Origin of the sequence: Pseudoalteromonas rubra (genome assembly GCF_001482385.1) — a bacterium.
Classification (GTDB): domain Bacteria; phylum Pseudomonadota; class Gammaproteobacteria; order Enterobacterales; family Alteromonadaceae; genus Pseudoalteromonas; species Pseudoalteromonas ardens.
In genome coordinates, this window is sequence record NZ_CP013611.1 from 4,202,726 (window position 1) to 4,433,411 (window position 230,686).

190 protein-coding genes, 1 tRNA gene and 3 rRNA genes (2 of these 194 cut by a window edge) are annotated in these 230,686 nt (G+C 47.7%); 118 read left to right on the forward strand and 76 right to left on the reverse strand.

Annotation, left to right across the window (positions count from 1 at the left end):
* From AT705_RS18075 to AT705_RS18085, 3 genes are all read left to right on the forward strand, one after another.
* Positions 1 to 2,268, forward strand: the final stretch of a protein-coding gene (locus tag AT705_RS18075) for a toxin TcdB middle/N-terminal domain-containing protein (protein WP_058797651.1). Its footprint begins 4,986 nt before the window's first position; 2,268 of the gene's 7,254 nt are visible here — the last part of the coding sequence; the start codon falls outside the window, past its left edge; its stop codon occupies positions 2,266 to 2,268.
* Between the two features lie 13 nt (positions 2,269 to 2,281).
* On the forward strand, positions 2,282 to 2,719 hold the full coding sequence (locus AT705_RS18080) for a hypothetical protein (protein ID WP_058797652.1): 438 nt from the start codon (positions 2,282 to 2,284) through the stop codon (positions 2,717 to 2,719).
* A gap of 1,230 nt (positions 2,720 to 3,949) precedes the next feature.
* Positions 3,950 to 7,294, forward strand: a complete 3,345-nt coding sequence (locus AT705_RS18085) for an Ig-like domain-containing protein (protein ID WP_058797653.1) — start codon at positions 3,950 to 3,952, stop codon at positions 7,292 to 7,294.
* Between the two features lie 57 nt (positions 7,295 to 7,351).
* Here the strand turns inward: AT705_RS18085 and AT705_RS18090 are convergent, their stop codons facing one another.
* The 6 genes from AT705_RS18090 to AT705_RS18115 form a co-directional block, all read right to left on the reverse strand.
* The gene (locus tag AT705_RS18090; RefSeq protein WP_157576858.1) at positions 7,352 to 7,687 is read right to left on the reverse strand and encodes a hypothetical protein; all 336 of its coding nucleotides are present in this window, start codon (positions 7,685 to 7,687) and stop codon (positions 7,352 to 7,354) included.
* 43 nt (positions 7,688 to 7,730) lie between these two features.
* Positions 7,731 to 8,552: a hypothetical protein gene (locus tag AT705_RS18095; RefSeq protein ID WP_058797655.1), complete on the reverse strand. Its 822-nt coding sequence runs from the start codon at positions 8,550 to 8,552 to the stop codon at positions 7,731 to 7,733.
* A 77-nt stretch (positions 8,553 to 8,629) separates the two neighbouring features.
* Positions 8,630 to 11,269 (reverse strand): hypothetical protein, encoded by a 2,640-nt coding sequence (locus AT705_RS18100; protein WP_058797656.1) that lies wholly within the window; start codon positions 11,267 to 11,269, stop codon positions 8,630 to 8,632.
* A 19-nt stretch (positions 11,270 to 11,288) separates the two neighbouring features.
* Entirely contained in the window at positions 11,289 to 11,636 is a 348-nt protein-coding gene (locus tag AT705_RS18105) for a hypothetical protein (RefSeq protein WP_058797657.1), read from the reverse strand.
* Positions 11,637 to 11,813: 177 nt separating this feature from the next.
* Positions 11,814 to 12,605, reverse strand: coding sequence for a hypothetical protein (locus AT705_RS18110; protein WP_058797658.1), 792 nt, complete (start codon positions 12,603 to 12,605; stop codon positions 11,814 to 11,816).
* Between the two features lie 60 nt (positions 12,606 to 12,665).
* Positions 12,666 to 13,463, reverse strand: coding sequence for a hypothetical protein (locus AT705_RS18115; protein WP_058797659.1), 798 nt, complete (start codon positions 13,461 to 13,463; stop codon positions 12,666 to 12,668).
* A gap of 933 nt (positions 13,464 to 14,396) precedes the next feature.
* On the opposite strand from AT705_RS18115, the gene AT705_RS18120 reads away from it, so the two are divergent.
* Together AT705_RS18120 and AT705_RS18125 are read left to right on the forward strand one after the other, a co-directional pair.
* Positions 14,397 to 21,533, forward strand: coding sequence for an RHS repeat-associated core domain-containing protein (locus AT705_RS18120; RefSeq protein ID WP_058797660.1), 7,137 nt, complete (start codon positions 14,397 to 14,399; stop codon positions 21,531 to 21,533).
* A gap of 8 nt (positions 21,534 to 21,541) precedes the next feature.
* A complete protein-coding gene (locus tag AT705_RS18125) occupies positions 21,542 to 22,039 on the forward strand; it encodes a hypothetical protein (protein ID WP_058797661.1) in 498 nt (165 codons plus the stop codon).
* A gap of 223 nt (positions 22,040 to 22,262) precedes the next feature.
* Here the strand turns inward: AT705_RS18125 and AT705_RS18130 are convergent, their stop codons facing one another.
* Positions 22,263 to 23,177: an IS5 family transposase gene (locus AT705_RS18130; RefSeq protein ID WP_058797662.1), complete on the reverse strand. Its 915-nt coding sequence runs from the start codon at positions 23,175 to 23,177 to the stop codon at positions 22,263 to 22,265.
* 187 nt (positions 23,178 to 23,364) lie between these two features.
* Between AT705_RS18130 and AT705_RS18135 the strand changes: the two genes are divergently transcribed.
* From AT705_RS18135 to AT705_RS18155, 5 genes are read left to right on the forward strand one after another with little or no spacing between them, the layout of a single operon-like run.
* The gene (locus tag AT705_RS18135) at positions 23,365 to 24,132 is read left to right on the forward strand and encodes a hypothetical protein (RefSeq protein ID WP_058797663.1); all 768 of its coding nucleotides are present in this window, start codon (positions 23,365 to 23,367) and stop codon (positions 24,130 to 24,132) included.
* A gap of 58 nt (positions 24,133 to 24,190) precedes the next feature.
* Positions 24,191 to 24,982, forward strand: a complete 792-nt coding sequence (locus AT705_RS18140) for a hypothetical protein (RefSeq protein WP_058797664.1) — start codon at positions 24,191 to 24,193, stop codon at positions 24,980 to 24,982.
* A 46-nt stretch (positions 24,983 to 25,028) separates the two neighbouring features.
* Positions 25,029 to 25,802, forward strand: a complete 774-nt coding sequence (locus AT705_RS18145; protein ID WP_157576860.1) for a hypothetical protein — start codon at positions 25,029 to 25,031, stop codon at positions 25,800 to 25,802.
* Between the two features lie 23 nt (positions 25,803 to 25,825).
* On the forward strand, positions 25,826 to 29,188 hold the full coding sequence (locus AT705_RS18150; RefSeq protein WP_058797666.1) for a cadherin-like domain-containing protein: 3,363 nt from the start codon (positions 25,826 to 25,828) through the stop codon (positions 29,186 to 29,188).
* Positions 29,189 to 29,243: 55 nt separating this feature from the next.
* Entirely contained in the window at positions 29,244 to 29,426 is a 183-nt protein-coding gene (locus tag AT705_RS18155; RefSeq protein WP_058797667.1) for a hypothetical protein, read from the forward strand.
* Positions 29,427 to 29,630: 204 nt separating this feature from the next.
* Here the strand turns inward: AT705_RS18155 and AT705_RS18160 are convergent, their stop codons facing one another.
* Positions 29,631 to 29,957: a hypothetical protein gene (locus AT705_RS18160; RefSeq protein ID WP_058797668.1), complete on the reverse strand. Its 327-nt coding sequence runs from the start codon at positions 29,955 to 29,957 to the stop codon at positions 29,631 to 29,633.
* 690 nt (positions 29,958 to 30,647) lie between these two features.
* On the opposite strand from AT705_RS18160, the gene AT705_RS18165 reads away from it, so the two are divergent.
* The 3 genes from AT705_RS18165 to AT705_RS25360 all read left to right on the forward strand — a co-directional run bounded on the left by AT705_RS18165 (position 30,648) and on the right by AT705_RS25360 (position 33,163).
* Positions 30,648 to 31,379 carry an Ig-like domain-containing protein gene (locus AT705_RS18165; protein WP_058797669.1) on the forward strand — a complete coding sequence of 244 codons (732 nt, stop codon included), beginning with the start codon at positions 30,648 to 30,650 and terminating at the stop codon, positions 31,377 to 31,379.
* 202 nt (positions 31,380 to 31,581) lie between these two features.
* A complete protein-coding gene (locus tag AT705_RS18170) occupies positions 31,582 to 31,845 on the forward strand; it encodes a hypothetical protein (RefSeq protein WP_058797670.1) in 264 nt (87 codons plus the stop codon).
* 25 nt (positions 31,846 to 31,870) lie between these two features.
* Positions 31,871 to 33,163, forward strand: a complete 1,293-nt coding sequence (locus tag AT705_RS25360) for an Ig-like domain-containing protein (protein WP_157576862.1) — start codon at positions 31,871 to 31,873, stop codon at positions 33,161 to 33,163.
* Positions 33,164 to 33,216: 53 nt separating this feature from the next.
* Here AT705_RS25360 and AT705_RS18180 read toward each other — a convergent pair whose 3' ends face one another.
* Genes AT705_RS18180 through AT705_RS18190 form a run of 3 tightly spaced genes read right to left on the reverse strand, consistent with a single transcriptional unit; the run spans position 33,217 to position 36,852 of the window.
* On the reverse strand, positions 33,217 to 35,754 hold the full coding sequence (locus tag AT705_RS18180) for a hypothetical protein (protein ID WP_058797671.1): 2,538 nt from the start codon (positions 35,752 to 35,754) through the stop codon (positions 33,217 to 33,219).
* Between the two features lies 1 nt (position 35,755).
* Complete coding sequence (locus tag AT705_RS18185) at positions 35,756 to 36,082, reverse strand: hypothetical protein (protein ID WP_058797672.1); 327 nt, start codon at positions 36,080 to 36,082, stop codon at positions 35,756 to 35,758.
* Between the two features lie 26 nt (positions 36,083 to 36,108).
* The gene (locus AT705_RS18190) at positions 36,109 to 36,852 is read right to left on the reverse strand and encodes a hypothetical protein (protein WP_058797673.1); all 744 of its coding nucleotides are present in this window, start codon (positions 36,850 to 36,852) and stop codon (positions 36,109 to 36,111) included.
* Positions 36,853 to 37,031: 179 nt separating this feature from the next.
* Here AT705_RS18190 and AT705_RS18195 point away from each other — a divergent pair, with 179 nt between their 5' ends.
* Positions 37,032 to 37,499, forward strand: a complete 468-nt coding sequence (locus tag AT705_RS18195) for a hotdog fold domain-containing protein (RefSeq protein ID WP_058797674.1) — start codon at positions 37,032 to 37,034, stop codon at positions 37,497 to 37,499.
* A 30-nt stretch (positions 37,500 to 37,529) separates the two neighbouring features.
* Here the strand turns inward: AT705_RS18195 and AT705_RS18200 are convergent, their stop codons facing one another.
* From AT705_RS18200 to AT705_RS18265, 14 genes are all read right to left on the reverse strand, one after another.
* Positions 37,530 to 38,138 (reverse strand): outer membrane beta-barrel protein, encoded by a 609-nt coding sequence (locus AT705_RS18200; RefSeq protein ID WP_058797675.1) that lies wholly within the window; start codon positions 38,136 to 38,138, stop codon positions 37,530 to 37,532.
* A gap of 167 nt (positions 38,139 to 38,305) precedes the next feature.
* Positions 38,306 to 38,680, reverse strand: a complete 375-nt coding sequence (locus tag AT705_RS18205) for a bactofilin family protein (protein ID WP_058797676.1) — start codon at positions 38,678 to 38,680, stop codon at positions 38,306 to 38,308.
* Positions 38,670 to 39,776, reverse strand: a complete 1,107-nt coding sequence (locus tag AT705_RS18210) for a M23 family metallopeptidase (protein ID WP_058797677.1) — start codon at positions 39,774 to 39,776, stop codon at positions 38,670 to 38,672. The genes AT705_RS18205 and AT705_RS18210 overlap by 11 nt, the downstream gene beginning before the upstream one ends.
* 127 nt (positions 39,777 to 39,903) lie before the next feature.
* A complete protein-coding gene (fahA, locus tag AT705_RS18215) occupies positions 39,904 to 41,217 on the reverse strand; it encodes a fumarylacetoacetase (protein WP_058797678.1) in 1,314 nt (437 codons plus the stop codon).
* A 156-nt stretch (positions 41,218 to 41,373) separates the two neighbouring features.
* A complete protein-coding gene (hppD, locus tag AT705_RS18220; protein WP_010385091.1) occupies positions 41,374 to 42,420 on the reverse strand; it encodes a 4-hydroxyphenylpyruvate dioxygenase in 1,047 nt (348 codons plus the stop codon).
* Positions 42,421 to 42,855: 435 nt separating this feature from the next.
* Positions 42,856 to 44,340 carry a peptide MFS transporter gene (locus tag AT705_RS18225; protein ID WP_058797679.1) on the reverse strand — a complete coding sequence of 495 codons (1,485 nt, stop codon included), beginning with the start codon at positions 44,338 to 44,340 and terminating at the stop codon, positions 42,856 to 42,858.
* A gap of 285 nt (positions 44,341 to 44,625) precedes the next feature.
* Positions 44,626 to 45,834 (reverse strand): DUF642 domain-containing protein, encoded by a 1,209-nt coding sequence (locus AT705_RS18230; RefSeq protein WP_058797680.1) that lies wholly within the window; start codon positions 45,832 to 45,834, stop codon positions 44,626 to 44,628.
* A gap of 388 nt (positions 45,835 to 46,222) precedes the next feature.
* Positions 46,223 to 50,332 (reverse strand): hypothetical protein, encoded by a 4,110-nt coding sequence (locus AT705_RS18235; protein WP_058797681.1) that lies wholly within the window; start codon positions 50,330 to 50,332, stop codon positions 46,223 to 46,225.
* Positions 50,322 to 54,650, reverse strand: a complete 4,329-nt coding sequence (locus AT705_RS18240; RefSeq protein ID WP_058797682.1) for a hypothetical protein — start codon at positions 54,648 to 54,650, stop codon at positions 50,322 to 50,324. Before AT705_RS18240 ends, AT705_RS18235 begins: the two co-directional genes overlap by 11 nt.
* Positions 54,638 to 55,396, reverse strand: a complete 759-nt coding sequence (locus tag AT705_RS18245; protein ID WP_058797683.1) for a hypothetical protein — start codon at positions 55,394 to 55,396, stop codon at positions 54,638 to 54,640. Before AT705_RS18245 ends, AT705_RS18240 begins: the two co-directional genes overlap by 13 nt.
* A complete protein-coding gene (locus tag AT705_RS18250; protein ID WP_058797684.1) occupies positions 55,386 to 57,683 on the reverse strand; it encodes a hypothetical protein in 2,298 nt (765 codons plus the stop codon). The genes AT705_RS18245 and AT705_RS18250 overlap by 11 nt, the downstream gene beginning before the upstream one ends.
* Positions 57,670 to 60,783 (reverse strand): poly-gamma-glutamate biosynthesis protein PgsC/CapC, encoded by a 3,114-nt coding sequence (locus AT705_RS18255; protein ID WP_058797685.1) that lies wholly within the window; start codon positions 60,781 to 60,783, stop codon positions 57,670 to 57,672. Before AT705_RS18255 ends, AT705_RS18250 begins: the two co-directional genes overlap by 14 nt.
* Positions 60,783 to 62,729 carry a hypothetical protein gene (locus tag AT705_RS18260; RefSeq protein WP_058797686.1) on the reverse strand — a complete coding sequence of 649 codons (1,947 nt, stop codon included), beginning with the start codon at positions 62,727 to 62,729 and terminating at the stop codon, positions 60,783 to 60,785. The genes AT705_RS18255 and AT705_RS18260 overlap by 1 nt, the downstream gene beginning before the upstream one ends.
* Before the next feature lie 49 nt (positions 62,730 to 62,778).
* Positions 62,779 to 64,992 carry a CapA family protein gene (locus tag AT705_RS18265; protein ID WP_082669034.1) on the reverse strand — a complete coding sequence of 738 codons (2,214 nt, stop codon included), beginning with the start codon at positions 64,990 to 64,992 and terminating at the stop codon, positions 62,779 to 62,781.
* 262 nt (positions 64,993 to 65,254) lie between these two features.
* On the opposite strand from AT705_RS18265, the gene tyrR reads away from it, so the two are divergent.
* Complete coding sequence (gene tyrR / locus AT705_RS18270; protein ID WP_058797687.1) at positions 65,255 to 66,811, forward strand: transcriptional regulator TyrR; 1,557 nt, start codon at positions 65,255 to 65,257, stop codon at positions 66,809 to 66,811.
* Positions 66,812 to 66,871: 60 nt separating this feature from the next.
* Here the strand turns inward: tyrR and AT705_RS18275 are convergent, their stop codons facing one another.
* Positions 66,872 to 67,363, reverse strand: coding sequence for a hypothetical protein (locus AT705_RS18275; protein ID WP_058797688.1), 492 nt, complete (start codon positions 67,361 to 67,363; stop codon positions 66,872 to 66,874).
* A 150-nt stretch (positions 67,364 to 67,513) separates the two neighbouring features.
* On the opposite strand from AT705_RS18275, the gene AT705_RS18280 reads away from it, so the two are divergent.
* Positions 67,514 to 68,053 (forward strand): thioesterase family protein, encoded by a 540-nt coding sequence (locus AT705_RS18280; protein ID WP_058798048.1) that lies wholly within the window; start codon positions 67,514 to 67,516, stop codon positions 68,051 to 68,053.
* A 75-nt stretch (positions 68,054 to 68,128) separates the two neighbouring features.
* Here the strand turns inward: AT705_RS18280 and AT705_RS18285 are convergent, their stop codons facing one another.
* Positions 68,129 to 68,803, reverse strand: coding sequence for an OmpW/AlkL family protein (locus tag AT705_RS18285; RefSeq protein ID WP_058797689.1), 675 nt, complete (start codon positions 68,801 to 68,803; stop codon positions 68,129 to 68,131).
* 449 nt (positions 68,804 to 69,252) lie between these two features.
* Complete coding sequence (locus AT705_RS18290; RefSeq protein ID WP_058797690.1) at positions 69,253 to 70,017, reverse strand: response regulator; 765 nt, start codon at positions 70,015 to 70,017, stop codon at positions 69,253 to 69,255.
* 319 nt (positions 70,018 to 70,336) lie between these two features.
* On the opposite strand from AT705_RS18290, the gene dapE reads away from it, so the two are divergent.
* Positions 70,337 to 71,509 (forward strand): succinyl-diaminopimelate desuccinylase, encoded by a 1,173-nt coding sequence (gene dapE, locus AT705_RS18295; RefSeq protein ID WP_058798049.1) that lies wholly within the window; start codon positions 70,337 to 70,339, stop codon positions 71,507 to 71,509.
* Between the two features lie 19 nt (positions 71,510 to 71,528).
* Here dapE and AT705_RS18300 read toward each other — a convergent pair whose 3' ends face one another.
* From AT705_RS18300 to AT705_RS18310, 3 genes are read right to left on the reverse strand one after another with little or no spacing between them, the layout of a single operon-like run.
* Positions 71,529 to 72,065, reverse strand: a complete 537-nt coding sequence (locus tag AT705_RS18300; RefSeq protein ID WP_058797691.1) for a hypothetical protein — start codon at positions 72,063 to 72,065, stop codon at positions 71,529 to 71,531.
* Positions 72,065 to 73,255 (reverse strand): peptidyl-prolyl cis-trans isomerase, encoded by a 1,191-nt coding sequence (locus AT705_RS18305; RefSeq protein WP_058797692.1) that lies wholly within the window; start codon positions 73,253 to 73,255, stop codon positions 72,065 to 72,067. Before AT705_RS18305 ends, AT705_RS18300 begins: the two co-directional genes overlap by 1 nt.
* Entirely contained in the window at positions 73,255 to 74,265 is a 1,011-nt protein-coding gene (locus tag AT705_RS18310) for a phospholipase (RefSeq protein ID WP_049866108.1), read from the reverse strand. Before AT705_RS18310 ends, AT705_RS18305 begins: the two co-directional genes overlap by 1 nt.
* A gap of 182 nt (positions 74,266 to 74,447) precedes the next feature.
* On the opposite strand from AT705_RS18310, the gene AT705_RS18315 reads away from it, so the two are divergent.
* Both AT705_RS18315 and AT705_RS18320 read left to right on the forward strand, forming a co-directional pair.
* On the forward strand, positions 74,448 to 75,290 hold the full coding sequence (locus tag AT705_RS18315) for a MipA/OmpV family protein (RefSeq protein WP_058797693.1): 843 nt from the start codon (positions 74,448 to 74,450) through the stop codon (positions 75,288 to 75,290).
* Positions 75,280 to 75,681 (forward strand): DUF3019 domain-containing protein, encoded by a 402-nt coding sequence (locus AT705_RS18320; RefSeq protein WP_058797694.1) that lies wholly within the window; start codon positions 75,280 to 75,282, stop codon positions 75,679 to 75,681. The genes AT705_RS18315 and AT705_RS18320 overlap by 11 nt, the downstream gene beginning before the upstream one ends.
* Before the next feature lie 48 nt (positions 75,682 to 75,729).
* Here the strand turns inward: AT705_RS18320 and AT705_RS18325 are convergent, their stop codons facing one another.
* The 3 genes from AT705_RS18325 to AT705_RS18335 all read right to left on the reverse strand — a co-directional run bounded on the left by AT705_RS18325 (position 75,730) and on the right by AT705_RS18335 (position 77,843).
* On the reverse strand, positions 75,730 to 76,233 hold the full coding sequence (locus AT705_RS18325; protein WP_058797695.1) for a hypothetical protein: 504 nt from the start codon (positions 76,231 to 76,233) through the stop codon (positions 75,730 to 75,732).
* Between the two features lie 80 nt (positions 76,234 to 76,313).
* Positions 76,314 to 76,790 carry a hypothetical protein gene (locus AT705_RS18330; RefSeq protein WP_058797696.1) on the reverse strand — a complete coding sequence of 159 codons (477 nt, stop codon included), beginning with the start codon at positions 76,788 to 76,790 and terminating at the stop codon, positions 76,314 to 76,316.
* 273 nt (positions 76,791 to 77,063) lie between these two features.
* The gene (locus AT705_RS18335; protein WP_058797697.1) at positions 77,064 to 77,843 is read right to left on the reverse strand and encodes a delta-class carbonic anhydrase; all 780 of its coding nucleotides are present in this window, start codon (positions 77,841 to 77,843) and stop codon (positions 77,064 to 77,066) included.
* 334 nt (positions 77,844 to 78,177) lie between these two features.
* Between AT705_RS18335 and AT705_RS18340 the strand changes: the two genes are divergently transcribed.
* The 43 genes from AT705_RS18340 to AT705_RS18550 all read left to right on the forward strand — a co-directional run bounded on the left by AT705_RS18340 (position 78,178) and on the right by AT705_RS18550 (position 130,822).
* Positions 78,178 to 78,254, forward strand: a tRNA-Met gene (locus tag AT705_RS18340).
* 260 nt (positions 78,255 to 78,514) lie between these two features.
* Entirely contained in the window at positions 78,515 to 78,970 is a 456-nt protein-coding gene (gene rimP / locus AT705_RS18345) for a ribosome maturation factor RimP (RefSeq protein WP_010385057.1), read from the forward strand.
* A gap of 42 nt (positions 78,971 to 79,012) precedes the next feature.
* Positions 79,013 to 80,512, forward strand: coding sequence for a transcription termination factor NusA (gene nusA, locus AT705_RS18350; RefSeq protein WP_010385056.1), 1,500 nt, complete (start codon positions 79,013 to 79,015; stop codon positions 80,510 to 80,512).
* A 29-nt stretch (positions 80,513 to 80,541) separates the two neighbouring features.
* Positions 80,542 to 83,220 (forward strand): translation initiation factor IF-2, encoded by a 2,679-nt coding sequence (gene infB / locus AT705_RS18355; RefSeq protein WP_049865303.1) that lies wholly within the window; start codon positions 80,542 to 80,544, stop codon positions 83,218 to 83,220.
* Between the two features lie 115 nt (positions 83,221 to 83,335).
* Complete coding sequence (gene rbfA / locus AT705_RS18360) at positions 83,336 to 83,746, forward strand: 30S ribosome-binding factor RbfA (RefSeq protein ID WP_054015307.1); 411 nt, start codon at positions 83,336 to 83,338, stop codon at positions 83,744 to 83,746.
* Positions 83,746 to 84,681: a tRNA pseudouridine(55) synthase TruB gene (gene truB / locus AT705_RS18365; protein ID WP_058797698.1), complete on the forward strand. Its 936-nt coding sequence runs from the start codon at positions 83,746 to 83,748 to the stop codon at positions 84,679 to 84,681. The genes rbfA and truB overlap by 1 nt, the downstream gene beginning before the upstream one ends.
* Positions 84,682 to 84,786: 105 nt before the next feature.
* Positions 84,787 to 85,056, forward strand: a complete 270-nt coding sequence (gene rpsO / locus AT705_RS18370) for a 30S ribosomal protein S15 (RefSeq protein ID WP_010385052.1) — start codon at positions 84,787 to 84,789, stop codon at positions 85,054 to 85,056.
* Positions 85,057 to 85,328: 272 nt separating this feature from the next.
* Positions 85,329 to 87,443, forward strand: a complete 2,115-nt coding sequence (gene pnp, locus AT705_RS18375; RefSeq protein WP_010385051.1) for a polyribonucleotide nucleotidyltransferase — start codon at positions 85,329 to 85,331, stop codon at positions 87,441 to 87,443.
* A 133-nt stretch (positions 87,444 to 87,576) separates the two neighbouring features.
* On the forward strand, positions 87,577 to 88,458 hold the full coding sequence (nlpI, locus tag AT705_RS18380) for a lipoprotein NlpI (protein ID WP_058797699.1): 882 nt from the start codon (positions 87,577 to 87,579) through the stop codon (positions 88,456 to 88,458).
* A gap of 4 nt (positions 88,459 to 88,462) precedes the next feature.
* The gene (locus tag AT705_RS18385; protein ID WP_058797700.1) at positions 88,463 to 89,635 is read left to right on the forward strand and encodes a hypothetical protein; all 1,173 of its coding nucleotides are present in this window, start codon (positions 88,463 to 88,465) and stop codon (positions 89,633 to 89,635) included.
* Between the two features lie 232 nt (positions 89,636 to 89,867).
* Complete coding sequence (locus AT705_RS18390) at positions 89,868 to 92,660, forward strand: monovalent cation/H+ antiporter subunit A (protein WP_058797701.1); 2,793 nt, start codon at positions 89,868 to 89,870, stop codon at positions 92,658 to 92,660.
* The gene (locus tag AT705_RS18395; protein ID WP_058797702.1) at positions 92,660 to 93,034 is read left to right on the forward strand and encodes a Na+/H+ antiporter subunit C; all 375 of its coding nucleotides are present in this window, start codon (positions 92,660 to 92,662) and stop codon (positions 93,032 to 93,034) included. The genes AT705_RS18390 and AT705_RS18395 overlap by 1 nt, the downstream gene beginning before the upstream one ends.
* A complete protein-coding gene (locus tag AT705_RS18400; RefSeq protein ID WP_058797703.1) occupies positions 93,031 to 94,542 on the forward strand; it encodes a monovalent cation/H+ antiporter subunit D in 1,512 nt (503 codons plus the stop codon). Before AT705_RS18395 ends, AT705_RS18400 begins: the two co-directional genes overlap by 4 nt.
* Positions 94,543 to 95,079, forward strand: a complete 537-nt coding sequence (locus AT705_RS18405; RefSeq protein ID WP_058797704.1) for a Na+/H+ antiporter subunit E — start codon at positions 94,543 to 94,545, stop codon at positions 95,077 to 95,079. It begins immediately after the preceding gene.
* Positions 95,073 to 95,342: a K+/H+ antiporter subunit F gene (locus AT705_RS18410; protein WP_010385043.1), complete on the forward strand. Its 270-nt coding sequence runs from the start codon at positions 95,073 to 95,075 to the stop codon at positions 95,340 to 95,342. The genes AT705_RS18405 and AT705_RS18410 overlap by 7 nt, the downstream gene beginning before the upstream one ends.
* Before the next feature lie 9 nt (positions 95,343 to 95,351).
* Complete coding sequence (locus tag AT705_RS18415; protein WP_049866592.1) at positions 95,352 to 95,681, forward strand: Na+/H+ antiporter subunit G; 330 nt, start codon at positions 95,352 to 95,354, stop codon at positions 95,679 to 95,681.
* 271 nt (positions 95,682 to 95,952) lie between these two features.
* The gene (locus tag AT705_RS18420; RefSeq protein WP_058797705.1) at positions 95,953 to 98,067 is read left to right on the forward strand and encodes a methyl-accepting chemotaxis protein; all 2,115 of its coding nucleotides are present in this window, start codon (positions 95,953 to 95,955) and stop codon (positions 98,065 to 98,067) included.
* Between the two features lie 119 nt (positions 98,068 to 98,186).
* The gene (locus tag AT705_RS18425; protein ID WP_058797706.1) at positions 98,187 to 100,127 is read left to right on the forward strand and encodes a DNA topoisomerase III; all 1,941 of its coding nucleotides are present in this window, start codon (positions 98,187 to 98,189) and stop codon (positions 100,125 to 100,127) included.
* Positions 100,128 to 100,202: 75 nt separating this feature from the next.
* Positions 100,203 to 101,060 carry a tetratricopeptide repeat protein gene (locus tag AT705_RS18430; RefSeq protein ID WP_058797707.1) on the forward strand — a complete coding sequence of 286 codons (858 nt, stop codon included), beginning with the start codon at positions 100,203 to 100,205 and terminating at the stop codon, positions 101,058 to 101,060.
* 639 nt (positions 101,061 to 101,699) lie between these two features.
* A 16S ribosomal RNA gene (locus tag AT705_RS18435) occupies positions 101,700 to 103,232 on the forward strand.
* Positions 103,233 to 103,501: 269 nt separating this feature from the next.
* Positions 103,502 to 106,381 (forward strand): 23S ribosomal RNA (locus AT705_RS18440).
* A gap of 116 nt (positions 106,382 to 106,497) precedes the next feature.
* Positions 106,498 to 106,612: ribosomal RNA gene (rrf, locus tag AT705_RS18445) — 5S ribosomal RNA — on the forward strand.
* The 16S, 23S and 5S rRNA genes sit together here, the layout of an rRNA operon.
* Before the next feature lie 2,015 nt (positions 106,613 to 108,627).
* Positions 108,628 to 109,038, forward strand: a complete 411-nt coding sequence (gene flgB, locus AT705_RS18450) for a flagellar basal body rod protein FlgB (protein WP_058797708.1) — start codon at positions 108,628 to 108,630, stop codon at positions 109,036 to 109,038.
* A 2-nt stretch (positions 109,039 to 109,040) separates the two neighbouring features.
* On the forward strand, positions 109,041 to 109,472 hold the full coding sequence (flgC, locus tag AT705_RS18455) for a flagellar basal body rod protein FlgC (protein ID WP_010385597.1): 432 nt from the start codon (positions 109,041 to 109,043) through the stop codon (positions 109,470 to 109,472).
* 15 nt (positions 109,473 to 109,487) lie between these two features.
* Positions 109,488 to 110,165 carry a flagellar hook assembly protein FlgD gene (locus AT705_RS18460; protein ID WP_058797709.1) on the forward strand — a complete coding sequence of 226 codons (678 nt, stop codon included), beginning with the start codon at positions 109,488 to 109,490 and terminating at the stop codon, positions 110,163 to 110,165.
* A 37-nt stretch (positions 110,166 to 110,202) separates the two neighbouring features.
* On the forward strand, positions 110,203 to 111,555 hold the full coding sequence (gene flgE / locus AT705_RS18465) for a flagellar hook protein FlgE (RefSeq protein WP_058797710.1): 1,353 nt from the start codon (positions 110,203 to 110,205) through the stop codon (positions 111,553 to 111,555).
* A gap of 116 nt (positions 111,556 to 111,671) precedes the next feature.
* Positions 111,672 to 112,436 carry a flagellar basal body rod protein FlgF gene (locus AT705_RS18470; protein WP_058797711.1) on the forward strand — a complete coding sequence of 255 codons (765 nt, stop codon included), beginning with the start codon at positions 111,672 to 111,674 and terminating at the stop codon, positions 112,434 to 112,436.
* Positions 112,437 to 112,454: 18 nt separating this feature from the next.
* Entirely contained in the window at positions 112,455 to 113,243 is a 789-nt protein-coding gene (flgG, locus tag AT705_RS18475; protein ID WP_010385605.1) for a flagellar basal-body rod protein FlgG, read from the forward strand.
* A gap of 15 nt (positions 113,244 to 113,258) precedes the next feature.
* Entirely contained in the window at positions 113,259 to 113,948 is a 690-nt protein-coding gene (flgH, locus tag AT705_RS18480) for a flagellar basal body L-ring protein FlgH (RefSeq protein ID WP_058797712.1), read from the forward strand.
* An 11-nt stretch (positions 113,949 to 113,959) separates the two neighbouring features.
* Positions 113,960 to 115,054, forward strand: a complete 1,095-nt coding sequence (locus AT705_RS18485) for a flagellar basal body P-ring protein FlgI (protein WP_058797713.1) — start codon at positions 113,960 to 113,962, stop codon at positions 115,052 to 115,054.
* Between the two features lie 102 nt (positions 115,055 to 115,156).
* Positions 115,157 to 116,122, forward strand: a complete 966-nt coding sequence (gene flgJ, locus AT705_RS18490; RefSeq protein WP_058797714.1) for a flagellar assembly peptidoglycan hydrolase FlgJ — start codon at positions 115,157 to 115,159, stop codon at positions 116,120 to 116,122.
* A 1-nt stretch (position 116,123) separates the two neighbouring features.
* On the forward strand, positions 116,124 to 118,136 hold the full coding sequence (gene flgK / locus AT705_RS18495) for a flagellar hook-associated protein FlgK (RefSeq protein ID WP_058797715.1): 2,013 nt from the start codon (positions 116,124 to 116,126) through the stop codon (positions 118,134 to 118,136).
* 2 nt (positions 118,137 to 118,138) lie between these two features.
* A complete protein-coding gene (gene flgL / locus AT705_RS18500; protein ID WP_058797716.1) occupies positions 118,139 to 119,374 on the forward strand; it encodes a flagellar hook-associated protein FlgL in 1,236 nt (411 codons plus the stop codon).
* Between the two features lie 379 nt (positions 119,375 to 119,753).
* Positions 119,754 to 120,716 (forward strand): flagellin N-terminal helical domain-containing protein, encoded by a 963-nt coding sequence (locus AT705_RS18505; RefSeq protein ID WP_058797717.1) that lies wholly within the window; start codon positions 119,754 to 119,756, stop codon positions 120,714 to 120,716.
* Positions 120,717 to 121,248: 532 nt separating this feature from the next.
* Positions 121,249 to 122,214 carry a flagellin N-terminal helical domain-containing protein gene (locus AT705_RS18510; protein WP_058797718.1) on the forward strand — a complete coding sequence of 322 codons (966 nt, stop codon included), beginning with the start codon at positions 121,249 to 121,251 and terminating at the stop codon, positions 122,212 to 122,214.
* A gap of 163 nt (positions 122,215 to 122,377) precedes the next feature.
* Positions 122,378 to 123,340, forward strand: coding sequence for a flagellin N-terminal helical domain-containing protein (locus AT705_RS18515; RefSeq protein WP_058797719.1), 963 nt, complete (start codon positions 122,378 to 122,380; stop codon positions 123,338 to 123,340).
* An 82-nt stretch (positions 123,341 to 123,422) separates the two neighbouring features.
* On the forward strand, positions 123,423 to 123,854 hold the full coding sequence (locus AT705_RS18520) for a flagellar protein FlaG (RefSeq protein ID WP_010385619.1): 432 nt from the start codon (positions 123,423 to 123,425) through the stop codon (positions 123,852 to 123,854).
* Positions 123,855 to 123,878: 24 nt separating this feature from the next.
* Complete coding sequence (gene fliD / locus AT705_RS18525; protein WP_058797720.1) at positions 123,879 to 125,285, forward strand: flagellar filament capping protein FliD; 1,407 nt, start codon at positions 123,879 to 123,881, stop codon at positions 125,283 to 125,285.
* A gap of 9 nt (positions 125,286 to 125,294) precedes the next feature.
* Entirely contained in the window at positions 125,295 to 125,723 is a 429-nt protein-coding gene (fliS, locus tag AT705_RS18530; protein ID WP_010385621.1) for a flagellar export chaperone FliS, read from the forward strand.
* Entirely contained in the window at positions 125,698 to 126,009 is a 312-nt protein-coding gene (locus AT705_RS18535; protein ID WP_237113748.1) for a hypothetical protein, read from the forward strand. The genes fliS and AT705_RS18535 overlap by 26 nt, the downstream gene beginning before the upstream one ends.
* 18 nt (positions 126,010 to 126,027) lie before the next feature.
* Entirely contained in the window at positions 126,028 to 128,109 is a 2,082-nt protein-coding gene (locus tag AT705_RS18540; protein ID WP_058797721.1) for a motility associated factor glycosyltransferase family protein, read from the forward strand.
* 5 nt (positions 128,110 to 128,114) lie between these two features.
* Positions 128,115 to 129,443, forward strand: coding sequence for a DUF4910 domain-containing protein (locus AT705_RS18545; RefSeq protein WP_058797722.1), 1,329 nt, complete (start codon positions 128,115 to 128,117; stop codon positions 129,441 to 129,443).
* 2 nt (positions 129,444 to 129,445) lie between these two features.
* Complete coding sequence (locus AT705_RS18550; protein WP_058797723.1) at positions 129,446 to 130,822, forward strand: NAD(P)-binding protein; 1,377 nt, start codon at positions 129,446 to 129,448, stop codon at positions 130,820 to 130,822.
* Here AT705_RS18550 and AT705_RS18555 read toward each other — a convergent pair.
* From AT705_RS18555 to AT705_RS18675, 25 genes are all read right to left on the reverse strand, one after another.
* Positions 130,819 to 131,808 (reverse strand): GNAT family N-acetyltransferase, encoded by a 990-nt coding sequence (locus AT705_RS18555; RefSeq protein ID WP_058797724.1) that lies wholly within the window; start codon positions 131,806 to 131,808, stop codon positions 130,819 to 130,821. The two genes, AT705_RS18550 and AT705_RS18555, sit on opposite strands and share 4 nt — an antisense overlap.
* Complete coding sequence (locus AT705_RS18560) at positions 131,798 to 132,475, reverse strand: class I SAM-dependent methyltransferase (RefSeq protein WP_058797725.1); 678 nt, start codon at positions 132,473 to 132,475, stop codon at positions 131,798 to 131,800. Before AT705_RS18560 ends, AT705_RS18555 begins: the two co-directional genes overlap by 11 nt.
* A 64-nt stretch (positions 132,476 to 132,539) precedes the next feature.
* The gene (locus AT705_RS18565; RefSeq protein ID WP_058797726.1) at positions 132,540 to 133,250 is read right to left on the reverse strand and encodes a nucleotidyltransferase family protein; all 711 of its coding nucleotides are present in this window, start codon (positions 133,248 to 133,250) and stop codon (positions 132,540 to 132,542) included.
* Position 133,251: 1 nt separating this feature from the next.
* Positions 133,252 to 134,715: a PfkB family carbohydrate kinase gene (locus AT705_RS18570; protein ID WP_058797727.1), complete on the reverse strand. Its 1,464-nt coding sequence runs from the start codon at positions 134,713 to 134,715 to the stop codon at positions 133,252 to 133,254.
* Positions 134,703 to 135,587 carry a sugar nucleotide-binding protein gene (locus AT705_RS18575; protein WP_058797728.1) on the reverse strand — a complete coding sequence of 295 codons (885 nt, stop codon included), beginning with the start codon at positions 135,585 to 135,587 and terminating at the stop codon, positions 134,703 to 134,705. Before AT705_RS18575 ends, AT705_RS18570 begins: the two co-directional genes overlap by 13 nt.
* Positions 135,566 to 136,627, reverse strand: coding sequence for a Gfo/Idh/MocA family protein (locus AT705_RS18580; protein ID WP_058797729.1), 1,062 nt, complete (start codon positions 136,625 to 136,627; stop codon positions 135,566 to 135,568). Before AT705_RS18580 ends, AT705_RS18575 begins: the two co-directional genes overlap by 22 nt.
* Complete coding sequence (locus tag AT705_RS18585; RefSeq protein WP_058797730.1) at positions 136,608 to 137,882, reverse strand: class I SAM-dependent methyltransferase; 1,275 nt, start codon at positions 137,880 to 137,882, stop codon at positions 136,608 to 136,610. The genes AT705_RS18580 and AT705_RS18585 overlap by 20 nt, the downstream gene beginning before the upstream one ends.
* A gap of 17 nt (positions 137,883 to 137,899) precedes the next feature.
* Positions 137,900 to 139,120, reverse strand: coding sequence for a DegT/DnrJ/EryC1/StrS family aminotransferase (locus AT705_RS18590; RefSeq protein WP_058797731.1), 1,221 nt, complete (start codon positions 139,118 to 139,120; stop codon positions 137,900 to 137,902).
* Positions 139,117 to 140,061, reverse strand: coding sequence for a Gfo/Idh/MocA family protein (locus tag AT705_RS18595; RefSeq protein WP_058797732.1), 945 nt, complete (start codon positions 140,059 to 140,061; stop codon positions 139,117 to 139,119). The genes AT705_RS18590 and AT705_RS18595 overlap by 4 nt, the downstream gene beginning before the upstream one ends.
* Complete coding sequence (locus AT705_RS18600; protein ID WP_058797733.1) at positions 140,045 to 140,581, reverse strand: WbuC family cupin fold metalloprotein; 537 nt, start codon at positions 140,579 to 140,581, stop codon at positions 140,045 to 140,047. Before AT705_RS18600 ends, AT705_RS18595 begins: the two co-directional genes overlap by 17 nt.
* Positions 140,578 to 141,336 (reverse strand): AAC(3) family N-acetyltransferase, encoded by a 759-nt coding sequence (locus AT705_RS18605; RefSeq protein ID WP_237113749.1) that lies wholly within the window; start codon positions 141,334 to 141,336, stop codon positions 140,578 to 140,580. The genes AT705_RS18600 and AT705_RS18605 overlap by 4 nt, the downstream gene beginning before the upstream one ends.
* A 10-nt stretch (positions 141,337 to 141,346) precedes the next feature.
* The gene (locus tag AT705_RS18610) at positions 141,347 to 142,630 is read right to left on the reverse strand and encodes a hypothetical protein (protein ID WP_058797735.1); all 1,284 of its coding nucleotides are present in this window, start codon (positions 142,628 to 142,630) and stop codon (positions 141,347 to 141,349) included.
* Positions 142,631 to 142,669: 39 nt separating this feature from the next.
* Entirely contained in the window at positions 142,670 to 143,812 is a 1,143-nt protein-coding gene (locus AT705_RS18615; protein WP_237113750.1) for an FkbM family methyltransferase, read from the reverse strand.
* A gap of 6 nt (positions 143,813 to 143,818) precedes the next feature.
* A complete protein-coding gene (locus tag AT705_RS18620) occupies positions 143,819 to 144,781 on the reverse strand; it encodes a radical SAM/SPASM domain-containing protein (RefSeq protein ID WP_049863686.1) in 963 nt (320 codons plus the stop codon).
* A gap of 24 nt (positions 144,782 to 144,805) precedes the next feature.
* Positions 144,806 to 145,837 (reverse strand): zinc-binding dehydrogenase, encoded by a 1,032-nt coding sequence (locus AT705_RS18625; protein WP_058797737.1) that lies wholly within the window; start codon positions 145,835 to 145,837, stop codon positions 144,806 to 144,808.
* Entirely contained in the window at positions 145,834 to 147,657 is a 1,824-nt protein-coding gene (locus tag AT705_RS18630) for a hypothetical protein (protein WP_058797738.1), read from the reverse strand. The genes AT705_RS18625 and AT705_RS18630 overlap by 4 nt, the downstream gene beginning before the upstream one ends.
* An 80-nt stretch (positions 147,658 to 147,737) precedes the next feature.
* A complete protein-coding gene (locus AT705_RS18635) occupies positions 147,738 to 148,733 on the reverse strand; it encodes an aminoglycoside phosphotransferase family protein (protein WP_058797739.1) in 996 nt (331 codons plus the stop codon).
* Entirely contained in the window at positions 148,730 to 149,320 is a 591-nt protein-coding gene (locus AT705_RS18640; protein ID WP_058797740.1) for a hypothetical protein, read from the reverse strand. The genes AT705_RS18635 and AT705_RS18640 overlap by 4 nt, the downstream gene beginning before the upstream one ends.
* The gene (locus AT705_RS18645; protein ID WP_058797741.1) at positions 149,317 to 150,237 is read right to left on the reverse strand and encodes a transketolase family protein; all 921 of its coding nucleotides are present in this window, start codon (positions 150,235 to 150,237) and stop codon (positions 149,317 to 149,319) included. The genes AT705_RS18640 and AT705_RS18645 overlap by 4 nt, the downstream gene beginning before the upstream one ends.
* Positions 150,234 to 151,037, reverse strand: a complete 804-nt coding sequence (locus AT705_RS18650) for a transketolase (RefSeq protein WP_082669035.1) — start codon at positions 151,035 to 151,037, stop codon at positions 150,234 to 150,236. Before AT705_RS18650 ends, AT705_RS18645 begins: the two co-directional genes overlap by 4 nt.
* Positions 151,038 to 151,044: 7 nt before the next feature.
* Positions 151,045 to 151,737, reverse strand: a complete 693-nt coding sequence (locus AT705_RS18655; protein ID WP_237113751.1) for a class I SAM-dependent methyltransferase — start codon at positions 151,735 to 151,737, stop codon at positions 151,045 to 151,047.
* Entirely contained in the window at positions 151,715 to 152,704 is a 990-nt protein-coding gene (locus tag AT705_RS18660) for a GDP-mannose 4,6-dehydratase (RefSeq protein WP_058797743.1), read from the reverse strand. Before AT705_RS18660 ends, AT705_RS18655 begins: the two co-directional genes overlap by 23 nt.
* Positions 152,697 to 153,308, reverse strand: coding sequence for an SIS domain-containing protein (locus tag AT705_RS18665; RefSeq protein ID WP_058797744.1), 612 nt, complete (start codon positions 153,306 to 153,308; stop codon positions 152,697 to 152,699). Before AT705_RS18665 ends, AT705_RS18660 begins: the two co-directional genes overlap by 8 nt.
* Positions 153,305 to 154,252 (reverse strand): NAD-dependent epimerase/dehydratase family protein, encoded by a 948-nt coding sequence (locus tag AT705_RS18670; RefSeq protein WP_058797745.1) that lies wholly within the window; start codon positions 154,250 to 154,252, stop codon positions 153,305 to 153,307. Before AT705_RS18670 ends, AT705_RS18665 begins: the two co-directional genes overlap by 4 nt.
* Positions 154,253 to 154,345: 93 nt before the next feature.
* Entirely contained in the window at positions 154,346 to 155,071 is a 726-nt protein-coding gene (locus AT705_RS18675; protein ID WP_082669036.1) for a cytidylyltransferase domain-containing protein, read from the reverse strand.
* 185 nt (positions 155,072 to 155,256) lie between these two features.
* Between AT705_RS18675 and pseI the strand changes: the two genes are divergently transcribed.
* From pseI to AT705_RS18695, 4 genes are read left to right on the forward strand one after another with little or no spacing between them, the layout of a single operon-like run.
* A complete protein-coding gene (pseI, locus tag AT705_RS18680; protein ID WP_049864841.1) occupies positions 155,257 to 156,297 on the forward strand; it encodes a pseudaminic acid synthase in 1,041 nt (346 codons plus the stop codon).
* A complete protein-coding gene (locus AT705_RS18685) occupies positions 156,294 to 156,545 on the forward strand; it encodes a hypothetical protein (protein ID WP_049864840.1) in 252 nt (83 codons plus the stop codon). Before pseI ends, AT705_RS18685 begins: the two co-directional genes overlap by 4 nt.
* Positions 156,542 to 158,140 (forward strand): hypothetical protein, encoded by a 1,599-nt coding sequence (locus AT705_RS18690; protein ID WP_058797746.1) that lies wholly within the window; start codon positions 156,542 to 156,544, stop codon positions 158,138 to 158,140. The genes AT705_RS18685 and AT705_RS18690 overlap by 4 nt, the downstream gene beginning before the upstream one ends.
* Positions 158,133 to 159,650, forward strand: a complete 1,518-nt coding sequence (locus AT705_RS18695) for a class I adenylate-forming enzyme family protein (RefSeq protein WP_208856745.1) — start codon at positions 158,133 to 158,135, stop codon at positions 159,648 to 159,650. Before AT705_RS18690 ends, AT705_RS18695 begins: the two co-directional genes overlap by 8 nt.
* A 14-nt stretch (positions 159,651 to 159,664) precedes the next feature.
* On the opposite strand, the gene AT705_RS18700 is transcribed toward AT705_RS18695, so the two are convergent.
* Genes AT705_RS18700 through pseB form a run of 3 tightly spaced genes read right to left on the reverse strand, consistent with a single transcriptional unit; the run spans position 159,665 to position 163,011 of the window.
* Positions 159,665 to 160,795, reverse strand: coding sequence for a Gfo/Idh/MocA family protein (locus AT705_RS18700; RefSeq protein ID WP_058797748.1), 1,131 nt, complete (start codon positions 160,793 to 160,795; stop codon positions 159,665 to 159,667).
* Positions 160,796 to 160,801: 6 nt separating this feature from the next.
* On the reverse strand, positions 160,802 to 161,992 hold the full coding sequence (gene pseC, locus AT705_RS18705; protein WP_058797749.1) for a UDP-4-amino-4,6-dideoxy-N-acetyl-beta-L-altrosamine transaminase: 1,191 nt from the start codon (positions 161,990 to 161,992) through the stop codon (positions 160,802 to 160,804).
* 17 nt (positions 161,993 to 162,009) lie between these two features.
* Complete coding sequence (gene pseB, locus AT705_RS18710; protein ID WP_058797750.1) at positions 162,010 to 163,011, reverse strand: UDP-N-acetylglucosamine 4,6-dehydratase (inverting); 1,002 nt, start codon at positions 163,009 to 163,011, stop codon at positions 162,010 to 162,012.
* 224 nt (positions 163,012 to 163,235) lie between these two features.
* Between pseB and AT705_RS18715 the strand changes: the two genes are divergently transcribed.
* Together AT705_RS18715 and AT705_RS18720 are read left to right on the forward strand one after the other, a co-directional pair.
* Entirely contained in the window at positions 163,236 to 164,021 is a 786-nt protein-coding gene (locus tag AT705_RS18715; RefSeq protein WP_058797751.1) for a flagellin N-terminal helical domain-containing protein, read from the forward strand.
* Positions 164,022 to 164,388: 367 nt separating this feature from the next.
* Complete coding sequence (locus AT705_RS18720) at positions 164,389 to 165,831, forward strand: sigma-54 dependent transcriptional regulator (RefSeq protein ID WP_058797752.1); 1,443 nt, start codon at positions 164,389 to 164,391, stop codon at positions 165,829 to 165,831.
* A 143-nt stretch (positions 165,832 to 165,974) separates the two neighbouring features.
* Here AT705_RS18720 and AT705_RS18725 read toward each other — a convergent pair whose 3' ends face one another.
* Positions 165,975 to 166,586, reverse strand: coding sequence for a DNA-3-methyladenine glycosylase I (locus AT705_RS18725; protein WP_058797753.1), 612 nt, complete (start codon positions 166,584 to 166,586; stop codon positions 165,975 to 165,977).
* 181 nt (positions 166,587 to 166,767) lie between these two features.
* Here AT705_RS18725 and AT705_RS18730 point away from each other — a divergent pair, with 181 nt between their 5' ends.
* The 29 genes from AT705_RS18730 to AT705_RS18870 all read left to right on the forward strand — a co-directional run bounded on the left by AT705_RS18730 (position 166,768) and on the right by AT705_RS18870 (position 195,757).
* Positions 166,768 to 167,880, forward strand: a complete 1,113-nt coding sequence (locus tag AT705_RS18730; RefSeq protein WP_058797754.1) for a sensor histidine kinase — start codon at positions 166,768 to 166,770, stop codon at positions 167,878 to 167,880.
* The gene (locus tag AT705_RS18735; protein WP_058797755.1) at positions 167,877 to 169,286 is read left to right on the forward strand and encodes a sigma-54-dependent transcriptional regulator; all 1,410 of its coding nucleotides are present in this window, start codon (positions 167,877 to 167,879) and stop codon (positions 169,284 to 169,286) included. Before AT705_RS18730 ends, AT705_RS18735 begins: the two co-directional genes overlap by 4 nt.
* Positions 169,287 to 169,472: 186 nt before the next feature.
* Positions 169,473 to 169,814 (forward strand): flagellar hook-basal body complex protein FliE, encoded by a 342-nt coding sequence (gene fliE / locus AT705_RS18740; RefSeq protein WP_058797756.1) that lies wholly within the window; start codon positions 169,473 to 169,475, stop codon positions 169,812 to 169,814.
* Positions 169,815 to 169,834: 20 nt separating this feature from the next.
* Positions 169,835 to 171,556 (forward strand): flagellar basal-body MS-ring/collar protein FliF, encoded by a 1,722-nt coding sequence (fliF, locus tag AT705_RS18745; protein ID WP_157576864.1) that lies wholly within the window; start codon positions 169,835 to 169,837, stop codon positions 171,554 to 171,556.
* Positions 171,549 to 172,589: a flagellar motor switch protein FliG gene (gene fliG, locus AT705_RS18750; protein WP_010385674.1), complete on the forward strand. Its 1,041-nt coding sequence runs from the start codon at positions 171,549 to 171,551 to the stop codon at positions 172,587 to 172,589. The genes fliF and fliG overlap by 8 nt, the downstream gene beginning before the upstream one ends.
* 3 nt (positions 172,590 to 172,592) lie before the next feature.
* The gene (gene fliH / locus AT705_RS18755) at positions 172,593 to 173,408 is read left to right on the forward strand and encodes a flagellar assembly protein FliH (RefSeq protein WP_058797758.1); all 816 of its coding nucleotides are present in this window, start codon (positions 172,593 to 172,595) and stop codon (positions 173,406 to 173,408) included.
* 97 nt (positions 173,409 to 173,505) lie between these two features.
* Positions 173,506 to 174,849 carry a flagellar protein export ATPase FliI gene (fliI, locus tag AT705_RS18760; protein WP_010385676.1) on the forward strand — a complete coding sequence of 448 codons (1,344 nt, stop codon included), beginning with the start codon at positions 173,506 to 173,508 and terminating at the stop codon, positions 174,847 to 174,849.
* Positions 174,849 to 175,295 carry a flagellar export protein FliJ gene (gene fliJ / locus AT705_RS18765; RefSeq protein WP_058797759.1) on the forward strand — a complete coding sequence of 149 codons (447 nt, stop codon included), beginning with the start codon at positions 174,849 to 174,851 and terminating at the stop codon, positions 175,293 to 175,295. The genes fliI and fliJ overlap by 1 nt, the downstream gene beginning before the upstream one ends.
* Positions 175,296 to 175,405: 110 nt before the next feature.
* Positions 175,406 to 177,724 (forward strand): flagellar hook-length control protein FliK, encoded by a 2,319-nt coding sequence (locus tag AT705_RS24995; RefSeq protein ID WP_157576866.1) that lies wholly within the window; start codon positions 175,406 to 175,408, stop codon positions 177,722 to 177,724.
* 44 nt (positions 177,725 to 177,768) lie between these two features.
* Positions 177,769 to 178,293 (forward strand): flagellar basal body-associated protein FliL, encoded by a 525-nt coding sequence (gene fliL / locus AT705_RS18775; RefSeq protein WP_049864849.1) that lies wholly within the window; start codon positions 177,769 to 177,771, stop codon positions 178,291 to 178,293.
* A gap of 9 nt (positions 178,294 to 178,302) precedes the next feature.
* Entirely contained in the window at positions 178,303 to 179,397 is a 1,095-nt protein-coding gene (fliM, locus tag AT705_RS18780) for a flagellar motor switch protein FliM (RefSeq protein ID WP_058797760.1), read from the forward strand.
* Between the two features lie 28 nt (positions 179,398 to 179,425).
* Positions 179,426 to 179,827, forward strand: a complete 402-nt coding sequence (gene fliN, locus AT705_RS18785) for a flagellar motor switch protein FliN (RefSeq protein ID WP_010385682.1) — start codon at positions 179,426 to 179,428, stop codon at positions 179,825 to 179,827.
* Between the two features lie 10 nt (positions 179,828 to 179,837).
* Complete coding sequence (gene fliO / locus AT705_RS18790; protein WP_058797761.1) at positions 179,838 to 180,209, forward strand: flagellar biosynthetic protein FliO; 372 nt, start codon at positions 179,838 to 179,840, stop codon at positions 180,207 to 180,209.
* Positions 180,210 to 180,213: 4 nt separating this feature from the next.
* Entirely contained in the window at positions 180,214 to 180,954 is a 741-nt protein-coding gene (fliP, locus tag AT705_RS18795) for a flagellar type III secretion system pore protein FliP (RefSeq protein WP_010385684.1), read from the forward strand.
* A 1-nt stretch (position 180,955) separates the two neighbouring features.
* A complete protein-coding gene (fliQ, locus tag AT705_RS18800) occupies positions 180,956 to 181,225 on the forward strand; it encodes a flagellar biosynthesis protein FliQ (protein WP_058797762.1) in 270 nt (89 codons plus the stop codon).
* Between the two features lie 6 nt (positions 181,226 to 181,231).
* Positions 181,232 to 182,011 (forward strand): flagellar biosynthetic protein FliR, encoded by a 780-nt coding sequence (gene fliR / locus AT705_RS18805; protein WP_058797763.1) that lies wholly within the window; start codon positions 181,232 to 181,234, stop codon positions 182,009 to 182,011.
* Positions 182,012 to 182,032: 21 nt separating this feature from the next.
* Positions 182,033 to 183,163, forward strand: coding sequence for a flagellar biosynthesis protein FlhB (gene flhB / locus AT705_RS18810; RefSeq protein WP_058797764.1), 1,131 nt, complete (start codon positions 182,033 to 182,035; stop codon positions 183,161 to 183,163).
* A 60-nt stretch (positions 183,164 to 183,223) separates the two neighbouring features.
* A complete protein-coding gene (gene flhA, locus AT705_RS18815) occupies positions 183,224 to 185,320 on the forward strand; it encodes a flagellar biosynthesis protein FlhA (protein WP_058797765.1) in 2,097 nt (698 codons plus the stop codon).
* A gap of 20 nt (positions 185,321 to 185,340) precedes the next feature.
* Positions 185,341 to 186,873: a flagellar biosynthesis protein FlhF gene (flhF, locus tag AT705_RS18820; protein ID WP_058797766.1), complete on the forward strand. Its 1,533-nt coding sequence runs from the start codon at positions 185,341 to 185,343 to the stop codon at positions 186,871 to 186,873.
* Entirely contained in the window at positions 186,866 to 187,726 is an 861-nt protein-coding gene (locus tag AT705_RS18825; protein WP_010385692.1) for a MinD/ParA family ATP-binding protein, read from the forward strand. Before flhF ends, AT705_RS18825 begins: the two co-directional genes overlap by 8 nt.
* 2 nt (positions 187,727 to 187,728) lie before the next feature.
* A complete protein-coding gene (locus AT705_RS18830; protein WP_010385694.1) occupies positions 187,729 to 188,463 on the forward strand; it encodes an RNA polymerase sigma factor FliA in 735 nt (244 codons plus the stop codon).
* A gap of 43 nt (positions 188,464 to 188,506) precedes the next feature.
* Positions 188,507 to 188,890 carry a chemotaxis response regulator CheY gene (gene cheY, locus AT705_RS18835; protein WP_010385696.1) on the forward strand — a complete coding sequence of 128 codons (384 nt, stop codon included), beginning with the start codon at positions 188,507 to 188,509 and terminating at the stop codon, positions 188,888 to 188,890.
* 19 nt (positions 188,891 to 188,909) lie between these two features.
* On the forward strand, positions 188,910 to 189,680 hold the full coding sequence (locus tag AT705_RS18840) for a protein phosphatase CheZ (protein ID WP_058797767.1): 771 nt from the start codon (positions 188,910 to 188,912) through the stop codon (positions 189,678 to 189,680).
* A gap of 15 nt (positions 189,681 to 189,695) precedes the next feature.
* A complete protein-coding gene (locus tag AT705_RS18845) occupies positions 189,696 to 191,924 on the forward strand; it encodes a chemotaxis protein CheA (RefSeq protein ID WP_058797768.1) in 2,229 nt (742 codons plus the stop codon).
* An 80-nt stretch (positions 191,925 to 192,004) separates the two neighbouring features.
* Positions 192,005 to 193,162: a protein-glutamate methylesterase/protein-glutamine glutaminase gene (locus tag AT705_RS18850; protein WP_058797769.1), complete on the forward strand. Its 1,158-nt coding sequence runs from the start codon at positions 192,005 to 192,007 to the stop codon at positions 193,160 to 193,162.
* A 53-nt stretch (positions 193,163 to 193,215) separates the two neighbouring features.
* Positions 193,216 to 194,001, forward strand: coding sequence for a ParA family protein (locus AT705_RS18855; RefSeq protein WP_058797770.1), 786 nt, complete (start codon positions 193,216 to 193,218; stop codon positions 193,999 to 194,001).
* Positions 193,994 to 194,806, forward strand: a complete 813-nt coding sequence (locus tag AT705_RS18860) for a chemotaxis protein CheW (RefSeq protein WP_058797771.1) — start codon at positions 193,994 to 193,996, stop codon at positions 194,804 to 194,806. Before AT705_RS18855 ends, AT705_RS18860 begins: the two co-directional genes overlap by 8 nt.
* Before the next feature lie 24 nt (positions 194,807 to 194,830).
* Entirely contained in the window at positions 194,831 to 195,328 is a 498-nt protein-coding gene (locus tag AT705_RS18865) for a chemotaxis protein CheW (protein WP_010385708.1), read from the forward strand.
* 27 nt (positions 195,329 to 195,355) lie between these two features.
* Positions 195,356 to 195,757 carry a DUF2802 domain-containing protein gene (locus AT705_RS18870; protein ID WP_417712662.1) on the forward strand — a complete coding sequence of 134 codons (402 nt, stop codon included), beginning with the start codon at positions 195,356 to 195,358 and terminating at the stop codon, positions 195,755 to 195,757.
* A gap of 69 nt (positions 195,758 to 195,826) precedes the next feature.
* Here the strand turns inward: AT705_RS18870 and AT705_RS18875 are convergent, their stop codons facing one another.
* The 7 genes from AT705_RS18875 to AT705_RS18905 all read right to left on the reverse strand — a co-directional run bounded on the left by AT705_RS18875 (position 195,827) and on the right by AT705_RS18905 (position 204,932).
* Complete coding sequence (locus AT705_RS18875) at positions 195,827 to 196,036, reverse strand: hypothetical protein (RefSeq protein WP_058797772.1); 210 nt, start codon at positions 196,034 to 196,036, stop codon at positions 195,827 to 195,829.
* A 124-nt stretch (positions 196,037 to 196,160) separates the two neighbouring features.
* The gene (locus AT705_RS18880) at positions 196,161 to 198,320 is read right to left on the reverse strand and encodes a hybrid sensor histidine kinase/response regulator transcription factor (RefSeq protein ID WP_058797773.1); all 2,160 of its coding nucleotides are present in this window, start codon (positions 198,318 to 198,320) and stop codon (positions 196,161 to 196,163) included.
* Between the two features lie 98 nt (positions 198,321 to 198,418).
* Complete coding sequence (locus tag AT705_RS18885) at positions 198,419 to 199,111, reverse strand: hypothetical protein (protein WP_058797774.1); 693 nt, start codon at positions 199,109 to 199,111, stop codon at positions 198,419 to 198,421.
* A 76-nt stretch (positions 199,112 to 199,187) separates the two neighbouring features.
* Positions 199,188 to 199,565, reverse strand: a complete 378-nt coding sequence (locus AT705_RS18890) for a hypothetical protein (protein WP_058797775.1) — start codon at positions 199,563 to 199,565, stop codon at positions 199,188 to 199,190.
* A gap of 247 nt (positions 199,566 to 199,812) precedes the next feature.
* Entirely contained in the window at positions 199,813 to 200,109 is a 297-nt protein-coding gene (locus AT705_RS18895; RefSeq protein ID WP_010385716.1) for an EscU/YscU/HrcU family type III secretion system export apparatus switch protein, read from the reverse strand.
* Between the two features lie 110 nt (positions 200,110 to 200,219).
* Positions 200,220 to 202,181, reverse strand: coding sequence for an amidohydrolase (locus tag AT705_RS18900; RefSeq protein ID WP_058797776.1), 1,962 nt, complete (start codon positions 202,179 to 202,181; stop codon positions 200,220 to 200,222).
* A gap of 126 nt (positions 202,182 to 202,307) precedes the next feature.
* Positions 202,308 to 204,932, reverse strand: coding sequence for a flagellar hook-length control protein FliK (locus tag AT705_RS18905; protein ID WP_058797777.1), 2,625 nt, complete (start codon positions 204,930 to 204,932; stop codon positions 202,308 to 202,310).
* 104 nt (positions 204,933 to 205,036) lie between these two features.
* Here AT705_RS18905 and ccmA point away from each other — a divergent pair, with 104 nt between their 5' ends.
* The 12 genes from ccmA to AT705_RS18965 all read left to right on the forward strand — a co-directional run bounded on the left by ccmA (position 205,037) and on the right by AT705_RS18965 (position 214,603).
* A complete protein-coding gene (ccmA, locus tag AT705_RS18910) occupies positions 205,037 to 205,660 on the forward strand; it encodes a cytochrome c biogenesis heme-transporting ATPase CcmA (protein ID WP_082669037.1) in 624 nt (207 codons plus the stop codon).
* Complete coding sequence (gene ccmB, locus AT705_RS18915; RefSeq protein WP_010385720.1) at positions 205,660 to 206,346, forward strand: heme exporter protein CcmB; 687 nt, start codon at positions 205,660 to 205,662, stop codon at positions 206,344 to 206,346. Before ccmA ends, ccmB begins: the two co-directional genes overlap by 1 nt.
* 1 nt (position 206,347) lies before the next feature.
* Positions 206,348 to 207,085, forward strand: coding sequence for a heme ABC transporter permease (locus AT705_RS18920; RefSeq protein WP_058797778.1), 738 nt, complete (start codon positions 206,348 to 206,350; stop codon positions 207,083 to 207,085).
* A gap of 2 nt (positions 207,086 to 207,087) precedes the next feature.
* Positions 207,088 to 207,294, forward strand: a complete 207-nt coding sequence (ccmD, locus tag AT705_RS18925; protein WP_010385722.1) for a heme exporter protein CcmD — start codon at positions 207,088 to 207,090, stop codon at positions 207,292 to 207,294.
* Complete coding sequence (ccmE, locus tag AT705_RS18930) at positions 207,291 to 207,770, forward strand: cytochrome c maturation protein CcmE (protein WP_058797779.1); 480 nt, start codon at positions 207,291 to 207,293, stop codon at positions 207,768 to 207,770. The genes ccmD and ccmE overlap by 4 nt, the downstream gene beginning before the upstream one ends.
* A 1-nt stretch (position 207,771) precedes the next feature.
* Positions 207,772 to 209,727, forward strand: coding sequence for a heme lyase CcmF/NrfE family subunit (locus AT705_RS18935; protein ID WP_058797780.1), 1,956 nt, complete (start codon positions 207,772 to 207,774; stop codon positions 209,725 to 209,727).
* Positions 209,727 to 210,299 (forward strand): redoxin family protein, encoded by a 573-nt coding sequence (locus AT705_RS18940; RefSeq protein WP_010385726.1) that lies wholly within the window; start codon positions 209,727 to 209,729, stop codon positions 210,297 to 210,299. Before AT705_RS18935 ends, AT705_RS18940 begins: the two co-directional genes overlap by 1 nt.
* Entirely contained in the window at positions 210,296 to 210,769 is a 474-nt protein-coding gene (locus AT705_RS18945; protein WP_058797781.1) for a cytochrome c-type biogenesis protein, read from the forward strand. The genes AT705_RS18940 and AT705_RS18945 overlap by 4 nt, the downstream gene beginning before the upstream one ends.
* A complete protein-coding gene (ccmI, locus tag AT705_RS18950) occupies positions 210,766 to 212,040 on the forward strand; it encodes a c-type cytochrome biogenesis protein CcmI (protein WP_420492109.1) in 1,275 nt (424 codons plus the stop codon). Before AT705_RS18945 ends, ccmI begins: the two co-directional genes overlap by 4 nt.
* Positions 212,041 to 212,772 (forward strand): MlaA family lipoprotein, encoded by a 732-nt coding sequence (locus tag AT705_RS18955; protein ID WP_058797782.1) that lies wholly within the window; start codon positions 212,041 to 212,043, stop codon positions 212,770 to 212,772.
* A gap of 215 nt (positions 212,773 to 212,987) precedes the next feature.
* Complete coding sequence (locus AT705_RS18960; RefSeq protein ID WP_058797783.1) at positions 212,988 to 213,989, forward strand: hypothetical protein; 1,002 nt, start codon at positions 212,988 to 212,990, stop codon at positions 213,987 to 213,989.
* Entirely contained in the window at positions 213,986 to 214,603 is a 618-nt protein-coding gene (locus AT705_RS18965; RefSeq protein ID WP_058797784.1) for a hypothetical protein, read from the forward strand. Before AT705_RS18960 ends, AT705_RS18965 begins: the two co-directional genes overlap by 4 nt.
* Positions 214,604 to 214,645: 42 nt before the next feature.
* Here the strand turns inward: AT705_RS18965 and AT705_RS18970 are convergent, their stop codons facing one another.
* Positions 214,646 to 216,697, reverse strand: coding sequence for a TonB-dependent copper receptor (locus AT705_RS18970; RefSeq protein WP_058797785.1), 2,052 nt, complete (start codon positions 216,695 to 216,697; stop codon positions 214,646 to 214,648).
* A 182-nt stretch (positions 216,698 to 216,879) separates the two neighbouring features.
* Positions 216,880 to 218,103, reverse strand: a complete 1,224-nt coding sequence (locus AT705_RS18975; RefSeq protein ID WP_058797786.1) for an EAL and HDOD domain-containing protein — start codon at positions 218,101 to 218,103, stop codon at positions 216,880 to 216,882.
* A 270-nt stretch (positions 218,104 to 218,373) separates the two neighbouring features.
* Between AT705_RS18975 and putP the strand changes: the two genes are divergently transcribed.
* The 4 genes from putP (at position 218,374) to AT705_RS18995 (ending at position 221,371) form a co-directional block, all read left to right on the forward strand.
* On the forward strand, positions 218,374 to 219,852 hold the full coding sequence (gene putP, locus AT705_RS18980) for a sodium/proline symporter PutP (protein WP_058797787.1): 1,479 nt from the start codon (positions 218,374 to 218,376) through the stop codon (positions 219,850 to 219,852).
* A 435-nt stretch (positions 219,853 to 220,287) separates the two neighbouring features.
* Positions 220,288 to 220,467 (forward strand): hypothetical protein, encoded by a 180-nt coding sequence (locus tag AT705_RS18985; RefSeq protein ID WP_058797788.1) that lies wholly within the window; start codon positions 220,288 to 220,290, stop codon positions 220,465 to 220,467.
* A gap of 21 nt (positions 220,468 to 220,488) precedes the next feature.
* Positions 220,489 to 221,043, forward strand: coding sequence for a hypothetical protein (locus tag AT705_RS18990; RefSeq protein WP_058797789.1), 555 nt, complete (start codon positions 220,489 to 220,491; stop codon positions 221,041 to 221,043).
* A 1-nt stretch (position 221,044) separates the two neighbouring features.
* On the forward strand, positions 221,045 to 221,371 hold the full coding sequence (locus AT705_RS18995; RefSeq protein ID WP_058797790.1) for a hypothetical protein: 327 nt from the start codon (positions 221,045 to 221,047) through the stop codon (positions 221,369 to 221,371).
* Between the two features lie 133 nt (positions 221,372 to 221,504).
* Here AT705_RS18995 and AT705_RS19000 read toward each other — a convergent pair whose 3' ends face one another.
* Positions 221,505 to 222,380, reverse strand: a complete 876-nt coding sequence (locus AT705_RS19000; protein ID WP_058797791.1) for a LysR family transcriptional regulator — start codon at positions 222,378 to 222,380, stop codon at positions 221,505 to 221,507.
* Positions 222,381 to 222,506: 126 nt separating this feature from the next.
* On the opposite strand from AT705_RS19000, the gene AT705_RS19005 reads away from it, so the two are divergent.
* The gene (locus AT705_RS19005; protein WP_058797792.1) at positions 222,507 to 223,205 is read left to right on the forward strand and encodes an FMN-dependent NADH-azoreductase; all 699 of its coding nucleotides are present in this window, start codon (positions 222,507 to 222,509) and stop codon (positions 223,203 to 223,205) included.
* Positions 223,206 to 223,286: 81 nt separating this feature from the next.
* On the opposite strand, the gene AT705_RS19010 is transcribed toward AT705_RS19005, so the two are convergent.
* Positions 223,287 to 223,733 carry a helix-turn-helix domain-containing protein gene (locus AT705_RS19010; RefSeq protein ID WP_058797793.1) on the reverse strand — a complete coding sequence of 149 codons (447 nt, stop codon included), beginning with the start codon at positions 223,731 to 223,733 and terminating at the stop codon, positions 223,287 to 223,289.
* Between the two features lie 218 nt (positions 223,734 to 223,951).
* Here AT705_RS19010 and AT705_RS19015 point away from each other — a divergent pair, with 218 nt between their 5' ends.
* From AT705_RS19015 to AT705_RS19030, 4 genes are all read left to right on the forward strand, one after another.
* Entirely contained in the window at positions 223,952 to 224,251 is a 300-nt protein-coding gene (locus tag AT705_RS19015) for a helix-turn-helix domain-containing protein (RefSeq protein WP_058797794.1), read from the forward strand.
* Between the two features lie 298 nt (positions 224,252 to 224,549).
* The gene (locus AT705_RS19020) at positions 224,550 to 225,503 is read left to right on the forward strand and encodes a heme-binding protein (RefSeq protein ID WP_058797795.1); all 954 of its coding nucleotides are present in this window, start codon (positions 224,550 to 224,552) and stop codon (positions 225,501 to 225,503) included.
* Between the two features lie 317 nt (positions 225,504 to 225,820).
* Entirely contained in the window at positions 225,821 to 226,924 is a 1,104-nt protein-coding gene (locus AT705_RS19025) for a helix-turn-helix transcriptional regulator (RefSeq protein WP_058797796.1), read from the forward strand.
* Between the two features lie 72 nt (positions 226,925 to 226,996).
* The gene (locus tag AT705_RS19030; protein ID WP_058797797.1) at positions 226,997 to 229,228 is read left to right on the forward strand and encodes a TonB-dependent receptor plug domain-containing protein; all 2,232 of its coding nucleotides are present in this window, start codon (positions 226,997 to 226,999) and stop codon (positions 229,226 to 229,228) included.
* A 53-nt stretch (positions 229,229 to 229,281) separates the two neighbouring features.
* Here AT705_RS19030 and dapD read toward each other — a convergent pair whose 3' ends face one another.
* Together dapD and glnD are read right to left on the reverse strand one after the other, a co-directional pair.
* The gene (gene dapD, locus AT705_RS19035; RefSeq protein WP_010385745.1) at positions 229,282 to 230,109 is read right to left on the reverse strand and encodes a 2,3,4,5-tetrahydropyridine-2,6-dicarboxylate N-succinyltransferase; all 828 of its coding nucleotides are present in this window, start codon (positions 230,107 to 230,109) and stop codon (positions 229,282 to 229,284) included.
* Positions 230,110 to 230,120: 11 nt separating this feature from the next.
* On the reverse strand, positions 230,121 to 230,686 hold the end of the coding sequence (glnD, locus tag AT705_RS19040; protein ID WP_058797798.1) for a [protein-PII] uridylyltransferase. 2,053 nt of this gene lie beyond the right edge of the window; only the last 566 of its 2,619 coding nucleotides appear in the window; its start codon lies beyond the right edge, outside the window; its stop codon occupies positions 230,121 to 230,123.

Genomic DNA, 230,686 nt, shown 5'->3' on the forward strand with positions numbered 1-230,686 from the left:
TATAAATACAATGCACGAGGCTTCAAGTATCAGGAAGTCGGGCTGCGTTATAATCCACAGACTCACAAAGTGGATGAAACCACGTTGAAAACCATATCAACAGTGAACCACCGTAACCAGGTAACCTCCGAAACCTATGCAGGCCAAACGCTGAGTTATGGCTATGATGAGTATACTGGCCTTAATAATGGTCTGACAGCAAGCGGAATTCAGACTGGTCGGGATGGCGCACAAGGGTTCTCTGCTGCATACCAATATAATGGCTTTGGCCAGTTGAGCACTCGTACTTTTACTAATCTCTACAGCAAGGCCAGTGAAGAAACCTTTACCTATGACGGACTAAATCGATTGTCCACAGCGACAACTAGGTTTGGTACAGCCAGCCAGTCTTACCATTATTGCTATGATGTACTTGGCAACATGCTGAAAAAACGTTCCGACACAGCTTGTGGCACAGGTACAAATCGCTTTGAATATGGCAGTAGTACACGCACTAATGGCAACGCCGGGCCCCATGCTCTCAGGTTAGATAACAAAACCGGGAAAACCTATCACTACGATAATAACGGTAATATGACCTCGGATGGTGAGCGTACATTACGTTATTCAGGTTTTGATAAAGTGACGCAGATCCAGAAAAACAATGCGCTGCGCGTTGACTTTAGTTACGGTGCTGGTCTGAGTCGTTACTACCGTAAAGACACTTATCTGAGCGGTGCGGACGAAGCCAAAGGTAAGGTAAACAGAGAAACCTATTACCTGGGCGCATATCAACGTATTGAGACTGACTCAGGCGAGGTGACTAAGCAATATCACATCGGTAACATGCAGATCACCGAAAACATGATCACAGGCAAAGTGACGCATAAGCTGTTGGTGCGCGATCACCTGGGTTCGGTATTGGCGGTCAGCGAGATCAACGCCAATCACACAGCCGGGATACTCGTTCAGACTTTCCGTTACGATCCATTTGGTCAGCAATATGCGATGAGCGAGGGGTTAGGCAGTCTGTTCGAAGGGTATATGCGCCAGGGCTTTACCGGCCACGAAATGCTCAATGAGGTCAATATCATTCATATGAATGGTCGGATCTACGATCCAACGCTTGGCCGCTTTTTACAGGCTGACCCGTATATACAGGCGCCACAGAATAGCCAAAGCTATAATCGCTACAGCTATGTACTGAACAACCCGCTGAGCTATACCGACCCGAGTGGGTATTTCTTCAACCCGCTTAAAAAGCTGGGTCGGAACATAATACGTGCGGCAACCAAGATCTTTGGTAAAGAGGTGGTCAATATCGTTGGTACTATTGTAGCTACAGTCTATGGTGGGCCCGCTGGGGCAGCGATTTGGACATATGAGTACAACCGGGCTATGGGCGTGCCAAGTTCCGGAGCGCTGAAAGCCGCGGCAATTTCATATGTAACGGCGTCCGCATTCCAGCAGATAGGGAAACACTTTGATGCTCTAAGCGGAGCAACACCAGAATCAACGGTTAGCTTTGGTGGTAGCATGCTGACCGGCTCTCAGGTTGCACAACAGATTTTTGCACATGCAATGGTTGGCGGAATTTCATCGACTTTACAAGGTGGAAAGTTTGGCCATGGCTTTTTCAGCGCCGGTGTAACCAAAGGTGCTGGAGGCGCGTTTTTGCCAGGAAGCGCCGACATTGGTGGTGCACTCGATCTTGCTAAGAACACAGTGATTTCAGCCATGATAGGCGGGACCGCCTCTGTGATCTCTGGCGGTAAATTCTCTAATGGTGCGCGCACTGCTGCGATGCAGTATCTGTTAAATCAGGCTGGTAAGGTTGATTATGCGAAGATCAGAGAGGACATGTGGCGTACGCTAGGCGAGCACTGGGATTCCATATGGGAAGAACAAAAGATGGTAGCATCAAATCCAAACGCTGCTAAAGTTGTGGTGGGTGCAGTGGGTTTAGTTACTTGTCCGATAAATGGCTGCAGTGTAGCTGCATACGCCATTTCAGGTTTGACATTGTCTGATGGGTTAATAGAGGGCTCTACTGTTGAAACAGTGTTGAACCAGACTGAACTCGTAAGCCCACAAACCGCTTCGAAGGCAGGCTCTGCGGTCAGCATTGCCACGGGTGCTTATGGATTTTCTGGGGCTATTAAAGGTATTGGTACCAGAGCCATTACTGGGAATGGCTTATCAAATAAGGTTCAAGTCCCCCTTACTGTAGTAGATACCACTGTTTTTCAGTTGGAGCTACAGGGCAATATTGATAAAATTTCTAATTAATTGGGTGGAATTAATGTCTTCTTTTAAAAGGTTAAAGGATGTAGTTATTGTTATTTCTCTTATAGGAGGCTTCTTTATATGTCTAGCTCTCGTTTTTATAAATGATAATAAGGTGGCTATAGAATCGAAAGGTATTCTTGATGGCTACATGTGTGAGTATTTAGGTGGTAAAGGAAAGAATTACCACCATAAGTTTTCTTTACCGGAAAATGAATATACCTTCACGTCAAAGCAAGCATGCAGTAGCTTCAAAGAACCGGAGATTGGAAGAGAGTATAATTTTTCTTATCTTGAAGATACCAATAAAATCATCAAATTTGGAGATGTTATAACTGAACGAGAAGGAAACGCTGAACGAAAAAATGGTTCAATGGCACTGTATTTGATGTCGCTCATTTTTTTATTGCTAGCTGTAGTAAAAGTTAAGCGCGTATATTTCACAACTAAATAAGGCTAAGAGTTAGTAAAATGAGGAGCTTTCTAAACCTTTGGATTGTTCTTCACTAACAAGAAATGTACTAATCTTTTCACATGCACTAAATAAATAGAGTTTTTTTTAGTGCATGCTGTTTTAATGTTTACTTATCAACTGTTGTTTTTGCTGCTTGTCAATATGCGCAGGTAGAGAGGTAACTTCCACGACAATTACATTCACCATTTTAAATTGTGTTCTTTTTGGGTACTGCTTGTCTCAAATTTGGACAAGGCCGTTTATTTCTTACCCGACGGTTATTGTACGGTAGACAATTGATGCAAGGAAATGCAATAAAGTATCTAACTTTGCTGCGAAAAGCCGCGAATTCCTTATTTTCCTTTTTCGCTTTAGCTGTCTTTGCAATTGATACAAAATTGAATGATTTTGGGTGACTGGCCTTGTGTTACTGCGGGCGCCTTTGCTTAAAATCAAAACTGGCCTGTCTGAGCGGCCGTACAACTGCATCACCAACGTTATAATTAAATTAAAACGGAATTAAAATGAACTTGCCATCTGCTACTTTAGATTTAGCTGCTTCCACATTGGGTGAGTTTAGGGTGGACGAGTCAGATAAGTCGACTTACCTGGCACCGTTTGAATTTCCAAGCTGCTACAAAGGTAGTCATGTATTCCTGCACATTGTGAGCGCTCTTGTGACATACCTATATAGCTCGTATAGCTCGGTGCCCGTCGCTTACAATGTCTAGCCAATACGAATATTTAGCCTGTTCTTAGGGGGCCTTACCTCTATGTGTCTCACTTCAATTGCTTAAATCCCTAAATTAGGTAAAATCAACTAAAACAAAAGGTTCGGCATCACGAGCATAGCCAGTCGGCGCCTTCACTCGAAAATATATTAACAATGCACCTCAAATTATTTGCTGCCATGGTTGCAGTTTTCCCTTTGCTCGTTCAGGGGGTTGAATCTTCAATCAGGCTGGAATGGTGTGTATCGTTGTATTCCTGACGAATATTTTGAGGGAACTGATACGGTTTCTTTCTGGGTGACCGATGAACAGGGGATGCAGTCAAAGCACGGAGAAATCCGTTACCACGTAAAAAACGCCAGACAAAGAGGCAAGCTTAAGGCCCTCACTTTATCTCAGGCGAAATAAGCGACCTGGCGGTGGTGTTTTCGCACTGCGGTCAAAGGGGAGCAAGTGTATTGTTTTTATCGGTTGTTATTAACCCACTCACGGACAAGGTATGAATCATCGGATTATCTGTTTACTGATTTTATTGGTCTTGCTGGTAAGCACGGCCAGTCAAGCCAGCCCTTCAGCACCATTTATTGCGCTCCCAGCCTATGCCAAAGCGGGAAGCCCCTATCAACTGGTGATCCACCCAGTGCCACAAGCAACAGAATATCAGATCTATGAGGGTGAGCAGCTGGTAAAAACTCAAACGTCGGAATCTGCTTCTTTTACAGACTATGGTCAGGCTGTAAAGCGTTATCGGGTTAAAGCGTGCAATGCGGCAGGGTGCTCAGAGTTTAGCCATGAAGCGCTAATCTATGTACGTCTTGCGCAAAGTGCATCGCCGAATATTAAAGTGCCTGTCAGTGTTGCTGTAGGTGAGCAGTTTTGTATTGAGCTGACTGAAGCGACGGGGGCGAGTCGGTATGTTTATTATCGCAATGGTCATGTCAGGGTTGGACAATGCACCCAGCTGGACCAACCTGGCTGGGCAAGTTTTTGGGTTGTTCCTCAGGGGTCTGCATTGCAGAGTACCATTTTTGAGGTGTATGCCTATGAGCCTGGAGTCTTGCCAGAACGAGAGCAGGTGCCCATCGTTAGCGCTCCTGAGCATGTTTCGCAGCTGCGGACTCAGCCTCTGGCATATACACAGGTCCCCGGTGCAACTTATTATGAGATCTTTGAAAACAACCAGCTAAATGGCACGTCAGAACAGCTTAGCTATACGCCAAAATGGAGCGGTGAGCGTGTTCGTAAATTTAAAGTCCGGGCTTGTAATGGGCAAGGGTGCGGTGCGTTTGGCAATACGGCCGTGACTGTGGGCTATACGCTGGCGGTTAATCTGAGTGTACCTGAGATCGGTTACAGTAAACAAACCTTTTGTATCGCGCATGATAACTCACCCGGAGCTGACCGGTATTATCTAAAGTACGGGAATGCCTCGCAAAGTATCGCTGCGCAGGGATGTACGGCTTTTAATGAACCTGGGTTCTATGCACTTTCTTTAATGGCGTGTGCACCTTGCAGTCAGCGAAGTGGGGTCGATAACATTCTGATAATACCTGGTAAACCACAGGGGGTTCAAGGATTTAAAGCATCAAAAATACGGATTTTGCAAGGTGAGCAGGTTACATTTACATTCGATCCGCCAGCAACCACCAGTGGCCAGACCCGCTATGAATTATTTAGAGAAGGCAAGTTGACAGAGCGTACAGTGGCCAGCCCGTTCTCAATTAATGAGCCACAACCAGGGTTATATAATTATCAGGTGCGTGCTTGTAACGAGGCAGGATGTGGCGACTTATCGGAGAGCGTGCAGGTTAATGTCGGTTTGCCGCCGGTTGAAGTCACTCCTCTGGCGTCTGTTTACCTTGAAAATGAACAGCCGGTGACATTGCGCTGGGCATCTTTAGGGGCTGATGTGCAATACCAGGTTTATTACACATTTAATGGTACTGTTCAGCATTTCCCCGATTTTATCTCGGAGTCCTGGGTCGAAATTGGCCCACTGAGTGGTACTGGTACGCTGTGTATGTTTGTCAGTGCCAGAAAGCTGGTGAGTGACACTCAGGCAGTGGCCAGTCCCGGTGCCAGTCAGTCATGTACGACAATTCACAGGCGTACCCGGGTTGTCAGGCAAACGCAGCCGGAAATTGTGTTGGCTCAGGGACAGTCATACACCCTGTCGGTCACGGATTTTGAATTTGAGAGCCCGAATGGCCACAACGGTGTCATGCGTCCAGCGTTAATGTCACCAGGGGCAAACTATGTATTGAGTGAAGACACACTAACTTTGACTCCTGATCCTGGTTTTTTTGGTGAGCTGACTGTGCATGCGGTCTTTAAGGATAATAAAAACGTCGAGACCAACCCAATAGAGTTACGCATCAAAGTAATTGATGGGCGTCCCAGTGTCCCCGATGTGGCTCTTCCCATTAAGCATAAAACCCGGTGGGACTATATCAGTACTTATAACGCCAATTCCGATCCCAGAGGTCTGCCTATTGTGAAGGCCGAAATTACCCTGAATCCAGTGTTGGGTACTGCCCGGATACACTCGGACCTCAAGCACATAAGTTATACCCACTTAATTGGCGAGCTGTGTGCGTTCAATGACACCATTACAGATTTTTTTGAATATCAAATCACCAACAGTGCAGGCTTGGTGTCTGAACCAATCAGGGTCACGCTGACCATGGACTGTCCTTATGATCCCACTCCTATTGCACGAGGTGACGTGTACAACTATCACAAGAACAAGGCTATCACATTTGATCCGCTGGATAACCGCTGTAACGATGGATACGCACAGGACGATATACTCCCTGAGTTTTGCATTGGAGATGACTTTGACCCGTATGACTATCAAATCAAGCTAAACCGCATTACGCTGCAGCCCCATACCGGAACCTTAACCGTAGTAGGCAAAACGGTCATTTACAGCCCCAAGCCCGATACCTGTGTGACCGACTGGTTTATGTATACGATAGTGAATAGTAACGGGCTGGAATCAAAGCCTGCTCTGGTCCGTCTTGAATGTGGGTTCAGGCCGGCATTAACTCACTCTGATACTGCACACCTGTTTACGGGTCAATCCGTCAGGCTGAATGTACTGGCAAATGATGAAGATCTGAATGACCCCCCTTTACCACTGAGGTTGCATAGCATCACCACGCAGCCCGAAAAGGGCCTGGTTACTATTAACCACGACAACACGCTGACATATACCAACACAGAGACTTGCTATGGCGGGCATATGAGCTGGGACCGGTTCGCCTATCAGATCCGCAATGGTGCTGATAATGCAGCCATAGAGCCGGGTAAGGTCACGATAGAGATTATGTGTGGGGCGCTTGATATTAAACTGGCAGATCGGGTCATTGAAAACGGCAGCAGTACGCAGATAAGCTGGCGTTTACCAACAGGTTACCAGTGTCAGGAGCAACACCATGGCTGGTTGGCAACAGAGCAGGGCACTATACAGATCAATCAGCCTGCTAAGGGCACTTATGATTATCTGTGGCAGTGCAGTAACAAATATAATGCTGCCACAGAGCAAGTTGCGATACAGCTACAGGTTGTGGATGTGATCCCTCAACAGATGGAGATAAGTTGGTCAGACAAACAAGTGAGAGTTGGGCAGGCTGTGCAACTACGCTGGTCATTGTCACCTGGGGTGGAATGTTACGCGTCACCGTGGCGACTGACTAACACAGGGAGTAAGTCAGTGATGATATCCAGATCTGGCGTGCATGTTCAGTCGTGGATGTGCTCCTATTCAGGCTCCGATGTGCCTGTTGAACTCACCACGCAACTAAAAGTGACCAGATTAACTGCACCACTATTATCACAGTGATGTTTGTAAGCGCAACAGGGGCGAGTGCGCGCCCCTGCCTAGATGCTGTGTGAGCGCCTAGCCTCGGACAACCGATACGCCAAGCAGTTCAACAAACCCCGGCTTTGCCCTGCACGTATCACTTTGTTTTATTTTAATGGCCAGTTTGTGGCTGGCAGCCATTAACAGGTTCAGGTGCATGGCCTGGCCCTGTGGTGTTCCGGCAAAAAACACCCAAACATTTGCATTGTGATTTTGTTTGGTTCTGGCGCATACGGGCGTGACCAAGCTCGTTTCATAGGTGCGCAGGGTAACCCAACCATCTTCGACTATAATGTCCTGAATATGGTAATGCTGTTTCGCTGTGTTGGCGTATGTCAGCGCGGGTAACAAAGGCATTATAATGAGTGCCATGCAGCGCAACCAAGTACGTATTCGTATAACGTTCATTCGGTAATTACTCAACAGAGTCTTTCACACAGGCCAGATGTAACCTACTGGCACAATGGCTGATGCTGGCACTGTGCTTAGTGGTGGCGATGCCATAAGAACGGTAATATTCATCGGAGAGTACCCTGTTAAAGTTAAAACAATTAAAGTTGCGAGGTTGGTTCTTATAAACCAGCCCGGGGTTTGGGAACGTGTTAAACTCCATCCCATTTTTGAGTCGTAGATAGGTTTCTAAGCCGGTATGACTGCTATTTTTGGAATGCATGCCCAGGGCCACCTCTTCGATGGCATCTGGCGTCCATACCTGCTGCGTTAACTCATCTATGACGTCTTTACGGTCTTCCCAGCGCATACCGCGTGAGCCCGGATACTTGTTGTGACAGATATGGTCAATGGCATCAATAGGTGCGCGCCCCGGAGCATGTAGCTTGGCAAAATCTCCTTGATAAGGACCCGCAAAACCCGCCCAGGTAATAGTCTTGCCGGACTGGTTACTGCCAATAGACAACACGGAGACGCGCTTGGCTAACTCGTAACCAGAATCTTTCACACAGGTTCCGCTGGAAGTGACTTCGACACTGGCACCAATGGACATGGCCGTGACCAAAGAGGAGTAGGTTGCTCTACCTGAGTCTGTGCTTAAGTCGGTACTCCAGTATGATTTGTTCTCGCTGGCAACACAGCCAGGCGCAGTAGGCGACTTAACATCGGTGGTCTTAAAAACAGCCAGATTGCGTTCAACACTGAGTTCCACAATGGTGCCAGCTTGTAAAGAAAAAGTACTGCTGGTCAGTACCGCGGCGATGATAAAAGTTGGTTTTAAATTCATGGTATTTCTTCAAGTTAATTTATTACGCAGCTACACTTCCCCGGTACTGTGTTAGTGGAGAAGTGCAGCTGTGCTGATTAGTGATGGCTCAGTATCGGTGCGCTTAATTTGGCTGCAACGTCAACGCTTCTTTGGGTGCTGCAACCATCCTGATTACAGGCCTCAATCAAAAATGTGTGACGTCCTGGCTTGTTCATTCGTTGCTCAAGCGTCGTTAACTGACTGTTTTGTAAAAGGGGTATCAGTGCGGTATTGGACATTCCTGGTTCAATCACATACACATTGAACGTCACCGGCGAGGTATAATTACTGCTCATTTGCCAGCTCAGTCTGATGCTGTTGCCCACTCTGATGGTGCTCTGGTCACTGCTAAAAGACAGTGGCATGGGAGGGGGCCCGACGACCTCAACTGTGGTCGTAGCTTCTCCTGAACATTGCCCATAGGAGTCACAGGCTAAAATCCTGAAGCGTTGGGTGCCGAGCTTCTGGATCCCGGTATCACCACCTCGTCGAATACTTAATGCATTGATATTGCTCCACTTCAGGAATTCAGGGCTACTAGGTTTGGTGACATAAATTTTGTATGTCAAAAAGTCTTTAAACTCGCTGCCATCAAGCGCTTTAGGGCGCTCCCAGGACAGCACAATGTCTTCACTTGGGATGATGCGCGGTTTATCGGCTTTAAAGTTGATGACCTGGCCGGTGCGACCCATGCTGTGGCCATAAAACCTAACCGTATTGGAGTAGCCGTAGTTTTCCTGACAGCGGGTATAGCGACAGGCCTTGATACGGTATTGATAATCGTTGCCTGAGCTAAGCCCCCGCTCAATGGTCGCCACATTTTCGGTAAACATGGTGTTGCCGCGCCAGATCATTTTTGATTGTGAAGAGCTTGGAGTAACGACGCCCCAGCCACTGTTATTGGTTTTCTGCTCAATGACATATCCATAGGCACCGAGTGTTTTGGGCCAGCTCAGGTAGACTTTATAATCACGCTGACTGGCCTGGGCTCTGAGGCTTTCAACTTCTCTCAGCATGGCTGAATAGCCGCGCACGTAGCCATCGGCAGGACAGTTCGCATAGTTTTGCCCACGCCGGTTGCCTCGACATTTGAGTCTGAATTCATACTTACCTGAATGCAGGCGACTGGCACTGTTGAAGTAGCGTGTGCCGATACCGCAGTAGAAGGTGTTCCAGCTGCTTTCGCCATAGGGCGTATACTCTACATGATAGCGGAATACGCCATCGTTTCTTTGACATTGTCCACCTTCGAGGCCTTCGTTAGGGGCTTCTTTGTTGTTATGTCTGGCAAAGTCGGTCCACTCAGATTTCAATTCTCCGATGTAGTTTGATAAATACAGCGACAGCGTTGGATCATACTGACCTAGGCCACCATTTTCGTATAGTTGTGCATCATCAATATGAAAGCGCGCCTGACTGCCAACCAGTCTGACATAGTACTTAATGGTTTTGATCTGATGGCTTCTGCTCAACCAGATCTGCTGATCAATGTTTATGATGTCGTGGGCATCAACGGTGTGTTCGCCCCGGACAGTATTTACGACAAGTCGACGGTCGGTTTCACTGGATGAAGCACGTCGGATCACCAGTTGTTGTCCTTCAAGTCTGTGACCTTTGCCACCTTCCAGGTAATAGGCAACTGGATAGACACTGAGCCTTGCATCTGGGGCCAGGTAGTCAACTCTGAGCTTGCCTCGCGCAGTCAGACCATTGAGACCACTGCGTGGCGCATAGTTATTCCAGGTAACATACTTTTTCTCCCACTCAATATATCCCCAGTTTTCCAGAGATACACGGAGGCTTTTTTCGCCGTTTATGGGCCGAGCTGTGCTGATCTCCAGCTCCTTTGCGTTGTTTGGAAGAAACTGCGTCATGCCATGTTCAAATGAGGGGTCCTGCATCAGGGGACGCAGGTCTTGCTCAGTGTACTGGTTGGACTCTGTGTGATTACCACAACGAACACTATTACAATTTTTAATCCGATACCGGAAACTGCCAAGAGGCGCTGTCGGGCTGGTGGCCTGGGCGACGGCCTGGCGAGCAAAGCTCAATGTGCCTTGTCTTTGCAGTGCAGCTATCTGAGTTTGTTTTGGCACGGTGACATCATTGCTGGTACTGACAAAGCCTGTGTGGTTTTCGCCATGATACAATTTGCTGTTCTGACCTTCTGGAATGACTTCTTCCCAGTTACGGCCATAGTCCAGTGATTGCTCGATGACATAGCCTTCTGTGCTGGGCATTTGCTGCCAGTATACATTTACGTTTTGCTGGCGATTATGATAGGCGAGATTGACGTATTCTGGGTCATGCACTACATCGAGTGTGTGGAGTAGATAGCCAGAAGTCGGACACCCGCTATACCCGGCACATTTTACTCTGAATTCGTATACGCCTGAGTCAAGCTCATGCTCACTGGCGTAATACAAATGATTGCCGTTGTAAGCAATGTGCCAGTTATTATCCTGGCTGTTTCGGTACTCAAGAGTGTAGATTCCCTCTGGACCTTTAAAGTCTGGCCAGCGAATAAAAAAATGACCGTCGTTACTGGCCCCGCTGCTGTTAACGCTCAGTTCTGCGCCTGTAGACTTAGTATCTAACAGGTAATAGCTATTCGCTGGAGCAATGGCGGACGATGCAAAGGCATTCGACGCAACAAAGTGTAGCATTGCCAGTAGTAGCAAAAAGCGAAGATTCATAAAGTGACTGATCCCTATATTAGTGTTCCAGAGTCACTGCTTTGAGCGACTCTAATGCCGGATATTCGCGGCAGTTTTGTGTGGTTTCTGCGGTGACTGGCAATTTGTGTATCGCCGCGCTCAGCAAGGCCAGATACATCGATTGTCCCTGGGCCGTACTGGTATTGAGTACCCATTTATTTTTGTTCTGGGCACTGACACAGGCTGGTTTAGCGGCATGTGACGCATATGTTTCAATGATGCTGAACACCCCGTCTATATGTATCTTGCTGATATAGTGCGGCTTTGCCATCGCCCCCAAGGGTAACAGGCCCGCTATCAGCATTGTGGCAGCAAAGTATTTGCGCCGGTTAACTCGACTGAACATCGATAGCTCCTTGATGCAACTAGACTTAGAAACTCCATGAGATGAGCCGGGGACTGGCACTGCGCTGATGTGAGGGTCAAGTGCATCGCTCACCGGGTATTGGGCAAGCGCATCCATGGACTTCTATCGTTCTTACGCGTGAATTATGTGCTCACAAACGGTTATACCTGATATGAGTTAGTACACACAGGCTATGCTGGCCCGGTTACTACAGCTGTAACTTTGAAAATCACGGTTTTTGAGTACGGTTCCGAAGCCTCTGCTGGTGGTCTGGTACTGAGTGCAAGTTTGGATCATATCAATATTGTCGCTGCTCGATTCTATCTGGCCATTTTTATAGATGACTTGCTGCCGTAAATAAGTGCCTCTGTCATGTCTGCTTTCTGCCACGGAGACATGCTCGATGGCGTCAAACACCCAAACGTAATCCGTGTTTTCCGGATATTGATCACCTAAAGCACGAAAGTCGTCCCATAACATGGCGCGTGCTCCAGGGAAGCTTGCTCTACAGATCCTGTTCATCGCGCTCAGTGGTGACTGGTTTTGCGTTTGGCCATTTAGATATACTCGGGTAAAGTCTGCGGGAACGCTGGGTACGAAGCCCGCGAACCTCACTTTATTCGCCGACACTGTCAAGCCAGTTATGGTAATACTCTTTGCTTCCTCATAGGTGGTGCCACTCAGACACCCCTGCTTGGTGGCAACGTGCACAGAAGCTTTGGCTGAAATGGCGGTGATCAGGCTTGAGTAGGCTGCTTTTCCGGCGTCGCTGGTGAGGCTGATCGCCCAATAGGGTTTGTGGGAGGTGGCAACACAGTTGGGTAATGTGTGTGCTTTGGCGTCGCTGGTTTTAAATACGGCAATATCCCCCTCTACTTTTAGTTCAGTAATACCGGCTGCCAGGGTGGGCAATGCCAACATGGAAAGTAATATACCGCTCAGAGCAGTATATATATTATTGTGGTTCATAATATGTGTCTTAGTTGAGTTAAGTAATAACAGGCTGGCTGGTTGTTAACGGGTATTTATTTAATACACACATGCCAATGAAATAGTATAATTACAAGTCTGTTTACGTACTTTATGGTTGTACATTACGTATACAAAGTAGTGCTCAGAGGTTGTTGAAAAGTCGTTGCAAAAAGGCGCTTTAGAAAAGCCAGGGTTGCCCCATTCCTGTTCTGAAATGTACTGTCCATTTTTAAACGTAATCTCGCGCTTCATGACAGTATAGTTCGGCCTGTTTGGGTCACGCAGATAAGAAATATGTTCAACGGGGTCGAGAATAACGACTTCCCTTTTGGTCAGCTGTTCTGGATAGTTTCCTTTCATACTGCGATGGTCATCCCAGAGCATGACCCTGGAGCCCGCAAAGCTGGCATCACATTTTTTGTCCATTGCCATTAGCGCAGACAAATCGTCTCGATTGGAAAAGTCTGCGTTCATACTGTGCGTGATACCGGCAAATTTTAACCCTGGCGTTTGATTGGGTGTGTGAACCATGCTTACGCTTTGCACTTTCTCCAGCGATGAATCATTCAGGCAAGTCTGCGCACTGGTTATTGCAACCTGGGCTTTAGCTGACATGGCTGTAACCAAAGTAGAGTACTTGGCCTGTCCAGGTAGGGTGTTGAGGTCAATTGCCCAGTCTGCTTTATGGGCGGCCTGCACGCAGTCAGGCACTGCATGGCTTTTTACATCACTGGTCTTGAATATTACGGTGTTACCATCGACTTTTAACTCGGTAATGGTGCCAGCGAGGCCTGAACCACTGAACAAAGCGAGTAAGGAGCCAAAACCGATGACGTTTTTTTGAGCAAGTTGCATTTGAACGTGCTTACCTTAGGTTTGTTATTATAATGGGGGCAGAATGTTACCTTGATTTAGGTACAAAATACATCATTTTACGGAGCACTCCATTTTTGACCAAAAGCTTGTCGTGACAGTAACGTTTTGTAGCCTTTTGCACCTGAGTTCACCCGTTCCCGAAGAAACTAAACTGCGCAGGTGTCGGTGATGCTGATGTCTTATCCATCAAGATAAAAGTCATTCCTGACTTTGTTCAGTGGCTTTTCCTCCTGATTACCATCAAAATAATGCTTTATAAACGTCACTACATTGACGGTCAGGTTTGAAAAATTGAGCGGCGTGAAGTGAATCTGTGAGTTTAATATCTGGGTATGGAGACCCTAATTATTCGAAGGTGAAGATGAGGGTATTGAGATTGGAATGTGATTTTTTCTTCCTTAATAGCAATAAATGATGTTGCTTTTCATTATATGGCTGTTTTAGTGGTTTGTGCCAGGCATTCGAACTCAGAGGGTATGCATTTAAGGTAGCGCAAATAGCTCACATTGGTCATGTTATGAAAAAAGGTAAGTGAAAATCTGTTTTACACCTGTATGCTTTTTAGATACTATGAACCAGCTTCGATGAAATTATGTCCAGTGTGAATCAGAGCCTTATCTAGCACAATAATATGCAAGGATATGCAAAAGTGTGTCTGATTTTGTAGTAATAGTCTGCAAACTGCCTTTTGCCCCCCTTTATTAATTCGTTTTTATAAGTGACATAAAAGTTTAATAAATTACTTTTATGTTTTCGCTGGATTTTTGCAAATGTATTTAACTAAATCTGGTCTATCAAACTGGTCAAAAGCAACATCATCAACATAATAATGACAGAAAAACGGAATTAAAATGAATCTGCCAATCTGCCAATCTGCTACTTCACACATCGCTGCTTCCTGATGGAGGCGTCATGAGTTATCGAGTTAAACTTATCCGCACTGTGTTTAAATCCGGGATTATGCTGGCCTCATTGCTGAGCATGAATGCCATAGCATCCAGCGATCGTGCAGCTAGTTTTACCCTTAAGTGGAATGCAGTTGAAGGGGCATCTCATTACTTGCTCGAAGAAAAGCAAAGTGATGGCAGCTGGCAGGGGGTTCATGAACAGCAAACGAGCGAGCTGTCATCAACAATCAATAAATCCAGTCATGGTAAATATACCTACCGGGTCAGTGGCTGTATTGAGGATTCAGGCAAAACCGTTCACTGTGGTGAGGAAGTCGCAGAGTACAGTGCACCGCTAACGGTGGATACCAAATCTAATGATCCAGAACCACACACTTTCGAGTTCGGCACGACCAACGATGCCAATCAGGTTTCCTTCCCGTCCGATGGTTTGGGCAACATCACGGCCGTCACTCCAGGTGAATTCAGAGTCGATGAATCGGGAAGTGCTACCTACCAGGTGCCAATTGAGCTGCCTGAGGGTCCGGGAGGCGTAAAACCTACTTTGGGTTTAAGCTATTCAAGTTCTAATACACAAGCAGGTATTGCGGGTATTGGCTGGTCTTTATCTGGATTATCTTCGATAACGCGATGTGCCAAGTCTAAGTTTCATGACAACTTAAGCGGGGCTTATGTTAAAGATGTTCAGCTTGATGAAACGGATGCGTTTTGTGTCGATGGACAACGTCTTGTCGAAGTGGGTAATGGTGTCTATCGTACTCATCAGGATAGTTTTACGGAATACCAATTAGATGGCACAAAGGCCTCTGTTAATGGCTTCATTGCAACAACAAAATCCGGAGAAACCCATTATTATGGCAACGTCAATGGTGCTTATAACTCTGTTCAATATGTAAGTTCATCCCTTACAAATAATCAGGCAGTGGCAAACACCTGGTTACTTAGCAGCATTACAGATGTGTATGCTGAAGCCTCAGACCCGCGTCTGCATAGTAATAGAATTCGTTATTATTATGCATCCCCCAATGGGGGGAATAGCATTGATCAAGAGGTATTACTTAAGAAAATCCAGTATGGCAGTGCAGAAGTCACACTGTCTTATACAGAGTCACTGGTACCTCACTACGGTTACCGCTTTGGTGCACCTTACCAGAGAACTCAAACGCTAGATAATATTAACGTTACTAATGGTGGTGGCGCATATCGCTTCTATCACTTGGCGTATAAATATCAGACTCCTTATTTACTCTATGTGACCAAGTGTCGTGCGAGCGGCAGTGCCTGTGCCAAACCCGTTTCCTTTATATGGAATCAGGAAGCAGGAGAAATTGACGGGGTATCTGATGATCAATTTACGTTAGGCACACCAGACAAGGTGGGCACGCCAGTGGTGGGCGATTTAGATGGTGATGGTTATAGCGACTTTATTTATCACTCAGGGGGCGGTTCCTGGCATGTCAGATATGGTGGCAGAAATGTGACCGATCGTATTATCGTTGCTCAGCAAGACACGGACTATAAACCTCATGCAATGGTAGCCGACTTCAATGGAGATGGGCGTTCAGATGTATTGCTGTCGTCTAAAACTTCGGGAGGAGAGTATAACTGGTACGTTCTCAATCAGGAGGGAGATGTCAGTGAGTCCCGGGAATGTAAGACCTATTTTCCGCAGAACAATCAAGACGAAGCCCATAAAGTTGAAGATGACCCCATAGAAAGATGCTTTGACAGAATTAAAGTTGGAGAGTTAAAACTGACTGGTATCCCGACACTGACGGGTGAACAGGCTAAAATACTGCCTGCGGATGTCAACGGAGATGGGTTGATCGATCTGGCCTATAAATATGGGCATAGTGAAGTTAAATATCGGCTCAGTACTTTAGGTTCAGGCGGGACAATGGCATTTGGGAATACGCAAGTGGCACTCTCAGCAACTGAGGTCGATTCACCGCTGTATCTTGAAGAAGACCTGGCTCGCAATGAACCAGAACTTGAATTTGATAACATCGAATGGGGCGACATTAACGGAGATGGACTATCCGATATTGTTGCGACGATAGAGGTCATAGTAGAGTCTTGCCATGATGAGTATCGGAACGATAAAAAAGACAAAGTTTGTGGCGCCGGCGGTGTTGGGTTTGAAACACATTATGCCATCAATCAGGGTAATGGAAGCTTTGAACCTTTTTATGAGATGGCAATACCTGAAGACAATGAATCTTGGCATCGAAACGAGCAGCTAGCCGATGTTAATGGAGATGGGCTCGTCGACTTTCTGTATCGACTGGATAAACAATGGACTGTCAAGCTCAGTAATGGTTTTGGGTTTGAAGCGCCCATTGAGATCTTGCCAGGTCAGACAATCAGCAGAGATAACATGCTGGTGGTTGATGTCGATGCGGACTTTAAACAAGAGTTGATCATATCGCAGAAAAAAGGCTATCAGCCAGCTTTAGTACGTTATCAGTTCGATGCCAAAACAGAGACATTTGTAGAAGAGGGATATGCGAGCATCGAGCGTAAAACCTCAGACACAATGAAAGATTCATTGCTGTTTGGAGACAATAACGGAGATGGTCTGATGGACTTGTGGCGCTTGCGCTACAGTGCAGATCAGGTTTCAGTTGATGTGTTCACCCATCAAAACACCCATAAAAAGCACCGTACTATTACTCAGTTTATTGATGGTATGCGCAACAATACCACAGTGACCTATAAACCGCTGACAGATGAGTCGGTTTACACTGGGGGTGTTGAAGCAATGTTCCCGATTATTTCGGCTCGTGGCCCCAGTTATGTTGTGGCAAGTGCGTCCAGCCCGGATGGTGTGGGTGGCAGAGCAACGGTAGAGTATCAATATGCCAATATGGCATTTCATGGACAGGGTCGGGGCTACCTGGGATTTGGTAAGTTAACCACCATAGATAAGCGCCATAGCGATTATGACATAGTAACAGATACCTTTTATCACCAAGGGCTGAACAGTGCTGAAACCGTTAAAAAGACCCTGAGCTGGTATCAAGTCATTGGTATGCCAATCAAAACTGTGAGGACTATGCGCAGTAAAAATGGCAGCACACACATTGTACTTTCAGAAGCCAGAAACTCACTACAGAGCAGTACGTCAGGTGGTGTGTATCGAGCCTACATAAGTCTTAGCACAGAGAAAAGCTACTTCCTAAATGCAGATGAAGCCACAGGCAAGACAACTTACAGTCAGGGTCAGCTAAAGTCCACCACCACAACACGCCAGAGCTATGACAATGATGGCAATGTTCTCACTTCAAACGTTGAAGTTGAAAACGCTGAAGGAAGTAAGTTTGCCACCAGAACTGAAAATATCTACAGTCGGGCGCCTTCAGGCTGTGATATGACGGGCTTAACGCAGCTTTATAACGGTGGTTACCCCCGGTTTGGCCGGTTAACGTGTTCGATAGTGACTAAAACCAATGCCCAGGGTGAGGTGTCAAGCCGCCAGAGTGCCTTTGCTTATGATAGTAATGGTATTTTGTACCAGGAAAAGGTCAATGCACACTCTTCCTCGCAAGCGGTGATCACTGAATATGGGTTTGATGACTTTGGTAACAAAAAGTACCAGATAACACGTGGTAAGCAGGCTCAGATTAATGCCAGTTATGGTGCGACACCCGTTTACGTAGGTGATGTTCAGCGAGTGAGCTATATGCAGTATGACGCGACAGGGCGTTACTTAACATCTAAAAGTGTGCTCAATGGAATCCCCAGTAATTGGGATAGTGTCAATACAGATCTGATCCATAGCAGTGAGTGCTATACCGTCAATACAGTGACTGGCTTATTGTTGAGTAAGCGAGTCAACACTAAGTCGTGTAGTGATGCATCTAAGTACTCCAGTGCTCTGACAACAGAATATAGTTATAACGCTTTTGGTCAGCCAACTGGTGAGCGCTCACCAGGCAAGGTGGTCAAAGCGATTTATCGTACCTGGTTGGACGAAGACTATGCATTTAAAGTGATTTCAAGAATGTCTGGGGCACCTGCTGTCAGTGAGTTTTATGATAGCCAGGGCCGGGTTGCTGCGAAAGTCACCAAAAGGCAAAGCGGTGAGCAGTCAGTGATAAAGACTGACTATGACCGCTTTGGGCGTGCTTATCGCACTTCGATAGCGGTGTCCGGGGATGAGGACGCACGAGTGGACGCAAGCGAATGGCAAGTCACTGAATTTGATATCTTAGACCGAGTGGTAACAACCTCAGCACCGAGCTTTGATGGCCATACTCTCAGGGTTGATACACGCTACAACGGCTTTTCGATAAAAGAAACACACACCGGTAGCGGCAGCGCCATTACCAAAACCAAACTGTACAATGTGAACGGTGAGCTGGTTTCAACAACTGATAATAGCTCGGCTGTGCAAAACGCCACCGCCAGCCGGATAACCTACGACTATGATGCATATGGCAAGTTGCAAAGTACTCAGGATAGTGCAGGTAATAAAGTGTTTATACACTATGACACTTTGGGTAATAAGATCAAAACCATAGACCCTGATAAAGGCACGTGGGAGTACCGTTACAATGCACTGGGCGAACTGAAGTGGCAAAAAGATGCCAATGGCCAGGTAACCTGGATAAACTATGACAGCTATGGCCGTGTGCAACAGCGGATCACCAATGCACAGGACAGTGAGGCTCAGTCACGTTGTTTTGCATATGATGAAATGGGGCTAGGCACTAAATCCGCAGAATGGGTGATGGAAGGTCATAGTTGTTCTGGTTTGGCCACCTTACATCAAAAGAGTTACATGTATGACGCACTACTCAGGCCTGTGTCTGTGCTTACAGAGTCCTGGATAGATGGCAAACACGTAGCCCAATCCCAAAACACGTATTATGACAATCTGGGTCGGGTGTACTTAAGCCAGCTCAGTAACAACTATGCTGTTGGTTATCAATATGATTCGGACGGTTTTAAGGTTGCGGAATACGGTCTGCGTTACAACAGCCAAACAGAGCAGGTGGAGCAATCTGAGCTCTCCCGTGTTACCGGCAGAAACTTCAGGGGTCAGGCGACGGATATCAGCTATTTAGGCGGGCAAAGCCAAAGCTATTTCTATGATAAATACACTGGTATGGCATCTGGTATGAGTGCTCAGGGAATAAGTAATGCACTCAATGTGAGCGCGTCAATGCTTACTACCAGTTATACCTATAATGCATTTGGTCAGCTGAAACAACGCAAAATCAATGGCCTGTACCATCAAGCCAGCACCGAAAACTTCAACTATGACGGGCTCAACCGGTTAAAACATGCCACGCTTAATTATGCTGGTTTAACTAAAAATGCCTATTACTGTTACGATGCGCTAGGCAATATGACGACCAAAGGCAGCACATCTTCGTGTCATGCCAGCCAGGGGCACTTTACTTATGGTGATGCGGCGCGTTCTAAGGGCAATGCAGGGGTACATGCACTGTACAAGGACACGCGCAGCGGTAAAACGTTTAATTACGACAACAATGGTAATATGGTCAATGATGGGTCGCGTTACCTGACCTATTCAGGATTTGATAAAGTCACGCACATTCGCCAGTCGGGCAACATGGAAGTGGCCTTCCGCTATGGTGCCGGACAAAGCCGCTATTATCGTAAAGACACCTACCTTAATGTTCAGGATCAAACTGGTGGCAAAGAAAACAGTGAGACCCTCTACTATGGCGCGTTTGAGCGCATCAGCAAGGCATCGGGTACTATTTACCAGTACACCGTAGGTAACATGTTGATCAGTGAAAATCTGTCAACCGGTGAGCTGACCCACAAATTAATGGTGAAAGATCACCTGGGCTCGACACTGGCTATCAGTGAGGTAAATGAAGCGAAAACGAGTGCTAAAATTACTCAGGCCTTCCGCTACGATCCATTTGGTCAGCAGCATGTGCTCGAAGTCAGCCAGTTCAGTGTGTTTACCGGTTATATGCGACATGGCTTTACCGGCCATGAGATGCTCAATGGCTTAAACATCATTCATATGAATGGCCGAATTTACGATCCAACTCTGGGTCGATTCCTTCAGGCTGATCCGCATATTCAGGCGCCGGGCAATTCACAAAGCTATAACCGCTATAGTTATGTGTTGAATAATCCGTTGAGTTATACCGATCCGAGTGGGTATTTCTTCTCGGCTCTTAAAAAAGTAACTAAGTTCGTTAAAAAGCATTGGAGAACAATAGCAGCAATTGCAATTAGTGTTTACTTGCCAGGTGCAGGAGGGCTTCTGCAGGGCTGGGGGGTGACAAGCACCATTGCTCAAGGGGCTATAACGGGCTTTATTTCAGGAGGTGTAGCCACAGGTTCTTTGAGGGGGGCGTTAGTTGGAGCATTTTCAGGTGCTATGTTTGGACATCTCCATAGTATGGCACCAGGAGCAGGGAAAGTTATTGCTCATGGCATTACGGGTGGTGTAAGTAGTGTCCTAAACGGAGGAAAATTTGGACATGGCTTCCTATCTGCCGGCTTTACTCAGGCTATGGGGAATGTGAAAGGGCTATTTGTAAATGGTGCCTCAACTATTGCAGACCGATTTAGCAATGCTATCAAGGCAGCTATGATTGGCGGAACTGCATCTGCAATAAGTGGTGGTAAGTTTGCAAATGGTGCCGTGACAGGCGCATTCTCTAGGCTTTTAAACGACGACGCTTACGATAGCCGTATCAAAAAGCAAAACCGTTACGATCTAAAAGATGGATTCGAAGGATTCGTTGATGAATATGACTATAAAGGTGAAGCTAGACACGAAATCCACGTATATAAAAATGGAAAAGAGGTCGGAATATTCCAAGATGGAGATTGGATTAATAAGCATGGTCATTCGGGGGTTCCTGAAGGTTTCGGAAAAGAGAATGCGAGGCTTCTAAAAGGACTAGATGTACACATGATACGTAGGCAAGGAAGAATACCTAAGAATGCTAAATTAGGTAAAGGGATGCTAAGAGGCTATGGCAAATATTTACCTGTAGTTGGTGTTGCCGTAACAGGCGCTGAAATGTATAACTCATCCTCGCCTTGGCAAACCTTTTGGGAAGGAGTTGGTGTCAGTTCGGTCGGAGCTGGTTCAACATGGGAGCCTGAAGGTATTAATATTACATACCCTGAAAAGAATTAGGTCGTAAAATGAAAGAGTTACAGTTTTTTACTGAGAAAGTCTTAGGCAGCCCTGGTGAAGGGCTGTTTTCTGAAGCATTTAAAGAGTATCAGTCATATATTGATAGCAATAAATCCAAATTACCGGATACAGTTGTAAATATTGTTAAGTCAGATTGGTATTTCAATGCACGAGATCCAAGATGTCCTAAAGATGCTTGGCTAATTAATCAGAGAATTGAAAATGAGTTCAGCACCACTGAACGACAGAAAAAGCCAGCAGAGTATGAAATAACATTACTAGGAGCTTATCACGATTGTCACCTTCACTTTGTTTACAAATCAGTGGTTGAGATAGATGCGCCAGGTAATGCTGGCTCTTTATTGGAAAAGGACTATGACCCTTGGCGTATAGATGAGTTTTCAAGGAGTGATGATGGATATTTAGTCCATAAAATATATTTCTTGTCTGGAAAGGTTTGGACAATAAAATGTCAAAGTTTTGAATTTGGGGTTACTAATCTATAGAACGCTAGGAATATATACTTCATAACCAAAGATTAACCTTATGATACAGAGCTACTTCATAGTTGAAAAACATGAGCTAAATCAAACTGTATTATCAATAAGCACGCTATCAACGTGATAGAGTGGGCCGATAGGATAATAAAAGGATAAGGTTGCGAGCTATCTACGCTTGCGCAATACAGGGCCTTGTTGATCAAATCCTAACTTAGGTAACACCGAGATTTCAACTGCTTCCCTGATATTCAGGCATACCTAGCCCAGTCATTCTATTGAGTACTTTCACTTTGATCATCGCTTCAGTGTGTTGCTGATTGAATCCACGACTGACCAGCTTGTCACCCATTAGCTGTTTGTATCGGTACATTGCCGTTTCCGCCAGTGAACGTTGGTGGTAGTTCACACATTTTTTCCACTCATTGCTGCCTATATGCTTTGTTAAAATGACCGCGCTGTTGCGAGTATGTCCATCCTCCCACAACTGCGCGTTACTCCTTGGTGGGATCACTGCTTCGGCCTTTTTAGCTGCTACTTCGGCATAACAGCCTCTGGTATCATAAGCACCATCTGCTTTAACTGAGCTGATCTTCCTGCGCAATGGTCTGAGTAGGTCACCCAAAACTTCTGAATCAGCTACAGACACTGTGGACAACTCAGCGCCTACGATTTGGTGTGTATCTGAATCAACTGCCAGGTGTAGCTTTCGCCATGTTCGGCGCTTGTTTGCACCATGTTTTCTTGCATGCCACTCACCATTTCCGTACACCTTCAAACCAGTGCTATCAACCACAATATCAATGCCTCCGGATGCACTGGAGTGTGGCCTATAGCGAACTGCCAGCTCTGCACTACGCTTACACAAACAACTATAAGTTGGCGTATCCAAATCAAGCTTCATCATTGATATTAATGAGGAAACAAAACCCTGTGCAGCTCGAAGAGACAAGCGAAATACAGCCCGCAAAGTCAGGCAGGTCTCAATTGCCAGTTCAGAGAAATGATTAGCTCGACCTTTACCGCCATGATGTTGCGTGTTGTTCCACTGTTCAATCGCGCCCTCGGAAAACCAAAGTTGGATGTTACCTCTGGCGATAAGGGCTTTGTTGTATTCGCGCCAGTTGGTGATACGCTTTTCTTTCAAAGTTCAGCCTCTGTGTTTGCTTTCGAGATCTGATCACATAAGGCTAAATTAGTTCAATGATTTAGGAAACAACGCCACCCGCAACACCAATTGCCTTAAATCCCAATTAAGGTACAATTACCAACAAATAATAAGTTCGTTTAACGAACAAGCTCAATCTGCTCCTTCTCGGAAAAAGGATTTTATAATGAACCTCAAATTACTCGCTGTTTTGGCGGCGATAGCACCGGGGGCGGTTTGTGCTGCCTCTGCGGTTAAACAACTGGATGTCCTGGGTGATGCCGTCACCTTTACATTGGAGCAGCCGAAATCACACGCCATTCCTGCCTGTGTGAGCGCCGATAACCTACAAAAATGGGCGATAAACTTAAACTCCCTGCAAGGTCAGGCGATGTACAGCCTGCTGGTTACAGCGGTATCGAAAGAACATTTGGTGAATGTCATCCCGGCTAATCGTTGCGAAGTGATTGCTGATATCGAACAGGCGGGTTCATTATCACTAAAAACTAACCCTGCTCAGGGAGGCGTTGGGGTTTCTCTATACAAAGGGGATGGTGTGACTAAGTTGGGAACGGTTACCAATACGTCAAACGGCATACAATATGTGCCATCAGAAGGCACCACTTGGGTACAGCATTATGGGCCATCAACACTGAATCTTGTGTACTATGTTGATGAACAATGCAGTGGGCAGGGCTATATCTATCATACGCCCAGTTCGAGCCCTTATCTGCTCCTGCCTAAAAATCGGTTCTATACCAAATCAGACTCTAAATCCGAAAACCTATTGAGTAAAAATGGCAATGTCCCTGTCTATCAGTATGTTTCATATGCAGAGGAAGGCAAAAGGTGCCAGAAAACTCAAAATACGGCCAATCAGTATGACGCGCGTTATACCAAGCTTCTGGATGCTGAACATCCACTGTGTGGTATGCATGCCTGTGTCATTCGGTAGTGGCTGAGTAGCGCAACAATAACAACAACGAAACAACATTCTAATATTCGGAATAATAATGAAAAAATCGGCTATAACAGCCTCACTTTATCTGCTTAGCACTTCGGCTATGGCGGGCTCTGCGATTAAGCAACTCGATGTCTTGGGTGATGCCGTCACCTTTACACTGGAACAACCTAAATCACACGCCATTCCTGCCTGTGTGAGTGCCGATAACCAACAAAAATGGGCGATTAATTTAAATTCGCTGCAAGGTCAGGCGATGTATAGTTTGCTGGTTACAGCGGTATCGAAAGAGCACCTGGTGAATGTCACGTCGGCAAATCGCTGTGAGTCGATTGCGGATATTGAGCAGGCCGAGGCGATTTCGCTGACAACCAAAACGGTTAGTGCGCCAGACAGCGGTATTTTGCTTTATAAAGGCGATGGTAAGACTTTGTTAGGCAAAGTTCTTTCCGAGAGCTTTTATGGAAATCAATACTATAGGCAAGACTCATATCGGTTTGCACCTGTTGGTGGTGCGACACAATTGCAGAATTATTCAATTTATCGGAATGTTAGCATTTACTATGTTGATTCTCAGTGTGAGGGGGAAGCCTATTCAGACAAAACAATTTCACCTGAGCAATCTTATTACAGTAAAGCGCGGAACTTTTATTACCATACAGCGGTAAGTCCGACTGAGCAGGATTATCTTCACGTCCATGGAGATGCTCAGGTTTATAAGCTTCACGATGATACCGGGGAATGCACCGCCTATGGTGGCCAAGCAAAACAGTTTACCAGAATGACGCGACTTACTTATATTGAACACCCTCTTTGCGGTAGCAAAGGCTGCATTATTAAATAAGCATCTATAAAAACGATAAATGAATTAACCAGCACTCGGGATAATAATGAACAAACTACTCATAACAGCCTCGCTTTGCCTGTTAAGCAGCACAGTGATGGCGGCTTCTACAGTCTCTCAGCTCAATGTAACGGGTGATGTGGCCATATTCACACTGGATACACCAAAAGCACATACAGTACCCCGTTGCGTGACGGCAGAGAATAAAGATAAATGGGCGCTCAGCCTGAGCACGCTACAAGGACAGGCGCTTTACAGCTTATTAGTAACGGCAGTGTCGAAAGATAAGCTGGTTTCAGTGCAATCGGCGCAGCGATGTGAGTCGGTCGCCGATGTTGAGCAGGTCCAGGGCCTGACCTTGAGCTCGAATAAACTGAGCACGAGTTCAGCCAGCGACACCTGGTTATTCAAGGGAGATAAGGTCACTAAAGTTGGTAAAGTAGTGACTATTGAGGGCAACACGCATATCTATGTGCCAGTAGAGGGGACCAATACAGGCCACAGTTACTCTCCCTCAATAGCAGCTGATTTCTCCGGGTTCTACTACCTTGATGCTGAATGTAAAGGTGATACGTATCGCCTGCATTATGGGCACCCATTTTTGACCTTCATTGAAAGCGAAGGCGCTTATTTTACCTTTTCTGATTCCAGTATCCATGGGAATCGGATGGCAGATCACGGTCATGCTCCTGTTTATCGCGCTAGTGGTGGTCAGTGTTACCTGGAAGACAGGTATCTGGCTTATCAGGAAACTCGCGCTGTAAAACTCGAAAAAACAGAGCACCCTTTATGCGGTAAAACGCCTTGCTGGATTAAATAACGAGAATATAAGGCTTATTAGGGATGAACGTGATCAGAATAGCGCTCAGCTTACTCTTTATCGGTATGTGTATATTGGCAACGCCTGTGTTGTCCGCGGGACTGGAGTTTCCCACACATATGCAATTTATGCTCAAAAATCTGCGAGAAAACGCCCTGGCTAATACACTGCCGATGATCACCCAAGATCATATCACACTGGATGAAGACCAAGGTTCGGTGCTGGATTTACTCAGTAATGATCTTGACCCGGATCAGGATCCGCTCAGGATAGTGTCTGTTTCGGCAAAGTATGGACAGGTTACTCTGATGCCAGATGGCCAGATAAAATATGAGCCACCGGCGCACTTTTCCGGGCAGGACGAAATTACTTACCTGCTTTATGATGGTCGCGCGAACCCGGTCAGGGGGCTGGCAAAAATCACTGTGAACTCGGTGAATGATGCACCTGTGGCTAACGACGACGCAGTGACTCTGATTGCCAATACCCAGGTTGATATTAATGTGCTGGACAATGATAGCGACATTGATGGTGATTTCTTAACCATCACTCAGGTCACCGCACAGTATGGCACTGTGCGGGTCAAAAACGGAGCTATCGAATATCGGCCCTATGCGGAATATGACGGCAGCGACGTGATCAACTACACCATTCAGGATGCCGCCAATGCCTCAGCCAGCGCTAAAGTTCTGGTGACAGTGCTAAAAGAAAACAAAACGGCACCGGTGATCACCGGGCAAAAGTCGCTGGTCATGGACGAAGACACCAGCTTCGAGCTTGATATCAATCAGATTACTTATATCGATGTCGATTCTCTTGCAACTGATATGACTTTTGAAGTGGCAGATGGCCAGCACTATACGTTAGAGGGCTTGACACTCAAACCCGCACAACATTTTAACGGTGAGTTAAGTGTGCCCGTTACATTATTCGATGGTAAACATCGCTCGCAGGTGTACAACCTCAAACTCGTGGTGAATGAAATCAATGATTATCCTGAGGCCGGACAAATAATCTGGGAATCAGTTAAAGATGAAAAGTTTGCCTTGTACATGCGCGGTATGATGCATGACCCAGATTTTAACTACTGGCCGCTGGGCAGAAATGACCCAAGGCTTGAGCAATACAAGTTTATCTTCTCTAAAAATGCGCGCAGAGAAGACCATGGCGGCTGGACCAATGCCGGTGGTCGTTTTGTTCAGGTGCCCGGTGCACGTACTGACCTGTACGAATACACACCGCCTGCCAACTTTGTCGGTCGCGACTATGTGTTTTTCTTTGTTTATGATGAACAAGGTGCGCCATCGGGTCGTGGTGATATTGTGATTGATATTAAAAATGACAAAGGGGCACCTGTGATTATCCGTCACCTGGATATTGCGAAGGTGAGAGAAGACACGCCGTTTAGCCTGTCTGTACACGACTTATATATTCGCTACAAAGGGTCGCACAGCCGCAACAGCGAACTGACTCTGGAAGTAGAGAATATGCCGGGTTTCTATTCGGTTGACCGGGCAACGGGCCAGATCACCATAGATCCCCTGTATGAAGAACCGATACTGAATGTAATGGTGCAAGTGACCGACGGCGCGACTACATCTAACAAACACAGAGTGGCGGTGCCACTGCAAGCTGTCAACGAGGCCCCGCAGGTGTCTGATCTGGACATCAGCATTAACGGTTTACCAGACGGCGAGATTGATTTTAGAACCCAGCTTATGGTTGACCCTGAGGCAAATAAAGCTCCAGGTCTGTTAGACAGGTTTAGCTATCAGTTTGTAACCCCCACAGGCAGTGCGAACAATCAAACCAGTCATGGCCAGCTGGTCAGAGTGCCAGGTAAACCACATGGTGTGTTCCGATATGTTCCCGGGCCGACGTTTAGGGGCGACACCTTTGCGTTTTGGGTCACAGACGAGCAAGGCCTGCAATCAAACAAGGGCACGGTGATCATTCGTGCGTCTAAGCCAGCGGTGCCGAACACGCCGGTTGTGCAAAGTAATGGCAGTCAAGTTACGGTGAACTGGGCAAAGGTAGGCGGTGCGTCTTATTATATTGTCAGCAAAGCGCGCTACAGCACTGAGGTGTCGGAGACTGAACACCGGGCTGAGAGCAACAAGTTTGAGTCAGCAGATGACGAAAACACCTATTCTCAGTACCGGGTAAGGGCCTGTAGCGACGATGCCGGGTGTTCGGCCGACTCTGCCTGGTCTTTACCCTCCAGAACCCTGGTGACCACGCCGGTTGCCTTTGTACGTCGTAAGAACGAAATCGAAGTAAACTGGCACAGTGCACCGGCGGATCAATTTGATGTACAAATTAAATACAATGATAACCCATGGACTGTGCCGGGGCGTTTCGTCAGCGATAAGAGCAGCATATCCTGGCCTAACCTGGAGTCTGGCAAGCGGCGCTATCGGGTACGTGGCTGTGACGATAGCTTGGCCAACTGCACACAGTGGTCAGCCGAATCCAATACTGTCGACATTCCTGTCTGGATCCACAAAGTGAGCGTGGAAGGGAGCACCACGACGCTTGAATGGGGCCCTGTGCCGGGCACCAGTTATTACGATATTTCCATCAAGTACAACAGCAATGACTGGACCGTGCCTGGGCGCTTTACTGCACCGGGTGGCAATGAAACGGGCAACAATCAACTGACCTGGAACAATGTTGACGGGGGCATGCGAGCTTATAAAATTCGTTCCTGTGTTGGAGAAGTGGGTAATGCGGTCTGCTCTGACTGGTCATCACCGACAGGGGTTTACACAACACCTGAAATGCCTGCGGACACACCCGCGCTTAAGGTCTCGTCTGAGACACGTACATTCCTGGATAAGACAGAAAGCATCGACTGGCACTTTGCCAGTGAGCCCAGTCAGAATTTTACGACTACTTTGTTTGTTTTACCGCCCAATAAACTTGAGATGATAGCGTTGAGCAGTCGCGCCAATAATCAACCGGGTACGCACCGATATCGTTTCTCGCAGCCTGGTATCTACCGCTTTTTTGCGCAGGCATGTGGCCAGGTCACGGGAGTGAATGTATGCAGCGAACGCTGGGAGACCGAGCACAGGGTAGAGGTGATCAATCAGCGCTTTGTCGTTGAATATACTGGCACGCACCTGAGGTGGTCGCAGCTAACGGGCGTAAAACAGATTGTGATTGAAAGTGCGCTCTGTGGTCTCGGGTGCGATGTGTCATCAGCAACTTGGAAGCCAGTGGCAACACTGACCAATGGTGAACTGAGCCTGGCAGTGACAGAGCCGAAAGGGACCGCATACCGTGTTAAAGCGTGCTTCACTGATGGTTCCTGTACGTCCTGGACAATTGTCAGAGACAAAGCTGAGAAGCTCAAAGCACCGACATTATACCGAGCTAATTAAGTAAATCGGCTGTGGTGCTGAACCGTGGCCATTACTAACATAGCTTTGAAAAACGATGACGATAAAAAAGCTGACTTTTATACTGAGCGCAGCACTGTCGCTGACAAGTGCAGCTGCTTTGGCTCAGATCCCGGCAAAAGTAACGTCACTAAATGTACAGGATACCACAGCAACGTTTTCCCTGAATGCTGAGAAAACCCATACTGCCTGTATCAATGGCGATACACGTCAACTTTAGTCTCTGGATATTACTTTTATTCAGGAGCGTGCACTGTATAGCCTGTTGCTGACGGCGGTGTTTAAATCTCAGCTGGTTGTCGCATAGTCGGCCAACAACTGTGATGTTCTGGCGTGTCTTAGGAAAAGGATGCTAGTTACACTAAACTGTCAGAAACAACCCACCCGATGTGTGGAGATAAACAGTGCATTAAATAACGCGCGTTTAGTTAACTGACACAGTAGCCAGTTTCTCAATGCCACTTTCAGGTATACATTGCTCGGTACTGGTTAAATAAACCGGCGTTTGGCTGTCAAAAGCACCAAGCAGCAGGCTATATAAGTTATTACTGCCATGGTCATATAGTGAAATGGCCCAGCTATCTTTGTTATTTTCATTAACACAAGAAGGCGTGTTGGTTGCTTTTTGTGGCTGAGTTTTAAACGTGACCAAGTTATTACTCACCTGAAATTCAGTGATTAAATAAGCTTGGCTATTGGCTAAGCCAAATGTGCTGGCAAATGCCAGTGGTAATAAAAATAGATTTTTCATGAAGCACCTCAAACTGTTTTTCTGATCCTAACGGGTTTTAGGCATGGCCGTCTACGGTTTGAGGGACAAAAGTAGAATAATAGTCAATCGGCGGGTTATCGCTGGTATTTAAATATATGGGATTATTATAATGAAAAAAGGGTTGATGCGTTTTGGTTTGATGGCGTTACTCGGGGTTGCTTTCACGGGCCAGGCAAGTACCAAATAAGAGTGTCATGGCACCTATGTTGATACCATTGCTATTGAGGGCACTCGGATTGACCCGGATTAAGCAATACTGTGCTGATCAGCTTGAAAGATGCCAGTGGTAATTTGATGACTTGTGGTATGTGATCAGGGCGATATGTCTACCTCAAAGCCCTCGAAAATCCCGAGCAGTATTTCACTTTCCCGCCAAAAGTACGTGTCGGTAAGGTGGTTGATATTCTCTGGGATATCCCGCAGGGCACGACATGTGATAATGATGGGCTTGTCATTCGTCGGTAAAGGGACAGGTCCCTTTGTGCCTTACAAGACGCGCAATGGTGGAATTGAATTTAGCTGTAGTAGCCAAGGTAGCGCCTGGCCATATCTGGTGCCTATTAATGTACAGAAACTCGGGGCGCCTAAGTTTGCAAGCCCAATAAAGAGTTAACACGATCTGGCGTCAGTCATATTGACGCCGCAATTCACAAATAAGGAAATGTAATAATGAAATTAAAATCTTACGGGTTCCCCGCGCTTAGTGCATGTGCAATATTACTGGCGTCTACCGCCAATGCAGCGCCCCGACTTGATAAAGCCATTTTTGAATATAATGCGGGTTTGCGTATCCAGGAAGAGTTCAATCTGTTTGCAGATGGCAATATCTCTGACCCGGATTACCCAAATAGCGCGCTGAGAATTCAACTCAATACTGCAAAATCTTATGAACAGGTTGGTTTTTACGACAAGGTAAACTCCATATATGGTCAGGCTGTTGCCTACAACACCCTGGACAGGCGCTGGCTAAAATTGAAAGGTAAACTGTTGTACTTTTCAGGTGAGTCGGATGGTAGCCGCAAAGTTGATGTGATCCAATTTCGGGTGATCAACCCTGCTAACGAGGCCTCTCCCTGGGCAGAGGTAAGAGTGAGCCTGGATAATGCCTTCGACATCAATTACGACGTCTATCCAAGCGATGATAGCGCGCAAACACAGCGCGATCAGCCTGTCGAGATATTTGTAAAAGCCAACGATGCAGACGTGCCTTATTACTTTGGTGTTGAGATATTTAGTCGCCCGCAACATGGCTCAGTATCCGTTAACAACGACTATTCAGTTACTTACACCCCGGATGCGGGATATATAGGTCCGGATTCATTCCAGTACCGCATTAAGGGTAACAATCTATATGACATTACCAGCGCTGCTGCGACTGTGTCTGTGCAAGTCGCGCAGTAGGGTGCATCATCGGTAAGTTTCATAGCGCACAGGTTAGGAACAAAGCGCATGGGTATGCTCTTTCCTAAATGTGTTGTGGAGATCGCTTTGGCGGTCTCTATTTCTTATTCCAGAAACATAATTCTTACAACTCGCAGAGTAACTATGAAAAAAATGACTTCGGCCATGGTTCTCATTGGTCTGCTGTCAAACGGTAATAGGCTTGCAGCCGGTTGATATTAAAGTGGGAGAAGCTGCCGAGTTGATTTGGAACAAAACCTTAGCACAGCGTTGTGAAAGCCTGGAAGGGCTGGTGGTTTTAAGTGAAGGACCCGACGGACGTGTGCTGGTGCGCTTTTTCAGAGCAGGGGGTAAATTGCCTTACCACTGGCGCTGTTTTGATGCGCAAGGGCGTAATGTCGGTGAGTTTGCCACTGAGGTGAGCGTACGCAGGTTATCAGCGCCTCATGTATCGGTAGAAAGATAAGAATAAGAATGAAAAGGAGATAATTATGCCAAGTTTGGCTTATTTTACACGTACAGTGGCGGGTTTAAGCGCTTTAATGACTGCGACTTCGTTGTATGCGGCACCGGTATTAAACAAAAGTATTTTTGAATTTAACGCCGGTTTACACATACAGGAAGAGTTTAATATCTTCGCGGATAACACCGTTTTTGATCCCGATTATCCGGTGCATGAACTTCGGCTCGTGCTCAATGAAGGCAAAACCTATGAGCAGGTCAGTTTTTACGACAAAACTTATACACCTTACGGTCAGGCAGTTGCATACAATACGCTGGACAGGCGCTGGGTTAAGTTTAAAGGAAAACTGTTGTACTTCTCCGGCGAGTCGGATGGTACCAATAAGGTTGAGGTTATCCCATTTCGGGTAATTAACCCGGCGGGGGAGGTATCAGAGCCAGGAGAGATCCGGATCAGCCTGGATCACGCCTTTGATACGAATTACGATGTGTATCCCGCTGACGATACGGCGCAAACCGTCTCGGATCGGGCTGTTGCGATTAACGTCAAAGCCAATGACCCAAATGTGCCCTATTACTTTGGGGTAGAAATTTACAGTAACCCAAAGCATGGCCGCGTAAGTGTTAATCAGGACTATACGGTGACCTATACGCCCAGCGCTGGATATATTGGCCAGGATGCGTTTCGGTATCGCATTAAGGGCAATAATCTGTATGAGATCACCAGTGCAGTGGCCACGGTTTCTGTAGAGGTTAAAGAGCCTAATCAGCCCCCTGTTATATCAGGCGTGCCTGCCAAGACAGTCATTGTGAATGGCCATTATCAGTTTGTGCCGCAAGTGCTTGATCCTGAGAACGACCCGCTGAGCTTTTCGGTAAAAAATCTGCCAGGCTGGGCACGATTTAATACTCAGACGGGGGCACTCAGCGGGACGCCGGCGGGAGCAGATATAGGTGTGTATAGCAACATCGAAATATCAGTCAGCGACGGGCATAATGTGAGTGTGCTGGCGCCGTTTTCAATTCAGGTGAACCCGAATGTTGCGTTGTTAAACTGGTCTCCTCAAGAGGTTCAGGTAGGGGAGCAGGCGAAACTCATCTGGGATACGCAAGTCGTGTCCAGATGCGAACTGCACTTTGCAGCTGGTGCGCATATTGAAACAGATATGCAGGGTGCGATTACAGCAACCGCGGTACTTGCAGCCGATACACTGGATACGCGTTGGCATTGTTTTAACCACAGCGGGCGATTTTTGGGCGAGTTTAGTGCGCAACTTGCAGTGACAAGACTCCCCGCACCTGTATTGCGCTCCACACGCTGATCAGCTTATCAGAGACAGTGCTTATCCAGTTATCAGCACTGTCTCTGCGCTACCTATTTATCGATCTTAAGAGCCGGGGCTTTCAGTCGGGTCAGCTTCGGTGCTATGTACACCCAGTTACTGCATTGCCCACCAGTAAAACAGGCACGCCCCCGATAGGCTAGGTTGTTGCTATTGACCAGCGGGTATCTCACTGTGCCTGCATTTAACTCAGCCTCATTTTGCCACTGATAATTTCCTGAGTGCATACAGTCATGAATACACACAGTACGTTGCAACTGATAGCTTTGCACGTTTTGCAGTGCGTGCCAGGTTAAAGTATCGTCTGTTCGTGTGACTTCAAGCGTTGCCTCGACAACATTAACTGTAAGCTCGGTTAGTTGTTTATCATTGCAGATCTCCGGGTGCTTGTTGTCACAGATCTCAATATAGAAATAGTACTCACCGGTTTGTGTTAAAGGGGTACCCTCAACGTACTGGCTAAGTGTTGCACTGCCCGGTGAACGCACAAAAAAGGCCACAGAGACATCTTCAGAGAAGTTATCAGGCATGTGCCAGTTAAATTGTGGCGCAGAAAAGCGTGCTACTTCATCAGACAGGAGAGTAAAGTTCGGCGTTGGCAGTGTGTTGCCTTGCAACCGATAGTGTACTCTACTTGGAATTCCACATTCTCCGTTACTTAAGCAGGGAGAAACTTCAACGAAAGTTGTGCCTCTTCTGAATATCGGTCCACGGCGTATACTGGTTTCGGTCACACCATTTTGCCAGATAAAACGCTCTGTGGGTTCACCTGCTTTTGCACTGGGCTTTTCTATAGCAATGCGATAAAGCACGGGTTCATTAAATTGGGCTGGTTTTTGCCAACTGATCAAAACCTCATCACCATATCCTATATTCGTTTTGTTCACACTCAGCTGCCCAACCCGAACCGTGTTAATTGAATTGACCACTTCGATGTTAAACGTTTCGGTGAAGTAATCATTCACTTTAACTGTGATGTTATACGTGCCCGGATCGAGGATGCCAAAGTCATAATGATAATGTTGACTGCCTGGTACGGTGCGCCATTCTTCCTGATTCACTTTGACTTTCAGGGAGTCAATATATGGACTACTCAGTGTGCTGGCTTCCAGTGTCAATGGATGCTCTCTTGTGATCACGCCATTATTCACATGACTGAACTTTAGCTGGTAATCAGGCTTGGCTGGTACTGAGAGAATTCTCGCGACAGAGCTCTTGGGGCCGCAGCTGAGACTGCGGTCCATACCCGGCGCAACCCGGTTACACGCCCGCACAGTGGCATTGAGTAACCCAGTTTGGGTAATCTTCGCTCTGACGTGGAAGTTACCGTCATTATACTGGCGACGCAGAAAAGAGACGACACCGTAAATGGAGCCAAGCCATTGATCATTGAGCTCCAGCAAGTAGTAGCCATTTGGTGCGGCAACGACCTCGTCTGAAGGTTGCCAGTGAAAGATCACTTCCTCACCGGTCTGAACATTCAATATGTCGGTGGGGCGCGGGTGAAGCACACCTGCGGAGACATGGAAATCATCCACTACTTTAACAGGTCTGACATACGGGGAAGGCGGCACACCGACAAAGGCATACACAGCTTGGCTTAGAGGACCACAATATTCTGTACCAGCAAGCTTGTTACACCCTTGAATCGTTATCTGATGAGCGCCTGTGCCAAGGTGATGTAGTTCAGTATGAAAGGCACCTTCACCATATTTGCGGTTCAAATGGGTAAGAGAACGATATATGGTGCCATCGCGCTCACCATTGATAAACAACTTGTAATAGCCGACAAGTGGTGGTGCAACGTCATCGGAGGCTTGCCAGTGCAACACCAGTGTTTGTTGGGAGTCAACTTCAACTGCCTGTTGCTGGTGGTAGTCTATTGTCTCTGGCAATGCGATGGCAACGCCCTGAGGCGCCTGCTGCGGTTTGGCATAGATCCTAAAGTCCACAGGCTCGATACGCTCATCGTCTATCTGAAGGTATAGCTTATACGCACCGGTGGGCTTTGCCGGAATTGAGAAAATGTATTGTCCGTTAGCCAGCGTAAGCGGTTGCCAATTCTGACCATCGAGGCTGGCCAGCATAGTGTCCGTGGGCACATTGCTCAGGGGAGATATCAGGATTTGCCCTGCCTGATTGGCAATTAGAGCTTCATTGTTAGTACCAAACTCAAAGTCAAAGCGGCGCACTACATCAAGTGTGAGCGTCTCGGAGAACTGGCTACACTGCACACCGTTGCAGGCTCTGACTTTAAGCTGATGTTTGCCCGGCTCAGTAAAGTACAGGTCGAGGTTATTCTCACGGACTTGTCGAGCGGTGCCGTTATGCCATAGCTCATGGTAAGTGGCTTCTACAAATGGTTGCCATGAGAGGGTGAGCTGCCGATGTGTTGTAATTTGTGTTGGTGTAGATAGCCAGTTCATTGGACCAGCAAGTGTTTTTGAAGGGTGTTGCGAAATAAGTTCACTGGTTTGCAGTGGCAGCCAGCCTTCAGACTTCACCTGTGTGGGTAAAATCATAGCGCCGCCAAGTAGTATCAGCAAAGTAAGCAGTCTGTATACTGACATTTTAATTCCTTAGCATGACCTTGCTCAGCCGCCTCGCAGCCGGGTGGTTCAGGCAGGTTTTTGATCCATCTACTTCTACTTCTTTGTTGCTGGTGTAGGCAGAGAGGAGTAGGGTATAGAGTGCATGATCGCTCGCACTCGTCGGGTCAAGCCACCAAAGCTGAACATTGTCGGCTGGATTAACCTGACAATCCGATTGGCTTGATGTGGCACTCAGGGTTACCAGCACCCGAGTTGCCTGGACTTCGATGTTCAGAATGTTGGTCTTTGCCATCACTGAGTCACAAATCAACATCAGCAACGCTGAGCACAGTCGTAAGATTTTCATTGTGTTATCCTTACCTGAGTGATTAATCAGTCTTCTTTGACCAGACATAATCCTGCGCCGCAAATTGGGTGTTCAGTTTCAATGATCTCGTAACTGGTTTTATCCTGGCGATTGAAGCAGCTGTAGTTTTGAGCGCTTCTATCCGCTGAGCTGGTAAAAGGTGCGTTTTTATCACCCATAATGTACTTACCATGGTGATAAACAGGCACACCATGTGTAGACAACCCTTGTCTGCCTCGGCAACCGCTATATTCGAATTGGAGATCTGCGTTGTTGTAGCTGATAGTTAAGGTTTTATAGTCGACGCCACCTTCATTATCGATGTAAGTCCAACGATATTGACCGCTATCGTAGGCACTATTTTTATAGTGCGCGGTATCCACCAGTGTGCCAATGCGCGTAATGCCGTCACTCGCGTACAACCCAATCGAGCGGGCATTTGAGTTACCGGCGCTGGTATTGGGCGCCAGGCGAAGACTCTGCACCCGCTCTACTCCAGCCAGATCAGCACAATCCTGAGCCGACGTGACAGCCACCGCTTGTTGTTTTGCTACCGCAGTGATCAGCAAGGAATACATGGCACGGCCTGAGTGGCTGTCCAGACTAATTGAGCGCAGCTGGTTTTTGTCTTCTGCGACACACGCAACGGAGCTGGGCGCCATAGAGCTGGTCGAGAATAAAACGGTGTTGTTTTCAATCTCAATCTGAGTAATCGGTCCGGCGATGGCCAGGGGCGAGCACAATGCGGATAGTAAAGCGAGCTTGTTCATATATTTGTCCTTAGAGTTTATCGTTATGGAAGTTCACTGATCGGCAGGATTGTAACACATCTGGGAACGGGCCATATTAATCCCAGGGGTAGTGATTGCTTTATAAATTTTCTACCATTGGACTAACTGGTCAGATGTGTTAGGGTGGAGTGTGATTTACATGCAACAGGTTAAGCGTTATGGCAACACCTTTATTAAAAACCTACAAGAAGTTTAAATGGTTGCCCTTTGGCAACTGGCTATTCAGCAAGGCGGTCTGTAAACGAGCGCCTTATTTTGGCACCATCAAACCTAAGATCACTCACCTTAGTGAAGGGCGGATTACGGCGCAGATGCCCAACCGCAAGGCGGTCCATAATCACATTGGGACAGTGCATGCAATTGCACAGTGTAACCTTGCAGAGTTATGCGCTGGCGTGGTGACTGATGCCAGCATTCCTTACAAAACACATCGCTGGATCCCAAAAGGGATGACCGTACAGTATCTGAAAAAAGCGGAAACGGACTTAAGAGCTGAAGCGACGATTTCGCTGCCACGTCAATGGCAAGATAAAGAGGAGTTAGTCGTCCCGGTAGAGGTGTTTAACCGTGACGGAGTTAAGGTATTTCATGCCGATGTCACTATGTATATTTCGGCGAAAAAGTGAAAAAGCCCGCGCTAAGCGGGCCTTTTAAAATCAGAAAGTGTAGCGGTACTTCACTTCGGTTTGGGTGTAATCCACACCATTGGTGTATTCCAGGATAACACCTGAGTGATCAGTGAAGCTAAACTGGATACCAGCATTTAAATAGACACCGTCTTCGTTTCCAATCGGGCTTGGGAAGTCCAGCGTTTCGTATCCGAGCTGAGCAAATCCACTAACGCGTTTGCTGAATACATGCTCGTATTCACCGTAAATGCGGCGCGTATCAATGGTCGAGTTTATGCGTCGGGCTGATACTTCGAATTCACCAAGCTGAGCACCCACAGCCAGACGGCCATGACTGGTCTTGCGCAGAATGTAACCTAAATTGAATGTAGTTTCATCAACGTCGTAATCGTCGCCAAGTAAGTCGTCAAACACATCCAGGCTATCTGAGTGTTGATCGATTTTCAGGCCCATAAAAATGCCATTGGCAAACTCATAACTGCCAGCTACGATAAAGCCCTGCGGATCTGAGCCACTTGGTGCGCCATCCAGGCTAGACTCACCATAACCTACTTCAAGGTAGCTTTTGCTAAGCTCGGCTGCCTGAGTACCCAAAGATGCTGTTGCCAGTAATAGACCTAAAATATGCTTATTCACTTTATATCCTTTTAATTACTTCGAGGTGTTGTCATAAAGCGAGCGCGTGAGACTCGCTAGGTAATCTAATATGGTGAAAATGTATCATTTTCAGATACAGAAGTGAAAGGCTAAGTATATGTTTTATGTTATAAAATGTTACCGGTGGTTCATTTTTGACGAGTTATTCAGCCTTCGCTGGCTTTATCCAGAGGCGTGACGTTTGATTGCTCCGCACGATGGTTTAACTGACCTTGTATTTGGGCACCAGCCTGAATACACAAAGTATCATGTGCAATATCACCGGTGACCCTGGCACTGGGTTCAAGCGTAACGCTGTCAGCGCTGATCCCGCCTTGTACTTGTCCTCGGACCTGAACCTGGTTTGCAATGATATTCCCCTCGACGACACCCGTTTCACCAATGATTAGCTGGGTCACTCGTAGATCGCCAACCACTTTGCCATCGATTTGAATTTCACCATCACACTGGATGTTACCTGTGATTGTGGTGTCGGGAGAAATGAGCGAGAAAGGAAGTGAAGTTTTCTTTTTATTGAACACGTTTGAGCACTCTTGCCAGTTTTACAGGGTTTATATGCTTTTTATCCTGTAACACCTCATAATGCAAGTGTGTACTGGTACTACGACCTGTGCTACCCATCAGGGCGATTACCTCTGACTGTTTAACTGCCTGACCTTTTTTCACTTTGATGGTATGTAAATGGCCATAGCGAGTTACTATGCCATTGGCATGTTGAATCTCTATAAACTTGCCATAACCCCCATTTTTACCAGCTTTACTGACCACACCATCAGCCGGGGCAATGATCTGGGTTTTGTGCCAGCCTGCCATATCAACCCCTTTGTGATAGGCGCGGCGGCCTGTGATGGGGTCTTTACGAAAACCAAAGGCGCTGGAAATATAATACTTGTCGTGCGCGACGGGCATCATTTTTGGAGTGGAATGTAATAAATTCTCCAGCTGATTGAGCTGCACTGAGTCATCGATAAGCTGGGTATAGCTGTCATTTAGCAACGTTGCATCGACCTGATGATATGGACCACCCTGGGCGGAGTTGCTTTCGGTTGACAGTGTCAGACCTGCTTCATTAAACCCGGCCATCAACTGGTTGTGGCGCGCCGAAATAACGGCCTGTAAGGTTGTGAGCAATGCAGCCTGTGCATCATTCAAATCCGCGCTTTGGGTTTCAAATTCATGACTGTCACTGAGGTCACTGACCGCAGGTTGTGCATCCGTCTGCGGTGCATCGTCTGGTAAAGCAGCGGGAGCGTCTGATTGTTCGGTGATAGAAGTTGGCAGTGCACTGACAATTTCACTGAGCACTGTGTGTTGCTCGTTTAAAGTCGCGAGCTGAGTGTGCTGCTGTGCCAGTTTTGCAGTTAGCTGCTGTTTTTCCTGTTCCCAACTTTGCGCTTTGGTCCGAAGTTCAGACTGTAAGGCATTGACTGTGTCTTGTTGCTTAAAAAACGCTGATGTACTGATAACTAACCAGCTAAGAGCACAACAAACCAGCACTAGTGCGATAAATTGCAACCAGCCGGGCACAACCATCAGACTAACCTGGCCGTTCTGGCGCAGCATTAGTTGCTTAGGTTGAAATAGTGATGTGATCAGACGTTTGATATAGCGAAACATAACACGTAAAAATTAAAAATAACGACTCACTCTAACAATTTTTATGCAAAAAGCCAGTATTTACTTACAAAAAAAAGGTGTACTCAAGCACACCTTTGTTTTGTATAGGAATAGTTTTCGCTTGCGATTACTTCGCTGGCAGGATAGTGCCTTCGACTGAACCGAAACCGATACGTGCAAAGCCATTGGCTTCACACCAGCCGCGCATAATGACCTTGTCGCCATCTTCCAGGAACTTACGCTCTTCGCCATTGTCCAGGGTGATGGTCTCTTTGCCGCCACGCGATAGCTCTAACAGTGAGCCCGCTTCTTCGTGCTCCGGACCAGACTGTGTACCTGAGCCCAGCATGTCGCCTGGCAGGAAGTTACAGCCGTTTACGGTGTGGTGAGTGACCATTTGTGCCACTGTCCAGTAGCTGTGCTTAAAGCTTGATTCTGACAGCTTGCTAGGCGCAGCATTGGCTTCGCGCATTTTCGCTGTTTCAAGTAGTACGTCCATCTGGATATCAAACGCACCAGCTTCACGGTTGTGTGCAGACTCCAGATAGTCCAGAGGCTGAGGATCTTGCTCATCACGGTGCCAGTTGGTGCGATACGGCGCCAGGGCTTCTGTAGTAACAATCCAGGGTGACACAGTTGATGCAAAGTTTTTCGCCAGGAATGGACCTAATGGTTGATATTCCCAAGCCTGAAGATCACGGGCTGACCAGTCATTGAACAGGCAGAAACCAAATACATGGCTTTCAGCATCTTCAATCGAAATAGAGTCACCCAGTTCATTGCCTTTACCAAGATAGATACCCAGTTCCAGTTCGTAGTCCAGACGCTTACAAGGACCAAATGACGGTGTATCTGCATCAGGTGCTTTCGTCTGACCTTTAGGGCGAGGGAAGTTCTGACCAGACACGTCAATTGAAGAAGCACGGCCGTGGTAACCAATTGGTACCCACTTGTAGTTAGGCAGCAAAGGGTTGTCCGGGCGGAACAAGCTACCTACCGCAGTAGCGTGGTAGATTGAGGTATAGAAATCAGTGTAATCGCCAATGTGACAAGGCAGCGCATATTCAACGTCAGACTGTGCAACCAACGCCGCTTCTAGTGCGCCCTGGTGCTCTGAGCCTTCACGAAGAGCACGAGACAGTGCTAAGCGCAGTGCAGACCAGTAGTTCTGACCCATACCCATAAACTCATTCAGTTTAGGTGCATTGGCTGCTTCAGCGGCATCCTGTGCTTCGCCACTGAAAATTCCTGCACCAGCAACCACAGCCAGGTCCAGTACCTGATCACCAATGGCAACACCGCCACGGAACTCTTCCGCGCTGTCTTTGCGGCGGAATGAAGCAAATGGCAGGTTTTGAATTGGGAAGTCGGTACCGGCCTGGTTTGCGCTGGCAACCCAGCTTTTAAGATTAATGTCGTGCGTTTCGTTGATAAAAGACATGGTCTTTCCTTTTTGCAAGTTTGAGGCTGCTCTCAGATGTGGTGATAGCGTTCTGGTTTTTCAATGCAACATCTGAGTCTCAGACAAATTAAACGGCAAAAGCAGCCAGAAGGCATGGCCCCAAGCTGCTTTTAATTATCCACTCTCAAAGGAGAATTAGATCACGCCGCGGCGTTCCTGGTCACGCTCGATAGACTCGAACAGTGCCTGGAAGTTACCTTCACCGAAACCACCGTCGTCAACACGCTGGATCATTTCGATAAAGATAGGGCCGAACAGGTTCTTAGTGAAGATCTGTAGCAGGTAGCAATCTTCACTCTGGCTGTCTACCAGGATCTGGTGCTCTTTGATCTTGTCACGGTCTTCTTTAACCCAAGGTACACGGTCAAAGATAGTGTCGTAGTAGTGATCAACAATGTCTAATGTTGCAATGTTAGTCTGGTCAAGTTTGTCCAGTGACGCAACCAGGTCGTTGGTCAGGAATGCCAAGTGCTGTACGCCCGGGCCATTGTACTCGTCCAGGTACTCGTCGATCTGGTTGTTGTTGTCGTCTTTACCTTCGTTAATTGGAATAGAGAAGGTGCCACATGGAGACTTCAGTGCGTATGACAACAGAGCAGTCTTCTGACCTTTGATGTCGAAGTAACGAACTTCAGTAAAGCCGAATACGTCTTTGTAGAAGTTTGCCCATGTTTCCATGGTGCCTTTGTATACGTTGTTAGTCAGGTGGTCGATGCGCAGGAAGCCTTTGTCTTCAACGATAACTTGCTCTTCCAGCTCAACGAAGTCTTGCTCAAAGATAGAGCCTTTGTCACCGAATACATCGATGAAGTAGATCAGGCTGTCACCAATGCCGTAAATAGCAGGGTAAGGCAGATCTTTGTGTGTTGAGTCAGTCGCTGGTTTTGCACCACGCTCTACCGCGATTTCAAACGCTTTTTGCGCGTCTTCTACACGCCAGCCCATTGAACAGATTGCCGGGCCGTGGCTCTTAGCGAACTCAGCAGAGAAACCGCCGCGCTCTTTGTTCAGCAGGAAGTGAATGTCATGCTGGTTGTAGTATAGGATGTCTTTGTCTTTGAACTTTTTCAGTTTAGAAAAACCAAAGTCGGCAAAAATCTTTTCCATGTAGTCCGCATCTGGTGTTGCGTACTCGGTAAACTCAATGCCTACTAGGCCTAGAGGATTTGTTACTTCACTCATTGTCATACTCCCGCTTTAAAGCACTGGATCGCTATTTGTTTTGTGCTGTGGATGATTAATCAAAATGACCAAAAGGGGAAGCTATGGGGGGGAATTAGCAAGAGGGCGAAATGTAAATCTGGTTGGACAATTTAGGCAAAATGAACACTAAAGTGACACATATAATTTTTTATCCAAAAATTGTAGTTTAAAGCATCAAAATGCATAGTGGAGAGTGTGGTTTAGGGGCACTGGGAAAATTATTAAGTTGTTGAATTTTAAAGTCTTGCTCTGGTTTTTTGAATTTTTTAACTGAGAATGTAGACTTGTTCCTTTTGCACTACCAAACTTAGAAATTGAGAAGATATGTATCGAATAGTTTACAAATTGGCGGGTGAAATGAAAAAACCGCGCTTAGTCGCGCGGTTTTTAAACACTAAATATTTATCTAACAGGCTAGCGTACGCCGTGCATCAGGCGTGTAATCGCTGGTGCTGCCAGGAAGTAAATGACGGCACCACCAACACCTAACCAGACTAGCTGCATAAATACATCAGAATACTGTGCGATTGAGCCAACAGCATGACCGGACTCACCTCCACCACTGGTAGCGATAGATGCAATGACACCTGCTAGGTATTGTGCCATAGCGATAGACAAGAACCAGCCGCCCATTGCAAGGCCAACTTCTTTTGGTTTGGCTAATTTAGTTACCATAGATAGACCAATCGGAGATAGACACAGCTCACCTAAAGTATGGATCAGATAACACAATGCGAGCATGTAAGCTGGCACCTTACCACTGGCGTCTTGCATAAACTGAATCGCAAATACCAATACGTAGAAGCCCAGAGCCGCACCTAGCAGGCCGAAAGCAAACTTGCGAGGAATAGATGGATTTGCTTCTCGCTGATCCAGTTTAAGCCACAGTGCAGCTAAAACAGGCGCAAACAAAATAATGAATATAGAGTTAGCTGACTGAAACAGCGTGAAGTGAATTGTCGTAAAGCCAATATCCAGATTGACATGATCTTTGGCAAAGAAATTTAATGAAGAGCCAGCTTGCTCAAATAACGCCCAGAAAACGGTGTTGGCCAAAAAGAGCAGCAACATGGCAATGTATCTGTGTAGTTGTTTTTTATCGCCGGACTGGAAGCCACTATATAAGAAGTAAGCGATTAATCCTAACATTAAAAAGGCAAGCAGGTATCCAAGTAATGCACTGTTACTGAGTAGATAGAAAGCCGGTACAACCAGTAATACAGCACTTGCTGCAACAACCGCAAAGCGTGACCAACTGGCTTTTGCATTTTCAGCCTTGCCAACACCGCCTAACCAGGATTTTTGCAGCTGGAAAACCATTACACCGAAAATCATACCTATGCCAGCTGCGAGGAAGCCGTACTGATAGCCCCAGATGGCCCCGATGATGGTGGCACAGATAATAGGCGCGAGTGCACCACCTAAGTTGATGCCCATGTAGAAAATGGTAAAGCCTGAATCCCGGCGCGGGTCACCTGGTTCGTAAAGCTTGCCTACAATAGTGGAAATGTTCGGTTTAAACAGGCCATTACCCATTACGATAAATGCAAGGCCAAACAAGAAGGTCGTGAGATCCGGTGCCATCAGCATAAACATACCGACGGCCATCATAATACCACCGAGAATGATTGATCTTTGGTAGCCGATCAGTCGGTCAGCGACATATCCCCCCAAAATTGCGGTCATGTATACCATCGAAGTGTAACCACCATAGGTTAAGCTAGCTTGTTTAGCCGCTTCTTCAGCAGTGAGGTGGTCGAAAAAGGCGATAGCAACATAAGGGGCAAGAACGGCACGCATGCCATAATAACAAAATCGTTCCCAGAATTCTGCCGAGAACAGCATCCACAACCCTTTAGGATGCCCTAAAATGGTCGGAGCCTGTGTATTTGAACTCATAAGTTTTTATCCAGATTAAAATCACAATGTGTTGTTTTGGCCTTAATATTATCGATGCTGAAGGTACTGTTGATGACAGTATTGCTCAGCATACTTTGAACGGGTGGCCAGTCCCCAAAAGATTTACAAGTTAGTGTAATGCTGACTAACTATGCATTAAAAGCGCGTCAGTATACCTAGTGGGGTGGCGATGGGGAAGCCTTACCAGCTGGGTTAGACGCTTTTTGTATACAAAAAAACCAGCCTGTTTGGCTGGTTTTTGCGCATATTGAACGAATGTGCCGGTTATCGGCAGAAATTGTCGACAAACGTCAGGTCATTGATGTGCTCAGGACCTTCCATCACCAATGTCGCAACGGCAGTGTTTGGATTGAGCTGCCAGATCTGTGCGTTACTGCCATTTTCACGACCAGATACATACAGTTCGCCATTGTCTGTGATTGCCAGGCCAGAAGCCCAGTTCACGCCGTGCTCACCAATCTTAGTCAACTCCATGTTGCCTTCGTCTAGGGTATACAGCGCTTTGCCGGTTAAGACGTAAAGCACGTTCCCGTCTGCTGAGTAAGCAATGTCACCATGGCTGAAATCGTCACCTGAGTATGACAATTTACCCAACACGGTTTTTTCGCCGCTGCTCATGTCAAAGTCGTACATATACGTCTTACTGGTGCTACGTAATGAGATACCGTCTGGGGTGACTGCTGAGCGATACAAAGGCCATGATTTAGTCTCTGCTACGCTGTACTGCTGATTGCCGTCCAGGTCCAGTGCCCACAGAGTAGACGCTTTAGTACTGCTGTTGGTCTGCTCCATGAAGTACAGTACACCATCTTTACTGGCGATATTTGAGGCTGTGTGTGTGACACCCGATACTGTGCTGTACTGCCCTGCATCCAGATCAAAGTGGTAGACGAAGCCGTTTTGCACAGAGCCGTAGTTATTGATGCCAAACAGGCCAGTTACACAATCTGCGGTAACAGACACATTGTCCAGCAATGCGCCATAGGAATCTGAGTTACCTGCACCCACGAACTTCAGCGTACTTTCATCGCTGTCAGCTGTCACTGTGATGGTGTAATGTTGCCAGCCGCGTTGTGTACCGTTTAGCTCTGCGATTACCTGGTCATCCCAGTACACGGTTGCTTTGTTGGTATCTGCATTATTGGTAACACGTGGTGAGTAGTAGAAGCTCACGACATACTGCTTGCCCGCTTCAGTCGCAACATTTTGATATGCACTGTAGTTACGGGTGGAGTCCAGCTCCAGGTATTGTTCACCATCCTGAGCCTGAATAAGACCAAGGCGATTGGTCTGAATTTCAAATTTTGCAGAGCTGCGATTCCAGCCTGGTAGCGTTCTCAACAGGCTCCAGGAGCCTTTGATGGTACTTGATTGCTCAAAAGAACCGTTAGTGATTAGATTGTCACTGGCATTTGCAGCAAAGCTGCTGATTAGGGCGGCACTCAGGCCAAGTGCGATAACTGATAATTTCATAGATATACTCCAGGGCTTCACTCTATCTGTGTAAATAAAATGTTATCCCTAATCAATTTTAACTAATTCCATTTTCTTACTTTTACTCGGTCTGGTCAATTAAAAATCAAAAAATGACCGTTAGTTCCTATTTATGCCTCAATTTTAGAATATAAAAGTGATACCAAAGGGTTGGTTTTTACACGCTGTGTTCCTAATACTTTTACATGTCATCTGATCTACTGTCGTTTCGCATTTTGCACATTTTTGTGTTTTGCATGTCCATAAGGGTCACTGGGCTTAGCAAAATTGCAAAATGCGAAAACAAACCATCAAGAGAGACGCTCAATACCCAACATAGCAAGGAGTGTGCCCACATCATGCTGATGTGGGCCAGGGGAGAGGCATGTTAATCCTGGCCGCGGTTAAGCCAGCGATCGGTTAGCCAGCCAGGTTTTTGGCCTCGGTTCAATGCAGCCAAAACAGTAATGGCGCGTTCCGGGGTGATCCGCTGCGATGCAATGTCCTCATACACCTGCTGTGCGGTTTTCTTGCGCTTAACGGCGGCGCCAGCATCCAGAAAAGACTCCACCACTTGTAGTATAAAACGCGTAAAACCAGGTAAATTTTCAGGGCCCGCGGTTTGATCATTACTGGCACTTTGTTGAGTGAGGCGTTCAGCCAGATGACTGAGTTCGGCCTGGGCAAATTCGCTTTGCGCCTGTGGTAGCTTACTCAGGGTTTGCAGCATCTTGGAGAAATAGTCTCGCTCGATACGATTGACCTTATCAAGTTGCGTCAGCTTGTTCAGGTCGCGCCGAAACTGAGCATGGCTTATCTGAGGTTCGAGTAGTCGTTCACAGCTGGCATGCAGCGTATGCCAGTGTTGCCAGGCATAGACGTAATTGAGCCCGGGGCCTTTGATATTTTGCATGCCCACAATTAACTGATGTTGTCCGGCTAGCCCCAGGCGAGCGATACGGTTGGTCAGGTCGTCTGCAGTGATATGGGGGTTATCCAGCAGCAATAACTTGCTATTCAGGATGCTGCTCAGCACATGTTCCAGCTGTTTCTGGTGGCTAGTTAAATCCTCCAGGTTCAACAGTGATTGGGCCAGTTGCCAGTTTTGTATTCTGAGTTGAATAATGCGTTGCTGTACTTTAGCTTCAATATGCTCGGTCAGTGCAAGACCCAGCAAATCCTCATCGTACAGGTGTGCGGTTTCGAGCCAGGGAGTGTCTAACAGGGCGTTTAGCTGGTCAATATAATGCTCCGGGCTTGCATTATACTTCCACTGAGTCAGCAGGCGCATCAAATCTTGTTTGTCGTTATTGCCAATTAGTCGGCTTAAACGGGTATTCAGTGCCTGATCCAGATAGGCCTCAAAGCCATCGACATTACTACCAATCACCACTATATGATCAAAACTCAGATCTTCAATCAACAGTTGCGCAAAGACCTTAGAGCGTGCAACCCGGTCATTGCGGTTATTGAGCAGGGCGATGGTTTGTGTCTCGGGTTTGTCGTTGAGCTCAAATAGACCAAGGCGACGCCAGTTTTCCAGTGTGGCAAGGCGTTCATTGGCTGACATACTGTTGACAAACGACTGGGTCAGGTGATCCACCGGAGCTTTGGTAAAGTGTTGTAATACACCGACATCTGGCACAATACGCTCAGCGGTTTCTTTGTAGACATAGTCTTTGTCTATGCCAATGTACTGGGCCATTTTGCATACCAAAGCGATATTATCAGGGTGTTCTTCATAGGGATATAAAGCACGGACATCCGGGGTGATCTGAAACCCTTCTCCCCAGTGCAGCTGGATCAGGGTCGATTGCTTGTGCTCGGCCGCCCGGTTGAGGATGGGGGCCATGGTTTGCTCAGCGGTGAAAATCTGAGTGTGGCTGCCAATAAAAGCGGCCATTTCTTGCGCCACATCAACACCGCTCGGACCCAGGATATCCTCGTGATCCGGGTAGGTATTAGTAATGGTGGTGAAGTTATCCCGCATCCAGCGGCGTAGGATCCGGACATACCTGGGTGTCAGGCCCATGCACTCCCATAAAAAGACATCAGCGCGCACCGAGCGGGCAAAGGCAAGGACATCACTTTGTTCCCAGATACTGGCTTTGTCGAAAGGTCGGAACAAGGGGAGCTCATATTGCTCTCCGGAGCTGCGCGCGAAAATCATCATGGCTTCACAGCCTGTGGTTTTGGTGACTACGCGCAGCGCCAGGCTACTGAACAGTGCCGCTTTTATTCGTTCTGTGCCGGATTTTCCTCGTGTACCCCAGCCACCTATGGTGACTGGGATCTTAGCGCGATTAGTGCGAATTTTTCGATTCAGGCGAACGTGTCTCATCCAGAAATAGAGGATAAAGGTCGATACAAAAAACACCAGCTGACCGATGCTATTTTGATAAATGGAATACAGATATTCTTTAAAGCTGTAACCCAAATTAACTAACACACCCGGCACGCCGGCACGGGCGAACAAGTTGGCAATACCGGACTCAACCTCAAACGAACAATCCAGCTCACTGCCATAGGGTTTAAACTCCAGACCAAAGCCGAGTTTGCGAATTCGGGCCAGGTAGTTTTGCTGTTCAAGCATATTCCCTTTTCGTAAGCCATCTATGTCGGCGTACTGAACCGACAATTGCCAGTAAGCACGAACACGCTGCCACAGGTGCTTAGGTGGTGTCACGATTAAAATACCGTCGGGCGTGTAACTTTTTTTACTGGCTTTGATGTTATCCTGGCTCAGCACAGACAGCAGATAGTCGGGCAACGGCAAATGAGGGCGTGCACTGGCTTCCTTGAGATGATAAAGCGCTTCGCCGGGCACATTGGTTGCACTGATCTCTGCGGTGGTGCAACTGGGCACATGTAGTTGTGCCGACGGGATTTTGGCACTGGTATGGCTAAAGCTTTGACGTTTATCGGTGCTTGGCGTAAAAAACTCATGCCATACACGCCAAAAACGGCGACGACGTTTGTAGCCAATAACCACTCGCCAGCCTTGTTTGTCCTGATATGCGTTAAAGCTTTGCTCATGCTGCGCCAGCATACTGAGTGCGCGGCCTAGTGTGTCCTGGTCGATATCACCAGGCAAATAAACGGTTTCGTGCTCAGCCACGCGCTGGGCAAGTTGTACATGCAGGCTTTGCTGGGTGAAGCTGAATAATTGCTCGCGGGTTCGCGTAATGTAGCGCCGCACGGCCAGGTCGGGCTCATGCTCCAGTGCCTGATTCAATACACCTATATAGCGTTGCATCAACACCGCATCTTGATTGTTTGAGGTATCGTCCAGTGTCGCTTCAACGGCCTCATTGAGCATGAGCCTGGGACTTTGTTCTAACAGTATCCGCTTAACTTCCAGGCACTCCTCACCCAGGAGGTGGGTACACCATAACCCAAATGCATACCTGCTAGCAGAAAAACGGGCAGCGGTAAGCTGCTTAACCAGGGTGAAACGCACCGCATTGGCAGTTTCATCCTTAAAACGTTTTTCAAGTATCTCCCTGGCCAGCGCATCGGGCAGATTGCGCAGTTGCTCAATACACACTTGTCGTACCCGGGCAAATGGATGCTTCGCCAATTCCCGGAGCAATGGAATATCCCGTTCTTCCAGGGGATATTTATTGGCGAGGATACGAGGCATCGCAGCGACAATAAACAGCTGATCGCTGTGCTTCTGTGCTGGTGTAGTGCCACTGAGGCTTGCTTCCACATAGGCCCACATGTAACTGCGCACAAAGGTCGGACGCTGGTGGATCAGAATTTCCAGGATATCCACTACGGCCTGATAGGGCGTATTCTCTGCATCAAGCAACTCGATGAGCTCAGCAACCAGCTCGCCGTCCAGGTCCGGATCGGCTTTACATTCATTGATCACCGAAACCTGATTAACCAGCGCACGGATCATCCCATGGCGCACATGTGCATTGTTGCTGGTGGCCATCAGCCTCAGGAAGAAAGGTTGCAGGTCCAGTTTTTTCCGGGCCTCATCCAGGTTATCTTGCGACAACCTGAGGTAACGAATGGTGAGTGCCCCCAGTTTGGCGATAAGAAACCGCAGATCCTGCTCTAAATCAGCAACTAAGGTCTGATAGCGACCGATAACGGCACCTTCATCAAACCAGCGTGAGAATGCCTGTTTATCTTTTTGCAGTTGCGTGCCTGAGGCCCCCAGTGTTTCAGCATATTTGAGGATATGCAGTTGTTTTTCCGTGGCCAGCTCTGCCTTGCCTAGGCGTTCCACAAACGACTGATAGTCGGCGTCGTGACCCTGGAGCTGTTCATGCAGGCGCTCAATTTTGTGGCGTAAAAAAGCAATGGTCTGCAGCAGCTGCCAGTAGCTCAGTTGCTCGTCTTTTGGCTGGTTTTGTAACAGCTCCCAGCCAGTCAACTCCTCGAGCAACTGATGGTACTTATGGCGGTGCAGATTGAGCCAGAACTGTTCTGTATCGGCAAATAAGATAGCCTGAAGCTGAGTTTTTAATCGATTATTGGCCATACAGGTCCTGCTCTAAGAAATGCGTCAGTTGCAGCGATTCAAAAATGATTTCATCGTGTGCAAACGGGTCAAAGCCACTGCGTTGTAAATTACCCAAAGTTACTTCAAAACGAATGCTGTGGTTATTTCTAAACCAGTCTTGGGTCCAGCTCAGGCTGATCCAGCCCGCGGTGTGTTCGCTGAAGTCAAACAAGGTTTGCCAGCCCAATGTCGTCAGATACTGCCAGGTTGCATTTGGCCGGTGGTCATCGGCAAACACGTAGCTGCTGCTTAGCCCGGCAGAGAAAATATGGCCCTGATAATATTGCTGCCAGACCCCACTTAAAGAAGCGACGTCCAGTGATGTCCAGTCTGAATTAGAGGTGGTCGTCAGCTGGGCGCTGAGCTGGCTGTCTACTTTACTCTGGTGGCGGATGCGATAACCCCCACGCCAGCCATCGCTGTGATTGTAGCGATAAAAGTTGAACATGGCATTGCTAATGGTTTCGTCCGCCAGATATTCTTCTTTATCAATGCTGGTGTAGTAATAAAAAGGCTGCCACCACCACTGATGACGCCAGTGTTGATCCTCTCGCCAAATTTCCCCGATCGCAACAGCCCATTGACTGGTCAGGTGGGTTTCTCGACTCAGTGGTGACTCCTGCCAGCGATTATACCACTGTGCTTTGGCAAACCAGTCGTCTTCATCGTCAAGCCAGTCATACAAACCATTGATACTAAAAGACGGTTCGCTGGTGTTGTTCAGGCGAAAAAAGCTCTCCAGTCGATACCAGTGCTGTTTATAACGGTTACGCAGCCGAATACCCAGATCCAGCGTGTGCTCTGAGCCAAGCGGCTCACTGCTTTGATAGATACCATCACGGTTATACTGCATCACCCCTTCAACGTGTGTGAGGTTCCCATCGGCCTGCATAATGGCTTGATGATAGGTGTTCTCATTCCTGGTATATACGAGTTCTGGCTGGGCCACTCTGTAGGGCTGAACAGGAGGTGCCACGGCCAGCTTATGGCGATTGGGGTCCAGCTGCCAGCGATAGAATCTGGCCAGACTCGCGGTTTGTGATGCCAGGGTGAGTAAACCGGCGGGGTAAAATCCGGATTGTTCGCGGCGTGCTCCTTGTTCCACAAACTCCAGTTTGAGTACCGCATCTTTACTGAGTTTTGCCGTGATCGGATTGGCCTCGTCACCATAATAAAAGAGCTGCTCGGTAGCCAGCTCAATGGCCTGCCAGCGGCCCTGCTGATAGGCTTCGACCCCAACGCTGAGTAATTGTGCGGCAAAGGGGTTAAGCCAGCGCAATGTCAGGCCCGGAGCACTCAGATCTGCGCGGGTTAACCCAAGTTCACTGCGGTTGTCATCGAGTCGCCACAGCAGGTTGCCTCCAGCACGGTCAATACTGATCTGCGGGCGCTGATGTTGTTGTAGTAATTCGGCATTAGCAAAATGGAAGACTAATCTGACTTGCATTGATTGTAATTCGCTCAGGTTCAGCGCCAGGCTATGATTAGGGCGCAAGATCAGTCCAGGCAATGCATCGTCGCGGCTGGTATGGCGGCTAAATTGTTCAGCGGCGCTGCGCTTTAACAGTGCTGATAAGTCGATAAGCTGAGTGCCAGCATAATTTTGATAGTGATTAAATGCTTCCCAGTGGCCAAAGCTCTGAATACGGCCATACAGTGTAGCCAGTGACTCTGCTGGGGTTTGCTGCATTAATCGGGCTGATAAAGCCGTGAACTCATGCTCACTGAGTGACTGAGTTTCAAGTCGTAACAGCGCATTGAGCAGCAGATCGCGCTGTGCGACGACAGAGCTTGTGCTGCCCAGTGGTGTTTGATAGAGCAGGGACATAAAGTCTTCCTGCCACAGTGTCCCAGCCAGATCCAGAGCGTTGGTAATATTGTGTGAGGGAGGCAAAGCACTGAACTGAAGCAACAGCAGTTTTTCGCTGCTCAGGGTCAGTTGTTCGCCGGCACTCAGCGCAAAGTAACCGGTACTGGCAATAGACAGGCGAGGTTGATCGTCCTCATCAATGCGCAACACGGTTGTCGCAGGCACGTCATCAAATATCGGCATGATTTTACGCAGCTCAGCCTGATGGGCATGTAACCAGGATAACTGGCTTTGCTCTGTTTCAATGGTTTTAGATCGAGCGCTGACTCTGATCACCATGGGCTGGTGGGCTGTGATTGTAAGAGGTTCATCCGCCAGTGGGTAGGCGGTGGTGTTACTGGTTTCGCTGAGCACAGTGCTGACGCCATGATGGCGCAGAGAATAATCAAGCACGGGCGGGTTGCTGGCAGGGTGTGTATAACCGAGTTGCGCACTAAGCGGTTGCAGTGTGTCATTGTCGTTGCGTATGTCATGGCCCAGCCACAGTGCATACAGGTCTTGCTTGAGCTCAGCAAAACTGCTGATCAGTGCAGCCCGACACTCAGGTAAGGCGTTGCGCCACAGGCTGCATAACCCAATAACACTTTGAATTTCTTTTTCTTTTTGATAATTCACCAACAGTTGCTGGGCTGCATAACGTTGCAGCTCTGGGTATGGATGACTGAGCAGGGCACCCAGATAGCGCAGAGCGGTATTATGTTCACCCAGTGTCCAAAATGCGCTCAGACGTAACTGCCAGGCTCGGATCGCAACCTCTTCATGAGGGCTGGTGATCAGTGTTTTCAGCAAAGGCAACGCCTGTTGAGGGTCCTGATTGACCAGCATTTCGGCCTCACCCAGGCGAAAGTGCCAGTGGCTGGCGCTGAGGCTGGTTGTGGTGTCTGCCTGCTGTGGGCGAGCGAGCACAAACCGGGATTGGGCTTGCTGATAGCTGTGACCCAGGCGTTGTAGCTGTTGTTCCAGACGATAAGCAATAGCGGGGCTTTTGTCTTCAAGCAAGCCTGGGCGCTGATATAAAACGGCGTTGTTCGGCAAAGCTTGCAGCTCTCTGACTCGTATTGCCAGGTCTACCTGGGCATCGTCACTAATCGTTACACTGACCTGACTGGCATCCAAAGGCAGAGGTAATGAAATCAAAGTAAAGCGCTTAGACGGCAGCAGGTTTATTGTGTGCCGATAACTGTCAATGACCAGTGTCAGCTCTGCGGCATTGGTGCTGCGGGTATACAGTCTGAGCGTATCAGACAAGCGTGGTTGTTCAGGTAATTCAAACTGCACGGCGCCTGACACCGCATGATAGTGCAACGTTTGACGCTGCTCGGTGGCAAACAAGCGATCTATAGCCGGGCGATAAGCATGCACAACGCTTTGCTCACTGAAATGGCTGGTGAACGCATTGTCTGATTTCTTGGGTAATAAAAAGCGCACAGTGCCCAGCGTATCCTGAAGCTCGGACAGGCGTTGTCGTTCAAGCGTACTGGCCAGTGCGATATCGGCCGAGTGCAGCGATGAAATGTCATGGTGCTGGTAAACCTGTTCGAGGTGCCACTGTAAATTATCCGTCCAGTAGGGGTTAAACAAAGGTTCCGGCCAGGTTTGTGCCGCGTCGGTATCGTACAGCCCTCGTTCCATGCGGACCAAATTCAGTAAAGTGTCACCCTGAGCTTCAATACGCAGGTAGTTTCCTGCCTCAACGGCTATGAAATCACTGCTACTCAGGCCAATGATCTGATCGTTGCGTAATTTCACATCGTGAGTCAGACGGTATTTGCGCAGCTGAGGCGTAAACTCATCGGCAGGGGCGTCACTCAGCGATAGCTGACTGATGAGATCTCCATCCAGCCTGGCCGTGACCACACCGGGCTGAGCCGGATCGGGCAGGATGCGCCGTGCGTTGAGTCTGAGTTTGGTGGCCTCAGTAAAAAATATCTGGATACTCTGCCCATCGTTTAAGCGATAGTGTGTGGTATGTGTTTGCGCTTCATACAGCTGCATTGCCGGGAGTGCTAGTTTAACGGGGATGCGAAACGGATCACGGTGTCTGTGAAACAGACCCTGCCAGGCAGAAACGCTTTGTATTTCGTCAGTTGGATTATAAAAGCGCAGCAGGCGGGTCGTTGCAGCGGCAGGCAACTGACACTGATGCTGTTCGCAGCGCAGTTCGGATTGGGTAACGCGTTGCATGGCAAAGGGGGATTGCCCCTGCCACACTTGGATAGAATGTGGCTGGTTTTCCAGGCTTAGCCAGTGTCCGGCTGGCAGTAAAATCAAGCGTGATTGTCTGGCATCCAGGTTGACAGTTGCTGCGCTGCGATGCAATTGCAGTGTGTCCGGCTGGTACCAGCTGGGTGCACTTTGCAGTGCTGCAGGCTTGGCTTGCGCGGGCAGCAGACAACTTATCAGAAGCAACACAATCAAATAAGGCATAGGGTAAACTGTTCCATAATGTCGGGCTGTGCGACCAGTCGCTCGCGCATTGGGCGGCTGATCTCAATATGAATAAAGTAGCCTGCCGGTAACCCCAGGCGGTGCATAACATTGCGTGTACCGCCTAATTCAGACACTTGCTGCGGGTACTGGTAGGTATGCTCGCTCAGTTTTGACAAACACATCTGCAATTGTGACAAAGCGTCGGTACTTTGTCTGCCCTGGCTGATAATGAATTCCGCCTGGCGTGCCTGAGGCGTGCGACGTTTGCTTTGGTTGAAACCATGTAGCTGGTAGAGGTGACTGGTTGGGTAACGTCGTGCGAATGCTTGTGCTGCTGCAGCGTGCAAGCCACTCGGCCGATGCGAATAGTCCATGCTATATAAGTCCGGGCTGGGCGCTTTGCGGTGCTCGGTGTTGATCACCAGCACCTGACACCGTGTGGCTAACACGGCTTTGCCTATTTTATCTGTCAGTTGGTCATGAAATTGATGTGGCACAGACAACATGCAGGCAGAGCCTTTGGGTCGGTAATATAAATTGCCGCCGCCAAATTGTGCAGAGCTGGCTTGCAGCATAACCAGGCCCGGCTGGCTGCGCAATTGCCAGGGAGGCAGCGCAGTGGGTTTTGCAAACCAGTTGTATACTTGTTGCCAGCTGGGGCTATGCAGCTCAGCGGTGTCACTGGCAAAACCTTTGCCAGTGAGGAGCATCAATAATAAAAGCAGATACGGTTTAAAATTCATGTTGCCACCATTGCGGTTGAGGAGGTGGAGTTGCATATTCTTCCAGTAAGGCAAACCACAGGGGTTGCTCCGCTGACACGGTTAGCTGGTTGAGCCGTTGTATATCCGTGCCGATTGTAAGTGTGACTGAGGGATAGGCGGTCAGAGCCGGATCTTTTGGGTGTAATAAGAATGCTGATTGCGCAAGATCAGGCGCCAGAGCATAGCGCTTGCGAGCAATGCTGTACTCGTCAGTTACAACTCGGCTGAATTGTCCATCCAGCTGGGTATTAAGAATGAGTGGTTCGGCAGGGTGCTGGCCTCTGACAAATGGCTTGATCACAATCGCCATTGGCTTGTCACGGCCACGATAATTTTGGCTTAAAGTCTGCCCTGGCTGTAGCTGAAACAGGCGCACTTTCCAGTAATCACGCGGCGCTCCCTGATTGATAAATAGCTGCAAAGATGGGTCTGATAAGTCGGGTACTTTATCCAGCTGGTTGACCTCCTGCTCGGTGTAGCGGATCCCGGTATCACTCAATGTAATAACTTTGGGCACAGGTGCCGACACTGGAGCCGTTTGCTGGATACTGAGCTGGGCGTCATACAGCTGTGCCAGATCAATCAGTGGCGTATACTGAAATGGCTCCGCCGCTTGCGGCAGTGCAAAGTACTTTGGCGGGCTGTACACCAGTGCTGTATTGGAGACCGGTAAACTGACGAACAGGGCTTGCGATAAATAGCCGCTTTGTTTTTCCTCTGGTGGTGGTGGCGCACTGAATAAGCGCACCTTCAGGATCAGCTGTTGTTCAATAAAATGGAACTCATTGTCTGCACTTTGGCTGAACCAGGCGCCGACTTCAGTGAATCCGTTTTGCGGAGCGTCACACAAGGTGGCACACACATAATTTTGATGATGCATAGCACCATGTCTGCTTTGCAGTTTTACAGCCACCGCCTCTGTGCTACTCACTGTCACCCGGTGTGCCTGGCGACTCAGGCGCAGATAGCGCTTTTCGCTGTCCGTAATGGCCTCGCGACGGGTTTCCGGGGTGATCAGCCGGTCAAAACCGCTATTTAGTCCAGCCAGGGTTAACGTCTCCGAGCGCAGTAGCTGTTGTTCTGCATCATACACGCTGAGCTGTACGGAGCTGCCTGGTGCACCTCGCATATCGAGCTGCAGATCGCTGCCACCTTGCACAGTATATTCTGCCTGATTCGCTTCGTTGAGATGGTAATAATAGCTGTGTAAAGGTGCTATCACCTGATCCTGCTCATTGCGCCAGGTGGTGATCATCTCAACACGGGAACGGATCACCAATAACCCTGGTTGTATATCTGGCAGCAAAAAGCGTGTGGGGTCATCCGTGGTGACTGGCTGAAGTGTCAGCGGCGCCTGTTGCTGGCTCAGGTCATGCCATATCAATTGCAGGTCTTTCATATCTCCCTGGGTTTGTAAATTTACATCTGTGACTTCAGACAGGCGAATAGAGGCAGCGAGGCCCGGTTGCGTATAGTATCCATCCAGATCAAACTGTTGTGCAGAAAAATCATAGGTGATTACGTTATACGGCAGCGATTCATAGAGAATATCTGCGTCAAAATCGATCCCCGGGATCCCTTGTGGCGCGAGTTTACGCCAGTCGTATGATACCGCATTGGCTATTTGCTGCGGCTGTAAGCCGCTATCGCCCAGGGTATGATAACTGGTCATACGCTCTCGCCATTGCTGGGGCAGCTTAAGCCAGGTGCGAGTAACATCATCCGCATTGGTGGGCGTTTTTCCATGGATACGAACCACCACGCCGCGCAGGCTGGGCTCTTCCGGAATGAGCCGGAGTGAAATCTTACTGGCCTGAGTCAGTTGTTGCCAGTCGACGTAAAATGACTGGCCAGAGGTGACAGCCAGTGCCTGCCTGTCTTCAATTAATTGCTTAACCTGTTGCTCACCTTCTTCAAGAGCAAGTTTAGATGCATGATGATAGGTGTGCTTTTCCAGCTCGTTATCCTGACTGTCCAGTAGACGGTACTCAATTGCATAGTTGATGGGTTTATCAAGCACGGTTTGACTGGCAAAAATGGCATTCGATAGTACCCGAATTGCCACCGTTCGTGATGTTGGGAATGTATAAATAAGCGGCTTATCCGGGCTCAGCCAGTGCACCACAGAGCGGGTTTCCTCTTCGCTGCGTGCAGCGATTCGCTCTGCCGAATTCAACCATACGTATAGATGCAGTGCGACCCGATACCCCGCGGCCAGCAAAAGGATGATGAGTAGAACCTGGAGGATGCGTTTAATCCAATACATTCGGGCCTCCTTGCATCATTTCCTCAAGCGCTTTCAGGGTAATAAGCCGATTACGCTGAGCAAGGTAAACCGCCGCTGTTTTACCTGCCAGTTGCACTTGTAACCCAAGTAGCCCGTTGTCGGTAAGCCGGATAGCCTGTAGATGACATTGAGACAGGTTTTGACAGAGCGCATTTAGCCACGGTAAGTGCTGCGTTTTTGCATAGCGATCCAGGGTAATATCAAGCTTTTGCTTTTGCTCATCAGATAAGCTGACCCAGTCATCCGGGCCGGTCGCAGCCAGACGTACCTGTAAAAATTTGGGTTGTGCGGAGACCGCGAGTAATCGCTCCTGCAGCGCCTGCTCTGAGACGGCGTAATGTTGCTTAAAGTCCGATGCCAGCCACAGGGTTGCCAGTTCACTGCCCTCGCTGAACAGGCGATAGCCTGACTGCGGCGATGAGCCAATCTCCAGTCCTCGAGTGGCAATCTGGCCCGCCACCTTTTCAACACTGATCCCAAGCCGTGCCATGGCTTTATGCAGCGCATTGATGGTGGAAGTATGACGAAAATCTGGTTGAGTGAACTGATAAGCAATGGCACTGGGGCGGATCTGCGATGGTGCACTGTGACTGCGTACTTGTAAGCTTAAAACGGACATACTGGGGTTATGGCGTACCGCGCTTTGATGCACCACATTATATAACGTCCGCGTGTTCGTGGGAGACATCACGTTCGCTTCTTCACTGGCATAGGGGTGAGCGCCAGCAATAAGTAGCGCCCGGGCACCACTAACCTGGAATAGATCCGTGGCAAATTGCAGGGTGTTACTTTCGAACAGTGGCCTTGGTACCTGAATGGTCAGCGGCTGTGTGGTATTGAGGTTGATGGCATAAAACCCCTGACCCTGCTGATAATAGCCTATTTCAGGCAACGGGCTGATGACCACCAGGCGTTGGACACTGTTAATGATAAGTTGCAGGCGATAGCCTACCATGTTGGCGAGTCGGTTTAGCTGCTCCAGTTGGTTTAAATCATCATCATCTAACGTTCGGGAGCGTAGCTGATGGGACAGCCTGAAGAGGGGCTCAAGTACCTCATACTCCCATAACGCGGCTTCATTTTCTTCGAGCATACGAAAATGGCCGCTGCCCTTAGCACTGATGTGCTGTGAGAATTCGGTGACCAGGTCTTCGAGTGGCAGGTTGAGCCGCTCTACCGGATATTGCGGTGCATTTGCGTTGCTTCTGGCGGTGTGCGAGAGCAGTGTGGAGTAGCTCAGGTTATCGAAAAAGGTCTCCAGCATGGCACCCTGGTAGTCAGGGTAAGGCAGGTTATCCTCGCTGAGCAGCCCAAACTGGCTGCGTTCAAAGCCTAATAATCGGGTGAGTTGACGTTGCGAAAGTGAATCGGGCAGCTGATTGTAGATCCAGAACTGACTTTGCTCGGTAAACCGGGTAAGTCGAAGCTGAGGCCGTGTATACTGGTTGACGGCACGCAGCTGCAACACCTGATCCGTGTTCAGTGCTGCAATAAAGGCCTGGTAATAGGCGCTTTGAGGTCGTGTTTGTTGGCTGGCAGCTGACGGTGTTACTCGAGTGCCGAGTGCCAGGGCACTGCTGCCTAAAATGGCAAAGAGCTGCCCTGCGGCATCGCCCGCCAAACGCTCACTGGTGGGGTAGGGCACAGTGACTATGTGTTCGCGCACAGGAGATTTTGAGAGGGCAAATAACCCTCTTGGATACGTTGTCTGGGCATCTTTGATAACTAAAGTGGCGGAGTTATCAATGAGTACAAAGCCCAGCTCGGCAAGTACCTGCGCGGCACGGCGCCGGGTATCCGGATCCTGGCGGTTTTCATTCAATAAACGAATGGCTCCTCGGAAACGTTGTAATTGCTGCGCTTGCTGATAATGGCTGAGATTTAGTAAATCATACCGTGCTGTGTACAGATAACTTTTGTATTCACTGACATGGTGACTCAGCGGTGCACTTTGGGCCTCATCCACTGAAACGAGTTGTACCGGGCTCTGCACTAAAGAAGGCAAAAACATGATAGCGAAACCAATGCCGAAGGCCAGCAGACCTCCGACCATTGAGGTCTGGAAGGTGGCACGTAGTACCAGACCAAGGGCGTTCTTCTGAAAAATTTTAAGTGCCAGTAAGGTTGATAGCATATAGCCAAAGGCAAATGTATCGGTGGCTTTGAGGGTAGGGAAATAATCAACCACAAAGTAGTTTAAAACCAGCTTATAGACGAAGCCGATGTTAAAAAACAACAATAACAGCCGTGCCCCTTCAAAGTTAGCATGCTTAAGCCGGGTAAAATTGAGCAATATCGCGCCGAGCGACAAAATCACTGTGGTTTCAATGAGCGTTGTCAGTAGCTTACTGGGCTGCATCAATTGCAGTGCCAGTAGTGCCGGGAGCATAATGCCATTGAACTCCCAGCCATAGCGAATGTTAGCCCGGGAGGCCAGAAATGCGGTGATCACCAAAATGATATAAGCTTTGGGAGCTGCCAAAATGGAAGCGGCAACTGCTTCATACATGATGGCAAGGTTAGCGATACTGAAATTGGTAAACGGCATCAGCACAAAACGCACTAACACAAAGGTAATGGCCAGCTGGATCAGAGTGACGCGCATGCCATAACGAAAGCCGCCATTCCACATTACGTTAGCGGTGAGGGCGATGATCACCAAGCCCAGGCTGTACAGCTGTCCTGCGTAATCAAAAGTCACGTCCCATAGTGCCAGTATCTGGCCTATCTGAGGCCAGAACAAGGTGTCCATAAACACCCGCACGAGAATACTGATCAAAATAATGGCAAAGAAGCGATCCCGGCCAAACATCTCAGCGTAACCCAGTCGTTCCATTACGACTTTGGCACTGAAGCGCATCAGCACGTAAACCACAATGGCCTCAATGATTATAACGGCGGCTGAGACGGGGCTGACAATCAGCAGAGGTACCAGATAGCCGGGCACCACCAGGCCGGTGAGAGGAAAGCCAAAGCGCAAGTTGAGCATACATACAACGGCAATCCCCACCCAAACAGTGGTTATGACAGACTGGCCGAGTCCGCTTCCATCCGGGAAAAGAGGCAACACCCAATCCATTACAGCATGTGCTCCTCATTGGTGTCTTCACCGCTGTCTGGCGTGGCAGACGTAAGCTGGTTTAAAAGCGCATGAGGGTCCTCAAGCTGTTGCAATAAAGTGGTAATATCGATGAATTCAAACAAGATCCCAGCTACTGAGAAGGGTTCACCTATGGTACTGCTCACCTGGTTGGCTGATAGTGAGCGAATATTCAAAATGTAGGTATCGTTCCCAAGTGTGGCGGGCAGAAATAGCTCGCCTTGTTGCAGGGTTAAATAGCGCAGCTTGCCTTTGAGTTTTTCTTTTGACATAGGGGTGATTTTATCCAGCAGATCCAATGCGGTCATCTCGAACAGGGCCAGATGATGCCTTTTAGCCAATTGCTCCAGCGGCTGGTTAGTTTGAACCACCTGACCAAACAAATTAAATAGCACCGCGGCGGTTCGGATCTGATTGAATACTTGTTCGAGCGTGGATAATTTTTGCTCCATTTCGCCAATGGCTGATTTCACTTTCTGGCTGAGCGGTTTCTCCAGTGTCAGCGTCAGCGCCCGGGTTAATGGGCTGAGCGAAGCTCGTTGCTGGTTTTGCAGCATTCTGTAATGGAATAAGAGTTCGCCAATCTGGCTGGCAAAGCGATTGACATTTTTAACAAAGGCCTTTTCATCAAACTGTTCGTTGGGTATCACAGTCATAGCCCAAAAACCGCGGACATCACCTGCATACATCAAAGGCACAACAAACTGGCGTTCCAGATCCTGAAGACCACTGAAAAAAGGCCGGCCCGTTTGTATCGCGCCAAACGCCTTGATGGCATCAGAATAGGGAGGACGTTGATAGTCCCGACGTTGCTCAACAATGTCTTCAATATGACAGTTGATGGCACGGATCTCTTCAAGTCTGTGATCGCCCTCAAGACGCGCCAGAAAAATCGAGCGATTCAGTGCAAGCTGTTGATTAACTAATGTAATAATAGCATCCCAGGGGGTGCTCTCAGTGCTGAACGAACGGGGCAGATAGCGACCCATCATACGCTGATGGACATTAGCAATGAGCTCCAGAAGCTCATTCTCTTCAAGCCATTTGCGCGAGAAAAACACCCACAACATAGTCATCACATTGATCACTAATAGTTGGCCAATCGGTAGCAGGTAATGGAGTGAATACATCACCACATAGCTGCTCAGCAGGCCAGCTAAGGACAAACTAATTGCGATAATGATGCTCAGGGTAAGCGTATTCTTTTGATAAATGATGAGTAATAAAGCTAACAAGCTCAGTTGCAGCGCAATAGACTGCCATTGCGCCAAGCGGGTGACTAATTGTGCCTTTGCCAGGCTATCTGCAACATAGGCATGCAGATAAACCGGATTACTGACACCACGCAATTTAGGCGCGCGCAGTGGTACGCTGAAGCCTAATTGTTGCTGGGCGATTAACACGACTTTGCCCTCCAGCTGACTGGGCAGCACATCTCCTTCGAGCAATCGGGTACTCGAAAATTTGGGCAGGGCACTGAGGGACAAAGCAAAATTGATTAATTTACCAGTGTTAAGGTGCTGCGGCCCGTATAGGCTTTCCCAGACATTTTGACATTGCCCGGACGATGCGCTGAGCACCATGTTGTAGCCAAGCCAGGATTGTACGGCTGGCAGGCAATAACGCGGATCGGCAAAGGGGAAGTAAACGTTGGCAAAGGACATGCTTTGCTTAGAAGCAACATCAGACAGTACCACGATGGCAGCCACATCCTGTTTGAGCAATTGACTGATCAGATCGGATTGTTGCCGTTGTAAGTGTGCCGATTCGATCACCACAACCTCACTGCTTTGTTGCTCAAACAGTTGATTAAACTGACTATATACATAGGCGTTCAGGCGTGCGAAAGAGCCGTGTACGGCAATCACCAAAACCACCAAAAATAGGAGTAAAATCGACCAAAATGGCTTTTGCCGTTTGATCATAAAAACTTGCTGTTTGAGCGACACACGCCCCCCGATTTAGTATGGCTAATTAGTTGTAAGTAGAAAAATGCAGTGTCACTGTGACATCACTGCTCGTTTGTAGCGTGAGAAAATCCATCCCATGCATACCATCTGCTTGCCATAACCCATTGTTGAGACTAAGAGGTTTTTGCCAGGAGATCAATGCAAGTTGATCCAGCATCAGGGTTGCTTCGCCTTCTTCCGGCGGTGCGTGTTTGAATGCCAGTTTGACTGCGCGAGCAGGTAACAACTCTGGCCCCAAAGTTTGGCTGTCATCTGGCAGGGTAATATCATGCCGAAAAGTCTGCCAATCATAGCTTCCTGAGTCAATCAGGCCGACTTCTTCGCTGGAAAATTCCAGATTGTCTTCAGCGGTAACTATGGTCAGCTCAGCACTGACTGCCCCAGCATTATCGCCTTTTGCATATCCAAACAAGCTCATGTCATGGTAGGCTTCGAGCGTTGATTCCGCTGGCGTTATGGGCATCGTTCGTAGCGTTTGTTTAAAAGGCATGCGCAGGGGGCGATTGTTAAACTGGGTACGTGACAGACACATGCCCTGTAAACCGCGCATCGCGCCTGTCAGGCAAGGCGTGATGTCATCGCTCTCGTGTTCCCAGCGCGTCACTTCATTGGTGTCGTTGTCGTTGTCCCAGTCTTCAAAGTCTCCAAACCACATTAAATCTCGGCCCAGTGTCAACTGAGGGGCACCTGTGCTGCTGATTTTGCTGACAAAGGCATGACTTGGCGCATATTCTCTTAAGTCAATAATGTGGTCGCCAGCAGGCAGCGTCACGGTGACAGTGTCAAGCTCTTGAGGGCTGGGGGCGTTCTGAAAATAGACTTCCCCAAAACCTGGGCCCGGGACAATCGCTATTTCAGAGCCTGAGAACTCAGCCAGTCGGCGGATCAGGTAATCACTTAAAAATCCACCGACCAGTTTAGGCTGGTAATCTTCTAGATAGACGGGATAGGCTCTGGCTGATTGTGTTTTTGGCGTCAGTGTAGGGTCAATACGAACGGAAACGGCGACGCCCAGCAGGGTTTCGTGGCGGTTTTGTTCGAAGACAAAATTTCCTAACCCAAGTAATGTGGGCACGCCATTATATAGGGCAAAGCCCTGTGCGACGTGCGGGTGGTGCGCGATCATGAGATCAGGGGCTCGACGGCTGACAAATTCAAATCGGTTATCAATGTAGCGAGTTGGGGCATAAGAATATTCATCCCCTCCGTGTAACTGGACGATGGCATAATCACTGGTGTCTCTCGCCTGTTCGACGGCGGCTCTGAGCGTGGTACTGTCGGTCAGGTCGGCAGCGCCTCCTTTATCGGCGGTGGCGATATAAGTGATGAGGTGGTCATCTCCCGTGATTGAGGTGGCTGAAACCAGACCTAATGTGGTGTTACCTACGTCCACGAGGCGGGGCGCGTAAGCTTCAGTGGCATTGTTGCCGGCACCACTGTGGCTGAATCCGGCTTCCTCTACGAATTGTATGGTATCTTCCAGCCCGCGCTGCTGATAATCAAATACGTGGTTGTTACCCAGCGCAACATAGTCGATGCCAATTTCCGTCAGTCCCTGCAGCGTTTCGGGCAAAGAGAAAAAGGCAAATTCTTTACTGGGATGCACAGTCGTTGGCGTTGCCAGTACCGGAGATTCTAGATTCACCGACGCAAAGTCGGCACTGGCCATGATAGGTTTCACGAATTGCGTTAAGGCGATGGCACTGCTTGCAGCATTGGAAGGCCTGATAATGGCGTCTTCTACGTCGGGTACCAGATTGCCCATGGTCGTTAAAGAGGGATCCATATAGCGACGACCAAACATAGTATCTCCACCAAACATCAATTCACTGCTGGTGGCACTGACCTGCTTTAATTGCACAGTTAACGGGGTTTCCTGGTAAGCCCGGCTGTCGACGGTGATGACGGCCCGCTCATAACCAGGCTTAGTCAGGGTCAATGTCACCATGCCAGTATCAAGCTCCGTCAAATTCAGTTGACCTTGCTCGTCAGTACGGTATTGGCTACCTGAGAGCTGTACAGTGACGTCTGCCAGCACTGCGTTGTTCGTCCCTTGCAGTGCCAGGCTTAAACCGCGTGGCTGCGCTTGTTGTTCCTGTTGCTTTTGTTGTTCTTGTTGTTGCGCTTGTGTTGGGCCTGTCTCGTACGGGTCTTCCACCGAACAAGCACTCAGCAGGTACATGACTGGAACAAATGGAAGTAATTTGTAAATATTCAAGGTGGCCCCTTAACCTGTACGGCTTAATAACTAGGTCTTTAGTATTATAAATTGATTGTTAACTTTACTGCAATCGTTAACTGTTAATATTACGACTTTCAAAGCCTGTATTTTACTGCCTACTTTATATGAGTAAGAGATTATTTTTATTATAGTTGTTCTAATCAAAATCTCTGTCCAAAATTGTTTACGTTTTGCTAGTCTGGGGTCTATTCTTAGAGTATGATCCCGGCAAAAGGTAGAAAACCGTTTTGAGGAACAAATGCGTTTAGAAATTCACTGTGCCGATCGGATCGGTATTGCGCAGGAAATTTTGAATATCCTGGTCAAGTACCGGGTAGACTTAAAAGGAATAGAAGTTGATTCCGTTAATTGCAGAATGTATGTGAGTTTCCCCCCCATTGAATTTGAACAGTTTCAGAAAATCATGCCTGAGATTCGGCTGATAGATGGGGTAGAGGATGTCAGAACAACCGCTTTTCTGCCTTCTGAGCGTGAGCATAATGAGCTTAACACCTTATTAAGTGCGCTTCCCGATGGGGTGATTTCCATTGATGCAAAGGGGTGGGTACGCCATTGCAACGATGCCGCTTGCCGTGATTTGAATCAACCTGAGCCTGATATTATTGGCGCAAATATTAATAACCTGCTGAAAGGGTTTAATTTTACTCGCTGGCTGGAAGGCAAAGACGTGCTTGGCCAGACAACGCGAGTAGAGGTCGGGGGGGAAGATTTTATTGCCGATATCTTGCCTATTTCTGTACCGCAAGGCCCCGAGGGCGATGTGCTCGCCGGCGCTGTCATTAATATTAAGTCACAAAGCCGGCTTGGCCAGCAGGTCAGTGCATTTCGTCGTTACGGTCAGGAGAGCTTTGCGGCTATCCATAGCCAAAGTACCGCTATGCGCCGTGTCGTACGTGAAGCCCGTAAAATGGCTCAACTCGAAGCGCCCATATTGATTACCGGCGAAACCGGTACAGGTAAAGAGTTGCTGGCTAGGGCCTGCCATTATGCTTCTAATCGTTCATTAAAACCTTTCATCGCGCTGTCGTGTGCTTCATTGCCTGATGACGTCGCAGAGTCCGAATTGTTCGGGTATGCCGGTTATGAAGACAACAGCGCGCCTAAACGTGGCGTTTTGGAGCAAGCTGACGGCGGAACCGTATTCCTCGACGAAGTCGGGGAAATGTCAACGCAGTTACAAACCAAATTACTGCGCTTCTTGCAAGATGGTACGTTCCGTAAAGTTGGTGATGAAAATGAGGTTAAGGTCAATGTGCGCATCATTGCGGCGACACAAAAAGACTTGCCGGCTATGGTTCAGGAAGGCAGCTTCCGTGAAGATCTGTATTATCGCATTAATGTACTGACACTTGAAATAGCCCCCTTGCGTGATCGCAAAGCGGATATCAAATCGCTAGCAGAGCACTTTATTCAGAAGTATGCACAGCAAAGTGGCCATGCGACACCAGCTCTGGAAGAGGAATGTTTGCAATTCCTGGAGCAATATCCCTGGCCGGGTAATGTCAGACAGCTCGAAAACGCCATTTATCGGGCTGTGTCTATGCTGGACGACAACGAATTGCGTATTGAGCATTTGCAGCTACCAACCTTTACCCATGACCTGGGCTATCTGGAGTCTGATTTTGAGGGGACGCTGGAGCAGGCGGTTAAACGGTTTGAAGCGACCTTATTAAGAAAGCTCTACCCAGCTTACCCCAGCTCGCGTCAGCTCGCTAAGCGCCTGGGTTTGAGCCACACCGCGGTAGCAAACAAGCTACGGGAGTACGGGATTAATCGTAAAACCGTCAAGGTTTAACAGCAGGGGATGTCAACATCCCCACTTTTTGTTAGTTCTCGCGTGTAGCCAGCACACCGCTTATTGCTTAGTTCCCATGTTTTTGGTTACGCCATCCAATTTAATATTATCAATACCTTGCTCAGTAAATTTAATGGTGACGCTGAGGTTATTACGAACCAGGAAGTAATCTATATCATTCAGGCGTAGCACATAGTCCCCTTTCACTGGGCTCTTAAACCGCTTTTTGACCAGCTCAAGTTTATGATCACCAAGCTGCCAGCTGAACCCTTCAATAAAACCTGAGTTAAACTCCTGGACCCAAACTTTAGAATCGTCTTTACTCAGCGTGATGGCAATGGAATACGACTCAGGCAGCTGGGCCATATCATAGCTGTGATCGCCAATGCGAAATTTCTGCGCACCGCTTTGCCAGCCGAAACCAAAGCTGAATTCTTTCTCTATACCAGTAGGGTAGGTGAGTTGCCCTGCGCCGGGAATATCAAAGTCGGCCCAGGCATAGCTGGCACTAAGAAAGGTCAACAAATACGCTAGCTTGGTTATATATTTCATTAAGTTACACTCTTATATGTCTTGCATAAAAGTTAATGCACAAATGCCTTTTTCGCAAGTTACAGGTGTGTGTGATGAGCTAATTCCTGCTTGTTCTGATACCCCGCTATGCTAGACTCGGGTTTTATGTCAACTGGTTGGACCAACAACATGAATTTGTATTTTCGCCTACTGTGGTTGTTCTGGCGGATCCGTCAGAATAAAACGACACAACCTTTGCTCGATGTGATTGATATTAACTTCAGAGCCTTGCCAAGTGATTGTGATATTAACCTGCACCTGACGAACTCCCGTTATCTGGCCATGATGGATTTGGCTCGAACCTGGATGACTGAACGCGTGGGATTGTTTGCAGCCATTATGAAACGTCGCTGGTTCCCGATTGTCAATGCAACAGCCATTACTTATATTCGTGATATCAAGCCATTACAAGAGTTTACGGTATCAACCAAACTAGTTGGTTGGGATCACAAGTACTTTTATATAGAACAAAGGTTTCACTCTGAGCGGGGATTGCACGCCATAGCCTATGTCAGGGGGGTGTTTAAAAGTCGTCAGGGCGTGATCAGTGTGGAAGAAATGCTGGAAGTTGCTGGATTTGAGGGTGAAACACCTGTTTTGCCAGAAGAAATAGTGCACTGGAAAGCCATGCTGGAGCAAAAGAAAGCGCGTAACACTAAGGTGGCATAAAGGGCCAGTGTGGTGGCCCCTGGGGATTGAGAAAGTAACTCGGTAGTGTGCCCACACTGTGGGCACCTTAAACTGTTAGAACTTGTACTTTACACCAAACATCGCAACAATTGGGTCAAGCTCTACGTCTGAAGTAAGTGTTTGCTTACCATCAGCGTAAACTGTTGCATCGGTATTGATGTCCATCTTAGAAACCATGCCGTGCAGGCCCCACTTTTCATTCAGGTTGTAGTTGAAACCAACTTGCAGGGCAACGCCAAATGAGCTGTCCAAGTCTACTTTAACATCGTCTGTGCCTAATACACCTTTGAGTGCTGCACTGGCTTCTTCGTCGAAGAATACGGTGTAGTTCAGACCAGCACCGATAAATGGACGGAACTTATCATTGGCACCAAAGAAGTGGTACTGCGCCAATAATGTTGGTGGTAAGTGCTTCACTGAAGCAATTTCTACGCCGCCTAATTGTGTGTTTGGGTTGCCAGGAATGTAACCTTCACCTTCAACGGTATGAGAAAAAGGGGTTGCTGCAATCAGTTCGAACACAATATTGTCATTGTACTTATAGTCAAATGTGATACCCAGCTGGGTATCTGAATCTGCAACCAAGCCAGCTGTTTTGATTTCGTTGAGCGCTGAGCCTGTGTCACTTGGATTAACGTTAATCGCACCTACATTCACACTGAACTGAGCCTGAGCCAGTGGTGCAGTTAACATAAGTGTAGATAGGATAGCTGCAGTAAGTTTTTTCATTTTCATCTCCTGAACCTGTGCAAGGTAAATCTCTTTGTTGCAGCTATCATAGGGGGATGCGGTTTTTCAAAAGCTGTTCTAGATCAATATTCAAATTGCGAATTTTCAGAAAAAATTGAAAATTTGATTTAGATTAAGTTTTGCCAGCTAAAACGGGGGGCTGTGTACAATAAATCGATCATTGAATTAGCATGTAGTGCTTTTTCTGAATACTTCACGGTACTGAGATGAAGGACAAACATATTTTAAAGGCTGAACCAACTGAGCTCGCATGCCGTGTTTTTTATTAGCCGTTTGCACAGAGAAGCAGCTAAGGTGTTAAAGGGCAAAAATATGATAAGCCCAACGAGGGTTTTTCATAATGAGGTCTGCTGTAATGGTTTTAAAAGTCACTTCTATAGTGTGGTCATGCATCATTATGAAATGAACGCAGGCAGAGCGAGCCTTATTTAGTTGTCCTGGATTAATTCCGTGTCGCATCCTCCCAGGTGTTTTAACAATTCATCAAGGTGGCCTTTGGTGGCGTCATTGAGCATGTCACGATTGAAACGTAAGGCCAGTTGACACATTTTTGTATCGACAAACCCTTCCACTGCAACAATGCGTACAGGCATGGCGTATAGTGGCGCGATAAGCAAGTTAACACCATCGAGGTCGAAGATATCCAGTTCCAGTTCGTAGCTACTAAACAGGTGCATTTCACGACTATAAGGCGACTGTAACAACATGCCGGATTGACTGATGTTTTTCACATGACCTGACAAGGTTCTGCTGCCAGTGTGGATCCGAACGCTGTGTTCTGGCAGCCCGGATAATCGGATGGCACCGCGTCGACTGATGGTATTCCAGGATTTATGAACGGTTTCTTCGAGTTTATCAGCGGTGAAAGGCTTCATCATATATTGTGATACCCCGTTTTGGATAGCACAGACAACATGCTCTCTGTCACTCAGTGAACTCATCATAATGAAGGGGGTCTTACAGTGCTTTTTTGACTTTCTGACCAGCTTAAGCAGTTCTTCACCATCCAGATTGGGCATTTGCCAGTCAGCAATGATGATGTCGATATGTCGGGCATCGAGCAGTTCAAGTGCTTCTTTGCCATCTTCTGCGGTATAAACATTTTCGGCACCGAGCCGGTTGACTATGGTGGAGCGTACTAAATTCCTAACCAGCTGGCAGTCGTCGACGACCAAAAACCTGACATCCTGCATTACTAGTTCCTTATCTTGCAGCAATCTTAGCGAAAGGGAAGTCCGCTTAACTTAGGTTCACATAGTTAGGTCTAGCACACACAGGGCAATTGACAACTCGTTATCGAAATTGACCCATTTATGGCGAAGTCTTTGGGCTTTATTGAGCGCATCGCAATGCGTTTTGTCACAAAATTGCCTTGCAGACGACATGAACTGGTCACGCTCAGGCGATGTAATCGAAGTTAAATGAGTCACCATAGGGTATGAAGCTGCTTGTCAGTGAATGATTGAACATGTGTTCAAGGTGCTCAAGATCAAAATACAGGAAATGTATGTTATGTCTTCCCACGCAATAAAGCCTTCAGCGAAGCACACTCCCAATACTGTCGAAACCTTGCGACGCCTGATCAATGCGCCATCAGTGACACCAGATGATGCGGGTACAATTGACTACCTTGCTGAACGTTTGAGCGATCAGGACTTTGAATGTGAGCACCTAGATTGTAATGGGGTGCGTAACTTAATTGCCTGGCGTGAATTTGGTCCAGGTCCTGTGATGGCCTTTGCGGGGCATGTTGATGTCGTTCCGGCAAACCCTCAGGGCTGGGTGGCGCACCCATTTGCAGCCGCTGTGATAGAGGACGTGATATACGGACGCGGAGCAGCTGACATGAAAGGGGGAGTTGCAGCCATGTTGAGTGCAACGGAGCGTCTGTGTCAGCAGGCTCAGCAGTGTCGGGGCACACTATTTTGGTTGATCACCTCAGATGAAGAGGGAGAAGCAGAGTATGGCTCAAAAGTTATGGCTGAATATCTGGCACACAAAGGCGTTGTACTGAACGCTTGCCTGGTTGGAGAGCCAACCTCACATCAGCAAGTGGGCGATACCATTAAGAATGGTCGTCGTGGTGCTATCTCAGGGCGGGTGCAGATCCGCGGTAAGGCCGGACACGTTGCCTATCCTGAACAGGCCATCAATGCGGCACATATCGCCGGCGAATTGGTCAATGAGCTGGCAAATATTAGCTGGTGGAAAGATGTACGGGGCTCAAAAACCAGTTTGCAGGTGACCGGCCTGACGGTGCCTGATATCGTTGATAACCTGGTGCCGGCTAGTTGTGAGATCACATTTAATGTGCGTTATAGTCATGCCTATAAGAGCCAGGAAATTTATCAGGTGGTAGCGCAAGCGCTTGCTCCCTGGCATGACAATGTCAGTGTACAGTGGGAGCGCCCTTGCGAGTCCTACTACACAGGTAGTCGTGAGTCAGCTTGTTTTCTCAATCTGGTTGAGCAGGCTATTTTGCATGTAAGCGGTCAGTTTCCGGCACTGAGTACCGCGGGTGGCACCTCTGATGGGCGCTTTTTTGCTTCGGCTGAGACGCAGGTCATTGAGTGTGGTGTAAAGAATGACTCTATTCATCAGGTCAATGAACACGTGTCGGTAGCAGATCTCCACGCCATCGAAGAGATCTACACGGCCATTTTGCACGACTATTTTATCGCCTAAAAAGACAATTATTCCAATGCTATTGCGCCAGCTCGTGGCGCAATTGTGCTTGCATCGCTCTTAATCCTTGTATTTTATCGCGTGCTTCTTGCAACTGCTCTGCTGGCAATTGGTGTCTAATCCCTTTTTTGAGTAATGACTCCAGTCGTGCGACCTTTTTATCGACAGCGGCAATATAGTCTTGCTTCATTTGTGTAATCTGGGCTGATTGATGCACCAGGTAGGCCTGATGATCGGATAAATCGCCGTGGTAAGCAGGTGCAGCGACGCTGGGGGATATAGGTGGAATATAGATCTCCTCATCGTTTACCTCGGGCAACCTGGAAACAGACGTCAAGTCAGGCGCGTCAGCAGTATTGGTGGGAGCAGGCATATTGATGGCTGACAGTGTCACATCTGGGGCCGCTTTGACAGGGGCTAAAGGTGCTGTCTGTGTAGGGGCGTGGTTTGCCTGCCCGGCGCTGAGCTGCAAATGGGGCTGTGAGTACAAGACCCAAAGCGCGTAGCCCAGTCCCCCCAGGAGCAGGACAAGCGCGATAGCCTGTGTCTGACGCATTAAAGTTTAACTCCATGTTGTTGTTGCCACTGTTTAAACTTGCTTTGGTAAACGGCAATGGCATGTTGTGCGGTGAGTGACTCCAGTGCCTGATAGCGAACGGTTTCGCTATCTTGTGGGTAATAGGCATACTGAGGTTGTTCAGTATAAACAACCGCCCAGCGCCCTGCAGGTGTACGTACCGGCGTGGTCACCTTGCCAGGCTGGCTGCTAAACGCCAATTGGGTAAGCCAGCGGTGCGTATGTTCACGGGTAATGGTGGTCAAAACAGCGGTGTTATCGGCGGTAAATTCATTGTGACGTTTGGCCGCTTTTAACGCCGCTAACGGATTTTTGCGTTGCGCCTGGTTATAGAAGTGCTTTGCCTCATCCTGACTATCAAAGCGTACAGCCAGCGCGGAAAGTTGATGTCGGTATTTGAAGTCATCGCGGTGGCGTTTGTAATAGCGCTGAATATCAGCAGCAGAAATATCGGCTCGGATCTGCTCAAGATAGGCGCTACGCTCACCATGTAGTTGTGCTTTTATTCCCATAAACGCCAGCATGGGCGGTCGCAAAAGCTCTCCTTTTGCCAGTGTTTCCAGGCGCGTAAGCGTTAATCCGTTTGTTGCCAGTAAAGGCGCTGCGGCAGCAGTTAAATCTGCATAATAAGCGCGCTCGTTTAGCAAGCGAGCGAGTAACTCAGTATCACCCTGGTGAAGACGAAAGCGATTCTGCATAGATTGGCTGGAGATTAGCTGGCTTAACGTGACTCTGGGCATCTCAAGTAAGGTGATATTCGCCCAGTGTGTAAGTTGCTGTGTTTGATACTGACCGTCAGCCGGATAGGTGCCGAGTAATTCAGATAATGTTGCTCTATCAATTGGTGCTGTTATTTGCTTTTTGGGTATTGATTTCAACGCAGGGAATTGCTGTGTGAGCAAGGTAACCATCAGGCGACGGATATGATAGTCGTTATCAAACCCAACGCTGGATTGTCGCACCAGTAATTCGGGATTAAGCTGGCGTGCGATTGCCAGAAGGAACTGGTTTTCGAGCAAGTGCCTATTAAGCTCAGCGTTTGAAAGCGGACGATCTTGCTGTTGATACAATGACTGCATCAGCGCCAGTTCTGGTTTAGTGAGTTGAGTCAGTGATGCCCAACATGGCAGGCTTAAACAGCCTGCCAGGAGTAATACAAGGTAATACATTAACGCGCTACCATCGCATGATTAAGCATATGTACGACCATGGCAATTGCATGGGGAATAACCTGACGTGCAGTTGTTACTCGATCATAGTGATCTTCTGAGTTCAACACGATCCCGCCTTGCGAATAAGAGTAAGCACCGCCTTGTGTCAGTAGAGGTCGAATATCTTGATTGGCCGCATCAGGTGCAGAAAAGCTGGCCATGGCTTGTTTTACTAAGCTCAAATTATTGAGGTTTTCCTGATCATAATAGTCTTTCACCCAGGATTCCCAACCAGCATGGTTAAGGTCTGAGGTGGTCCAGGTATGGTGGGGCTGCAACAGATCTGTGGTATGAAATACAAAACCCAGGATCTGTGGGTTCCCGTTTTGCAGGTAGCTTTGGTACCAGTACTGGCCAAGGTTATCGATAGGCTGGAACGGCATTTCTTCAAAGTCATCATACATGTTATAGGTTGAGTGGCTGCCTATACGATAGTTCTTTTCAGTGATGCCATAGCTGTCATATTCGCTGTCGTCAGCACTGAACCAGCCTGTTTCACCGCCTTTTCCATCATCCAGGTAGTCGCCTTTTAACCAAGTAGCTGCCATATTGTCGATAGTGCCCCAGACTGTAAGCTTGTCATAATTATATCCACCAAAATCGTTACCATGGACATCTGCACCTTGAGTGTGATTTTGGAAGTGCCAGTAGCTGGTGTATTTGACAATACTTTTAGCCGCGCCCCACAGAGGTGCCTGTACACAGTCGCCGGTAATGGCGCCACAGAAGAAGGTATCTTCAAAGTCATCAACATCATAGGCGGCTTGCCCCATTACTTCGGCAAGCTGAGTCACGCTCATACCGTGTGACTGAGCGTAAGCCTGAAGTTTAGCGAATTGTGTCGTTGAGGGGTTTTGCGCCATGTAGCTGACGGCATCGATAACGATGCGCTTATGTGTTTCCTGACTGAATGCCTGTACGCCATTGGCGGTTAGTGTCAGGGCAGAGAGTAATAATAGCTTTTTCATTGTAGTGTTATTCCATAGTTAGAATGTAAGCTCTATCCGAGCACTGGGAATTAAAGAAGCTTTTTGTTACGTTTGAATTAATTTATAGTTAAATAAAATCTTGTTGTCGCTGTCTTGTTGTCCAGGTAGAGCTCAGGTATGATGGGGACTGAATTTAGGCACATAAAAAAGCCACAATAACGATGAAAATTATAAAGTTACTTTCTGCTGTGCTGTTTTGCTTGTCACATCAGGCTTTTGCCGATGACCACTCAGGTGATCCGGATGAAGATTTTCTTGAAGACAATGGACTAGAGTGGCAACTGAGTATCGGTGCTTTCTATGCAGATATGGTACTCCCTAAGTTGGTTGGCGCAGATAACTCTCCGGCACCACCTACCTTGCGAGCTGACATCAAACTACAATACAAAAACTTTTATCTGGTTACTTACTCTGGAGACTTTTTTGGTGGCTCTGACATTGGGTACCAATTCATTCAGGAAGAAGAGTGGGGACTCGATATCATTTATGGCAGCTATCAGCTGGCTTTCACAGAAACGGGGTACTTTGACACCAAAGATCCGGTCGTTAAAGAGTTGAAAGGGATCAGGGACAGGGATCCTGATCAATCACTTGGTGTCGCCTATTATCGCTCTGTGGGTGAGTATCTGGCAGTGGCCGAACTGGTTTATGATGTATTTGGCGATACTAATGGCTGGGTATTCCATCTTGAAGCGACGCGTAACTTTGAGCTGCGTAACTGGGATTTATGGCTCAACTTTGGTGCTAATTATTACTCCAGTAATTTCAATAACTACTTCTATGGCGTCACTGAGGCTGAGCGAAACGATTATCTGACACCGTATGAACCGGGTAGTGGAGCGTCAGCCTTCGTTCAGGCTCAGCTAAGTTATCCGATCGCTGAGGACTGGGAATTTAGTGCAGGTATGTCATTTTTGGTCGGCTCCAGTGAAGCTAAAGATAGCCCATTGCTGGAATCGAATCACGCCAGAGTACTGTTTACTGGAGTGAAATATGTATTTTAGACTCGCTTCAGCTATGACTATCGGCGTGCTGTGTATGGCTTCAACCGCGCAAGCCGCGACACCAGACGATAGGAAAGGGATATTACAAGCCGCACCCAACAAGTGTGTTGCGCTACATAAAGGAAGAACTTGCTACACTGATGTGACATTTTCAATCTCTGCACCGCAAGTGGGTGACTATTGCATTAGAGACAGTAACTCAAAGAAAATTTTGCAGTGCTGGGCTAATGTGAGTCATTTTGAGTACTTACTGGCGTTTGGTTCTACGGAAAGTGTCAGTTACGAGTTAATATCTAAAACCAAGCGTGACGTGTTGGCTGTAACCACCATAAACGTTAACTGGGTCCACAAAGTACGCAATAAAAAACGTCGCTGGCAGCGTTTGTTTTAACCCCCGCAACGCAGCAGGCTAGCCGAAGCTAGCCTGCAGGTATCTGTTTTATTGGCACTGTTCGACTAAATTTCTCAGATGTGTGCCGATGTCTTCACTTTTGCTCTGACCCTGCTCAAGTAGCGTTTGTACTTGTTGTTGCAGTTCACTCAGCTCATAATTTGCCAGCAGCGTTTTCAGATAAGACATGGTGTCCGCACCTGCTTGTAGTAAACTCGGCAAACTTTCCATAGAAAGCTCCTGATCGGCCAAGCCAGTGATGGTATCCATTAAATCTGCCAGATTGGCACTGTCCTGCAGTGCGCCTTCAACTTCAATCATGGCGCCCATAGGGTCGCCATTCAGTTGCTTAGCTACACAACTGGCCAGAGTCCCCGCTTCGGCTGACTGACTCATCGCTTCCAGGCCATGTGCACGAATATCTTCAATGACCAGCTCCAGCTCCTGATTATTTGCCAGGTATTGTTGTTCAATCTTAGTTTTAGAGTCACCAAGAAAATCACAGCCTGACAGTGCGACTAAACTGATACCGAAAATTAAAAAACGCTTCATATAAGTATCCAAAATCAATCCAATTGATCTCAGTTTACTGTCTTACCAGGCGCTTGTCATTATTGCTGGTTAGCCAGGCGCTAGGGGCGTAAACGGGCTTTGGCCTGATTGCGATAATGCGCCAGCTCGACGACATTTGAAATGCCAAACAGTTCTGATTTGATGATGTTGGCAAACACATGGAGTGCCCGTTTCCACGCATTGCGTACGGCCAGCGTAAACTGTGCGCCCAAATGGAGTTTGAGGATCTCCAGTAGACTATTGCAGAAGGTAGTGATGTCGTTTACCGAGGGGGCAAGTGCCGCAATCAGGATACTTTGTTGGTGCAAAAAGCGGGTTAACTCCTGCTGCCTGGGTAAGTGCACCAGACATTGTTGCATAAAGTCATGTAACCGATATTCAAGCGACAGCACATGCCGCTCAGACTCGGGCAAAGCCATGGTAACCTGACGCTGCTTTAGTTTATTATACAAGCTAACACAGAAGCAGTGAAAATTGGGCTTCAGAGTCGTAAAAGATTGGTTTAATAGCTGGTACTGATAAGGTGAAATACTCATAATCGCTCCACGTACGATTAGAGCGAATCCATTTGCTCAAGCAATTGTGCAGACCCAACGACTTGGCCCGTCAAGACAGGTCATCAAGCTCTACAGTAACTTGGGTAAAAGTTGTGATGGAGCACGCTGAAAAAGCAAGGGAGCGTGCACCAGCTTTATCAGTATAGGTAGACATTATTCTGTAGCGCAAACTTTATCCTGAATATTGCACTATCAGAGCGACAGAAAAGCTACCAGATGTACACTGTGGAATGACTGGTAGCCTGCTTGGGTTTATTTAATCGGAGCGAGGAGTTTCGGATCGGTGACTAGTTGTCTGACACCGTGGGCGTGATCTTCTTCGAACACATTGTCTTCACACCATTGTGCCAGGCTATTGATATCAACTTTCGCACAAGCTGGTCTGACACTCCAGGTGACCTGAAGCGGTGAACATTGCTTGTCGTTGTAGCTTGGTCCGGTTGTTGAGCCCAGGAATTCAACAGGCTTGCCTGTGGTCTGTGGGATATATTTTGCCTGATGATACCCATTGACTATGTTACCGTCATAGCTTAAATCATTAAAATCTAGCGCCTCTTCATCATTTACGACGAGGAAAACCTGAGTTTCAACGCGCAGGTCCGGGTTAGCACATTCATTACTCAAACAAGAGCCTAAGCCTTTTCCGGGGGTAACGTCACACGAACTGTGTACCCAATGCACTTCTATGGTGTCACCTGGTTTTACGTTTTTACAGACCTTACCTTTTGGTGCCCGTAATTCAGCCTCTGTCAGGCTGCTGGTGGCATTACACTGATAGCCGCCGTACTTGCCATTGCCCGCAAAAACAGAAAAGTCTTTTGCCTTATGCTCTGCGTTTTTATGAAAGTGGATATTACATAAGTTCATTTCGCTGGCAGGCGGTGCGAGTGAAAATACGCGTTTGTTCTCTCCATGCAGCTGATCGATATCACGGGGGGTTTGTGGGCCAAACCCTTCGCAGCTATTCGCGAGGGTGTTAAAGGATAGTAGTGTTAGCGCTGTCATCGAGACGCCTATAAATGCCTTTTTCATGATTGGTTCTCCATCATTTTATATTAACTCGATGGGCCGCCAGTATAGATGTTTAACTTTTAAGAACAAGCTAAATGGTAAAATATTGTGAATGAGTGGTTTTTTATAAGTTAATTTCGATGCTTGTATTCGCTATTCCCGATTCTTTTTATTGTAATGTTAAGTTATTCTCGATCTGATTTGTTGGGGGGGCGGTGTTTATCGAGCCGTGCGTGCATGATGTATTTGCGCCATCACATTAGGCATTTTAGTTAAAGGTCCTATCTAAGGTTGCGTATTAATACAACTCTCTCTATAATACACGCCAGTTGATGCAGCCTTGGCTGCACGTTGACGCGGGATGGAGCAGCCTGGTAGCTCGTCGGGCTCATAACCCGAAGGTCGTCGGTTCAAATCCGGCTCCCGCAACCAAGCTTAAGAAATGTTGTCGTTTCTTACAGTTCGCGCATTCCTTGTAATGCGCGTTTTGCGTTTAAGCATTCGCTTAATTTAGGCTGATACAGCCCGCAACCAAGCTCGGCCACTGGCCACACAGTTTGTTTTTGGTGTGACGCCCCGCTTGGTTCGGGGCGTTGTTGTATCTGGAGCTAAGCAATTCAGCCCAGCCCAGAAGCAAACAGCTGAATCATTAGGGCTTTTAGGCCCTTTTTTTGTTTGTATGGAGGTAATTTGTGACAAAACTCGAGCAAGAATTAACGACTATGTTAGAGCCGGCTGTTGAAGCCTGTGGCTTCGAGTTGCTCGGTCTGGAAGTGATGCAAGCCGGTCGTCATTCGACACTGCGCATTTACATCGATCATGAAAATGGTATCAATGTAGATAATTGTGCGGATGTGAGTCGTCAGGTCAGTGCCATTCTGGATGTCGAGGACCCCATTACAAATGAATATAACCTGGAAGTGTCTTCACCTGGTGTAGACAGACCATTATTCAAACAAGCTCATTACGAGCAGGCAGTGGGCGAAGAAGTACGTTTGCGTACTAAGCTTCCACAAGAAGGTCGCCGTAATTTCAAAGGTGACTTGGTTGCAGTTAATGGCGATATGATCACGCTAACCGTCGATGGCCAGGAGCATCACCTTATGCTCAGCAACATCGAGCGCGCGAACATGATCGCAAAATTTTAAAAGTTAGGTGCGAAGGAAAAAAGGGCAAGCGAGGCAATAACTATGGCAAAAGAAATATTATTGGTTGCAGAAGCTGTTTCCAATGAAAAAGCAGTCCCAAGAGAAAAGATTTTTGAAGCATTAGAGTTCGCACTAGCGACGGCCACCAAAAAGAAACATGATGGTGAGATCGAAGTACGCGTATCTATTGACCGTAAAACGGGTGAGTATGACACTTTCCGTCGTTGGATGGTGGTTAACCCACAAGAAGATGGCTCATTGGAAAATCCGTACGCAGAGATCACTTTTGAAGCAGCACAGGTTGAAGAGCCTGACATTCAGCTGGGTGACTTTGTTGAAGAGCAGATCGAATCAATTCAGTTCGACCGCATCACAACGCAGATGGCTAAACAGGTTATCGTTCAAAAAGTACGTGAAGCTGAGCGTGCACTGATTGTTGATGCCTACAAAGATCAGGAAGGTGAGCTGGTAACAGGTGTGGTTAAGAAAGCATCACGCGATACTGTGGTACTGGATCTGGGTAATAACGCAGAAGCCGTGATTTACCGCGAAGATATGCTACCGCGTGAAAGTTTCCGCCCGGGCGACCGTGTCCGTGGTCTGCTTTACGCTGTTAAACCAGAAGCACGTGGCGCACAGCTCTTTGTAACACGCTCTAAGCCTGAAATGCTTATGGAGCTGTTCCGTATTGAAGTGCCAGAAATCGGCGAAGAGATGATCGAGCTCAAAGGTGCTGCGCGTGATCCGGGATCGCGTGCTAAAATTGCGGTAAAATCAAATGACAAACGTATTGACCCAGTCGGCGCGTGTGTGGGTATGCGCGGTGCGCGTGTTCAAGCTGTATCTACCGAGTTAGGTGGCGAACGTGTTGATATCGTATTGTATGATGACAACCCGGCTCAATTCGTGATCAACGCCATGGCGCCTGCAGAAGTGGCATCTATTGTCATGGATGAAGATACGCGTACGATGGAAATTGCAGTAGAAGCCGACAATCTGGCACAAGCGATTGGTCGTAACGGTCAGAACGTACGTCTTGCCAGCCAGCTGACTGGCTGGGAATTGAATGTGATGACAGTGGAAGACATGGAGCGCAAGAGCGCGGAAGAGTCTGACAAACTGATTAATCTGTTCACCGAAGCATTGGACATCGACGACGATTTCGCAACCTTGTTGATTAACGAAGGATTCTCAACACTTGAAGAAGTGGCCTACGTTCCTGTAGCTGAGTTCCTGGAAATTAATGGTTTGGACGAAGACACAGTTGAAGAGCTGCGTAAGCGTGCAAAAGATGCGTTGACTACCAAAGCGCTACGCGACGAAGAAAGCCTTGAAGGGGCAGAACCAGCTGACGATTTATTAAACCTGGAAGGTCTGGATCGCCACCTGGCGTTCGTAATGGCCAGCAAAGGGGTAATCACGTTGGAAGACCTGGCTGAGCAAGGCATTGACGAATTAGTCGAAATCACTGAATTATCTGAGCAACAGGCGGGTGACTTTATCATGGCCGCACGTAATATTTGCTGGTTTAGTGAGCAATAGTAGTTTATTAACGGGAGGTAACGCATAATATGGCAGAAGTGAGCATAGAGAAACTAGCCGAAAACATTGGTACAACTGTTGATAAATTACTCCAGCAGTTGGCAGATGCAGGGATCACCAAAGCCACTGGCGACCATGTTACTGAAAACGAGAAAGCACAATTGCTTGACCATTTAAGTAAGCAGCATGGTGGTACCGGTTCTGATGGACCGGAGCGTATGACTTTGCAACGCAAGAGCAAGAGCACGTTAAGTGTGACTGGCTCTCATGGCAAAGCAAAATCCGTTCAGGTCGAGGTACGTAAAAAGCGCACTTACGTTAAAAAGAGCGCAATCGAGCAGCAAAAAGAGCAGGAAAGACTCGCTGCAGAGGAAGCTGCGCGCAAAGAAGCAGAGTTGAAGGCTCAGCAAGAAGCTGAGCAAAAGGCCAAAGAAGAAGCCGAGCGTAAGGCACAAGAGGAAGCTGAGCGTAAGGCAAAAGAGGAAGCTGAGCGCAAGGCTAAAGATGAGGCAAAACGTGCAGCGCAAGCTGAACGTCAAGCGAAAGAACAGCAGAGTGAAGAAGTGGATAGCGCCCAACAAGAGAAAGAGAAACTAGAAGCAGAGCGTCTGCGCAAAGAAGCAGAAGCAGCTGCCCTACAGAAAGCAGAAGAAGAAGCCAAGCGTAAAGCTGAAGAAGCAAAGCGTTTAGCCGAAGAGAATGAAGCCCGCTGGAAAGCTGAAGAAGAAGAGCGTGCACGTCGCGAAGCTTCTGCAGATCACCACCTTACGACGTCGACTTATGCGCGTGAAGCAGAAGACGAGTCAGATGCACAGGAAGAAAAAAGTGCGCGTCGTAAGAAGAAGAAAAAGCCAGCTGAAAAAGTGGCTCAGCCAGCGCGCGGTAAGGGTAAAAAAGGCAAGCTAAAAGCGCCTACCTCACTACAGCATGGTTTTAAGAAGCCGGTAAGTGAAGTGAAGCAGGAAGTTCGTATCAGTGAAACAATCACTGTTGCGGAACTGGCATCACGCATGGCGGTGAAAGGCGTTGAAGTCGTTAAGACCATGATGAAGATGGGTGAAATGGTTACTATTAACCAGGTCATCGATCAGGAAACCGCGCAGGTTGTGGCTGAAGAAATGGGTCACAAGGTTGTTCTGGTTAAAGAAAACGAGCTGGAAGAAAAAGTACTGAGCGAGCGTAACGAAAGTGAAGCGCTTGAGCAACGTGCTCCAGTTGTTACGGTTATGGGTCACGTTGACCACGGTAAAACGTCAACGCTGGACTATATTCGTAAAGCGAAGGTTGCAGCAGGCGAGGCCGGTGGTATTACCCAGCACATTGGTGCATACCACGTTGAAACTGAAGGCGGCATGATCACCTTCCTGGATACACCGGGACACGCAGCGTTTACCTCAATGCGTGCACGTGGTGCCAAAGCCACGGATATCGTAGTACTGGTTGTTGCAGCTGACGATGGTGTAATGCCACAGACTAAAGAAGCGGTACAACACGCGAAAGCGGCAGAAGTACCTCTGATCATCGCAGTAAACAAAATGGATAAAGAAGGTATTGACCCGGATCGTGTTAAAAACGAACTGGCTCAGCTGGACGTTATTCCTGAAGAGTGGGGCGGTGACACGCAGTTTGTTCATATCTCTGCGAAAACCGGTCTGGGCATCGATGACCTGCTAGAAGCTATCCTGATGCAGTCTGAATTGCTTGAGCTGAAAGCGGCGCACAAAGGCATGGCATCAGGTGTGGTTATCGAATCTCGCCTTGATAAAGGTCGTGGTCCGGTTGCCACTGTACTGGTTCAGTCTGGTGAACTTAACCAGGGTGATATCGTACTGTGTGGTCTGGAATATGGCCGTGTTCGTGCAATGAAGGACGAAAACGGTAAAGACATTACGACTGCAGGTCCTTCAATTCCGGTTGAAATCCTGGGTATGTCAGGTGTACCAGCTGCGGGTGACGAAGCCACAGTAGTTAAAGACGAGCGTAAAGCACGTGAAGTTGCACTATATCGTCAGGGTAAATTCCGCGATGTGAAACTGGCGCGTCAGCAAAAAGCGAAGCTTGAAAACATGTTTACCAACATGACTGAAGGCGATGTGTCAGAAGTGAACGTGGTACTGAAAGCTGACGTACAGGGTTCAATCGAAGCCATCTCTGACTCTTTGGTTAAACTGTCTACGGACGAAGTGAAAGTGAAGATCGTTGGTAGCGGCGTGGGTGGTATCACTGAAACTGACGCAACCCTGGCTGCAGCTTCTAACGCAATCATTGTTGGCTTTAACGTTCGTGCTGATGCATCTGCTCGTAAAGTGATTGAAGCTGAGAACCTGGATCTGCGTTACTACAGCGTAATCTACGATCTGATCGAAGAAGTGAAGCAGGCTATGTCAGGTATGCTGGCACCTGAGTTCAAGCAAGAGATCATTGGTCTGGCTGAAGTACGTGACGTATTTAAGTCGCCTAAGATTGGTTCGGTTGCGGGTTGTATGGTTACTGAAGGTGTGGTTAAACGTAGCGCACCTATCCGCGTACTGCGTGATAATGTTGTTATTTACGAAGGTGAACTTGAATCACTGCGTCGCTTCAAAGATGACGTGGCAGAAGTTCGTAACGGCATGGAGTGTGGTATCGGCGTTAAGAACTATAATGACGTTAAGGTCGGTGACCAAATCGAGGTATTCGAAACCGTTGAAGTACAGCGTTCGTTGTAAGTCAGTCGGGGTTCAACCTTGAAATGGGGGCGTTAGCCCCCATTTGTGTTTGTGTTTCCTCTAGTGGGCGATTGTATGCATTGCCCGTTTTAATGATTAAATTGAAGTGGTGAAAATGAGAGAATTTTCTCGTACTGATCGTGTTGCACAACAGATCCAGAAAGAAATTGCCGTGATTTTGCAGCGCGAAATTAAAGACCCGCGCTTAGGCATGGTCACTGTATCGGCTGTAGAAGTATCACGCGATCTGTCTTACGCCAAGGTCTTTATCACTGTGCTTGGTGGTGACGATGACAAAACCAAAGAAAACCTGTCGATTCTGAATGAAGCCACAGGCTATATCCGTTCTTTGCTGGGCAAACGGATCCGCGCGCGGATCATGCCTGAACTGCGTTTTGTGCTGGACAACTCCCTGATGGAAGGGATGCGTATCTCTAACCTGGTTGATGAAGTGATCCGCAAAGACAATGAAAAGCGTGGTGACGAAGCGCAGTCAGATACCAAAAGCGACGACGGAGAAGCCTGATGGCGCGTCGTAGTAAAGGCCGCCCGATAGATGGGATAGTGCTGCTTAATAAGCCTCAGGGGATCTCCTCGAATAAAGCGCTGCAACAAGCCAAAGGCATTTACTTTGCGCAAAAAGCCGGCCACACAGGCGCATTGGATCCGTTGGCAACGGGCATGCTGCCAATCTGCTTTGGTGAAGCGACTAAGTTTACCCAGTTTCTGCTAGATACTGACAAAACTTACGTCGTACGTGCCAAGTTAGGCGAGCGTACAACAACTTCAGACTCCGATGGTGAAGTGGTCGAAACACGCCCTGTGCAGATCACCCGAGCGCAACTGGAGCAAGATGTTGCCAGTTTCCTGGGGGAGTCTGATCAGTATCCGTCGATGTATTCCGCGCTAAAGTATCAGGGTCAGCCCTTGTACAAGTATGCCCGTGAGGGCATCGAAGTGCCGCGTAAGTGTCGCAAGATCAACGTTTATTCGATCACTTTGGATGAATATGACGAACATGTGCAAGAGATCCAGATGACGGTGCATGTCTCGAAAGGGACTTACATTCGCACTATAGTGGACGACCTGGGTGAGAAGCTGGGCTGTGGTGCACATGTCATTATGTTACATCGCTCTGAAGTGGGTCATTATCCCAGTGATAAAATGATCACGCTTGAGGAACTGGAAGAAAAACTCCAGCAGGCGAAAGCGGAAGATCTGCCGCCTTCGACATACATTGATGCACTGTTGCTCCCTATGGATACGGCGTTGGTGGATTTACCGGCAGTTGAGATCAGTGCAGAGCAGGGCGTGGCATTTAGTCATGGTCAGACAGTGGTCGTCGGTGAGCTGCCTGAGGGCGTGTTGAAAGTGGTGGCTGATGGTCGTTTTGTCGGGATTGGCGAGCGCAATCAGCACGGGCATCTTAAGGCCAAGCGGGCGTTATCCAGCGCACAATAAAATTTTTTGTCAGCGGGGGTAATTGCTGATACAATGCCGCCCGCTTTGTCGCTTTGGCTGAATTAGTGATCGGCTGAAGCATTACTTAAACAATTGGAGTTTATTATGTCACTAAGCAATCAAGAAAAAGCAGAAATCGTAGCAAAATTCGCACGCGCAGAAGGCGACACTGGTTCTCCTGAAGTTCAGGTTGCACTGTTAACTGCTGATATCAACAAGCTACAAGGTCACTTCGCTAACCACAAGCATGACTTCCACTCACGTCGTGGTCTGCTACGTAAAGTAAGCCAGCGTCGTAACCTGCTTGACTACCTTAAAGGTAAGAGCGTAGAGCGTTACTCTGCACTAATCAAAGAGCTTGGCCTACGTCGCTAAGAACTTGATTATTTGTCGGATTTTTATCCGATAAGAAAAAAGGGGCTAAATCGCCCCTTTTTTTGTGGGTATATACTCAGTATACTTATGCCCGAGCCGCCATTCTGGGGGTTCAGCGCCAAGTCTGCAGCCAATTGTAGTGCTTAAGCGGATCATCTAGCTCTGTTTGGTTTAATCTTTTTTATCAAATGGTTATTAGTCTCTTTAGTCCCCTTAAGACTGTAATTGGTCGTTGTTGGCGCTTGTATGTTATTTTTGTAAGGAAGATATTTGTGCAAGCAATTATTAAAGAATTCCAACTGGGTCAACACACAGTAACCCTAGAAACTGGTGCCATTGCGCGCCAGGCTGATGGTGCCGTTTTGGCCAGCATTGGCGACACCTCTGTACTTGTCACTGTTGTAGGTAAGCGTGAAGCTGCACCTGGTCAGGACTTTTTCCCTCTGACAGTTAACTATCAGGAAAAAATGTATGCGGCAGGCCGTATCCCTGGTGGCTTCTTGAAGCGTGAAGGTCGTCCTTCAGACAATGAAACACTGATCGCGCGTCTGATTGACCGTCCAATCCGTCCTTTATTCCCGGATGGTTTCGTAAACGAAGTACAAGTTATCGCGACAGTGGTATCTTCAAACCCTGAAATTCAACCAGACATGGTTGCTATGATTGGTACTTCTGCAGCGCTAGCGATTTCTGGCGTGCCGTTCAATGGTCCAATCGGCGCCGTACGTGTTGGTTTCACTGATGGTCAGTACGTACTGAACCCGTCAGTGACTGAACTTGAGCAAAGTAAACTTGACCTGGTTGTTGCTGGTACCGAAGGTGCTGTACTGATGGTTGAGTCAGAAGCTGAAATTCTGACTGAAGAAGAAATGCTGGGTGCGGTTGTATATGGTCATGAGCAATCACAAGCTATCATTCAGGCTGTTAACGAGTTCGCTGCAGAAGCGGGCAAGCCGGCTTGGGACTGGGCTGCACCAGAGAAAAATGTTGAGCTGTCTGACAAAATCGCAGCAATCGCTGAGCAAAAAGTAGGTGACGCTTACCGCATCACTGATAAAGTGGCACGTAAAGACGCACTAAGCGAGGCAAAAGCAGAAGTTGTCGAGAAGCTGACCGCTGAGCTGGCTGAAGACGAAGCGCTGGACGAGCAAGAAGTATCTAAGCTGTTTAGTTCACTTGAAAAGAAAATCGTACGTGGCCGCATCATTGCAGGTGAAAAACGTATCGATGGTCGTGAACCAGACATGGTTCGTGCGCTTGACGTGATGACGGGCGTATTACCACGTACACACGGTTCAGCCATCTTCACGCGTGGTGAAACTCAGGCTTTGGTTACTGCTACCTTAGGTACAGAACGCGATTCACAAATGATGGATAACCTGATTGGCACGCAGAAGCATCACTTCATGCTGCACTACAACTTCCCTCCATTCTGTGTGGGTGAGACAGGTTTCATCGGTTCGCCTAAGCGTCGTGAAATTGGTCACGGTAACCTGGCTAAGCGCGGTGTACAAGCGGTTATGCCAACCCTTGAAGAATTCCCGTACTCTGTGCGTGTGGTTTCTGAGATCACTGAATCAAACGGCTCGTCTTCAATGGCGTCTGTATGTGGTACGTCACTGGCTCTGATGGATGCAGGTGTACCAATCAAGTCATCTGTTGCGGGTATCGCGATGGGTCTGGTTAAGGAAGGCGAAGACTTTGTTGTTCTTTCTGACATCCTGGGTGACGAAGACCACCTAGGCGACATGGACTTTAAAGTTGCGGGTAACAGCGCGGGTGTAACTGCACTTCAGATGGATATCAAGATTGAAGGTATCACAAAAGAAATCATGCAGATCGCACTGCGTCAGGCAAAAGCAGCACGTCTGCATATCCTGAGCGTGATGGATCAGGCAATCGCTAGCCCATCTCAGGACCTGTCTGAGTTCGCACCTCGTATCTACACCATGAACATTCCACCGAAGAAGATTGCTGACGTAATCGGTAAAGGTGGCGCGGTGATCCGTCAGCTCACTGAAGAAACGGATACAACCATCGAAATCGAAGACGATGGTACCATTAAGATTGCTGCAACTAACGGTAACAGTGCTAAAGAAGCGATTGCTCGCATCGAAGCGCTTACGGCTGAGTTGGAAGTAGGTACTATCTACACCGGTAAAGTAAACCGTATCGTAGACTTTGGTGCATTCGTAAACGTACTGCCTGGTAAAGATGGCCTGGTACACATTTCACAGATCAGCAAAGAGCGCGTAAACAACGTAGCTGATCACCTGTCTGTTGGCCAGGAAGTGAAAGTAAAAGTACTTGAAGTAGACCGTCAGGGTCGTGTGCGTCTGAGCATTAAAGAAGCACTAGAGTCAGATGCAGCACCTGCTGCTGAGTAATATCTGACAAAGAAACAATGAGTTTCGATGAAAGGGGCTGAATGGCCCCTTTTTTTATGCTTTAATATTTGCTCGACAGTAGTAGCGACAAGCGGATCAGAAATTCGCAACATGCCCAAAAAGGGGAAATAGATTGAGACTGTTATTATTACCTTTGCTATGTCTGAGCTTACTCGGGTGTCAGTCAACTCAGCAGGCGGTGGATATGCCCAACGTGACGGTGCCTTTTGCCGTGCCACTGGCTGCTAATTTTCGTAATGAAATTGCCATCGCCAGGTACAGTGAGCTGTTGCAAAATAAAACACTGGATAATGAGCAACAAGCGCAGTTGTTTTATAACCGTGGCATGCTGTATGACAGTCTGGGATTATCCACGCTGGCACGTATCGACTTTAATCGTGCAGTTAAGTTGAAGCCAGACTTGGCAGAAGTATACAATTTTTTGGGCATACACCACACATTGCGCCAAGAGTATGGAACCGCTTACGAGATGTTTGATGCGGTGCTCGAGCTGAACACGGATCATGAGTACGCTTATTTAAATCGGGGTATCGCGCTGTATTACGGTGAACGCCCGGCATTGGCTGTCAGCGACTTTGAAACCTTCTTAGCACGCTCGCCTCAGGACCCATACCGGCTGATGTGGCTTTATCTTGCAGAATCTAAAGTTGACCCGGTTGCGGCAAAAGCAGCCCTGAAACAGCACAGCCAGGCTTTGAATAATGATGAATGGGCAACGCAATTGGTCCAGCTTTATTTGAATGAGTTGTCTCAGCAGGCCTTTCTCGCGCAAGTGGGAGATGGCGTCAAATCGCAACAGGAATTTGCAGAGCGTCTGTGTGAGGCCTATTTTTATTTGGCTAAGCGTTATCAGGCTGAGGGAAAAACAGGAAAAGCCATTGAATATTTCAAACTGGCCCTTGCTACCAATGTTTACGAATTTGTAGAACATAAATACGCTCGTCTTGAATTGCAACTTATCGCCGATGAAATGAACCGGGCGGATGTAGGCTGATAGTATGTCTGCCTTGATGCTTCGCTATGTGGTGGTACTGGTCTGTAGCACACTCATAGCGGGCAGCGCCTTTAACCCCTGGCATTTTAACTCTCCCAGCGCGCGTCAGACACAGCTTTCTTTGCTTAAGCGCAGTCCACAGAGCTTTTTCCTTGATGTCCGACGAGCAGGTCTGCTGTTACCTGAGCTGTCTGACGACACGGTAATGACGCTACGTAAGCTGGATGAGCCCTCGGCGGCTTTTGAATGGGCTATCCGACTGGTTGAACAGGGTGACTTGGATACGGCGCTCCTGCTTGCCAGTGCGCATTGGGAGGCCACCTCCGCGCAAGCACGTTTGCGTTTATTGGAGTCACTAACAGCGGCGCAAGCGGTGTCTGAGGTTAACGAGTTAGCATCCCAATTCGCGTTGCCGCAACCTTATTTTACGCTGTCACGGGTTATGCAGGGCGCTTCTGCCAGCATGCTGGCATCAGATGATTTGCAGCAATTGACTATCAGAACGGTGAATGAGCTTCACTGGGATGATGCAAAGTGCATACGTCGGGTGGCCATGCTGAGTGATTCCTGGCTGGGCCTTAAAAAGCTGCAACAGTTGAAAGCGCAATACCTTGAGGCTCCCTTACCCCACTCGGGTAGCTATTGTTTTGCAGATCCTGTGTATATGGGGTCTGATTTACAGTGTAATCTCAAGGCGAAAAAGTTTGCTTCTTGTGACCTTGCTGTATTGCCCGGCAGCGCATACTGGTCCGCTGCCGATCATCTTGTACTGATGACAAAACATGGCGATGCGAATGTCAGCCGTGGCGTAATGACATTGAACCTAAACAGCGATTATGCCGTGTTTATTCATGAACTGATGCACTTCAGTGGTTTTGAGGATGAATATGCAATTGGTGAGGCAAAAGCACAATGGTTATGTGCAACCCCGGGGTATAAAGCACCTAACTTATATGTTGGTACTACACCGCCTAAGGGGTGGTACCCCAGTCAAAGCTGTGATGCTGGGCTGTTATCTGCCTTTAAACCCCAGCAGGCTATGTCTAACATGCAATATCAGAGTCTGGCCTTGTCCACACGATACAAGGAACTCTGGTTATTGGCATTTCAGCAACAGCGTGATAAACCCACAGACTTTCAGCGATTTATTCAGGTTAAATTAGCTGCCAAGGGTTAAAAGCCCAGTTTATTTATGAATTTAATCTGAATTGTTTGTAAATGTTGGCTAAAATGGCAGCGTATAGAGCGCGAAAGTCTAGACAACTCAAATACTAATCAAGTATAACTGGTAAGCGTTATGTGTGATAAAAACGTGCGCAAAATAAATCAGATAGTCTATGCATAACACTAGCTACACACTGCGCGCTGTTCCGTTTATTTACGGTTATTGAAGATAAAAGGTTTTCTTTATGACATTGCTTTGGATACCCTTGCTATCCTTATTAGGCAGTTTACTCTCATCATTAACAGGTAAACTATCCCGCAATCAATCGACTGCGGTAACTTTACTTGCGCCCGGAATTGCACTTGCGTTGGCGTGCTACATGGCACCCGGCGTGTTTGCCAATGAACAGCTGCGGACCACCATAGAGTGGATCCCGTTGTTGGGCTTAGAACTCTCATTCCGCTTAGATGGTTTGTCTTTGTTGTTCGTGTTCCTGATCCTGGGCATCGGCATTTTGGTGATCTTCTATGCGCGTTACTATTTAAGTAGCAACGACTCCATGCCTAAGCTCTATGCTTACTTAATGCTGTTTATGACGGCGATGCTGGGCATCGTAATGTCGAACAACGTACTGCAATTATGGCTGTTCTGGGAATTGACCAGTATCAGCTCGTTTTTGTTGATAAGTTATTGGTGGCACAAGTCTGAAGCCCGAAAAGGCGCTAAAATGGCTCTGGCGATAACTGGCGGTGGCGGTTTAGCGCTGCTGGCTGGCTTATTGCTGCTAGGTGACATTGTTGGCAGCTACGACCTGGATATCATCTTGGCCAGTCGCGAGCTTATTCAGGCGCACGATTTATATGAGCTGGCGCTCATCTTGGTATTACTCGGCGCATTTACTAAATCTGCGCAGTTCCCATTTCATTTCTGGCTGCCTCATGCCATGGCGGCACCTACGCCAGTAAGTTCTTACTTACACTCTGCGACTATGGTGAAAGCGGGCATCTTCCTGCTGGCACGTTTCTATCCTGCGCTGGCAGGCACCGAAATTTGGTTTATTCTGGTTGGCCTCACGGGGCTTGCAACTTTACTAGTTGGCGCTTATATCGCGCTGTTTAAGCATGATCTGAAAGGATTACTGGCATTCTCGACTATCAGTCACTTAGGTTTGATCACGCTGTTACTGGGTCTGGATACCGAATTGGCCACTGTTGCAGCCATATTCCATATCATCAACCACGCAACCTTCAAGGCTTCACTGTTTATGGCAACCGGTATCATTGATCATGAAACCGGCACGCGAGATATGCGTAAGCTCAACGGCATGTGGCGGTTTATGCCGTACACGGCGACGCTGGCAATGGTTGCTGCGGCGGCAATGGCAGGGGTCCCGTTATTAAACGGCTTCTTGTCCAAAGAAATGTTCTTCGCGGAAACCTTACATCAGCAGTTGCTTGGCTCAATGTCCTGGTTGATCCCAATTCTGGCAACGATTGCGGGTGCCTTTTCAGTGGCATACTCGGCTCGCTTTATCCATGACGTGTTCTTCAATGGTGAACCCGTTGACTTACCGAAAGAGCCTCATGAAGCACCGCGTTATATGCGTGTACCGATCGAGGTTCTGGTTGCACTCTGTCTGATTGTGGGCATGTTCCCGGGCTTTATTGTCAGTGATATCCTAAATGTTGCTTCTGCATCTGTGTTAGGTGGCGATCCGCCGCAATTTGAGATTGCTATCTGGCATGGTTTCAATTTACCTCTGCTGATGAGCGGAATAGCCGTGTGCGGTGGTTTGCTAATCTATACTCAGCGCCGTTATTTGTTTGCATTCCAGGCATCGTTGCCGCCTATTAATGCCAAAAAAGGCTTTGAACATACCATGTCTAAAGTGGTTGGCTGGAGTCGAGCCCGTATTGATGCGATAGAAAATGGCTCTTTGCAACGTTATTTAATGTTGATGTTAATGGTGGTGCTGTTGAGCGCTGGTTGGCCGCTGTTTGAAATGAGCCAGTTAGTTGGTGAAAACAAACCAACCCCCATTGATGTGCATAATGCCATTGGTGCGGGCTTGTTGATGATAGGTGCAATTGGTACTGTGATCTGGCATCGCACTCGTATGGTTGCTTTGTTGATGATTTCGGTTGTGGGTCTAATGGTTGCCGTTGCGTTTACACGCTTCTCAGCACCGGATCTGGCACTTACTCAGCTAACCGTTGAAGTTGTCACCATCATTCTGTTGATGCTGGCGCTGTTCTTCTTACCGCAAAGAACACCTAAAGAGAGTAGCTCGGTTCGCGTTTTGCGTGACTTGGGTATTGCTTCTGCCATTGGTGTCATTGTGGGCAGCATTTGTTATGCCTTGATAACACGCCCACTGAGCTCTATTTCGGACTTCTTCCTTGCAAATGCAAAGACTGGGGGAGGGGGCACCAATGTGGTGAACGTTATTTTGGTCGACTTCCGTGGTTTTGATACTTTGGGTGAAATTACTGTACTGGGTATTGCTGCTCTGGGAATTTATAAGCTTTTGATCAATTTACCGCTATTTATGCCTGGTAGTGATTCTGAGGGGCGCCCCTGGGCCAGAGAGCGTTACCCTATTCTGTTAGCTTCTATTTCTCAGACCTTGTTACCGTTGGCACTATTGGTATCGGTATACATCTTCCTGCGCGGCCATAACTTGCCTGGAGGTGGTTTTATTGCGGGTCTGGTTACCGCGATTGCCTTTATTTTGCAGTACATTGCGCACGGTTCGAACTGGATCTCAGAGCGCTTTACACTCAACTACCGCAAGATTATTGCTTCTGGTATTGCTATAGCCATGATCTCAGGCTTGGGCAGTTGGGCATTCGACCGCCCGTTCCTGACCAGCTGGTTTGATTACTTTGATTTGCCGGTAATTGGCGAGATTGAACTTGCCAGTGCGCTGGTGTTTGACTTGGGTGTGTATATTACGGTTGTTGGTGCAACTTTGATGATCCTGGCGAGCCTAGGCAAGTTGACAGCCAATGCACCTAAAGAAGAGGTAAATATTTAATGGAGCTATTGTACTCATCTTGTGTGGGCCTGTTAGTGGCCTGCGGAGTATTCCTGATTTTACGAGCCCGTACCTTCCCTGTGGTATTGGGACTCACTATGCTGTCATATGCAGTTAACTTATTTCTGTTTGCATCTGGCAGACTGACCATGAATAAAGCGGCGGTTTTGGGGTTTAGCGACGGGTATGCCGATCCCTTACCGCAGGCCCTGGTATTGACCGCAATTGTGATAGGTTTCGCAATGACGGCTTTTGTGGTCATTCTGGCTATTCGGGGCCGTGCTGATCTGGGTAACGACCATGTTAATGGCAGTGAAGTGACCACGTCTTCGCGTAATGTTGGCTCACAGCGTAAGGAGCAAAGCAAAGCATGACGCAGCATCTAACTTCTTTGCCGGTATTGCTGCCAATGCTGGCTGCTATTTTTATGTTGATGCCACCTTGTGGCAAAAATCTCCGGGCCCGTCGCATCGTATCAGTCGGTATGGGCGTGATCACCACAGTGGCGTCGGCAATTTTACTGCTGATGACGCAGGAGCATGGCACGTCTGTTTATGCCATTGGTAACTGGTCTGCACCATTTGGTATTGTCCTGATTGCCGATCCGCTGTCAGCTTTACTGGTTACTTTGACATCTTTTTTGGGTCTGGTATGTGGCTTATATAGCTGCGCTGGTGACGATGAACGTGGCAGCTTTTTCCACCCGCTTCTTCATTTCCTGGTTTTGGGAGTCAATGGAGCGTTTTTGACAGGGGATGCGTTTAACCTGTTCGTCTTCTTTGAAGTCCTGTTGATCGCGTCATATTCTTTGTTGATGCACGGTGGTGATAAGCGTAATACACGTGCTGCTTTGCAGTATGTGATCCTGAATCTGGTCGGTTCTTCAGTTTTCCTGATCGCGCTTGGGATCCTGTACGGTACGCTGGGTACATTAAACATGGCAGATATGGCGCAAAAAGTGACACAGCTGCAAGGTGACGATGTTTATCTGGCCAAGATTGGCGGGCTGTTGTTGTTGGTCGTATTTGCGCTTAAAGGTGCATTACTTCCTCTTCATTTGTGGCTACCTAACACCTATTCTACGGCTATGCCTGTGGTGGCGGCATTGTTCGCTATTATGACCAAAGTGGGCGTGTACTCTATGATGCGTGTGTACACGCTGATTTTTGGCGAAGAAGCCGGTGAACTGAGCCATATGGCGCAAAACTGGCTTTGGTGGTTGGCGATTGCCACGATTGTGATGGGGGCGATAGGGGTATTGGCTAGCCAGGATTTAAGAAAAATGGTGGCCAACCTGGTGGTTGTATCTGTTGGTACTTTGGTTGCACTGGTCGCTGTACAAACAGTGCAAAGTAGTGCCGCAGCCATTTATTACCTGGTGCATTCGACCTTGGTCAGTGCAGCACTGTTCCTGCTGGCAGACCTAATTGCCCGACAAAGAGGTAAGGTAGCAGATAGGATCACTGCAGGTCGCCCGGTTTCACAGCCGTTACTGCTTGGCGGTGCATTCTTGGTCGCTGCAGTCGCCGTGATTGGTATGCCGCCTTTATCCGGTTTTGTAGGTAAAGTCTGGATCCTCAGATCAACGCTGGACGCACCTTATGGGAACTGGTTTTGGTTAGTTTATCTTGTGGCAAGCCTGGCTATTCTGGTGTCGGTTTCAAAAGCGGGCAGCACAGTATTTTGGCATCAGACAGGTAAAGGTGATAGCGAACAGGAACGGGCACATCCTGCGCAACTTTGTGCTGTGATGCTGCTGGTATTGTGCACACCGTTAATGGTGATTTTTGCGGGTCCATTGAGTGAATATGCGCTACTGGCAGCTCAGGAGTTACATGATTTCACCGGGTTACTGCAAGACGTGTTGGGAGGAGTAAACTAAATGCGTTTGGAAGCAAAATATAGATGGTTGCCAACGCCGTTCCGCAGCCTGATGTTATTTATCGTGTGGTTATTGCTCAATAACACGGTTGCACCGGGACATTTGATCTTGGGGGCTATTCTGGCTGTCGCAATTCCGCTGGCTACTTTTCCATTTCGTACTAAACAGCCTTTGGTACTGAAACCGGGCAAGGCACTGCAATATTTGTTGATGGTTTTGTACGACATCTTAATGGCAAATATCGAAGTTGCCATTAAAATCCTGGGGCCAACTCGAAAGCTGAAGCCCGGGTTTATCAAAGTGCCAATTGATTTAGCACAGTCGATGCCGATTACTATTTTGGCCAGCACAGTGTCTCTTACACCTGGCACTGTAAGTGCCGAGGTCTATCCTTGGCCTGAAGATATGGCGGAAGATGCTGAACCGCAGCAACGTTATTTGTTGATCCATGTGCTTGACTTGGACGACGAAGCTGAGTTGATCGACACGATTAAAACGCGTTATGAAAAACCCATTAAGGAGATCTTTGCATGTTAGAGACGGTGATTTTGATTGTCTTTGCGATGATCGGTGTGTCTTTGTTACTAAATTTGTGGCGACTGGTCGTTGGGCCTTCCATTCCAGATCGTATACTCGCTTTGGATACTATGTACATCAATACCATTGCATTGATAGTACTTTACGGCATGAATATGGGCACGTCGCTGTATTTTGAGGCGGCGTTGTTGATAGCTTTGCTTGGCTTTGTGAGTACAGTGGCTGTCTGTAAGTACTTGCTGCGCGGCGATATCATTGAATAGGAGCACCGAATGATGGAATGGGTTATTTCATTACTATTATTGTTAGGCGGTAGCCTGATTTTGGTAGGGTCGATCGGTTTGGTAAAAATGCCCGATTTCTTTATGCGTTTGCATGGCCCAACAAAAGCAACCACTCTGGGTATGGCGTGTCTGCTATTTGCTGCCATGGCCTACTATGGGTTTTACGGTGAAGGTGTCAGTGTGAAAGAGATACTCATCTCAATGTTCTTACTAATTACCGCCCCTATCAGTGGCTACATGTTAATTAAATCAGCTATCCACCATAGGTTAGATAGCATTGAGTCGACTCGTGGCAAAGATAATATCGAGGAAGACTAAGCCACCTTCTAAATATGAGCCGCTGCTGCGTTTAAGCGGCGGCTCCTCTCCTTGTATACCCATTCGATAAAAACTACTGAGCTACCGTTTTTCCCGTCACATCGTTATAGTGCTAGGCAAGTGTGTAAATAATGCACTATTTGTATTTGGCGTAAAAAAAATATCTGAATAGTGTAGTCATAATTGCTTAAAGCTGTCATTTTAGAATACGCAAGAGAGCGTAACTTTTGCTAAAGTTACCCTAATAAACAATTGTTTGTGAGTGTTTTATATGCAGCATATGTCCATCAAGAAAAAGCTTATCCTGTTTGTTATTACTTTGGTTACAACCCTTGTTGCTTTGTTGGTATCAACTATGTGGATGAACCTGCAAAAAGAAAACAAAGTACAAAGCGCACAGCTTCGGGAGCTGGCATATCAAGAGATCAGAACGGGCTTAACTGCAAAGGGGCAATATTATGCGCAACAGGTTGCCGAGTTTATAAACTCGGCATATCGTGTGCCTTATACTTTGGCTGGAGCATTGAAGGAAACCTCTGTCCAAGACCCGCTCGAACGCACTCAGGTACGGGATCTGGTAGCGGGTGCATTAAAGCAAAATCAATTTGTATCCTCCATGTATGCGCAGTTTGAGCCAAACGGCTATGACCAACAAGACCGGGAGCATGCATCAGGCGCGAGTCACTCGACCCCGGGAGAGGGAACTCTTGAGTTATATTTCACGCGCGACTCAAGCGGCATTACTCAGCAGCAAATTGAGTCAGCAGCTGACAAGTACTTAGATAAACGTAACGAGTTTGGTTTGCGAGAGGCTGAATGGTATCTGTGCGCACGTGACAGTGTTGCACCGTGTATTATGGAACCCTATCTTTATGAAATTTCTCCGGGTAACAAAATGCTGATGACGTCACTAACGGTGCCGGTAGACATCAATGGGCGTTTTCAGGGGTTGGTTGGTGTGGATGTGAATTTACCCATTTTCCAGCAGTTAGTAGACGAGTTATCCGACTCTCTTTACCAAGGCCAGGCGAAAGTGACTTTACTCAGTAACCTAGGCTTGGTAGTGGGTGCCAGTCATTACGATAAACTTGCCAGGCCCCTGAAAGAATCCATTAACTCAGGTGTGGCAGATAAACTGCTGAAATTACATCAGACCGGTGGTTTTAGTGAGATGGGTGATATGCTTGCTATTGCGGTCCCTATTGACATTGAGCTTGCCAATACAACCTGGTCTTTAGTGATTGAATTGCCCAAGGAGGTTGCATTGGCCTCAATAATCCAAATAGAACAGCAGATTGAAGCATCGACTAATTCATTAGGGCGTTGGATGCTGCTGTTGGGAACTCTGGTTGCTGCAGCTGCCTTGGGTCTGGCGCTCGCATTGATCAATACCATTGTTGGTCCTCTAACTCATATTGAGGAACGGGTTGAGAGTTTGGCCTCCAGCGAGGGTGACCTGACTCATAAGCTTGAGGTAAGCCACCATGCTGAGTTGATATCCCTGGCGCATGGCTTTAATCGTTTCACTGAAAAACTAAGAAGCATGATTATTGACCTCAAAGAGTTGGCTGAGGAGTCATATACTCAATCACATAAGACCACAGAAGCCGCGATCAATATCAAAAACAAGGTATCGAATCAGCATCTTGAAATAGACAGTGTCGTTACTGCCATCAACGAGTTAAGTGCAACGGCGACAGAAGTGGCCAGGGCATCAGAAAAAGCGGCTTTGAGTACAAATCATGCTGTTGAGACGGTCCAGAGTAGTGAGCGCAGTATAGTCAGAACGACAGAGACCGTGCAGGAAATTGCTGAGCAGGTTTTAGACGCCAAAAATGCATTCGGTAAAGTCTCTGAGCGCAGCGGTGATATCTCCAAAATTCTGGATGTGATCCGAGCCATTGCAGAGCAAACAAACCTACTGGCACTTAATGCTGCAATAGAAGCGGCTCGAGCTGGAGAGCAAGGCCGGGGCTTTGCTGTGGTTGCTGACGAAGTCAGGGCGCTGGCCTCAAAGACACAAGCTTCAACGGATGACATCAGCAAGCTGATCGACAACCTTCAGAGCGAAGTGACTGGCTCTGAGCATATCATTGAAAGAACGGTCAGCCAAGGTGAGCAGGCGGTTTCGTACTGCCAGGAATCTGCTGAGCTGATGAGTAGTTTAGTGGGAGAGTTAAGTAGCATTTCGAATGAAGTAACACAAATCGCGACGGCAGCAGAAGAGCAAAGTATGGTGACTGAGGAAATCAGCACTAACACGACGGGTATTTCTGATGCGGCGGCTGAGTTGTCTGGTTTTGCGGATGAGGTAGAGCAAGCTGCGAGTGCAATGACCTATATTGTGGAGCAAAAGCACAAGCAATTGAACTTGCTTAAAACCTAAGTTTTTGCCCGTGGATCATGGTTGGATACATTACTCTAGACAGTTCGGTTAAGCTCGGTGCTGGCAATTGCTGTTAGAGTTGACTATCATAACTGTAAATACATACAGTTGTTTGAAGAATGAAACTTTATATTGCCGAAAAACCCTCTCTGGGCAGAGCTATCGCAGATGTTTTACCTAAACCACACAAAAAACATGAAGGCTATATTGAGTTAGCCAATGGAGATTGTGTTACCTGGTGTATTGGTCATTTGTTAGAACAAGCCGCGCCTGAGGACTATGATCCAAAATATAAGAAATGGCAAATGGCGCATTTGCCCATTGTACCGGAACATTGGCAGTTCAAGGCAAAGCCCAAAACAAAAAAACAACTGAGTATTGTGAAAAAGCTTGTCAAACAGGCTGACAGCCTGGTCCATGCGGGCGATCCAGATAGAGAAGGTCAGTTACTCGTTGATGAGGTGCTTCAGGAAGCGAAGTTATCCGAGCGTAAAAAACAGTCGACTCAGCGACTTCTGATCAGCGACTTAAACCCATCGGCGGTAAAAAAAGCGTTAAATCAAATGCGTGCTAATCAGGAATTCGTCCCTTTAAGTGTGTCTGCTTTAGCCAGAGCGCGGGCGGATTGGCTGTATGGTATGAACCTGACAAGAGCTTATACATTGGTAGGACAAAAAGCGGGTTTTCAAGGCGTGCTCTCGGTTGGCAGGGTACAAACGCCTGTTCTTGGGTTGGTTGTGAGGCGTGACATGGAAATCGGCAATTTTGTGTCTAAACCCTTTTTTGAAGTATTGGCCCACGTTCGAAAAAGTGATGGAAGTGAGTTCAGTGCGAAGTGGAAACCCAGTGAAGCTTGCCAGCCATATATGGATGAAGAAGGCCGGGTGTTGGTGAAAGGTTTGGCTGAAAATGTGGCAGCAAGGATCCATGCTCAAGATGCGCAAGTCAAGAAAATAGAAGCAAAGCCCAAAAAGCATAACCCCCCTTTGCCCTACAACTTGTCTGCATTGCAAATTGATGCGAACAAACGATTTGGTATGTCCGCAAAGCAGGTATTGGATGTTTGTCAGGCGCTTTATGAAAAGCACAAACTGATTACGTATCCCCGCTCTGATAATCGATATTTACCGGCAGGTCATTTCGCTGAGGCCTCCCTGGTGCTTGGGGCTGCGTTAAATAATCAAGGGCTAACGGAAGAGAAGGTGGCCGACGCCAATCTCAGCCTGAAAAGTAAATGCTGGAACGACGCTAAAGTTGAGGCACATCACGCCATCATTCCAACAGCAAAGAAATTAAAAACGGCTCAGTTAGGTCAATATGAACTGCAAGTTTATCAATTGATAAGTACCCAGTATCTTGCGCAGTTTTATCCAGCCTATCGATATACTGAGACTAGAGTCGAGTTAGAAATTGCCGGTGGTGTGTTTGTAGCAAAAGCAGAACAAATCGTAGAGCTAGGCTTTAAGCGGTTATTCAAAACAGAAGAAAAGAAACAAGTTATTTTGCCTCAGTTAGAATTGGGTGAGCTATTACACTGCTTTAAAGGAGAAGTGATTGAGAAACATACCCAACCACCCAGTCATTTTACAGAAGCAACCTTGCTAAGTGCGATGACAGGTATTGCCAGGTTTGTCGCCAATACTGAGATCAAAAAAGTGCTAAAAGAAACCGATGGACTGGGCACGGAAGCAACCCGAGCCGGGATTATCGACTTGTTGTTCAAAAGAGGATTTTTACAACGCAATGGTAAGAGTATCCGATCAACAGAGCTAGGAGTAGCTCTGATAAAGACGTTACCTGAAGATGTTTCTTTGCCTGACAGAACGGCTTTGTGGGAATCGCAGCTGGCGAAAATTGCGATGAAAGAGCAGCCTTACCAAACTTTTATGAACCCTCTTGAAAAGGAAATCGCAGGTTTTATTGAGCGTGCCTGTGTAAGTGACAGTACATTATTCACTGGACTAAAAAGCAGCAGAGCTGGTTCGAAACCTTCATTTTCTATAAAAAGGTCGAGGAAGCGTGCCTCAACGAAAAGTAGTCGTCGAAAATCAGCAGCGTAATCAGATTTTAAATTTGCCTTGCAATTAATGAGGATGTCACCATATAAATAACCAAATATCATAGCTGGTTTGAACATGGAAAATAAAATTTCACTTACACCGGAAAACATCCAACAGGTTTTAGCATCTGGGGATCCAGAAAAACTCGTATTAATGACCTTCTTCAGTGCACAAGAGCCCAACTGTCTTGCGCAAGCTGATATTCTTGATGCGCTTGCGCAGCAATATCCGAATAACTTGGTGGTGGCAACAGTTGATTGTGATCAGCAGCAAATGCTTGCTTCCCAGCTAGCGCAACAAGTCGGCCTTCAGGCGTTGCCGACATTGGTAATTCTAAAAGGGGGCACGCCTGTCGATGTGCTACCTGGAGCTAAGTCACAGGAAGAGATTTCCAAAGTGCTTTCTGAGAATTTGCCTTCTCCAGAATTGATTTTACTTGATCAGGCTAAGCAAGCTCTTGCCAGTGGCGAGTTGAATGAGGCATTTGCTTTGGCTAAGCAAGCTTATGGCGTAGCAAGAGAAAACCCAAGAGTTTTATTGGTATTTGCAGATATCTGTATCCAGATAAAGAAAGTAGAAGAGGCTGAGGCGCTACTAGGATCTGTACCAGAAGAAGCTCGGGATGCGTATTTCACCAATTTAAGTTCTAAACTTGAGCAAGCAAAAGAAGCTCAGGAATCACCTGAACTTAAGCGACTGTTGGCTGAAGTCGAATCTGCGCCGGACGATCTGTCTGTATTGTGCCAGTTAGCTCAGGCCCAGGTTGATGCGGGTAAAAAAGCAGATGCATTGGAAAGCCTGCTTACTGTACTAAGAAAAGACATGAACTTTGGAGAAGCTAAAAAGGGCTACCTGGACATTATTGCATCATTGCCAGAAGGTGATGAGGTAGCAATGCGTTACCGTCGTAAGCTTTACAGTCTTTTATACTAATCATTTCTATTTTTGAATATGGCGCTAAAAAAAGCGTCATATTTTCTTGCGTCTCTTCTGAAATGTACAATACTTAGATTCCCTAGCAATTGTTTTGTGTCAAATGGGTGAATATTTGATGACAAAACCAGCAATTTAGATGTGTTTAGTACGTAATTTGATCAAAGGTGTGGTTTTTATCACTTTCCTTCAAAAAAAGGTTGCGTCGGGTTTCGATTTCCCTATAATGCGCATCCACCGACACGGAGCACAACGCTGAAAAGCAACGAGTTAAGTGAAGGGAAAGCCAAACGGAAAGCTTAATTAAGAAAAATTAAATTTTCTAGTTGACTTTAAAAGTGAAGCGGTTAATATTGCGCTCCACTTCGCAGCGAGGCTTCGGTAACTAACGAAGTTTAGTTACATCGTTCTTTAAAAATATGAAGCAATCATCTGTGTGGGCACTCGTACGGATTGAGTTCTAACAGCGGATTTCAGTTTACTGAATGACGCACAAAAATTTAGAGTCTCAATTGAACTGAGTGACCAACGGAATAAACATAGTTTATTCAGCACAGTCAATTCGATATCTCATCTTTTATAGGTGGGAAATAAAAATCAGAATTCAATGAGCACGAAACTTCGGTTTCAAAAAACTTTTAATTGAAGAGTTTGATCATGGCTCAGATTGAACGCTGGCGGCAGGCCTAACACATGCAAGTCGAGCGGTAACATTTCTAGCTTGCTAGAAGATGACGAGCGGCGGACGGGTGAGTAATGCTTGGGAACATGCCTTTAGGTGGGGGACAACCATTGGAAACGATGGCTAATACCGCATAATGTCTACGGACCAAAGGGGGCTTCGGCTCTCGCCTTTAGATTGGCCCAAGTGGGATTAGCTAGTTGGTAAGGTAACGGCTTACCAAGGCGACGATCCCTAGCTGGTTTGAGAGGATGATCAGCCACACTGGAACTGAGACACGGTCCAGACTCCTACGGGAGGCAGCAGTGGGGAATATTGCACAATGGGCGCAAGCCTGATGCAGCCATGCCGCGTGTGTGAAGAAGGCCTTCGGGTTGTAAAGCACTTTCAGTCAGGAGGAAAGGTTAGTAGTTAATACCTGCTAGCTGTGACGTTACTGACAGAAGAAGCACCGGCTAACTCCGTGCCAGCAGCCGCGGTAATACGGAGGGTGCGAGCGTTAATCGGAATTACTGGGCGTAAAGCGTACGCAGGCGGTTTGTTAAGCGAGATGTGAAAGCCCCGGGCTTAACCTGGGAACTGCATTTCGAACTGGCAAACTAGAGTGTGATAGAGGGTGGTAGAATTTCAGGTGTAGCGGTGAAATGCGTAGAGATCTGAAGGAATACCGATGGCGAAGGCAGCCACCTGGGTCAACACTGACGCTCATGTACGAAAGCGTGGGGAGCAAACAGGATTAGATACCCTGGTAGTCCACGCCGTAAACGATGTCTACTAGGAGCTGGGGTCTTCGGACAACTTTTCCAAAGCTAACGCATTAAGTAGACCGCCTGGGGAGTACGGCCGCAAGGTTAAAACTCAAATGAATTGACGGGGGCCCGCACAAGCGGTGGAGCATGTGGTTTAATTCGATGCAACGCGAAGAACCTTACCTACACTTGACATACAGAGAACTTACCAGAGATGGTTTGGTGCCTTCGGGAACTCTGATACAGGTGCTGCATGGCTGTCGTCAGCTCGTGTTGTGAGATGTTGGGTTAAGTCCCGCAACGAGCGCAACCCTTATCCTTAGTTGCCAGCGATTCGGTCGGGAACTCTAAGGAGACTGCCGGTGATAAACCGGAGGAAGGTGGGGACGACGTCAAGTCATCATGGCCCTTACGTGTAGGGCTACACACGTGCTACAATGGCATATACAGAGTGCTGCGAACTAGCGATAGTAAGCGAATCACTTAAAGTATGTCGTAGTCCGGATTGGAGTCTGCAACTCGACTCCATGAAGTCGGAATCGCTAGTAATCGCGGATCAGAATGCCGCGGTGAATACGTTCCCGGGCCTTGTACACACCGCCCGTCACACCATGGGAGTGGGTTGCTCCAGAAGTGGATAGCTTAACCTTCGGGAGGGCGTTCACCACGGAGTGATTCATGACTGGGGTGAAGTCGTAACAAGGTAGCCCTAGGGGAACCTGGGGCTGGATCACCTCCTTATCGACTTAGAACTAATTTGTTCGAAGTGTCCACACAGATGATTGTTGCTTAGTAAGGTAACTTACTGAGTGATATTGCTCTTTAAAAATTTGGAAAGCTGATATTAAATTCTCGGAATGACAATGAAAATTGTTGTTCTATAGAGTTTTCGAAAGAAAAATGCCGATAAATTCGAAAGGATTTATTAGCGTCTACTTTAGTATTACTTAACTTCTGGCGAAGTTAAAACTGTCTTTGACACTACAATTCAAAACTATTTTGGGTTGTATGGTTAAGTGACTAAGCGTACACGGTGGATGCCTTGGCAGTTGGAGGCGATGAAGGACGTACTAACTTGCGATAAGCCTAGTTGAGCCAGTAAGAGGCGCTTGAGACTAGGATTTCCGAATGGGGAAACCCGGCCCTTTGGGTCATCATGCAGTGAATACATAGCTGTATGAAGCGAACGCGGAGAACTGAAACATCTAAGTACCCGTAGGAAAAGAAATCAACCGAGATTCCGAAAGTAGCGGCGAGCGAAATCGGATTAGCCCTTAAGCTTTAATGTAGTTAGTGGAACATTCTGGAAAGTATGACGATACAGGGTGACAGTCCCGTACACGACAACTTATTTAAAGTGAAATCGAGTAGGTCGGAGCACGTGAAACTTTGACTGAATATGGGGGGACCATCCTCCAAGGCTAAATACTCCCAACTGACCGATAGTGAACCAGTACCGTGAGGGAAAGGCGAAAAGAACCCCTGTGAGGGGAGTGAAATAGAACCTGAAACCGTGTACGTACAAGCAGTAGGAGCCCTTCGAGGGTGACTGCGTACCTTTTGTATAATGGGTCAGCGACTTATATTCTGTAGCAAGGTTAACCATTTAGGGGAGCCGTAGCGAAAGCGAGTCTTAACTGGGCGCTTAAGTTGCAGGGTATAGACCCGAAACCCGGTGATCTAGCCATGGGCAGGTTGAAGGTCAGGTAACACTGACTGGAGGACCGAACCCACTAACGTTGAAAAGTTAGGGGATGACCTGTGGCTGGGAGTGAAAGGCTAATCAAACCGGGAGATAGCTGGTTCTCCCCGAAATCTATTTAGGTAGAGCCTCGGACGAATACTTACGGGGGTAGAGCACTGTTAAGGCTAGGGGGTCATCCCGACTTACCAACCCTTTGCAAACTCCGAATACCGTAAAGTACTATCCGGGAGACACACGGTGGGTGCTAACGTCCATCGTGGAGAGGGAAACAACCCAGACCGTCAGCTAAGGTCCCAAAGTGTATGTTAAGTGGGAAACGATGTGGGAAGGCTAAAACAGCTAGGAGGTTGGCTTAGAAGCAGCCATCCTTTAAAGAAAGCGTAATAGCTCACTAGTCGAGTCGGCCTGCGCGGAAGATGTAACGGGGCTAAACATACCACCGAAGCTACGGCTGCGAACTTAGTTCGCGGGGTAGGGGAGCGTTCTGTAAGTGGCTGAAGGTGTGCCGGGAGGCATGCTGGACATATCAGAAGTGCGAATGCTGACATGAGTAACGATAATGCGGGTGAAAAACCCGCACGCCGGAAGACCAAGGGTTCCTATCCCATGTTAATCAGGGTAGGGTGAGTCGACCCCTAAGGCGAGGCTGAAGAGCGTAGTCGATGGGAAACGGGTTAATATTCCCGTACTTGGTATAAATGCGATGGGGGGACGGAGCAGGCTAGGCAAGCATGGCGTTGGTTGTCCATGTGAAAGGCTGTAGGCTGGTGACTTAGGAAAATCCGGGTCGCTAAGGCTGAGAGTCGAGACGAGCCACTACGGTGGTGAAGTTGTTGATGCCCTACTTCCAGGAAAAGCCTCTAAGCTTCAGTTTATATCGAATCGTACCCTAAACCGACACAGGTGGTCAGGTAGAGAATACTAAGGCGCTTGAGAGAACTCGGGTGAAGGAACTAGGCAAAATTGTACCGTAACTTCGGGAGAAGGTACGCTCTTACTTGTGAAGACTTCGCGTCGTAAGCAGGCGAGAGCCGCAGTGACCAGGTGGCTGGGACTGTTTATTAAAAACACAGCACTGTGCAAAATCGTAAGATGACGTATACGGTGTGACACCTGCCCGGTGCCGGAAGGTTAATTGATGGGGTTAGCTTAGGCGAAGCTCTTGATCGAAGCCCCGGTAAACGGCGGCCGTAACTATAACGGTCCTAAGGTAGCGAAATTCCTTGTCGGGTAAGTTCCGACCTGCACGAATGGTGTAACCATGGCCACGCTGTCTCCACCCGAGACTCAGTGAAATTGAAATCGCAGTGAAGATGCTGTGTACCCGCGGCTAGACGGAAAGACCCCGTGAACCTTTACTACAGCTTGGCACTGAACATTGACCCTACATGTGTAGGATAGGTGGGAGGCTTTGAAGCGCAGTCGCTAGATTGCGTGGAGCCGTCCTTGAAATACCACCCTTGTAGTGTTGATGTTCTAACTTAGGTCCCTGATCGGGATTGAGGACAGTGCCTGGTGGGTAGTTTGACTGGGGCGGTCTCCTCCCAAAGAGTAACGGAGGAGCACGAAGGTTGGCTAAGTACGGTCGGACATCGTACGGTTAGTGTAATGGTAGAAGCCAGCTTAACTGCGAGACAGACACGTCGAGCAGGTACGAAAGTAGGTCATAGTGATCCGGTGGTTCTGAATGGAAGGGCCATCGCTCAACGGATAAAAGGTACTCCGGGGATAACAGGCTGATACCGCCCAAGAGTTCATATCGACGGCGGTGTTTGGCACCTCGATGTCGGCTCATCACATCCTGGGGCTGAAGTCGGTCCCAAGGGTATGGCTGTTCGCCATTTAAAGTGGTACGCGAGCTGGGTTTAGAACGTCGTGAGACAGTTCGGTCCCTATCTGCCGTGGGCGTTTGAGAATTGAGAGGGGCTGCTCCTAGTACGAGAGGACCGGAGTGGACGAACCGCTGGTGTTCGGGTTGTCATGCCAATGGCATTGCCCGGTAGCTACGTTCGGAATCGATAACCGCTGAAAGCATCTAAGCGGGAAGCGAGCCTCGAGATGAGTTCTCACTTTAACTATAAGTTAACTGAAGGGCCGTTGAAGACTACAACGTTGATAGGCGAGATGTGGAAGTGGTGTGAGCCATTGAGCTAACTCGTACTAATTACCCGTGAGGCTTAACCATACAACGCCAAAGTGGTTTTGTTTGTTAGAAGTTAAGAAATAAAGTAGACGATAAGAATTTAATACGCTTTTCCAGATTTTAGTGAGATGTTGATAAACATCTTGCACACAGAATTTCCTGGTGAACATAGCATTTTGGAACCACCTGACCCCATGCCGAACTCAGTAGTGAAACGAAATAGCGCCGATGATAGTGTGGGGTTTCCCATGTGAAAGTAGGACATCGCCAGGGCCTAATAAAAGAAACCCGTTGCAGCAATGCAGCGGGTTTTTTGCTATGTGCGATTTAAAAAGTTGTAGAAAAAGCGGTGTTGTTTAATCATCCATGAAGTTGGTATCTAGCAACCTTTGGACACACTTCCTTGTGGAGGGCTCCCGGCGCGTAACGCGTGTTATCGGCGTCCATACCTCGCGTTCATTGCGCTGCGAAGCTGTGCTTCGGTCACAATTCACCCATGTGAAAGTAGGACATTGCCAGGACCTAATAAAAGGTCGATGAAAGACATTCATCCATGAATCTCATCGACATTCGTACTTCCTTGTACATCAAAGCCCGATTCGAAAGAGTCGGGCTTTTTTGCGTTTGGAGTAATTTAAAGAAGCTGTAGATAGAATGGCGTTGTCGCCTATTCATCCATGAAGCTGGTACTAGCAGTCTTTGGGGACACTTCCCTGTGGGGGGCTCCCGGCGCGTAACGCGTGTTATTGGCGTCCATACCTCGCGTTCATTGCGCAGCGAAGCGGTGCTTCGGTCGCAATTCACCCATGTGAAAGTAGGACATCGCCAGGGCCTAATAAAAGGTCGATGAAAGACATTCATCCATGAATCTTATCGACATTCGTACGTCCATGTACGTCAAACCCGTTGCAGCAATGCAGCGGGTTTTTTGTTATGTACGATTTAAAAACGTGCCGAGGAAGCCGTAGATAGAATAGCATCGCCTATTCATCCATGAAGTTGGTATCTAGCAACCTTTGGAGACATTTCTTTGTGGAGGGCTCTTTTTTGCTATGTGCGATTTAAAAAGTTGTATAACTGCCCGCTCATAAAGCGCACACCACCGTCATCCCACATTTGATGCGGGAATTACTAACAGGTCAAACAGTAAATTTGAAAAGCACTACGGTCCGGCGATCATGGTAAGGCACTTCGTCAAATTATTTTAAACAAGACAATCAAGTATACATTATCGGGGAAGTGCACAAGTGCAGTATCATCGATATCCACCCAGATGAGTTTTCACTCCTATGCATGTTTCGCCTGAGGTTGTTTCTGAGTGTCTAATGGCAGCGAGCGGTTAAATACAGTAGTAAGTCATGCATGGAAGCATAGAAGTGGGCGTGCAATTCTCACTGTCACAGAAATGACTCGGAGGTGGCAAAGCACCACAGATCTGAGGTGTTACCAGTTCAGTACTGTTTTTAAGTCTGCAGATAAGCTTTTGACCTGCTTTTTATTGAGTTTCAGCTTCATCGTTTTTTCCTTGCAAAGATTAATCATTGGATTGATTAAAAAATGCACAGTTGGTTTTCGCTTTTGGCAATGTTTTTTATCATTACGCCTGACATTCATTATAAGCAAGACCGGTGATATCGACCATTCTTCACATACTCGATGCAGCTCCCAGCACCCCTCCAGAATTGCACTTTATTGGCCTTCACTGGGTAATAACATATTGATTATGAAACCGCTATCATAACGACTCTGTACTCTCCTGAGGTTAATTGGCTGAGCACATTGAGGGGCATTAATACGTCGCTTTTTAAGACGGGAGGATGTGGTAACTAGTATTTCTGGCTGGTTTAAAGTGCAAATGAACCTGTTAACCAGTTGCTCAATGATCAAATTCAGCTCACGTCACCAGCTGGGCTGGTGATCTTTAATTGCGCTATAAAGGTAAAAGGGCCTGCTGTATTGGGTTATAGGCTTTTGGGTATTTTGCTCGTGCAGCGCAATGCCTGATTTCTGGCGTTCAAGAGGCAGTACTTTCCTCGGCTGTAATCCCACTACTTTCTCTGATGGTATCCTATATCGTAAAAGGCGCAGCCGGATTTACCCTTTAGGTTTGGCTACAAGTGAGGTTTATAAATTTTTGATTAATATAAAGAAATTTAGATTTGTTATGACTCAGTTTTTTACTAGATATCTTCTACTGGTTGTATCGGCAATGCGGCAATTTTCCGCCACTTAAATATTGGCCTCATTCTTGCTTTTATCTCATCAAGTCAATTTTTTGGAGTCGGGTTATGGCAATTAGTTTTGATAAAGCGTTGGGGGTTCACCCCCACACTATGCTGATCCGCTCTCAGCGTGCTGAAATTTTAGCAAGCAACATAGCCAATGCTGATACCCCTGGATATAAAGCTAAGGATATCGACTTTGGCCAGGCTTTTAAAGCGGCAAAATCGGCACAGCTAAGCGGCAATAAGATGGTCAGAACCAATGAGAATCATCTTAGTGGTGGGACTCAGTTAAATAATGGTATTGAACAATATCGTACGCCAAATCAAGCAGATACAGGTGATGGTAACTCAGTGGATATACAAGTGGAACGAAACTTGTATGTACAAAATGCATTAGAGTACCAAGCTAGTTTGAATTTTTTGTCTGGTAAATTTAAAGGGCTGAAAAAAGCCCTGAGTGGTCAAGGTGGCTAATCATGAGTTTATATAATGTTTTTGATATAGCGGGTTCAGGCATGAGCGCCCAGAACGTCCGTTTGAACACGACCGCCAGTAATATTTCCAACGCAAACAGCGTCAGTTCTAGTCAGGATAAGGTGTATAGAGCTAGGCACCCAGTTTTCGCCGCAGAGTTAAACAAGGCTGCGGCAGCTCATCCGAATACTATGGGGTCTTCGGTTGGAGTGAAAGTACTGGGGATCGTAGAAAGCGATAAACCACTACAGGTTGAGTACAACCCCAACCATCCAAGTGCTGACAAAGACGGGTACATCTATAAGCCAAATGTGAATGTGGTTGAAGAGATGACAAACATGATCTCTGCATCGCGTTCGTACCAAACGAATGTTCAGGTAGCGGATGCCGCTAAGCAGATGCTTAGTAAAACCTTGCAACTTGGTCAGCGCTAAGTGGGAGTATAGCCAATGAGTAACGAAGTCAATTCAGCAACCTCGACCTATGTCGATTCATTGCGTTGGCCTGACAAGCAGGTTCCGACAGAAAAGAATGATGAGTTGAAGCAGGAGGATTTCTTTGCGTTATTGACTCAGCAGTTGTCTTATCAGGACCCGAGTAAACCGGCTGATAATGATCAGATGATTGCACAAATGACAAACTTCACCATGGCCGAGGGTATTTCTGACCTAAACACGAAGTTTGAATCATTGGCTGATTCTATGACCTCGAATTCTGCTTTGCAGGCGTCAACTTTGATCGGCAAGAAAGCGCTTCTGGAGTCAGACACAATTGAGCACGGCCCGGACATGCAGTCGCGTGGTTCAATTATTGTGACTGAGCCTGTAGAGAAACTGACGGTCAGTATTCTTAACGACAAAAACGAGCTGGTAAGAACCATAGATCTCAAAGATCAAAATGCTGGGGCAGTTCGCTTTGATTGGGATGGCAAAAACACCGATGGTGATATGTTACCGCCCGGAGATTACACAATAAAGGCCGAGGGCTCCGTAAACGGTAAGTTTACAGCCTTGCCTACTGCGACTTTCAGAAATATTGAAAGCGTCAATGTCAATGGTGCAAGCGGCATCGTTATCAACACTAAAGCGGGTGCCGTGCGGCTTACTGACGTCGCGGAATTAGCCTAAATAAAAAGATTTAACCTTAATCGCAAGAGGTGAGAGTATGAGTTTCAATATTGCATTAACTGGTTTAGCTGCGGCTCAGAAAGACCTGGATACCACAGCTAACAACATTGCTAACGTTAACACGACGGGCTTTAAAGAATCGCGTGCTGAATTTGCATCCGTTTATGCATCTTCCGTTTTTAGCGCCGGTAAGACAAAGAATGGTGATGGTGTACAAACCACTATGGTTGCGCAGCAGTTTCACCAAGGGTCTCTGAATTTTACTCAGAACTCGCTGGACTTGGCGATTACCGGTGAAGGTTATTTTGCGTTGAGTGAAGAGTTGGGGGCTCAGGACTTCACTTATTCCCGTGCAGGTGCCTTTAAACTCAACAAAGACAACTTTATCGTTGATGCACAGGGTAACTTCTTGCAAGGCTTTCCTGTTGACCCAAGCACTGGTGATACGACTTCAATCAGTTTGAGTACATCATCAGCACTGCAAATTCCAGATGCCTCTGGTTCACCACGTGCAACCACCAGTGTGTACTCGTCTTTCAATCTGGACTCCCGTGCTTCTGCACCCACGCTGGCATTTGACCCAACAGAAAGTGCAACTTACAACAGTTCTACTTCAACGACGATTTACGATAGCTTGGGTGAACCTCACATTTTGCAGCTTTATTTTGTAAAAGAAGATCCTGCTACTAACCCAAATGAGTGGCAGGTGTATGCAACGCTGGACGGTACACAGTTTAATACAGCAGGAGCCAGTGGTGCACCACTAGAGCCGATAACTGAGTTCCAATTTGACCAAAATGGTCTGCCATTAACGACGGGTGACCCTCAGGTGCCTAACACTGGCACAACTTTTAACTCGTTTGCAATTCCAGCGGGTGCAGGTGCAGGTTTATCTAACCTGTTAACAAATGGCGCAACATTCCCTAGTAACGTGGAAATGAACTGGCGCGATGAGGCAAACACCTCAAACAAACTGCCTACACAGTTCGCTAGCCGTTTTGAGGTTAAAGCGCTTGAACAGGATGGTGCCACAACGGGCCGGTTGGCTGGGATTGACATCGGCAGTGACGGTAAAATTGTTGCATCATACAGTAATGGTGATTCAACATATTTAGGTCAGGTTGCCATGGTGCGTTTTTCTAACTCCCAGGGGTTACAGCAAGTGGGCAATACCGGATGGAAAAAGAGTTTGACATCAGGTGAGCCTATTGCGGGGGAGCCAGGCTCAGGAACACTGGGTTCGATCAACTCCTCAGCATTGGAGCAGTCCAATGTTAACTTAACAAATGAGCTGGTAGATTTGATCAGTGCACAGCGAAACTTCCAGGCGAACTCGCGGGCACTGGAGGTCAACTCAACACTTCAGCAGAACATCCTGCAGATCCGATAATCAAATCCAATCACCTCTTAAGGCCGCATTTAGCGGCCTTTTTATTTTCTTGACGATCATCTTGGCATCTATATTGCTTTATTCAGTATAGATTGAACAATTTTTAGGTCGTTCCCATGGATAAAATGCTGTATGTCGCTATGTCAGGCGCCAAACAAAACCTGATTGGTGTCGGGCTGAAGGCAAATAACCTGGCTAACGCCAATACTACCGGGTTCAAGGCTGATTTTGCACAGGCTCGTTCAATGCAGGCATTTGGCGAAGGGCTACCGACCCGAGTGTTTGCGATGCAGGAGCGCCCGGGCACCATGATGACAGGTGGGGCCATTACTGAAACTGGTCGGGACCTGGATATTGCGGTCGATGAGAAATCCTGGATAAGCGTGGTAGACGCTGCAGGAGATGAGGCTTATACGAAAGTTGGCACACTGAACATCACCGCAGACGGCGCATTGGTTACCAGCCATGGTCGTCAAATTATTGGCGAAGGCGGGCCCATCATATTACCACTGCCAGTAGAAAAGGTTGTGTTCAGTGATGATGGCTCAATTCAGGTGCGTCCTCAGGGAGCACCTGCCAACTTTTTAGAAGTGGTCGACCGGTTAAAAATTATTAGCGCAGACAATAGCAAACTTGAAAAAGGTAATGATGGTTTGTTCAGACCAAAAGAGGAGTTGCTCGAAGACGGTGTATGTGGATTTTGTGAAATTTCTCCTACCGCCAAAGTAATGAGTGGCTATTTAGAAATGTCTAACGTGAACCCGGTTCACGAAATGGTAGACATGGTAAACCTTCAGCGTCAGTTTGAAATGCAGATGAAACTGATGAAAACAGCTGAAGAAATTGACGAGCGACACACTTCGCTCCTGCGTATCGTTTAAGAGAGTGAGGTATAGATTATGAACCCAGCATTATGGATCAGTAAAACCGGCCTAGATGCCCAGCAAACTGATATTTCGGTGATTTCAAATAACCTGGCGAATGCCAGTACCGTTGGCTACAAGAAAAGCCGCGCAATATTTGAAGACTTACTCTATCAAAATATTAACCAACCAGGCGGCCGTTCTTCTCAGGATACCGAGCTCCCATCGGGCTTGATGCTGGGTGCGGGTGCCAAGGTGGTGGCAAACCAGAAAAACTTTTCGCAAGGCAATATGCTGAGCACAGAGAACTCACTGGACTGGATGGTTCAGGGGCCGGGTTTCTTCGAAATTCAAATGCCTGACGGCACCATTGCGTACACGCGAAACGGCCAGTTTACCACTGATGAAGAGGGGCGGATTGTTACCTCAGGTGCGGGCTTTCCGGTACAACCTGAAATGAACGTTCCGGACAATGCAAATTCCATCACTATTTCTCAGGATGGTGAAGTTTCTGTCAGTATCCAGGGGGAAGCGGCTAATACGGTAATCGGTCAGCTGGTTATAAGTGATTTTATTAACCCGTCTGGTCTTGAACCAATTGGTCAGAACCTTTACACCGAAACTGCCGTTAGCGGTGCGCCAGTGCAGGGGAACCCGGGTGTTGAAGGACTTGGTTCTATTGTTCAGGGGGCGTTGGAAACTTCAAACGTTAATGTCACCGAAGAGCTGGTCAATCTGATTGAAACACAACGGGTTTACGAGATGAACTCGAAAGTAATTAAGTCAGTTGATGAGATGCTTAGTTACATTAATCAGCAGCTTTAAAAGATTGGGGGTAGTATGGACAAGTTATGTACACTTGGCCTGTTAGCGGCAGGCTGTATAGCACTCAGTGGCTGTACAACAACGCAAAATAAAGATGTTAAGCGGGACGATCCTTACTACGCGCCCATGTATCCGGAAGCAGAAGCGGCGCCAGTCGTGCCAACAGGATCGCTGTTCAACGCTTATGCCAACGATCTGTACTCAGATAAAAAGGCGCTTCGCACCGGCGATATCATTACGGTAGTGCTACGAGAGTCGACTCAGGCTTCAAAAGCGGCCAATTCTAAGCTGGATAAAGACAGTGAAGTGGAAATAGACCCTATACTGGGTTTAGGCGGCGCGGCGGTCAACTGGGGGAACAAAAGTATTCAGCTGGATGCAGGCTCGAATTCGTCATTTCAGGGTGATGCGCAGGCCAATCAGTCAAACAGCCTGATTGGTAATATCTCAGTTAACGTGATGCGGGTTTTGCCAAATGGTAATCTGGTGATCCGAGGTGAAAAGTGGCTGACACTGAATACTGGAGAAGAGTTTATTCGTCTCGAAGGACTCGTCAGACCGCAGGATGTGAATGCCGATAATACGGTAGAGTCAAATCGTATTGCTAATGCGCGTATTCAGTACTCAGGTAAAGGCGATACGCAGGAAGTGCAGAGTGCAGGTTGGCTGACTAAGTTCTTTATGAGCGCCATTATGCCATTTTGAGGAAGCAAACTATGAAATTATTTAATGTGCTCGTGCTAACCATGGCACTTATCGGCAGCCAGTTTGCGCAAGCAGAGCGTATCAAAGACGTGACTATGGTTGAGGGAGTTCGTTCAAACCAACTAGTTGGTTATGGTCTGGTAGTGGGCTTACCGGGTACAGGGGAGCAAACTCGCTTTACAGAGCAAAGCTTCAAGGGCATGTTAAACAGCTTTGGCATTACCATGCCGGCAAACCTTAAGCCGAAAATTAAGAATGTGGCAGCAGTGGCTGTTCACGCAGAGTTACCAGCCTTTGTGAAACCTGGTCAAACTATTGACGTCACTGTGTCATCTATCGGTAGTGCAGGCAGTTTGCGTGGCGGGACTTTGCTGCAAACTTTCCTTAAAGGTGTGGATGGCAATGTGTATGCGATCGCTCAGGGCAGCATGATTGTGGGTGGTTTGGGTGCCGAGGGGCTAGACGGCAGCCGGGTCGTCATTAACACGCCAACGGTTGGTCGTATTCCAAATGGTGGTACAGTTGAACGTGCAGTCAGAAGCCCGTTCACTCAGGGAGATCACATCACTTTTAATCTGAATCGGCCCGACTTTACAACCGCTAAGCGTTTGGCCGATACAATTAATGATCTGGTTGGCCCACAAAGTGCGCAAGCTATGGATGCTGCTTCTGTGCGAGTCATTGCACCTCGCGATCCTTCTCAGCGTGTTGCTTATTTGTCGACTCTGGAAAACCTGGAGTTCACGCCAGCAGATACGTCAGCCAAGATTATCGTTAACTCACGCACAGGTACCATTGTTATTGGCAAAGAAGTGAAACTGCAGCCAGCTGCGATTACGCATGGTGGATTGACGGTGACCATTGCTGAACAAATGAATGTGTCTCAGCCACAGCCTTTGACAGAAGGTGAAACTGTAGTGACACGTCAAAGCATTGTCGATGTTGACCAGGACGATTCGCGGGCGTTTGTATTTGACCCCGGTTCAAGCCTGGATGATTTGGTCCGTGCAATCAATGCAGTGGGTGCTGCCCCTGGCGATTTGATGGCGATACTTGAGGCGCTGAAAGAAGCTGGCGCAATACATGGTCAATTAGTCGTCATTTGATGCTTATTTTATAATCAATTAGTTAGCCCCATTTTATGGGGCTTTTTTTTGGCTCAATAATTGCATTGTAATTGGTTATGTATATTGATGTGATTTCGAGCAATGAATACTGATCCGACTCGCAACCAAAGTTTCTATGACTTAACAGATCTGAACTCGTTAAGACAGGACGCACTGAAAAGTACCGGAGACGCCAATGCCTCTGAAGAAGTGTTGCGCAAAGCGGCTCAGCAGTTCGAGTCAATTTTCACTCAGATGATGTTGTCCAGCATGCGAAAGGCCAATGAGGTTCTGGAGGATAAAGATAGTCCATTTAATTCCAGCAGCGTCAAATTTTATCGTGACATGCATGATCAGCAGATGTCTATGCAACTCTCCAGCGAGGGGAGTCTGGGTCTTGCTGATCTGATTGTGCAGCAATTGTCGCCTAATCGGGATGGGTATATGCCCAGTTCTGTGCTGCGCACCGGCGCGGAGCTGCAAAGCGATCGGATAGCGAATGGTGAAGCCGGGCAGCGCAAAGCAGAGCAACAGCCTGAAGTGACTGAAAGTGCATCCAAAGAGGTGCAATTCGATGATCCTGAGTCTTTTGTTAGTCAGCTCTGGGAGCATGCTAAGTCAGCAGCTGCCAAGATTGGCCTGAATCCAGCAGTGATGGTTGCTCAGGCGGCACTGGAAACAGGCTGGGGCAAGCACATCATTGCGCGCCAGGACGGTGAAAGCAGTTTAAACCTGTTTAACATAAAAGCCGATAAGCGCTGGCATGGCGACAGTGCCAGTAAAATGACGCTGGAGTTTGAGCAAGGTTTGCCAGTGAAAAAGCAGGCGAACTTCAGAGCGTATGATTCGCTGAAAGATAGCATCAATGATTATGTCGATTTCCTGCAATCCAATCCTCGTTATCAAGAGGCCTTAACTAAGACAGACAATCCGGACCAATACCTGGATGCCCTGCAACAGGCAGGGTATGCAACCGATCCAGATTATGCAGAAAAAATTAAACGTGTGTTGGACAGAGGAGAATTTCAGTCCATGTTGTCAGCGTCAGTGCATCAGGGAGTAAATTAAGATGTCATTTAATCTTATGAATATTGGTACATCCGGGGTTAGAGCCAGCTCTGAATTACTCCAGACGACCAGTAAAAACATCGCAAACCTGAATACCAAAGGTTATGTTCGTGAGCGGACTGAACACACCACTATGGTCAATAACCAGGTGGGACGTGGAGAAACCGTTCGCCTACTCAACGAGTTTGCTCAGAAGCAGCTTAATCGGGATCTTTCGAGTGAGGCTTACTACGAACAGTTTGTGACGGAAGCCACGCGGGTTGATACCTTGTTTGGTGAAGAGTCTAATAACCTGAATCAGAGCATCAACTCGTTGTTCAATAATATGCAGGAAGCGATGAATTTACCTTCCTCAACGGTTGCGCGATCCCTGTTTTTGACGGATGCCCAGAACTTAATTGATCAGATGGACCGATTATCCGGTATCGTGTTTGATCAGAGCAATATTGTAAATGAGCAATTGTCGATTTATTCAGATGAAGCCAATAACCTGATCCAGAAGATCAGTGATATGAATACCCAAGTTGCGGCGCTCAATGGTAATAACAGCGATGGCAGTGGCAGTTCTTTGCTGAATCAACGAGATCAGGCCATCAGAGATCTGGCTGAACTGGTAGACATCGAGACCCTGGATGGCAGGAATGGTGAAAAACTCGTTTTTCTTGGCTCCGGGCAGTCTCTGGTCATGGAAAATGGCAGTTTTAATCTCTTCTCAATGGATGGTGACCCCGATCCGAACCATAAAGCACTGACGCTGGATGTTACTGATGGTGCCGCCGTGGCGTTAGAGGTAGATCATGTCAGTCTCAGAGGTAAGATTGGCGGCCTGATGGCATTTCGTGATGACATCCTGGTACCAGCACAGACGCAGCTCGGCCAAATTGGACTTTCGCTTGCTGATGCTTTTAACCAACAAAACCAGTTGGGTATGGACCTGGATGGTAATCTTGGCGGTAACATATTCACACTACCAACAGTCGGTGGCTATCCGTATGCAAGCAATACCAGTGCCGCACAGTTAACGGCTACGGTTGAGCCTGGCAAAGGTAAAGAAGTACCAGCGACGGATTTCAGAGTGACTTATACCGCAGCAAATACCGTCGAAATTGCAGCGGTAGACAGTAAGGGCAATGTTCAGGGAACGCCCGTCACCGCGAACGTGATTGCCGGGGTGATAGATTCAAACTCCGTTGCGGCAGGTGTCGATATGTTTGGTTTGCAAATGAACCTGACAGGCACCGCCAATGTGGGGGACAGCTTCCTGGTTAAGCTTAACTCGGGTACTGCGGGTAATTTACAGCTTGCAACAGATCGACCTGAGAGTCTGGCACTGGCTTCGCCAATACGGACGGAGACAGCGGCTAGTAATGTGAGTACGGCAACCATTTCTGTAGGCTCTGTCACCGACACAGATCCTGCCACGAGTAACTTTACAGCGGCGCCACCGAGCCTGACCAATGGCACAATCACACTGACCAAAACGGCAAACGCCAATGAATATCAGATCGTTGATGGCAATGGTACCAATACTTTTACTATTACCCCGCCAGCGGAAAACCTACTTGCCCAAGCGGGTGGCGCCTATGCCAGTTATGGCTTCGACTTCAATATTGAAGGAACGCCGGCGACAGGCGATACATTTACCATTGAGTTTAATACCGGTGGTTTTGATGATAACCGTAATGGTCTTGAGCTCAGTAAGTTACAAAGCGCGGAGCTGGTGCGTCAGAATGTGGTGACGACTGCAACCGCAGATAACCTGAAAACCTTTAATGAAGCGTACGCCGGACTGGTAACGGAAATTGGTGTTGTGGCCAATCAGGCCAAAACCAATGGTGCGGCTTACGAAGCACTGGCAGCCCAATCTGAAGCCTGGTATGAATCTATGGCGGGTGTGAATTTAGACGAAGAAGCAGCAAATTTGCTTCGTTTTCAACAATCTTACTCAGCAGCTGCGCAAGTACTTACCGCAGCAAGAACTGTGTTTGATACCTTATTAAGTGCGGCGAGGTAATTATGCGTTTATCTCAAAATATGATGTATCAGAATAACCTGAACTCAATACTCGATAGCCAGCAAGATGTGAACAAAGCAATGCAGCAGGTTAATACGCAAAAACGTGTATTAACTGCATCAGATGATCCTTCTGCAATGGCACGGGCTTTGTTATACACTGACAGGATCCAAACTAATGAGCAATATACAAAGAACCTGACTATGCTCAAAGGCCGTTTGGATACGCAAGAAGGTGTACTGGATAATATCAAAGATTCTTTGACTCGTGCTCTGACGCTAACGGTCCAGGCAGGTAACGGTTCTTTGGTGGATGTAGACAGAGCATCTTTGTCTGAAGAGCTAAGTGCTATACAAACCGCAGTGCATGACCTGATGAATGCGAAAACGGAAGATGGCCGATATATTTTTTCCGGTTATCAGGATAACACTGAAGCCTATTCGTACAACAGTACACAGCAGCGTTATCAATACAATGGTGATCAGGGGCAGCATAAAATTAAGGTTGCCGAAGGGGTTGAAATTAAATCCAGTGATAACGGGTTTGATGTTTTTGAGAGCGTACCAACACGGCTCAATGTGGCCTCCAATACTGCGACTGTGTCGGGGGGAGTCGTGAGCTCGGATGTGTATGTAACCAAACAAGGACCATTTGACCAATTTCATAAAGCCAATTATAACCCAGACCCAACAGCGCCAGCCGGCTCGAATACATTTAGTCTGGTACTCACAGCGGGCACACCCAATACCTATTCCTTACAGCAAGGTGCAACGGTATTGGCAACGGGTAGCTATGAAGAAAATCACATCGAGGTTGAAGGCATGGAGTTCAGCTTTACGGGGAATGCGCCCGCGCAGATTGACTTTGATCTTGAAGCGCCAGAGCGAGATAACGTACTCAATATGCTGGATGACCTGGTTACGGCATTGAATGACACGACACTCAGTGAAAAAGATTATCGTCAGGTACTGGCTGATTCGATGATTGGTATAGATAACGCAAAAAACCGCGTTTCACAGACTCAGTCTGGTCTGGGGGGCAGGCTCAATACCGCAACGCGTATCACAGATGCGAACGCAGACCTGGACATTAACAATAAGATTGCAAAAGCAGAGCTGGTTGAGCTGGATATGGCCGAAGCCATTACCGATTTGACCAAACATGAAACTGCACTTCAGGCATCGCAGGCCACCTTTGGTCGATTGTCTAATCTATCTTTACTCGACTACATCAGGTAATCCGTCCTGGAAGCGGCTTTTAGGGTTTACCCCTGCCGCTTCCATTTTCCCTCTCTTTTATTCAATTTAGATTCTAACCTGCTCACTTTTATAGACTTTGTTGCAGTGCTTCAGATTTATTTGGGTAGTTTAGGGTGGCAATTTATTTCCCGCTTTATGCCGCTTTAGAAATTAAAAATCTTTAATAAACAAAAAGATGAGATTTTTTTAGAAAAATCTCTAAAGTATTTTTGCCGCTGCCCGATAACTTAAGTAACCAAGCCGGAGAGTGAAAACAAACCTCGAAGGCTATGAGAGAAAGTTTTAGAAGTTTGAGAGTGGGCACTTACAGAGTAAGCACTCAAAGAGTAAGCACTCAGATTATAGTGGGAGAATCACCATGGCACTTTATGTAAATACTAACGTAAGTTCATTGAATGCTCAAAGACAATTAAACAATTCAGGCAACTCGCTGGATGTTTCCTTCAAGCGTTTATCATCGGGCTTCCGTATTAACAGCGCTGCTGACGATGCAGCAGGTCTACAAATTTCAGACCGTTTGACTTCACAAATCAACGGTTTAAACCAAGGTAACCGAAACGCAAACGACGGTATCTCGCTAGCGCAAACCGCTGAAGGTGCGATGGACGAAGTTACCTCAATGTTCCAGCGTATTCGTACTCTGGCACAACAAGCATCAAACGGTTCAAATACAGATGAAGACCGTTTGGCAATTCAGGAAGAAATCCGCTCACTGTCTTCTGAGGTGAACCGGGTGGCAGCAGATACAACCTTCGGTGGTCAGAACCTACTGGACGGTTCTTACTCTGCAAACTTCCAGGTTGGTGCTGACGCAGTACAAACCATTGGCTTCAGTATGCAAAATGTTGCCGGTACAACCAACGATATGCAGGCAAACGGTGGTTTCACTCTGTCAGGTATCGCAGGTATTGCAAGTGGCGTAACCGGTGTTGCACTGAGTGCGACAACTGAAACCATCAGTACAAACATTGGTACTGAGGCAGATGCGAAGGTTTTCTCTAACGTATTTACTGAATCAGGTATTTCGGTATCATCTCAGGCAAATGCGCAGGCAGTATTAGCTGGTATGGACAACCTGATTGCGGTTGTTGATAAGAAGCGTGCAGAGCTAGGTGCGGTACAAAACCGCTTCCAGTCAACGATTCGTAACCAGTCTAACATTTCTGAGAACCTGTCAGCTGCAAAATCACGTATCAAAGATACTGACTTTGCTCAGGAAACTGCAAGCTTGACTAAAATGCAGATTCTACAACAGGCGAGTCAGACAATCCTGAGTCAGGCTAACCAGCGTCCTCAGGCTGCACTAAGTCTACTGGGATAAGTTAGGTAGGAAAACAGGTGCCCGGACTTGATGGGGTATTAGCCAGGGCACCCAATTGGATGATAAAGCGGAGGAGCTTAAATCCAATTACAGTTCATCAAAACAATGAACACGTTAATATTAGCACTTTCCGTGCCAATATTATGAAAAAATATTGACACCCACTCTCAAACTTCAAAAAAAGAGGCCTGCCAGGCCTCTTTTTCTTTATACTTATTATTTAGATACGTGGGTAGCTTGGTACTAAAATACCATTTAGTACACCTGAAAGGCCCTTCCTTTTTGGGCATTTCACCGATGTTCGTTCTATAAGCAGTATAGTTCAGTTCACAAGATTACGATTCCAAGACTCGATTTTCACCTTGTCAAAATTTATTGGCACATACCTTGCTTTATTCATTCCAGAAGAAATTAAGTTTGTACAAGCGGCATTGGATTGCCCCTTCACTGAGCTCCGGCCAGTGATAACAATTGCCTCCTTGTACACCAATGAACAGCTCAATGCTGAGCATTTGTATAGAGAGAGTGAATCATGGCTTTATTTGTAAATACCAATGTCAGTTCCATTAATGCGCAACGACAATTACAACAGTCCGGTGTTGAGCTGGATACGTCCTTTAAACGCCTATCTTCTGGTCTGCGGATCAACAGTGCGGCAGATGATGCAGCAGGTCTGCAAATCTCGGACCGACTACAATCGCAGATCCTGGGTCTTAATCAGGGTAACCGAAATGCTAACGACGGTATTTCACTTGCCCAGACAGCGGAAGGAGCAATGGATGAGATTACCTCCATGTTCCAACGGATCCGGACCTTGTCACAACAAGCGGCGAACGGCTCGAACACGGATGAGGACCGTCTGGCAATTCAGGAAGAAATTCGCCAGTTGGCGGCAGAGGTAAACCGGGTTGCCAGTGATACTACGTTTGGTGGCCAAAATCTACTAGACGGGTCTTATTCGGCTAATTTCCAGGTAGGTGCCGATGCGGTACAAACCATTGGCTTTAGTATGCAGTATGTGGGCGCGACGACTAACTCTATGGCTGATAATGGTGGTTTCACCCTTTCAGGTGTTGCAGGTGTTGCCAGTGGAGTATCGGGTGCCGCATTGAGTGCGACGACAGCAACCATCAGTACAAATATTGGTACTGAAGCCGATGCTAAAGTGTTTTCTAATGTCTATACCGCCGCAGGTATTTCTGTTTCGTCACAGGCTAATGCTCAGGCCGTTATGGCAGGTATGGATGCTCTGATTGCGGTTGTGGATAAAAAGCGGGCTGAGCTGGGTGCGGTACAAAACCGATTCCAGTCGACAATTCGAAACCAGGCCAATATTTCAGAGAACCTGTCAGCTGCAAAATCTCGAATTAAAGATGCAGATTTTGCGATGGAAACGGCTAAACTGACTAAAAACCAGATCTTACAACAGGCCAGCCAGACTATACTAGGTCAGGCAAACCAGCGTCCGCAGGCGGCTCTGAGCCTGCTACAGGGTTAATAACACAAAAAAAATAAAATAATTTGCAAATAAGGCTAAAGCTTTCGCTTTATCAGTCGATAGCGGATTTAGAGAACTATAAATCTAGGACTCTAAATCATCGCTGCTGGCAGGGTAGGGGTATCCCGTCTCAGCGAGTTATATTGATAAAGCGGAGGCTATTATGGCTTTATATGTAAATACCAATGTGAGTTCATTGAACGCACAGCGGCAATTAAATAAATCCTCAGGAGCGTTAGACACGTCTTTCCAACGCCTATCATCGGGTTTGCGCATTAACAGTGCAAAAGACGATGCTGCAGGTATGCAAATCACCAACCGTCTCAACGGTCAAATCAACGGTCTGAATCAAGGTATCCGAAACGCAAACGATGGTATCTCACTGGCGCAAACAGCAGAAGGTGCGCTGGATGAAACCACCCAGATGTTCCAACGGATCAGAACACTTGCGCAACAGGCATCTAACGGTTCAAACACCGATGAAGACAGACTGGCACTGCAAGAAGAAATTCGTTCTCTTTCAGAGGAAGTAAACCGGGTTGCAGCTGACACCACCTTTGGTGGTCAAAACCTGCTTGACGGAACATACGACGCGAACTTCCAGGTAGGTGCCGACGCGGTACAGACCATTGGTTTTAGTATGCAAAACGTTGCCGCCACAACCAACGATCTACAAGCCAACGGTGGGTTTACTTTGTCTGGTATTGCGGGTATTGCCAGCGGTGTAACCGGAGTTGCATTGAGTACCACTACAGAAACCATCAGTACGACGGTAGGCGCAGAAGCAGACGCTAAAGTGTTCTCCAATGTGTTCACTGAAGCGGGTATTTCGGTGTCTTCACAGGCTAATGCTCAGGCAGTATTGGCTGGGATGGACAATCTGATTGCGGTTGTGGATAAAAAACGTGCGGAACTGGGTGCGGTTCAAAACCGATTCCAGTCAACCATTCGTAACCAGTCGAATGTTGCGGAAAACTTGACCGCTGCACGTTCTCGTATTCAGGACACCGACTTTGCTGCAGAAACGGCAAGTTTGACCAAGATGCAGATCCTGCAACAGGCAAGTAGTTCAATCCTGAGTCAGGCTAACCAGCGTCCTCAGGTCGCCCTGTCGCTCTTAGGCTAAGAATAGTGTAACGTCAAGTTTGCATGAGAAATCGCGAAACTTGGCGTATACTTACAGTTAGACTAGAGATTGGAGGTGTATTGTGAAAGAGATTCAGGCAACATTAGGGCTTGGCTCGAATAATGCGGTGCTCACTCCTGGTCAAATTAAGCCTGAGGAAAGTGCAGAGACGCTGCGGGCTGTGGAGAAGTTAACCAAGTTGGTTGATAACCCTTCAGTGCGGGCTCAGGATAAGCAAAAGGAAGAAGCTGACCCTGATGCACAGGACAAATTATTCGCCCAGGTGAAATCTGATTTGGCAAAGCTGAATGACTTTATACCGGTCACGGCAACCAATTTGTCGTTTGAGTTTGATGATAAAGGTAATCCGCCTTTCATCAGAGTCATCGACAAAGGCAATGATGAAGTGATCCGGGAAATTCCTTCAGAGGAATTTCGCGAAGTTGCTAAGGCTTTGGAGGAATTTGCCGATAAAGTATCAGGAAAAGGTTTGCTGTTTGACAGGACAGCATAAATGAAAGTGAATTGGAGGTAGCAAATGCCACTTATAACGTCTGCAGGCGTCGGCTCAGGTCTGGACTTGGAGAGTATTATTAAAGCATCGGTTGATGCTGAAAATATTCCCAAGATGCAGGCCTTCGTCAAGAAAGAAGAGTCTTTGAAAGTCGAGCTCTCTGCCTTGGGCGAGGTTAAGTCTGCTATCTCCAAACTTAACGACACAGTTAAAAAGTTAGCTGACCCTGAAAACTTTGGTAAAAGGGTCGCTAATATCACTCAGCCTACATCTGGCGATATCATTAGCGTGACACCGACCTCAGATATTTCTGTGGGTAACTTTGATATTGCTGTCAAACAATTGGCGCAGGGGAGCCGTGCTGTTTCTGCCGACAATGCTTTTTCGTCAATAGATGATGTAGTGAGTGCCACAGGCGGAACGTTAACGTTTGGCGCAGGAGCTGATAATAACTTCACGCTGGATGTGACCGCGGGCATGACGCTTGGTGAGTTAAGAGATGCAATCAATGCGTCAGACACGAATTTTGGTGTAACAGCCAACATTGTAAATACAGGAACAAATGCGGGTTCTAAGTTGGTTTTAACTTCTAACGTGAGTGGTGAAGGCAACGACTTAACCATTACCAATGACAATGCTGAGCTGGATTCGGTGTCAATTGGCACCACTGGCGGAATGACCATTGCCGGTGATGATGGGGCACGTAACGCCATCATTACGGTTGATGGCCTTGAGGTCCAAAGCGATACCAACACCTTTAAAGACGCGGTCCAGGACATGACCATCAAGGCGCTGGCGAAAAGCGAAGGGAATGATACCGATGGTTATGACACAGCAAGCTTGAATGTTGACTACGATAGAGATTCAGTGAATACGCTGATTGATGAGTTTATCTCGAACTACAACAACCTGATTGGGAATATCGGTTTTCAGACTCGGATTGGTAAACCGCTAAATGGTGACTCATCGATGCGGACGCTGAGTGACCAGTTAATAACTACTTTGTCCACCAATCTCACCGATGCGGGTCCATTTGAAACTATTTTCGATATCGGCTTAGGGGTAGACAATGATGGCTACCTTGAAAAATCGTCATTAGTACGTAGTCTTAATGATGCAATGGATAGTAACTTTGATGATATTGGCACAGCGTTTGCAGGAGATAATGGTGTCGCCAAGCAGCTAGAGTCGTTGCTTGACAATTATGCAAGCTCGAGCGGTTTGATTAAAGATCGAGAAGATGGTCTAAACGGCCAGCTCAGCGATTTAGAAGACGATGTGGAGAATCATGAATTTCGCATGGCGTCTTTAGAAGAGAGATTACGAAAGCAGTATGCTGGGCTGGATGTGTTGATTGCCCAGATGCAGCAGACACAATCTTATTTGGGCGCTCAGCTCGCGAATTTGCCAGGGTTCACCAAGTCTAAGTAAGGAGCCATTATGTACAACGCAAGAGTTAAAAATTATCAGAAAGAAGCACTGAAAACACGTGTGGCCGGTGCTGATCGGTACGAAATTATTCAAATGCTAATGGCTGGCGCAGTAGAGAAAATGGTACTTGCCAAAGTATCAATTGAAAAGCGTCACCTGGAAGCAAAAGCAGAGCACATTTCAAAAGCATCTGCTATCTTAGAAGCACTTCGCGGCTGCCTGGATTTTGAAGTGGGCGGAGAAGTGACCGAGAATTTATACGCATTATATTCTTATATGATTGACCGGCTACTGGATGCCAGCATTCAGAATGATCCGGCGATTATTGACGAAGTGTCAAATCTGTTAAAGGAAATTAAATCAGCCTGGGATGCTATCCCTGTCGACGTTCGTCAGCAGACATTGAATGACAATGGCGCTGATGCTAATGTCGGTTAACTTTGCGGATATAGAAGCATCTTTAGAAGCGGTAGATGCGGCTTGCCAGGCTGGCGAGCTTGAAGAGGCACAGCGCCTTTTTAAACAGTTTGACGAGCAACTCCGCTCAACATTAACAAACGACATGCTAGCTGAATCAGAAACAATTCAGCAGGCTGCGTTCACGCTTTTTAATCATATCCAGACACTCACCGCCACACTACAGCAAAATAAAATGACAGTCGCAAAAGAGCTGTCGCAGTTTGTTGGTAACCAAAAAAAGATCAAAGCGTATAAAAGTACTTAATACGACATTGGCTGATGTATGAACAAAGACCCCATATCACAACAACTAGAGTCCCTCAGTGAAAAACTCTCAGAAACAACAGCGCACCAGGCTCGCGAGGCGAAATTCGCAGAAGAGGCCAATGTGCGTTTTAGCAAAAACCTGCAGAGTTTTGAGAAATACTATCCAGACATTGCTAAGGCAATTAATAATCACAGTGTTCGCGACGGGTTTTGTCTCCATGTGACCACATCCGGACATGGCAATTTTGTCCCGAAAACCAGTAGTGCCCCCATCTATTCTCAGTCACCGATAGAGCAAACCACAGAACAAGTTGAGAGACAACTGCGTAAGCCCGTTTTGAGCCTGACCGATTACACGGGATATGGCCAAAATCAGGAAGATGATCGCTTGCATGTTCGCTACATGACTGAGCTGACAAAACTGATGATTGATATCCGCGAACGGGCAGCAGCTCCGCTCAGTACAATGCCTGATCACTTTCCAAGTGCCATTATCTTTGGCATTGGCTTGGGCTATCATGTACCCCTGTTGCTTGAGCGGACTCAGTTCGATTACATTTTTCTGATTGAACCTGACTTTGAACAGTTTTTTGCAAGTCTGTTTTGCACTGACTGGTTCCAGGTTATTGCAGATATCGATGAGCAGGGGGGGTGTTTATTCTTCCATTTAGGGGTAGATCATAGTTTATTTATTCAGGACATAGAAAAGATAGCTGAAGATGTGGGGGCATTTGCCCTGGTGCGAAGCTTTTGTTATCAACACACGCCCGGTAATGAACTTAATACGCTTATTAAGCAATGGGCTAAAGATTACTTTCGATTTCAGTTTGGGCATGGTTTTTATAATGACGCCGTGACAGGACTGGCGCATGGAATCCATCATATTCGTAATAAGGCGGCCTGGTTAACCAATACAGCGCAAGGTTTGGATAAAGATACACCGATATTCATTATCGGGAATGGACCATCATTAGACGAAGCCGAAGCCTTTATTAAGCGTAATCACAAAAAAGCCATTATCATTGCCGCGGGAACCTCTATTGCGACGTTGCATAAAAAAGGGATCCCGGTTGATTTTCATGTGCTGGTTGAGCGACCTTATTCAAACTATAAGATTTTTGGGGAAATAGTCCCACCGGAAGTGTATGAGAATATCAACCTGGTTGGTCTTAGCACACTATACCCTGATACAAATCATAGATATAAATGGTCGGGCATTGCCGCAAAAGGGGCTGAAGCAGGGACTTCTCTGTTGGATATCCTGGCATTACAGCACCTATCGCAGACCTTACCGAAAATTCCATATTGTAACCCCGTGGTTGCTAACGCGGCGTTATCGTTTGTGTTATATCTCGGGTTTCGCAATGTGTATCTGTTTGGGGTAGATAACGGTAAGGCCCCAGGTGGTGCACATCACAGTAAAGACAGTATATATCGAGCACGGAATGAAGATACTGAGGATGAGGGCCATTGTCACCTCGAGATTGAGGGACACACCTTACCTGCCAACTTTGGTGGCCATGTCCTGTCAAATGACCTGTTCATGATTGCTCATGCCCAGTTAGAAAAGTTACTTAGATATTATGATGTCACGACATGCCTTAATGTGGGCAGTGGCGCAAAAATTGATAAAGCAATGGCAGTGCACGCAGAAGATCTGCTCGATATTGAAGGTGACTATGATACTGAGCGACTGGTTGAGCAAATAAAAGCTGAGTGTTTTAGCACATTTCCACTCGATGATGTCAGTGAAGAGTCGATTGCGCTGGAGGGGCTTAAAGAGTTGACTGAGCATATTTGCAGTATTGCCAGTGAACCTGTGACAAGTCGTCGCGAAGCTGCTGATCAGCTTAGACGTCAAGCTCGCTATTTAAACGCTTACAAACAGTCGAAATGGGGCCACTTGTTTCATGTGATCAAAGGGTCGTTATTATACTACCATTGCCCACTGATAACCTTGTTGTATACCTATGAAGATGAAGCTTTCAGCCTTGAACAGTATCAACGGTTAAATGAGTTATGGATGGGTTATATCAAAGAAATCTATACACATTTTTGTGATCATTACACTGAGAAGTGTGATCTGGGACTGGAGTAACTGAAGTGTCGTATCAAGAAACAGAAGCGTTTTATAATGACCTTTACGATGAGCTGTTTCCTATCCTCAGATCGATCACTGGTCCCGGGCTGAGGCAAAGCTACGATATTTTTGGTCGATACCTGCCTCTGGAGCGCTTGTCGATCCCTACAGGCACCGCACTGTTTGACTGGCAGGTTCCGCAGGAGTGGCACTGCGATGAAGCGTATCTGCTAGGACCGGATGGTGAGCGTGTGGCGGATATGCACAGGCTTAACCTCGAAGTGGTTAATTACTCAGAGCCTGTGGATGTCACACTGTCTCTGGAAGAGCTGCAATCTCATTTATACAGCTTACCTGAGCTGCCAGAAGCGGTGCCGTATGTAACCAGTTATTATAAAAAGCGCTGGGGTTTTTGTCTTAGCCAGTCTCGCCGCGAGCAGCTGAAGCCAGGCCAGTATCGAGCAGTGATCAAGAGCCGTTTTGTCGATGGACATCTGGACTTAGTACAAACGGTACTTGAAGGTCAGTCTGAGCAGGAGGTGTTGCTCAGCTCCTATTTGTGTCATCCATCAATGGCTAACAATGAACTCAGTGGTCCGCTAGTTTTACTGGGCCTGTATCACAGGATAAAGCAGTGGCCAAATCGTCGCTATACGTACCGATTCATGTTACACCCCGAGACCATAGGAAGTCTGGGTGTGCTGCATTTGATGCAGGATCAATTTCGCCAAAACTTGGTGTCAGGATTGGTATTGAACTGTCTAGGGGGAGACCCTCAGGAGTTGGTGTTTAAACATAGCCGCAATGACAATGGGTTACTAGATAAACTCTTGTATCACCTGAGTGAACAAGGTCATGGCCATAGTAATATCCCATTTAGTCCGCTCAGCGGCTCTGATGAGCGCCAGTACAATGCGCCCGGCTTCCAGTTCCCTGTATGTTGTGTGAGCCGCAGTTTTCATACTGGTTATAAGGAATATCACACCTCATTGGATAATAAATCGTATATGGGGATCAAACCACTACTGGATAGCATTGATAAGCTTGAAAAGATTTTCCTGGCGTTTGAGCAAAGTGCGCGCTTTGAAAATACCCACCCCTACGGTGAGCCTAATCTGGGGAGTCGGGGCTTGTACCCAACGTTGAGCTTTTTCAGTGAAGAGCGAACTCGTCAGCTGGATGAGCTGAATCACATTAAGATGCTGTTGTGTTACAGCGATGGGCATCATGACACCATAGATATCGCAGGTAAGTACAATCAATCTGTCACGGATTTTGCAGGTGCAATCAGTAAGCTGGAGGCGCATGGCTTGTTAAAAATGTTGCCACCCCAGAGTCAATTGGAGGCGTAGTTATGGCAAATAATCAGGCAGTTGTAGTGGGCGGCGGCATTTGTGGCATGGTTGCGGCTGTGCTTTTAAAACAACGTTTTGGTCAAGTGGTATTGATTGAGCAGGCCGATACTGTGGGCGGGTTATTTTGCTCTGTTAAAGACAACTCTGGCGCTGCCTATGACATGGGCTCACACATTCCCAATGCAACAGGTGTCGCGGAGCTGGATGAAATCTTGTTCGCAGATACGGATACTGACAGCTGGCATAAAATTGCCAGGTTATGTTCAGGGAACTACTTTGCAGGTAGCTGGGACTTGAACAGCCCATTTCCGGATGCATCTAAACTCCCACAAGATATCTACCAGAAAGGCTGCGGCGAGCTTATCAATCATACCGACTTGCCAGAATCAGGCTTGATTTATGAGTATTGTGCTAATTCACTGGGAATTGTCTTCACAGAAAGCATTGTTGTGCCGATATTACGCAAACTGTATGGGCAGGATGCGCCTCTGAAGAGCCTTACTATGGCTGCTGGGTTATTTGGTTTTACCCGCATTCTGGCGTTGCCAGCGGACGTGACTGCAACTCTTAAGCAGCTACCGGCCTTTGATGCCAAGCTGGGATATCAGCGAGAATCTGATTTTCAACAGCGCAAAGCACAGGATAACCTGAGTGAGATAACTTACTATTACCCGACGACCGGAGAGGGAATTGGTTACTGGGTTACGCAGCTACAAAAACGTGTAGAGCAGGCTGGTGTTGAAGTCATCACATCAGAACGCGTTGCACAGATAGTTCACCAGAACAAAAAGGTGACAAGTTTGACCCTGGCGAATAGTGAACGTACTTTGACATGCGACTTTCTATTCTGGAGTGCGCCTCCTTTTATCGCGCTGAGCGCAATGGGGTTGACGCCAGCCAGAGGTCAGGTGACCTTGCGTACCGCGCTTATTTTCCACCTCAACTTTGACCTGCCTTTGCTGGACAACAAGTCACATTACTTGTGGGTCTGGGATGCGAATAGCGCTATTTTTCGCCTGACTTTGTATCCTAATTTAACCGGGCAAAGTCAACATCATCATTTATCCGCCGAAATACTATGCAGTCCTGACGAGGTAGAGTCCTTTACGGAATCTGAGATCATCGAACAGCTTAAATTGATGGGCATCGTCGATCCGCAAGCACAATGTGTCAGCGGGCAGACTCAGGTGATTAACAACACCTTTCCTGTACCAACTACAGAGTTCCAGGCTGTCAATCAACAGAACTACGAGACCTTGACGGGGTGTGTTGATAACGTCGTTGTATCGGGTCGTTTTAGTGGTAAGTGCTGGCGTCAGGCAGAGGTGCTGGTTGAGGCGTACGAGTCAATTATGCGGGCAACCGACGCAAATTAAGCGTCGGTTTTGTCCAGCCGGATGTGAAAATAAGGCTCGACATTGCCTCCAAAGCTTAACTTGAACCAGCCCCGCTGGGGACTGTTAATGCCCTCTAAGTCTAACTTTGACACGCCTTTTTGGGCAAGTAGCGGAAAAGCTTGCCATAACACGGCTGTACCCGTATGGCTATCGCGCATTTCTGGGTGATTTGCACCATAAAAATAATAGGCTGTATCCCCATGGAGTAAGTAGGTCGCAAAGCTGCCTATTTCCTGGTTACTGGTGTGTGCCTCATACATACAGAGCAGGCCCTGTTGTGCCAGGCTTTTTATTCTCACCGCGAGTGCATCCAATCGAGCAGGGTTAATTTCAATGCCCTGGCGCGCCATGGTGAGTCCGTAATAGTGAGCAAATAAGGTAAAGTCCTGCGACTCACTGAGCGTAACCTGTTTCTTGATACCGTAGCGGATCTCCTGCCGCCTTGACACCGAGCTATTGCTATAGTTGTCGGAGTGCTCAAGTGCTGACAAAGGAGTAGTAAACTCGTCCAACTCAAGCACAGACGTGTAGCGGGGTGTTACAGCATACTTAGGGCCATCGTTGTGATAGTTAACCCATAAAAATGCGCGAATGTCCTGGATAGCCGGGTGTAGTTTCAGGGTCACCTGAGCATAGCGTTCAGCAAGATACTCAGCAATGTACTCTTGTGTGGCAAATAACTCCGAATGACGCTGGGCGCGATTCAGGTGATCTATATCGCGATGCATTATCCCGTCATGGATCACGTCATGATGACCGATGACGCGTTGTTCATGCTCATCCACGATCAGCAACACCGCGGCAATTTTTTCTTTGCCTTTGCAGCAGTAATAGGCGTGATATTTCACACCCAGTAAAGCGACGAATTGGCTATGAACAAAGGGGGTGCCATGGGGAGATGTGGCGATAAAGCTGTCCCATTGATGGTCCAGATCACAGTGCTCAAGCCTAAACTTATTCTTCATGAGCGGGCTTTTTCAGTACCATACTCCACGCCGCATGGACGCTATCACTGCCATACTCGTTAGACTGAGAGTGACTGAGGGAGACTATTTCAAATTTTGATACGAGCTGGTGGATAAGCTCAGCATCGAAAAAGTTGACATTGCCGACACCTGCGAACGGGCCCCAGGTGTAACCCGTTTTGGTGTACTTGTCGACTGACTCTGGCGCTTTTGCATAGTCGGAGTGTTCAGTACTAAACCAGTCTGTGACTAACAACACGCCACCAGGTTTGAGGCTGTCGTATGCCTGGTCCAGATAGCGCTGAATGCTACGGACCGGATTGTGCACGGATGCTCCGCGATCGACAATTAAATCGAATTGTGCCTCAAAGGGCCAGGGTTGCGTAAAGTCACCTGCGTACAAGTTGTTGGCGATGTCTGTGAAGCGGCTTTTCAGCTCGCCGATGATGAAGTCACTACCATCGATGCCATACACGGTTGGACAATAAGACAGAAAAAACGGAAAGTTCGCACCCGCGCCACATCCTACTTCCAGAATTGTGAATGTTTCATCGCCGTCTCTCAGGCGTGTGTTACGCAGGGCACCACTTACAATTTCACTCCATGGCCATACGGACATGTGTTGATTATTGCGATACAGTTGATCCCAGTTTTGACAAAATGACATATAAAAATCCTTCGAAATAACTATGCTGTTGTTAAGCAAGGTTTGAGCCAGTGTAGTTATTAAATTAGCGCAATTGGCTCACCAAGCTTTGCGCCTGAATGTAGCTTTCAGGGGTGCCGATATCAATGTAATGGTCGTCTACAAGCCAGCCCTGGAGCTTATTAACCATATTTGGCACGATATCCACACTTAGCTCATAATGATGGTCCGGTGTTAAGTGAGAAAAGTATTTGTCGTATACAGTTGGACCAAATATAAACAGGGCGCCACTGGCGAGGTTTCCTGGCGGATTGGCAACTTTCTCGTGAAATTCACGGACAACCTGATACGCATCCAGTTTTACAATTCCACAACTTTGTGGCGTTTGAGTTTCAAAGAGTAACAGTGTTGCATCTGTATGTGCCTGACGTTGTTGGTGTGCCTGAAGCATGGCCTGAAGCGGGCTGAGACAGTAATTATCGGCATGAATAACCATGCACGGCTCGCCACGCCAGAAGGTGTGGTTGCGGATCAGGGTACCGGCTGTGCCAAGTAGCTCTGGCTCATAGCTCAGTGTGATGCGTGCTTTGTGAGGGTGGGTTGCGACAAAAGCTTCAACTTGCTCACTAAAATAATGGGTATTGATGAGAATGTCGCTTACCCCCAGATGAACCAGTTTATCTATCCAAAGGCCCAGCAAAGGTTGTTCATTAATGGGAACCAGACATTTTGGTGTTGAGTCGGTGATCGGTTTTAGGCGCGTACCTAATCCTGCTGCGAGTAAGATGGCTTTCATTTTAACTGAACGAGTCCTTGACGGCTTTTTCTAGTATGCTGGATGACAGAGGCGTATTCCCCAATGACGCAACCTGACAGGCTGCTGCCAGGCTACCAAGGTAACAGGCTTGCCATATGTTGGCACCCGCAACCAGCGCCAGCGAGCTTGCCGCAAGCAAGCAATCACCAGCACCAGCAGGATCAACAGCGTTGGGATTGAGCGCCGGTAAGCGATCATTTTCCCATTTTTGTACAGGTAGATCGGGTTTATGCACCAGTATGCCTTCCTCGGCCAGGGTTATAACCAAATTTTGGCTCTGTGTCTTTTCGATGAGCTTTTGCGCCAGAATCACGAGACCATCATCGGTATTATTCAGTGCTACGCGCACTTCTCGTTCGGTCGGGGTTAGCAAGTCCATCCCACAGTAGCGTGAAATGTCACCCACCTGAGAAGAGGTCTGGCTATCCGCAACCATACGAATGTTACGCTGCTGACATGCGGCACTTAAGCGCTCTACCAGAGGTTGAGGCAATACGCCATAATTGAAGTCGGAAAAGACCAGGAGATCAGTGGTATCGAGCTTTTTCTCGATGGCGCTGTAGATTTGTTCCTGTAATTCTCGTGCAATTTTATGCTGTCTGACCTGATTAACACGCAGCAGTGTTTTGTTACCGGCCCGGTATCTGGTTTTTAGTGGGGTAGGGCGGCTTGTATCGGTAAAAAACAAGGGCTCGACCTGATAATCTGAGATATTCTCAGTGGCGTAGAAGGCCGTATTATCCTCACCCAGCACCGAAGCCAGTGTCACATCTTTGGCACCCAGTGCTTTGATATGCCCGGCAGTGATGGCTGCCCCACCCAGAAACCTGTCTTTACGGTTAGGTGTCATCACTATGGTGGGGTCTTCCTGAGATAATCCGACGGCTGTACCTTGCACGTACTCATCGACAATAACCTCACCAATCACGAGCACCCGCAAGGCCCGCATACTTTCAAACAGGCTGACTAAGTCGGATTGTGTGATGCTATGACGTTGTGCAAATTGCTTGGCTTCCTGGTAGTCAAAATTTCGTCCAACTGAAGTGGTGCGACGAATATAATGGTCAGCATTGGTCTCAAATTCACCAGAGCCGAACACCAATTTACCACCATATTGCTGCAGCGTACTCAACTCGGCATTGTGCCGGGTTTCAAACTCTTTTCCTTTAACAACAATGGCTGGTTGGTGTTGCTCTACGACCTGCTCCGGCGGCTGATCGGTCAGAAAAGCCTCGTCAACACATTCAAGCGACTGCACAATTTCCAAACGGTGTTTTTCTTTTACCCGGCTTTTTACAGCCATTGCTGAATCAGTATTGATTGCGACAATGAGCTCATCACCACAATCCCGGGCGAAATTGAGCAGTCTGATGTGACCCGGATGGAGCACATCAAAATTGCCCTGTACTAACACGCGTTTTGGCTTATGAGTCATTTTTTCCATTGCCTGATACCGGTTTCAATACAAGTTTGCACAGAGGTAAAATTAAACTCAGAGAAGCGTGCAGAGTTTATCATGGTTGTGTTCAGGGGGCGTTTACCACTTGGGTCCAAATCTGAAAAACGGATTGCTTGCAGCGGTGTGTCACTGCGCAATGCGCTGGCCATCATCTGTGCTAGATCATAACGGCTAAACGATTGTGGGTTACAAAAGTTAAAGAGGCCTTTGGCGTTTAGCGCTACCAGCATGTCGACAGCTCGGACAATATCTTTTATGTCAGTTGGGTTAAAAATCAAATCAGTGGCAGCCTTTACCGGCACACCAGCGTTTATCTGGCCTGCGATATCATTGAGAATAGTACCGTCTGCACCCGGGCTGCCTATGATTTTTGCAAGGCGTAGGATACAGGCCTGACCCTCGGTGAGTGACATTAGCGCGTTTTCAACACAGCGTTTTTGTTTGCCATATTCGGAAACGGCTGGTGCTAAGCTATCGTCGGTATAGCCTCCCGTATCACCGGTAAAGACATTGTCTGAAGAGACAAAGATAATCGGGATCTGCTGTTGATGAAGCGCTTTGATTAAGGCTAGTGTTGCTTCCACATTTACTTGGGCAGCTTTTTCCGGCTCAGCGTTAATGGCGCCAATGTTGGTGAGTGAAGCGCAAATAATGGCAATGTATTGGCATGAAGTATCCAGCGTTAGATCGGACAGCGTATGCTCCTGGAGCTGAAACTGTTGCATACCAGGTTGTGGATTATGGCCGTAAGTGCCAATCGAATTCGGTCGTGTTGAAACGAAATGGCGATATAAGTGGCTGCCCAGCAGCCCACTGGCACCAAATATAATCGGTGTTAATTGCTGATCTTCTGCCATATTGCCTCTGCAAGTTGAATGTCGGATAGTGCCTCACTCGCAGCGATGGGGCTGCTAAGGTTCTGTTGTTTCAGTGCCTCAAGGAATGCCTGAGCCTGCTCTTTAAATGCCCAGGACCAGGGGACCTGATACTGTGTTTTTTCCGTGATGTCACCATTGCGTTGTAGCTCGACCTGCGCTGGCACATTACGTAACAGAGCCGGCGGCAAAGTGATCTGTAACTGACCACGCTCAAACACAAATGTGCATTGTTCCTGCCAGTCTTTTTGATCTACTTCACCGGTATGCAAAGTGACAAGCTGGCGGTCAGTACGCAAAACACACACATGAGCTTTTGCCGACAAAAAGTTAAAGTACTCTACTTCCATGTCACAGTTTAGAAAATACCTGAGTAAATTCAATAAGTGAGAGTGGACGTTGACATAACGCGCGAACAGCGGGCGATGTGCACTCGTGAGCCAGCTAGGTGCAAAGTCTGCCTCATCGGGCATCTGCGGGCGTGCCTGCTGAGAGTGAATATAACCCCCTGCTTTGCAATAGCTATCGCCCATGTAGCAGTGTGCGTTGACCTGTAGCAACTCACCTAACTCTTGATTGTCGATCAGCTGGGCAAAGACGGCCTTCGCTTTGACAATGCCTGCATCAAATCGTTTCATGTAGCCCACGCAGTAAACAAGCTGTCGGGCTTTAGCCAACTCGACTAATGCACTTGCATCTTTACTGTTACCGGCCATGGGTTTTTCACTGAACACATGTTTTCCGGCAAGCAAGCAATCTTTGACGACTTCTACAGTGTGAGCACGTGCTGTTACCACGATAACGGCATCGATGTCATCGTCTTCAAGCAGTGCATGATGATCGGCATAGGTCTTATTAAAACCAAATTTGCTGGCAACTTGTGCCAACAACTCTGGACGTAGATCCGCGATACCATGCAGCTCACAATCGTCTAGTTGCGCATAGTTCTCAATGTGCGCGACCTGGCCAATGAAGCCGGCCCCAATGAAGCCCAGTTTTATTTTAGCCGATGAAGTCTGCATAGTTCTCTTTCGTGATCAGTACAACTTGCGGTGTTAAGGTTAAAAACGCGCCACCGTGTTCAAGGTAATCCAGGTGCTTTTTGACAATGGCTTTGGCATGGATCCAAGCCAGTATGACTGTCAACGTCGGCATGGTGTCCATTAACTTTGCCGTTGGCTCAACGAGAATACTGTCTCCCGGTGTATAGCGTCCCACCTTTTGTGAATGATCGTCGTAGATTTCTGTGATATCCGCGCCAATGTCATATTGCGTTAACAGCATAGGGCCGCTGCGCGCCGCGCCGTATGCTGCAATGACACCTGGTTGGTGCTTGGCAATCAGGGCTTTTGCTTGCTCTTTCATGGCATCAAAACGTGCAACGAATGAATTCATTGTGGTCATACTGTGCAAGTCGCAGGCGTCTTCTTGATCAATCATTTGTGCAACTGATGGCTGAACCGGACGAGGGCCTGATTTATGCTGCGCAAACCCTATGATGGAGCCACCCTGAATCGAGACATGTTCAACGTGGATCACTTCCAGTCCTTCTGTCGCGAGGAAGTTAATCATTGGTTTGAGAGAGTGGTTACACAGATGCTCATGAAAGATGGTACCAATGAGCATCTTGTCTATGATGTCTTTGAGATAGGATACTTCAAACACAAATAAACCATCATCCGCCAGGGTTGTTGCAATGCCTTTGAGTAGATCTCGCATTTCGTCGGCATGTGCAAATACGTTAAATGCAGTCACCAATGAGGCCTGACCGTGTTGGTTAACAATTTTTTGTCCGTTTTCGGCCGTCATTAAATCCGCGATTGTTTCGATACCGTTGCGGGTTGCCTGAGCGGCAATATCGCTGGCAGGATCAATCCCCAACACTTTGAAGCCTTTTTCTTTAAAGCACTTTAGGAAGGTTCCGTCATTACTGCCTACATCAAGCACAAAGGGCTGAGGAAGTGGACCATACTTTTCTAGGATCAGCTCTGACACGTCTTTAAAATGGTCAATGATCCCCTGAGTCTGGCCTGAATGGTAAGTGTAATCAGCCCAAAGGTATTCCGGTTCGACGACGTCAAGGATTTGCACGTGGCCACATTCATTACAAATGTACAAATCAACGGGCAAAGCAGGTGCAGAGGCGTCAGTTTTATTCTGTGCATACTTTTCAGCAAGCGGCGTCGGCTTAAATGGAATAGCAACCTGAACATCCTTGCTAAGACAGAGGCGACAGTTATCGCGCAGTTGAGTTAATTGTTGAGTGATTTTATTCATGTACAGTGCTCTTTGATTTAGGCGTGGCGAAAGCAACGATCAACTTTGGTGATCGCAGCCACAATCATGCTAACGTGCGACGCGTCATAGTTCTCATTAACGTATAGATTAAATGAGGTATCCCGGGCATGAGTCGCATTGGGGGTTGTGACCGGTTGCTGTGTAAAATGTTCGTGTGACCAGTGCCAGTCTGCAACAAGGAATTTGTAGTCTGGATTCATCGGTACTCCCTCAGCAACCAGGGCCTGACAGTACTCTAGTTTATCGACATTTAATCTTGAAGTATCGACTTTGACTTGGATAAAAAACGGAGAAGGATCACCTTGCCAGGCAGAAATATTGCAAATATCCGAATGACTGTTTATCGCCTCGCGTAATTGCGTCATAGCACGGGTTCTATCTGTGATGGTTTGGTCCAGGCGCTGTAAAGAGGCCAGCGTCACCGCACAGCTGAAATCATTCGTGTTCCAGTTTAAAGCAGGGAATAAGTGCTGTGCCGGATTACGCTCGACATATTCATCAGACCAGAGCGGTTTGCCACGGTCAGAGTGGGCAAGTGCACTATGGTATAAATCCTGGTCGCGACAAAATACCAGACCTCCGCTGCCAGGCGAGGCGATATTTTTTCGGTACATAGTGGATGTAGCCATAATGTCACCAAAGGTGCCGACTAGCTGGCCATTTAATTTGGCACCGGGCGCTTGTGCACAGTCTTCCAGTACTTTTATGCCCCGAGCACGCGCTTGTGCCACAATAACGTCAGTGTCAGCAACAGGCAGGCCGCCACAATGTACCAGCATGATACAACGTGTTTTCTCTGTTAGTTTTTTTTCAATTTGTGGCCAGCTGGTATTGAAGCTATCTGGCGCAGCATCTGCTACAACAGGCACCAAATTCTGCATGATAATTGAATTGAGAGGGCCCGCGTCAGTCACAGGTGAAATAATGACTTCGCTACCTGCAGGCAGCTCAAGTGCTGCCAATGCAACATAGACGGAAGCAGTGCCTGTCGCTACCGCGACGCTGTAGCCGCCACCCATATAGTCAGAAAAGGCGTTACACAATTGGGCCTCGAACGGACCCCGGTAACAGGGATCTTCATCTCGTTCCCGATAGTAGTCAAGCACCGCCAGTACCGCTTGTTCTTCACCTGGACCAAAGGCTTTCCTCGCAGGAAAGGGGGCGCTAATAGCGGGGCTTCCACCATACAAAGCTAGTTCATTGAGGTTATGACTCACAATTTTACCTCTCTTCGTTCGTCAAGTGCGCGATCTGCGGCTTCCAGAATTTCAATGACCCTGACGCCCTCAGAAAAATCTGCCAGGCTGTTGTTGCCTGTGCGTACTTTGTTGACAAAGTGGGTCAGAGATTTTGCCAGAGGCAGTGTCGGCTCGACCGCGATTTCTTTGTTATTTTCTTTTAGTGGAACGGCATCTCGGTCAACGAATTCGAACTGCTGATTGGTCGCAGAGACTGTTAGCATGCGCGTTTTGTTGATCATACCGTTACCAGCCTGGATGGTCGCTTGTGCACCATTTTCGAAGCGGATAGCGACAGTGACCAGCTCCCTTTGCTCCTGGTCTTGTAGCTCAGGCGCTATGTTATCGTAACAGGCTGATATACTTATCGGCCGAGACGCGATAAGTTTGAGGCTGGCGGCAATAAAGTGTGGGGAGTACTCCCAAAGCGGGCGCATAATCGCACGGCGAGGATAGGCTGCGCCTATCTTGCCGCTGACAGAAGTGACAGGCGAGTTCAGGCGTGCCGCAATCTCAACCACTGCCGGGTTATACAAATCTATGTGGTCAATATGCACAATGCTCTGATGGCGTGTCGCCAACGACAAAACTGTGTGCGCGTCCTGTGCAGACAATGCGAGCGGCTTCTCCATAAATAGTGGGATACCCAAAGGCAACAACAACTGCGCGAGCGGCAGATTAAGGTGCGGTGGCAGTGCTGCGACGACACAATCGAATTCATCACTGCAGGTCACCAGCTCATCCCAGCTGGCCAATATCTTAGTCTGCTCCGGGAGCAGGGGGGCAACTTCGCTATTACTGGTAACAACATGGGAAAGCTGGACATCAGACACTTCATTACGCAGTGTTTTGACGATTGCTTTTCCCCAGCTGCCAATCCCAACAACAGCCACTCTAATGGTTTTAAACTCGGAACTCATTTAACTCTCTGATAAATTTATCCACGGCAGCACGGTCTTCCGGAGCAGGTGAAAAAGGCGCTGTCTGGCTTGTATAGTCGGGGACCCACGGGCCTGTCAGTACTTCATGATAAATAACGTATTCGCTCCTGGGTACCACTGTATGATAACAAGGGCTGGTAACTTTATGAAAGAACACTTTATTTTCATCTGAAGCATGTATAGGTGCGAGGGCCGTTTTGCCAATGATGTTTCCTGCATCATCGAACGTAAATACGTCCATCTGACCCTCAATCATGTGATAGGACTCCACGACCCCGGTTGGGTGACGATGAGGAGGAAAGTAACTCATGCCATGCAGGCAGATGATCATCTCCTGAATGGCTGCTTCATGGCTTTCATGAAGGCAATATCTGAAGCGACCATTGTGCGCGTTGGCTGCTAGCGTTTTTAGTTCCGCCAGGTGCTTTGTTGATAGCTGTATAATGGGAGCCTGAATGTACTGAGCACCGGCGCTGGTCGCAGAGTGTGGTTGTTTCATAGTGTATTTTGCATATATGAGTGACAGGGCAACGTCGCCAGTGGTGAGCGTTCAAACTCGGCCCGGACAACCTCTGACAGGGCATGTACTTTGAGCAACGTAATTGGGGTGTCGCCGTATAGAGCAACTGTTAACGCGTTCATGTTATGCAGTGCGTTACCAAATTGATGAAAGTCCCTGACGCTACGTGTGTGGCGATGCAAGTTGTACTCAACTACCTCTTCATTTGTTTGTATCAGTCGATAATGCTCAGTCTTACTTTGCAAAAACGCATCAAAGTTAAAGTGTTCTTCAAAGTAATGTATATAGGTGCAGCTCTCAAGCGCTACCCCAATGAGCAAAATATATGCGTCGTCTTTTAGTGTGGAGTTTTCTATCAAGCCATAGGGGCTTGAATCGGAGCAGGGTCCAGGGTTGAGGTGATGTCCCTGCGTTAAATGCTCTGCGTCAGGCCCAGCAATTGCAACTGAATGAGTTGGGTGTAAACTTCGGTGGGTCGCAAACTGTGTTCTGAATAGCTCTGACAATATGCCCGTATGTGACGGGGTTGATTTAACATCGAAACAATTTTGTGTTTTCGTGACAGTGCGCCAGGTCATTGTTGGCATAATGACGTTGCCCTGATGTACGTAATTGAGCAAAGACTCACATAACGAAGCAGCTTGAACACCTTGTTTACTTAAGCCACTGAATGCGCTGTGTACCATGAGTGTACTTGAGGATTTGACACCCATAGGTTGCAATAGAGTTGTCATTAACCACTGCTCAAACGTCATTGGTATTGCACTCCAACATCTGACATTGGTGATTAAAGGCTTGCTGTATTGACTCGAATGTTTCGACTTCAAAAGGGATCTGGTGAAGCCCATTTTGTGCAAAAAACTGTTCTTCTCCGATTTTGAACCCTGCCGTTTCCAGCGTATTTCTGGCCGTTGCAAAGTGATTATCATCGATCGGTGAGTAACGTATCGAGGAACACCCTTTTAAAAAGTAATACGCAAAACTGGGGCCACCAGAAGAGCTCAGGTTGATGTAAGCTGCATCGTACAAAGCGATACGCAATGCAAAGCTGATTGTTGCTGCTGGCACTTCAAAAGCCAACTGGCTAAGTGGCGTTGCATTGAGACATTCAGAGGTATCTCGTAGCAGTACAGGGAAGTAGGTGTCAGTGTCGAGCGACTGGAGGAATTCAACCCAGGGACCTACAGGGGTATTTCGCTCAGGGTGTGTGGGCGTGTTTCTTAAGGTGAGGGTGACCAGTTTTTTGTTCTGTGCATGACAATGATCCAGCAATGTTTGGACCATACTCGCCGCTGCGGGTTGCACCTTAAGCTCAGGCATCGGGATGCCATCTGTATAGTATTCCTCAAGCTTAAGCAAGCCATGGGCTACACCTGCTTGGGTGGTCAGAATATCCTCGGGAAACAGGTTTAATTTGCCCGCCATTGTGGGGTTAAGGTCTGCTCGATTGATAATGTCACTGCAACCAATATACGAAGGCAGACTCTCAAAAATGGGCTTGACGATATTGGCGATACGCCAACTTCTGTCATCTTCTGTGTAGTTGGCATCGAAAGATAACTTATTGCCGCCGGGGTTAGCGGACAGCATATAAAAATGAATATACTTGAGTTTACGCTTAATCCTTTCTGCCTCGGCGACTGCGGCAAAGCTCAGCGCGTCATAGCAGGGCAGGTTTACTTTCATATCGTACACGACATGTAGCGTCTGCTCTGTGTCACCCGACTTTCGAATGGTGTTTTCACAGCTCAATACCTTACAGTGAGTGATATTATAAAAATAGATTGCTGAGAGTGAGAACCCATGCTCTACCAGAGCATTGACAATGTCGTCCACAAACATAGAGCAAATGATGATTTGGATGCCCGGGGTGTTATACTGTGCACTGAGCGCTTCGAGGCTAAGGATAGGCTTGTCGTTATAGGTGCCACCACCCTGAGTGGTTGCAAAAATAGCATCCGGGTAAGACTGTAGTAACGTGTCCGTTACGCTATTGATGCCATACAGGACAACCTGTGGAGAGTTCATAATCAAATGCCTCGAGTAAATGCGTTGTAATGAGTGTGTTTATAGCGGCACTGCATACAGCACCGTTTCTACCAGGCCGCCATCATGTTGTCTTAAATAAAACTGGTAACGACCTGGCGCAATGTCTTCGACTTGCTTTTGTAATGAAAAAATATGTTCAGGCTGGTGGTAGACGGAAATGGCCAGCAGCGGCAAGTTACGCTGGATAGTGTGTGTGGCGCCTTCCAAAGCAAAGGGCTCGAATGCTTCGATGTTCATTTTTATCATGCTTGGCGCGAAGTCAGTTAGTTCACTGTCTAACGTTGTGATATCAATGCTTAATTCGCCCGTTTCTGAAAATAGTGAAGCCCTGTCTTTATTTGCTGAGAAGCCCAGTTTAGTCACGCTGTTGCCGACGCCCTTATTGACACACTCAACAAAGCCAAAGTGGGCCATATTTTCGCTCAGCCGTGCAAATGTGGCGGGGTCGGGTTCAAAGGCATATGCGCCTTTCACTATGTCTGGATAGCGATTGATGTGCAAGGCAACACTGTCGCCGTCGAAAGAACCACAATCTACATAGTGGCTGGCAAAGCGAGACAGATCGATCCCCGTTGGCAGATACAATTCCCAATCAATGTGGGGCTCCATGACACTGGGGTCGCCATGCAGGCGATAATCCAGGCAAGAAGCCAGCACGCCAAGAGATAAATCATCAGCCAGTTTGCCTTGCAACGCTTTGAGTGCTGATACATTGTTCAGCAGGGTTTCGAGCATGTTTTCATGGAAAAAGTGCGGCTCGAAGGTTTGTGGGTAAAGCAACTGAAGATGCATAAACGTGTTCACTGAGCTGGCATGCATCTCTTTACAGGTGTTGTAGGCTTTACAGGTTCTGTGTGTGGCCAGGATCACGTGGCGCGATTCGATGTTGCTTTTACAAAATGACTGAACTCGATGCTGCTCATGCGCCAGCTGGCCTATCTTTGCCTGGTTCATATCTACAATCTGGACATCTTGTGCATTGAGTGACTCAAAAATACTCAATAATCGGACCCCTTCATCAGCCGCACCTACGATAGTGACAGGCTGAGAGAGGAGTTCATCAAGTGTGACATTCTGCGTTCTGAGTGTTTCACGCAATGTGTCGCAGTGCTTACCATCAAGCTCACACAGTAAGGATTCTAAATATTTCGTATTGTCCATAGTAATCTATTTTTTCCACGTATTTAATCTGTCCAGGCGATTATAAAAAGTAAACTCGGCAGACTTACGTATCAGGAGGTTACCTTCCGTTCGCTCTTCATACTGGCTCGAAGCCCAACGGTCGCAATTTTTGCAAAACGGCACCTTGTCCCAGTCGCCATTCTCGTGGTGTCTACGAATTTCATTGAGCTTCTCGCCTTGCCAGACGTTTTTGACACCTTCCTGGACCGCATTACCGACTACTACATCTTTAAACCCATCAAGGCAGCATATGGAGACATCACCATTGGTGTGGATTGTCATTGTTTCGTATAGTTCAGCACAGGGAATACGTTTGCTTTGGTCTATTTCTATATTCGGAAATTTACCTTCCTCAAATACTTCTCCAATTCTCACGAAATCAACGATCTGGGTCCACTTTTCAATGAACTCGGCTTCTTCGTGTAGATTTTCAGCCTGCTTTGTAAACGATACCCCAATTCTGGGTGACGGCGCATCTCCTCGGATCGCCAATAATTGTTTAACATGCTGTTCAATCTTTTCTAGTTTCTCGACGCCACGAATTTTGCTAAGTGTCTCATTTGTTGTAGAGTCGACACTGACCGTAATGCTATCAACGTCTATTTCAACCAGGTTTGCGGCCATTTTTTTGTTGAGCAGCAGGCCATTTGAGTTCATTGATATTTTAAAACCCCTGCGTTTCATGCTGTTAAGGTGCATCAAAATATCACGGCCCATGAGGGGCTCACTCCACAGTCCAGGCCCAATAGTTTCTGTATGGCCCTCAATTTCATCGAGAATTTGCTTGGCGTCCGTTACCTTCATATTTTTCTTGATGATTTCCAGTACCTTTGGGTCATCTGTGTTGCCATGAACGACACACATGGGGCACTTTAAGTTACAGTCTGAACTCAAATCCATCAGTACTCTGTTGGGGTAGGGTTTCAGTGGTAGCTTATATTTGCTCATCTTTACCTCCGACACGGATCACGATTAAATCTCTATCAACGCGCGTATGATTTTTTTGTTGTGTAAGTCGTCCAGTGCGATATTGACGTCCTCTAACGGGTATGTGCGCGTTATCAGGTCATCCAGCTCAAGTTTTCCTTCGTTGTACAGTGCAATAAATTTGGGAATATCGACATCCGGTTTGCTGGCTCCGCCCCAACTACCACGAATAGACTTCCCTCGATGGAATGCGTGAGGCTCCAGTGAGATTCTCTCATCATCACGTGGATGAGAAGCGAAAATACACTGTCCGCCACCATCTTTGACCGATTCAAATGCTTGCTCGATTGTGCGGGTTTGGCCAGACGCTTCGATACTGTACTCGACTCCCTGGCCTTCGGTAAGTGACTGAATCGCCGCAACGGGGTCTTGTTCTAATGCATTAATGGTATGTGTTGCGCCAAGTTTCTTCGCCATTGCCAGCTTTTCTTCCGTTACATCAACGGCAATCAGCATGCGAGGCTGACCCAGCTTTGCTGCGATCAACGCGCTCATACCTATCCCGCCGAGACCAAAAACGGCCAGAGTACTGTTTGGCAGAGGCTGCAACTCATTAAAGACTAAGCCTAATCCGGTAGGCAGGGCACAGCCCAGCAGCACAGCTAGCTTTTCCGGGAAGTCGTCTGGTAAGGTCACCAGTCGGTTTTCGGCAACAATAGTTTTTTCGCATAGCGTGGTGGCGCTGCCGGAGTTAATCAGGTAGTCCTCATGGGGGTACTTGCCACCAGGTGCATCCAGCCCGTCACCCTTGATCCAGCCAATGACGACTTTGTCGCCGGGCGACACTTTAGTGACACCTTCACCTATGGTTTCGACAATCCCAACTCCTTCATGGCCGAGTAAGTGAGGTAAATACTTGTCTTCACCTCTGCCACCTTGCACTTCCATTAGCTGTGAATGACACAGGCCGCTGTATAAGAGTTTAACTTGCACTTGCCCTCGCGTTAGCGCGGGCATTTTAATGCCGTTGATGATTTCCAGAGGTTCACCGGTATTGAATAAAACAGCGGCTTTCATGACTTCCCCTTATTGGCAATTTTTTTAAAATAGTAATAGTTACTGATTGGCTTGTGTGCCTCGAAGTCTGGGACATCCGGGAAGGCATATTCGAGCAGTTCATAATCTGTAGAAACAAGCTCAAAGCCAAAATCGGATACCAGATCTATAAACTCTTGTTTGGTCCAGGCATTTTGATGATTGAATTGAAAGTCGCTTTCAGTCGCACGGACTTTCTGTGTCAGAATCTTTGAAATCTCATTAATCGATTCTATCTTAAGAATCTCAGCGTATTGCGTACTGGAAAGCTTAGCTGGTCCGCAGTAACCTGCGCGACTGGATGTTTGGTTTTTGTATAGGTGCCCGTAGTCAGCATCCCAGAAACTGGTAATGACGTTGGCAGCATGAGAGAGCGCGCATTCAGGATCAACGCCATACTTTTGCCAGCACTGCAATAGCGCTTTTGACTGTGAGAATTGCTCGAAATATCCCATATCGCCATTGAGACCTGCCTCCCTTGCTGAATCAAAGTCCGGGATCTTGATTAACAGATCGCCATCGTGTTGCAGGATCCGCCAGCTTTCTGTCAGCAAATTGGTCAGTGTTTCATGGTTGATATGCTCAAAGAAGTGTGACGAGTAGACTAAGCTACAACTGAGATCTGAGTTGGGCAAACGGGTGTTTGGTGTAAAGCTAATTGGCTCTATGTTGGCTCCGTCGCATTCGTCGTAGCAAATCCAGTTTTCACCATTAAAGTTTGCGCCGCCACCCAGGTTGACTTTGTATGCCCCGCATCGTTGCCAGGGTTTGTAAGGAAACTCAGACACCAAACCGACTTTACGGACCTGAGTATCTTTGTATTGATTGGTCGCCACAGTGAGTTCGCACACCAGTCTGTTCAGTTTATCTGTAGACAGTCCGCGGTGCTTGAGACGACTGTTTTGGAAGAGTAAGAAGGTCCCTTGTGGACCCTCAACCGTCACCTGACTACCATCCTCCAGTTCCATCATGGTTGAGCCTGTGTCAGCAGATGGAGGGGTAATATAAAGCAAAATCTTTTTCACTGGCTTTGGCATGTTGTCCAGGTGTAGTTTGTTTGAGCCGACATTGGAATTTAATACTTTGGCAAGTTTAGTGATACGGCTATTGACTACTTTCCAGTGGCTTCCTAGTTGTTCTGCGATTTCATCATAATGTTGTTCCAGAAACTGTTGGATCAAGGTTTGTGCTTCAGTGGTGATCTCAAGCCGTTGTAAATCTGAGTTTTGCTCTCCTAACGCGTTAGAGAAGTAGTCAAAATCTTGTCGGCTTGACTCCAGGGTATGATGTTGTTGCGGCAATGTGTCACATAAAACGCGAAAGTTGTCGGCAAATGCTTTGTCTGATACCCCGATATAGAACCCCTGTTGCTGCAATTGAGAACCTGTCCAGGCCTGCTTTTTTCTGTATGAGGATTCTGCTAATGATTGATATTCAGTCCAGGCAGACTCTGAAATATAGAGCCTGTTCGTCACATTCTCGCTGTAGGGCATGAGTGGGATCAACTGAGATTTAAACTGCGCGTTGTGTTTAACAAGGGCATGTTTAATCTCGCCGTAAAAAGAAATGGAAGATACCACAACAGGGTGTGCGACTTCTTTTAACTCATAAGCACTAAGTACTTCTAGTGGCTCAGTTTTTGCCTCTCTGTCGAGGACTGCAAGCGGGGCTCTCAGGCCTTTTTCTTCTACATAACGCAGGATATCCAAGCCGCCGCCGCCCGATCCGTAAACATAATAGTCTTTGTCTGATAAATTGTTTTCTCGATAGACGATTTCAAATCTCGTGGTAATTTCAGACATAGTGTTCCTCATTTTCTCGATAGGGCAAGTATCAATGCCTTTGCGCACGCTCAGCACTGTGACTCATAGCTTGATGCATTTCAGTCACACAAGCTGGCTGCTGACTCGATGTTTGATGCAATTGATGTAAAGTATTTTTGGCTTTTAATCAATTGCATGGCCTTTATTTCTTCTAGTTCACTAGGTTTTAAGCAATTTCTGTTCCATGAAAACTGACGGCGACTTTGCACATCGCCAAGAAACTCATTTAACATGATTAAACACCATTTCAATTGAGTCAGTTCTAATATTGTCAGGAAAGTATCCTTTTGGTTCGGGACATGTTCAAACAAACGACTGGCGAAGAAGACATCCAGGGAAGTCATATCTACAGGCACTGCTGGCTGTGAGAAAAAATCACACAAGAGTTTCCAGCTGGTATCTATGCCTGCATATTCAAAGTCGAAGAAGACTAAGCCCTGGTTCGTTTGCAATGCATTATGAAAGCCGAAGTCAGAAGGAGATAAGACCTTTCTTGTTTGCTTGTTTTTCGCATCAGCGGGCAAGCGACAGAGCAGCTTGTTCGCCCGAGTCTGGATCTGTTGCAGCAGAGTGTTCAGGGCCTGGTTATCTTGCTGTGGCTGAAATCTGGCCAGTCGTTTCTCAATGATGCTATAAAACCCATACAGGGAGTCAGGACTCTCCGAGGCGATATTCAAGTGTTCTCGGGACTGAGGAATGGCATTAATGCGCTCAAGAAATTGCAGAGCGCTTTTGACTGAATCCGGTTTGGCCTCAGCTATGGGCTCACCGTGAATAAAACTAAAAAGGCTGACGTACGCTTGTGGGTTGTAAGCTATGGGCTCTGGCACCGATGTGACAGCGTTTTGCCAAAGGTATTGCGAAAAGCCAAACTCGTTAGCGAGTTTGTGAGTTGAGTGCGAGTGGTTGGGCGAAAAAGACTTCAAAAACCAACTTGTGTCATGCGACACAATCTTATAGCCGCGATTATTTGCACCGCCAGAGAGTGCCGAAATAGTAAAGTTTTCCGTACCTAACGCGTCTTTTATCCAGTAGCGAACAGCATCATCTATCATAGCTTATCCGGAATATCAGACCAGAGCTGAACGGGTACCAGACTCGGATCATTAGACCTGGTATTAAACAGCACCTTTTTACACTGAGCAGGGAACAAAGCATGATTGAATATGGATTCAAGATCATCGACAAATAGTTCACAGTCGAGTGTACTAATGCGTAAAAGCTTGTCTTCTTTGGTCTCGTTGAAAAATAGGTCTGTTTTTTCGAACGGAGCATCGATTTTACCGACAAAGCCATTGGCCTCTAACCAACCGGTGGCAGCGACATGAAAATTTACGCGTTCGCCTATGATAGGGTAGCGTGTTTTGTGTGAAATCAGCTTGAGAGTATGCCCCTGTTTTCGCCATTGTTTGAGTGTGTCGAGGCAATCCGGGTAAGGCCGTGCCTGAGTAATTTCTTTACCGTAAACGATGCCTTGTAGCTCAGTCCATTTGGCTTCGTTACCCAGGTCAATAAAGTACTGTTTTACTTCATTTTTGCTTTGACCTACAGACTCTGGTAACCAGCCCAGTGCACAGCCGACGCGATAAAACACGCCGGTGTAATCGGCAATGGTGTTATCAAAATCAATACCGATGATCACACCACACCTCGCTCTGATAAGGTACCCATAATGTCAGCCACAGTCAGGTCTGCTTTCGCTCTGGCATCTGCAGTGGAATGCACCTGATCAATAAAGCGGTCTGGGATCCCGAAACGGTGAACCCGTGGCCAGCTTGCCTGTTCGCTGAAGTATTCCAAAACAGCGCTACCAAAGCCCCCGCTGACATTGTGCTCTTCGAGTGTGATCACATGGTCAAACCGTGTCATGGCATCGTTCAGGTATTCTTCGTCGAGCGGTTTTACGGTGTGGAAGCTCACCAGCTCAGGTGACACACCACGTTCGTTTAAGGCACGCACTAACTCCTGCGCCAAAGGCATAATGGTGCCGGTACTAAGCACGGCAATACGTTCACCGGAGTGCATCACATGCACTTTGCCGAAGGTAAGGGTAGGCTGACCATCGTGCACTGCTGGCTCATTCTTTTTCCCAATTCTGAAGTAACAGGGGGCATTGAGCTCGATCAACTGTGGCATGAGTTGCTCTAGTTCATAGGCATCAGCCGGGCAGATCACGTGCATATTTGGCAAGGCGCGCATCAGGGCTATGTCTTCGAACGAGTGATGCGTTGGGCCGAGGTTGGCGTAAGATAAGCCAGACCCGGTGCCGACGATGATCACGGGCTGATTCTGATAAGCGATATCAATCTTGATCTGCTCAAAGTTCCGTGATGTGGTAAACGGGGTAATAGTATAAATAAAGGGTTTATAGCCCATCATCGCACTGCCGGCTGCCATAGATGCCATATTGGCTTCGGCTATCCCGGCATTGATGGTACGACCTTCGGCAAACTCCTTTAAGGGGTTAAATAACCTATTGCCGATATCAGCGTAATAGAGCAATAGCGATTCGTCGTCTTTAGCAAGCTCAGTCAGGACTCGTGCAAATGCGTTTCTCATAATACTCCAAGCTCCTGTTTAGCTTGATCAACTTCCTCTGCTGTTGGAATACGGTAGTGCCAGTTGTTGTCGTTTTCCATGAATGACACGCCTTTTCCTTTGACTGTGTCGGCGACAATGCACACAGGTTGTTGAATGGGTTTTGCCGCTTCGAGTGCCTGCTCCAGCGCATTGAGATCATGACCATCGACGCGTATTGTGTGCCAGCCAAACGCGCGCCATTTCTCTTCAAGTGGTTCAAGGTGCATTATTTCAGTACTTTCACCTGTGCCTTGTAGCTTGTTAAAGTCAACAATCGCTACCAGGTTACTTAAGCGCTTACCGGCTGCAAACATCGCAGCTTCCCAAACAGTACCTTCATTGAGCTCACCGTCACCCATAAGCACGTAAAAGCGGTTTTTAGCGCCCTTGAGCCGGGTGCTCAGTGCCATTCCGGTTGCCAAAGATAATGCATGACCCAAAGAGCCAGAGACCGTTTCTACACCAGCGGGGGCATGTATTCCCGGGTGCTCTTCAAACTGACTGCCTGTCTGGCCATGTTCATACAGAGCGGCGGGAGAAAAGTAATCACGATAGGCTAGGGTGGTATAAAGTGCACTGGCGGCATGCCCTTTACCGAGTAAAAAGTAATCTCGTTCTGGGTTGTCTGGGTCGCTGGGCGTGATGTGCATTGTACGCCAGTACAATACAGTTAGAATATCAACGCAGGACAAACAACTGCCCAGATGCGGTGTTTTAGTCTGGCTGGACACGTCACACAAGGTGTAACGTATCTGCGCTGCGATGGAGTTCAAAGTCATAATATGCCTAAGGAATAAACCAATAAAAATCGCCAGTGTAACCGTTGTCACGGAAGAACTGCTTCCAGTCATCCACATGCATTATTGTTTTGGCGGTCAGAGCCCATTCCATCATGCGCTCTTTTTCTTCGTTGTTGCGATAGGCATCAACGGTAATAAAAGACTTGCCACGGCTGACGCGCTCAATTTCACGCAGTGCCATGGCACACTCATTTTCTTCCAGGTTATGAATGGTGTTGATTGACATCACAACGTCAAAGCTATTGTCTTCATAGGGCAGCGCTTTGGCATTGCCCTGAGTCAGTAGATCTTTGACTTCTTCTTTAGCATGTTCCAGTGCGTATTCTGAAATATCCAGTCCGCGCAATGTCATACCTGGGATCAGTTGCTGCAGGTCGTACAGCATAAAGCCTTTTGCACATCCCACGTCTAGCAGGCTGGAGCCTGCATCGAGGCCGAAGTGTGCTTTGAGATCTGGTACCACAGGTTGCCAGAAACGGGGGAAGTAACTAAAGCCACCATAACCATAGGTACGATCGCCATCAAAGAAGTCCTTGCCATATTGTCTGGCAATTTCACGGTCCGCTTCGGTGATCACGTTGGCGCGGCCTTTGGTATCGCGCTTAGATTTAGGGTAATTTCTTAATAAATCGATTTCTTGTCCGGACATGGGGATCTCACGCTTTATGAATGTAGTCATGGGGTAATGTGCCAAGTTCGCTCTGGTACTGTTTCACCCAGGCTATGGTGCGCTCCAGGCCGTTTTCCAGCGAGACTTGATCCTGCCAGTTGAGTTCTGAGCGGACCTTGTTGCTGTCAAGCAGGTAAGCTGCATCTTTGCCGAGGCGGTCTTCTGTAACAGCGCAGACCTGTTCAAAGGGCACTTGCAGCATATCGCAGATAAGCTCAACCAATGCGCGAATGGTGATCATGCGCTCGGTCGAAATATGATAGGTCTCACCCAGTGTGCCTTGATTGCCTATTTTTAGTGTGGCATCTGACACATCATCGATATGAATAAAAGAACGGGTTGAGTGACCGCCGCCGTGCAGGGGTAATACCTTACCTAACAAGGCAAACAAAATGGTTCTGGGGATGATGCGATAGAGTTGCTGACCTTCACCATACACATTCGCTGCGCGGGTAAATAATACCGGGAACTTGTAGACATCAAAAAACGTATGCAAGCTCATGTCTGCTGCAGCACGAGACACCGCATAAGGGGTGCTGGGTTGGTAGTTACGGTGCTCTTGTACCAGGCCTTCGCAGCTACCGTAGACCTCTGGCGTGGAGATATGCACGTACTTGTCGAGGTGATCCAGATCCTTGAGCTGATTATGCAGCTTGATGGTCGAGACTGCGTTGGTCATAAACCAGTGTTCCGGATATTGCCAGCTTTGTCCCACCATGCTCTGTGCAGCAAAGTTATAGACAGTGCTGACTTTATGGCGTTTGATGAGCGCCATGATGTCATCCAGCTGATGGTTCAGGTCGAGCTGATGAAAATCTGGCTGGTTTGCCTGCCATTTGTAGGGCAATAGCGCGCTATGGGGTTCTGCTGAGCGGCTGACAGCCAGCACTGACTGTTCTTGTTTTAGTAAATGGGCGCAAAACGATGCGCCCGAAAAGGAGTTACTACCGAGTACAAGGATTGGCGCATTAGCCATGATTGAGCTCCTGATAAAGGGCTTTCATTAATATATGTCCGATCACCACCTGGGTATCCTCGGAGATCTGCATGTCCTGGATCGCAAAGTGAAATGCCAGGTCGACCAGTGGCTTGGCTTTACCGCCATCAAAACCGAGTATCCCGACTGTATGCATACCCATCAATTGAGCTTGCTCTATGGCACGAATGATGTTGCCAGAATTGCCGCTACCAGAGAGCACCAGCAGGACATCGTGTTTGTTTGCTTTGACCTTGAGCTGATGGGCAAAAATGTTGTCGTAGCCAATGTCATTACCGAGGCAGGTTAACACCGAACTGTTTGCAGCCAGCGCTTCTACTTTGAGGGCATCTCCCTGGGGGTGAACGCCAAATGTAAAATCGTTCGCAAGGTGGATAGCATTGGCCGCAGACCCGCCATTGCCACATAGATACAAGGTACCGCCTTTGGCCTTCATATCCAGTAAAGTACTGACCAGCTGTTTGACGTCATTGCCATCGAGCTGAGTTAGCACCTGACTCAGTGTATGCACATAGTCTTCGGTCAGGGCGACAATGGGATCCCGGCGAGGGATTGGGGCGACGATGCCTTGTTGCTTGCTCATAATACTTCCCGCTGCATCCATTTAAGGTTATAGAAGCGATCTTCATTTTTTAACTGGCCTGCGCGATACGCGGCGATCAGCTCTTCAATTGCTATGGCGACATTTTTAGTCGGCTTAAAGCCGGTCGCCAGGAGTTTGTCTGAGTTGATGCGGTAACATCTTGGGTCGTTTGAAGGTGTCACTTCAATGTCGCACTCAACCTGAGCTTTTACCATGTTCGCGATATCCATGATGGAGATATTCTCAAAGCCTGCATTGAACACCCCACTGGTTTTTTCGGGATGCTCCAGCATATAGATATACAGGTCCGTAATATCGTCGATATGGATGTTTGGCCTTACTTGCGCACCACCAAAAACGGTGATTTTGCCATTCTCAAGTGCCTGCATCGTCAACATATTGACGGACACATCCAGTCTTTGGCGGGGCGATAAACCACACACGGTGGCAGGGCGAACAATTTGTACAGCCATATCGTCGGCATAGCTTAGTAGCACACGTTCGGCGACCATTTTGGTTTTGTTATATTCTGAGATGGGCTCTAAAGTTAAGTCTTCAGTGACCTGCTCTTCATCTTTCACACCATAAACACTGCCTGAAGAGGCGTAAATGAATTGCTTGATACCGGCACGTTTCGCTTTGTCTGCCAGCTGCATTGTGGCCAGTGCGCTTACTTCCCAGGTCAGTTTAGGGTCCAGGTCTCCACAGGGGTCATTGGCAATTGAGGCCAGATGAATAATGCTGTCTACACCACCCAGTTCAATGTCTGAGGTATGACGCACGTCACCTTTAATCACAGTGAGGTTTTCATGTTCAGGCAGGAAGTTACCGAACCATTGGGTGTCCAGCGCGATAACCTGGTAGCCTTTGGCGAGCAGCTTAGGTACTAATACCGTGCCTTTATATCCGGTGGCACCGGTCACTAAAACGGTTTTATTGCTCATTTTTCTCTCTTTTTGAATATTTTAATCACCCGGTATGACAATGCTAACGCAAATATCGTGCCTAAAATGCAGGTGTCAAAGACCTACTTTGTGCTAAACAGTTTTCTGTTCAACGTGCTTATTTATATCGGCAAGGTGGGGGTAATTCTTTAATGTTTCTAATAACTCGCTGTAACCAAAGTCGAGGCGATTATCCAATTGCTGATAAATTGCCTGAATTGCGGTGTAATCATCCGGCTCATCTAATGTCAGCCGATAATGGCTGTGGTCGTCGCCTGCACTGATGATGTGGCTATTCATGGTATTGAACTTTGCCATACCTAAAGTGACATGCTCTCTGTCTGGTGCGCTGGTGGCGAGCTGGTGCGTGCGTGCCAGCAAGCGAAATGCGAATACACAGGTATCCAGACCGCGAGGAAAGCCGCTATGTGGGCCGAGGCTGACCATATCTACATCATGATTGTGGTAGTAAGTGATGGCTTGACGAACCAAATCAGCATCAATGAGAGGACAGTCACTGGTCAGGCGTACAATGGCGGTATTGTCTTTTGCACCAAACTGACGGGCAGCCAGATAGTAGCGACTTAGTACATCTTCCGTACTGCCCTGAAAATACTTTACTCCAAGGCGCTGACACAGAGCGACAATAGGATGTTCGCTGCCATCGTCGGTCGTTGCAACGATCACATTTTCCGTCAAATCTTGAAGTCGCTCCAGCATCACTTGCAGCACAGTGCTATTACACAGAGGCAACAGCACTTTGCCGGGTAGTCGTGTTGAGGTCATTCTTGCCTGAATAATGATTTGAACTTTATTCATTGAAGTCATTGTTATCATTGTAATTGAGATCAATATAGCAAATGATTACACTCAAAGACAGAGACAAAGTGGCGTTGAAGCGCGCGAACCTATTGACTTTGGACAATGTTTACTCATTTTTTCAAAAAGGGCGCACTTTTTGCTTAATTTGATAGAGATGCCAGCGTAAAACAAGAAGGCGCACAGTGAATTTTCAGAAACAGATTACCATAGCAGGCAAGCAAGTCGGTCATGATCAGCCCTGCTACATCATTGCGGAAATGTCTGCAAATCATGGCCAGTCATTAAGTAAGGCCAAAGAGCTGGTGCATGCGGCAAAAGAAGCCGGGGCCGATGCGATAAAGCTGCAAACCTATACGGCAGACACCCTGACCATGGACTGTAAACTGCCGCATTTTGAGGCCACGGGCCCATGGCAGGGGCAATACTTGTACGACTTGTATAAAGGGGCCTATATGCCCTGGGACTTTCATGCCGAGTTATTTGAGTTGGCTGAAAAAATAGGTATTACCTGCTTCTCTTCCCCCTTTGACAAAACGGCAGTTGATTTACTCGCTCAGTTGAATGCGCCGGCCTACAAAATTGCCTCGCCGGAGTTGATTGATCATCAACTTATCCGCGATGTCGCAGCAACCAACAAACCAGTGATTATGTCGACGGGGGGAGCGACTTTGGTTGAGATTGCTGAAGCCGTAAAGGTGGCTGAGGAAGCGGGTATTAAAGAGCTATGCTTGATGAAGTGCACCAGTACTTACCCGGCGCCTGCTGACAGTATTAATCTGCGTACCATTCCGCATATGCGAGAGGCCTTTGGCTGTCCTGTCGGTTTGTCTGATCATACTTTAGGTAATGACGTGCCTTTGGCATCCGTGGCTGTGGGCGCTTGCATGATTGAAAAGCACTTTGTGATGAGCAAAGAGGACGATACCGCCGACAGCTTTTTCTCAATGACACCTGATGAATTAGCCGCTCTGGTGCATGGCGTGCGGCAAATAGAAATGGCGATGGGGCAGGTTCATTACCCGAGTGAAGCGTCCAAAGCACGCCGCTGCGTTTACATCGTTAAGGACATTCAAGCAGGTGAGCGGATCACTGCAGAGCATGTGGCACAGATGCGCCCAGGTGGCGGCGAAATCATGCCCAAATCGCTACCAGATGTGATTGGCCGCACGGTAAATAAGGCGATGATACGTGGGATGCAGTTAAGCTGGGGAGATATGCTATGAGCACACAGCGTGAAGCCGTACTGGTTTTGTTAAAAGAATTTTTCGAAGCGCGCGCTGTGGTTGTAAGCGAAGCGGACTTTGAATCCTTCGACTTTATTGCAGCCGGTGTGCTGGACTCTTTCGAAGTATTGTCGATGATCATGCACATTGAAGCGCATTTGGGTTTGTCTGTCCCGCCAGAGTTACTGCTTGAACCACGAAATGCACAAGTGGGTTGTTTTGTTGATGCCATAGTGGCGCTGGCATGATAGCCATTCGTGTGGATACGCGCTGTGGCTTAGGTCACTTTATGCGCATGAAGTGGTTGGCCAAAGCACTGATTGAACAACAGCAGCAAGTGATAATGCTGGTGGATGAGCATACGGTGCCGGTGCGTTTTTATCATGACGTGGATATTGAACTGATCGAAGTCCCGCAACAACCTAATACAGTCAGTGACGCGCAGTTTGCGCTCGATATGCTGGGGCAGCGAGGCGATAAGGTGAGTGGCTGGGTGGTTGATGGCTACGGCTTTGATGTGCAATGGGAAACACATATTCGGCAAAGTGGTGTACCACTGTTGGCTATGGATGACTTAGCCCGGGAGCATGCTGCTGATTTGGTGGTTGATGCCAAATGGCAGGGGTCACAAACTACCTTACGTTATGATGGTAAACTGGCTGGACACAGCCAGACTTTACTGGGGCCGGATTACTGTATTTTGGCACCTGAATACCATAACCCAGAGGCACAAGTGCGTGATGGTGGGCTACTCTTTTCACTGGGGGGAGGTGGCGACTGGCGTGTGCCGGCAAAGTGGATTGCGCGTTTGCTCGACGCACCTCCAGAAGGGCTGGAGACCACAGAAATTCAGGTTGTGATTGGACCTAAAGCGACAAGTACTGAGCAACTGCATATTCTGGCAGCACAACACCCACGGCTGACTTTAATTGAACAGGCAACTAGTCTCGCACCGTATTATCAGCGCTGTGGCCTGTTTGTGGGTGCGCTCGGCACATCTTTGTATGAACTGGCCGCAACACAAACGCCTGCATTGAGCTTTAGCCTGGCAGTCAATCAGGATAATGCATTAGCGGACCTTGAGGCGCTGGGGCATTACCTTCATATTCCAGACTTGTTGGCACAAGACACACATAAAGTTATCGAGCTAATTGCAACTTTGTACTATGAGCGTAAACGGGTGCACCAACTTTGTACAAAAGCGGTTGTCAGGGTGGATGGACTGGGCGCGCAGCGTATAGCCTCTGCGCTGTTAAATGGAACCGGAGCAGGGTTGACAGAACTTAGAGACGTCAATGAACAGCCACAAATCAGCTGGACACTGGCAAATAACTTGCGATTGACTGCGGTGACAGATGCCCACATCAATCGCTATCTCAGCGCCCGTAACCGCAGTGATAACGCCTGGCGCATGACCATTACCGATCGAATTAATGAAGTGGATCACTATCGCTGGTGGTTCCGCCAAACACGTGACTCATTTGTGCTGTTACAAGACGAAGAACCATTACTCTATGTCTGGCACCAATGTACCACAATAGATGGACAGGCTTATCTGTTTGGTGGCTGGTTTGCAGCCAGTGATGCGGTGAATTTTGTGCATGCTCAGCTTATCTTGCAGTGGCAGCTAACTCATACAGCTGAGGTTTACCCTGACGCTATCTGGGTTGCCGTGATCAACAAGCAAAATCGGTTTGTTAACTTGCTGAATGAGCGCGCCGGCTTTGTTGCATTGGCTGATAATGAGCCCGGTCATGACGCCGCGCGGCGGCTTTTTCCCAATGCCAGTCCTGCAGACTTTAACTTTGTTGGCAAATATCCACCGAGGACAAACTGTGAGTAATATCTATCAAATTTTTGCACAGCACGTGCAGTCTCAGCCAGATAAAACCGCATTGGTGTTTGAGCAGCAAACCTTGAGTTATCAGGCCCTGAATGTCGAAGTATTAAAGCTTTGTGCGCATTTTAGCCGGTTAGGGTTGCAACCAGGTCAACGGGTGGCGTTGTTTGCCCCGAATGGCCTCGAATATCCGGTTGTGATGCTGGCGGCAGCCCGTCAGGGTCTGGCTATTGTGCCTTTGCCTATCAGTCTGAAAGGGGGTGCACTGTCGGTGGCGCTCAAGAAAACGCCTGTTGCGGCAGTGATTGCCTGGCCTTCTATTGGTCGAATCTTACTGGCAGACGCCGTCATTGAGCCCACAAACCTGATCAGCTTGTCGCAGCCGGTTGCGGATGAGCCTTGTTGGCAGGATATTATGTCAGAAGAGCTAACCGTGCAGTCGATGAATGCGCCAGAGCAAAAGGTGGATGTTAACAGCCCCTATATACTAACTATGACATCCGGATCCACGGGTCAGCCCAAACCCATAGTGCTTAGCCAGCAGTGTAAAATCAGCCGCGCTTTTGACGCCACGATAAATTACTACGGGTTATCCCCGGATGAAGTGGTGTTGGTCGCTACACCACTGTATCATTCTCTTGCCCAGCGTGGGGTACTGATGCCCCTGATGTTAGGTGCAACCAGTGTGATCTTGCCAAAATTTACCTTACCAAAGTGGCTCGCGGCTATCGAGACGCATCGAGTGAGTTTTTTGTTTGCTGTATCAGCTCAATTAGAGAGTTTGCTCAGCAGTGATGAAGAAGCTGATTTGAGCTCATTGCGTTGTGTGGTGTCGTCTTCTGCGGTGCTGTCAGCTGAGTCTAAGCAGGCTTTGTTGAGCAAATTACCCTGTCGCTTTCATGAGTGCTATGGCGCTTCTGAAGTAGGCGTGGTCAGTGACTTTTGTGTTAGTGAGCGGCGTGATAAAAACGGCGCGGTCGGTGAGGCTTTGCCGTTTGTGCAGGTTAAAATCCTGGATCAGCAAAGACAGACTATGAGTGCGGGGGAAATTGGCGAAATTGCCTGTCAGACGATAACCGGTTTCAGTGGTTATTTGAAAATGCCCCAGCAAACCCAGGATGCATTTGATCCACAAGGTTACTTTCTGACCGGTGATTTGGGTTATCTGGATGAAGATGGCTTTCTATATTATGTTGGACGAAAAAAAGAGGTGATCTCCAGTGGGGGGATCAATATTTTTCCTCAGGACATTGAGGCGGTTTTCAGAAAGCATCCGAAAGTCGTGGATTGTGTGGCCTTTGGTTGTGCAGACAGGCAGTTGGGTGAATACATCAAAGTGGTCTATGAGCAACAGGATGACACGGATATCAGCCGCGAGTTAAGGCTTCTGTGTTTGTCTGAGCTGACGGACTATCAGCAACCGCGCTCGCTCGAACGCATTAGTGCGCTGCCAAGAACGCCAATGGGCAAGGTCCTCAGAAATGACGTGAAAACACTTTTTTCCGAAGTGTGATCCGGGTGTCAGGCTTATACCTGACACCAACTGTGTTGCTCATTAGAGGTCACTGCTGCTTCAAAGAGTGCCAGCCCCGCCTGAGCCTGCGCAAATCCAAACACATATTCATTTGTTGGGGCTATGTCTGTCTGATAAGCACAGAGCGCCTGATGAATATCGGTGTACAGATTCGCAAATGCTTCAACAAATCCGGTCGGGTGACCGGGCTTCATTCGGTTGTAACGGAACTGGTTGGCATATTGACACTGACCTGCACGGTCCAGTATTTCGCGTCTGCCATCACTGTATTGCAATTGTAACTCATCCGGGTTGAGCTGCACCCAGGTGGCACTGCCCGCTGTACCATACACTCGGATCTGCAGGCCGTTACGGTGGCCGATAGCGGTTTTCGACATCCACATACTGCCGTGGATCCCATCGGGGTATTTAAGGAGCATTTGTACATCGTCAATCAAACCCGGATAATCTGAGTGATTGGCAAACTGAGCGCAGGTTTCTGTCGGTTCCCGTTCCAGCAAGTAGCTCGACAAGTGATGTAAATGGACGCCCAAATCAAGGCAGATAGTGGGGACCTGATAGTCCTGAAGTCGCCACGCCTGCGGCTTGGCAGGTTTACCCGCGATATCAGGTGGACGCTTGAAGCCTTCCTGGGGCATCTCCAGGTGGATTTTTTGGATTTGACCTAATTTACCCTTATTAATCAGGTGTTTGAGCTCCCGAACCATAGCGTAACCGCTGTAGTTATAAGTCACAGCCAGGAAGTGTTTGGCAGGATCATACACGGTCGCTAAAGCCTGGGTTTCAGCGGTACCGCAGACCAGTGATTTTTCGCAAATGATCGGAACATTCTCGTTCAGTAACGCCGTCAGTACTTCCAGATGATGAGGCGTGGGTGTGAGCACGACGACAGCGTCTACAAGATCTTTTTCTTGTTTGATAAGCGTCCGCCAGTCGCTGTAGGTCCGCTCAGGAGCGATATCCCACTGCTGTGCGGTCGCTGCATTAGCATTTTGATCGCGACTGAAGGCACCTGCAACCACTTTGAAGCGATTGTCCAGTTGTGCAGCGGTAAAGTGGACGTAGCCAACGGCCGAGTTCATCCCTCCGCCGATAAAGGCAAGGTTTAAAGGCTTAGTTGTCATGGGCTGCTACTCCTTGTGTGCTGTGTGAGTATGTTGCCAGTCGCTGAGTAGCTGACAAAGGGTTTCAACGACCTGTTGTTGCTGTGGTGCGGTTAAAGACGGAAACAAAGGCAAGGTGATGGCACTATGGTAATACGCCTCACTGGCCGGGCAATATCCGGGCTTAAATCCCTGTTTCTGATAGTAAGGTTGTAAATAGATAGGGATATAATGCACATGCGCAAAGACCCCTTGGGCTCTCAATTGAGTGACCAGATACTCATGTAATTGCCGGGTACTATGAGCAATTCTGACGACGTACAGGTGATAGGCACTGTACTGATCATCAGACTGGGCCAAAGGGGTTACGCCTTCAACCTCTGCAAACAGGGTGTCGTAGCGTTGCGCCAGCCGGTTACGGGTGGCAACAAATTGATCAAGCTGCGTTAGCTGGCTCAAACCCAGCGCTGCATGCAGATCGGTCATACGATAGTTGAAACCTAGTGCGTGCTGTTGATAGTACCAAGGGCCATGACTGGGCTCAGTCAACAGAGTGGGATCTGCCGTAATGCCATGACTACGCAACGAGCGCATGCGCTGCGCAAGCGCCTCATTTTGCGTGACGGCCATACCGCCTTCCGCCGACGTAATAATTTTAACCGGGTGGAAGCTGAACACACAAATGTCCGAATAGTCGCAGTGACCAACGGGGGTATTCTGATAGCGTCCTCCGATGGCGTGGGACGCATCTTCGATGACTTTAAAGTCATACTGCCTGGCCAGTTTCGCGATGGCTTGCATATCACAACTCTGACCTGCAAAGTGTACGGGGATCACAACATCTGGCAACCGTCCTGCTTCATATGCGTGTTGTAACTTTTCAGCTAAGGCTCCGACACACAGGTTGCCTGACGCCTCATCGATATCCACGAAGTCGACGGAGGCACCACAATAAAGCGCACAGTTTGCCGAGGCAACAAATGAATTTGGTACCGTCCAGACCAGACTGTTCTGTGTGACATCGAGTGCCATACAGGCAACATGTAAAGCTGACGTAGCGCTATTTACTGCGACGGCATGGGATGCCTGGCAGTATCTGGCAACGGCTTGTTCAAACTGAGGTACAACCGGTCCTTGGGTCAGAAAATCAGACTGTAACACCGCGACTACCGCGTCAATGTCCTGCTGCGCGATGCTCTGTTTGCCATAAGGGATCATGTTATCCTCCTGGCGTATCAAACCAATGCCTGAGCATTGAAGGCTTTAATTTCTTCTACAGAGAGGTAGTCCGGGTTACTGAGCGAATTGTATTCAAAGCCAGGTGCCACAGCATGGCCTTGTTCATTCAGTGCATTGGTATCGAAGTCATTACTGCGGCTGCTAAATTTGATACCGGGCGCAATCACAAAGTGGTCACTGAATTCATAAGTGTCAAAACACAAATCTTCCGGGCACATTACTTCGTGCAGCTTCTCCCCCGGACGAATACCGATGATTTTATGTGGCAGCTGAGGTGCCATTGCTGTCGCAAGGTCAACAATTCGAATGGAGGGTATCTTAGGCACGAAGATTTCCCCGCCCAACATACGCTCAAAGTTCTTCAGGACGAAGTCGACGCCCTGTTGGAGATTTATCCAGAAACGAGTCATGTCGGCATGGGTAATAGGGATATGGTCGCAACCTTCATCGATAAAACGTTGAAATACAGGAACAACAGAGCCTCGAGAGCAAACAACGTTGCCGTACCGAACGACAGAAAATAAGGTTTTATGGCCGCCTGCTATGTTATTTGCTGCAACAAACAATTTGTCCGAAGCGAGCTTGGTTGCACCGTAAAGGTTTATAGGATTGGCAGCTTTATCCGTGGATAATGCAATAACCTTTTCGACGTTGTTGTCCAGCGCAGCCTCAATCACGTTTTCAGCACCATTGATATTAGTCTTGATACATTCCATAGGATTATATTCAGCTGCCGGTACTTGTTTTAGCGCAGCGGCATGAATCACATAATCGACGCCTTGCATGGCACGGTAGAGGCGGCTTTTGTCTCGCACATCACCGATAAAGTAACGCATACAGGGATCGTTGAATACCTGTTGCATCTCAAACTGTTTAAGCTCATCACGAGAAAACACAATGATTTTCTTTGGCTTATAACGAGTCAATAAAGTGTTGACGTACTTTTTACCGAAAGAACCGGTTCCGCCTGTGATGAGAATAGTTTTGTTATCAAACATAAAGCCAACCTAAAGGTGCATTGAATTCTTTACAGTATAGAAAAAGGTATGACTGCAAGAAAGTGCATAACTAAAGATAAAAAAGTGATTACTCAACACTTTATATCAGTTATGGAGTTTTTGCAGTAAATATACCAAGTGTAGTATTCAATTTCTGACAATAGATGACTTTTTAAACACAAGGGAGTAGACTTAGATCTAATAACACCTGATGGGGAGGCGTTATGCAGATAAATTCTCAAAGTACTAGTTTTTTTAACCGGGTTGATCAAACCAATAACAAGCTTAATCAACAGCTTGCAAGTGGTAAAAAGGTCAACTCAGCAGCCGATGATGCGGCGGCATTGCAGATAATTAACCGTCTGACATCTCAGCAGGAAGGCTACAATCAGTCTATCCGTAATGCCTATGATGGTATTTCTTATTCGCAAACGACCGACTCTGCATTGTCTGGCGTCAATGATGCAGTATCGCGGATCCGCGAATTGTCGTTGCAGGCTGGCAGCGGCGCGCTGACAGACAGTGACAGGCAAGCTTTGCAAGAAGAAGTGTCGCAGCTTCAGTCTCAGATCACAGATACCTTCGCTAATACAACCTTTGGCGGACAGGCACTGTTTGATGGTAACCAGACTAGCTTCCAGGTGGGGCCTGATGCGAATACAACGCAAGGGTTTACGGCGTCTGATGGCAGTTTCGCTAACCCGATCCTGAGTGTAGACATTTCGACTCAGGCAGGTGCACAAACAGCGATTGATGCGGCAGATCAGGTGTCGGAAGCGCTCAATACGCAAAGGACTCAGCTGGGTGCGTTTGAAAACACACTTAATAGCACGATACGTGTCCTGGGAACACAAAGAGACAATATCGCAGAAAGCCAAAGCCGTATTCAGGACACTGACTACGCAAGCGCGGTTGCCGAGCAAACGGCCAACGATATTTTATCTCAGGCATCTATTGCATTACGCGGACAGGCAAATCAGTCTGCTTCATCGGTGCTGGGGCTGCTGTAAGCAAAAATTGGTAAGTACAATACGTGAAAAGAGCCAGCAATTTAATGCTGGCTTTTTTATTACCTCTGCTGCGATTGAGTCGCGGGAAGCTCTTCTTTGTCCATATTGGTGCATTCAAAATAGTACCTGGATCCAAACCACAATGTTGCGACGTCACAGGTTGTTCTGAGGCGTTAATTTCGTTCCTTATAAAAGTACAGCTCTCTGATTTTTCTAAATTTTAATCCTTAAGTATTGATTTGGCGCATAGCCAGCGGCGTTTTTTTGGCGTTGATGTCAAAAACTTGCCACTTAGGTATTGCATCCCCATGTCACTGACTTACAATCATTACTATTGATATAGATGAAGAAGTTGGATCTTGCGGGCATGATTACGATCCTGGATAACAATAATAACAGAGCAGCCGGGCTGGCAGCGGCATTGAGTTTCGTTGGACAGCCGGCACAGGTGATTGCGGAGTCGGAATTTTCCCCCGAACTGTTGAATAACCTACAAGAGCCAGTGGTTATCCTGGGAGCTCTCTCACAACTAAATCATGAGGCGTTGATCAAGTCTTTGCCCGCCGTGCCGTTTTTGCTGATTGGAGAAACCCTAAGGCCGCTACTATCGTTGGCAAACGTGATTGGTCTTATCACAGAGCCATTTAGTCAGGAAGTGACCATGCAGTTATTGCATGATTGTCAGCAATATCAACGCATGTTGCCGGGAAAATCAACCCAGCTGAATGATGCTAAGTCGTTTGACGGCCTGGTGGGAGATACAAAAGCCGTCAAAGAAGTGCGCTTTTTGATTTCTCAGGTTGCGAAAACTGACGCTAATGTCCTGATCCTGGGTGAATCCGGAACCGGTAAAGAGGTGGTTGCGCGAAATGTGCATTTGCTATCTAACCGGAATTCAGGTCCTTTTGTGCCTGTTAACTGTGGCGCCATTCCTGGTGAGCTACTTGAAAGTGAGTTGTTTGGACATGAAAAAGGTGCGTTCACCGGCGCGATTTCTGCACGTAAAGGGCGTTTTGAGTTAGCGCAAGGTGGTACATTATTCCTTGATGAAATCGGCGATATGCCTTTGCAAATGCAAGTTAAGTTGTTACGTGTCTTGCAGGAGCGCAGTTATGAGCGTGTTGGTGGTACCAAGCCTATCCAGGCGGATGTACGGGTTATTGCTGCAACACACCGTAATCTGGAAACCATGATCGAAGAGGGTAAATTCCGCGAAGATTTGTTTTACCGTTTAAATGTGTTTCCCATTGAGAACCCCTCTTTGCGTGAACGTGCTGATGATATTCCTTTGTTGTTAAAAGAGTTGTTACGTCGTGTTGCAGAGCAAGGTGGCAGTACGGTTAAGTTCACCGATCGCGCGATTGACAGCCTCAAAGCACATAGCTGGCCCGGAAATATTCGTGAGCTGGCGAATTTGGTGGAGCGCATGGCCATTATGTTCCCCGAAAAAGTGGTCGATGTGACCGACTTACCCGGTAAGTATCGCTATATCGAAGTGGAAGCTTACGAACCAGAATACCCGGAAGAGCTGCTTGAAAAAGACGTCTTTAACGAGCTATTCAGTGATGGTTTCAGTGATTTTGAGGATGAAGAAGAAACACTCGAACAGGGTAATGCTGAGTCTGGTTTGGGGTTGCTGCCTGATGAGGGAATTGAGCTCAAAGAGTATCTTGCGGAGATGGAGATTAGTCTCATTACTCAGGCTCTTGAGCGGTATGACTATGTGGTTGCGAGAGCGGCTGAGATCCTCGGCGTGCGCCGCACGACCCTGGTCGAAAAAATGAAGAAGTACAATCTGAATCGCGATTAGACAGAGTTACTCAATACGTAATTACGGCACCCAGGCGGTGCCGTTTTTTATGGTTGCAAAAATACAACGTGCTACACACTCATGTATTCGTGGGCAAAACGCGAAGTACCTGACTTGTTGTTTTAACGATAAGAGGCCAGGCATCACTGCTTGCTAAGTTGCGCTTTAATACCCAGCGTCTTATTTGCTTCTAATATGGGAGACTTGCAAAAACAGTCATCATGATGATCGTTTACCATGCCACAGGCCTGCATATGCGCATAGACTGTGGTGGGCCCAAGAAATTTAAAACCACGCTTTTTTAAATCTTTAGCAAACTGTTCGCTTATCTCTGTGGTTGCTTGATAGTCTTCGGGACTGTGAATGGTGTTTACGATTGGCGTAAAGTTGACAAATTGCCACTGATAGTAAGCAAAGCTGCCGAACTCCTGTTGAATCTCGATAAATCGTTTTGCGTTATTAATGGTGGCCTGGATCTTCAATTTATTGCGGATGATCCCGGGGTTGTCCATCAGCCTGGCCACATCGTCTTCTGTCATTGCGGCAACTTTGTGTGGCTCAAACTGATGAAACGCCGCGCGATAGTTATCACGTTTTTTTAATATGGTATACCAGCTGAGTCCTGCCTGAGCAGATTCCAGGGTAATAAACTCAAACAGCTTATTATCATTCAGTACGGGCTTTCCCCACTCTTCGTCGTGATACGCCACGTAATCAGGTTTGCTTAAATCGACCCAGTGACAACGTGTGGTCATGATATTGTCCTTAATGTGACAGTGATTAGACTTAGTGTAGCGTATTATTAATTGCTGTACAAATAAACAGTGTCAAACTTTTGAAGGCATCTTTAAGTTTTTAACTTATTGAATATAATTGCTTTTAAAGTTGGCATGGCAATTGCTTTTTTCCAGTATCTAGATTTATGAGAGCAACGTCATGGCATTAGCAAAAGTGATTAATCCACAATTTGTGCCAACCACTCAATACAACCCTTGCTTATTACAAGAAGCGTATATGGGTGAGCTGAGCGATTTGCGGCAACAGGCCAGTTGGCTGAGTCATCTGGTCGATACCATGCCTGCGGGTGTGGTGGTATTAGATGGGCAGGGTATGATAGCCAAGGCCAATCAGATAGCCATTGATATGCTGGGTGAGCCACTGGAGGGTGAAAAGTGGTTTACTATTATCCAGCGTTCCTTTTGTCCGCAGCAGGATGATGGCCATGAAGTGTCTCTCAAAGACGGACGTCTGATCAAACTCGATATTACTGCCCTGACGCCGGAGCCTGGTCAACTGATCTTGATGACGGATCTGACAGAAACGCGTCGTCTTCAGGCACGAGTTGCACACATGCAGCGTCTCAGTGCATTGGGAAAAATGGTGGCATCTTTGGCTCATCAGGTACGTACACCTTTATCTGCAGCGATGCTTTATGGTGCAAATCTGGGTAGCAGCAAGCTACCTGCACAATCACGAGATAAATTTCATACTAAACTGATGTCGCGTCTTAAAGATCTTGAAAATCAAGTTAACGATATGCTGTTGTTCGCAAAAAGTGGCGAACAGCAGGTCATTGAACGTGTGTCGATGCAACAGCTATTGAGCGAAGTCAAAGCCGGCGCAGATGCGATGGTGTCATTGCACAAAGCCGAATTGACCGTGACTTTACCTGAGCCGGATATTGAAATTCTGGGCAATAAAACTGCACTGGCAAGCGCCATTCAGAACCTGATCCACAACAGCGTGCAACACATTGGCGCCGGGGCCCAAATAGAGATTTGCGCCCAGCGCGATACCGGAACAGACACTGTACGGATCAGTGTGTCTGACAATGGTCCAGGTGTTGACCTGAGCCAGGCAAGCAAACTATTTGAACCTTTCTACACGACTAAGTCACAAGGCACAGGCCTGGGGTTAGCCGTTGTGAATTCTGTCGCCCATTCCCATAAAGGTCGGGTTGACGTTAGCAATAATGAAACCGGAGGCGCATGTTTTAGCATGTTATTGCCTATTTCCAGCGAACATTCATCATTACAGGAGGCCGTATGAGCAACAAAATTTTAGTTGTCGAAGACGATGCCGGATTGCGCGAAGCACTTATCGACACGCTTGAAATGTCGGGGTTTGAGTGCGTCGAGGCGGATAGCGCTGAACAGGCAGTGATATTGTTAAAACAACAAGTGTTTTCACTGTTGGTCAGTGACGTACAAATGGGCGCCATGAGTGGCTTAGACTTGCTCAGGACAGTGAAGCTTAACTACCCAGATTTACCTGTGCTGATGATGACGGCATACGCCACCATAGACGATGCAGTAGAGGCGATGCGTCTTGGGGCGATTGACTATATGGCAAAACCTTTTGCGCCTGAGGTATTGCTGAATATGGTTAGTCGCTACATGCCGGAAAAAGTGAAAGAAACCGATGGTCCGGTGGTGGCAGACAGTAAAAGCCTGGAGCTGCTCGAACTCGCCAAAAAAGTGGCGCGCTCAGATGCCAGCGTAATGGTGTTGGGCCCGAGTGGCTCAGGTAAAGAGGTGCTTGCTCGTTATATTCATGACCGTTCAGAGCGTGCTGATCAGCCATTTGTGGCAATTAACTGTGCTGCCATTCCCGAAAATATGCTGGAAGCGACGTTGTTTGGGTATGAAAAAGGCGCTTTTACCGGTGCGATTACAGCCTGCCCAGGTAAGTTTGAGCAAGCACAAAAAGGAACAATACTACTAGACGAAATTACGGAAATGGATTTGGGCTTGCAAGCCAAGCTATTAAGGGTATTGCAGGAACGAGAAGTCGAGCGGCTGGGTGGTCGTAAAACCATTGAGCTGGATGTGCGGGTTCTGGCAACCAGTAACCGCGACCTCAAAGAGGCGGTGAATGACGGTGTTTTCCGGGAAGACCTGTATTACCGACTGAATGTCTTTCCACTGACCTGGCTGCCATTGGCAGAGCGCAGCGGAGATATTGTCCCTCTTGCAGCGCATCTGTTACAGCGTCACTGTGACAAAGCCGGTAAAGTGACGCCTTTACTGTCTCAATGTGCTAAAGACAAACTCCTGAGCCACGCCTGGCCGGGTAACGTCAGAGAGTTAGATAATGTCGTGCAGCGGGCGCTTATTCTGCAACAAGGGGCGACCATTGCTGCTGACGATATCTTCATCGAAAACTTTGCCCCGGTGCTCACAACCGCCGTACAACAGCCAAGCACGGAACCTACTGAATTTGCCACAGGTGATCGTGAGCCTGCTGGCCAGATCACCGTGAATATGAACGAGGATGCGGAGGGGCTGAGCTACAAAGAGGAGATTCAGGATAAGGAACACCAAATTATTCTCGATACGCTGAACCGCTGCAATGGCAAGCGTAAAGATGTTGCCGAGTTACTCGGGATCAGTCCAAGAACACTCAGGTATAAGCTGGCCAGAATGCGCGATTTGGGTTTACCTGTGCCAGCCTAAGCATTTAACCATGACATCCGGGCAACCACTTGCCCGGATGAATGGCCTTCCTGTGACTGTTTAGTGGTCACTGTCAAAAATTCGACCATCCTCAATTATCTCTAAGGGTTTGTTTTTGCTTGTTTTTATATTGGCATGCTTTGTGCATTATTCAGGTTATGTATAACTCACAAAGTGAGCCAGACCATGAAAATTCAATCTACCGGACTTTATCAGGAAATGCAGGCAATGGCCTCCGAGGCCGGCCGTGTCAGACCCCAGAATCCAAACAAATTGCCTGTCCAGGCAACGGCGGCAACCTCAAGTGCCCAGTTTGGCGATTTACTCAGCGATGCACTCAATACAGTTGCAGGGCTACAGCGTGATGCCAAAGAGAAAGTGACCGCGGTTGAAATGGGTGACCGCAGCGTCTCTCTGGCAGAAGCAATGATAGCGAAAAACAAATCATCAGTGGCCTTTGATGCGACCATGCAAGTCAGAAATAAGCTGATAGAAGCATATAAAGACATCATGAGTATGCCGGTATAAACAGAGTTTAGTGGAGAGTAATCGTGGCTACCAATCAATCAACCGATCTGGCACTTGCTGATGGACAATCCGTTCCGGGAGCCGGTGCTGATGCAGATACGCAACAAGAGCAAAAATCAGGCTACTTTAGTGCTTTGAGCGGTGTTGATATGCTCCGCCAGATTACTTTGGTGATCGCACTGGCTATCTGTCTGGCAATCGCTATCTTCATCATTATCTGGGCTCGTCAGCCAGATATGCGTCCATTAGGTCAATACCCTACTGAAGAGCTGGTTCAGACACTGGACTTTCTCGATGCGCAGAAAATCGAGTATGACCTGGATGGCAATACCATCATGGTCGCAGAGTCTGACTATCAGGATATTAAACTGAGAATGGCCCGTGACGGGTTCAGCCAGGCACCGAGCAGTGGTACTGATATTCTGATGCAGGATATGGGATTTGGCGTGAGCCAACGTCTTGAACGTGAACGCCTTAAACACAGCCGGGAGCAACAGTTAGCACGTACCATCGAAGAACTACAAGATATTAACCGTGCTAAAGTCTTGCTGGCGATTCCAAAAGAAAATGTCTTTGCGCGACGCGAAAAACAGCCGTCAGCGACTGTGGTGCTGACATTAAAACGTGGCCGTACACTGGACAGTGAAGAAGTTGATTCCATTGTTGATATTGTTGCTTCAGCGGTGCAGGGCCTGACGCCGGCACGTGTCACTGTAACAGATCAGAATGGTCGCCTGCTTAATTCTGGCTCACAGGACTCTCTGGCTGCGCGCTCTCGCAAAGAATATGAAATTGAGCGTAAGCGTGAGCAGGAATATCTGGAAAAAATTGACAGCATCATGATCCCAGTGGTGGGTCTGGGTAAGTATACCGCTCAGGTTGATCTGACGATGGATTTCAGTGCGATTGAAGAAACCCAAAAACGCTTCAACCCCGACTTACCCGCGGTGCGCAGTGAGACCACCTTTGAAGAAAATAATGTCGGCGGTCTGGCTGTGGGTATCCCGGGTGCACTTACCAATCAGCCTCCAGTGAATTCCAATATTCCTGAAGTGGCAGGCCAGGGCAATGGTTCAGGTACGACACCATCACGTGTCCACAAAGAAGCCACACGTAACTATGAACTGGATACCACCATTTCACACAAGCGTCAGCAAACTGGCGTGATCCGTCGCATCAGTGTTTCAGTGGCGGTGGACTACATGAATAAGCCAGATGCTGAAGGCAATATGGTAATGACTGCGCGCTCACAGGAAGAGCTCAACAACATACGTCGTTTATTGCAAGGTGGCGTAGGCTTCGATATGCAGCGTGGTGATGCGCTGGAAGTAGTGACCGTACCTTTTGTACGTGAAAATATTCTTGAAGAGAGTGACTTGCCATTGTGGGAGCAGGAATGGTTTATGAAAACCATCCGTCTGGTCATGGGTGCTCTGGTTATCATTGTACTGATACTGGCGGTTGTCAGACCTATGCTGAAACGTCTGATTTACCCAGAAGATACACTGGAAGAGTATGATGAAGATGCGCTAACCTCAGGTGTAGACCTTGGCGACAGTACTTTAGATATGCTAAACAATGACTTTGATGAATCAGCAGTTGGCTTCTCTTCCGATGGTACATTACAATTGCCAGACTTACATGGCGATGAAGATTTGCTTAAAGCTGTCCGTGCACTGGTTGCTAACGAGCCAGAGCTGTCTTCTCAAGTAGTCAAAGCATGGTTAACTGAAGATGAGTGATGAAGAACAAAAACAACTGCCGCCGGCGTTTGATGTAGACAAACTGGATGGGGTCGATAAGGCCGCCATCCTGCTACTCAGCCTGACGGAAGAAGATGCCGCCCAAATCCTGAAGCATCTTGAACCAAAGCAGGTTCAGAAAGTGGGTATGGCGATGGCGGCGCTCGATGACTTATCGCAGGCCAAAATCAGTGCGGTACATAATCTGTTTATCGAGCAGATCCAAAGTTTCAGTACCATAGGATTCCAGTCAGAGGACTTCATTAAGAAGGCACTGACCGCAGCACTCGGTGAGGACAAAGCTGCCAGTCTGATCGACCAGATTGTGATGGGCTCCGGCGCCAAAGGTCTGGACTCTTTGAAATGGATGGACTCTAAGCAGGTAGCAAATATCATCCGTAACGAGCACCCGCAGATACAAACCATTGTACTGTCTTATCTCGAACCGGAGCAGTCTGCCGAGATACTGTCGCAGTTCCCTGAAAAAGTGCGGCTCGATTTGACAATGCGGATTGCAAACCTTGAAGAGGTTCAACCTGCGGCACTGCAAGAGCTGAACGAAATCATGGAGAAACAGTTCGCAGGTCAGGCTGGTGCGCAAGCTGCGAAAATGGGCGGCCTGAAAGCCGCAGCAGATATCATGAACTATCTGGATACAAACATCGAAGGTCAGCTCATGGATTCTATCCGTGAGCATGACGAAGAAATGTCTCAACAAATTCAGGATCTGATGTTTGTCTTTGAGAACCTCATGGATGTAGAGGACAGAGGCATTCAGGCTATTCTGCGCGAAGTACAGCAAGATGTCCTGATGAAAGCCATTAAGGGCGCCGACGATTCGCTGAAAGAGAAGATCATGAAGAACATGTCGAAGCGTGCAGCTGAAATGATGGCTGACGACCTGGAGGCAATGCCACCGGTACGGATCAGTGAAGTGGAAGCGGCGCAGAAAGAGATCCTGGCAACAGCCAGACGTCTTGCCGACTCGGGTGAAGTCATGCTCGGCGGTGGTGGTGGTGAGGAGTTCTTGTAAGCCATGGCTGAGAAGAAGTTATATCGTGGTAAGCCTGTGAGCTCAGAAGCATTGGATGAGCTACTTGAGAACTGGCCAATCCCAAATGTGGATGAGGATTTGAGTAAGTACTCCGGGCGCTCAACCGCCATGGGTACCCCACTTGAAGAGCTTTATCAACAAAAAGTCAGTCAGCCAGAGCCTGAGCCTGAGGCAGAAGAAGTCCCTATGCTCACACTTGAAGAGTTGGAGCAGATCAGACAGGACGCTTATGAAGAAGGCCTGAAACAGGGTCATGAGCAGGGCTATATAGAGGGGTTTGATAAAGGCGTTAGTGAGGGCAAAGAAGCGGGCTATAAAGAAGGAGTAACGCTTGGTAAAGAGCAAGGAATAGAAGAATCAAAGCCGCTGATTGAAGAGCGATTACATTCTTTGTCCGCGTTACTTGAAGCAACTCAAAAGCCCCTTCGCCAGATAGATGAAGCTGCCGAAAAGCAGTTATTGCAACTCGTCAATTTATTGGCAGAGCAAGTGATCTTTGAGCAAGTTAAAACCCGCCCTGAGCTCATTTTACAGGCCCTGAAGAAAGGCATTGATGCCTTACCGTTGCATGACACACAGATGCGGATCAACTTGCACCCGGAAGATTTAGCCCTGGTTAAAGAAGCCTATGGCGAAGAAACCATCGCTGAGCAACACTGGCAGTTAGTGCCAGAGCCGACGCTTGAACGCGGTGGTTGTCATATCAGAACGCCTGAATCGTCAATTGACCTGAGCCTTAAAAATCGCATCGCTGAAGTGTTGGGCAGTTTTCTGCAAGCCAGCGGTGCTGATAGCTGAACTTAAGCACAACGCGGTGTGCTGAATTGGTCGCCGCAAAAAATGTTGGAGAGATTTTTGCATAAGTGAGTTATCTGAATTTATTCACTGACAGCAAATGACCGTATCCAGTTCGACAGAGCAACCTTTGGCTGAACGCCTGCAAAAATTTCAAAAACATATCCAGCCATACGGTGTCGCCGTTGCGGGCAGTCTCACTCGGGTCGTTGGTCTCACACTTGAGGCTAAGGGTCTTAATGCCCCGGTCGGGAGCCAGTGTAAAATTGAAACTATTCGTGGCTTTGTCGATGCTGAAGTTATCGGGTTCAACCATGATACCCTCTATTTGATGCCCAATGATCATATATCAGGTGTGTTACCTGGCGCCCGTGTTATCCCGCAAATCAAAGAGGCAGGCTTGCCTGTTGGAATGACTCTGTTGGGTCGGGTTGTAGATGGCCTGGGTCGCCCGCTTGATGGGCTCGGACCGATTGAGGCTGAAACCCACCTTAAATTCGCACAGGCGGCGATTAATCCTCTGGCCAGAAGGCCAATTAAAGAACCAATGGACGTCGGCGTGCGTGCCATTAACTCCATTGTAACGGTCGGGCAAGGGCAGCGAATGGGCCTGTTTGCAGGCAGTGGTGTCGGTAAGTCCGTGCTGCTCGGCATGATGACGCGTGGCAGTGAAGCAGACGTCATTGTGGTAGGCCTGGTTGGCGAGCGGGGCCGGGAAGTAAAAGAATTTATTGATGAAATCCTCGGTGTTGAAGGGCGACAGCGCTCCGTCGTCGTCGCGGCACCGGCCGATGCATCACCCTTGATGCGATTGAAGGGGTGCGAGAGTGCGGTCACAATTGCAGAGTATTTTCGTGATCAGGGGCTGAATGTGTTGTTGCTGCTGGATTCGGTCACTCGTTATGCCATGGCGCAGCGTGAAATCGCGCTGGCGGTGGGGGAGCCACCGGCAACCAAAGGTTATCCGCCCTCCGTATTTGCCAAACTGCCGGCTTTGGTCGAACGGGCGGGTAACGGTGGGGAAGGGCAGGGGTCGATCACGGCGTTCTTCACGGTATTGAGTGAAGGGGACGATATGCAAGACCCGATTGCAGATTCAGCCCGGGCAATTCTTGATGGCCACATCGTTTTATCGCGGGAGCTGGCTGACAGTGGTCACTATCCGGCCATTGACATCGAAAAATCCATTTCACGGGTCATGCCGCAGGTGGTATCAGACAGTCACATGCAACAGGCGCGTGTGCTCAAGCAGGTTTATTCTATGTATCAGCAAAATAAAGATATGATCACATTGGGTGCCTACCAGCAAGGCAGTGACCCTATGTTGGATCAGGCCATCAATATGATGCCTAATATCAACGCCTTCTTGCAGCAAGGTATGAAAGACGTGTTGCACTATGACGAATGTCTGCAAGGTCTGGCACAACTTCTGGGACAAGGCTAATGGCAAATAACAAACTTGACTTACTGTTCAAACTTGAAAGCGAGAAAGAAGAAAAGTTACGCCTTAATTTTATTCAGGCGGAGCAAAACTTTCATGCCAATCAACAAAAACTCAATGGTCTGAATGATTTTCGTCTTGAATATAGTCAACAGCTTCATCAAAAAGCGCAGCAAGGCCTGTCGAGTGCGGGGTTTGGCCAGTATCACGCTTTCATCAGTAAGATTGAAGAGGCCATTCGGCAGCAGGCTAATACAGTTGCCACCGCTAAACGGGTGGTAGATCAGCGTCGTAAGTTATGGTTAGAGCAGCAAGTGAAAGCCAAAGCGATTGCCAAGCTGATAGAGAAAAAGGCGTTAGAGGAGCAACAAAGGCTGGCCAAAGCAGAGCAGAAAATGCTTGATGAGTTTGCGACCAATATTTTCATGCGTCGTAAGCTCGCACAATAATAAAAGGTGTCAAAAATAATCCATTAATGGCGTACTTTTTGCACTGTTAATCCAGTATATCAATTTAATCCGGTTAGCGGCGCAAACTTGCCGCACAGAAAGGTGAAAATATGGTCAATGTTTCGCTAGAAGTAGCAATCAATAACGGAGTTTCGGCGAAGGGAAAAGATCAAACGGAACAAGCGGAAGAGTCAGGATTTCTTGCCATGCTTGCCCAGGCAGAACAAGACAGCAGTGATGAAACGCCTCAGTCTGATGCGCAAAGCGCGGGTGACTATGCCCCGCTGCCAGAGGGCTTGGATCGCCGTTTAGGTCTCGATGATAGTCATTTGCCGAAAAAACAAAAAACCGCGCCGGATGAACCTTTACGGCTTGATGATTCTGAGATACCCGGCAAGGGGAGTACGGGAGCTGGTGGTGGGGCAAACACCAGTGATGCTGATGAGCTGCTTGCTCAAATTACTTCCTCCAATGCGCAAAGTACGGAGGTCGCTCACAGTTTGGCACCTGTTCCCAAAGCGCTAAAAGATTATTTGGGTAAAGAAACTCTGGTGACACCACCTGAAACGAAAAAGCCGCTCGACAACATTGGGCCCGGGCCAGTTGTACCTGCTCCTTTGGGTCAGGGGGATTTGAGTCCGACTGACGATGTTGTGGATCCTCAGCTGCAAGAGGCGACACCTAAATCTGTCACCGCAGGCACAAATGTACTTCCCGACGGCAACCAAATGAAAGGCAAAATCCAGGTGGAGAGTGTGGATGAGCTGGTTATTCATAAACGGATTGAACGCGTGGGGCCTGGTATCACACAACCCAGCGAATCATCTGGACCTGTGACTGATGAGCAGCTTGCCAAAGGCGAGGGAAAACCCGCCGGGATCCTGGATGCGTTAAAATCGGACAATGCTGAAATCAATTTGAAAGACAGTGGCAAAATACAGGCCCAGGCTAAGCCTTTGAATGCAGAGCAACCGCTTCCAGGTGCTAAACCGGTTACCACGGAAGCCTCGTCTGTACAAGCGAATCCAGTGCAAGCGACCCCTGTAAACGTTAAAGAAGCGTCACTGCAGCACGAACAAACGCCTGAACAGGTTACCGTGCATAAATCAGTGACTGAAAAAGTGCTACTCGACGGTAAAATCGTTCAGCGCCCGGTTGATCAAGTAGGCCCTGTGATAAGGGCTCCTCAGGGCGACCAGAATGAGACCAAGCTCAGTGAGCAAGCGCTGAATGAACAGAGCGAGCAGAGCGAATTCTTGCGCACTAACAAACCTCAGGTGTCAGCCGCTGATAATGTGACTAAAGCACAACAACCTGTACAACCACCTCAAGGCGCCAATGTGAACAGCACTGCGGACTTGAAAGCCATGGTTGACACACTCACTCCGCAGCAAAAGCAAACGCTTGCGGCTAATTTGCAGTCACAACTGGATAGCAAAGAACTAAGTGAGCCTGAGCATCGTGCAAAAGCCGAGCAGTTGTTGCAACAGTTGGGTGTCAAACCGTCCGGGACGATGTCTGGCAAGGCTGAAAATGTAACAACACCGGTTGTGTCAAATGCGGAGCAGCCCGACCAGGCTGAACAGGCCAAAGTATCTGATAAAGATAATAACACCGCCAGAGTAACTGATCCGATAGCGCCAGAGAGGGTCAGCAAACAGGCGGCGACAGTGAGCCAGTCTGGAGCAAATAGCCTAGATCAGAAAGCGCAAAGTAAAGATGCTCAACAGCAAACTACTGTCACCGAGTTACAAGACAGTGAACATGCTGAATTAGCCCAGCTTAAAAAAGAGGGCGGGCAGTCCGAACAGCAAAATTCACAACAGCGCAGTGCCATGCCCGCACCGGTAGAGAATATTTTTAAAGCCATTCGTAGCGAGCGCATGGATGATGGATTGAAGCATGAATTTAATGAAGTGCTGGCGCAGGTAGAGCAGGTTCGCCAGAATCAACAGGTGAATCAACAAAGCGCCGTGAATCAAAAAGCCATACAAACCGATCCTGCTGTTAGTCAGGCCATCAACATCGCCCGCAATGATGCTGTGAAAGCATTACAAGAGCGTGTGAACATGATGCTGAATATCAACAATAAAGAAGCGGAAATTCGTCTGGACCCACCCGAATTGGGCAGTATGCAGATCCGAATTCGTTCTGAAGGCGAGCAGGCTCAGGTAAACTTTGTCGTGCAAAACCAGCAAGCCAAAGAGCAGTTAGAACAGTCCATGCCAAAGCTCAGAGAGATGCTTGCTGAGCAGGGGATCCAGCTTGGAGAAAGCAATATTCAGCAGGGGCAGGGAGGAGAGCAGCAGCAGGAATCATCCCAAGGTCATGGAACACTTGCTAATAATGGCAGTGAAGCGCAAAATAACGGCCAACAATCAACGACTAGCAGACGGCAAAGTGATTCAGCAATAGATTACTATGCATAACAGCTGCTATGATTAAGGTTAAAGTGATTTAAAGAAGCGCGGATATGGCAGAAGAAAGCGATTTAGAAATAGAAGAATCTGGTGGTTCCAAGAAAAAGTTGATCATCATTATTGCCGCTGTGGTTGTTGTTTTAGGCGCAGTAGCAGGCTACTTTTTATTTGCAGGGTCAGATGACGCGCCCGAATCGCTGGCAGAAGAGACGACTGAGCAGCAAGAGCAGGCATCACAGGAAAATGCGGCGCAAACAGGCAGTGCACTGTATGTTGCCATGCCTCGTCCCTTTGTATTTAACGTACCAGGCGCCAGTCGCGACCGAATTGTACAAATTAAAGTACAATTATTGGTGCGCGGTGACGTCAACGAAGAGGTCGCAAAGAAGCATATTCCTCTGATTGAAGGGACGCTGCTAAGTGTGTTTTCGACCACAACCGCTGATGAATTGAGTACCAGCGCGGGTAAAGAGACTCTGCGCCTTGGTGCTCTGGACAAAGTTCAGGCTGCAATGGAAAGCGTTGAAGGCAGCAAGGTGGTCGAGCGCGTATTATTCACCGGTTTTGTAATGCAGTAGGAAGAGTCAGTGAGCGACTTATTATCACAAGACGAAATCGATGCCTTATTGCATGGTGTCGATGAGGTCGAAGAAGAAGAAGTCCCGGATAGTGACGATGGCGGTACCAGTAACGCCTTACAATACGACTTTTCGTCACAGGACCGTATCGTCCGTGGTCGCATGCCGACTTTGGAAATCGTTAATGAGCGATTCGCTCGGCACATGCGGATCAGTTTGTTTAACATGATGCGTCGTACTGCCGAGGTATCAATCAATGGCGTGCAGATGCTCAAGTTCGGTGAGTACATTCACACACTGTTTGTTCCGACCAGTTTGAACATGGTACGTTTTCGTCCGCTCAAAGGGACGGGATTGATCACCATGGAAGCCCGCCTGGTGTTTATCCTGGTGGATAACTTCTTTGGCGGTGATGGGCGCTACCACGCGAAAATAGAAGGGCGCGAATTTACACCAACAGAGCGGCGGATCGTTCAGATGCTGCTCAAAATCATTTTTGAAGATTATAAAGAAGCCTGGGCACCGGTTATGGATGTGTCGTTTGAATATCTCGACTCGGAAGTGAACCCGGCGATGGCGAATATCGTCTCTCCAACTGAGGTTGTGGTGATCAGCTCATTTCACATTGAGCTGGATGGCGGGGGAGGAGACTTCCACATTTCCTTACCTTATTCCATGCTTGAGCCTATTCGTGAACTGCTTGATGCGGGTGTTCAGTCTGACACTGAAGACACGGATCTGCGCTGGAGTAAGGCGCTGCGTGATGAAATTATGGATGTTGAAGTGGAGATGTCTACACAACTACTCGAAGTAGACTTATCGCTTGACCAAATCATGCAGTTAAAAGCGGGTGATATTATTCCGGTTGAGATGCCCGAGCATATCACAGTATTTGTGGAAGAACTGCCGACCTTTAGGGCTAAAATGGGGCGTTCTCGTGACAATGTGGCGCTGCAAATCAGCGAGAAGATTAAACGTCCGGAATCTGTGAAGTCAGAACTTCATGTGTTTACGAAGGGCGGCAAGAAGCTAGACTCGGATGCTGAGTTGGCAGAGTTAGAAGAAGATCTGCATCTGTCTGAAGGTGTGGATTTAGATTGGTGATGAAGAAGTTAATTAAGGTAGTCAGTGCATGAGTGATGATCAAGATACAATGGACGAATGGGCGGCTGCACTCGCAGAGGCTGAGGAAGCTGACCAGGACGGTGCTGAAGCCGAGGTTGCTGAACTGGAAGAGTTGCAAGACAGCGGCGCTTCTCTGAGCGCTGATGAAAAGCGTAAGCTCGATACGATTTTAGACATCCCGGTCACCATTTCGATGGAAGTTGGGCGCTCTAAGATCAACATACGGAACTTGCTTCAGTTGAACCAGGGGTCTGTTGTTGAACTGGACAGAGTGGCCGGTGAGCCTTTGGATGTGCTGGTCAATGGTACCCTGATTGCGCATGGCGAAGTGGTTGTTGTTAACGATAAGTTCGGTATTCGCCTGACTGACGTTATCAGTCAGGTTGAACGTATCAAAAAGCTTCGCTAACAGATCGCTAATGAGTGCTTTGATATTCTCCAGTGTGGCTGCGGTGCAGCCACCAGGCGGGCTCAGCAGTGAGTTATTGTCAGTGGGCCTGTCTTTAGCGTTTGTAGTGGTGGCAATCATTGGCCTTGCCCTGCTGGTGAAACGCTTTAACCCCAATCTGGGTAACAGCCAGGATTTTAAAGTGATCCGCAGTCTGCCGCTTGGCAGCAAAGAGCGTTTACTGATCATTGAAATAGACAACAAACAACACTTGCTGGGCGTAACACCGCACAGTATTAATTATTTATATCAGTTAGAGTCACCCTTAGAAGTGACACCCACAGCCCCGTTTGCTCAAGAACTCAGCCGCTTAATGTCTGGCGCAAATAACAATAAGAAATGAACCTATGATCCGATTTTTACTCCTTATCACAGTGTTGTGCTTTGCTCCGGGTGCTTTAGCAGACGGCATTGAGGCACTGAGTGTGACAACCAATCCGGATGGCTCTCAGGAATATTCAGTTACGCTGCAAGTGCTGGCCATAATGACGGCGCTGAGTTTTATCCCTGCCGCTGTGATTATGATGACCTCCTTTACCCGTATCATTGTGGTACTGGCGATCCTGCGTCAGGCGATTGGCTTGCAGCAATCGCCGTCTAATCAGGTATTGGTGGGGATGTCTTTGTTTCTGACCTTTTTTATTATGGCACCTATCTTTAACCAGATTAATGATCGTGCGGTTCAGCCTTACCTGAATGAAGAATTGACATCAATTCAGGCGCTTGAGCAAGCCAAGGAACCGATCAAAGCATTTATGTTATCGCAAACGCGAATAAAGGATTTGGAAACATTCGCTAAAATAGCTGGCTACGATAAGCTAGATAGCCCGGAAGATACCCCGTTTGTGGTCATTATTCCGGCATTTGTGACCAGTGAACTGCAAACCGCTTTCATTATTGGCTTTATGTTTTTCATCCCCTTCCTGATTGTGGATCTGGTGGTTGCCAGTGTACTGATGGCGATGGGTATGATGATGCTATCACCTATGATAGTGGCCTTGCCTTTTAAGATTATGTTGTTTGTGCTGGTCGATGGCTGGTCTCTGATCATGGGTACCTTGGCTCGCAGTTTTGGCTTAGGAGTGTGACATGGAACCAGAAGTTTTTGTCGATATTCTGAGTGAATCGCTTTTTATTGTGATTAAACTGGTGACCGCCATTGTACTGCCAGGCCTGATGATAGGTCTGGTTGTGGCGGTGTTCCAGGCGGCAACCTCGATTAACGAACAAACCTTAAGTTTCCTGCCCAGACTTATCGTCACCATTGTGGCCCTGATTTTCGGTGGCCACTGGATGACTCAGGTACTGATGGATTTTTTCAACCAGTTGGTGCTTCAGATCCCTGAAATCGCAGGTTAACGTGCCATGGAGTATCCCTTCGAACTCATTATTCAGGTACTCAGTGACTATATGTTGCCGTTCATCAGGATCAGCTCGATGATTATGATAATGGCTGGTTTAGGGGCACAGAGTGTCCCAACCCGTATCAAGCTTGCTATGTCAGTCGTTGTGACTGTAGCGGTTGTTCCTGCTATTCCTCAGACCCAGTTTACCGACTTATTTTCTTTCGCCATGGTTCTGGTGGTGATGCATGAAATCATAGTTGGAGTCTCAATTGGGTTTGCTTCTATTCTGCTGTTAAATACGTTTATAGTCGCGGGGCAAATTCTGGCAATGCAAACGGGATTAGGTTTTGCCTCAGTGGTCGATCCGGCCAATGGCCTGAGTGTACCGGCGGTCGGTCAGTTTTATCTGATCTTGGCGACATTGTTGTTTTTTGTTTTTAATGGCCACCTGATGATGATCAAGATGGTGGTGTATAGTTTTCAGAGCTGGCCCATTGATGGCAGCTGGTGGGTGGTTGATAATTATTGGCAGATTGTGACCTGGGGCAGCTGGCTGTTTGCGACTGCCTTGGCATTATCTTTGGCACCGCTAACCGCCATGCTATTGATCAATCTGTCATTCGGCATCATGACGCGCGCTGCACCGCAGATGAATATTTTCTCTGTGGGATTTGCTTTTACCATGGTATCGGGTTTGTTGATCATCTGGGCAACGATGGGGAACTTTGTGATCCAATACGAGTTTCAGTGGCTGAAAATGACAGAATTATTGTGTAACCTGATTGGTTGCACGGTGTAATCGAGTAGCGGGAGCAAAACGATGGCGGAAGATTCTGGTCAGGAACGTACGGAAGAACCCACAGACAAGAAAATATCGGATGCCCGTAAGAAAGGGCAGGTTGCCCGCTCAAAAGAGCTGGGTACAACATTTGTGCTCATATTTTCTGCTGTTTCATTGCTGCTGTATGGCCCGGATATTGCCAAGGGGTTGTATAACATGATGGGTCGAATGTTTACGCTGAATCGTAACGAAACCTATGACACCACCAAAATGTTTTCTGTCTGGGGGGATGCTTTTTCCGAAATCATTTTTCCGCTGAGTATGTTTGTATTGATCATTATGGTTGCAGGGATCATTGGCAATACTCTGTTAGGCGGCTTTAACTTTAGCTGGCAAGCCGCGGCACCCAAGCCAAGTAAAATGTCGCCAATGAAAGGCATTAAGCGGATGTTTGGGCCTCAGGCCGCGGTGGAATTGATTAAGTCGATCCTCAAGTTTGTGCTGGTGGCCGGGTTTGCGATATTGCTTATTAAGGTATTCTTTTACGAGATACTGCACCTTAGCATCGAGCAAATCCCGGGCAGCATTATGCACTCCCTGGAAATTCTGGCCTGGATGTTTCTGGCGCTGAGCTGCACCATGATCATTATTTCAGCGATTGATGCGCCATATCAGAGTTACAATCACCATAAACAGCTCAAAATGACGCTACAAGAGGTCAAAGATGAGTATAAGAACTCGGAAGGTGATCCTCAGATTAAAGCCCGTATTCGGCGCACACAGCGTGAAATGTCACAACGACGGATGATGCAGGAAGTGCCTGATGCCGATGTGGTGGTCACCAACCCAACGCATTACTCTGTGGCGTTAAAATACGACACGGAAAAAGCGGGTGCACCCATGGTGATTGCCAAAGGCGTTGATGAACTGGCGATGCAGATCCGTAAAATAGCCAAAGGGAATGAAGTCCCGATTGTTGAATCACCTGTTTTAACCCGCTCTTTGTATCATACGACCGAAGTGGGCGACCAAATCCCGCAAAAACTATTCACCGCCGTAGCCCAGGTGCTGGCCTACGTATTTCAATTGAAAAAGTTTAACAAGGGTCGCGGTAAGCGCCCGGTTGAATTAAGAAAAGACCTGCCCATTCCTGATGAACTGAAACACTAGTCTAGTTGGTATTAAACTTGCTTTAATGTAACTGCGTCAATAATTTGTGGTTTGTAAGTTATGGATTTTAAAGCGGTTTTACAACAGATTAATCGAGATAAAAAAGAATATGCCAAAGGGGTCGGTACACCGGTACTGGTTCTGGCTGCATTGGGCATGGTGGTCCTGCCTATGCCGCCATTTTTGCTCGATATCTTATTCTCATTCAATATCGCACTGGCCCTCGTGGTGCTGTTGGTGACGGTTTACACCATGAAACCGCTTGAATTCGGTATGTTTCCATCGGTGCTACTGATTGCGACTATTTTACGTCTGGCACTGAACGTTGCCAGTACCCGGGTGGTATTGTTGGAGGGTCATAACGGCGGTGACGCAGCCGGTAAAGTGATCGAAGCATTCGGCTCCGTTGTGATTGGCGGTAACTATGCGGTTGGTCTGGTGGTCTTCCTGATTTTAATCATCATTAACTTTGTGGTTATCACCAAAGGTGCCGGTCGTATCTCCGAAGTATCTGCACGTTTTACCCTGGATGCAATGCCGGGTAAACAGATGGCGATTGACGCAGATTTGAATGCCGGATTTATCTCCGCAGACGAAGCGAGAACCAGACGTGAAGAAGTAACTCGTGAGGCCGACTTCTATGGTTCGATGGATGGTGCCAGTAAATTCGTAAAAGGGGATGCCATCGCAGGCATCGTTATCCTGGCAATTAACATCATTGGCGGTTTATTCGTAGGTATGGTGCAGCATGATCTGTCATTTGGCCGGGCTATGGAAGTATACACCCTGTTGACCATAGGTGACGGCCTGGTTGCCCAGCTTCCTTCTCTGTTACTGTCGATTGGTACTGCGATTGTGGTGACGCGTCAGAATGAATCGCACAACATGGGTGAGCAAATGACGCAGCAGCTGGGCAATGAAAAATCTTTGTCTATCGCTGCGGGGATCCTGATTGTTATGGGACTCGTACCTGGCATGCCTCATGTTGCCTTCCTCGGTCTGGGTGCCCTGATCGGATATCTGGCTTACTACTCACATCAACAAAAAATTAAAGCACAAGAGCAGGAAGCTGAAGAATCGAAAGGTGGCGCGGTTGCGTCTCAGCAGCAGGAACAAAAAGAGCTGGGCTGGGATGATGTACAGCCAGTCGATGTAATTGGCCTGGAAGTGGGGTATCGCCTGATCCCGCTGGTTGATCAATCGCAAGGTGGTGAGCTGTTAAACCGCATCAAAGGGGTACGTAAAAAGCTATCTCAGGAACTGGGCTTTTTGGTTCCGCCTGTACATATCCGCGATAACCTGGAGCTGGATCCAAATGCATATCGTATCACTTTGATGGGTGTGGGTTCCGGAGATGGTGAGCTGAAGCATGGTGATGAGCTGGCCATCAACCCAGGTCAGGTTTTTGGTCCAATTAATGGCGTGGCGACTAAAGATCCGGCGTTTGGCTTGGAAGCGGTATGGATCAAACCAGAGCAAAAAGACGAAGCTCATTCTCTTGGCTACACAGTGGTTGATGCAGCGACGGTCGTAGCGACACATATCAGTCAGCTGTTGACTAATAACGCGTCTTTACTGCTGGGGCATGAAGAGGTGCAGAACCTGCTTGATATGCTGGCTAAGAGTCACCCTCGTCTGGTGGAAGGTCTGGTACCAGATATCCTGCCACTCACTACGATTGTAAAAGTACTGCAAAACTTGCTGAATGAAGGTGTTGCAATTCGTGATATGCGCTCCATTGTTCAGACCCTGGTTGAGTATGGCCCACGCAGTCAGGACCCGGATGTACTGACGGCAGCAGTGCGTATTTCACTGCGTCGACTGATTGTTCAGGATGCGGTCGGTGGGGCTGAAGAAATCCCTGTCATAACATTGGCGCCTGAGTTGGAACAGATGTTGCATAAGTCTCTACAGAACGCAGGTGATGAGGGGGCAGGCATAGAGCCAGGCCTTGCAGAGCGGCTTCAAGGTTCATTAAGAGAAGCCCATCAAACGCAAGAAATGCTCGGCGAGCCGTCCATCTTATTAACCTCAGGTATGTTAAGAAGTGTGCTGTCAAGATTTGTAAAACACACCATACCGGGACTGAGAGTGATGTCATATCAGGAAGTACCGGATGAGAGACAAATCAAGATAGTGAGCTCAGTTGGACAGTAGAGGACTAGAAGGGGCTGACCATGAAGATTAAACGTTTTTTTGCAAAAGATATGCGTACCGCTTTAAAAGAAGTGAAAGAAGAGCTAGGTGCAGATGCAGTGATCATGTCAAATAAAAAACTGGCAGATGGCGTTGAAATCGTCGCTGCAGTAGACAATGATCGGACACCAGCTCCACAGCCTCAGGCGGCGCAGTCAGCTCCTCAGCAAAGCGCAGCGCAGGCTGCTCCTCGTCAGGCAACCCCTGGGCAAAGTGCCCAGCACAGTTACAGTCAGCCTGCCAGAATGGTTCGTCCTCAACCGCGTCGTGCAGAGCCTCAGAAGCAGGCGCAGGTTGCAGACAGTCTTGAAGCCTTGCTTGAGCGCCAAGCCCCTCGTCCTAAGTCGCCCGAGCTTGCTTCTATGTTTTCTCAGTCTGGCATTAACACAGATGACATGTTTGGCGCTCAGCAACGTAACGAAGCACCAGCAAAAGCTGCGCCTCAGGCTGCGCGTCAACCGCGTTATGAAGCACAAAGTCATGATTTTGATAGCCGTGATGCAGCCACTTCCTGGGAATTTGGAGATGACCTTGATCAGGGCTTTGGTGACGAACCTGCGGCACAGAAAAAAACCAACGACGATGAAATGTCTTCCATGCGTGATGAAATGAACGCCATCCGTCAGCTACTTGAATTCCAGTTATCTGGATTGATGAATCAGGAAATGGCACGTCGTGATCCAACCCGCGCTTGTCTGGTTGAGCGTCTTAAAGGCATGGGAATTGGTGCGGAAGTCGCAGAGCAGATGGCTTGTTTTATCCCTGATGACGTTTCTCGAAAAGAAGCGTGGAACGCACTGCTGAATATGGTTGTCAATCAAATGCATACAACAAACAACGATATTCTGCGTCAGGGCGGTGTATATGCCATGGTCGGACCAACAGGAGTTGGTAAAACCACTACAGTTGCAAAATTGGCAGCGCTGGGCGCACAGAAATATGGTGCCGATAATGTGGCACTGATCACAACGGATACCTATCGTATCGGTGCTTACGAGCAACTGGCAACCTATGGTCGGATCATTGGCTGTCCTGTTAAGCAAGTAAAAGATGCCAATGAACTTGCAGAGGTTCTTTATCATTTACGCAATAAGCGTCTAATATTAATAGACACGGCGGGGATGAGTCAGCGTGACTTACGCTTGACGGAGCAGCTAAACACCCTGATGCGCAGTAGCCGTGTTGACATTCGCAGCTACCTGGTATTAAGTGCGACTGCTCAGATGCATGTACTGCAAGAAACCGTAAACCACTTTAAAAAAGTCAATTTAAGTGGTTGTATTTTTACAAAACTTGATGAAAGTCTAAGTTTAGGTGAGATAATTAGCATAGCGATTCAAAATCGTCTGCCAATAGGGTATCTTACCAATGGTCAGCGAGTGCCTGAAGACATTCGCGTGGCAAACGCTCAGAAGTTAGTCAAAAAGGCTGAGCAATTGTATTTAAAGAGAACAAAAGCACAACATTCGCGACGTGTACCAGTGGCGTCCCAGACAGTAGGAATGTATGATTAATACAGTTTTAGATCAAGCAAGTGGCCTGCGGAGAATGAACCAAAAAAATAACCACAGTGTAAAAGTAATCGCAGTGACTGGTGGTAAAGGTGGAGTAGGTAAAACCAATGTATCCCTCAACACTGCCATCGCGTTGGGACAGCAGGGTAATCGGGTCTTGGTGCTTGATGCTGACTTAGGTCTGGCTAACTGTGATGTCATGCTAGGTTTGAGGGTTGAGAAAAATTTATCTCATGTATTGTCCGGCGAATGCGAGCTAGACGAAATTTTGGTAGAGGGTCCGGCTGGGATCCGTATCGTGCCTGCAACGTCAGGCTCACAAAATATGGTCGAATTAACGCCTGCCGAGCACGCAGGCTTGATCCGTGCCTTCAGTGAGCTTAGCAGCGAGTTTGATATTTTAATCGTCGATACGGCGGCTGGCATTTCAGACATGGTGCTGAGTTTCTCTCGTGCTGCACAGGATGTACTGGTTGTAGTGTGTGACGAGCCGACTTCTATTACTGATGCATATGCGCTTATCAAAGTATTAAGCCGTGAACATGGCGTCTACAAGTTCAAAATTGTGGCCAATATGGTGCGCAGCTTAAGAGAAGGGCAGGAGTTATTTGCTAAGCTGTCCAAGGTTACAGACCGATTTTTAGATGTCGCTTTAGAGCTGGTTGCAACGATCCCATTCGACGAAAATATGCGTAAATCTTCACGCCGTCAAAAAACCATCGTTGAGCTTTATCCTAATTCACCTGCTGCTGTGGCATTTAGAGGCCTGGCAAGCAAAGCTGTCAAGTGGCCCATTCCCCACCAACCTTCAGGTCATTTGGAATTCTTTATTGAGCAATTGGTAAACGGTTAAAGATGGCTTCACCGGTCAACCGCATGGCGGGATATAAAACGACAGACCACCTACATAAGGTGGTGGAACGTCATACGCCTTTAGTGAAAAAGGTGGCCTGTCATTTGTTAGCCAGATTACCAGCCAGTGTTCAGCTCGATGATTTAGTCCAGTCAGGTATGATTGGACTGATAGAAGCCTGCAAAAATTTTGACGCGAGCAAAGGGGCGAGCTTTGAAACTTTTGCAGGAATTCGAATTCGTGGCGCAATGATTGACGAGATCCGCCGTGGTGACTGGGCGCCCCGCTCGGTACACAAAAACGGTCGCATGGTTGCAGAGGCCATTGCTGAGCTAGAAGCACAGCTTGGACGGGAACCAAAAGATACTGAAATCGCTGAAAAACTTGATATTACGCTAGATGAGTACCATCATATTTTACATGATGTCAATGCAAGTAAAGTGATCGGCATCGAAGACTTGGGGGTAGATGAAGACGTAATTTCTCCCGCAGGCAACGATTTTGCGCTAGACAAACCATTCAATAATGTTAAAAATGAGCGCTTTAACGAATCGTTAGTCAATGCGATCAAGACTTTACCTGAGCGCGATGCTTTGGTGTTGTCTTTGTATTATAACGATGAGATGAATTTAAAAGAGATTGGTGCGATCTTAGAGGTCAGCGAATCTCGAGTGAGTCAGATTCACGGTCAAGCAATGATCAAGCTTCGTGCGAAGATCAATGACTGGATCAATTAGAGTTAGTTTTACAATATAGGTTCAAACCTCACCGGAGGAAGTTTTGGATAAGAACATGAAAATTCTCGTGGTTGATGATTTTTCTACGATGAGAAGAATAATCAAAAACCTGCTAAGAGACTTAGGCTTTACCAATGTTCAAGAGGCTGATGATGGCAGTACGGCACTTCCAATGTTGCAAAATCAGGAATTCGACTTCGTCGTAACTGACTGGAATATGCCAGGCATGCAAGGTATCGATTTGCTTCGTGCAATTCGTGCTGATGATAAGCTTAAACACATCCCAGTACTCATGGTTACAGCGGAAGCGAAAAAAGAACAAATCGTTGCTGCTGCCCAGGCTGGAGTTAATGGTTACATCGTTAAGCCGTTTACGGCAGGCACCCTGAAAACCAAACTAGAAAAAGTGTTCGAACGTTTAGGCTAGTATTGATAAGGGTAGGCTTATGTCAACATCTTCTGTGCCACAGATAACTCTGGAACAGGCTAAACTGCTCGTTGAATACCTTGAACAAGGTGAGCAGGAAAAGGCTGATGAGATATTAATTGAGGCCACCAATAAAGAACAATCAGAGCTTTTTGCTGAAGTGGGGAAGCTAACTCGACAACTTCATGAATCGTTGAAGAATTTTGAGTTAGATACCCGTTTAGCTGATCTCACGACAGAAGCCATTCCAGATGCCAAGCAGCGCCTTAATTACGTCATGGAGATGACCGAAAGCGCTGCCAATAAAACCATGGATGCCGTAGAAGCAAGTCTTCCCTTAGCCCAAGAACTAGCCGATGAACTCTCTGAAATTAAGCCCACCTGGGACAGATTAATGAGCCGGGATATCCAGCTTGGAGAGTTCAAATCCTTGTGCCACGATCTTGACAGTTTTATGCAGTCGTCAAAAGGCCGTACAGATGAATTACAAAATCTGATGACCAATGTGTTGATGGCACAAGATTATCAAGATTTAACCGGACAGGTTATCCGGCGTGTCATTGAGTTGGTTCGTGAAGTTGAAGACAGCCTAATTCACTTGTTGACCGTATTCGGCAGCGCAGATGAAAGTCAACAAACTGCAGCCCAGCCACAGGCACAAACTACAGCCCCCGCCGTTACTGACGAGTTATCAGGTCCTGAGGGTCCAATTTTGGACGCTGAGTCTCGAGATGATGTCGTATCTGGGCAGGATGAAGTTGATGACCTGTTGTCTAGTTTGGGCTTCTAATAGGAGAGTATGCGAATGAGCTTTGAAGTCGATGAAGATATCTTACAAGACTTTCTTGTTGAAGCTGGGGAAATACTCGAACTGTTATCTGAGCAGCTTGTCGAACTAGAAAACAACCCGGAAGATAAAGAGCTGTTAAATGCGATTTTCCGTGGTTTCCATACCGTTAAAGGGGGCGCAGGCTTCCTGAGCATGACTGAGTTGGTAGACGCTTGTCACGGTGCGGAAAACGTGTTTGATGTCCTGCGTCAGGGACAGCGTCAGGTAACACCAGAATTGATGGATGTGATTTTGCAATCACTCGATACCATCAATGAAATGTTCTCGTGTATTCAAAACAGAGAGCAACCAGATCCCGCTGATCCACACTTACTGGAAGTTTTACATCAGCTCAGTCAGCCAGAATCAGCAGACGAAGTGATTACTGCCCCTGCTGTAGCAGAGCCTGAACCGGTTGTGGCGACACCCAGTGCGGATGATGTGCTGTTTGACGCACCTGCGGATCCCGTTGATGAATCTGCAAGTGACAGCGCGGACAGCATAGACGAGATTTCTGAAGAAGAATTCGAGAGCTTGCTCGATGAATTACATGGCTCAGGTAATGGACCCTCAGTTGCATCGCAAGAACCTGCCGCAACAAGTACAACACCGGCTCCATCAAGCAGCGATGATGGCGACATTACCGATGATGAATTTGACAGCTTGCTGGATGAGTTGCACGGAGTTGGGAAATTTGGTGCGACCGCAGAGCAAGCGCCAGCTGAGCAGCCGAAGGCGCCGGCCCAACCTGCTGCGTCAGAGCCGCCGAAAGCATCTGGCGGTGATGATGATGAAATCAATGATGACGAATTTGAAGCTTTACTGGATGAGTTGCACGGAAAAGGGCAAGCACCAAAATCAACGGAAGCGGAAGTAGCAGCGCCGAAAGAAGCGCCCAAAGCGCCCCCTGAACCTAAGCCAGCTGCACCTGTGGCTAAGGCACCCAGTGCACCGGCTACCAAGGCACCTGCGAAACCAGCAGCTGAGAGTAAACCTGCGGCCGATAATAAAGCCGCCGCTAAGAAACCAGCAGCACAGGCAGAAACAACCGTTCGGGTTGATACTAAGCGCCTGGATGAGATCATGAACATGGTCGGTGAGCTGGTGTTGGTGCGTAACCGGTTAGTTAGCTTGGCTAATAACTCTAACAGTGAAGCCATGGGTAAAGCCATTTCCAATCTCGATGTGGTGACCGCCGATCTTCAGGGTGCGGTTATGAAAACCCGGATGCAGCCAATCAAGAAAGTGTTTGGTCGTTTCCCCCGGGTGGTTCGAGACTTGGCTCGTAGCCTCAAGAAAGACATAAGTCTGGTACTGGAAGGGGAAGACACCGATCTGGATAAAAACCTGGTAGAGGCACTTGCGGATCCTTTGGTTCACTTGGTTCGTAACTCAGTGGATCACGGTATTGAAATGCCGGATGTTCGTGAAGCAGCAGGTAAATCAAGAACCGGTACTGTGACCTTATCAGCCTCTCAAGAGGGTGATCATATTCTACTGACCATTCGTGATGATGGTGCAGGTATGGACCCAGAGAAATTGAAGAAGATTGCGATAAGCAAAGGGGTTATCGATTCTGACCAGGCAAGTCGCTTGTCAGATAATGAGGCCTACAATCTGATCTTCGCACCAGGTTTCTCAACAAAAGAACAAATTTCTGACATCTCAGGCCGAGGTGTTGGTATGGATGTGGTCAAAACTAAAATCACCCAGTTAAATGGTTCCGTGAACATTCAGTCAGAGCTGGGTGTGGGTACCATACTGGAAATTAAAGTACCACTGACATTGGCCATTCTGCCAACATTGATGGTGATGATTGGTCAGCAAACATTTGCACTGCCGCTGGCTGGGGTTAGTGAAATATTCCACCTTGATTTGACCAAGACCAACGTGGTTGATGGTCAATTGACTATCATAGTGCGTGAAAAAGCAATCCCACTGTTTTATCTGGAGCACTGGTTAGTAAAAGGTGCCGACAGAGGCGCCAGAAAAGCAGAAGGGCATGTGGTAATCGTTCAGATGGGTACTAAGCAAGTAGGCTTTGTGGTTGACTCTCTGATAGGTCAGGAAGAAGTGGTAATTAAACCGCTTGATGCCTTATTGCAAGGTACCCCGGGTATGGCTGGTGCGACTATCACATCTGATGGTGGCATCGCGCTCATTCTGGACGTCCCCAGCATGTTAAAATATTACGCCGGCAAGTAATTGCCCGGCGCATTTATACCGACAAAGTGGTGTCTTTGACACCACTTTTCGGATCTGTAACGAATAAAAGAGCAATGCCAATGGCAGTTAAAGTATTAGTTGTAGATGACTCGAGCTTCTTTCGTCGCCGAGTGAGTGAAATACTAGAAAAAGATCCTGAAATCAAAGTAATTGACTTTGCTGTGAATGGTCAGGAAGCGGTCGATAAAGCCGCTAAACTGAGGCCAGACGTCATCACTATGGATGTGGAAATGCCAGTAATGGATGGGATTAGCGCAGTTAAGCAGATCATGCAGAGTTCCCCCACTCCGATCCTGATGTTTTCGTCATTAACTCGTGAAGGTGCCAGCGCAACACTCGATGCGCTGGATGCCGGTGCGGTCGATTTCTTACCGAAGAAGTTTGAAGATATTGCCCGTAACAGTGAAGAAGCTATCCGCTCTTTACAGAACAAGGTCAAAGAAATTGGCCGGCGTCGTGTGAGTCGCTTCACCCGGCCTATTGGCTCGTCACCAGCACCAGCACCGACACGCAGCGCGCCAAGTGCATCTTCAGGTCAGCGTCCTGCGGCTAAGCCAATTGCACAACCTGATCGAACATTTTCACGTTCTGCACCTGACACTCCAAGTTCAGGTGCGTCGTTCAAAGCGTCTGGAAAAAAGTATCAAATCGTTGCTATCGGTACATCGACGGGTGGCCCGGTGGCACTGCAAACCATTTTAACCCAGCTGCCTGCGAATTTTCCGCATCCTATCTTGCTGATCCAGCACATGCCAGCAGCATTTACGCCAGCATTTGCACAACGCTTGAATAGTCTGTGCAAAATCAAAGTAAAAGAAGCAGAGCAAGGGGATCGTTTGCAACCAGGTGTTGCATATTTGGCACCCGGGGGCCAGCAGATGTTGGTTGAAGCCAGGGGCGGTAGCAAAACCTTAAAAGTGTTTGAGGATGACAGCCCTCGTATTACCTATAAACCCAGTGTAGATGTTACTTTTGCCAGTACAGCCAAAGCATATAGCGGAGATGTGCTCGCGGTGATACTGACTGGTATGGGTGCGGATGGGCGAGACGGTGCCAGAATGTTGAAACAAAATGGTGCGACTATCTGGGCACAGGATGAAAAAACCTGTGTGGTGTACGGCATGCCACAAGCTGTTGCAAGCGCGGGAATTTCAACTGAAGATATCGCTTTGCAGGATGTAGCACTGAGAATAAACAAAGAAATAGGCTGTGCATAATTGATGTTAGCCTGAATGCGATCTGTGTTTGGCCGAAGGAATAAAAAAATAACGTGAAAATCTGGACGGTAGCGAACCAAAAAGGCGGGGTGGGTAAAACCACCACCACAGTTAGTCTCGGCGGGATCCTGGCGCTCCAGGGGAAACGTGTATTATTGATAGACACAGATCCGCATGCCTCATTAACATACTACTTTGGCATTGACTCGGAAGAGTTAGAAGTCAGTGTGTACGATATTTTCGTTCGCGGTTCAAATATGGCCAGCGAAGAAATTCTTCAGGCACTTTGCCCTTCAACTATCGAGAATCTGGACATATTGCCGGCGACTATGGCTATTGCGACACTGGATCGCAGCATGGGTAATCGCTCGGGTATGGGGCTTATCCTGAAAAAGGCGCTTGCCAAGATCAGTGAGCATTATGACTATGCCATTTTGGATTGCCCGCCAGTACTTGGTGTGCTGATGGTGAATGCTCTCGCTGCAAGCGAGCGCATTCTTATCCCGGTACAAACAGAGTTCCTGGCGTTGAAAGGACTGGATCGCATGATGCGCACAATGTCATTAATGCAAAGTTCGCATTCCAAGCAATATCAATATACTATAGTGCCAACTATGTATGATAAGCGCACTAAAGCATCTCTTGAAGCCTATAAGTCTTTGGTAGAGACTTATCAGGATAAAGTTTGGCCTGGTGTGATCCCGGTTGATACCAAGTTCAGAGATGCCAGTTTAGCGCAGCAAGTTCCGGTGCAGTATTGCCCTAAATCGCGTGGCGTCTATGCATATCGTGCCTTATTAGAACACCTTGCAGAAGTTGATAGAGGTAGTAATGAGTAAGCATCTGTTTGCCAATGAACAGGTCATGAAACAGTATCTGGGTGCCTTGTTACGCGAAGAAGAGGAAGATGAAGTCGCGCTTGCACCTGTGGCTAAGTTGTTGGAGTCTGTGCCTGAAGCACAGGAAGACAATGCCGCAGCGCCCAGTGTTGTTGAGCGCTCAGAGACTGCTCATACTGAAACAGTCGCGGAACAACCCATTGCGGAGCCTCCGGCTGACCCTGTTGTTGAGCAGGAAACCGCTCAGGACGTGCAGGTAATAACCCCGGCCGCTGATCTTGAGATAACTGAAAATACTACTATTATCAAAGAAGAAGCAGAGCAGGCTGTGCCAGCTCGCGCGCGTGATGCTTATCTAGAAAATGAATTTCAGGCGCTGTTTTTCGAAGTTGCCGGGCTTACTTTGGCTGTGCCATTGAAGTCTCTGGGTGGTATACATCAGCTTACTGAAGTTAATCAATTGTTTGGTAAGCCAAAATGGTTTAAAGGTGTGATGCTTAATCGCGAAGAAAAACTCAACGTGGTGGACACTGCCCGGTGGGTGATGCCGGAGAAATTCACACCTGAGCTGGAAGAGAATCTGGACTACCAGTACTTGATCATGCTGGGCGATAGTCAGTGGGGTTTGTTAGCCGAAAATCTGGTCAATAATATTACGTTGAAGCCAGAAGACGTGAAATGGCGAACAGCCGATGGGAAAAGGCCATGGCTGGCGGGCGTCATTAAAGAAAAAATGTGCGCACTGATAGATGTTGAGAATTTAAATCGATTGCTAGAGCATGGCCTCGATAGCCGAGAGCAGTAACTAGCATCTAACTGGAGTAAAATCATGAGTCAAGAGAGAATACTTTCGGCTGATAAAAATGCAGATAGTAATGATGAAGTCCTTCAGTGGGTTACCTATAAGCTAGAGGATGAAACCTACGGCATTAACGTAATGCAGGTGCAGGAAGTATTACGCTACACCGAGATTGCCCCTGTACCGGGTGCACCAACCTATGTGCTTGGTATCATTAATCTACGTGGTAATGTTGTGACTGTCATCGATACCCGCTCTCGTTTTGGGCTACCAAGCTCAGAGGTCACAGACAACTCTCGTATCGTGATCATCGAGGCAGAAAAGCAAGTTGTTGGTATTCTGGTCGACAGTGTTGCTGAGGTAGTGTATCTGCGTAGCTCTGAGATTGACAGTGCACCAAATATTGGCACAGAAGAAAGCGCAAAATTCATTCAAGGTGTTTCTAACCGTGAAGGTGAGCTGCTGATCCTGGTTGATTTGAACAAACTACTCAGTGATGATGAGTGGGATGAGTTGAGCCATATTTAACCCGTGCAAGCAGTAACCCAAAACGAGATTTTATTGCTCCTAGTAATCGCCTCAAGCCTGCTGTGTTTAGTATGCTTGGGGTTTATTTTTGCGCTAAGCAAAAAAGTACAACAGCAAAATAACGAACATGGTAAGTTGCTTCAGCACCTCAAGCGTGAAAATGAACAAGTTGCTATCCTACGTAGCGAAATTGCAGAGGTTCGCGCCAGCGTCCTGAGTATCGGTAAGCGTCTGGTTGCCTGTGAAAATTATGCCAAGGATCTTGCCCAGCAACAGGCCGCTCAAAAGTATGACGATCCTGATGCGAAGATTTATTCCCGTGCAGTCAAGATGGTCGAACTGGGTGCCGACATCGAAGAGATAATGCGAGAGTGTGAACTGCCTCGTGCTGAAGCAGAATTGCTAATGTCCCTACATAACAAACAATGAGATGGTTGTACATTGTCGGCCAACGACAATCCGGTATGAATAAACCGGCTGTGCGTTGGCTGCTTCCCCTCAGGCTGAGAAAGCCTTAAAGGTTTTACTGATAAACAGGTCTTTTTGTTTAAGATTAACTAATGCCTTGCAGCTTGACACCATAAATGGCAATTGCACCACACCGGTTTTCTGTCCCGTGGGCACTAACGCCATAAACGAGTGACGTTTATAGGCTTTAACCCGTTTTCCGTGAACCCCTGGACACTGGATTGTTGGTTGCTTATACACAGAGATATCCTGAATATCCTTAAGGTACGTAAGTTTATTGATCTGGTTAAGGAGAGCCCGGTATCAGGACGGCTCCTTGCTGGGTTAAACCGGGCTCATATATTAAGGATGTACATCAAAGCGCTTAAGGGCGCTCGGATTGCAGATGAAACTGACTAGGCGCAACGCCATATTGCGCTTTAAAACACAGGCTAAAGTAGCTTTGCGATGAAAAGCCGCAATCAAAGGCAACTTGAGTCACACTCATACCATTTGCCAGCATTTGTGCGCCTCTATTGAGCCTGAACTTTTTGACGTACTCAGAAAAAGTCTGCCCTAACAGGGCCTTGAACTTTCTTTGTAGTTGTCGTTCACTCATGGCAACCGTGGGCAAAAGTGATTTGATCGTTAAGCTTTGCTCTGCAAAATGTGCTGCCATCCAGTGTTCCAGTTGGTCGATAAACTGAGCATCTTTGCTACTGATCCCGGCGTATCTTTCACGATGCGTTATGTTGGCGGCTAGGGCGTTGAGTTGTTCGCCCACTCTTTGACTGATTAGGCTGCGTATGTTGAGCAGGTTATGGATCCGGGTTAACAATCGCTCTGCGTTAAAAGGCTTACCCATAAATGCATCAATGTCCATTTTCCAGGCCAGCGTCTGACTGTCATCGTCACCCTTTGCTGTGAGCATGAGTATAGGGATATGGCAGGTTGTGAGCTCTTCACGCAGTTTTTGTGCTAACTGAAATCCATCTAAATTTGGCATCATTAGATCAGTTAAGATGAGATCGGGCACATGTGTTTTTGCCAGGGCGAAACCGCTTTCTCCCTCACTGGCAAACAACACCTGATATGTACCGTGCAGGCAATCCGCTATGTAAGCACGCATATCAGGATTGTCCTCGACAATCAGTATGCTGGGCTGATGTTGTGTGCCTTCATCGGGGCATTGCGGCACACTGGGTGTGATTTGATGTTGCAGATTAGATTGCTCCAGAGTAACCACATCGCTTATTTGCAAAGGATAATCTGTATTGGACGTGTTGTTGCTCAGTGGGAAGGTAACGGTGAACTGCGTGCCCGAAACACCATCGCTACACACTGTGATGTGACCATGTGCGCGCTGCACCAGATCTTTGACGAGGGCAAGGCCAATACCTGTGCCCGCAACTGTGTTAGCCATATCTGTGTCGAGGCGCACAAAGCGTTCAAAAATACGGTGTTGATCATGTGGCGCTATGCCAATGCCGGCGTCGCTGACGCTAAGCTGCACGGTATTGTCGACCTGTTCACACCTGATCTGTATTTCGCTGTCAGGTTTTGAATATTTAATTGCATTAGATATCAAATTACAGAGAATGGCTTCAGCATTTTGTATAGGTATATCAACCAGGCAGCCGCTGTGCGTATGGCACTGAATGTCTATCTTCTCTTCTTTCGCCAGGGCGATAAAAGCAGTAGTTATTTGTTCTGCGATACTGTCTAACGCCAGTGTATGCTTATCCTCAGGCAGGATGAAATCAGATTTGGTCAGCTCTAAGGTTTGTTCTACCAATCTTTGCAGGCGCTTTGCGTTGCTCAGGATTCTTGTCAGTGATGCCTTATCCGGTGTCTCAGTGCTTGTGATGATGGATTCAAGGGGGCCAGTTATAAGCGTCAGCGGGGTTCTGAACTCATGAGAAACGTTGGCGAAAAAAGTGTTTTTCTTTGCAAGTGCTTCTTCGGTCAGCTGTACTTTCTCTGCTGCCATCTTCGCAATTTCTTGCTCTGCTTCCATGGTGGCATTGTAAAAATGAAAGCAGGTGAGGCCCAGTGCCATAAACGCAATGATCAGATTGGATACATGAATATAGGGCAGCAGTTCTGAATAGGCATACGTATACTCAATGTCCTGAGCAAACAAGTAAAACGCAACAAATAGCCCCATGCAAGACACCGTGCAGGTGACGATCCCCCATAATGGAATTTTCCGATAAAACAGGATGAAGGGGACTGCGGCCCATAAATAATGTTGAAATCCGGGTGCTAAACCTAGATACAGGACCACGATTGTGGAGTGAACAAGTACCTCGCCTACCATCAGTAATACGGCACCTGACGTATTATTCGTGCGATTTAATCGTAGTGCAACATACCAGGTAAAGGTGCTGCACACTTCCAGCACGACCAGCTCGGGGATCGCCAGAATAATGAAATCGACTATCAGTAAGGCATGTACAACCAGACCCAGTATACCCACCGCGTTGATTATGGTATGCATGCGGGTATTGCTGTCGGTGATGAAGGGGTTTTGTGCAGCGTCCATAGTGTCTCAGCGATGAAATTCAGTCATTAAAAAAGTAACCTAGAATAACATAGCGCAAAAGTGTGTAACAAAAATGGAGTGCAGGCAAAGAAGCCCGGTCAATCTGTTGGTAAGGCTTCCACAGGTAAACGAGTATGCAGCATATTGAGCTGTTTGTCGGCTTCTTCTCTCACCCAAAGGGTTAACCCATAATTGGCCAGGTAACTCAGGTGCTGTTCAATCTGAGGTGCATCTTTGATTTCCAGTAACCTTACTAATGCTTCTTCCTGCACATCTTCGTGTTGTGATGTCAGATAAGGTATGAGCGCATCAAGATGTTCAGGTTGAAGTATATTTTCCAATGAGATCAGCAAGTCTTCTTGGAGCTGGGCATCAAGTACTTGTGCTTGGTTCAGAATCTTATTCGTATGCGCCATAAGCACCTTTGGTTGTTTTAAGAGTAACGCCTGTTCGGTTAAGGTCAGTAAATCAAGTGGCTGCTCTGTATAGGCGAAGCGTTTATTCAGCTCATCTTTCAGATCTGTGAGCGACTGACTGATCAGATGAGCAGAGGGAACTGAAGCGAGTTGCGCTGTTTGTGGACCAACCACGACGTTGGATTGCTCAATAATGTTGTTTTTGTCCGTTGGCATAGGGTGTTGAACAACATGATTGTCAATGGGCGCAAGGGCAACACTATGGCAAGTATGATTATTTGGTGTAATCGGTTGCGTAGCGGGCGTTACCCAGTTGAGTGCTATTAGTCCATGAATAACCAGACTAACTACGGCGATAAATGCAACTTTGCTCATCAGGAATACTTTGAGTTGTTTTCGGTTGAGTGACACAGGGAAGCACATTGAAGAGTCTGCCCTGTGTGGTTAGCTATTAGCACTGTGGCTCGTTTTTACTCACAGAGACGTAGTAATAGTTTTGCATATTACCATGTCGGGTAATGTCCAGCTTTAACCATTTTCGTTTGCCAATCTTACCTTTACGATAGCTAAAGCGAGTATCCTGTACATCAAAGCGACAGCGGTTCGAGTCACATTTTAGCTGTGCAGTTTCTCCTGACTTAACTTGCTTTTTGCTGTGAGGTGAAAACATCGAGCTGTCTGAGCCGTTATAAGAGGCCACTTGCACCCACTCAATAGTTGTACAATTTTTCACTCTGAAGCGCTTTGCTTCTGCCGGAGCTGAAGTTGCCAGAGTACCCAAAGCGCCAATCACCAGCGCCGTATTCATGAATAGTTTGATATGTGACATGGTATTTTCCTCTACCGTTTTTGCTTTACGTGATATGCCCTGTGGGACGAAGCAAGATTATAAAAGCCGGGTAGAAGGCGCATTCAATTGACCGACAAACTCAGTCAGTGACACGCCAGAATAAGAAAAATTACGATATATGTCAGGATATTAAATGAAATGTCGTCTATTTATATGCGGTGTAGACGGCCTAGAGACGCGAGCAAGATGCTAGAATTTTGATATATGGTGTTTGACAATGGCATGCTCAGGCTTTGATATTCAATTTGCCCTGAAAATGTTTCCAGCCAGGGGGAAATTTACCACGCAAAACGTAGGAAAAAGCGATGAGCTCTGCAATCACATAATACAGTTCTTTGGGGATTTCTTCGTGTAGGTCGAGCTGACTGAGCGTCTGAACGAGCGTGGCATCTTCGTGGATCATGATGTCTTTTTCTTTGGCGAGTGCAATGATCTCTTCAGCCAGTTCGCCAAAGCCCTTACAGACGACTTCAGGTGACTTACCTGCTTCATATAATAAGCCAATGGCGGTTTTTTGTTCCATAAGGTTCAACTACATACACATCACTTTTATCAAAGTAGCATGTAACACGCGGGGAGGCCATTAGTTTACAAGCCCTTACCCGGATAAACTGCCGGATAAGGGCAAACAACTTAGCGCTGATAACACAGTCGGCCATTCACCCAGGTTTGATGAATTGGCACATCCCTCAGCCCTTCGGCGGGACGAGTTAAGGGATCTTCATCAAGTATTGTCAGGTCGGCTTGTTTACCCACGACCAGCTCCCCAATCATGTGATCCATATGACATTGCCAGGCGGCATCATAGGTTGCAGCACGTAGAGCCTGCGCCATAGTTGCACACTCCTGCTCATTGAGGATCGGTGGGTGACCATTTCTATAGGCCTCTTCCGGGGCGTCTTCCATCATACGGGTTACTGCCTGCTCCATCATACGCAGTGGTCCAATAGGGGAGACAAAATGGTCACTGTGTAGGGTATAGCGAAGTGCGTGCTGGCTTGCGGAGGCTGTACGATCAAGGTGTTCAACCACAGGCTGCTCAGGAAACACTTTATGCTTGAAAGTATAACCCCAGTAACCGACATGTCCGATCAAGAAGCTCGGTGACAGCCCAAGGTAGTCCATATCAGCTAAGTTTTGGTCACTTAGTATAGAAGCGTGCTCGATGCGGTGGCGTTTTTCGAGGCCTGCTTTTTCCTGGTTGTTGAGTACATCACGATAAGCCAGGATGGTGTTATCTATGGCATGCGTTCCATTGGCGTGGATCATCAACGGCCAGCCTCGCTCGACCAATTCGGTCACAAGGACCCTGAACGGAGATTCTACTTCATGATCCGCTTCACCCGTCGGCGGGTTGAAATTCCATACCCCATTGGGGTATGTGTTATTGATATTGCTGTCCGGGAATTGATACTTGGTCAGCTGATACCCGGTCAGACCCTGATTAGAGCCGTCACTGACGATTTTTGCATTGGCAATATTGAACCAGTCGGTATGGTAATGGGCCGGCTTGGTTGGAGTGATCTTAGTCCATTGATCGGGACAGGTGTAAAACAATGCGCCTCCCAGCCTTAACCCGGCAAGGCCACTGGAGGCCATCTTACTCAATATCTCCAGTTCAGCATCTTTTAAAGACGCCCCGAGCGCGGCATCCCACATTAGGGTTACACCCCGTGATAACGCGAGTTTAAAGATCTTTTGCAGGTTACCGAATAGGTCCGTAATCCCTTTAGGGTGCTCCAAAAAGTACTGCTCCAGAGCGACTTTAATGACCGGACCAATCTCATCAGATTCAAGTAATATACCGTTTCCAGTCGCAGGTTGTTTGGTTGCATTCAGCGCATTGGTATTGACGTAAGCAACGTGACCGGATGCATTCATAATAAAAATGCACAGGTCTTTTCTGTCAGCCTGATCATTGATTTTATCCAGGTCATCTTTTGTTAAGTCTTGCCAGGGAGTTGGACTTACGGTTCCGTCAGCGGAGGTTGTCGTAATGGGGTTAAATTGACTGGGATCGACGCCAAAAGCTAACAGCCATTTACGGTTTTTTGGTAACTCCCGGGCAGCTTCAATCAAAGTAGTGCATACCGACTGTTTGTTGTAGCCCCTGCCTATGAGATACTGATCGTCACCATCACCGCCACTTTCAACTCCTTTTCTAAATGGTGCCAGTTGCACCCAGGCGTTAAAAGAGGCTGTGGGTGTCAGGTGTACATGGGGCTCTATCATTCCTGGCAGCAGGCAAGCCCCTTGTAAATCCTCCGGATCCGCGTCCGGGTAAAGGCTTTGGCATTGAGCCCGACTGCCCGTGTGGACTATCTGGCCATGTTTGATGACTATTGCTTCAACTGTCTTAGTTACATCGCCGTTTTCAAGTGTCCGAATGGTACCGCCGTAAAAAATCTTGTGTTGCTGGGGTGGCCTGACAAACTGGTTGGCAATGTAATCATCGATATAGTGCTCTGCTGCAATCAGCAATTTATCGAGGTTGAAAACCCCTTTATCTGATTGGCTGCTATCCCCTTGTACTGCGTGACCAAACAGCTGGTAATTACAACAGGCACAACCAAGGTGCGGATGATGTGAAGACATAGCGTTCTCCTTTGCATATGTGATGTAGTGTTAGGCAAGTGGATGCTTGCGCTATAAACGTAGAACATCTAAGCAAAAGTGAAAGCTGGTCGATTTTCTTTATGATCCCGGCTAGTAAAAATTGAGTTACACCTGAATACTGACGATGGCATGGCTGTCGTAAAAGCGCTTTACCTGCGAAGCATCTTCGCGTAATTCGATTTCACCAACCTGAAGACCATGTGCCGCCAGTTTACTGCGCAGCGCGTCCAGGTGCGGTTGTGCCAGCTGGCAGACCGAGGGGCTGTCACCCACTATCTCGCAGTCAACGGCTTTGTCCATCAACTCAGCCTGAACGCTTAACTGGCCGAGCTTAGCATAATCAAAGTTGAGTCGTACAAACCAGACTTGTTTTTCCGGCATATTGGCTATGGCCGGTTTCTTGTATTTTCCAATCTGTAGTTCACTTTGGCGGCATTCCTGTGGCAATTTGAGCGGCATAAACAAGTTGATCAGCAGCTGGCTCTCGCTGTCAAATTTTTGTGCCAACGGCGTTGGGCTGGCATTCGTAGCCAGGTTGTTTTGCAGCAGCGCCAGGTCGTCCATCAGACTGGATTGTGCCTGATGTGTTACCGCCTGAATAAACTGATTGGGTGCAGAGAGTTTAGTGCCGGGTTGTAGCGTTTCAACCAGTGCGGCAACCTGTTGCTCTATGCTGGCTTGCGGCATCACAGTCTGAGTTTTGGCTGCAAGTTGGGTGCCCAATAAGGTCACTATGAGTTTGTCCAACGCTTGTGCAAAACTGCTATTGGGCAGGGCAGGTTGAAGCTGGCTGGCCAAAGCGGGAAGCCGGGCAAACAGCTCATGACTCACTTGCTCTGGTGAATGTCGCGTTTCGTCCATCATCTTACTGAAGGCCTGATGGACCAGACGCATCAGGTCAGCAGACTGTGGGTTGCGAAATTGCTGGGTTGCTGACAGGGTTTCACTGAGCTGCTGTTGCAGCGGTGGGCCCGATTGATTCGGGGCTGCCTCAGCCTGGCGTAAGGTTTTACTAAGGATCTGGGCAATAGGCAAAGATAAGCTGGGTTTTGTTATGGCCAGTTGTTCTGCTTTCGTCTGGCTCATCTGCTGGTCAATGGGTTTGCCCGGTATCTCAGCTGTAACAGGCTTTGCGGTTGCACTTCCAGTTAAAGCCATGGCTTGCTGCACTTGTGGACTGATTATCTGCTGGGCGTTGTAGGGTTTAGACTGTTGAGGCACGACAGCTGAAAATACCTGCTGTAGCAGCGCCAGACGTTGGGTAAAGGCGCTTGACGCTGATGCCGCAGGAGGGGGGGTAATCACCGGTTTGTCATTTGCAGAGGAACCAGTGGTTTGCGGGCTTTTGGCCTCTGTGGCAGGGGCCGTGTTGCTTAATGTCATAGACGTTTGCGGTGTTGCTTGAGCTGACTTGCTTTGAGGGCTCGTTGTTGCTGCCGGTGTCGGCGTCGCGCCGCGTTCAGCAGCTGGACTGTTTTTAGTTGTAGCAGAGGGTGGAGGCAAGCTGTTTTTAGTATCGTTTGCCTTTGTTATGTTAGTAAATGCTTGCTCTACGTTGTCAAGCAGCTGTAATAAAGGCTGACTGTGTAGCGGCGTCATACTTTTCAGAACCAGGGCGGTATTATTCGCGGCTATCTGCGGTAAGGCGGCGCTGGGTGATTGGAGTGTTGCTTGTGGCCCTTGCGTGGTGCCTGGTGTTTGAGGTGCGCTTTTAGCTGAGTGAGCGGACGTTGCATTGAAAAAGGGCCGTGACAGCCATTGACCTATGGCTTGTTTAACCGTCTGTTTTATGTCTGCCATCGATACATTGAGCAAAGGTTTGTCGTATTTTAGTGTCGATTTGGACCCCGTCGCTGAACTGGTTGCCTGCTCTAGTTCAGCGGCAAAACGGTGTGTGGCCAGGTTGGGTAATGCCTGTTGCAGCGGTGTGCTCAGCTTAACCTGTGTCGACTGCTTAGAAACACCGATTTGCAACCCGTCAGGTTGTGCTTTTAACTGGGCGTTAAACCAGCTATTAAGTTTCAGTCCACTCTCTGAGTGGGGGGGTTTTACTTCAACCTGCTGGTTGGCAAGTTGTAGTGTGGCACTGTTGCGACCTAGCTTAATCTTGGGCTGTTCCTGGTTACCGAGTTGGGCAAGTAAAGAAGTTAGTTTGTGTTTACTTACAGGGGCTTTCATCAGCTCATCACCAAAGGCATTAAAAATCTGTAGCAGCAGGGTATTCTGCCGGGTACTCAGATTTGCGACGAGTTTATTCTCCTGTTTGAGTAAGTCAGCAAGAGCCGGGGGTAAGGGTAACGCCAGACCAATTTTGTCCAGCATTAAAGTCGCCTGATTGCCACCTTTGAGCTGAGCGTCGAGCTGTAAGGCGCTTTGGCCGCCAAGCCCTTTGATCAAACTTAACAGGCTCAGCAATGTTTGCGCGGGTTTTATTTGCAGCTTTAATTCCGGGGTGCTGACTGTCAGTAAGGTGCCGTCAGCGCTGAGTTTTATCTCGGCTTCAGGGAGTTTAAGTGGCTGCTGTAATTGACTCTGGCTGGCCAGCCGCACGCCTTGCCAGCGACCATCTATGGTGACTTCCATCTGAATGCTGTCGGGTTTTATCACCAGGTTGCGCGCATTGAAGGTTTGCTCAGCTGCCAGGGTGGGGTTTGCTGATGATCCGCGCTCATTAAGCTGTGAAGTAGCTAAATTTGCATTGTTTTGAATAGAAATCGTCGGCTTATTCATTATTTTAAATCAAATTTTCGTTGATCGGTCGCATCCAATTATTCGTATTACCCTACCACTATGATAGACTAACGCCCAATTTTTTAGCGTCAGAGAGTCGCGCCTTGCTAGAGATAAAGTCCGTCACGTGTGTTAAACAGGACCGCTGTTTGTTTGAGTCATTGAGTTTTTCGCTTCAGGCGGGTCAAATCATGCAAGTTGAAGGCCCAAATGGTGCAGGTAAAACGTCTTTATTACGTATCATTGCGGGTTTCGCCCGAGCCGACGAAGGTCAAATCTGTTTTGAAGGCCAGGATATCTGTCGGGATTACGACACCTTTGCAGAGTCCTTGCTGTTTGTCGGTCACAAAACCGGGGTGAATCAGCAATTGACGGCTTACGAAAACGTACAATATTGGTTGCAGGTACATGGCTACGGGGCCGGCGAAGAGGAAGTCTACCCCTTATTAGGTCAGCTTGGACTGGTGGGGTTAGAGGATGTGCCGGTACGAACCCTTTCGGCGGGACAGCAACGCCGGGTTGCGCTGGTCAGGCTTTGGCTGAATAAGGCCCGCTTGTGGATCCTTGATGAGCCCTTCACAGCACTCGATAAGAAAGGCGTAGCACTGCTGCAACGGCAGTTTGAATCACATCTTACAAATGGCGGCGCCATTTTACTGACGACCCACCAGGATCTGACAACTCAGTTCAGCTCCCTGAAAACCCTGGCTCTGGAGTACCGCCATTAATGAAGGTTGAGCATTCTTATTGGCATTTATTTGTCGCTGTTTATCGTAAAGACGTGACTTTGGCGTTCCGTCAACGCGCCGAAATCGTTAACCCTCTTCTGTTTTTTCTGATAGTCATTTCGTTATTTCCGTTGGCAATTGGGCCCGAACCGGCCTTGCTGGGTCGCATGGCTGCAGGTATCATTTGGGTAGCCGCGTTACTGTCTACCATGTTGGGTTTGGACAAGTTATTTCGCGATGATTATGCCGATGGATCGCTGGAGCAAATGATTGCTTCACCATATCCTTTGTCTTTGTCTGTGCTGGCCAAAGTAGCCGCACACTGGACCATCACCGGATTGCCTATGGTGCTGATGGCACCTTTGTTTGCGCTGTTGATGAATCTCGACAGCCAGGCGCTGGGCGCAACCATTCTGACTTTGTTGATTGGAACGCCTTTATTAAGTTTTATTGGTGCCATTGGCGCCGCGTTAACCGTGGGTTTGCAAAAAGGGGGCATTCTGATGAGTCTGCTTGTTTTACCTTTGTATATCCCGGTTCTGATTTTCGCAACCTCTGCCATTGATACCGCCAGTATGTCGGTCGCCTATGGCGGACAACTTGCGATCCTTGGTGCCATGCTGGCCGTTGCCATTGTCACGGCGCCAATTGCTATATCGTCAGCTTTAAGAGTGAGTGTAAGTTAAAATGTGGAAGTGGTTACATCCCTATGCCAAAGCGGAGCGTGCTTACCAATTGTGTAACACTTTGCTTCCGTACTTTGTTACCGTAACGGCGGTGTGTATCGCCGTCGGATGGATCTGGGGCCTGGCATTTGCCCCGGCAGATTATCAGCAAAAGGACAGCTATCGCATTATCTTTATTCACGTGCCTTCGGCCATTTTGTCTATGGGTGCGTATTCTTCTATGGCCATTGCTGCGATCGTTGCCCTGGTGTGGCAGATCCGTAATGCCGAACTCGCTGTGGTTGCGATTGCGCCAGTTGGTGCAGCTATGACCGCCATTGCACTTATCACCGGTGCTGCCTGGGGTAAACCTATGTGGGGTGCCTGGTGGGTATGGGATGCACGTTTGACCTCTGAGTTAATCCTGCTGTTTTTATACTTTGGGGTGTTGTCTCTATATCACGCTTTCGAAGACAAGAAATCTGGCGGCAGAGCGGCCTGTATTCTTGCCATTGTCGGTGTGATTAACCTGCCAATTATTCATTTTTCTGTTGAGTGGTGGAACACCTTGCATCAGGGTTCAACCATTACCAAGTTTGATACGTCAGCCATCGATCCGTCTATGTTATGGCCGTTACTTATCAATATTTTAGGATTTGCTGCATTTGTTGGCGCGCTGTCACTGGTACGCCTTAAAAATGAGATCCTTCAGGTCGAGAAGCACCGCCCCTGGGTGCGTCAGCTGGTTAGTCGAGGTTAAGTATGCAGTTTGAATCTTTGAGTGACTTTTTTCATATGGGTGGTTACGCCTTTTATGTGTGGCTGTCTTTTGGCAGTTGTGCCTTTATCCTGCTGGGATTGGTGTGGGCGTCACTAAACGATGCCAAGCGCATTAAGCGTGAAGTAGCAGCACAAATTAAGCGTGAAGCGCGCATCAAGCAGGCCCGCGAAGAGGAGGTAAAAGCATGAACCCAAGACGTAAAAAACGCCTGTTTGCCGTTGTAGCCGTGATCTTCGGGATCGGCTCTGCCGTAGGTCTGACCCTGTATGCGTTGCAGGAAAACATCAATCTTTTCTATACGCCCAGTGAGCTAATTGAAGGTAAAGGGCCAGAGAAAGAGTTGCCTTATATCGGACAAAAACTGCGCATCGGAGGTATGGTTGTGCCGGGCAGTGTGGCTCGAGTTGAAACGTCTCTGGATGTGACCTTCAAGCTCATCGATACCGGTCCTATGGTAACCATTAAATACCACGGTATCTTACCTGACTTGTTCCGTGAAGGTCAGGGGATCGTTGCGCAGGGGACATTGGTTGAACCTAACGTCATTGAAGCATTTGAAGTGTTGGCAAAACACGATGAAGAGTATATGCCAGCTGAAATCGCTGAGGCAGTGAAGGGGATCAAGCATGAGAAACCTAAGTATAACTTAAGCAGCGAGAACTAATATGATCCCTGAGATAGGTTATTTTTCATTGGTTCTGGCTATGGGCTTGAGCCTGCTGTTGTGTATTTTTCCTCTCTGGGGGGCTTATACCGGCAACTTGCGCCTGATGCGCACAGCCCCTTCGCTGGCTGTGGGTCAGTGCTTGCTGGTGTTGTTCTCTTTTGGTGTACTGATTTACATCACATTGACTGATGACTTTACCGTTGCTTATGTGGCGCATCATTCTTCCAGCACGCTGCCTTGGTACTATAAAGTCACTTCGACCTGGGGAGGCCATGAAGGCGCTATCCTGTTGTGGTTGGTGATGCAGGCTAGCTGGACGGCACTAGTTGCTATGATGTCTAAGTCCTTGCCTTGGGTGCTGCGCGCGCGCGTACTGGGCGTGCTGGGTTTTCTGGGGGTTGGCTTTATGCTCTACACCTTGTGGATGTCGAGCCCGTTTGAGCGACTATTACCTTATTATCCGGTTGAAGGCCGTGACCTCAATCCTCTGTTGCAAGACCCTGGGATGATCATTCACCCACCTCTGCTCTATATGGGCTATGTGGGATTATCTGTGTCTTTCTCTTTTGCTATCGCAGCCCTTTTGACAGGTAAGTTAGACAATACCTGGGCGAAATGGTCGCGTCCCTGGACAATGGCAGCATGGGGTTTCTTAACCCTGGGTATTACCATCGGAAGCTGGTGGGCTTATGCAGAGCTAGGCTGGGGCGGCTGGTGGTTCTGGGATCCGGTTGAAAATGCTTCTTTAATGCCCTGGTTGGTTGCAACCGCGTTATTACACTCTCTGGCTATAACGGAGAAGCGAGGCGTATTTAAGTCCTGGACTGTTTTGTTAGCCATCGCGGCCTTTAGCTTGTGTCTGCTAGGTACCTTTATCGTTCGTTCCGGCATTATTGTCTCTGTACACGCTTTTGCGACAGACCCGGATCGTGGATTGTTTATTTTATCTTTCCTCGCTTTAGTGGTTGGCGGCAGTTTGGCACTGTACGGGCTGCGTGTCAGCCAGGTTTACAGCGAAGGTCGTTATAAGCTGGTATCACGCGAAGTCGGGTTGTGGGTGAATAATATCTTCTTGGTTGTGGCAACATTGATTGTATTACTGGGTACGTTATTACCTATGATCCATAAAGAACTGGGGCTGGGAACAATCTCCATTGGTGTGCCGTTCTTTAATCAGATGTTTGCGATTTTGATCGTGCCGTTTGCCATCTTAATGGGCATGGCGCCTATGCTGCGTTGGAAACAAAATAAGTTGCCACCTTTGGCTAAAAAGGGGGTGGGCATTTTGGTTGCGACCATAGTGATCACCAGTGCCTGGTTGTTCTCCAGTTTTGATGAAATAAGCACGCTGACTTATCTGGCTACGGCACTGGCGGTGTGGATCTGTATCGCCACGGTCGTCGACCTGGTAGAAAAAGTCAGTGTTCACCCAAGCACAGCACAGGGTCTGAAGCGCCTAGGCATGAGCTATTGGGCGATGGTGCTGGGTCATGTAGGTATTGCGTTTGTGATTGCCAGTGTGACTCTGACCTCTGCGTATTCAGTAGAGCGTTCAGTCGTAATGAAAAAAGGTGAAACCGCAACGCTCAATGACTATGAGTATCGCTTTGAAGGCGTGAACGAGATCCGTGGCCCTAACTATGGCGGCCATGCTGGCGAAGTCACCGTATTTAAGGACGGTGAGTACGTGACCTTGCTGCATGCAGAAAAGCGTTTGTATGATGTGGGCATGCAATTTATGACTGAAGCTGCGATTGACGATGGTTTCTACCGTGATCTGTATCTGGCGCTGGGCGAATCTATGGGCAATGGTGCCTGGTCACTGCGCATCTATCACAAGCCTTATGTTCGCTGGATGTGGCTGGGCGGTATCCTAATCTCCCTGGCTGGTTTCATTGTTCTGGCCGACAAGCGCTATCGTCGTCGCAAGCAAACCTCTGTGGAGCATGGATAATGAACAAAAAGTTTTTAGGCCTGGTGCCACTGCTGATTTTTGTGTTGTTGTGCGTGTTCTTATATCAGGGCTTATTTGGTAACCCAAGAGAGCTACAAACTGGCCGACTTGGCCAGACTATGCCAGCGTTTGAGTTGCCAGATTTGATGGACGAACAAAAGCGCTGGACAGATCAGGACCTGCTGGGTGAAGTTTATCTGCTGAACGTATGGGGCACCTGGTGCCCAACCTGTATTGCAGAGCTTGGTTACCTTACCGAGTTGCGCGAGCAGGGCGTGCGGATCATAGGCTTATACTACGAGCAAGCCTATGACCCTGATTTTGGCGATCAGTTTGATATCAATTACCTGCGTACCGATGTCCAGCAAATGCTGGCGCGTGCAGGGGATCCATACCAGTTTAATATTCTTGATTTGGAGCGTACTTTAGCGCTGGATTTGGGGGTTTCCGGCGCACCGGAAACTTTCCTGGTAGATAAAAACGGTAAGATCATTTTGCACCACACTGGCGATATTAATCCTCGGGTATGGCGCAGCAAATTTGCTCCGGCAATTCAGGAGTTGCAACCATGAAAAAACTAATGCTGGCATTGGCATTACTGGCTGGCCTGTGGTCGCTCAGTGCTAATGCTGTTGAAGATAAGTACCAGTTCAAAAATGCGGAAAGAGAGCAAACTTTTAAAGAGTTGGTGCAGGAACTCAGATGTCCAAAATGTCAGAACCAGAATATAGCTGATTCTGACGCGGTGGTCGCGAAAGACTTACGTGACCGGGTACTGGACATGGTTCGTGAGGGTAAATCTAAGCAAGAAGTGATTGATTTTATGATCGATCGTTATGGCTATTTTGTTCATTACCAGCCACCCGTTACACCTGCCACGATTGTACTGTGGGTCATGCCTGTGGTGATCCTGGTGCTGGGTTTTGGTTTTATTGTATTCAGACAGAAAAAAGCAGCACGTAAACAAAGCTGGAGCCCCGAAGATGAGCAAAAGCTAGCAGAGCTTATCAAACAAAGCCAGCGTAAGGAGCGTACTTCATGAATGACATGATGCAAATGTGGGGGTTGTTTGCGCTCTTGACTGTGCTGGCCGCGCTGTTCGTGGTGATGCCGTTTTTTCGTCGCGATAAGCTGGTTGCGGTAGACCATGATGCAAATGCTGAACGCATTGATATTTATCAGCAGCGTTTGCAGGAGCTGGCGGACGAGCTGGCCAATCAGCGTATTGATCAAAACAGTCACGATGAATCTGTGCTGGAAATGAAACGTCGCTTGCTGAACGAGCTGTCACCAGAACGCACGCTCGATACGCGGGGTAATAACCTGGTACTGGCAAGCACGGGTGTGGCATTTTTGTTGGTTGTCAGCGCGGTATTTTATTCTTTTACCGGCAGTCAGAAGCAAATCGCCGATTGGTATAAAGCCATTGATATGCTCCCTGAATACGGCCAGCGTGCTGTGATGCAAACTGGTGATCCTCTCAGCCCGAATGAACTTCAGGCGTTTGCTTTGGGTCTGCGTACTAAACTGGCCAACAGCGGTGATGATGCTGTTGCCTGGATGCTGCTCGGCCGTGTTGCGATGTCGCTTAATGACTTCGAAATGGCGATGCAGGCATTCGATAAAGCGCTGGAAATGCAACCGAATAACAGTAATGTCAAGGTGAGCTATGCTCAGGCGTTATTGGTTGAAGGGTCAGAAAATGCGATGAACCGTGCTGCAGGTATGTTGTCTCAGGTACTGCAACGTGAGCCGCGTAACATTGATGCAATTTCTTTACTGGCACTGATCGCTTATGAACGTCAGGACTGGAAAGAATCTAAAGCGGCGTTCGAAGTCTTGCTGGCATCGATGACGCAGGATGATCCACGTTATACGATGATCAAACAGCGTATTACGGATTTGAACGAAAAGCTGAGCACAGCGCAAGTTGCGCAGCCTGCAATGCCTGAAAACGGTCTGCAAGTGTCGGTTTCTCTGGCAAATGAACTGGCTGATAAAATTCCTGAGAATGCTACTTTGTTTGTGTTTGCCAAAGCTGCGCAAGGTCCACCTATGCCATTGGCAGTGGCCAAACTTACAGATTTTAACTTGCCATTGAGTGTCAATTTGAACGATAGTATGGCGATGATGCCTAACCTCAAGCTGTCAGGGTTTAAAGAAGTGATTGTTACGGCGCGTATTTCAGTGGATGGCAACGTGGCTCTACAGAGCGGTGAGCTTGAAGGCGCGACTCAGACCATTACGATGACCCCAGAAGCACAGCAGGTTTCGGTCACTATCAGTCGTGTTATAACCAGCACAGGAAACTAAATGTATAAAAAACTCGTTGGCGCCGCTTTGGCGCTAATTTTATCCGGGTGTGCGCAAGTCCCCGAAGAAAAACAAGATCCGCGGGATCCACTACAGTCGCTCAACCGACCCTTGTATGACTTCAATATGGATGTACTGGATGCCTATATCCTGCGCCCGGCTGCAAAAGGCTATATTGCCATTACGCCTGCGCCGGTCCGTAGCAGCCTGGTGAACTTTACTACTAACCTGGCAGCGCCTACGGACGCAGTTAACGCGGCCCTGCAGGCAAAGCCTGGTGATGCGGGTATTAATGTTGCGCGTTTTTTGGTGAATACAACGGTGGGGATTTTCGGCCTGTTTGATGTCGCTAAATCGCTGGGCCTGGAACACAAAGACGAAGACTTTGGTCAGACTCTCGGTGTTTGGGGTGTCGGTGACGGCGCTTATCTGATGATCCCGGGTTATGGGCCTTCAACAGCGCGTAATCTCACAGGTGATATTGTCGACAATGTTGTGTTGCCAGAGATAGCGCTGTCTACGCCACAGACCATTTTGGTGTTTGCACTGCGGGCAGTCGAAGCCAGAGCAAGCCTGATGTCACAGGAAAAGCTGCTTAACGAGTCACTCGACCCATACATCTTCCTTAAAGATGTTTATTTGCAGCGTCAACTTTACGAACTCCACGATGGTAACCCGCCTGTTGAGGAGGAGCCAGAAGAGTTTGATGAGGACTTCCTCGAAAACCTCTAAGCATTTATTGAGCCGGTCAGCACCCACTGACCGGCTTTTTTTGTGACCGTCGCCAAACCCCCATAGGCTTTGAGTGTCTGAAATACACCAAATTGATTCAATATGACCCCTTCTTTAGAGAGACAAAAACTGAACCCATCCGGGTTGTCATAGACACTTTGTTGACAATCACAGCGCTACAGTGGCTGTAATTTCACTCAACAAGGAACTATGACATGAAATACCTAAAATCACTTCTGGCCGTGTGTATTGCATTAAACCTGAGCGCTTGTGGCGATGATGACAAAATCAAGCCTCCGGGCGGAGGTGGCGAGCAGCCTGCGCCTGGACGGGTTGTGCATGATTTGGCGCTCACTTCACCTCAAGCGGAACGTGAGCTGGTTGAAGACTTCCCGCTCTCAGAGTACCTTGATTATGCGCCGGGCGCGCAACCGCTCATCAACCTGACAAGTTTGGACATCAATGGTCCGGATCTGCATACGTTTCAGCAAGGCATTGAGGTGGGTACCATTGATGTCAGTGCTTCACCGCGTGTTTATCAGCCGCTGGCGCTGAGAATAACCGCACTGGACAACATTGTGGCCACTGAGCAGTATGAAGACGAGCTGTGGTATGTTACAGGCACCAATGAGATCTTCCAGCGCAGTCTGACAAGTGACGAAACCACCTCCTGGCGTTTAGAAACGGGCTTAACAATCACCGAGTTAGGCCTGGACAGTGATGGCAACAGTGATATCTGGGGCTACGATGCGAATGCCCATCAGGTGATCCGATTTAAACCAGAAGACGAGCAGCTATTGCTGTACCCGCTGTCGGACAATATGACTATTCAGGGCGTGTCTTATCTGGAGCAGCAGCTTTGGATACTGGCCTCAGAATCCGGACAGCCAGTGGTCATGCAGTTTGACGTATCAGAAGAGCAGGTAACGCAGCTTGATGGCTGGAATGTTATCGGGTTTGGTCAAGTGGAGATGACTGATTTGACCGTACTTTCTGGCGAGGGGGTTGTTATCACCACCAATGCACAAGAGAATAATCTGGTATTGCTGGCCGATAGGGACAAGTTGCTGGGAGACGGACCGATTGAAGACACCGGTGAACTGGTGGTGCAGAATCGTTACTCGTTGCCAGCCGAGATCAAGCAGCCATCCGGACTTTGGTACACGCAGCAAGGGGGGGGGAAATCGTCACCGATCAGGCTGAAGTCTACTCTTTGAATGCGGATTTGCAGATCCAGACCCGTACTGAACTGGCGTTTGCTTCGATACACTGTGGACAGGGTTGCACCGAAGCGGTAATAAGCAAAGACGGGGAGATCTTTGTGTTGGCTGATTCTAATCTGATTGGACATTTTACATTGTCAGAGCAGGGGTATCAGCTGGTGCAAGAGTACCCATTAGCCTTGCATGAAGATGGAGAGCCGCCGTTTGAGTTCTTAGGTTTAGCGTACGACGCACTCAATGACCGTTATTTCCTGGTATCCAATAGCGATGACGCGTCACAACAGGACTGGTTATTTACCCTGGATAGTCAGTTTAATCTTGTATCTCGCCAGCCCCTTAGCTACACAGGGGAGACAGAAGGGAGTCTCAACGAATATACTGCAATGGGCCTGTATTTCTCTGAAGATGCGTTGTGGATGGTATCTGAGCAATTCACAAAAGTGATTAAGTTGACGCTGAGTGGTGAGATTGTGTCTGTCTATGATCTGCTGCCGGAGGATATGACTATGCCCAGTGACCTGGTTGTCAAAGATGGCAAAGTATATTTGATTGGTGATCATGAAAATGGTGAGCCGGTGCCACCGCTTATCGAGTTGACGATTGAATAAGTAGTGGTAAAGGGGCTGGCACCGCTAGCCCCATTAGCTCAATCAGAAGCGCCAGTTAACGTTGGCCCACAGTGTGCGGCTGGCCTCATTTACTTTGTCGATTTGTGCGTAGCCACTGACCATAGCGCCTGCGCGACTCAAATGTTCGGCATAGGTTTTATCCAGCACATTATCTACCCCGAGACTCAATAACAGTTCATCTGAATGGCTATAGGATAAGTTCAGTGCCAGTGTACCAAAGCCATGGCTGGGTCCGACATCCTGACCGGCAATGTTACCCTGGCCGATAGCAACGCGGTCCTGGCTTTTTACGAGACGCCATAAACCACCTACTTGCCATTTATCCAGTGTGTAATCCATGGCGAAACGTGCCTGCAGGGGAGGCTGCTGTGCCAGTGCCGTATGATCTGTTTTATTGCTGCCACGCACATAGTTGATGCTGGTTGTGAAATTCAGTTGTTTACTGAGCTCAACCTGGGTTTCCATTTCCAGCCCCATAGTTTGTGCATCAATGTTCCGGGTCACCGCCAGTGTTTTGTCCATCACTTCGTACTGATTATCGGTGAGCAGGTAATCATCTATGCGGTTGTAAAACAAAGACACTGAGGTAGTCATAGCGGATTTTTGTAGCATCCAGCCGATATCCAGCTGGTTCGTTTTCTCCGTCTCCAGTAAGAAGGCACTCATGCTATCGACACTCCGGCGTCCGCCACCCATTAACTCCCAGTAATCTGGGAAGCGTTCACTGTGCCCGGCACCGATGTAATAGCTCATATCTTTATGCTGGACCTGATAACGTGTAAATCCGCTCAACAAGGTGTCATCACGTGTCTGGTCCGCCGTTGGATTAGGCATTGGCATCATCATAGAGCCAAGTTGCTGGCGCTTGTCAGTTGCTGACCAGTCATCAATGCGCAGCCCGCTCACCCACTGGCTGCGCTTCGGGCCTTCAGTCTTGAGTGCGTATTCAAACTCGCCAAATAGCCCGGTTTGTTTAAACTCAGCATTATCACGGCGAGGCAGTGTTTCCACCGGTATCATTGGTTGGTTCATGCTAACACGGATGCGGTGGCGGTTTTGCTGATGATCAACCCCGTAACGCAATGTGTGTTTTGTATTGACGGCAGAAGTGAGCATCAGTTTACCACCCCAGGTGCGACGGTCGGGATTGGATGAGGTCGGGGCTTTCATCATCATAGTGGGCGTAAATGTGCGCAGGCTATGGTTATCCATGATGTGATCTATGTTGTTGTAATACACGTTGGCTTCCAGCGCGTGGCTAAACCCGCTCAGTTCATCCAGCTCAACGCTGAGTGCAACGTGGTTACGGTCAAACTTGCTGCCATCCATCATGCGATCAGCATAGGCGACCTCACCATCACTGCGACCCAGACTCAGGCTATAGAGACTGTCATCATCGGGCGTGTAGGCAAACTCGGAGTCGAGATTCCACTTGTCATATGCTGAGTGAATGGATTGACCTTCGCCGTCCTCATAGTCATCGGCATCGCTTTTGCTGGCAGCAAGGCGTGCATAGTAATCCTCTGTGCCTCCTTTCACGTCTGCATTCACCATACGCTTACCAAAACTGCCCAGGGTCGCATTGGCAAACCCTTGCCAGCCTGCTTCACTCAGGCGTTCTGATTCACGCTCAAAAATGACAGTGGCGGCGCTGTTACCGGGGCCATAAAGGACGGTTTGAGGTCCTTTAATCACCGTTAAAGTATCGTAGGTTTGTGGTGTGATGTAGGCCGTGGGCGGATCCATACGCCCGCCGCAGCCGCCAAGCGTCTGACCGCCATCGGTAATAATGTTAAGACGTGATCCGGCCATCCCGCGAAAAACAGGGTCGCTGCTTGCGCCGCCTTTTTTTACTAAAGAAAAGCCGGCGATACTGGATAGCAAGTCCGCCCCATCCTGCGCAGGCAAAGGTTGTCTTGGGGCTTTAGGGTCGGTTTTGATATCTAAAGGGCTATGCATAGGCGCGATAACCACGATGCGCTCTAAACTGTCAGTGTGTGTATCGTGCTGTGCATCCTGGCTCTGTGCAGAAAAAGCGGCCGTAACAGCAAGCCAAATGAGGTTTCTGGTCATGATTCATCCCAAAGTGTTTTCACGTTGTTATTGAGAAGAATTTTACTTGTCAGACAAAAGGTTGGGATGTGACAAATTGTCGCACTTGCGCAAGATATAAGGGAAAATATCAAAAACTTTGACCTAAAACAAAAACAGCCACCAAATGGCGGCTGTTTTTGGATGATAAAATGCAGTACAACCTATATGGCCATCACTTCCATTTGTTGATCGCACCATTGCAGGGCTTCGTGGTAATAATCAGGCAACAGATCAGGGTCAAGGCCCAGTTGCTGCGACAGTTCATTGGCCCCCTGCCACTCGGCTTGTTCATAGAGTTTGATGAGCGCCAGGTAACTGGCCAGCAGACCTTCTTGCTTCACTAGGGCATCTTTGATCTCAATAGCCAGTGGCAGCTTGTTCATCACACTGTCCATGCTTTCATCTAAAATTGCGTCCATCAGTGACATCATACCTGCCAGGAAGGCCATGCCGGTGTCTTTTAGGTTACGGTGTTTAACCGCTAATAACTCAGCAAAACGCGCGCGAGTCAGAGACAGACGGACCAGTTCGAGTGGTTTCTCTGAAGACACCTGAGAGGCAAAGAGTAAAGAAAGAAACTTCTTCAGCTCCTGATTGCCAAGTACCACCAAAGCTTGCTTAATGGTGGAGATCTCTGCACGCCGTTTAAAGGCGGCTGAATTTGAGTAGCGCAGCAGCTTATAGCTGAGGTTAACATCGCGCTCGAATACTTGTGTGATCCGCTTTAAGTCGACGTCAACGCTGGATGTTTCGTATAGCAGTTCGGCCAGCGCCATCTCTGAAGGGGGCAGGGTTTTACTCTGAACCACTTCGGGCTTGGCAAAAAAGAACCCCTGGAAATAGCTGAATCCAAGATCAAGTGCCTGCTGGTACTGCTCATGTGTTTCGACTTTTTCGGCAACCAGCTCAATATTTTTAAACGGTGCAATGGCTTCTTTAATCTCTTCAATGGTTGCGACATCTGTGGTCAGCATGTCTATCTTGATTTGATCAATGAAGGGGTAGAAATGTCGCCACACTTTTTGATGCTGATAATCATCAAGCACTATGGTGTAGCCTTTTTGCTTCAGGTCCTGCACTGCACCGAGCAGGCGTTTCCCCGGCTGAACGGTTTCAAGAATTTCTACAACCAATTGCTCACGCCCCATCATGGTGGGGTAACCTTTCAGCAAGGTGTCGAGTGTGAAGTTGATATAGGCCGGTTTATTGTCGGTCAAATCTTCCAGACCAAAGTTAAACTGGCTGCCTTCGATCAATCTGGAGGTCGCTTCAGAGCCATCTATCTCAGGAAAGACATTGTCTAAACCGTCGCGAAAAAGCAGCTCGTAGCCCACGAGCTCTTTGTTTTTGTTTAGGATTGGCTGCCTGGCGGCATAAAAATACATGAAAGATACACCTGACTGAATACTTCTACTGCAGAACAATATAAGGCAATCTCAGGCATATTTCATTAACTAATTCAGCTTGTTTCAGCTTTTGGTATTAAGGTATGAGGTCGTTTGCGCGCAATTCATAAGCACTTCACCTTGTGTAGCTTGGGTGGCGATCTTTGCCATGTTATAGTGGCGCTTTCGCAATGGCTTTTGTCCCAATCTCAGCTAACAACAAAACAGCATCTGATATTGTGGAGAGGAGCTCGACTATAGGAGGTAATTTTGGAAACTGGCACTATGATCTCTCTTGCCATGTATTTCATCGCCATGCTGGGAATTGGACTGTACGCGTATCGTAAGTCAACCAGTGATGTGTCGGGTTATATGTTAGGTGGAAGAAGCCTTCCACCCAGTGTTGCGGCCCTGTCTGCGGGTGCCTCAGATATGAGTGGCTGGATCCTGATGGGCCTGCCCGGCGCCATGTTTGTGAGCGGTTTTAGCAGTACCTGGATTGCCATTGGTCTGCTGATTGGCGCATTTTTAAATTACCTGCTGGTGGCACCGCGTTTACGTGTATATACCGAGCTGGCGAACGACGCGATAACCATTCCGGACTACTTTGCTAATCGCTTTGAAGATAAAGGCAATGCATTGCGTATTGTATCTGCGCTGGTGATCATTGTTTTCTTCACAATGTATACGTCTGCTGGTGTGGTTTCCGGCGGTAAGCTATTTGAAAACTCCTTTGGCATGAGTTACGAAGCCGGTTTGTATATCACGACGGGCGTGGTGGTTTTGTATACTTTGTTTGGTGGGTTTCTGGCGGTTAGTCTGACCGACTTTGTGCAGGGGTGTATTATGTTCCTGGCGCTAATTTTAGTGCCAGTGGTGACTTATTCATTACTGGATAACCCGCTGAACGTTACGCTTAATGAAATCAATCCACAGCTACTAACCTTGATTGGAGCAGGTGGCGCTATTGGCATCGTTTCTGCCATGTCCTGGGGTCTGGGTTATTTCGGGCAACCACATATTATCGTGCGCTTTATGTCAGTGCGCAGCGTTAAAGATATGCCAACGGCGCGTCGCATTGGTATGAGCTGGATGCTGGTGGCCACTTTAGGGGCTATCACAACGGGTCTGTTTGGCGCAGCGTACGCCCACGAAAAGGGCATTGTGGTTGAAGATCCTGAAACCATTTTCCTGATCTTATCTGAATTGCTCTTCCACCCGTTGATTGCAGGTTTCTTACTTGCTGCGATTTTGGCAGCGATTATGAGTACCATTTCGTCTCAGCTTTTGGTGAGCTCCAGTTCATTAACTGAAGACTTCTACAAGATCTTCCTGCGCAAAGAGGCATCAGATAAAGAGCTTGTGCTGGTAGGGCGGATCAGTGTGGCGCTGGTTTCTATGTTTGCAATCTACCTTGCATACGACAGAGACAGCACCATCTTAAGCCTGGTAAGTAATGCTTGGGCCGGGTTTGGTGCTGCATTTGGTCCTCTGGTACTGCTCAGCTTATTCTGGAAGCGTATGAACTTTGCGGGTGCATTGTCGGGCATGATAGTGGGCGCAGCAACCGTGTTGTTCTGGATCTATGGCCCGGTAACGGTAGATGGCCAACCGCTTAGTGCGCTTATCTATGAAATTGTACCTGGGTTTATTGCATCCGCTATTGCGATCGTTGCCGTGAGCCTGGCAACGTCAGCACCCCGCACTGAAATAACAGACACGTTCGAAGAAATGCAAAAAGCACTTTAATACCTATTTGCTCCTTCAAATCGAACAGGTATTAAGTGAAATTGGTATAAAGCGTTGCATCGACTTCAATAGCCGTAGCTTTCTAGCTGCGGCTTTTTTATATTTGCGCTATGAGACAGACGGGCTTTTCTACCATTCAGCCAGAAAATCTGACAGTTGAACAGATTTACAGTCTCGCCAGTTTTGACCCGGTATAGTTTTCGCATGTCCAATTTGTCGTATTGTTGTTCCATTTTTTCTAATTTTCCTTATGATGGACACTATCGTGATCCGGTCAGTAGTAGGCTTTTTGGCCAATGTCATGATGCAGGAGATCATCCGCAATAATGTGAATTTAAAGCAATTAATGCTTGTTACTATATGGCAATGAGGTTAACATGAACGCAACCTTTTGTGGGTGGTCCTTTTAAATATCAAAGAAGGACGGAAAATATTATGAAGTTTTTTATAAAGCGCTTAAATAACAAACCAAAAATGAACCAGCTAGACAGCTCTCTGAACTTAACTCTAGAAAGTGTACGATTGGTAACTGGTGGAACTGGTGGTGGGAATGGTGCACAACCAAAAGTGCAGCGTTTTTCCCCTGAAGCTAAAACAGTATTTTTTGGCGGGTAAATAGTAGGATTTTTGCCGAGCATGAATGAGTTTTTTATAGTTACTGGATGGATAATAACAGCGTTAGAACTATTCGTTGTATTGTTCCTGCTGCACTGCTTTAAGCAGCACCGCTTTGAACTTTTCTTTGGGGGAAAAAAGACCCTGAAAAAGCAAAGCGACCATGAGCTGCATTCATGCTTTCTATCTTCTCTGGCGGTGCTTGTGTTTTACACGTCCAGCTCTAGTTTAGGTACTTACATTTTAGGCCTTCCTTTTGAGTCGGTTCAGATGCGTCAAGTTTATTATTTTTCTTTGGTGTGCACTGGGGCTGGATTTATGACAGTTTTGTACCTCTTGCATGCCATTCGAGGGTGTAGTTTTTCTGTAACTACAAGAACTGTAGCATACATAGCACTAGCAGTAATGTTTATGAATTTTAGCCAGTTGGTTTTACGAGGCTACTTAGATAGTGACATCTTGTTTGATATCTACGGACCATTTGTAGTGATGTGCAACATTGGTACATTTTTTGTTTTAGCCAAATACCCTTTCTATAGAATAATGGAATCTAAACTCGCCAAAGGAGAGATTTAATATGGAGCTGATCTTAATTGGTAGTATGTTAATCATTATGGCGCTGATTTTTGTTTTGGCCATGATTGTAAAGGGGTCTAGTTTAAAGCTGTTTGAACAACGCTTTAGGTCGCTGATCACTGTTGCAAAAGAAAACAACGAAGAAGTCGAGGACAAGTACAGCGAAGCATACGAAATTGTAATGGAGTTTGGCGATTTGCTTGCTGCTGAAAAGAACCTTGAACAATATTATGGTGTGAAAGATATTTATGACCGCGTTGAAGAATTCAGAGCAGAAAACAACCAGGCCGTTGAGAAAGACAGAGTCATCCTGAAGGTGGTTAAATAGGTCTGCTAACTTCTAACTGCTAAGCCGCGCGCTTTCGTGTGGTTATTTACATGGGTTATCGGTGGTATTGGCCATTCCATCCAGCGATTTCAGATAGCTGTAAATCTCACATCGATAAGCTTTACTGCAGCAATTAACGTCTATTACTACTTTTCAGTCTGACTAAATCCTGGATCCACTCAATAAACTTCACTGCGTTATGCGTTCTGAATCGTGTTTTATTGGGAATGTAGTAGCACAATGGCGAAGTTATGCTTTTTTCTCCCACTGGGGCCAACTGGCCGGTTGAGCACATGCCCCGGGCCAGTATCTCTGAACAAAACACCAGGGCGTTTTCTATCACAGCCTGCTGAATACCAAACAACTCCTGATCAAACTCCCGGATAACAAAGTCTGCTTTACTCAGTCCGTTGTGTGCCAGCCAGTCATCCAGCGGAGGTTCACACAGCTCGCGATTCTTCCAGCGTGTTGTATAGAGTAACGGTCGGACCGCAGCGCCCTCTAATGCCCTGAGCGCCTTGCTTCCAAACAAGTTGAACCGCTCCCCACTCAGGCGGTCTTCAACCGGGACGTCTTTGATGTTACCCAGCCTTACGGGGATTGAATTGGGCAGGTTATCAGGCAGCTCTCCACTTGAAACTTGCATCGAGATGTCCGGATAACGTGCTGAGAACGCACCTTGTGCAGGTAATAGCACCAGCGCCGCAAATGAAGAAGTGGTGCTCACCTGGACGACTTCATTGAGTTGCTGAATGTCTGCCAGCGCACTTTCAATTGTTGCAAAGCCCTCGGAAGTCGCATTGGCCAGCAACACGCCAGTTTCAGTGAGCAGAACCTTTCTGGGCAAGCGTTGAAATAAACGCACATTGAGGCGGTGTTCGAGCTTACTGATGTGATGAGAAATCGCTGTTGGCGTTAAGGAAAGCTCTTCTGCTGCGTGTTTGAAGCTGCCATGGCGTGCCGCAGCGTCGAACGCCCTGAGTGCCTGTAAAGAAACAGATAATGCCATGTTAGTCATCCAATCAACAATCTTATGGGTGATTTTAACTCATCTATAGGTGTAAGAGTATCGTTTGTTCAGCTGAGTGCCTTAACGCACACTGTCACCTGTTCAGTAATCAAAAAGGTAACTAGCATGAGCACAATTTTACATATAGATTCAAGCGTCAGAGCGATTGACAATGACAATCCATCACATAATTCACTGTCGAAGCAGATTGCCCGGCAGTTTGTCGAAAGCTGGCAAGAAACGTCTTCAATAGATGAATATATCTATCGTGATGTAGGGATACATCCACCACAATTTATCACTCAGGATTGGATTGGGGCTGTATTCACCCCGGAAAGTAAAAGGACTGCGGATCAGAAGCTGCTATTGGCCTTATCCGATACGCTGATCGATGAGCTGACCCGTGCCGACATTATTGTCATTTCAACACCTATGTACAATTATGGCATGCCAGCACAACTCAAGGCCTGGTTTGATCAGATTGTTCGGGTTAACAAAACATTTGATTTTGATCTCAAGCGGGGAGACTTTCCGTTAGCGCCTTTACTGTCGGGTAAAACATTGGTTGCCATAGCCTCATGTGGCGAATTTGGCTTCGAAGAGCCTGAGATAAGAGCCAAAAGCAATCATCTGATGCCACATTTACGCACGTTAAGTCGTTATCTCGGGGTTGAAACCATGTATGAAATAGTCAGTGAATATCAGGAGTTTGCCGATGACAGGCATCAGGCTTCGCTTACACAGGCGTTTGAACAAGCGCAAAGTCTTGCATTGGCATTGGCTCAGAGCCAGCAAATCACACACACTGACGAACAGCTGGTGTAAGAGCGGTTACTAAGATTGTTCTGTTTAACTACAAAAGTGGTCGCTTTGGGTTACTTTTGTTTTCTTCAATAACGTGCTTTATTAAGCCCGCTTTTTTTCATTGTGTGCGACCGAGCTCTGCTGGAGGAGGGGTTTCAGGTCGCGCAGAATAATATGGCCATAATCCTGATATCCTGCCTGCGTGCCGGGTGTAAACCACTTCATATGCGAAATGAACTCAAGGGAATTGGCAATGCTGGTGATCAGGCTTTGTTCCATGTCAGAGTGGTAAGCCAGCGGCGGCTCTACAGGGGCCGGGGGCGTATGGGTCACATTTTGCTGTTCGCCGGTCAGCAGCCATAATGCGCTGTCTTTAGTCGCCGGATGTAAAAAGAATTTGCTTACTACCGACAAGGTAGGTTCCCTGACATCTTTCTCATACTTTCGATACGAAGCAGTGGGAATATCCAGTATTTCTGAAAAGCCAACCTGAGAATAACCCAAGTTGATACGTAACTGTTTTAATCTTGTAGCAAAAGTATTTGACATATGACCCAATCCGGTTAATTATTTATCCACCTGACCCGTTCAGACTACATGACTCTCAGTCAAATGTCTAACCGGGACGAAAAATTAAACACTTGGCCGGAACAGTCCCCGGATAGGTGTAGGCTCAGACCTGTGCTTAGGCGCGTGTTGGTTTTATGGCGTTAAACACTTTGCTTTAGGTTTGTAAGACACTGTGATTGATAATAAGCGGATATGTTATGACTACTGTTAAAAGAAATGAATCTGTGCGTAAAGCACACACCATGGCAGCCAGGAAGCAAATTCAAACTGCTATTCGTCGTCTACGCAGAGAAATGAACTTAACTCAGGCTGAGTTAGGCAAAAAGCTTGTCACGCCTGTTGATCAGGCAACCATCTCTAACTGGGAGTGCGGTAAGTCTGACTTATCTGCCTGTCAATTACTCGATATTATGATGATTTTTGGCCAGCCAAACTTTATGAGTTTGCTGGAGCAGGGAGCGCAAAGCGACCTGGTTGACGAAAAGCAGTCAGCCTAACGCAATGAATCACTGACAGTATCTCTGTCAGGTAAGCCTCCTAGCTAACATATCGTGTTGTCTGGGCACGCTCGTGCCCGCTTTTTTTTATTCGTTTAAATGCTGATCTTGTACTAGCTTTCCATTGGGAGCGAGAGTCCTGACTCATGCGATTCTTTTCTGGTTAATAGCCAAGGTGCACTGTTTCTAAAAAGAGCAGGCTCTTCAGCTGGTGGTCCCGCCTCGTCACGCCTAGCAAACCTATATTGCCTTTTCAAGGTGCGCTGGGTGCAATTAAGCAAGTATAAGGAACCATTTTATGTCGTCAGCTAAATCGCAGTTAGGGTTTGATCAGAACCAACGTAAAATTATAATCGGGGAACAGCAGGACTCTGAGCTAGGTCCTTTGTGTCATCTTCCCGGCACGTGGAAAAATACGGGCAATCTCGAAGGTCATGGCTGGAATATGATAGCTTTGCCTTTTACGGCAGGCGATCTGGATTATCGGCTGCTGATGAACCAATATGACGAAGAACTGACTTTCAGCCTGGTTGATAAGGGCGTACCAAATCGGGGTATTCCGGAGGATCAATCCGTTGCTACGCTCGATTACACCCAAATCATTAACCAGATAGCTGCTCAAGACTATCCACATTCCGGGCTAGAGGGTAAACCTGGGCTGGCAATTCACCATGAACCCGGTCTGTGGTTACACATGCGTGATCAGTTAACCGATGACCTGGACATTGCTCGCCTGTCCAGTATTCCCCATGGCGATGCGGTGATCGCATTGGGTAAGAGTGCGCATTCTCAGTCTGGATTTGAGATCCCCGCGCTGAATGGCTTACCCATAGGGGTATCGGGCGATATAGGCACCAATCCTTACCTGGCGCCCTATAAACACTTCAGAGATCAGCCTTTTGAAGGCCTGTTTGATCCAACCCAGGCAAATGCACTGCTGCAAAAAGTCATTGCCCCTTTACTGAGCGCTGGCAAAGTGAAAAATACGACCAAGCTGGAAGTGCGTACAACCGCGGCGTCCGGCTCTGTAAACAATATTCCGTTTGTCACGCGCCAGGCAAATGCCGCTGAAGTACATTCCACATTTTGGATTTACGAATTAACGGAGACTGACCAACACGGCAACCCAAAGCTTTGGTTACAGTATTCTCAGAACGTGATCCTGGACTTTTTCAATCGTAAAGACAGGCCCGGCGAATTGATCCGCTGGCCACACATCAGCATCAATACGCTGGAAAAAGTGGACACCTGATAATCGCAGTCACTGCTGCTTGCTTTTGGTTTGCAGCAGTGGCGCTTTCTCGTCAGGTTACAGAGTCAACTCGATTTGGCGTTTAAAATGAGGAGGGACAGATCCATTGTGTCTTGCAATTTAACCAATAAGGGAACACACTAGGCAGAAATAATTAACAATAAAGCCACAAGCGCATGGCGTAGTAAACGCCGTAAGCTAACACCTTGGTTAGAATTAGCATGTTCACACTGGTCATATTATCTTTGGGTTGTCTTCATGGTCTGTATCTCAGTTACGAACTGATACGGAAGAATACAGCGAATGATGCAAACAGGATGCTTGCTTTGTGTGTTCAGTGCTTTGTTGCACTGTTGTTTTTTATATTGCTTGATGAAAGTGGGGCGTTTTACTATTTGCCTCATCTTATAGGGTTTCAGGAGCCTCTGACCTTCCTGCTGGCACCGTGTTTTTATTACTACGTACTCAGATTAACGTCGCCTGTCTATATAGCGTTTAATCGCGTTCATTTACTGCCGTTTGTGCTGGCACTGCTTTGTGCTATTCCGTTCTTCTTACTCGATGCACGCAGTAAATGGCAATTTTTGTATGGTGATATGTATGCCCCGGATCTGCCATCCTGGTACCTGACAGGGTCTGAAAATGTTTTTATTTTTGGCGCTATGTTGCAGGTCGCAGTGTATCTGGTATTTGCGTGGCGCAGACTCAATGCTTACCAGATCCTCTCGGCTAATAACTTTTCGTCACTTGAACTTATCAACCTGAACTGGCTAAGACGTCTGCTCATTATGTTGTTTTCGCTTTATGGGCTGTGGTTCATCGATGAAGCGATAGAAGTGAATGCCATGGCGTGTATTGATCATGACAACGGATTTGGCTGTGAGTATGGCTGGTTGATTGGTGAGCGCTGGTTCTTTTTCTCTGAGCTGGGCGTAGTTATCTTTTTTTATTTAATGAGTTATTACGGCTTGCGTCAGCCAGAAATATTTATCAAAAAAAATCAATATGTTGAACTTGATAAGCCGCACAGCGAAAAGTACTTAAACTCGGCCCTGTCAGAGTCACTGGCTGTGCAGCTCTGCAACCTGATTGAAGATCAGGTGCTGGACGAAAAGCTCTATCTGAAAGCGGATTTAACGCTGCACGACCTTGCCTGTGCATGTGGTCATTCCCGACACCATGTTTCTCAGGCGATTAATCAAAGTAAAAACATGAGTTTTTTCGATTTCATCAATCAGCTCAGAGTGATGCATGCACAGCAGCTGCTGCTTACTCAACCAGACAGAAGCATTCTGGACATCTCTCTGGACAGTGGCTTTAACTCCCGTTCTGCGTTTTATGGGGCGTTTAAACGCTATACCGAGTTAACACCTGGCGCATATCGAAAACAAAGTAAAATACCGGCAGAAAATATGTCCTGATCAGTCGGTCAGGACGACAAGCAGCGCTCGCTAAGCAAGGATATCATTGTTATTTCAATGGAGAAAACAACAATGATAAGACAAATACCCGTTCAGCAGGACAGGCTTTTACGACCGCGGCTATTGCCTTTTTTACTGCCCGGTGCGCCAACAGATCATGGCACTCATTCCGAACAAGCAAAAAATACAATTCAGGCGCCTGGCAAGCATCTGGCGCAGGCATCCGGATCGCTGAGTGTCCTGATGATTAGTGTCGCTTTGAACACAACCATGGCACATGCCAATGCTGCACCGTCTGATCTGGAGCGCATTACGGTCACTGGTAGCCAGTATACGTTAGCCACCCGGCACAATACGCACTTCCTCTCCAAAGAGCGTATTGAGTCAATGCCGCACATTGCCGATGATATTTTTCGGCTTATGCCCGCTTTACCGGGTGTCGCCGCAGGTGATTACTCTGCTAACTTTTTTGTGCGCGGTGGGCATTCGGATGAAGTACTCGTTTTACTGGATGGACAGCAACTTTACCGGCCTTTTCATATGAAAAGCTTCAACAGTGCGTTTAGTATTGTCGATACGGACAACGTAGGCGCAATGGACTTTTCCAGCGGCGGATTTACGGCACGCTATGGCAACAAAATGAGTGGTGTCATGGCGATTGAGAGCCTCTATGACATGCCGCAATACGAACATAGTCTGGGAGTAAGCTTCATTAATGCCAGAGCCGGCTCACAGGGCACATTTGACGACGACAAAGGCAGCTGGCTGGTATCGGTCAGACGCGGTTATCTTGATCTGGTACTGGACGCAGTAGAAGACGAATCAAATAAGTTTGAACCCATATATGCGGATTTGTTTGCCAAGGTCAGTTACGAGCTGACGGATACCCAGTCGCTGTCAGGGCACTTTCTTTACGCCTGGGACGATGAAATACTTGATGACACCTTTACCGAATGGGATGGAGTCCGGGAATATCAGGTGAAGGAAAAGGTCAGTGGTGAGTACAGCAGCGCCTACGCTTGGGTGGTCCTGCGCTCCGACTGGCGTGAGGATCTGAGCAGCCAGACGCTGTTGTCAGTCGCCAGAGTTGAAGAAAACCGCAGCGGCGGTCAATATGATCCGACCGAAGTGTGGCTTACCCTGGACGATAACAAGTTTTTTTATGCTTACTCACTGAAACAAGACTGGCAGTGGCGTGTCAGTGACAGTCATTATCTGGAGTCCGGTTTTGAAGCCAAATACCTGGATGCAGAGTATGACTACTGGCTGGAGGCCTGGTATCAGGTAAATTATGATGGTGAAGATTACCGCCAGCAAAAAACACAGCTAACCGCATCCGGTAATGTGTTTGGTGCCTATATCAGTGATCGTTGGCGACTTAACCCTGACTGGGTAGCTGAGCTGGGTCTGCGCTGGGATCAGCAAGATTATTATGGGTTTACCAAAGCGCAATGGAGCCCACGAGTCGCGCTTCTATATCAGCCAACAGACGCGCAGCGGATTTCCCTGAGTGCCGGGGATTACTACCAGCCTGAGGATATTCTCAGCTTGCAGGTCGCCGATGGCAGCACGGAGTTTCATGGCGTTGAGAAAGCGCGCCATGTTATTTTATCTTATCAACATGCGCTGAGCCCGGCATTTCAATGGCGCGCCGAAGCATATTTGAAAAAACTGTCTCAGCTACGGCCCTGGTATGAAAATGCCTTTGATCTTTATGAATTCTTACCTGAAGGACAGGCCGACAGATATCGGGTTGCGCCAGACTCAGCCAGAGTCAAAGGTGTTGAGCTGAGTTTTCAGCACCACATTACTTCCAAATGGCAGTGGCATGCGAGTTACAGCTGGTCTAACGCACAGGACAGCATTAACGGTCGCTGGTATCCGCGCAGTTGGGATCAAAGGCACGCTGTCAAGCTGACGAGTCGTTATCAGTTTGATAATGGCTGGCAGATAAGTGGACTGGTGTATTTTCACTCTGGCTGGCCTATGACTGGCGAGTCAGGCCGCCTGGTAAAAAATACGCCCAATGGAACATACGAAATCCAGCGCAGCCTTAATGAGCGTAATCAGCTTAAACTGGGTAATTACAAACGCATAGATATGCGAATTCATAAAATCTATCCGTTATCAAACAGTGAGTTAACTGTTTTCTTTGAAGTTTCTAATTTACTGAACTTTGACAATGAATGTTGTATTGATCGAACCAGCTATTCAGTAGATGGACAAGGAAAGTTACTCAAAAAGGAAGAGCGGGGGCACTGGCTGCCGATTATTCCGTCGTTCGGGGTTAAGTGGGCATTTTAACTTTGGGTGAGATAAAGCCCGGTTCATGCACCGGGCTGAAATCAGACTGTGGATCAGTCCTGAACTGAGCGAAGCAGGGCGTTGATGCCTACTTTTTCACGAGTTTGCTGGTCCACTTTCTTAACGATAATCGCCGCATACAGGCTGTGAGTACCGTCTTTGCTTGGTAATGAGCCTGGCACGACAACGGCGCCGGCTGGAACACGGCCATAGTGGATCTCGCCGGTTTCACGGTCATAGATACGCGTACTTTGGGAAATATACACGCCCATTGAAATTACTGCGCCTTCTTCAACAATGACCCCTTCAACAATTTCAGAGCGGGCACCGATGAAGCAGTTATCTTCGATAATGGTTGGGTTAGCTTGCAATGGCTCCAGTACGCCGCCAATGCCTACACCGCCAGAGAGGTGCACATTCTTACCGATCTGAGCACATGAACCGACAGTGGCCCAAGTATCAACCATAGTGCCTTCATCAACATAAGCGCCAATATTGACATAAGACGGCATCAAAACCACATTTTTGCCAATGAAGCTACCCTGACGTGCAACGGCGTTGGGGACCACACGCATGCCGCCTTGCTGAAATTGCTCAGGGGTATAATCGCTGAACTTAAGGGGCACTTTATCGAAAAACTGGTTTACTCCGTCATTCATAGGCTGGTTATCGCGAATACGGAATGAGAGCAGAACCGCCTTTTTCAGCCACTGGTGTACAACCCACTCGCCGCTGACTTTCTCAGCAACGCGTGCTGCGCCTGAGTCCAGTAAAGCCAGTGCATCAATGATGGCATTTTTTACCTGAGGTGATACATCACTGGGAGTGATGGTATCGCGTTGTTCCCAGGCTTGTTCAATTGTGGTTTTTAAATCCGACATAGTGTCCTCATTTATTCAGATTCTGCATTGAGTTTTTTCATCAGTGAGCGATGTAACGATGCTTTGGCATCTTCACTGAGACGTTGGTAATCTTTGTCCGAGACCACAAAGAAATCCTCCGCGCGTTCGCCTACTGTGGTAATACGTGCGGCGTGAATGTGCAGTGAATGGACTTGAAAAACTTCGGCAATTTTAGTCAGTAAGCCGGGAATATCCACTGCCTGGATCTCAATCAGGTTTCGGTCACTACGGGCGTGGGGGCGTACCACGACCTTAGGTTTAATATTAAAGTCTTTAAAGCGCTGCGAGCGGTTCTTTTTCAGCCGGATTTTCTTTTTCGGATCGGTGAGGATCACTTCCAGGCTGCGGCGCAAAGTTTTGGCCCGGGTACCACTGATGGGGCGACCGTCTACTTCCAGTATGACAAAGCTAAAGACCACATAACCATCTTTGGTTGTCAGTACCTGAGCATGCTGGATCTGGGCCTTCTTGGAACCAATGACCGCCACCAGTTTGGCAAATAAACTGGCTTCGTAAGGCGCATAAACAAACACCTGGGTACCGCCATGCATAGGCT

Coding starts and splice junctions, on each gene's coding strand:
- AT705_RS18080 (WP_058797652.1), top strand. CDS start 2,282: ATGTCTTCTTTTAAAAGGTTAAAGGATGTAGTTATTGTTATTTCTCTT.
- AT705_RS18085 (WP_058797653.1), top strand. CDS start 3,950: ATGAATCATCGGATTATCTGTTTACTGATTTTATTGGTCTTGCTGGTA.
- AT705_RS18090 (WP_157576858.1), bottom strand. CDS start 7,687: ATGGCACTCATTATAATGCCTTTGTTACCCGCGCTGACATACGCCAAC.
- AT705_RS18095 (WP_058797655.1), bottom strand. CDS start 8,552: ATGAATTTAAAACCAACTTTTATCATCGCCGCGGTACTGACCAGCAGT.
- AT705_RS18100 (WP_058797656.1), bottom strand. CDS start 11,269: ATGAATCTTCGCTTTTTGCTACTACTGGCAATGCTACACTTTGTTGCG.
- AT705_RS18105 (WP_058797657.1), bottom strand. CDS start 11,636: ATGTTCAGTCGAGTTAACCGGCGCAAATACTTTGCTGCCACAATGCTG.
- AT705_RS18110 (WP_058797658.1), bottom strand. CDS start 12,605: ATGAACCACAATAATATATATACTGCTCTGAGCGGTATATTACTTTCC.
- AT705_RS18115 (WP_058797659.1), bottom strand. CDS start 13,463: ATGCAACTTGCTCAAAAAAACGTCATCGGTTTTGGCTCCTTACTCGCT.
- AT705_RS18120 (WP_058797660.1), top strand. CDS start 14,397: ATGAGTTATCGAGTTAAACTTATCCGCACTGTGTTTAAATCCGGGATT.
- AT705_RS18125 (WP_058797661.1), top strand. CDS start 21,542: ATGAAAGAGTTACAGTTTTTTACTGAGAAAGTCTTAGGCAGCCCTGGT.
- AT705_RS18135 (WP_058797663.1), top strand. CDS start 23,365: ATGAACCTCAAATTACTCGCTGTTTTGGCGGCGATAGCACCGGGGGCG.
- AT705_RS18140 (WP_058797664.1), top strand. CDS start 24,191: ATGAAAAAATCGGCTATAACAGCCTCACTTTATCTGCTTAGCACTTCG.
- AT705_RS18145 (WP_157576860.1), top strand. CDS start 25,029: ATGAACAAACTACTCATAACAGCCTCGCTTTGCCTGTTAAGCAGCACA.
- AT705_RS18150 (WP_058797666.1), top strand. CDS start 25,826: ATGAACGTGATCAGAATAGCGCTCAGCTTACTCTTTATCGGTATGTGT.
- AT705_RS18155 (WP_058797667.1), top strand. CDS start 29,244: ATGACGATAAAAAAGCTGACTTTTATACTGAGCGCAGCACTGTCGCTG.
- AT705_RS18160 (WP_058797668.1), bottom strand. CDS start 29,957: ATGAAAAATCTATTTTTATTACCACTGGCATTTGCCAGCACATTTGGC.
- AT705_RS18165 (WP_058797669.1), top strand. CDS start 30,648: ATGAAATTAAAATCTTACGGGTTCCCCGCGCTTAGTGCATGTGCAATA.
- AT705_RS25360 (WP_157576862.1), top strand. CDS start 31,871: ATGCCAAGTTTGGCTTATTTTACACGTACAGTGGCGGGTTTAAGCGCT.
- AT705_RS18180 (WP_058797671.1), bottom strand. CDS start 35,754: ATGTCAGTATACAGACTGCTTACTTTGCTGATACTACTTGGCGGCGCT.
- AT705_RS18185 (WP_058797672.1), bottom strand. CDS start 36,082: ATGAAAATCTTACGACTGTGCTCAGCGTTGCTGATGTTGATTTGTGAC.
- AT705_RS18190 (WP_058797673.1), bottom strand. CDS start 36,852: ATGAACAAGCTCGCTTTACTATCCGCATTGTGCTCGCCCCTGGCCATC.
- AT705_RS18195 (WP_058797674.1), top strand. CDS start 37,032: ATGGCAACACCTTTATTAAAAACCTACAAGAAGTTTAAATGGTTGCCC.
- AT705_RS18210 (WP_058797677.1), bottom strand. CDS start 39,776: ATGTTTCGCTATATCAAACGTCTGATCACATCACTATTTCAACCTAAG.
- fahA (WP_058797678.1), bottom strand. CDS start 41,217: ATGTCTTTTATCAACGAAACGCACGACATTAATCTTAAAAGCTGGGTT.
- hppD (WP_010385091.1), bottom strand. CDS start 42,420: ATGAGTGAAGTAACAAATCCTCTAGGCCTAGTAGGCATTGAGTTTACC.
- AT705_RS18225 (WP_058797679.1), bottom strand. CDS start 44,340: ATGAGTTCAAATACACAGGCTCCGACCATTTTAGGGCATCCTAAAGGG.
- AT705_RS18230 (WP_058797680.1), bottom strand. CDS start 45,834: ATGAAATTATCAGTTATCGCACTTGGCCTGAGTGCCGCCCTAATCAGC.
- AT705_RS18235 (WP_058797681.1), bottom strand. CDS start 50,332: ATGGCCAATAATCGATTAAAAACTCAGCTTCAGGCTATCTTATTTGCC.
- AT705_RS18240 (WP_058797682.1), bottom strand. CDS start 54,650: ATGCCTTATTTGATTGTGTTGCTTCTGATAAGTTGTCTGCTGCCCGCG.
- AT705_RS18245 (WP_058797683.1), bottom strand. CDS start 55,396: ATGAATTTTAAACCGTATCTGCTTTTATTATTGATGCTCCTCACTGGC.
- AT705_RS18250 (WP_058797684.1), bottom strand. CDS start 57,683: ATGTATTGGATTAAACGCATCCTCCAGGTTCTACTCATCATCCTTTTG.
- AT705_RS18255 (WP_058797685.1), bottom strand. CDS start 60,783: ATGGATTGGGTGTTGCCTCTTTTCCCGGATGGAAGCGGACTCGGCCAG.
- AT705_RS18260 (WP_058797686.1), bottom strand. CDS start 62,729: ATGATCAAACGGCAAAAGCCATTTTGGTCGATTTTACTCCTATTTTTG.
- tyrR (WP_058797687.1), top strand. CDS start 65,255: ATGCGTTTAGAAATTCACTGTGCCGATCGGATCGGTATTGCGCAGGAA.
- AT705_RS18275 (WP_058797688.1), bottom strand. CDS start 67,363: ATGAAATATATAACCAAGCTAGCGTATTTGTTGACCTTTCTTAGTGCC.
- AT705_RS18280 (WP_058798048.1), top strand. CDS start 67,514: ATGAATTTGTATTTTCGCCTACTGTGGTTGTTCTGGCGGATCCGTCAG.
- AT705_RS18285 (WP_058797689.1), bottom strand. CDS start 68,803: ATGAAAAAACTTACTGCAGCTATCCTATCTACACTTATGTTAACTGCA.
- AT705_RS18290 (WP_058797690.1), bottom strand. CDS start 70,017: ATGCAGGATGTCAGGTTTTTGGTCGTCGACGACTGCCAGCTGGTTAGG.
- dapE (WP_058798049.1), top strand. CDS start 70,337: ATGTCTTCCCACGCAATAAAGCCTTCAGCGAAGCACACTCCCAATACT.
- AT705_RS18300 (WP_058797691.1), bottom strand. CDS start 72,065: ATGCGTCAGACACAGGCTATCGCGCTTGTCCTGCTCCTGGGGGGACTG.
- AT705_RS18305 (WP_058797692.1), bottom strand. CDS start 73,255: ATGTATTACCTTGTATTACTCCTGGCAGGCTGTTTAAGCCTGCCATGT.
- AT705_RS18310 (WP_049866108.1), bottom strand. CDS start 74,265: ATGAAAAAGCTATTATTACTCTCTGCCCTGACACTAACCGCCAATGGC.
- AT705_RS18315 (WP_058797693.1), top strand. CDS start 74,448: ATGAAAATTATAAAGTTACTTTCTGCTGTGCTGTTTTGCTTGTCACAT.
- AT705_RS18320 (WP_058797694.1), top strand. CDS start 75,280: ATGTATTTTAGACTCGCTTCAGCTATGACTATCGGCGTGCTGTGTATG.
- AT705_RS18325 (WP_058797695.1), bottom strand. CDS start 76,233: ATGAAGCGTTTTTTAATTTTCGGTATCAGTTTAGTCGCACTGTCAGGC.
- AT705_RS18330 (WP_058797696.1), bottom strand. CDS start 76,790: ATGAGTATTTCACCTTATCAGTACCAGCTATTAAACCAATCTTTTACG.
- AT705_RS18335 (WP_058797697.1), bottom strand. CDS start 77,843: ATGAAAAAGGCATTTATAGGCGTCTCGATGACAGCGCTAACACTACTA.
- nusA (WP_010385056.1), top strand. CDS start 79,013: ATGGCAAAAGAAATATTATTGGTTGCAGAAGCTGTTTCCAATGAAAAA.
- infB (WP_049865303.1), top strand. CDS start 80,542: ATGGCAGAAGTGAGCATAGAGAAACTAGCCGAAAACATTGGTACAACT.
- rbfA (WP_054015307.1), top strand. CDS start 83,336: ATGAGAGAATTTTCTCGTACTGATCGTGTTGCACAACAGATCCAGAAA.
- truB (WP_058797698.1), top strand. CDS start 83,746: ATGGCGCGTCGTAGTAAAGGCCGCCCGATAGATGGGATAGTGCTGCTT.
- rpsO (WP_010385052.1), top strand. CDS start 84,787: ATGTCACTAAGCAATCAAGAAAAAGCAGAAATCGTAGCAAAATTCGCA.
- AT705_RS18385 (WP_058797700.1), top strand. CDS start 88,463: ATGTCTGCCTTGATGCTTCGCTATGTGGTGGTACTGGTCTGTAGCACA.
- AT705_RS18390 (WP_058797701.1), top strand. CDS start 89,868: ATGACATTGCTTTGGATACCCTTGCTATCCTTATTAGGCAGTTTACTC.
- AT705_RS18395 (WP_058797702.1), top strand. CDS start 92,660: ATGGAGCTATTGTACTCATCTTGTGTGGGCCTGTTAGTGGCCTGCGGA.
- AT705_RS18400 (WP_058797703.1), top strand. CDS start 93,031: ATGACGCAGCATCTAACTTCTTTGCCGGTATTGCTGCCAATGCTGGCT.
- AT705_RS18405 (WP_058797704.1), top strand. CDS start 94,543: ATGCGTTTGGAAGCAAAATATAGATGGTTGCCAACGCCGTTCCGCAGC.
- AT705_RS18410 (WP_010385043.1), top strand. CDS start 95,073: ATGTTAGAGACGGTGATTTTGATTGTCTTTGCGATGATCGGTGTGTCT.
- AT705_RS18415 (WP_049866592.1), top strand. CDS start 95,352: ATGATGGAATGGGTTATTTCATTACTATTATTGTTAGGCGGTAGCCTG.
- AT705_RS18420 (WP_058797705.1), top strand. CDS start 95,953: ATGCAGCATATGTCCATCAAGAAAAAGCTTATCCTGTTTGTTATTACT.
- AT705_RS18425 (WP_058797706.1), top strand. CDS start 98,187: ATGAAACTTTATATTGCCGAAAAACCCTCTCTGGGCAGAGCTATCGCA.
- AT705_RS18430 (WP_058797707.1), top strand. CDS start 100,203: ATGGAAAATAAAATTTCACTTACACCGGAAAACATCCAACAGGTTTTA.
- flgB (WP_058797708.1), top strand. CDS start 108,628: ATGGCAATTAGTTTTGATAAAGCGTTGGGGGTTCACCCCCACACTATG.
- flgC (WP_010385597.1), top strand. CDS start 109,041: ATGAGTTTATATAATGTTTTTGATATAGCGGGTTCAGGCATGAGCGCC.
- AT705_RS18460 (WP_058797709.1), top strand. CDS start 109,488: ATGAGTAACGAAGTCAATTCAGCAACCTCGACCTATGTCGATTCATTG.
- flgE (WP_058797710.1), top strand. CDS start 110,203: ATGAGTTTCAATATTGCATTAACTGGTTTAGCTGCGGCTCAGAAAGAC.
- AT705_RS18470 (WP_058797711.1), top strand. CDS start 111,672: ATGGATAAAATGCTGTATGTCGCTATGTCAGGCGCCAAACAAAACCTG.
- flgG (WP_010385605.1), top strand. CDS start 112,455: ATGAACCCAGCATTATGGATCAGTAAAACCGGCCTAGATGCCCAGCAA.
- flgH (WP_058797712.1), top strand. CDS start 113,259: ATGGACAAGTTATGTACACTTGGCCTGTTAGCGGCAGGCTGTATAGCA.
- AT705_RS18485 (WP_058797713.1), top strand. CDS start 113,960: ATGAAATTATTTAATGTGCTCGTGCTAACCATGGCACTTATCGGCAGC.
- flgJ (WP_058797714.1), top strand. CDS start 115,157: ATGAATACTGATCCGACTCGCAACCAAAGTTTCTATGACTTAACAGAT.
- flgK (WP_058797715.1), top strand. CDS start 116,124: ATGTCATTTAATCTTATGAATATTGGTACATCCGGGGTTAGAGCCAGC.
- flgL (WP_058797716.1), top strand. CDS start 118,139: ATGCGTTTATCTCAAAATATGATGTATCAGAATAACCTGAACTCAATA.
- AT705_RS18505 (WP_058797717.1), top strand. CDS start 119,754: ATGGCACTTTATGTAAATACTAACGTAAGTTCATTGAATGCTCAAAGA.
- AT705_RS18510 (WP_058797718.1), top strand. CDS start 121,249: ATGGCTTTATTTGTAAATACCAATGTCAGTTCCATTAATGCGCAACGA.
- AT705_RS18515 (WP_058797719.1), top strand. CDS start 122,378: ATGGCTTTATATGTAAATACCAATGTGAGTTCATTGAACGCACAGCGG.
- fliD (WP_058797720.1), top strand. CDS start 123,879: ATGCCACTTATAACGTCTGCAGGCGTCGGCTCAGGTCTGGACTTGGAG.
- fliS (WP_010385621.1), top strand. CDS start 125,295: ATGTACAACGCAAGAGTTAAAAATTATCAGAAAGAAGCACTGAAAACA.
- AT705_RS18535 (WP_237113748.1), top strand. CDS start 125,698: ATGGCGCTGATGCTAATGTCGGTTAACTTTGCGGATATAGAAGCATCT.
- AT705_RS18540 (WP_058797721.1), top strand. CDS start 126,028: ATGAACAAAGACCCCATATCACAACAACTAGAGTCCCTCAGTGAAAAA.
- AT705_RS18550 (WP_058797723.1), top strand. CDS start 129,446: ATGGCAAATAATCAGGCAGTTGTAGTGGGCGGCGGCATTTGTGGCATG.
- AT705_RS18555 (WP_058797724.1), bottom strand. CDS start 131,808: ATGAAGAATAAGTTTAGGCTTGAGCACTGTGATCTGGACCATCAATGG.
- AT705_RS18560 (WP_058797725.1), bottom strand. CDS start 132,475: ATGTCATTTTGTCAAAACTGGGATCAACTGTATCGCAATAATCAACAC.
- AT705_RS18565 (WP_058797726.1), bottom strand. CDS start 133,250: ATGAAAGCCATCTTACTCGCAGCAGGATTAGGTACGCGCCTAAAACCG.
- AT705_RS18570 (WP_058797727.1), bottom strand. CDS start 134,715: ATGGAAAAAATGACTCATAAGCCAAAACGCGTGTTAGTACAGGGCAAT.
- AT705_RS18575 (WP_058797728.1), bottom strand. CDS start 135,587: ATGGCAGAAGATCAGCAATTAACACCGATTATATTTGGTGCCAGTGGG.
- AT705_RS18580 (WP_058797729.1), bottom strand. CDS start 136,627: ATGCAGACTTCATCGGCTAAAATAAAACTGGGCTTCATTGGGGCCGGC.
- AT705_RS18585 (WP_058797730.1), bottom strand. CDS start 137,882: ATGAATAAAATCACTCAACAATTAACTCAACTGCGCGATAACTGTCGC.
- AT705_RS18595 (WP_058797732.1), bottom strand. CDS start 140,061: ATGAGTTCCGAGTTTAAAACCATTAGAGTGGCTGTTGTTGGGATTGGC.
- AT705_RS18600 (WP_058797733.1), bottom strand. CDS start 140,581: ATGAAACAACCACACTCTGCGACCAGCGCCGGTGCTCAGTACATTCAG.
- AT705_RS18605 (WP_237113749.1), bottom strand. CDS start 141,336: ATGACAACTCTATTGCAACCTATGGGTGTCAAATCCTCAAGTACACTC.
- AT705_RS18610 (WP_058797735.1), bottom strand. CDS start 142,630: ATGAACTCTCCACAGGTTGTCCTGTATGGCATCAATAGCGTAACGGAC.
- AT705_RS18615 (WP_237113750.1), bottom strand. CDS start 143,812: ATGGACAATACGAAATATTTAGAATCCTTACTGTGTGAGCTTGATGGT.
- AT705_RS18620 (WP_049863686.1), bottom strand. CDS start 144,781: ATGAGCAAATATAAGCTACCACTGAAACCCTACCCCAACAGAGTACTG.
- AT705_RS18625 (WP_058797737.1), bottom strand. CDS start 145,837: ATGAAAGCCGCTGTTTTATTCAATACCGGTGAACCTCTGGAAATCATC.
- AT705_RS18630 (WP_058797738.1), bottom strand. CDS start 147,657: ATGTCTGAAATTACCACGAGATTTGAAATCGTCTATCGAGAAAACAAT.
- AT705_RS18635 (WP_058797739.1), bottom strand. CDS start 148,733: ATGATAGATGATGCTGTTCGCTACTGGATAAAAGACGCGTTAGGTACG.
- AT705_RS18645 (WP_058797741.1), bottom strand. CDS start 150,237: ATGAGAAACGCATTTGCACGAGTCCTGACTGAGCTTGCTAAAGACGAC.
- AT705_RS18650 (WP_082669035.1), bottom strand. CDS start 151,037: ATGACTTTGAACTCCATCGCAGCGCAGATACGTTACACCTTGTGTGAC.
- AT705_RS18655 (WP_237113751.1), bottom strand. CDS start 151,737: ATGACTACATTCATAAAGCGTGAGATCCCCATGTCCGGACAAGAAATC.
- AT705_RS18660 (WP_058797743.1), bottom strand. CDS start 152,704: ATGGCTAATGCGCCAATCCTTGTACTCGGTAGTAACTCCTTTTCGGGC.
- AT705_RS18665 (WP_058797744.1), bottom strand. CDS start 153,308: ATGAGCAAGCAACAAGGCATCGTCGCCCCAATCCCTCGCCGGGATCCC.
- AT705_RS18670 (WP_058797745.1), bottom strand. CDS start 154,252: ATGAGCAATAAAACCGTTTTAGTGACCGGTGCCACCGGATATAAAGGC.
- AT705_RS18675 (WP_082669036.1), bottom strand. CDS start 155,071: ATGAATAAAGTTCAAATCATTATTCAGGCAAGAATGACCTCAACACGA.
- AT705_RS18685 (WP_049864840.1), top strand. CDS start 156,294: ATGAGCACACAGCGTGAAGCCGTACTGGTTTTGTTAAAAGAATTTTTC.
- AT705_RS18690 (WP_058797746.1), top strand. CDS start 156,542: ATGATAGCCATTCGTGTGGATACGCGCTGTGGCTTAGGTCACTTTATG.
- AT705_RS18700 (WP_058797748.1), bottom strand. CDS start 160,795: ATGACAACTAAGCCTTTAAACCTTGCCTTTATCGGCGGAGGGATGAAC.
- pseC (WP_058797749.1), bottom strand. CDS start 161,992: ATGATCCCTTATGGCAAACAGAGCATCGCGCAGCAGGACATTGACGCG.
- pseB (WP_058797750.1), bottom strand. CDS start 163,011: ATGTTTGATAACAAAACTATTCTCATCACAGGCGGAACCGGTTCTTTC.
- AT705_RS18715 (WP_058797751.1), top strand. CDS start 163,236: ATGCAGATAAATTCTCAAAGTACTAGTTTTTTTAACCGGGTTGATCAA.
- AT705_RS18720 (WP_058797752.1), top strand. CDS start 164,389: ATGATTACGATCCTGGATAACAATAATAACAGAGCAGCCGGGCTGGCA.
- AT705_RS18725 (WP_058797753.1), bottom strand. CDS start 166,586: ATGACCACACGTTGTCACTGGGTCGATTTAAGCAAACCTGATTACGTG.
- AT705_RS18730 (WP_058797754.1), top strand. CDS start 166,768: ATGGCATTAGCAAAAGTGATTAATCCACAATTTGTGCCAACCACTCAA.
- AT705_RS18735 (WP_058797755.1), top strand. CDS start 167,877: ATGAGCAACAAAATTTTAGTTGTCGAAGACGATGCCGGATTGCGCGAA.
- fliE (WP_058797756.1), top strand. CDS start 169,473: ATGAAAATTCAATCTACCGGACTTTATCAGGAAATGCAGGCAATGGCC.
- fliG (WP_010385674.1), top strand. CDS start 171,549: ATGAGTGATGAAGAACAAAAACAACTGCCGCCGGCGTTTGATGTAGAC.
- fliH (WP_058797758.1), top strand. CDS start 172,593: ATGGCTGAGAAGAAGTTATATCGTGGTAAGCCTGTGAGCTCAGAAGCA.
- fliI (WP_010385676.1), top strand. CDS start 173,506: ATGACCGTATCCAGTTCGACAGAGCAACCTTTGGCTGAACGCCTGCAA.
- fliJ (WP_058797759.1), top strand. CDS start 174,849: ATGGCAAATAACAAACTTGACTTACTGTTCAAACTTGAAAGCGAGAAA.
- AT705_RS24995 (WP_157576866.1), top strand. CDS start 175,406: ATGGTCAATGTTTCGCTAGAAGTAGCAATCAATAACGGAGTTTCGGCG.
- fliL (WP_049864849.1), top strand. CDS start 177,769: ATGGCAGAAGAAAGCGATTTAGAAATAGAAGAATCTGGTGGTTCCAAG.
- fliN (WP_010385682.1), top strand. CDS start 179,426: ATGAGTGATGATCAAGATACAATGGACGAATGGGCGGCTGCACTCGCA.
- fliO (WP_058797761.1), top strand. CDS start 179,838: ATGAGTGCTTTGATATTCTCCAGTGTGGCTGCGGTGCAGCCACCAGGC.
- fliP (WP_010385684.1), top strand. CDS start 180,214: ATGATCCGATTTTTACTCCTTATCACAGTGTTGTGCTTTGCTCCGGGT.
- fliQ (WP_058797762.1), top strand. CDS start 180,956: ATGGAACCAGAAGTTTTTGTCGATATTCTGAGTGAATCGCTTTTTATT.
- fliR (WP_058797763.1), top strand. CDS start 181,232: ATGGAGTATCCCTTCGAACTCATTATTCAGGTACTCAGTGACTATATG.
- flhB (WP_058797764.1), top strand. CDS start 182,033: ATGGCGGAAGATTCTGGTCAGGAACGTACGGAAGAACCCACAGACAAG.
- flhA (WP_058797765.1), top strand. CDS start 183,224: ATGGATTTTAAAGCGGTTTTACAACAGATTAATCGAGATAAAAAAGAA.
- flhF (WP_058797766.1), top strand. CDS start 185,341: ATGAAGATTAAACGTTTTTTTGCAAAAGATATGCGTACCGCTTTAAAA.
- AT705_RS18825 (WP_010385692.1), top strand. CDS start 186,866: ATGATTAATACAGTTTTAGATCAAGCAAGTGGCCTGCGGAGAATGAAC.
- AT705_RS18830 (WP_010385694.1), top strand. CDS start 187,729: ATGGCTTCACCGGTCAACCGCATGGCGGGATATAAAACGACAGACCAC.
- AT705_RS18840 (WP_058797767.1), top strand. CDS start 188,910: ATGTCAACATCTTCTGTGCCACAGATAACTCTGGAACAGGCTAAACTG.
- AT705_RS18845 (WP_058797768.1), top strand. CDS start 189,696: ATGAGCTTTGAAGTCGATGAAGATATCTTACAAGACTTTCTTGTTGAA.
- AT705_RS18850 (WP_058797769.1), top strand. CDS start 192,005: ATGGCAGTTAAAGTATTAGTTGTAGATGACTCGAGCTTCTTTCGTCGC.
- AT705_RS18860 (WP_058797771.1), top strand. CDS start 193,994: ATGAGTAAGCATCTGTTTGCCAATGAACAGGTCATGAAACAGTATCTG.
- AT705_RS18865 (WP_010385708.1), top strand. CDS start 194,831: ATGAGTCAAGAGAGAATACTTTCGGCTGATAAAAATGCAGATAGTAAT.
- AT705_RS18880 (WP_058797773.1), bottom strand. CDS start 198,320: ATGGACGCTGCACAAAACCCCTTCATCACCGACAGCAATACCCGCATG.
- AT705_RS18885 (WP_058797774.1), bottom strand. CDS start 199,111: ATGAGCAAAGTTGCATTTATCGCCGTAGTTAGTCTGGTTATTCATGGA.
- AT705_RS18890 (WP_058797775.1), bottom strand. CDS start 199,565: ATGTCACATATCAAACTATTCATGAATACGGCGCTGGTGATTGGCGCT.
- AT705_RS18895 (WP_010385716.1), bottom strand. CDS start 200,109: ATGGAACAAAAAACCGCCATTGGCTTATTATATGAAGCAGGTAAGTCA.
- AT705_RS18900 (WP_058797776.1), bottom strand. CDS start 202,181: ATGTCTTCACATCATCCGCACCTTGGTTGTGCCTGTTGTAATTACCAG.
- AT705_RS18905 (WP_058797777.1), bottom strand. CDS start 204,932: ATGAATAAGCCGACGATTTCTATTCAAAACAATGCAAATTTAGCTACT.
- ccmB (WP_010385720.1), top strand. CDS start 205,660: ATGAAGGTTGAGCATTCTTATTGGCATTTATTTGTCGCTGTTTATCGT.
- AT705_RS18920 (WP_058797778.1), top strand. CDS start 206,348: ATGTGGAAGTGGTTACATCCCTATGCCAAAGCGGAGCGTGCTTACCAA.
- ccmD (WP_010385722.1), top strand. CDS start 207,088: ATGCAGTTTGAATCTTTGAGTGACTTTTTTCATATGGGTGGTTACGCC.
- ccmE (WP_058797779.1), top strand. CDS start 207,291: ATGAACCCAAGACGTAAAAAACGCCTGTTTGCCGTTGTAGCCGTGATC.
- AT705_RS18935 (WP_058797780.1), top strand. CDS start 207,772: ATGATCCCTGAGATAGGTTATTTTTCATTGGTTCTGGCTATGGGCTTG.
- AT705_RS18940 (WP_010385726.1), top strand. CDS start 209,727: ATGAACAAAAAGTTTTTAGGCCTGGTGCCACTGCTGATTTTTGTGTTG.
- AT705_RS18945 (WP_058797781.1), top strand. CDS start 210,296: ATGAAAAAACTAATGCTGGCATTGGCATTACTGGCTGGCCTGTGGTCG.
- ccmI (WP_420492109.1), top strand. CDS start 210,766: ATGAATGACATGATGCAAATGTGGGGGTTGTTTGCGCTCTTGACTGTG.
- AT705_RS18955 (WP_058797782.1), top strand. CDS start 212,041: ATGTATAAAAAACTCGTTGGCGCCGCTTTGGCGCTAATTTTATCCGGG.
- AT705_RS18960 (WP_058797783.1), top strand. CDS start 212,988: ATGAAATACCTAAAATCACTTCTGGCCGTGTGTATTGCATTAAACCTG.
- AT705_RS18970 (WP_058797785.1), bottom strand. CDS start 216,697: ATGACCAGAAACCTCATTTGGCTTGCTGTTACGGCCGCTTTTTCTGCA.
- AT705_RS18975 (WP_058797786.1), bottom strand. CDS start 218,103: ATGTATTTTTATGCCGCCAGGCAGCCAATCCTAAACAAAAACAAAGAG.
- AT705_RS18985 (WP_058797788.1), top strand. CDS start 220,288: ATGAAGTTTTTTATAAAGCGCTTAAATAACAAACCAAAAATGAACCAG.
- AT705_RS18990 (WP_058797789.1), top strand. CDS start 220,489: ATGAATGAGTTTTTTATAGTTACTGGATGGATAATAACAGCGTTAGAA.
- AT705_RS18995 (WP_058797790.1), top strand. CDS start 221,045: ATGGAGCTGATCTTAATTGGTAGTATGTTAATCATTATGGCGCTGATT.
- AT705_RS19000 (WP_058797791.1), bottom strand. CDS start 222,380: ATGGCATTATCTGTTTCTTTACAGGCACTCAGGGCGTTCGACGCTGCG.
- AT705_RS19005 (WP_058797792.1), top strand. CDS start 222,507: ATGAGCACAATTTTACATATAGATTCAAGCGTCAGAGCGATTGACAAT.
- AT705_RS19010 (WP_058797793.1), bottom strand. CDS start 223,733: ATGTCAAATACTTTTGCTACAAGATTAAAACAGTTACGTATCAACTTG.
- AT705_RS19015 (WP_058797794.1), top strand. CDS start 223,952: ATGACTACTGTTAAAAGAAATGAATCTGTGCGTAAAGCACACACCATG.
- AT705_RS19020 (WP_058797795.1), top strand. CDS start 224,550: ATGTCGTCAGCTAAATCGCAGTTAGGGTTTGATCAGAACCAACGTAAA.
- AT705_RS19025 (WP_058797796.1), top strand. CDS start 225,821: ATGCTTGCTTTGTGTGTTCAGTGCTTTGTTGCACTGTTGTTTTTTATA.
- AT705_RS19030 (WP_058797797.1), top strand. CDS start 226,997: ATGATAAGACAAATACCCGTTCAGCAGGACAGGCTTTTACGACCGCGG.
- dapD (WP_010385745.1), bottom strand. CDS start 230,109: ATGTCGGATTTAAAAACCACAATTGAACAAGCCTGGGAACAACGCGAT.